Source organism: Parabacteroides sp. AF17-3 (genome assembly GCF_003635445.1).
Lineage (GTDB): Bacteria > Bacteroidota > Bacteroidia > Bacteroidales > Tannerellaceae > Parabacteroides > Parabacteroides goldsteinii.
In genome coordinates this window covers 52,130-278,009 of the sequence record NZ_QTMM01000009.1, presented here as the reverse complement: position 1 = coordinate 278,009, position 225,880 = coordinate 52,130, and the positions used below count along the sequence as shown (strand labels likewise).

The 225,880-nt window shown below is 42.2% G+C and carries 157 protein-coding genes, 1 tRNA gene, 2 pseudogenes and 2 riboswitches (1 of these 162 only partly in view); of the genes and pseudogenes, 103 read left to right on the top strand and 57 right to left on the bottom strand.

The window, feature by feature from the left end; all coding sequences use genetic code 11:
* From DWW91_RS14100 to DWW91_RS14075, 6 genes and pseudogenes are all read left to right on the top strand, one after another.
* A pseudogene (locus DWW91_RS14100) lies at positions 1-276 on the top strand (hypothetical protein); the annotation flags it as partial.
* 594 nt (positions 277-870) lie between these two features.
* Positions 871-1,539: an ABC transporter ATP-binding protein gene (locus tag DWW91_RS14095; protein ID WP_007655317.1), complete on the top strand. Its 669-nt coding sequence runs from the start codon at positions 871-873 to the stop codon at positions 1,537-1,539.
* Between the two features lie 18 nt (positions 1,540-1,557).
* The gene (locus DWW91_RS14090; protein ID WP_010801721.1) at positions 1,558-2,823 is read left to right on the top strand and encodes an ABC transporter permease; all 1,266 of its coding nucleotides are present in this window, start codon (positions 1,558-1,560) and stop codon (positions 2,821-2,823) included.
* A gap of 2 nt (positions 2,824-2,825) precedes the next feature.
* The gene (locus DWW91_RS14085; RefSeq protein ID WP_010801720.1) at positions 2,826-4,097 is read left to right on the top strand and encodes an ABC transporter permease; all 1,272 of its coding nucleotides are present in this window, start codon (positions 2,826-2,828) and stop codon (positions 4,095-4,097) included.
* A gap of 31 nt (positions 4,098-4,128) precedes the next feature.
* Positions 4,129-5,490 carry a sigma-54 dependent transcriptional regulator gene (locus tag DWW91_RS14080; RefSeq protein WP_122328084.1) on the top strand — a complete coding sequence of 454 codons (1,362 nt, stop codon included), beginning with the start codon at positions 4,129-4,131 and terminating at the stop codon, positions 5,488-5,490.
* A complete protein-coding gene (locus DWW91_RS14075) occupies positions 5,487-6,794 on the top strand; it encodes a PAS domain-containing sensor histidine kinase (RefSeq protein WP_122328083.1) in 1,308 nt (435 codons plus the stop codon). Before DWW91_RS14080 ends, DWW91_RS14075 begins: the two co-directional genes overlap by 4 nt.
* Before the next feature lie 207 nt (positions 6,795-7,001).
* Here DWW91_RS14075 and DWW91_RS14070 read toward each other — a convergent pair whose 3' ends face one another.
* The 4 genes from DWW91_RS14070 to DWW91_RS14055 all read right to left on the bottom strand — a co-directional run bounded on the left by DWW91_RS14070 (position 7,002) and on the right by DWW91_RS14055 (position 9,512).
* Positions 7,002-7,919, bottom strand: a complete 918-nt coding sequence (locus tag DWW91_RS14070) for a hypothetical protein (protein ID WP_122328082.1) — start codon at positions 7,917-7,919, stop codon at positions 7,002-7,004.
* 34 nt (positions 7,920-7,953) lie between these two features.
* The gene (locus DWW91_RS14065) at positions 7,954-8,847 is read right to left on the bottom strand and encodes a slipin family protein (RefSeq protein WP_007655328.1); all 894 of its coding nucleotides are present in this window, start codon (positions 8,845-8,847) and stop codon (positions 7,954-7,956) included.
* A 5-nt stretch (positions 8,848-8,852) separates the two neighbouring features.
* On the bottom strand, positions 8,853-9,233 hold the full coding sequence (locus tag DWW91_RS14060) for a GntR family transcriptional regulator (protein WP_007655329.1): 381 nt from the start codon (positions 9,231-9,233) through the stop codon (positions 8,853-8,855).
* Positions 9,234-9,438: 205 nt separating this feature from the next.
* A tRNA-Met gene (locus tag DWW91_RS14055) sits at positions 9,439-9,512 on the bottom strand.
* 198 nt (positions 9,513-9,710) lie between these two features.
* Between DWW91_RS14055 and DWW91_RS14050 the strand changes: the two genes are divergently transcribed.
* The 4 genes from DWW91_RS14050 to DWW91_RS14035 all read left to right on the top strand — a co-directional run bounded on the left by DWW91_RS14050 (position 9,711) and on the right by DWW91_RS14035 (position 14,637).
* The gene (locus DWW91_RS14050; RefSeq protein WP_122328081.1) at positions 9,711-10,094 is read left to right on the top strand and encodes an START-like domain-containing protein; all 384 of its coding nucleotides are present in this window, start codon (positions 9,711-9,713) and stop codon (positions 10,092-10,094) included.
* Positions 10,095-10,196: 102 nt separating this feature from the next.
* Positions 10,197-12,137, top strand: a complete 1,941-nt coding sequence (locus DWW91_RS14045; RefSeq protein WP_046145497.1) for an LptF/LptG family permease — start codon at positions 10,197-10,199, stop codon at positions 12,135-12,137.
* Between the two features lie 7 nt (positions 12,138-12,144).
* Positions 12,145-13,362: a bifunctional 3,4-dihydroxy-2-butanone-4-phosphate synthase/GTP cyclohydrolase II gene (locus DWW91_RS14040; RefSeq protein WP_007655333.1), complete on the top strand. Its 1,218-nt coding sequence runs from the start codon at positions 12,145-12,147 to the stop codon at positions 13,360-13,362.
* Between the two features lie 81 nt (positions 13,363-13,443).
* Complete coding sequence (locus DWW91_RS14035) at positions 13,444-14,637, top strand: pyridoxal phosphate-dependent aminotransferase (RefSeq protein ID WP_010801692.1); 1,194 nt, start codon at positions 13,444-13,446, stop codon at positions 14,635-14,637.
* A gap of 82 nt (positions 14,638-14,719) precedes the next feature.
* Here the strand turns inward: DWW91_RS14035 and tsf are convergent, their stop codons facing one another.
* The 5 genes from tsf to DWW91_RS14010 all read right to left on the bottom strand — a co-directional run bounded on the left by tsf (position 14,720) and on the right by DWW91_RS14010 (position 18,615).
* The gene (gene tsf, locus DWW91_RS14030; protein ID WP_122328080.1) at positions 14,720-15,709 is read right to left on the bottom strand and encodes a translation elongation factor Ts; all 990 of its coding nucleotides are present in this window, start codon (positions 15,707-15,709) and stop codon (positions 14,720-14,722) included.
* A 158-nt stretch (positions 15,710-15,867) separates the two neighbouring features.
* The gene (gene rpsB, locus DWW91_RS14025; protein WP_007655339.1) at positions 15,868-16,713 is read right to left on the bottom strand and encodes a 30S ribosomal protein S2; all 846 of its coding nucleotides are present in this window, start codon (positions 16,711-16,713) and stop codon (positions 15,868-15,870) included.
* A 136-nt stretch (positions 16,714-16,849) separates the two neighbouring features.
* Complete coding sequence (rpsI, locus tag DWW91_RS14020; protein WP_007655341.1) at positions 16,850-17,236, bottom strand: 30S ribosomal protein S9; 387 nt, start codon at positions 17,234-17,236, stop codon at positions 16,850-16,852.
* A gap of 5 nt (positions 17,237-17,241) precedes the next feature.
* Positions 17,242-17,697 carry a 50S ribosomal protein L13 gene (gene rplM, locus DWW91_RS14015; protein ID WP_007655343.1) on the bottom strand — a complete coding sequence of 152 codons (456 nt, stop codon included), beginning with the start codon at positions 17,695-17,697 and terminating at the stop codon, positions 17,242-17,244.
* Between the two features lie 276 nt (positions 17,698-17,973).
* Complete coding sequence (locus tag DWW91_RS14010) at positions 17,974-18,615, bottom strand: porin family protein (protein ID WP_007655344.1); 642 nt, start codon at positions 18,613-18,615, stop codon at positions 17,974-17,976.
* Positions 18,616-18,812: 197 nt separating this feature from the next.
* Between DWW91_RS14010 and dnaE the strand changes: the two genes are divergently transcribed.
* Positions 18,813-22,616 carry a DNA polymerase III subunit alpha gene (gene dnaE / locus DWW91_RS14005; RefSeq protein ID WP_010801691.1) on the top strand — a complete coding sequence of 1,268 codons (3,804 nt, stop codon included), beginning with the start codon at positions 18,813-18,815 and terminating at the stop codon, positions 22,614-22,616.
* 72 nt (positions 22,617-22,688) lie between these two features.
* Positions 22,689-23,003: a thioredoxin gene (trxA, locus tag DWW91_RS14000; RefSeq protein WP_007655346.1), complete on the top strand. Its 315-nt coding sequence runs from the start codon at positions 22,689-22,691 to the stop codon at positions 23,001-23,003.
* Here the strand turns inward: trxA and mnmD are convergent.
* On the bottom strand, positions 22,998-23,663 hold the full coding sequence (gene mnmD, locus DWW91_RS13995; RefSeq protein ID WP_173012308.1) for a tRNA (5-methylaminomethyl-2-thiouridine)(34)-methyltransferase MnmD: 666 nt from the start codon (positions 23,661-23,663) through the stop codon (positions 22,998-23,000). The genes trxA and mnmD overlap by 6 nt on opposite strands.
* A 395-nt stretch (positions 23,664-24,058) precedes the next feature.
* Between mnmD and DWW91_RS13990 the strand changes: the two genes are divergently transcribed.
* Together DWW91_RS13990 and DWW91_RS13985 are read left to right on the top strand one after the other, a co-directional pair.
* A complete protein-coding gene (locus DWW91_RS13990; protein WP_370449582.1) occupies positions 24,059-26,395 on the top strand; it encodes a carboxypeptidase-like regulatory domain-containing protein in 2,337 nt (778 codons plus the stop codon).
* Between the two features lie 103 nt (positions 26,396-26,498).
* A complete protein-coding gene (locus tag DWW91_RS13985) occupies positions 26,499-29,171 on the top strand; it encodes an ATP-binding protein (RefSeq protein ID WP_122328077.1) in 2,673 nt (890 codons plus the stop codon).
* A gap of 7 nt (positions 29,172-29,178) precedes the next feature.
* Here DWW91_RS13985 and DWW91_RS13980 read toward each other — a convergent pair whose 3' ends face one another.
* Both DWW91_RS13980 and DWW91_RS13975 read right to left on the bottom strand, forming a co-directional pair.
* A complete protein-coding gene (locus DWW91_RS13980) occupies positions 29,179-30,180 on the bottom strand; it encodes a PAS domain-containing sensor histidine kinase (protein WP_007655350.1) in 1,002 nt (333 codons plus the stop codon).
* Positions 30,177-31,541 (bottom strand): sigma-54 dependent transcriptional regulator, encoded by a 1,365-nt coding sequence (locus tag DWW91_RS13975; RefSeq protein WP_122328093.1) that lies wholly within the window; start codon positions 31,539-31,541, stop codon positions 30,177-30,179. Before DWW91_RS13975 ends, DWW91_RS13980 begins: the two co-directional genes overlap by 4 nt.
* A gap of 177 nt (positions 31,542-31,718) precedes the next feature.
* Between DWW91_RS13975 and DWW91_RS13970 the strand changes: the two genes are divergently transcribed.
* The 4 genes from DWW91_RS13970 to DWW91_RS13955 are packed head-to-tail and all read left to right on the top strand — an operon-like array spanning position 31,719 to position 39,272.
* The gene (locus tag DWW91_RS13970; protein ID WP_046145508.1) at positions 31,719-33,197 is read left to right on the top strand and encodes a TolC family protein; all 1,479 of its coding nucleotides are present in this window, start codon (positions 31,719-31,721) and stop codon (positions 33,195-33,197) included.
* A 3-nt stretch (positions 33,198-33,200) separates the two neighbouring features.
* On the top strand, positions 33,201-34,451 hold the full coding sequence (locus DWW91_RS13965; protein ID WP_007655353.1) for an efflux RND transporter periplasmic adaptor subunit: 1,251 nt from the start codon (positions 33,201-33,203) through the stop codon (positions 34,449-34,451).
* Between the two features lie 10 nt (positions 34,452-34,461).
* On the top strand, positions 34,462-36,861 hold the full coding sequence (locus tag DWW91_RS13960; protein WP_122328076.1) for an ABC transporter permease: 2,400 nt from the start codon (positions 34,462-34,464) through the stop codon (positions 36,859-36,861).
* A gap of 41 nt (positions 36,862-36,902) precedes the next feature.
* Positions 36,903-39,272: an ABC transporter permease gene (locus DWW91_RS13955; RefSeq protein ID WP_233584489.1), complete on the top strand. Its 2,370-nt coding sequence runs from the start codon at positions 36,903-36,905 to the stop codon at positions 39,270-39,272.
* A gap of 698 nt (positions 39,273-39,970) precedes the next feature.
* On the opposite strand, the gene DWW91_RS13950 is transcribed toward DWW91_RS13955, so the two are convergent.
* Positions 39,971-42,847, bottom strand: coding sequence for a hypothetical protein (locus DWW91_RS13950; protein ID WP_122328074.1), 2,877 nt, complete (start codon positions 42,845-42,847; stop codon positions 39,971-39,973).
* A 250-nt stretch (positions 42,848-43,097) separates the two neighbouring features.
* On the opposite strand from DWW91_RS13950, the gene DWW91_RS13945 reads away from it, so the two are divergent.
* The 14 genes from DWW91_RS13945 (at position 43,098) to DWW91_RS13880 (ending at position 67,521) form a co-directional block, all read left to right on the top strand.
* Positions 43,098-45,425, top strand: coding sequence for an ABC transporter permease (locus DWW91_RS13945; RefSeq protein ID WP_122328073.1), 2,328 nt, complete (start codon positions 43,098-43,100; stop codon positions 45,423-45,425).
* Positions 45,426-45,441: 16 nt separating this feature from the next.
* The gene (locus DWW91_RS13940) at positions 45,442-47,754 is read left to right on the top strand and encodes an ABC transporter permease (RefSeq protein ID WP_082207498.1); all 2,313 of its coding nucleotides are present in this window, start codon (positions 45,442-45,444) and stop codon (positions 47,752-47,754) included.
* A 7-nt stretch (positions 47,755-47,761) separates the two neighbouring features.
* The gene (locus DWW91_RS13935; RefSeq protein WP_122328072.1) at positions 47,762-50,080 is read left to right on the top strand and encodes an ABC transporter permease; all 2,319 of its coding nucleotides are present in this window, start codon (positions 47,762-47,764) and stop codon (positions 50,078-50,080) included.
* A gap of 6 nt (positions 50,081-50,086) precedes the next feature.
* Positions 50,087-52,474, top strand: a complete 2,388-nt coding sequence (locus tag DWW91_RS13930) for an ABC transporter permease (protein ID WP_122328071.1) — start codon at positions 50,087-50,089, stop codon at positions 52,472-52,474.
* 16 nt (positions 52,475-52,490) lie between these two features.
* The gene (locus DWW91_RS13925; RefSeq protein ID WP_122328092.1) at positions 52,491-53,543 is read left to right on the top strand and encodes a BF3164 family lipoprotein; all 1,053 of its coding nucleotides are present in this window, start codon (positions 52,491-52,493) and stop codon (positions 53,541-53,543) included.
* A 67-nt stretch (positions 53,544-53,610) separates the two neighbouring features.
* Entirely contained in the window at positions 53,611-55,983 is a 2,373-nt protein-coding gene (locus DWW91_RS13920; RefSeq protein WP_122328070.1) for an ABC transporter permease, read from the top strand.
* A gap of 146 nt (positions 55,984-56,129) precedes the next feature.
* Entirely contained in the window at positions 56,130-58,526 is a 2,397-nt protein-coding gene (locus tag DWW91_RS13915; protein WP_122328069.1) for an ABC transporter permease, read from the top strand.
* Positions 58,527-58,538: 12 nt separating this feature from the next.
* A complete protein-coding gene (locus DWW91_RS13910; RefSeq protein ID WP_122328068.1) occupies positions 58,539-60,944 on the top strand; it encodes an FtsX-like permease family protein in 2,406 nt (801 codons plus the stop codon).
* A gap of 11 nt (positions 60,945-60,955) precedes the next feature.
* Entirely contained in the window at positions 60,956-63,283 is a 2,328-nt protein-coding gene (locus tag DWW91_RS13905) for an ABC transporter permease (protein WP_122328067.1), read from the top strand.
* A gap of 213 nt (positions 63,284-63,496) precedes the next feature.
* Positions 63,497-64,591 (top strand): TlpA disulfide reductase family protein, encoded by a 1,095-nt coding sequence (locus DWW91_RS13900; protein ID WP_122328091.1) that lies wholly within the window; start codon positions 63,497-63,499, stop codon positions 64,589-64,591.
* 77 nt (positions 64,592-64,668) lie between these two features.
* A complete protein-coding gene (locus DWW91_RS13895) occupies positions 64,669-65,202 on the top strand; it encodes a DUF4858 domain-containing protein (RefSeq protein WP_122328066.1) in 534 nt (177 codons plus the stop codon).
* Positions 65,203-65,290: 88 nt separating this feature from the next.
* A complete protein-coding gene (locus DWW91_RS13890; RefSeq protein ID WP_010801670.1) occupies positions 65,291-66,025 on the top strand; it encodes a 1-acyl-sn-glycerol-3-phosphate acyltransferase in 735 nt (244 codons plus the stop codon).
* 143 nt (positions 66,026-66,168) lie between these two features.
* Positions 66,169-66,675, top strand: coding sequence for a hypothetical protein (locus DWW91_RS13885; protein WP_007655372.1), 507 nt, complete (start codon positions 66,169-66,171; stop codon positions 66,673-66,675).
* An 18-nt stretch (positions 66,676-66,693) separates the two neighbouring features.
* Entirely contained in the window at positions 66,694-67,521 is an 828-nt protein-coding gene (locus DWW91_RS13880; RefSeq protein WP_122328065.1) for a hypothetical protein, read from the top strand.
* 30 nt (positions 67,522-67,551) lie between these two features.
* Here the strand turns inward: DWW91_RS13880 and nudC are convergent, their stop codons facing one another.
* The gene (gene nudC / locus DWW91_RS13875) at positions 67,552-68,319 is read right to left on the bottom strand and encodes an NAD(+) diphosphatase (protein ID WP_122328064.1); all 768 of its coding nucleotides are present in this window, start codon (positions 68,317-68,319) and stop codon (positions 67,552-67,554) included.
* A gap of 155 nt (positions 68,320-68,474) precedes the next feature.
* On the opposite strand from nudC, the gene DWW91_RS13870 reads away from it, so the two are divergent.
* The 13 genes from DWW91_RS13870 to DWW91_RS13810 all read left to right on the top strand — a co-directional run bounded on the left by DWW91_RS13870 (position 68,475) and on the right by DWW91_RS13810 (position 86,326).
* Positions 68,475-68,696: a 4Fe-4S binding protein gene (locus DWW91_RS13870; protein WP_082207500.1), complete on the top strand. Its 222-nt coding sequence runs from the start codon at positions 68,475-68,477 to the stop codon at positions 68,694-68,696.
* A gap of 23 nt (positions 68,697-68,719) precedes the next feature.
* Complete coding sequence (locus DWW91_RS13865; protein ID WP_007655379.1) at positions 68,720-69,112, top strand: hypothetical protein; 393 nt, start codon at positions 68,720-68,722, stop codon at positions 69,110-69,112.
* A complete protein-coding gene (locus DWW91_RS13860; protein ID WP_122328063.1) occupies positions 69,109-69,687 on the top strand; it encodes an RNA polymerase sigma factor in 579 nt (192 codons plus the stop codon). The genes DWW91_RS13865 and DWW91_RS13860 overlap by 4 nt, the downstream gene beginning before the upstream one ends.
* Positions 69,688-69,842: 155 nt before the next feature.
* A complete protein-coding gene (locus tag DWW91_RS13855) occupies positions 69,843-70,517 on the top strand; it encodes an ABC transporter ATP-binding protein (protein WP_007655383.1) in 675 nt (224 codons plus the stop codon).
* A gap of 139 nt (positions 70,518-70,656) precedes the next feature.
* A complete protein-coding gene (locus DWW91_RS13850; protein WP_122328062.1) occupies positions 70,657-71,886 on the top strand; it encodes a TlpA disulfide reductase family protein in 1,230 nt (409 codons plus the stop codon).
* Between the two features lie 20 nt (positions 71,887-71,906).
* Positions 71,907-73,853, top strand: coding sequence for a TlpA disulfide reductase family protein (locus DWW91_RS13845; RefSeq protein WP_122328061.1), 1,947 nt, complete (start codon positions 71,907-71,909; stop codon positions 73,851-73,853).
* A gap of 121 nt (positions 73,854-73,974) precedes the next feature.
* Positions 73,975-76,662: a prolyl oligopeptidase family serine peptidase gene (locus tag DWW91_RS13840; protein ID WP_122328090.1), complete on the top strand. Its 2,688-nt coding sequence runs from the start codon at positions 73,975-73,977 to the stop codon at positions 76,660-76,662.
* A gap of 35 nt (positions 76,663-76,697) precedes the next feature.
* The gene (locus tag DWW91_RS13835) at positions 76,698-78,320 is read left to right on the top strand and encodes a lipopolysaccharide assembly protein LapB (protein ID WP_122328060.1); all 1,623 of its coding nucleotides are present in this window, start codon (positions 76,698-76,700) and stop codon (positions 78,318-78,320) included.
* 170 nt (positions 78,321-78,490) lie between these two features.
* Positions 78,491-79,696, top strand: a complete 1,206-nt coding sequence (locus tag DWW91_RS13830; RefSeq protein WP_122328059.1) for a 6-bladed beta-propeller — start codon at positions 78,491-78,493, stop codon at positions 79,694-79,696.
* A gap of 10 nt (positions 79,697-79,706) precedes the next feature.
* On the top strand, positions 79,707-80,942 hold the full coding sequence (locus tag DWW91_RS13825) for a 6-bladed beta-propeller (protein WP_122328058.1): 1,236 nt from the start codon (positions 79,707-79,709) through the stop codon (positions 80,940-80,942).
* Positions 80,943-80,954: 12 nt separating this feature from the next.
* Entirely contained in the window at positions 80,955-82,262 is a 1,308-nt protein-coding gene (locus DWW91_RS13820) for a DUF4933 domain-containing protein (protein ID WP_122328057.1), read from the top strand.
* A 129-nt stretch (positions 82,263-82,391) separates the two neighbouring features.
* Positions 82,392-83,708 carry a DUF4933 domain-containing protein gene (locus DWW91_RS13815; RefSeq protein ID WP_122328056.1) on the top strand — a complete coding sequence of 439 codons (1,317 nt, stop codon included), beginning with the start codon at positions 82,392-82,394 and terminating at the stop codon, positions 83,706-83,708.
* Positions 83,709-83,761: 53 nt separating this feature from the next.
* Positions 83,762-86,326, top strand: coding sequence for a T9SS type A sorting domain-containing protein (locus DWW91_RS13810; RefSeq protein WP_122328055.1), 2,565 nt, complete (start codon positions 83,762-83,764; stop codon positions 86,324-86,326).
* Positions 86,327-86,416: 90 nt separating this feature from the next.
* Here DWW91_RS13810 and DWW91_RS13805 read toward each other — a convergent pair whose 3' ends face one another.
* Complete coding sequence (locus DWW91_RS13805) at positions 86,417-87,229, bottom strand: sigma-54 dependent transcriptional regulator (RefSeq protein ID WP_199722580.1); 813 nt, start codon at positions 87,227-87,229, stop codon at positions 86,417-86,419.
* Between the two features lie 176 nt (positions 87,230-87,405).
* On the opposite strand from DWW91_RS13805, the gene DWW91_RS13800 reads away from it, so the two are divergent.
* Positions 87,406-89,811, top strand: coding sequence for an ABC transporter permease (locus DWW91_RS13800; protein WP_233584488.1), 2,406 nt, complete (start codon positions 87,406-87,408; stop codon positions 89,809-89,811).
* 6 nt (positions 89,812-89,817) lie between these two features.
* Entirely contained in the window at positions 89,818-92,238 is a 2,421-nt protein-coding gene (locus tag DWW91_RS13795) for an ABC transporter permease (RefSeq protein WP_122328052.1), read from the top strand.
* A 190-nt stretch (positions 92,239-92,428) separates the two neighbouring features.
* Here the strand turns inward: DWW91_RS13795 and DWW91_RS13790 are convergent, their stop codons facing one another.
* Entirely contained in the window at positions 92,429-93,349 is a 921-nt protein-coding gene (locus DWW91_RS13790) for an Rpn family recombination-promoting nuclease/putative transposase (protein ID WP_122328051.1), read from the bottom strand.
* Between the two features lie 313 nt (positions 93,350-93,662).
* The gene (fsa, locus tag DWW91_RS13785; RefSeq protein WP_046145530.1) at positions 93,663-94,319 is read right to left on the bottom strand and encodes a fructose-6-phosphate aldolase; all 657 of its coding nucleotides are present in this window, start codon (positions 94,317-94,319) and stop codon (positions 93,663-93,665) included.
* A 154-nt stretch (positions 94,320-94,473) separates the two neighbouring features.
* Here fsa and DWW91_RS13780 point away from each other — a divergent pair, with 154 nt between their 5' ends.
* The 4 genes from DWW91_RS13780 to DWW91_RS13765 all read left to right on the top strand — a co-directional run bounded on the left by DWW91_RS13780 (position 94,474) and on the right by DWW91_RS13765 (position 101,289).
* Entirely contained in the window at positions 94,474-94,995 is a 522-nt protein-coding gene (locus DWW91_RS13780) for an RNA polymerase sigma-70 factor (RefSeq protein ID WP_122328050.1), read from the top strand.
* 55 nt (positions 94,996-95,050) lie between these two features.
* Positions 95,051-96,211, top strand: a complete 1,161-nt coding sequence (locus tag DWW91_RS13775; protein WP_122328049.1) for a FecR family protein — start codon at positions 95,051-95,053, stop codon at positions 96,209-96,211.
* A gap of 114 nt (positions 96,212-96,325) precedes the next feature.
* A complete protein-coding gene (locus DWW91_RS13770; RefSeq protein WP_122328048.1) occupies positions 96,326-99,601 on the top strand; it encodes a TonB-dependent receptor in 3,276 nt (1,091 codons plus the stop codon).
* Positions 99,602-99,624: 23 nt separating this feature from the next.
* Positions 99,625-101,289, top strand: coding sequence for a RagB/SusD family nutrient uptake outer membrane protein (locus DWW91_RS13765; RefSeq protein WP_007655518.1), 1,665 nt, complete (start codon positions 99,625-99,627; stop codon positions 101,287-101,289).
* 58 nt (positions 101,290-101,347) lie between these two features.
* Here DWW91_RS13765 and DWW91_RS13760 read toward each other — a convergent pair whose 3' ends face one another.
* The 4 genes from DWW91_RS13760 to DWW91_RS13745 all read right to left on the bottom strand — a co-directional run bounded on the left by DWW91_RS13760 (position 101,348) and on the right by DWW91_RS13745 (position 105,947).
* Positions 101,348-102,613, bottom strand: a complete 1,266-nt coding sequence (locus DWW91_RS13760) for an LVIVD repeat-containing protein (RefSeq protein ID WP_010801579.1) — start codon at positions 102,611-102,613, stop codon at positions 101,348-101,350.
* A 41-nt stretch (positions 102,614-102,654) separates the two neighbouring features.
* Positions 102,655-103,944: a porin family protein gene (locus DWW91_RS13755; RefSeq protein ID WP_228110493.1), complete on the bottom strand. Its 1,290-nt coding sequence runs from the start codon at positions 103,942-103,944 to the stop codon at positions 102,655-102,657.
* Complete coding sequence (locus tag DWW91_RS13750) at positions 103,928-104,476, bottom strand: RNA polymerase sigma factor (protein WP_007655522.1); 549 nt, start codon at positions 104,474-104,476, stop codon at positions 103,928-103,930. The genes DWW91_RS13755 and DWW91_RS13750 overlap by 17 nt, the downstream gene beginning before the upstream one ends.
* Before the next feature lie 85 nt (positions 104,477-104,561).
* Positions 104,562-105,947, bottom strand: coding sequence for a S41 family peptidase (locus DWW91_RS13745; RefSeq protein WP_122328089.1), 1,386 nt, complete (start codon positions 105,945-105,947; stop codon positions 104,562-104,564).
* Between the two features lie 178 nt (positions 105,948-106,125).
* Between DWW91_RS13745 and DWW91_RS13740 the strand changes: the two genes are divergently transcribed.
* Positions 106,126-106,950, top strand: coding sequence for a hypothetical protein (locus tag DWW91_RS13740; protein ID WP_122328047.1), 825 nt, complete (start codon positions 106,126-106,128; stop codon positions 106,948-106,950).
* A gap of 8 nt (positions 106,951-106,958) precedes the next feature.
* Here the strand turns inward: DWW91_RS13740 and DWW91_RS13735 are convergent, their stop codons facing one another.
* Positions 106,959-107,699: an SDR family NAD(P)-dependent oxidoreductase gene (locus DWW91_RS13735; protein WP_122328046.1), complete on the bottom strand. Its 741-nt coding sequence runs from the start codon at positions 107,697-107,699 to the stop codon at positions 106,959-106,961.
* Positions 107,700-107,844: 145 nt separating this feature from the next.
* Here DWW91_RS13735 and DWW91_RS13730 point away from each other — a divergent pair, with 145 nt between their 5' ends.
* The 12 genes and pseudogenes from DWW91_RS13730 to DWW91_RS13675 all read left to right on the top strand — a co-directional run bounded on the left by DWW91_RS13730 (position 107,845) and on the right by DWW91_RS13675 (position 122,458).
* Complete coding sequence (locus DWW91_RS13730; RefSeq protein WP_122328045.1) at positions 107,845-108,888, top strand: endonuclease/exonuclease/phosphatase family protein; 1,044 nt, start codon at positions 107,845-107,847, stop codon at positions 108,886-108,888.
* A 2-nt stretch (positions 108,889-108,890) separates the two neighbouring features.
* Positions 108,891-109,220 (top strand): DUF6057 family protein, encoded by a 330-nt coding sequence (locus tag DWW91_RS27660; protein WP_122328044.1) that lies wholly within the window; start codon positions 108,891-108,893, stop codon positions 109,218-109,220.
* Between the two features lie 2 nt (positions 109,221-109,222).
* Positions 109,223-109,588, top strand: a pseudogene (locus DWW91_RS13720) (hypothetical protein); the annotation flags it as partial.
* Positions 109,589-109,668: 80 nt separating this feature from the next.
* Complete coding sequence (locus tag DWW91_RS13715; protein WP_007655540.1) at positions 109,669-110,544, top strand: AraC family transcriptional regulator; 876 nt, start codon at positions 109,669-109,671, stop codon at positions 110,542-110,544.
* Positions 110,545-110,929: 385 nt separating this feature from the next.
* On the top strand, positions 110,930-112,441 hold the full coding sequence (locus DWW91_RS13710) for a glycoside hydrolase (RefSeq protein ID WP_122328042.1): 1,512 nt from the start codon (positions 110,930-110,932) through the stop codon (positions 112,439-112,441).
* Positions 112,442-112,459: 18 nt separating this feature from the next.
* Positions 112,460-113,494 carry a T9SS type A sorting domain-containing protein gene (locus tag DWW91_RS13705; protein WP_122328041.1) on the top strand — a complete coding sequence of 345 codons (1,035 nt, stop codon included), beginning with the start codon at positions 112,460-112,462 and terminating at the stop codon, positions 113,492-113,494.
* Between the two features lie 88 nt (positions 113,495-113,582).
* Positions 113,583-113,993, top strand: coding sequence for a hypothetical protein (locus DWW91_RS13700; RefSeq protein ID WP_010801570.1), 411 nt, complete (start codon positions 113,583-113,585; stop codon positions 113,991-113,993).
* Positions 113,994-114,039: 46 nt separating this feature from the next.
* A complete protein-coding gene (locus DWW91_RS13695; RefSeq protein ID WP_122328040.1) occupies positions 114,040-117,063 on the top strand; it encodes a TonB-dependent receptor in 3,024 nt (1,007 codons plus the stop codon).
* A gap of 20 nt (positions 117,064-117,083) precedes the next feature.
* On the top strand, positions 117,084-118,712 hold the full coding sequence (locus DWW91_RS13690; RefSeq protein ID WP_010801568.1) for a RagB/SusD family nutrient uptake outer membrane protein: 1,629 nt from the start codon (positions 117,084-117,086) through the stop codon (positions 118,710-118,712).
* Between the two features lie 98 nt (positions 118,713-118,810).
* Entirely contained in the window at positions 118,811-120,610 is a 1,800-nt protein-coding gene (locus DWW91_RS13685) for an aryl-sulfate sulfotransferase (protein WP_010801567.1), read from the top strand.
* A gap of 121 nt (positions 120,611-120,731) precedes the next feature.
* Positions 120,732-121,187 carry an HU family DNA-binding protein gene (locus DWW91_RS13680; RefSeq protein WP_007655549.1) on the top strand — a complete coding sequence of 152 codons (456 nt, stop codon included), beginning with the start codon at positions 120,732-120,734 and terminating at the stop codon, positions 121,185-121,187.
* Positions 121,188-121,246: 59 nt separating this feature from the next.
* Positions 121,247-122,458 carry a glycosidase gene (locus tag DWW91_RS13675; protein ID WP_122328039.1) on the top strand — a complete coding sequence of 404 codons (1,212 nt, stop codon included), beginning with the start codon at positions 121,247-121,249 and terminating at the stop codon, positions 122,456-122,458.
* Here the strand turns inward: DWW91_RS13675 and DWW91_RS13670 are convergent.
* Positions 122,455-123,474 carry a DUF4249 domain-containing protein gene (locus tag DWW91_RS13670; RefSeq protein ID WP_233584487.1) on the bottom strand — a complete coding sequence of 340 codons (1,020 nt, stop codon included), beginning with the start codon at positions 123,472-123,474 and terminating at the stop codon, positions 122,455-122,457. The genes DWW91_RS13675 and DWW91_RS13670 overlap by 4 nt on opposite strands.
* 17 nt (positions 123,475-123,491) lie before the next feature.
* Positions 123,492-126,227, bottom strand: coding sequence for a TonB-dependent receptor (locus tag DWW91_RS13665; protein WP_046145542.1), 2,736 nt, complete (start codon positions 126,225-126,227; stop codon positions 123,492-123,494).
* A gap of 226 nt (positions 126,228-126,453) precedes the next feature.
* Between DWW91_RS13665 and DWW91_RS13660 the strand changes: the two genes are divergently transcribed.
* Complete coding sequence (locus tag DWW91_RS13660; RefSeq protein ID WP_007655554.1) at positions 126,454-126,936, top strand: cold-shock protein; 483 nt, start codon at positions 126,454-126,456, stop codon at positions 126,934-126,936.
* A gap of 18 nt (positions 126,937-126,954) precedes the next feature.
* Positions 126,955-127,164 (top strand): hypothetical protein, encoded by a 210-nt coding sequence (locus DWW91_RS13655; protein WP_007655555.1) that lies wholly within the window; start codon positions 126,955-126,957, stop codon positions 127,162-127,164.
* A 24-nt stretch (positions 127,165-127,188) separates the two neighbouring features.
* On the opposite strand, the gene DWW91_RS13650 is transcribed toward DWW91_RS13655, so the two are convergent.
* The 5 genes from DWW91_RS13650 to DWW91_RS13630 form a co-directional block, all read right to left on the bottom strand.
* Positions 127,189-128,247: a DUF4249 domain-containing protein gene (locus DWW91_RS13650; protein WP_046145543.1), complete on the bottom strand. Its 1,059-nt coding sequence runs from the start codon at positions 128,245-128,247 to the stop codon at positions 127,189-127,191.
* A gap of 5 nt (positions 128,248-128,252) precedes the next feature.
* On the bottom strand, positions 128,253-130,952 hold the full coding sequence (locus tag DWW91_RS13645) for a TonB-dependent receptor (protein ID WP_122328038.1): 2,700 nt from the start codon (positions 130,950-130,952) through the stop codon (positions 128,253-128,255).
* Between the two features lie 7 nt (positions 130,953-130,959).
* Positions 130,960-131,805, bottom strand: a complete 846-nt coding sequence (locus DWW91_RS13640; RefSeq protein WP_046145545.1) for a FecR family protein — start codon at positions 131,803-131,805, stop codon at positions 130,960-130,962.
* 12 nt (positions 131,806-131,817) lie between these two features.
* Positions 131,818-132,606 (bottom strand): porin family protein, encoded by a 789-nt coding sequence (locus DWW91_RS13635; protein ID WP_046145546.1) that lies wholly within the window; start codon positions 132,604-132,606, stop codon positions 131,818-131,820.
* Between the two features lie 100 nt (positions 132,607-132,706).
* Entirely contained in the window at positions 132,707-133,225 is a 519-nt protein-coding gene (locus tag DWW91_RS13630) for an RNA polymerase sigma-70 factor (RefSeq protein ID WP_044215195.1), read from the bottom strand.
* A gap of 188 nt (positions 133,226-133,413) precedes the next feature.
* Here DWW91_RS13630 and DWW91_RS13625 point away from each other — a divergent pair, with 188 nt between their 5' ends.
* Positions 133,414-133,722: a nucleotidyltransferase family protein gene (locus DWW91_RS13625; RefSeq protein WP_007655564.1), complete on the top strand. Its 309-nt coding sequence runs from the start codon at positions 133,414-133,416 to the stop codon at positions 133,720-133,722.
* The gene (locus tag DWW91_RS27850) at positions 133,712-133,882 is read left to right on the top strand and encodes a hypothetical protein (RefSeq protein ID WP_165364441.1); all 171 of its coding nucleotides are present in this window, start codon (positions 133,712-133,714) and stop codon (positions 133,880-133,882) included. Before DWW91_RS13625 ends, DWW91_RS27850 begins: the two co-directional genes overlap by 11 nt.
* A gap of 59 nt (positions 133,883-133,941) precedes the next feature.
* Here the strand turns inward: DWW91_RS27850 and trpS are convergent, their stop codons facing one another.
* The 17 genes from trpS to DWW91_RS13540 all read right to left on the bottom strand — a co-directional run bounded on the left by trpS (position 133,942) and on the right by DWW91_RS13540 (position 164,588).
* Positions 133,942-134,997: a tryptophan--tRNA ligase gene (gene trpS / locus DWW91_RS13620; protein ID WP_122328037.1), complete on the bottom strand. Its 1,056-nt coding sequence runs from the start codon at positions 134,995-134,997 to the stop codon at positions 133,942-133,944.
* Positions 134,998-135,042: 45 nt separating this feature from the next.
* On the bottom strand, positions 135,043-136,488 hold the full coding sequence (locus tag DWW91_RS13615; protein WP_122328036.1) for a sulfatase-like hydrolase/transferase: 1,446 nt from the start codon (positions 136,486-136,488) through the stop codon (positions 135,043-135,045).
* Between the two features lie 210 nt (positions 136,489-136,698).
* On the bottom strand, positions 136,699-139,245 hold the full coding sequence (locus DWW91_RS13610; RefSeq protein WP_122328035.1) for a glycoside hydrolase N-terminal domain-containing protein: 2,547 nt from the start codon (positions 139,243-139,245) through the stop codon (positions 136,699-136,701).
* 89 nt (positions 139,246-139,334) lie between these two features.
* Positions 139,335-141,482 (bottom strand): alpha-L-fucosidase, encoded by a 2,148-nt coding sequence (locus tag DWW91_RS13605; RefSeq protein WP_122328034.1) that lies wholly within the window; start codon positions 141,480-141,482, stop codon positions 139,335-139,337.
* Between the two features lie 106 nt (positions 141,483-141,588).
* The gene (locus tag DWW91_RS13600) at positions 141,589-142,584 is read right to left on the bottom strand and encodes a metallophosphoesterase (protein ID WP_046145549.1); all 996 of its coding nucleotides are present in this window, start codon (positions 142,582-142,584) and stop codon (positions 141,589-141,591) included.
* Positions 142,585-142,982: 398 nt separating this feature from the next.
* Positions 142,983-145,295 carry a DUF5703 domain-containing protein gene (locus DWW91_RS13595; RefSeq protein ID WP_052716659.1) on the bottom strand — a complete coding sequence of 771 codons (2,313 nt, stop codon included), beginning with the start codon at positions 145,293-145,295 and terminating at the stop codon, positions 142,983-142,985.
* A 104-nt stretch (positions 145,296-145,399) separates the two neighbouring features.
* Complete coding sequence (locus tag DWW91_RS13590; protein ID WP_122328033.1) at positions 145,400-147,769, bottom strand: glycoside hydrolase family 88 protein; 2,370 nt, start codon at positions 147,767-147,769, stop codon at positions 145,400-145,402.
* 39 nt (positions 147,770-147,808) lie between these two features.
* On the bottom strand, positions 147,809-149,014 hold the full coding sequence (locus tag DWW91_RS13585; RefSeq protein ID WP_046145551.1) for a DUF2264 domain-containing protein: 1,206 nt from the start codon (positions 149,012-149,014) through the stop codon (positions 147,809-147,811).
* Between the two features lie 124 nt (positions 149,015-149,138).
* On the bottom strand, positions 149,139-151,067 hold the full coding sequence (locus DWW91_RS13580; RefSeq protein WP_046145552.1) for a RagB/SusD family nutrient uptake outer membrane protein: 1,929 nt from the start codon (positions 151,065-151,067) through the stop codon (positions 149,139-149,141).
* Between the two features lie 12 nt (positions 151,068-151,079).
* The gene (locus DWW91_RS13575) at positions 151,080-154,451 is read right to left on the bottom strand and encodes a TonB-dependent receptor (protein ID WP_233584486.1); all 3,372 of its coding nucleotides are present in this window, start codon (positions 154,449-154,451) and stop codon (positions 151,080-151,082) included.
* A 214-nt stretch (positions 154,452-154,665) separates the two neighbouring features.
* Positions 154,666-155,652, bottom strand: a complete 987-nt coding sequence (locus tag DWW91_RS13570; RefSeq protein WP_046145554.1) for a FecR family protein — start codon at positions 155,650-155,652, stop codon at positions 154,666-154,668.
* Positions 155,653-155,718: 66 nt separating this feature from the next.
* Positions 155,719-156,288, bottom strand: a complete 570-nt coding sequence (locus DWW91_RS13565) for an RNA polymerase sigma-70 factor (protein ID WP_046146432.1) — start codon at positions 156,286-156,288, stop codon at positions 155,719-155,721.
* Between the two features lie 74 nt (positions 156,289-156,362).
* On the bottom strand, positions 156,363-157,904 hold the full coding sequence (locus tag DWW91_RS13560) for a sulfatase-like hydrolase/transferase (RefSeq protein ID WP_122328032.1): 1,542 nt from the start codon (positions 157,902-157,904) through the stop codon (positions 156,363-156,365).
* Between the two features lie 9 nt (positions 157,905-157,913).
* The gene (locus DWW91_RS13555) at positions 157,914-159,455 is read right to left on the bottom strand and encodes a RagB/SusD family nutrient uptake outer membrane protein (protein ID WP_122328087.1); all 1,542 of its coding nucleotides are present in this window, start codon (positions 159,453-159,455) and stop codon (positions 157,914-157,916) included.
* Positions 159,456-159,467: 12 nt separating this feature from the next.
* A complete protein-coding gene (locus tag DWW91_RS13550; protein WP_122328031.1) occupies positions 159,468-162,812 on the bottom strand; it encodes a TonB-dependent receptor in 3,345 nt (1,114 codons plus the stop codon).
* 156 nt (positions 162,813-162,968) lie between these two features.
* Positions 162,969-163,961: a FecR family protein gene (locus tag DWW91_RS13545; protein ID WP_122328030.1), complete on the bottom strand. Its 993-nt coding sequence runs from the start codon at positions 163,959-163,961 to the stop codon at positions 162,969-162,971.
* A gap of 66 nt (positions 163,962-164,027) precedes the next feature.
* The gene (locus DWW91_RS13540; RefSeq protein ID WP_122328086.1) at positions 164,028-164,588 is read right to left on the bottom strand and encodes an RNA polymerase sigma-70 factor; all 561 of its coding nucleotides are present in this window, start codon (positions 164,586-164,588) and stop codon (positions 164,028-164,030) included.
* A 165-nt stretch (positions 164,589-164,753) separates the two neighbouring features.
* Here DWW91_RS13540 and DWW91_RS28320 point away from each other — a divergent pair, with 165 nt between their 5' ends.
* Positions 164,754-164,882, top strand: coding sequence for a hypothetical protein (locus tag DWW91_RS28320; protein WP_010801548.1), 129 nt, complete (start codon positions 164,754-164,756; stop codon positions 164,880-164,882).
* On the opposite strand, the gene DWW91_RS13535 is transcribed toward DWW91_RS28320, so the two are convergent.
* On the bottom strand, positions 164,871-165,113 hold the full coding sequence (locus DWW91_RS13535) for a hypothetical protein (RefSeq protein WP_233584485.1): 243 nt from the start codon (positions 165,111-165,113) through the stop codon (positions 164,871-164,873). The two genes, DWW91_RS28320 and DWW91_RS13535, sit on opposite strands and share 12 nt — an antisense overlap.
* A gap of 38 nt (positions 165,114-165,151) precedes the next feature.
* Positions 165,152-166,030 carry an ion transporter gene (locus tag DWW91_RS13530; protein WP_007655588.1) on the bottom strand — a complete coding sequence of 293 codons (879 nt, stop codon included), beginning with the start codon at positions 166,028-166,030 and terminating at the stop codon, positions 165,152-165,154.
* 74 nt (positions 166,031-166,104) lie between these two features.
* Between DWW91_RS13530 and DWW91_RS13525 the strand changes: the two genes are divergently transcribed.
* The 3 genes from DWW91_RS13525 to DWW91_RS13515 all read left to right on the top strand — a co-directional run bounded on the left by DWW91_RS13525 (position 166,105) and on the right by DWW91_RS13515 (position 170,287).
* Entirely contained in the window at positions 166,105-167,235 is a 1,131-nt protein-coding gene (locus DWW91_RS13525) for a 6-bladed beta-propeller (protein ID WP_122328029.1), read from the top strand.
* A 94-nt stretch (positions 167,236-167,329) separates the two neighbouring features.
* On the top strand, positions 167,330-169,021 hold the full coding sequence (locus tag DWW91_RS13520) for a right-handed parallel beta-helix repeat-containing protein (protein WP_122328028.1): 1,692 nt from the start codon (positions 167,330-167,332) through the stop codon (positions 169,019-169,021).
* 123 nt (positions 169,022-169,144) lie between these two features.
* Complete coding sequence (locus DWW91_RS13515; RefSeq protein ID WP_122328027.1) at positions 169,145-170,287, top strand: DUF4221 family protein; 1,143 nt, start codon at positions 169,145-169,147, stop codon at positions 170,285-170,287.
* Between the two features lie 128 nt (positions 170,288-170,415).
* On the opposite strand, the gene DWW91_RS13510 is transcribed toward DWW91_RS13515, so the two are convergent.
* Positions 170,416-171,255, bottom strand: coding sequence for an Rpn family recombination-promoting nuclease/putative transposase (locus DWW91_RS13510; RefSeq protein WP_010801544.1), 840 nt, complete (start codon positions 171,253-171,255; stop codon positions 170,416-170,418).
* 253 nt (positions 171,256-171,508) lie between these two features.
* On the opposite strand from DWW91_RS13510, the gene DWW91_RS13505 reads away from it, so the two are divergent.
* From DWW91_RS13505 to DWW91_RS13490, 4 genes are all read left to right on the top strand, one after another.
* Complete coding sequence (locus tag DWW91_RS13505; protein WP_122328026.1) at positions 171,509-172,660, top strand: DUF4221 family protein; 1,152 nt, start codon at positions 171,509-171,511, stop codon at positions 172,658-172,660.
* Positions 172,661-172,686: 26 nt separating this feature from the next.
* Positions 172,687-173,718, top strand: coding sequence for a 6-bladed beta-propeller (locus DWW91_RS13500; RefSeq protein WP_122328025.1), 1,032 nt, complete (start codon positions 172,687-172,689; stop codon positions 173,716-173,718).
* A gap of 230 nt (positions 173,719-173,948) precedes the next feature.
* Positions 173,949-175,049, top strand: coding sequence for a 6-bladed beta-propeller (locus DWW91_RS13495; RefSeq protein ID WP_229061019.1), 1,101 nt, complete (start codon positions 173,949-173,951; stop codon positions 175,047-175,049).
* A gap of 2 nt (positions 175,050-175,051) precedes the next feature.
* Positions 175,052-176,137, top strand: coding sequence for a 6-bladed beta-propeller (locus DWW91_RS13490; protein WP_122328024.1), 1,086 nt, complete (start codon positions 175,052-175,054; stop codon positions 176,135-176,137).
* Between the two features lie 229 nt (positions 176,138-176,366).
* Here the strand turns inward: DWW91_RS13490 and DWW91_RS13485 are convergent, their stop codons facing one another.
* Both DWW91_RS13485 and DWW91_RS28065 read right to left on the bottom strand, forming a co-directional pair.
* Complete coding sequence (locus DWW91_RS13485; RefSeq protein WP_233584483.1) at positions 176,367-177,128, bottom strand: ATP-binding protein; 762 nt, start codon at positions 177,126-177,128, stop codon at positions 176,367-176,369.
* Positions 177,055-177,522, bottom strand: a complete 468-nt coding sequence (locus tag DWW91_RS28065) for a helix-turn-helix domain-containing protein (RefSeq protein WP_046145565.1) — start codon at positions 177,520-177,522, stop codon at positions 177,055-177,057. Before DWW91_RS28065 ends, DWW91_RS13485 begins: the two co-directional genes overlap by 74 nt.
* A gap of 1,299 nt (positions 177,523-178,821) precedes the next feature.
* On the opposite strand from DWW91_RS28065, the gene DWW91_RS13470 reads away from it, so the two are divergent.
* Positions 178,822-180,759: a discoidin domain-containing protein gene (locus tag DWW91_RS13470; protein ID WP_122328022.1), complete on the top strand. Its 1,938-nt coding sequence runs from the start codon at positions 178,822-178,824 to the stop codon at positions 180,757-180,759.
* A 4-nt stretch (positions 180,760-180,763) separates the two neighbouring features.
* On the opposite strand, the gene DWW91_RS13465 is transcribed toward DWW91_RS13470, so the two are convergent.
* The gene (locus DWW91_RS13465; RefSeq protein ID WP_122328021.1) at positions 180,764-181,699 is read right to left on the bottom strand and encodes a helix-turn-helix domain-containing protein; all 936 of its coding nucleotides are present in this window, start codon (positions 181,697-181,699) and stop codon (positions 180,764-180,766) included.
* A 229-nt stretch (positions 181,700-181,928) separates the two neighbouring features.
* Here DWW91_RS13465 and DWW91_RS13460 point away from each other — a divergent pair, with 229 nt between their 5' ends.
* From DWW91_RS13460 to DWW91_RS13380, 17 genes are all read left to right on the top strand, one after another.
* Positions 181,929-182,159, top strand: coding sequence for an NVEALA domain-containing protein (locus DWW91_RS13460; RefSeq protein ID WP_016213073.1), 231 nt, complete (start codon positions 181,929-181,931; stop codon positions 182,157-182,159).
* A 5-nt stretch (positions 182,160-182,164) separates the two neighbouring features.
* Positions 182,165-183,229, top strand: a complete 1,065-nt coding sequence (locus DWW91_RS13455) for a BF3164 family lipoprotein (protein WP_122328020.1) — start codon at positions 182,165-182,167, stop codon at positions 183,227-183,229.
* An 8-nt stretch (positions 183,230-183,237) separates the two neighbouring features.
* Positions 183,238-184,119: a DUF1573 domain-containing protein gene (locus DWW91_RS13450; RefSeq protein ID WP_122328019.1), complete on the top strand. Its 882-nt coding sequence runs from the start codon at positions 183,238-183,240 to the stop codon at positions 184,117-184,119.
* 126 nt (positions 184,120-184,245) lie between these two features.
* Positions 184,246-184,467, top strand: a complete 222-nt coding sequence (locus DWW91_RS13445) for an NVEALA domain-containing protein (RefSeq protein WP_010801532.1) — start codon at positions 184,246-184,248, stop codon at positions 184,465-184,467.
* A 104-nt stretch (positions 184,468-184,571) separates the two neighbouring features.
* The gene (locus tag DWW91_RS13440) at positions 184,572-185,732 is read left to right on the top strand and encodes a DUF4221 family protein (RefSeq protein WP_010801531.1); all 1,161 of its coding nucleotides are present in this window, start codon (positions 184,572-184,574) and stop codon (positions 185,730-185,732) included.
* A gap of 3 nt (positions 185,733-185,735) precedes the next feature.
* Positions 185,736-186,590, top strand: coding sequence for a DUF1573 domain-containing protein (locus tag DWW91_RS13435; RefSeq protein ID WP_010801530.1), 855 nt, complete (start codon positions 185,736-185,738; stop codon positions 186,588-186,590).
* A 225-nt stretch (positions 186,591-186,815) separates the two neighbouring features.
* Positions 186,816-187,691 carry a signal peptidase I gene (gene lepB / locus DWW91_RS13430; RefSeq protein ID WP_010801529.1) on the top strand — a complete coding sequence of 292 codons (876 nt, stop codon included), beginning with the start codon at positions 186,816-186,818 and terminating at the stop codon, positions 187,689-187,691.
* Between the two features lie 11 nt (positions 187,692-187,702).
* The gene (locus DWW91_RS13425; protein WP_010801528.1) at positions 187,703-189,214 is read left to right on the top strand and encodes a transglutaminase domain-containing protein; all 1,512 of its coding nucleotides are present in this window, start codon (positions 187,703-187,705) and stop codon (positions 189,212-189,214) included.
* Between the two features lie 2 nt (positions 189,215-189,216).
* Positions 189,217-191,049, top strand: a complete 1,833-nt coding sequence (locus tag DWW91_RS13420) for an O-antigen ligase family protein (RefSeq protein WP_122328018.1) — start codon at positions 189,217-189,219, stop codon at positions 191,047-191,049.
* Between the two features lie 85 nt (positions 191,050-191,134).
* The gene (locus DWW91_RS13415) at positions 191,135-192,220 is read left to right on the top strand and encodes an efflux RND transporter periplasmic adaptor subunit (RefSeq protein WP_044215204.1); all 1,086 of its coding nucleotides are present in this window, start codon (positions 191,135-191,137) and stop codon (positions 192,218-192,220) included.
* 9 nt (positions 192,221-192,229) lie between these two features.
* Complete coding sequence (locus tag DWW91_RS13410; RefSeq protein WP_122328017.1) at positions 192,230-195,310, top strand: efflux RND transporter permease subunit; 3,081 nt, start codon at positions 192,230-192,232, stop codon at positions 195,308-195,310.
* A 21-nt stretch (positions 195,311-195,331) separates the two neighbouring features.
* Positions 195,332-196,810 carry a TolC family protein gene (locus tag DWW91_RS13405; RefSeq protein WP_007655624.1) on the top strand — a complete coding sequence of 493 codons (1,479 nt, stop codon included), beginning with the start codon at positions 195,332-195,334 and terminating at the stop codon, positions 196,808-196,810.
* Positions 196,811-196,822: 12 nt separating this feature from the next.
* Positions 196,823-200,056, top strand: a complete 3,234-nt coding sequence (locus DWW91_RS13400; RefSeq protein WP_010801524.1) for an efflux RND transporter permease subunit — start codon at positions 196,823-196,825, stop codon at positions 200,054-200,056.
* Between the two features lie 170 nt (positions 200,057-200,226).
* Positions 200,227-202,056 (top strand): O-antigen ligase family protein, encoded by a 1,830-nt coding sequence (locus DWW91_RS13395; RefSeq protein ID WP_122328016.1) that lies wholly within the window; start codon positions 200,227-200,229, stop codon positions 202,054-202,056.
* Between the two features lie 288 nt (positions 202,057-202,344).
* Complete coding sequence (gene carB / locus DWW91_RS13390) at positions 202,345-205,563, top strand: carbamoyl-phosphate synthase (glutamine-hydrolyzing) large subunit (RefSeq protein ID WP_007655627.1); 3,219 nt, start codon at positions 202,345-202,347, stop codon at positions 205,561-205,563.
* An 86-nt stretch (positions 205,564-205,649) separates the two neighbouring features.
* The gene (locus DWW91_RS13385; protein ID WP_122328015.1) at positions 205,650-207,719 is read left to right on the top strand and encodes a transcriptional regulator; all 2,070 of its coding nucleotides are present in this window, start codon (positions 205,650-205,652) and stop codon (positions 207,717-207,719) included.
* Between the two features lie 203 nt (positions 207,720-207,922).
* Positions 207,923-209,299 carry an NAD(P)/FAD-dependent oxidoreductase gene (locus DWW91_RS13380; protein ID WP_122328014.1) on the top strand — a complete coding sequence of 459 codons (1,377 nt, stop codon included), beginning with the start codon at positions 207,923-207,925 and terminating at the stop codon, positions 209,297-209,299.
* 327 nt (positions 209,300-209,626) lie between these two features.
* On the opposite strand, the gene DWW91_RS13375 is transcribed toward DWW91_RS13380, so the two are convergent.
* From DWW91_RS13375 to DWW91_RS13360, 4 genes are all read right to left on the bottom strand, one after another.
* Entirely contained in the window at positions 209,627-210,718 is a 1,092-nt protein-coding gene (locus tag DWW91_RS13375) for an ABC transporter substrate-binding protein (protein WP_370449581.1), read from the bottom strand.
* 49 nt (positions 210,719-210,767) lie between these two features.
* Positions 210,768-212,159: a DUF5074 domain-containing protein gene (locus DWW91_RS13370; protein WP_122328012.1), complete on the bottom strand. Its 1,392-nt coding sequence runs from the start codon at positions 212,157-212,159 to the stop codon at positions 210,768-210,770.
* A gap of 20 nt (positions 212,160-212,179) precedes the next feature.
* Positions 212,180-214,150: a TonB-dependent siderophore receptor gene (locus tag DWW91_RS13365; protein WP_233584482.1), complete on the bottom strand. Its 1,971-nt coding sequence runs from the start codon at positions 214,148-214,150 to the stop codon at positions 212,180-212,182.
* 221 nt (positions 214,151-214,371) lie between these two features.
* The gene (locus DWW91_RS13360; protein WP_122328010.1) at positions 214,372-215,949 is read right to left on the bottom strand and encodes an MAC/perforin domain-containing protein; all 1,578 of its coding nucleotides are present in this window, start codon (positions 215,947-215,949) and stop codon (positions 214,372-214,374) included.
* 271 nt (positions 215,950-216,220) lie between these two features.
* A riboswitch (cobalamin riboswitch) is annotated at positions 216,221-216,427 on the bottom strand.
* A gap of 319 nt (positions 216,428-216,746) precedes the next feature.
* Between DWW91_RS13360 and atpD the strand changes: the two genes are divergently transcribed.
* From atpD to DWW91_RS13315, 9 genes are read left to right on the top strand one after another with little or no spacing between them, the layout of a single operon-like run.
* The gene (gene atpD / locus DWW91_RS13355) at positions 216,747-218,264 is read left to right on the top strand and encodes a F0F1 ATP synthase subunit beta (protein ID WP_007655645.1); all 1,518 of its coding nucleotides are present in this window, start codon (positions 216,747-216,749) and stop codon (positions 218,262-218,264) included.
* A gap of 6 nt (positions 218,265-218,270) precedes the next feature.
* The gene (locus DWW91_RS13350; RefSeq protein WP_122328009.1) at positions 218,271-218,507 is read left to right on the top strand and encodes a F0F1 ATP synthase subunit epsilon; all 237 of its coding nucleotides are present in this window, start codon (positions 218,271-218,273) and stop codon (positions 218,505-218,507) included.
* Between the two features lie 12 nt (positions 218,508-218,519).
* Complete coding sequence (locus DWW91_RS13345; protein ID WP_122328008.1) at positions 218,520-218,948, top strand: hypothetical protein; 429 nt, start codon at positions 218,520-218,522, stop codon at positions 218,946-218,948.
* The gene (gene atpB, locus DWW91_RS13340; protein ID WP_122328007.1) at positions 218,929-219,987 is read left to right on the top strand and encodes a F0F1 ATP synthase subunit A; all 1,059 of its coding nucleotides are present in this window, start codon (positions 218,929-218,931) and stop codon (positions 219,985-219,987) included. The genes DWW91_RS13345 and atpB overlap by 20 nt, the downstream gene beginning before the upstream one ends.
* 50 nt (positions 219,988-220,037) lie before the next feature.
* On the top strand, positions 220,038-220,292 hold the full coding sequence (gene atpE / locus DWW91_RS13335) for an ATP synthase F0 subunit C (protein WP_007655657.1): 255 nt from the start codon (positions 220,038-220,040) through the stop codon (positions 220,290-220,292).
* 13 nt (positions 220,293-220,305) lie between these two features.
* A complete protein-coding gene (gene atpF / locus DWW91_RS13330) occupies positions 220,306-220,806 on the top strand; it encodes a F0F1 ATP synthase subunit B (protein WP_122328006.1) in 501 nt (166 codons plus the stop codon).
* Positions 220,807-220,809: 3 nt separating this feature from the next.
* Positions 220,810-221,352: a F0F1 ATP synthase subunit delta gene (locus tag DWW91_RS13325; protein ID WP_122328005.1), complete on the top strand. Its 543-nt coding sequence runs from the start codon at positions 220,810-220,812 to the stop codon at positions 221,350-221,352.
* A 13-nt stretch (positions 221,353-221,365) separates the two neighbouring features.
* On the top strand, positions 221,366-222,955 hold the full coding sequence (gene atpA / locus DWW91_RS13320) for a F0F1 ATP synthase subunit alpha (protein ID WP_010801515.1): 1,590 nt from the start codon (positions 221,366-221,368) through the stop codon (positions 222,953-222,955).
* Between the two features lie 16 nt (positions 222,956-222,971).
* Entirely contained in the window at positions 222,972-223,829 is an 858-nt protein-coding gene (locus DWW91_RS13315) for a F0F1 ATP synthase subunit gamma (protein WP_122328004.1), read from the top strand.
* A 102-nt stretch (positions 223,830-223,931) separates the two neighbouring features.
* Here DWW91_RS13315 and DWW91_RS13310 read toward each other — a convergent pair whose 3' ends face one another.
* Entirely contained in the window at positions 223,932-225,608 is a 1,677-nt protein-coding gene (locus DWW91_RS13310) for a putative transporter (protein ID WP_046145581.1), read from the bottom strand.
* 121 nt (positions 225,609-225,729) lie between these two features.
* Positions 225,730-225,880, bottom strand: a riboswitch (cobalamin riboswitch); it runs 44 nt beyond the window's last position.

The window sequence follows — 225,880 nt, the reverse complement described above, 5'->3', positions numbered from 1 at the left end:
ACAGGCGAAGAAATTGAATATATCATCCCTGCAACCATGGACGCAAAAGGTAACGTTGTTGCTGACAACACAGCTATTTTACCGGCTTCCGACGTGACTATAGAGCTTTATAAAGATGATAACATGATCCTTTCTTCAAAAAATGTCAAAAATTCGGAGAAAGTGTCTGTAAACGAAGGAGAACTGTCAGAAATTACTTTTGACCTCTCAAAAAACAATTGCAATATTGTTGTAACAGACTGGGGTACAGTTATTCAACATGTTACAATTGGTTAAAATTTGACCCTCAATTTTTTATATGCATAAGGGCGCACATTCGGATAGTTCCGCGTGTGCGCCGTTTTTTTTTCATACATGCGATTCTCCGTGATAGCTTTACCGCCCTTTATGATAGTAAAACATGCGTTAATTTTTACAACAAAACCATTGATTTACATTGCCTATATTCACAGCATAGGCAAACAGATCACAATTGACATGTTTACCACCCACACAATAAATCAAAGCAAAGATTGACAGGTACGCCTCTCACGTATGATAGAAATACACATGCTACAAATACAACTAAACATAGTACATTTGTAGACACAATACAATTTGTGAAATTTTACCCTATACTCTGCTTGTGTGAACCCTTAATTCCGCAAGCAAACCTTAATTAATATAACCGTGAGGTTACATAATTAATAAGCCCGCATTCTCAAGTTGTTTATAAACGACAATCTGAGAATGCGGGCTTTTTTTATTCCGGTTTATGGACAAATTTGTCCGTATTCGGACACCCTCCCCATAAAGCGAACACTCATTTTCAACACAATAGGGTTTTGGCATATACATTGTTACTATAGAGACAGATAAACTGAGGATAATATGGAAATAATCAAACTGGAAGGTATAACAAAAGTATACCGCACAACGGAAGTAGAGACCACAGCACTTGAAAATGTAAATCTCACAGTCAGAAAAGGTGAGTTTCTTTCTATTATGGGGCCATCGGGATGCGGAAAGAGTACCCTGCTCAATCTAATGGGATTGCTGGATCTGCCGGATCAGGGAAAAATCCTGATCAACGAGACGGAAACCACACAGATGAAAGACGGAGAAATGGCTGAGTTCAGGAACAAAATGCTGGGATTCGTTTTTCAGAGTTTTCACCTGATCAATTCACTGAATGTACTGGATAACGTAGAACTGCCCCTGCTCTACCGTAATTCAACAGCTAAAAGCCGACGGGAAGCTGCTGAAAAAGTATTGGAGAAGGTAGGACTATCACACCGGATGAGACATTTACCTACACAGTTATCGGGTGGACAATGCCAGCGTGTAGCTTTGGCACGGGCCATTGTCGGGAATCCGCAGATCATTCTGGCGGATGAACCAACCGGAAACCTGGATAGTAAAATGGGTTCGGAGATTATGGAACTTCTGTTTCAGTTGAATGAGGATGGTACCACCATAGTAATGGTCACGCATGACGAGCATATTGCCGAGTCAACGCAACGCATTGTCCGTTTTTTCGATGGAAGACGAGTTGAATAATTTTATAAAGGAACCACTATGTACAGGATATATTTCAAACAGGCGCTGCTGATGCTGAAACAAAACAAGTTTATCAGCGCCATCGCAATTATAGGAACGGCACTGGCAATCATGATGATCATGACAATCATCGTGGCCGATGAAATAAAAGGTATCAGCGCCCAACCGGAAATAAACAGGGAGCGAACCTTACATATCAACTACCAGGTAAAAAAAGACACGACAAAAAACAGCTGGCAATCGGGCAGTCTATCGTATGATATCGTAAAAGATTACCTGTACCCGTTGAAAACTCCCCGATATGTTTCGGCCGTTACATCAATACATCCCAAACGTCCGTCCACACTGGTCAGCCGGGAAGGATCCAGCGAGATTATAAGTGCAGACCAAAGGCTCACCGATGCCACTTACTGGAAAATATTTTCTTTTTCTTTTATAAAGGGACGTCCGTTCAACGAAGGGGAATTTAATTCCGGAATATCTGTCGCAGTCGTTTCTGAAACGCTGGCAAAAAAAGCATTCAAAGGAGAAACAGCACTCGGACAAACGATTCTGGTTAACTTCAAACCGTACCGGATCATAGGAATCGTGAAGGATGTATCGCCGGTATTCAAACGGGCTTACGGAGATCTATGGGTACCCTATTCATCCCTGAAAAAAGAAAACCTATATTTCGATGTGGTTATAATGGCTGAAAAAACCAGCGATTTTGCGGCAATAACCGCAGAGGTGAGAAACATGGAGAAAAAATACAACACAGAGAATGCTCCCTGGACGCTTTATATGAAAGGACCGTTGAACAATCAATTCTATCAGAAAGACATCCGGGGAAACAGCGTCGAGGATATTACGAAATCGATCACCATCCAGAACAGGAAAATGATCTTCATCCTGCTGATACTTTTGCTGATACCGGCAATCAACCTCTCAGGACTAAGCCTTTCGCGCATGAAAAAACGAACGGAAGAAATCGGGATACGGAAAGCGTTCGGTGCAAAAAGATACACGATCCTGATACAGGTGCTTTTTGAAAACCTGATTACTTCGCTGATCGGTGGGGTGATCGGTCTGATCCTGTCGTACGTTATAGTATTCCGGATGCGGGACTGGCTGCTCGATATTCCGTCCGGCAGTACAATACCGGTCAATACGCTGATTTCCATTCCGGTCCTGCTGGCGGTATTTGCCGTCTGCCTGGTCATCAACCTGCTTTCTGCGGGAATACCGGCCTACCGGGCTTCACGGATGAAGATTATTAATTCACTCAATCAAAATGATAACTGATTATGATACGCCACATATTTAAAATCATCTGGAACGAACGTAAAACGAATGCGTGGATCACCCTGGAATATGTACTTGTATTCTGTGTACTCTGGTTTTGTGTCGATTATCTTTTCTATATGGGAAAATGCTATTTTGAACCGAATGGTTTCGACATAGAACATACCTATCAGATCAATATGCAGAGAAAGCCGGCAGACAGTGCCGCATTTCCGACAGAAGACGGGCCGACGGAAGAGACGGACAAACAAGCGCTGGCTATGACTTTTCTGAATCGTGTAAACAACTATCCGGGAGTGGAAAGTGTGAGTTTTTCGAAATGGGGTGCTCCTTTTGCCTGGTCAAATTATATGAGCAGTTATTATATTAATGAAGACACAGCCAACATGGTAACCCTACGGATGAGATGGGTCAGCGACAGTTTCTTCGATGTGTTCAAAATAAAAAATACAGTCAAAGAACTCAGCGATTGGGGAATACCGGGAACAAGGATGATCGTGATCACCCCCAGCCGGAACGGGGAGTTCGGTTCTTCGGAATATGCTGTACCGCTATCCGACGTAAAACAATTAACCGCTACCCATGACAAGGCGGTCTACACTATTATCGGAACTGCCGATAAGATGAAAGACAGTTACTTCGATTCTTTTTACAGCAATATGATACAACCGCTGGATAAAAAAGAATATGATCTGGCGAATATGCAGATATATATCCGTGTGAGTCCGGGAGTCGACAATGATTTTGCGGAACGGTTTACCCGTGAAATGCGTGACCAACTGATGCTGGGGCCTTATTTTCTGGCTTCCGTCTTTTCATCGACGAAAAATGCAAGAGAAATGAACTGGCCGACAGGCGACCTGAACGGGATATATGCCATCACCACTTTTCTGATCCTGAATATATTCCTGGGGATTATCGGGACATTCTGGTACCGGACACAGACACGCCGGAGCGAAGTCGGTCTGCGGCTGGCACTCGGGGCAACCCGGCAGGGAGTAAAACAGATGATTTTCGGGGAGACATTACTGATATTATTTATCGCCAGTGTGGTAGGTGTAAATATCTGCCTTAACATCAACCAGACGGAGTTACTGGAATTGCTGGACATCCCTATCTCCAACAGAATGGAGGCAGGCATAGGAATGGAACAGGAGTTTATCAACTATGTATTGACTTTCGGTCTGTTGGCAACGATATCCCTGATAGCCGTATGGTACCCGGCCCGACAAGCCGCAAAGATTCCTCCGGCAGAGGCCCTACGGGATGAATAAAATTTGTAACTTTGATAAATAATAAACGAATATGATACTTATCTGTGACGATGATACAACGGTACGGACTTCGCTTACACTGGTCCTGAAACGGGCCGGATATGAGGTAGCTACGGCAGCAAACCAGCAGGAGGCCATTGATTTCGTGCGCCATACCTGTCCGCAATTGATCTTGATGGATATGAATTATAGCAACACAACGACCGGGGAAGAAGGACTGGAACTGCTTGCCAAAGTACAGGTATTTTGCCCGGCAGTCCCGGTTATCCTGATCACGGCCTGGGGTTCCATCAACCTCGCTGTCCAAGGCATACGTGCCGGTGCTTTCGATTTTATCACGAAACCGTGGAACAACCTGGCTTTGCTGAAAACAATAGAAACAGCCATACAACTCAGGGACAGCGAAGAAAAAAATCCGGACCCGAAAAACGGGAAAACGGAAAGAACGGACCGTTTTGACAAGATCATCGGCAGATCTCCCCTTCTGCAACAGGTTTTAAATACAATCTCACGCATCAGCCAGACGAATGCCCCTGTGCTGATCACCGGCGAAAGCGGCACAGGTAAGGAACTGATTGCCGAAGCAATCCACGAAAACAGCAACCGGCAAGGCAAACCGTTTGTCAAAGTCAATCTGGGAGGCATTTCTCAATCGCTGTTCGAAAGTGAAATGTTCGGCCATAAACAGGGTGCCTTCACCGACGCCCGCCACGACCGGACCGGACGGTTCGAGCTGGCGGACAAAGGGACGATCTTTCTGGATGAGATCGGGGAACTGGATCTGGTTTGCCAGGTAAAACTATTGAGAGTTTTACAGGACCAGACCTTCGAACCGCTGGGCGAGAGCAAGCCCAGGCAGGTGGATACCCGTATCATCTGTGCGACAAACAAGAATCTCCCGGAGATGGTGGCGCAAGGTACATTCCGCGAAGACCTGTTCTACCGGATCAACCTGATCACCATACAGATGCCGGCTTTACGCGAACGTCCCGAAGACATTCCCCTGTTGGTTGAATATTTTGCCCGCAAACAGGCTGAACAAAACAATCTGCCTGAAGCGGAAATATCGCAGGAAGCATTCGGATATCTGAAAAAACTGCCTTTCCACGGAAATATCCGCGAGCTGAAAAACCTGGTGGAACGAACAATTCTTATCTCAGGAAAGGATGTCATCACAGATATTGATTTCAAACAGCAATATATTGAAGTTCCTGCCAGCCAACCTGCCGGCGGGAATACAATCCTCTCCCTGGAAATGGTGGAAAGGAACATGATACAAAAAGCGGTCGAATTGTATGGTTGCAATCATTCCAGGATAGCTGCGGCATTGGGACTGAGCAGACAGACTTTATACCGCCGCCTCGAAAAATACGACATTAAACTTCCCGAATGAAATCGAAATGGATATTCTGGACGATCACGGCCTTTATCGCTTGTATATCGAGTGGTATAGGGTTCGTTTTGTTCCGGAATGAACCGATTCCTTTCTGGGTGATACAGTGCATTGCCATTTTATCGCTCCTGCTGGCGACCTTTATCTATCATAAACTGGTCAAGCCCTATCACATTCTGCTTAGTGGAATGCAATTACTCAAAGACCAGGATTTCTCAACCCATTTACGTCTGGTCAAAAATAAAGATGCCAACGAACTGATCGGGATTTTCAACCGGATGATCTCACAGTTACGGAGTGAACGGCTGGCAGTACGCGAAAAAAACCAGTTCCTTGACCTGCTTATCCACGCATCGCCACAGGGGATTATTATTCTGAACTTTGATAAACAGATCGTAGAAGTAAACCCTTCGGGGTTGAAACTATTAAACATTTCCGATATTTCAGAAATCAAAGGGAAGACTTTCAACGATTCCACATTCGAACTGGCCCCTGCTTTAGGGCAATTAAAACAGGGCGACGATATGATGGTCCGCAATTCGGTAAACAAAGTGTACCGTTGTATCCGTTCGTCTTTTATTGACCAGGGATTCAACCATCCTTTTATATTGATTGAAGAGATCACGCATGAACTGCTTAAAATAGAGAAAGATTCATACGAACGCATCATCCGTATGATGTCTCACGAGGTAAATAATTCGGTCGGGGCGATCGGTTCCACGCTGAATGTTGTCGCCGATATTTTCAAGCAGGACGGGAGCAACAAATGGGAATATGTGTTGCCGGCTATCGAGGCCTCTTTCGACCGTTGCGGACATCTGGCCAGCTTTATCAGCAACCTGGCGCAGGTTATCCGCATACCCGAACCGACTTTTTCCCTGATCTCCCTGAATGAGCAGGCCCGTTCGGTGTATTCACTGACCAGCATCGAATGCCGGCAAAGAAATATAGAATTGTCTTTATCCCTGACCGATAATGATCAATATATCCACGTAGACGGCATCCAGTTTGAACAGGTTCTGGTCAATATCATCAAAAATGCTTACGAGGCAATCGGGGAAAACGGCAGGATAAAAATCAGTACCCACCATTCCCCTTTATCCATTATCATAGAAGACAATGGTCCCGGAATAAGCGAGGAGGCCAAACAAAAACTTTTCACCCCCTTCTTCACCACCAAATCATCCGGACAGGGGATCGGCCTGATGTTTGTCAGAGAGGTACTGACAAACCATCGATGCCGATTCAGCCTGTCGACAGAAGAGGGTTATACCCGGTTTAAAATATTCTTTGAAGTGATATAAAGAAAGAGGTTAGATTTGTCAAAAGTGAGCTATCTTGTCCCCGTGCTTGACACGGGGCCGCAAGAGAACTGGCGGTATCAAAAAATACATACAGGATACAGTCTGTCCCCTTGCGATCCCGTGTCAAGCACGGGAACGGGATAACTCAATTATTTCTAAAACTGAGCGAAACAAGATTTTTAATTGAAAAAAGCTAATTTCTTGCTCTCATTCTATCCTGAACAACTTATTCTTATAATCTATTATTATAGTATTATTGAAGAAATAGGCATTTCCGGTTATTCCCCACACATTAAAAGAATCATAAATACCATTCCAGAGTCCTTCTTTATCATAATAGACCCGTGAGTTTCCCAAAGCTTTCCCAGCAAACTCTATGGGCTTGTTGACTTCAAGCCCATAGAAAGTTATTTCCTTTCCCCACCATAAAGGACCACTCAAAGAATCGACGATTACCGAACCGGATATATCCAACGCTCTCTCTTTCGTTGTTACCAACTGAAAGGGACTTGACCCGGTATCGAACATTAACTTATAATTTTTGCCATTAATACAAAACGGAAGTCGTATGATACCAGCCGTCAATTCAAATTTTTCTGCCGGCAAGTCGTTATATTCAGCCGGTAAAAAATCAGATATAGCAAATCTGTTTAATTTATAATCGATTATTAGAAATTTGTCCTGGAATATATCGGCAGCAATTGTTCCAATATGTTTCGGGGTTTTAGAGCGAAGCGAATCTTCAGGAATTTTATCACCAAAGTCTTTTTTATAACCGATATTAATGCTGTTAAAATCAACCGTTCCCATTTTCAGGCTTAGATTTCTAAACATTCCGGTCGAATCCAGATTACCCATTAAAGAAGGGCATTCCGCAAGATATGGTTCTAATGAATTTCCATAAAATACGGATTGATACGTTCCCAGATCAAACTGCATCGTAAAATCATATGGCAAACCATCTATTTTTACAGGTACATATATATATGCTTTTTCAATATATTGTCCGGAAATAGTATCACCCTCCCAATTGAATGGAACCCAATCCAAAGATTGTTTTTGAGAACAACCTATAAAGATAAAAAATAGAAGGATCAAAGAGAGTCCGTGCTTATGTCTGTTCATAAATTATAAAAGTCCTTTTAATTCATACATTATATCATTCGTGTGCAAACGCCTCGTTGCTTTTTGCCAACGAAACCAATCCTCCCATGGCACCCAGGTTCATGGAATCGAGCGCCGAACTGGGGACAATAACCATAGAGCCTTTTTCTTTCAAGCCTTCAAACAACATATTCATTCCCCTGAGATGCAGGGCTACCGGATTATCCGTGTACTTTCGACTGGCTAGTTCAAACTTTTCGGCAATTTCAGTCTCCGCCGTTCCCAGGATAACGCGTGCTCTTCTTTCACGCTCAGCTTGTGCCTCTTTACTCATGGCGTCGGCCAGGTCCTGAGGTATGGCGATGTCGTTAATACCAACGGTTTGACAAGTGATTCCCCAGGGATTTGTGTTCCGATCCAGAACATGTTGCAAGTCTTCGGCTATTTTATCACGTTCCTGCAAGAGAGTAGATAATTCATGTTTACCGATCGTATCTCTTAAACCGGTCTGTGCAATATGCTCGATGGCTCTTTGATATTCCTGAACTTCCAGAGCTGCTTTTTCAACGTCCCAAACCGTCCAGTACACAACAGCATCCACATTCACCGGTACCGTATCTTTGGTCAGGGTCTGCTCTGCCTTAAAGGCGCTTACCCTCACACGCTGGTCGATATAAGCAGAGACACTGTCAATAATAGGAATTATCATAAATGGACCAGGACCTCTTAAACCTTTGAATTTACCCATTCGTAACACCACTGCCCGTTCCCACTGGTCGGCAATGCGGATAGAAGTAGCCAATAATCCGGAAAAGAGGATTAAGAGCACAAAGACCTGAACATTTACAATCTGTAAAACAGACAGAATGATCGATACAGAAATCAATACCAGCAATACTGTAAGAGAAATTGGATTAAACCATCCCTTGTTAATTACATTTGTTGTCATAACTATTATTTTTTAGAGGTTTCAATGTCTTTCAATTCCCGCATGACTTCATCCAGATTAAAGCCATAACTAAACGCTACGGAAGAAAACTGCATGCAAATCTCTTTCAGCTTATCTTCCCTTTCCTTTTCCGACACCACATTTTCTGTTTTGTTGATAAAAGTGCCGGTACCTTGCTGAGTCTCCAGAATATTTTTGATCTCCAATTCTTTATACGCTTTGGATACCGTATTCAGGTTTACCTTCAGTTCCACAGCAAGTGCCCTGACTGTAGGAAGCTGTTCACCCAATTTAAGTTGTCCGGATGCTATGCCAAATATGATCTGGTCGATAATCTGACGGTACACCGGTACGCCGCTGGAATAATCCAATAAAAACTTAATCATATAGATATATATTATATTATAGAAACATTGTACTATTATTATATGACAAAGATACAAGAAAAATCACTCCACCAAACTTTTTAGCAATATTTTTTCAAAAAAAGTACATTTCGCAGGATTTATCCGGATAATAGCTTAAATGGAGAGATTAGAAACAGAGGAGATACAAACAAAAAAGGCTTACAATTTCTTGTAAGCCTTTCAGTAGCGAGACCCGGGATTGAACCGGGGACCTCATGATTATGAATCATGCGCTCTAACCAGCTGAGCTATCTCGCCATCATGTCGTCAACTTTTCTTATTGACGCTGCAAAAGTAGAGGTTATTTTTATATTATGCAACACTTTTGCAAAAAAAAATCTTTTATTTTTCAGGGCTTTCAGCTAAGGCGTTAAAAATTAGATGCTTTTTTACTCTAATAATATTGGGAAATATGAATCTTTTGAGTAACTTGCTGCGCAAATAATTGTATGAAAGATGAAAAAAGAGAAGTTTCATATCGAATACATTTTCGATAAAGTTTCGCGACGAAGTTTATGGAATCACCTCACTACCCCTCCAGGATTGTCTGCCTGGTTTGCTGATGACGTAACGATCAATGACAACACGTATGTTTTTAAGTGGAACAGGGATGAGCAGGAGGCAGAAGTTTTGTCGATAAAACCGGAAATTAGTATCCGCTACCGGTGGACAGACGAGGAAGAAGATAATGTTTACTTCGAATTTTTAATTCACACGGTTGAACTTACCGGAGCAACTGCTCTTGAAATAACCGACTTTGCCGAGCCGGATGAAAAGAAAGATTCAATCAATTTATGGGACTCACAAGTCTATGAATTGAAACGTACACTCGGGATTTAGGTTGTTTTAGAGAATTATGTAATGTTCTTATCGTTTTTTACACTACTTTTGCCCCGTCAACCCGGATAGGCAATGTTGAAGATAAAACGATTATATACATTTATGCTGCAGACTTTCCTGCCGTTGTTCATTATGACCTTCGGTATCTGTCTGTTTATTGTACTCATGCAGTTCCTTTGGAGGTACATAGACGACATGGTGGGAAAGGGACTGGGGATTCCTGTGCTCGGCGAAATGTTTTTTTATGCTGCTTTATTCCTCCTCCCCATGGCTTTACCTTTGGCCATTTTGCTTGCATCTCTGATGACTTTCGGTAACCTGGGCGAACGCCTGGAATTGCTGGCGATGAAATCTGCCGGAGTATCGCTGATACATATCATGCGGCCGTTGATCATCACAATCGGGATTATCAGTATCGGCGCTTTCTTTTTCCAGAACAATGCAATGCCTGTCGTACAGGTGAAACTATATTCCCTTCTCTACTCCATGCGCCAGAAGTCGCCGGAACTGGATATTCCGGAAGGTGTATTCTATGGGGAAATTACGGGATATAATGTATATGTAAAAGAAAAAAACAATCAGACCGGATTACTGAAAGATGTCATGATCTATGACTATTCCAAAGGTTTCAATAACGCACGTGTGATCCTTGCAGACTCTGGCAGACTGAAAACATCTGCGGACAAGCTGTTTCTGGTCTTATCCCTTTTCAATGGGGAGTCGTTTGAAAACCTGTCCGAAGGCCAGACAGGCAGCAACAACCGGAAAACAGCTGTTCCTTACCGCAGGGAGACATTCAGCACCAAAGATATTCTGATAGATTTCGATGCAAACTTCACCCGCACGGATGAATCTTTTATGCAAAACCAATATATGGGTAAGCAGCTGAAGGATTTACAGACCTCTATTGACTCCATGACCGTACGGCTCGACAGCATCAAGGCGATCAATTCCAAAAATGTGTATGACATGTCTTATAAAAAGACATTCTCCAAACCCAAAAGGGAGTTATCCCAACAGGCAGAAACGGGAACCGGCAATACTGCAACAGCAAACGACGCTGATTCTCTCACCAAAATATCAAACGAACCGGTCAAAATAATCAATTTCGACAGTTTGTATAAAGCCGAAGCACCAAGCGGGCAAGCCGCCTTATTGGTCCGTGCCAAATCAAACATTGAAAGTGTAAAGGCCGATTATTATTTCAAAGCTGCAACATTAGGAGACGAGGCTTACAAAGTACGCCGCCACCTGACTGAATGGCATAAGAAATTCACCTTATCTTTCGCTTGTATGGTCTTCTTCTTTATCGGTGCCCCACTGGGAGCAATTATCCGTAAAGGAGGACTGGGAATGCCGGTCGTTATTTCCGTAATCCTGTTTATATTCTATTATATTATAGACAATATCGGATTTAAAATGGCACGCGACGGTATATGGGAAGCCTGGGAAGGAATGTGGCTGAGTTCCGCTATTCTGGCACCACTAGGGATTTTCCTGACTTATAAGGCTGTTAATGACAGTGTCATATTGAATGCAGACACCTATCTGAACGCCATAAAGAATTTTATTGGTAAACGGGCCGGACGTAAGGTGGAGAAAAAAGAGGTAATCATTTTTAATCCGGACTATGCAGCTATGTTGCCGCGCCTGGATAAGCTGGCGGAAAACTGCGCCGAATATCTCAAAAGCCATAAACGTTGGTTGAACTATTTCACTTTCTGGAAACAAGGCGGAAAGGATCATACGGCAGAACAGCTGGCTACAGAAATGGAAGGTATCATTGAAGAACTGGGTAACTCCGATCAGAATCTAGTACTAAACAAACTGATGGATTATCCTGTTATCGGCGGATACAACCAACTGAATGCAAATCTCAACGGAAAGATCGGACTGGCATTCGGTATATTTTTCCCGATCGGACTTCCGGTCTATTTGCTTGCTACATACCAGCGTAAATTATTACGCCATGATATACAAGTAGTACAAAAAACAAGCCGCGAATTGGAAGATATGATCCGGAACTTAGAAATTAAAAATTAAAACAGATATGAGTGAGATCAAATTAAACACCATCGAAGAAGCAATCGAAGATTTTCGTGAAGGTAAATTCCTGATCGTTGTTGACGACGAAGATCGTGAAAACGAAGGGGACTTCATTGTTGCTGCGGAAAAGATAACGCCCGAAAAAGTAAATTTCATGATGACATACGGTCGTGGTGTATTATGCGCCCCGATCACCGAAGAACGTTGCCAGGAGCTGGACCTGGATATGCAGGTTGCCAGAAACACCTCTATGCTCGAGACACCGTTCACCGTAACTGTCGATAAACTGGGTGGCGGTTGCACGACCGGTGTATCCATGTTCGACCGTGCCGAAACGATCCGTGCACTGGCTGATACACAGACAAAGCCTTCTGACCTGGGACGTCCGGGACATGTGAACCCGCTGCGAGCCCGTTCACGCGGTGTACTCCGTCGTGCCGGACATACCGAAGCAGCTGTCGACCTGGCCCGCCTGGCCGGCCTCTATCCTGCCGGGGCATTGATCGAGATCATCAATGAAGACGGAACAATGGCACGTCTGCCGCAATTAGTGGAAGTAGCTAAAAAGTTCGATATCAAGATCATTTGTATTAAGGATCTGATTGCCTACCGCCTGAAAACAGAGTCCATTGTTGACAAAGGTGTAGAAGTCGATATGCCGACCCAGTACGGTCATTTCCACCTGATCCCTTTCCGACAGAAAAGTAACGGATTGGAGCATATCGCTCTGATAAAAGGCGATATATCCGGAGAGGAACCGGTATTGGTTCGCGTACATTCATCTTGTGCAACCGGTGATATTTTCGGTTCTATGCGTTGCGAATGCGGCGAACAGTTGCACAAAGCCATGCAAATGATTGAAAAAGAAGGACGCGGAGCTATCGTCTACCTGAACCAGGAAGGACGCGGCATCGGCCTGATGGATAAAATGAAAGCTTACAAACTTCAGGAAGAAGGATTGGATACGGTAGACGCCAACCTGCATTTGGGACACCAGGCTGATGAACGCGATTATGGCGTCGGAGCACAGATCCTGAAGCACATCGGCATTACCAAAATGCGCCTGATGACAAACAATCCGATCAAGCGTGTAGGCCTGGAAGCTTATGGTTTAACAATTGTGGAAAACGTTCCTATCGAAGTCACTCCGAACAAATATAATGAATTTTATATGAAGACAAAAAAGGAGCGTATGGGACATGTTCTCCATAACATCAAATAATTAGCAATTTGTTGCAAAGAATCCGATTATTAATTACTTTTGTCGCAACTATTTAAAATAACCTATACAAACAGCAGTGTTATGACACAAGTTTCAGATCGTTTAGCAAGTTTATCGCCTTCCGCTACGTTGGCGATGTCTCAGAAGAGCAATGAGCTCAAAGCACAAGGTATCGATGTTATCAACCTGAGTGTGGGAGAACCTGATTTCAACACACCTGATCACATCAAGGAAGCAGCCAAGCAAGCGGTAGACGACAATTTCTCTCGCTATTCTCCGGTTCCCGGTTATCCGGCATTACGCAATGCTATCGTTACCAAGCTGAAGAATGAAAACGGGTTGGAATACGCAGCTACACAGATTTCCTGCGCGAACGGAGCTAAACAATCCGTTTGTAACACAATTCTGGTGTTGGTTAATCCCGGAGACGAAGTTATCATTCCGGCACCGTTCTGGGTAAGCTATCCTGAAATGGTCAAACTGGCTGAAGGTAAACCGGTAATCGTTACAGCAGGTATCGAACAGGATTTCAAGATCACTCCGGCACAGCTGGAAGCAGCTATCACACCGAAGACAAAGGCGTTGATCCTCTGCTCTCCGTCCAATCCGACTGGTTCTGTTTACAGTGCAGAAGAACTGGCAGGTTTGGCTGAAGTATTGAAAAAACATCCGGATATCATCGTTATTGCTGACGAGATCTACGAACACATCAACTATATCGGCAAACATCACAGTATCGCTTCTGTCGACGGCATGAAAGATCGCACCGTTATTGTAAACGGCGTATCCAAAGCATATGCAATGACAGGCTGGCGTATCGGTTTCATTGCCGGACCGGAATGGATCGTGAAGGCTGTAAACAAATTACAAGGTCAATACACCTCAGGTCCTTGCTCTGTCTCCCAGAAAGCTGCCGAAGCCGCTTACACAGGCTCACAGGAACCGGTTGAAGAAATGCGTAAAGCATTCGAACGCCGTCGTGACCTGATCGTTAATCTGGCTAAAGAAGTTCCGGGATTCGAAGTAAATAAGCCGGAAGGCGCTTTCTACCTGTTCCCGAAATGTAGCTACTATTATGGTAAAGCTGACGGAAACAACACAATCAAAGATGCTGACGACCTGGCTATGTATCTGCTGGAAAAGGCACACGTTGCCTGCGTAGGCGGTACTTCATTCGGTGCTCCCGAATGTATCCGTATGAGTTATGCTACCAGCGATGAAAACATCGTGGAAGCCATCAAACGTATCAAAGAGGCTTTGGCTGAACTGAAATAAGAGAAAGTAAACTTTTATATATAGAAAAAGGGACTCCGAAATAATCGAAGCCCCTTTTTTATTTTATTCTGCTAACGCAAAATTATTCAGCGCGCAAAGTGAAGCGTTTGAATGCAAGAATCTGCAATTCAGGATCTGCTTCCTTCATTGTTTCTTTTACAGTCTTTTTGCCATCCATGATATCTTCTTGGTTCAGCAAGCAAACTTCTTTCAAGAATTTGCTAAGACGACCTTTAGCGATGTTCTGAATCATTTGTTCCGGTAAATTAGCAGCTTTTTCAGCAGAAACAGTTGCAATAATTTCCTTAGCCTTAGCTACGTCTTCAGCAGTAATCCAGCCCTTAGCCATATTGCTTTCCATATGGTCTTCGCTATCTACATGTGAAGGATTGACACCTGCCTTCTTCAAAGCAACTTCAACAGCCTTCTGTACCTGTTCAGCCTTTGTCTTTTCAATTGCCACCTGTATTTCAGCTTCTTTTACTGATTCAGGAACACCAGCTTCATCGATAGCGATAGGATTCATGGCAGCGATCTGCATAGCGATGTTGTGAGCAGCTTCTTCTGATTCTTTGTTGAAAGCAACGATCGTACAAAGCTGATTTTTACCCATATGGTTATAAACAGTAGTGTAAGCACCTTCTACCACATTATAACCGTCCAGTTCCATCTTTTCGCCAGTGATACCGCTACGGTCAGTAACAGCGTCCTGAATAGTACCTTTACCCATAGGCAAAGCCTTTACTTCATCCAAAGTCTGACATTTGTTAGCCACAGCAGCATCCAGGATAGCCTGAGTCAAAGCAACGAAATCTTCGTTCTTAGCAACAAAGTCTGTTTCGCATTTCAAAGCGATAACAGCGGCGAACCCGCCATCTTTCTTTGCTAACACACAACCTTCTGCAGCGTCACGGTCTGAACGCTTAGCGGCGATAGCCTGTCCTTTTTTACGGATAATTTCCATTGCCTTTTCGATGTCGCCATCAGATTCGGTCAACGCTTTCTTGCAGTCCATCATACCAGCTCCACTCATCTTGCGCAGCTTGGTAATATCAGCCATAGTTACAGCCATAATCTTATTTCCTTCTTATTTAATGTTTATACTCTTTCTACTTCTTTATTAACGAACAATGGACAATTACCTATTGACAATCTCTTACTGTCAAAAGCCAATTGCCCATTGTATTTATATTCTAATTGTCAATTGTCAACCGGCAATTGTCAACTGAATTATTCTTCGATATCCTTAGCGTACTTGTCGGCAACTTTAGCGTTCAAAGCTTCTTCGTCTTCCTTCTTAGTACGTTCTTTCTTTACAGCAGCTTTAGCTTTGCGTTCTCTTTTAGCGCCTTCGCCTTCACCTGCTGCTTCTGTATCGATCTTTTCAGCTTTGCGTTCCTGCAAACCTTCGTTCATAGCTTCGCAGATAGCGCCTAAGATAACTTCTACTGATTTAGTAGCGTCGTCGTTAGCCGGGATCACGTAGTCGATGTTGTTCGGGTTTGAGTTAGTATCAACCATACCGAAAACAGGGATACCCAGACGGTTGGCTTCGCGAACTGCGATATGTTCTTTCATCACGTCAACAACGAACAAAGCAGACGGAAGACGAGTCAGGTCTACGATAGAACCTAATGTCTTTTCCAGCTTAGCACGCTGACGAGTGATCTGAAGTTTTTCTCTTTTTGACAGGTTATCAAATGTACCGTCTTTTGTCATCTTATCGATAGTAGTCATCTTTTTGATGGCTTTACGGATAGTCGGGAAGTTAGTCAACATACCACCCGGCCAGCGTTCGATAACGTAAGGCATACCTACTGAAGCAGCCTTATCAGCGACAACTTGTTTTGCTTGTTTTTTAGTAGCAACGAAAAGTACTTTCTTGCCCTGTTTTGCCAGGTTTTTCATTACTTCTGCTGCTTCGTCTACTTTAGCAACTGTTTTATATAAATCAATGATATGAATACCATTGCGCTCCATAAAGATATAAGGAGCCATAGCGGGATTCCACTTTCTTTTTAAGTGTCCGAAGTGTACACCAGCTTCTAATAACTGATCAAAATTAACTCTTGACATTTTTTTCTTTTTAAATCGTTTACTTTCTGTTTAATTTTCAACTATCAGGTAGTTCCCCGGCATGTCTGCATGCAAAAGAAATCCCGACAATTTAGATACTAAACGCTTTGTCCTTGTAAGAAACTCACAAATAACATTAACGTTTGCTGAACTGGAATCTCTTACGAGCTTTTGGCTGACCCGGTTTCTTACGTTCAACAGAACGAGGATCGCGAGTTACGAATCCTTCTGCTCTCAAGGCAGACTTATCTTCCGGATTAATCTTGATCAAAGCACGAGCGATAGCCAAACGTGCAGCTTCTGACTGACCTTTGAATCCACCACCATCAAGGTTGATCTTGATATCATATTGTTCTTCAACATTCAGCTTTGCAAGCGGCTGCTTAACAATGAACTGAAGGATTGTAGAAGGAAAGTAATTTGCAAGATCACGTTTGTTGATAGTTATCTTTCCCGTTCCTTCGCTAACGAATACGCGAGCAACTGCTGCTTTACGTCTTCCTATTGCATTTACTACTTCCATAGTTATTATTTAAGTGAGTTTATATCGATTGACTTAGGCTGTTGAGCTTCGTGTTTGTGCTCTGTTCCTTCATATACATATAAGTTAGCAAGTAACTTAGCACCCAGACGGTTTTTAGGCAACATACCCTTTACTACTTTTCTGAACAGATGGCTGGCACCTTTCTTCATCAAGTCGTTAGGTGTGTACTCGATCTGTCCACCGGGATATCCGGTATATCTCAAATAAATACGATCGTTCCATTTGTTTCCTGTCAGAACGATTTTATCTGCATTGATAATGATTACATTATCACCACAATCAACATGAGGAGTGAAGTTGGGTTTGTACTTGCCGCGCAAAAGCTTTGCTACTTTTGCACAAAGGCGTCCCAAAGTCTGTCCATCAGCGTCAACGATGACCCACTCTTTGTTTACAGTTGCTTTGTTTGCAGAAATGGTCTTAAAACTTAAAGTATCCACTGCTTAATAAATTAATTAATTAATAACTCTAAAAAACAAGCGCCTAGTTTTTCGCTATCATTATCACTACGGACACTTGACGCAATAATGTGCTAGAAACTAAACTCTTAGTACAATTTGATAATATTCGGCTTGCAAAGGTACGGCTTTTCTTCGAAATACAAAACATTTGTACATCTTTTTCGCATCCAAACGATTATGAGCAGAAGATATACAACAAAAGGGAATAGCCGGAGAGTTATGCTTTTCCCTAATTCCTATTTTAATTGAAAAAATTTACCGGCGGAAATAATACCCCAACGAGAATGTTACATTATTCTGATAAAGGGATGATTCGCCGTCGTGTTTGGTGGTACGGCGGTCGAGTGTTCCGCACAGGGCAGATACGGAGAAGAAGAAATTCGAATATTCTACCTGTAACCCAAGGTTTACCCCCAAGTCGAAAGTTTTAAGATCGGCTTCGCCTGACTGTCCGAAAACGATATCGCTATCCACATTCTTAGTACGCATTTTTCCAAACAGAGAGAAATCGACAGCCGGACCGGCCATCACACTGAAATAAACATCGGTAAACTGAAAGGTATATACCAGATTTACAGGCACAAGAATAGAATAATAGTTACATTTTGTTTTCGGATAAGCTAAATCCGTACCGTCTCCTTCTGAGATTTTTGACAGGTAATTACCACCCTGATGCACAAAAGCGACTTCCGGCTGAAGCGACAATCTTTTATATAAAGGTATCTGAGCCAGTCCCGCTACACTAAATCCGAAACGGGCGCCCGATTGATAATTGTTGTCTATTTTCTGCACCAGCGACGAATAAGCCAAGCCACCACGCACACCCCAAGTGATCTGTGCTGTAGCCGGCACAATCATCAACATCACTAATATTATTACCAATCCTATCTTTTTCATATTATATCCTCTTTTCCATGAGCAAAGATAGTTTTTTTTTCTAATGATGATACTTATTCTATGATTTTAACAGATGTTTTCCTGTATGGTATTTTATTTTAGAGGATACCCTCATAAACAGATTTCTAAACATTCACATTATTCAAACAAAAGCTGTACCTTTGTTTGATAAAATATAAAAGCTTTTTCAATTATATATGGAACCATTTATACATCTACACGTCCACACCCAGTACTCGCTGCTGGACGGACAAGCCTCGATCGATGCACTGATTGACAAGGCACAAAAAGACGGCATGAACGCCATTGCTGTTACCGATCACGGTAATATGTTCGGTATAAAGGAGTTCTTCAACAAGGTCTCCAAGAAGAACGGGAAACCGCTTGGAGCCATCAAAGACCTGGAAAAAGAACAGAAAGCCCTCAAAGGGAAAGAAGCTCTTTCCACCGAAGAGCAGGCACGCCTGCAGGAGATTCCGTCTCTGATAGAAGCAGAAAAGAAAAAGATATTCAAACCGATTATCGGCTGCGAGTGCTATTGCGCCCGCAACGGAAGGCATAACAAAACAGCGAAGGAAGACCGTAGCGGTTACCACCTGATCATACTGGCTAAAAACCTAAAAGGCTACAAAAACCTGATCAAGATGGTTTCCATCTCTTGGACAGAAGGTTTTTACGGCCGTCCGCGTATCGACCATGAATTACTGGAGAAATATCACGAAGACCTGATTGTCTGTTCCGCTTGTTTGGGTGGCGAAATACCGCAGCATATTATGCATGATCGGATAGATAAAGCAGAAGAATCCATCCTGTGGTTCAAAAAACTGTTCGGAGAAGATTATTACCTGGAAATGCAACGGCACGAAACACACGACCCGAACGCCGATTGCACCACGTATCCCAAACAGCAGGAAGTGAACAAGGTCCTGATCGAACTCGCCCGCAAACATAATGTCAAGCTGATCGCTACCAACGACGTCCATTTCGTTAATCAGGAAGATGCCGAAGCACACGACCGCCTGATCTGCCTCAGTACCGGAAAGGATCTGGACGACCCGACACGTATGCGTTATTCCAAGCAGGAATGGATGAAAACGACAGCCGAGATGAATGCCATCTTTGCAGACATCCCGGAAGCACTCAGCAACACGCTTGAAATAGCAGACAAAGTAGATTTCTACTCCATCGACAGTGGTCCTATCATGCCAACCTTCGCCATCCCTGAAGATTTCGGGACAGAAGAGTCGTATCGCGAAAAATTCTCGGAACAGGACTTGTTCGAAGAGTTCACCCGTGATGAAAACGGCAACGTAGTATTAAGCGAAGAAGATGCCAAAGACAAAATAAAGAAACTCGGCGGATACGATAAATTATACCGTATCAAGCTGGAAGCCGACTACCTGAGAAAACTGACATACGACGGTGCAAAGGTTTGTTACGGAGACAACCTGAATGATGAAGTCAGGGAACGTCTGGACTTTGAGTTACACATCATGAAAACAATGGGTTTTCCCGGATACTTCCTTATCGTGCAAGACTTTATCGCCGCTGCCCGCGAAGAATTGGGCGTATCGGTGGGACCGGGACGTGGATCGGCTGCCGGATCGGCAGTTGCATACTGCCTGGGAATCACCAAGATCGACCCGATTAAGTATGACCTGCTGTTCGAACGTTTCCTGAATCCGGACCGTATCTCCCTCCCCGATATCGATACCGACTTCGACGATGACGGTCGTGGCGAAGTATTGCGTTGGGTAACGGAAAAATACGGAGCTGACCGTGTGGCACATATTATTACCTACGGTACAATGGCTACCAAATCGGCCATCAAGGACGTTGCCCGTGTACAGAAACTTCCGCTTTCCGAATCAAACCGTCTGGCTAAGCTGGTACCGGATAAGATACCGGATATGAAGAAGTTCAAACTGAAAGATGCGATCAACTACGTTCCTGAACTGAAAGAAGCAGCGACCGGTAACGATCCGTTGGCACGCGATACATTAAAATATGCACAAATGCTGGAAGGCAACGTGCGTAACACCGGTGTACATGCCTGTGGTGTCATTATCGGACGATATGATATTTCGGACGTCGTGCCTGTCAGTACGGCAAAAGATAAAGAAACCGGCGAGGAAATGCTGGTTACTCAATACGAAGGTTCGGTGATCGAAGAAACCGGATTGATCAAAATGGACTTTTTGGGACTGAAAACGTTGTCCATCATCAAAGAGGCTATTGAAAACATCCGCCTGACTACCGGACACGAACTCGATATCGACCATATCAGCCTGGAAGATCCGGCAACCTATAAATTATATTGCGACGGTAAAACGACCGGTACATTCCAGTTTGAATCGGCAGGTATGCAAAAATACCTGAAGGAGCTTCAACCCTCCAAATTCGAAGACCTGATCGCCATGAATGCCCTGTATCGTCCGGGACCAATGGATTATATCCCCGACTTTATCGACCGTAAACACGGACGCAAGCCGATCGAATATGATATACCGGTCATGGAGAAATACCTGAAAGACACTTACGGTATTACCGTCTACCAGGAACAGGTCATGCTTCTGTCGCGTTTGCTGGCAAACTTTACCCGTGGTGAGAGTGACGCTCTGCGTAAGGCGATGGGTAAGAAGTTGATCGACAAGATGAACCACCTGAAATCGAAGTTCATGAAAGGTGGACAGGATAATGGATACGAGGCAAAAACGCTTGAAAAGATTTGGTCCGACTGGGAAAAGTTTGCTTCCTACGCCTTCAACAAGAGCCACGCCACCTGCTATTCGTGGGTTGCTTATCAGACGGCCTTCCTGAAAGCGAACTATCCGTCCGAATATATGGCAGCCGTTCTGAGCCGAAGTTTGTCCAACATCGTCGATATCACGAAGTTTATGGACGAATGCAAAGCAATGGGTATGCAGGTATTAGGACCGGACGTCAACGAATCCATCCTGAAGTTCAGCGTAGATAAAAACAAGAACATCCGTTTCGGGCTAGGCGCCGTGAAAGGCGTAGGTGAATCGGCCGTATTGAATATCATCGAGGAACGGAAGAAAAACGGTCCGTATAAAAATATCTTCGACTTTGTGGAACGCGTCAACCTGACAGCATGTAATAAGAAAAATATCGAATCGCTTGCGTTGGCCGGTGCCTTCGATAATTTCGGTATCCAGCGCGAACAGTTCTTTGCAGAAACAGGCAAAGGCGAAGTCTTTCTGGATACGCTGGTGCGTTATGGTAATAAGTTCCAGATGGATAAAAACTCAGCAGCCAACTCTCTGTTCGGCGGCGATGACCTGCTTGTAGCCATCGCCAAACCCGAAATTCCGGTTTGCCAGCGTTGGAGTGATCTGGAACGCCTGAATAAAGAAAAGGAACTGATAGGTATTTACCTCTCCGCCCATCCGCTGGATGAATATCGTATCGTTCTGACATACGTATGCAATACGGGCATGGCAGAGATCAACGACCGGGAAAGCCTGAAAGGGCGCGAAATGTTGTTAGGCGGAATCGTAACCGATTTCCGTGAGGGAATGACCAAGACAGGAAAGCCTTACGGAGTAGTTAAAATAGAAGATTTCACCGGCAGTGGAGAGATCGCTTTGTTCGGTAATAACTATATCGAATACAGCAAATATTGCAAACCCGGTATGTACCTGCTCATCACAGCCCGCGTAGAGCCTCGCCGTTGGAACGAAAACGAACTCGATTTCAATATCGGTTCCATCCGCCTGTTGCAGGACGAAAAGGATAAGCTGATCGAAAAAATCAGTATCACTCTGCCGATCCACGATCTCGACGAGCCTACAGTCAATGAATTATCTGTGCTCATCAAAAACAATCCGGGACAGAGCTTGTTATATTTCAAAGTGGTAGATGGCGAACATAATATTTCACAAAATTTCTTCTCACAGAATATCCGGTTAAACGTAACAGGCAAGCTGATTGAGTTCCTGCAGGAGAATTCAACTATTGATTTCAAAATTAACGGGTAAAGTTGTACGGTGTGGAAAGAATTACTACTTTTGGCACCTCAAAAGGGAACAATTTAAATTAGATATATAATTATGGCACTAGAAGTTACAGATGCAAATTTTGAAGAGTTAGTAAACGCAGGCAAGCCTATGGTCCTTGACTTTTGGGCTGAATGGTGTGGCCCCTGCCGCATGGTAAGTCCGATCATCGACGAACTGGCTACCGAATACGAAGGTAAGGTTACAATCGGTAAAATGGACGTAGACAACAACAACGATGTCGTTGCCCAGTTCGGTATCCGCAATATTCCGACCGTTCTTTTCTTTAAAGACGGGAAATTAGTAGACAAACAGGTAGGTGCAGCACAGAAATCAGCTTTCGTAGCTAAAATCGACGCACTTCTATAATGAAGACTTTATAGCGCGGAGCATTTCGCGTTTTCCCGGAGGGCCGGGTATTCTTTCAACGGAATACCCGGCCTTCTGCATCATACGGCGGACTACTCCTTTGGCACAATAGGTGGTAAGGATTCCTCCTTCCGCCATATGCGCATATAATTTATCGAATATCTCCTGACTCCACATTTCCGGTTGCTTATCCGGAGCAAAAGCATCGAAATAAACAAGGTCTATTTCTTCCGGCAATTCACAGTGATTACTATCTCCCTGTATTTTATGCAAAGTGAAACGATCGGTTATTCTTACAGCTTCATTCCAGGTGGCAACATGCAGGGCCTCAAACCATTCTTTCTTTTCAGGACAAATCACGTCGCCGTAATTCAGCGCCCGGACCAGTTCGGCTCCAAGCGGATAAAGTTCTATGGAATAATAGTTCACAGAGCGATTATTCTCTTCTGCATCCAATAAAGTAAGGAAAGCATTCAACCCTGTCCCAAAACCAATCTCAAAAACAGTGATATTCTTTTTTGCCTGATGATGCAATCCGGCTTCAATAAATACATGGCGCGATTCCTGTACCGCCCCGTTTACCGAATGGTAATGTTCATCCATCTCCGGTATAAATAATGTATGGCTACCGTCAGCCGTCTGCTGTAATTCCCGTTTCATCTGATTCTGCACTACTATACTTGCATTTGACTGCAAAGGTAAGGAAAATTAAACAGAGTAAGGCAGAGACATACATTAACCCTATTTCAGGCAAAGTCACCCCTATACTGAGAACATTAGTATCATATATTGTGATATTACTTTCTCATATATTATAATACTTAATTCGCATAATATATGAAAATGCAGTATCATAATATATGATATTTCCATCCTTCACCGGATAAGAACTTGGGGAATCCTAATATGCGCCCGGTAATGATGCAATAATTACAGTTCATATCCTATTAGAACCAATCCTTCCCTAATATTATAGTATCTTTGCCAAAAAACCGATAGCGATGTATAAAAGAGCATATATCTTCCTGGTATTATTTATTGCCTGCATCCAGTTCATGCAGGCCCAGAAAAGCTATTCCATAAAAGGGATCGTAAAGGAAGCTGCAAGTGGTGAACCGGTGCCTTACGCAACAGTGGTGATCTGGAACACAACACAAGGAACAGCAACCGATTCCGTCGGTAATTTCGAGATCACCGGAGTCGCCCCCGGCAGTTATCGTCTTCAGGCCTCCTTCCTGGGATATAAGCCGGAAGTAACCGCCGAGTTCCGCGTTGCCAATAAAGATATCTTTTTTCCGATCGAGTTGGAGCCGGGTAGCGAAAACCTGCAAGAAGTCAGTGTTGTAGCTTCTCCGTTTCGTAAAACAGCCGAAAGTCCGCTCGGACTGCGCGTTATAGGCTTCAAAGAGATAGAAAAGAGTGCCGGAGGTAACCGTGATATATCGCGTGTCGTACAATCTTTTCCCGGAGTTGCTTCCACGGCTGCATTCCGGAACGACCTGATGGTAAGAGGCGGCGGTCCTTCCGAGAACCGTTTCTTCCTGGATGGAGTAGAAATTCCGAATATCAATCACTTTTCTACACAAGGCGCTTCGGGCGGACCGGTCGGAATCATTAATCCTGATTTCATACGCGAAGTAAACTTCTATTCGGCAGCATTTCCCGCTGCCAGAGGGAATGCATTAAGCTCCGTGCTGGATTTCAAACTACAGGACGGGAATAAAGAAAAGTTTTCCCTGCGCGGGGTGGTCGGAGCCTCCGATGTCGGACTGTCGGTTAACGGACCGATGGGCGACAAAACAACCTACCAGGTCTCTGTCAGGCGTTCATATCTGCAATTTCTGTTCGATATGATCGGACTGCCGTTCCTACCGACTTTCACCGATGCCCAATTCAAGATCAAACATGCTTTCAACAAGAAAAACGAACTCACTTTTCTCGGATTAGGAGCCATAGATGATATGAAACTGAATACTGGGATGAAAGATATGAGCGAAAAGAACCAATATATCCTGGCTTACCTGCCGGTTGTAAAACAAAAGACCTATACCCTGGGAGCCGTCTACAAGCATTATACCGGGAAAAACATCTATTCAGTTATCGTCAGCCGTAGCCAGATGAACAACAAAAACATCAAATACCGGGATAACGACGAAAGCATGCCGGAAAATCTTACGCTCAATTATCGCTCGGACGAGATAGAGAACAAACTCCGTAGCGAAAATATCTTCCGCCTCCCTTACATACAACTCCAGGCAGGTGGCAACATCGATTATTCGGAGTATACAAACCATACATTCCAGAAACAATTTACCACTATTCCCCGTGAGATCACCTATCAGACCGACCTGGGAATCTGGAAATGGGGATTGTATGCCACCGCCATCTACGAAAGCGACAATGAGCGTTTTACCGCCTCGCTGGGACTTCGTGCCGACGCCAACAATTATTCTTCTAAAATGAAGAATATGCTTGACCAATTGTCGCCACGCCTTTCATTGTCTTACCGGATAGCCGGCGATATCTACCTGAATGCCAACGCCGGGCGTTACTATGAGTTACCTCCGTACACCGTTATGGGGTTTAAGGACAACGACGGGAATTATGTCAACAAGGGAAACGCCCTTCAATATATCCGCAGCGACCAGGCCGGACTGGGACTGGAATATCGTCCCTCCTCTTTCCTTAAATTCACAGCCGAAGGGTTCTACAAACATTATAACCGCTATCCGATGTCGGTCATCGACAGCATTCCTTTGGCCTCGAAAGGAACCGACTACGGTGTTCTGGGAAATGAAGCCGTTACATCCACCGCTACCGGACGTGCCTACGGTATGGAACTGATGGGACGCTGGTATAATTACAAAGGACTCACTTTCATCGCTTCCTACACCTATGTACGCAGTGAATATAAAGACGGAAGAAATACAGGCATCTACCTACCTTCCGCCTGGGATAACAAACATCTGTTCACCTTCAGCGGCACCTATTCACTCCCCAAAAACTGGGACATAGGCGCCAAACTCCGGGTAGTAGGCGGCGCGCCATACACGCCTTACGATGTGGAGAAAAGCAGTTATGTGGAAGCCTGGGATGCCAGCGGCAGTCTCTATTACGACTACAGCCGTTTCAACAGCGAACGCCTGAAACCATTCACCCAGCTGGACCTGCGCATAGATAAAACATTTTATCTGAAAAAAGTAATGCTCGGGTTCTATATCGATCTTCAGAACGTACTTAATTCGAAGTACAAAGAACAGGACGTCTATATAAAAACAGGTAAAATACTGAACCCCGATGCCCCTAAAGGAGAACAACGATATGAATTGAAACCGGTAGAACGCATGACAGGAACGATGTTGCCCAGTATAGGAATCATGATAGAAATATAACACCCTTGATTTTCTTCTGTTTTTATTGACCATAGTTCTACATAGATCACAAATAATTCCTATTTTTGTAGCCGGGAAACGGACAGTAACAGAGAAGATATCAATGTTGAAAGTGATTCTAAGAAATATTATATGCCACATACAAATACTACTTATACTTGTATGTCTCATTATGGTCGTTCCTGTTCATGCCGAAGATACCCATCCGATCCTTATTATCAGTTCCTATAACCCGGATACCCGTAATACCACACAAAATATCTCCGAATTCATGGAGGAGTACAAACGTCTGGGAGGTACAGCTCCGGTCATCATAGAAAACATGAACTGTAAAAGTTTGCCGGAGGCTCCTTTATGGAAAGGAAAAATGGCAACCTTGCTAAAAAAATATAACAACGAGAACACTCCGCAGGCCATAGTCATTCTAGGCCAGGAAGGATGGTCTTCTTACCTGTCGCAGGATGAACCGATCCTAAAAGATATTCCAATCCTGTGTGGAATGGTTAGCCGAAATGCAGTTATTCTGCCGGACTCCAATACCGTAATGGCAGACTGGGACCCGGAGAGTATCGATATCCAAAGTTACATAGACAACGGATTCTATCTATCTGGTTTTATCTATAATTATGATATAAAAAAGAATATAGAACTGGCTTTGAATCTTTATCCCACAACAAAGCATTTTGCTTTAATAACGGATAACAGCTACGGAGGTATCTCCTTGCAAGCACTGGTAAAAAAGGAAATGAAGAAGTTCCCGGACCAGAATCTCATACTGCTGGACGGCCGGAAAAATAATATCTACACCATTGTCGAACAAATAAAGAAACTTCCAAAGGAAACCGTAATCCTACTGGGAACCTGGCGTGTAGATGTAAACGACGGGTATTATGTAGGTAACGCAACCTACACCATGATGGCAGGCAACCCGAATCTTCCGGCTATCACACTGACTTCTATCGGGCTTAGCCATTGGGCAATAGGCGGTTACATGCCTAAATACCGTTCCATCGGTAAAGATCTTGCCAAACAGGCTATCGATATCCAAACAAAGAAAGTACTCCAAAAAGAGATGAAGGCAGTAAGTATTCCCAACGGATATACTTTCGATGCCAAAAAACTAAGAGAGTTCAATATAGAAAGAGACCGTCTGCCTGCCGATTCCACGCTGATCAATGTGGAGGGGAATCTGTTTATCAAATACAGATTTGAGATCCTGCTGATCGTTGCATGCGTATTGTTACTTTTCCTGATAATGATCCTGTTCTTCCTGTTCAGAACCAACCGGTTGAAAGACGAACTGATGGATTTGCAGAAAGACAATGTTATTATTATGAATAACATACAGTCTTCTATCCGTTTCATCAAACCGGATTATTCGGTCAAATGGGAGAATCAGATAAAGATGCCATGCGCGCCACAATATGGTCCTAGAAACTGTTGCCTGGTTAAAGACGGGCAAAAACCATTTTGCGATGAATGTGCACTGATTTCCGCCATGGAAAGCCGGAAGCCTTTCGAGCTTGTCAAGCAATGTGCCCCAGGTGAATATACACATGTATTTGCCAACCCCATACTCGATGCAAAGGAAAATCTTTTGGGTGTAGTATTCAAGAAAGAAAATGTCACCAAGCAGAAACTAGCTGAGAACGAATTGAGACTGGCTAAGGAAAAAGCGGAAGAATCGGATCACCTGAAATCGGCCTTCCTTGCAAATATGAGCCATGAGATACGTACGCCACTTAATGCGATTGTCGGTTTCTCCGGCCTGCTTGCCATGACCGAAGAATTAGAGGAACGCGAAGAATACATCAATATTATCAATAACAATAATGAACTCCTGTTGCAATTGATCAATGATATTCTGGACCTGTCCAAGATCGAAGCCAATACGCTCGAATTTGTTTATTCAGATGTCGATATCAATCAGTTATTATGTGATATAGAGCAGACCTCCCGCCTGAAAGCGGCAGAAGGCGTACAGGTTTCATTTGTCGAAAAGATGTCCCATTGCATCATCCGGACAGACAAGAACCGCCTGTCGCAGGTAATAACCAACTTTATTAACAATGCCATCAAGTTCACCAAAGAAGGCGAAATACGTTTCGGCTATAAACATAAGGACGGCAAATTACTATTCTTTGTCTCCGATACAGGATGCGGTATCGATAAAAAGATCAAAGACAGCGTTTTCCAGCGCTTTGTCAAGTTAGACAGTTTCGCTCAGGGAACCGGGCTCGGACTGTCTATCAGCCAGATGATCGTACAGAAGCTGGGAGGAGAGATCGGCGTGGAATCTGAACTGGGGCAAGGTTCGACTTTCTGGTTCACCCTACCCGATACGGTTATTGAAGAATCGCACGTTGCTGCGGCAGAACCTGTACAAATAGAAATACAGAATAATGCCTTTACTGAGAATAACAATAAAAAGTCAACCTTACTGATTGCCGAAGACAACGAAAGCAACTACACGTATATAAAAGCAATCCTCAAGGAATACAACCTGGTACATGCCTGGAACGGTCAGGAAGCAATAGACTTATACAGAAAATATCATCCGGACATGATCCTCATGGATCTAAAAATGCCGCTTATGGACGGATACCAGGCTACGAAAGAGATACGCAAAGATAATACCGTTATCCCCATCATCGCCGTGACCGCTTTTGCCTTTGCCGAAGACGAACAACGGGTGAAACAGAGCGGATTCAGCGACTACGTAGCCAAACCGATCAAACCCAACGATCTGAAAAAGAAGATAACAGAGCTTTTGTAGACTATTGTTATATGGAACGTGTACCCGGAAATTGCAGGGTGAACACCGTCCCTTTCTCCATTTCCGAAGTAACGGTTATATTTCCCCCATGACGATTCAATATCTGACGGCAAACGCTTAAACCGATACCCGATCCTCCTTGTTTCGTAGTAAAGAAAGGAACAAAAACTTTATCCAAAGCCTCGGGAACAATCCCGCTGCCATTATCCGAAACCGTTATCACAGGCATACCATCCTGCCGGAAAGCCTCTACACGAATCTCAGGGGATTCACTGTCGCAGCACGCCTCAACGGCATTTTTCAGTAAATTGATCAGAACCTGCTCGATCATGCTCCGGTCTGCATACAACCGTAATTCTGCCGGGCGGATGGAATAGACAACGTGTATACCGTCAGCCGGGACCAGTTTCTGCAAATCGCTGAATAAAACAGATATCGGGAATATTTGCATGGTAGGAGTCGGTATACGTGTCAGTTTGCGGTAGTTCTCCACAAAGTCGAGCAATCCCTTACTCCGGCGGTGAATCGTTTGTATCGCTTGCAGCATAATCGCATAATCGCGCTCATTCATACCATTCAGGGCGGCACGCTCCGTCACCGTTTCCGACAGGGAAATAATAGGAGCGATCGAGTTCATAATCTCATGCGTCAATACGCGGATCAGTTTCTGCCAGGCTTCTGTCTCAGCCTCCGCCACCACCGAATTATAAAGCCGGGAACGAAAAGCATTCAGGGCCTCATTCATCGAACGAGTCAACTCGGCTTCCGCCCCTCCGGAAGTAGGAACCGGAAAAGACAGATTCAGGTCTCCGTAATGAATATTCGCAATCAGATGTTCCATCCGGCGAATCGTTTTACGTTGGTCCAGATACAATGAGAAAGCCAATACGATCAGGATAGCGCTCATCATTACCGATGTGAAATAGAGGCTTTTCAGTATCAGGAACGCAATTGTCAGCGACAATATAACGATCAGGACGATCTTTATCAGGATGGTATACCGTTTCATAGGCCCAACTTATCCAATTTCCGATAAAGGGCAAAACGGGTAATACCAAGCAACTCGGCGGCACGGGTCACATTCCCGTCGGCACGCCGCAAAGCACGTTCGATCGCTTCTTTCTCCAGAATGCTGAGGTTGAGTTCTTCCAGTTCCGCTTTCTTTTTGGTAACGGAAGGCTGGAGCATAAAATTCTCCGGTTTCAGCATCAATCCGTCGGAAAGGATCACTGCCCGCTCGATGGCATGTTGCAACTCCCTGACATTCCCCGGCCAGTTATAGTTTTGCAGTTTGCTCCGGGCTTCGCGGGATAAACCTTTTATCTCTTTCTTATATTTACGGGCATAGCGTATCAGGAAATAATCCGCCAGCAACTGGATATCATTACCACGCTCCCGAAGAGGAGGAATATGCAGTTCGATAGTGTTGATACGGTAAAGCAAGTCCTGGCGGAAAGTCCCCTCCTCCACCATTGCACGAATATTCATATTGGTAGCGGAGATCAGGCGGACATCTATCGAAACCGGACGGGTAGCCCCCAGCCGGGTGATCTGCTGCTTTTCGATCGCAGTAAGCAGTTTGGCCTGCATCGGCATGCTCAGGTTTCCTATCTCGTCCAGAAACAAAGTCCCGCCGGTTGCCACCTCCATACGCCCCGGCTTATCACGGCGGGCATCCGTAAAGGCTCCCTTTTCATAACCGAACAGTTCACTTTCAAAAAGCGATTCGGGAATACTTCCCAGGTCGATACCCACAAAGACCTGTCCGTTACGCGGCGAATGATGGTACAGGGCACGGGCAACAAGATCCTTGCCTGTTCCGTTCTCCCCCAGGATCAGGATATTGGCATCCGTATGACGTAACTTCTCGATCGTTGCAAAGATTTCCTGCATGGCATTACTCTCACCGATAATCTCGAAACCTTCCTCATCCGAACTCTCCAGAGCCGCTACCTGGCGTTTCAGCGACCGCACTTCCGTACGGCTTTCACGAAGTTTCAAGGCGGCAGATAAGGTGGCCAGCAACTTCTCTTTCTCCCAGGGTTTAGGGATAAAATCCGTCGCACCGGCTTTGATGGCACGCACGGCTTTTTCCGTATCGGCATAAGCTGTTATAAAAAGGACAACGGCATCCGAATCCGCCTTCTTTATCTTCTCCAACCAGAAAAAACCTTCCTGCCCGCTAATGGCATCCCTTCGGAAATTCATATCCAGCAGGATCACATCCGGCACATAGCTTTCCATAAAATGCTCGATACGCTCCGGCTGTGTGGTCACACGAATTTGTTCTACATAAGGTTCCAGCAGCAGATTCAGTGCAAAAAGCACATCTTCATTATCGTCGATGATCAGTATTTTCCCTTGTTTCATATCGTATGCGTATATTAAATATGTGGGGGTAAAGATAAGCATTAAAACAATAAACAGGGCGTGCGAATACGAACGTTTTTTGTGCGCTGACGCACTGACCACAAAAACGAACACACTACTTACTATCTAATATTCAAGACATTAAAAACATGGCATACTATTTGTTTTTAATAATATATGAAACATACGAGAAGTCACATATTATCGATAATCCTTGCTGCACTGGCCGCTTTCCCGGCTTACTCGCAGGATACGTTACGCCTCACCTTATCTGAGACCGTACGCATGGCCCAGGAACAATCTCCACAGGCCATCGCTGCCCGACATTCTTTCAGGGCGGCTTACTGGAACTGGCGTTCCTATCGTGCAAACATGCTACCCAGTCTGACCTTCACCTCCAGTCCTTCACTGAACCGGTCGATCAGTTCGGTAACCTTACCCGACGGAGGCGAAAGTTTCGTACACCGCAACCAGTTGATGGTGGATGCCGGACTCACGATCAATCAGAATATACCATTCACCGGAGGAAGCCTTTTCGTGAAAACAGCCTTGCAAAGACTCGATTTGTTTTCGGAAAAGACAAGTTCGTATAACACCACTCCCATCGTGCTCGGCTACGAACAAAACTTGTTCGGATACAACCAGTTCAAATGGGATCGGAAAATCGAACCTCTCCGTTATACCGAATCAAAAAAGAACCTGACAGAAACACTCGAACTGGTCGCTGCACAGGCAACCCAACAGTTTTTCCAATTGGCCACCGCACAGACCAACTGGGAAATCGCACAATATAATTACGCAAATGCCGATACCCTCTATCAATATGCCCAAGGACGGTATAATATCGGGACGATCACTGAAAATGAAATGCTACAACTGGAACTGAACCTCCTGACCGAACAGACTAATATGATGAACGCGCGTATTGAAGTAGACGACTGTATTCAATCATTGCGTAGCTACCTGGGTATCACCAATGCTTCGGAACTGATCGCCAGTTTAAACGAAGAAATCCCCCGTTTCAATGTGGAAGTAAAGCAAGCGCTCGAGCTGGCTTACGAGAATAATCCGGAACCGGAATACCTCCAGCGCCGCCGGTTGGAAAGCGAAAGTGCCGTAGCACAGGCAAAAGCATCCCGCGGCTTCAAAGCCGACCTCTATATGCAATTCGGCTTGACGCAGACAAACGAAAAACTGAAAGAGGCTTACCGGGACCCTTTGGATCAACAATTAGTCAGCCTTGGCATACGCATCCCGATCCTGGACTGGGGTGTCGGTAAAGGGAAGGTAAAAGTTGCCCTCAGCAACCGCGACAAAGTATATACCGAGGTGGAGCAGTCACGCAACGACTTCGAACTGAATGTCATCAAAATGGTCAAACAGTTCAACCTGCAGGCTGATAAAGTGATGATCGCACAAAAAACCGACCAGACCGCCCAACGCAGGAACGATGTTGCCCAAAAACTGTACCTGCTGGGTAAATCGACTATCCTCGACCTCAATGCCTCCATCAGCGAAAAGGACCGGGCACGAAGAGAATATATAACAGCCTTATATAATTATTGGAGCCTGTACTACGGTCTGCGCAGCATGACCGGCTACGACTTCGAACGGAACCGTGAACTGACATTCGATTATGAACAATTAATGAAATAAATAATGGACAGACCTATTGAAAAGAAACCCGTATATTACCGTTACCGCTGGCATATCGCCGGATGTGTCGCTTTTGTCATCCTTCTGGTGTATGTATCGATCGTTGCATCAGGCGGACGCAAACTGCGCACCGAAGCGGACAACCTCATCATCGGCGAAGCACAAGCCGATAAATTCATGGAATATGTGGATGTGGAAGGTGTGGTTCAACCCATCCTCACCATCAAAATAAACGCACGTGAAGCCGGTAGCGTCGAACGTATCGTAGCTGAAGAAGGAACGATGATGGAGAAGGGCGACACCATCCTTACCCTGACCAATCCGGACCTGATACGTACCATCGACGACCAGCGAGACGAGTGGGAAAAACAATTGATCTCCTTCCAGGAAAAAGAGATCGAAATGGAACAGAAAAGCCTGGACCTGCAAAAACAAACATTACAGACAACCTATGAACTCAACCGCCTGAAAAAGAGCTTCGCCCTCGATGAAGAGGAGTTCCGCATGGGTGTAAAGAGCAAGGCTCAACTGGAAGTACAGCGGGATGAATTCGAATATAAAACGCAAAGCACCGCCCTGCAACTGGAAGGTCTGCGCCACGACAGCGCTGCCACCATCCTCCGCCGTGAGTTGATGAAGAATGACCTGGAACGTGAACGGAAGAAATACGACCGCGCCCAGGAACGCATGGAGAACCTGATCGTCCGCGCCCCATTGGCAGGACAACTCAGTTTTGTCAAGGTAACTCCGGGCCAGCAGGTGCAAAGCACCGAAGCCATTGCCGAGATCAAGGTTCTGGATCAGTTCAAAATACATACGTCACTCAGCGAATATTATATCGACCGTATCACGACAGGCCTTCCCGCCACCATCACCTGGCAGGGAAAGAAATATCCGCTACGCATCACCAAGGTCGTACCGGAAGTAAAAGATCGTAACTTCGATGTGGATCTTGTCTTTACCGAAGAATCACCCGAGAATGTCCGCATCGGAAAGAGCTTTCGCGTACAGGTTGAACTGGGACAACCCGAAGAGGCGCTGGTCATCCCGCGCGGCGACTTCTTCCAGACGACCGGCGGCCAATGGATCTATAAGCTGAACGAGACCGGGACAAAAGCCCGCAAAGTAAACATCAGCATCGGCCGACAGAACCCGCAGCAGTATGAGATCACCGGCGGATTACAAGCAGGCGATAAGGTTATTGTCACCGGATACAGCACTTTTGGCGACGCGGAAGAATTGATTTTGAAATAATACATTTACCATGAAACTACTTATACTGGCCATACGCCCTTTATTGCGTTTCCGGACGTACACGTTTGTAAATATCATAGGTTTGGCTTTAAGCCTGACTTGCTTTATCATCATAAGCCGCTATGTGTATAGCGAATGGCAGACCGACCACTTTTACCCCGATCTGGATCGGGTGTTTACCACCATCTGCGAAGACGACAAGCACCCGGGCGAGATCATGTATTGCGGTATCTCCAATCCCAATAAAGAAAAGACATTCAATAGCCTGCTTGAACATCCGGGCGTGGAATGTGCCAGCAAAATACGAAAGGAAGAGGAGATAAGCTATTGGTACAACGAGAACGAATATCTGGGTAAAACCCTAATTGCCGACAGTAACTTCTTCCACATCGCCCGCTACCCGTTGTTAGTCGGTACTAACACATTGTCCAAGCCGGAAGAGGCTGTCATCACAGAAATGCTCGCCCGAAAGATATTCGGCAACGAGAGTGCATTAGGCAAACAACTACGCTTGTCCATAGGAAAAACAGTAACTATAACCGGTGTGATTGGGGTACCCGCCACAGCTAGCAGTATTGAGTTCGATTTGGTGATTTCCGAACAATTGTCTGACTGGCAGCGCATGAGCAACCATCTGGTTCGCCTCCAGCCGCAAGCCGATTACCGGCAGATCAACCGACAATACAACCAATTCATGTTAATGAAACATTGGAAATATAGCGTCCGCTACCAATTGTATCCCCTGTCGGAAGTGTATCTGAACAGGAACAACTACGAGAACCACTTCTTCCGGTTGGGCAACCCGACACATATCTATGTCTTGTCGATGGTAGCGTTGATGATACTCCTAGTGGGCATCTTCAACTTCATCAACATCTATTCCGTGGTTATACTGAAAAGAGGGCGCGAATGGGGGATGAAGAAAGTATTCGGTGCCGGTAGCTTGATGATGTTCGTCCAATTGTACTTGGAAAATGTGCTGATGATGGCTTTTGCCATCCTGCTAGGTTGGGTGTTCATCGAAGTGGCCAGTCCACTGGTACAGAATCAATTGGAATTGACATTCGTTACGAATAGCACCTTTGACTTATTGCTCAATGGCGGGATTCTGTTCCTGCTTCCTTTGTTTACCACCTTGATGCCTTTCATAAGGTATCGCCGCGAAGCACCGATCGTTTCCCTTCGTTCGGTCAACCGCAACGGGGGGTCGGTGGTGTCGCGCAAGCTGTTCTTGGTGGCCCAATACATCATCACCATCACGCTGATTGTCTGCTCGCTCTTCTTTATCAAGCAATTGAAGTTCATGCTGGATGCCGACCCTGGATTCCGTATCAAAGATGTCATTGCCTCCCGATTCTTTCAACCAAGACGAATTAATAACATCAGCAGGGAAGACTGGGAGAAAGAGCGTGAACGCAAAAAGCATCTAAGAGAGGTCATCCAACAACGCTTGGACGCTTCCCCGTTGATTGAAAAGTGGACGTATGGTCCCAGTCCGATCAAAGACAAAATGAGCGGTGGATTCAAATTCAAGGTATCCGACGGAGAGTTCAAAGAGTTTACCCTCACGTTTATTGCCCCCTCCTGGCTAAACCTATTCAATATAGAGGTAATAGAAGGCAAAGCAATCGACCCGAAAGAAGAACCGGATTTAGGTTACGGTTTATACCTCACCGAATCGGGGAAAAAGCTATTGGGCATCACCGACATCCAATCGACCGATGTACAACCGGAAAGACGGCTCTGGTTTTCAAGCGGCACAGATATGGACAGCAATCCTCCATATCGTATTTTGGGGGTTGTCAAAGACTTCACACCGGGCCATTGGGGTAAATTCACTAACCCGCCCATCATTATTCCTCACAGAAGCAATCCCGAAGAGTCACTTCTGGTAATACCGATAGCCGGACACAAGCAGGAGGTTCTGCATTTTCTGGAAGAGCTGCATAAAGAGTTGTTCGGAGGTAGTTTTGAGTATTCGTTCATCGAAGACGAACACAAGGCCCTATATCAGAAAGACCGGCAACTGACGGTAGTCTATTCCGTCTTTGCCCTCATCGCCATCCTGATCTCTTCATTGGGATTATTCAGCCTGTCTTTGTTTGATGTGCAACAACGGTACCGCGAAATAGCCATCCGTAAAGTGAACGGTGCCACTACCTCCGTCGTCATGCGGATGTTGTTGATAAAATATTACAAACTTTTAGGCATCGCCTTCCTCATCGCCTCGCCCATCGCCTGGCTGGCAATCAACCGGTATCTGGAGGACTTCGCCCACAAAGCACCCGTCTCCTGGTGGATATTCGCCGTCGCCCTGCTCCTGACTGCCGGAATATCGCTGGCAACCTTGATCTGGCAGATACGGAAAGCGGCACGGACCAATCCGGCGGAAGCCATAAAAGCAGAATAAGACAATCTGTTTAGGGATCGTAAACAATAAAAGCAATGTATATGAAAATCATCCTACTAGCCATACGCTCACTGATGCGTTTCCGTTTATACACCGTTATTAATGTCCTTGGCTTGGCGCTAAGCCTGGCCTGTGTGATCATTATCAGCCGGTATGTCTATAGTGAGGCGACAACAGACCATTTCAATACCAACCATGAGCGGATATATCTGAGTGTACGTCAGTGGGAAAGCGGTGAACGGATACCTCTTTTATTTACAACAGATAATGTGGTCCTGAAAAAGAACTATATCAATCCCCTGGATATACCGGAAATAGAGAAAAAAACCTCCTTTGTCTCCCTCAGCAATGTCGAAATACAGGTAGATGAGAACAAATTCAAAGCACATGTATTGGCTACAAACACCGCTTTCCTTCAAATACTGGATTTTCCGCTGGTAGAAGGGAACCGTGCACAACTGTTGGCCGACCCTAAAGGAGCCGTTATCACAAACCGATTCGCCCGGAAACTGTTCGGTAAAGAAAATCCGATCGGTAAGAACGTCGACTATAACGGAAACATACTGACCGTCCAGGGAATTATCGGAGAAACGGAGACACCCAGTTCTTTGACCTTCGACCTGTTGATATCTAAAGAATTGCAATGGCGTTGGCCGCCGGTTAATTACTTTAGTGTTGCTTTAGCCTATCCCGGTATCGATGCGGATCGCATTAACGAAAAACTCAAAGCAGAAAACCATAAAGCCGCCCAAAAAACGTTCTCTTTCCGGGTCATCCCGCTGGATAAACTATACATGGACAAAGCTGTCGACAAAGGAGTAAATACGTTTCGCCAGGGAAACCCGGACAGCCTGAAAATCCTCTCATTCGTTGCGATCTTGCTTTTATTGATCGGACTGTTCAACTTTATCCATATCAATTCGGTCGTTATCATTAAACGAGGCCGGGAACTGGGAATGAAAAAGGTATTCGGGGCAAGACCCGCACAATTATTCATCCAGCTATACGCAGAGAATCTGGTACTGACAACCATCTCCCTTTTTCTCAGTTGGATGATTATCGAAATCACCCTGCCGATACAAGAAAGCCAGTTAGGCATCACTGCCACCGTCGGCTCTTCTTTCAATATGATATTAACCGTTATTCTTTTGCTGGGACTTCCACTGATTATTACGTTATATCCATTTTTCAACTATAGCTTCCGGCAAACCATCCATTCACTTCAGGGAGTCACCCCCGGAAAAAACAAGATGGCTACCCGTTCGTTGTTTCTGGTCGTGCAGTATGTTATCACTTGTTGCCTGATCATATCATCCATCTTCTTTATGAAGCAACTGCACTTCATGTTGCATGCTGACCTGGGATACCGAACTAAAGACATTATAAAAGCCTGGTTTATACGTCCTTCTTCAAAGATGTTCTATGGTGAAGAAGAACAGAAACAGACTGAAAGCGTTTCCTCCGCCATACAGGAAACACTCAAAGCATCCCCTCTGTTCCAGTCGTTCTCCTATGGAGAAAGTCCGTATGAATTACCAACTGATAACTACGATAAGGTCAGTATGCGCATCCCCGGAGGAGAATGGCAGGAGGTACTTCATGTCAAACTATATAAAAGTTTCTTTGATTTATACCAAATACCAGTTTACGCAGACGGCTTTCCGAAGAGCGAAAAAGAAATCCTGATGAATGAAACGGCTAAAAAATTATTCAGTAAAGGAGGAATCCCTCCTACGGAGCTGGAAAAAGATTCGTATAATGGCATCAGTTCGCTTCTGGTAAAAGGTTTTACTCCCGAATTTCAGGTAGTGCATCTCTCCCAGCGTAATCTTCCCGTCATCATGACTTTCAAAGATGTGCAGAATGAACTATACTATCCTGGGAAACTCATGGCATCCATTGTCCCCAGACGCCGGTCGGAAGCGATCAAACTTCTGAAAGAACTCCATGACAAGACTATCGGAGGAGAATTTGAATACACTTTTGTAGAAGACGAGATCAGTGCCATGTACGAAAAGGACCGGTTGGTTGCCCGGATCTATTCCGTTTTTACCCTCGTCTCCATCTTGATCTCTTCGATGGGATTATTCAGCCTTTCCCTTTTCGACATTCAACAGCGTTACAAAGAGATAGCGATCCGCAAAGTGAACGGGGCAACGACAGGAGCCATCATGAATTTGTTATTGCGGAAATATTACAAGCTACTCGGTTTCTCTTTCCTGATAGCCACTCCTCTTTCCTGGCTGGCAATCACGAGATATCTGGAAAACTTTGCCAATAAAGCTCCGTTATCCTGGTGGATTTTCGCTATTGCTTTCCTGATTACCGCAGGTATTTCCCTGCTCACCCTGATCTGGCAAATCCGAAAAGCGGCACGGACAAACCCGGCAAAAGCTATCAAGACGGAATAAATCAGGGAGACAAACAAGCACACCTATATAATTCGGGTAAAAAGCGTTCACCATTCACCTTTCTGTCGTATATAACTAATATAATGACAATTACAATACAATATCCAGGTGAACGGTTTAGCAAAAGGGTGAATGGTTACTACAAACCCTTCACCCTGAACTACTACCAATTATCATATAACCCATTAACCCGCCAACAATAGTATATTAACACAAAAGAAATAACCCAATAGCTTAACGACCACGCCCGGTAAGCTTTTCGACCACTGTCGCTAAGCTTAACCACCTACGTCGGCAAGCTTAACGATGGCAGTCAAAAAACGACCGGATAGTATGTTTACCATTAGTTATATATTGCTTTCCGATTAGTTCCCTATTACATGAATGATAGTTGGATATAAAGGTATAGTTCAGAATTTATCAGATGTGAGCTATTTATAGTGACTGGTTGTACCTGTCTCCCCTCTCAAGAGGGGAATTGGTTACTCCCGTCGCTATAAACTGATAGCTCAATTATTTCTAATATGACCGCGAAAGCCTATTTCCAATTAACAAATAAAACCTCGGCAGGAAGCCAGGTGAAGGGTTCGGATAAACCATTCACCTTTCAGGCAAACCATTCACCTGATTTACAACAACACAAATAACAAATAAACAACAACTTACACCAATCAGGGTGAACGGTGAACGATTATTTCCTAAAATGTGATAGAAAACAGTGCCTCGACCTGGAACTTGCCATAATCGATCGGTTGTATCAACCGTACGCCGGTTGTCAGCGGGAAGCTCATCCGGAAGACATTCCAGTCAAAGATCAGATCGGTACCGAATGAACTTTGTGTTGTCCAGTCATGACCTTTGGCAGCCTGGTTACGGTTCAGGTCGTAAAATAGGTTGGCACGCAGGCGGCGGATATAAGCTAGTTGCCCGAGACTGAGATCCGGTGAAAAGACAGAAAAAGCATAATCAGCCTTAAAGGCAATCTGCTGACGGGTCTGATACATGAAATTATATCCGCGAGGCTTATCTATCAAATGTTTGGGTAAATACAGGGTTTTATTGTCCACACTCTGGTATTGGTATCCCATACGCAACATCAATCCGTGATTACGCAGGATACCCGGCCAATAAGCCGTCAGGCGTCCGGCATACAGGCTTCCGTAGTTTTCCTTATTGAAAGGAGACTGGAGATACTGCAACCGCAACTGATATCCCCAGCGGGGCAGGATATCACGCTGGGCTTTCCGGCGGTAACTGTAAAACAATACTTCCGGCAGGATATACTGGAAATTGCTATATGTACGGCTTTCATATTGCTGATACCTGTCGTTGGTAAAATAATAGGCAACCGCCGGTTGTATTCCCCGGATATAATGGTTGCGGGTAAGATTGAAAGGAAGGTAGACACGCGCCTCAGCCTCCAGCAAGGTACGTCTTACGGTTGCCGCCTGTGCCACTTCCTTATCCTTGTCGTTGGTCACCCAGGTTACATCGAATGCTTTACCGCCATAATCGGCAGCGATATCGATGACCGGAAACCAACCTTTATAGGTAAATGATAATTTGCCATGATGTTCACCCTTATTGTAATACCATCCAGCTTGCATGATAGCCGTGTTCAACGTGTTTTGCGAAAGGACCATAACGCCCGGTTTCACGATCGTACTCAGATCGTCAGCCCCCGTATTCATCGCTTCCGCCACATCATAATAGAAGGGGGCCCAACTATGTAACTTAAACGTATGCGCTCCTTTGCGGTAAGGACGCGGATTAAACTCGATAGGAGTCAGTTTGGCTGAATCCAGATTGAACTGCTCCTGTTCAACCAGCGAAGTAACCAGCGGAGAATGATAAGGATCGCCCAAGTCCGCCTTTTCCGCTTCCAGGCTATCCACCGCCAAAGAACCGATACGATACCCGTCTGCCTGGTAATCCGAATAAAGCAGTTTGTCTTTACCGGGAGTAAAAGCCGGATCGAAAGCCCCGAAACGGGCAGATGTCAACCGGTAAGTGGCTGTATCCGACGGATTCAGATAATAGATATTATTAGTTCCGTTGGCTCCCGATTCAAAAAACAGTTTGCCGTTGCTCCAAAGCGGAGCGGTAATATTTACGGAAGTGGTTGCCAGCAATTCACTCCATGCACCGGTCTGCGTATCCAGTTGCAGCAGACTTATACCGGTAGCGGTTACGGCTACGGCAGTAATCGTTCCATTATCATCGTAGGTTAACTCTTTGATGAAGGCATTATCCGGAACAGTAAAATAACGCTGTTCCTTTCCCGTTGCCAGGTCGACCAGCACCAACTGGTTTTCACCGCTTACCGTAAAACGGGAAACGGCTGCCGTCCGGTTGTCCTTGTCGATAGCCGGAGCCAGATAACGCCCACGGGGAGTAAGTATCGTCACCTTTCCCGTTTCTAAATCATATTGTTTTATAACGGAATAATTTTCATGTGTCCAACGCAGGCCCGGGACAATTTCTGTCCAGTACACCTTGTTGCCGGCCAGGTTCAAACGGCTGTTGATCGTTCCGAGATAACACAATCGCTTTTCCTTTCCGTTCGTTACCGAAACCAGCGAATTGATATCCTGCAAACCTGATTTAACGGCAATAACCGTCGAGTCATTCACCGCCTGCGGATAACGGTAAGAAGTATATTTTCCGGGTTTCGGCGAAAGATAATCGGGAATAACGGCAGCAGTGTCCATCTTCCTCCATTCGTCGCGCAAAAAGTCGAACGTCTCATTATACAGTCCGTCGATGCTTATTCCGGCATTATGTTTAAAGGCATTGCTGAACATCGGGATCGCAAAGAAACGGTTCACATACCGGGTGGTCGTCTTATCCCATATATCCGCCCCGAAACGGTGGCGGGCAAAAGAAGTCAGGTTATAACCCAATGCATAATAATCGCCCGTATAATCTTTATAAGAACCCAGATACCATTTATCGAACGAGTAATTTTTTCCTTCTCCCAGCATCTGGGCACGGTAAGGCATACTGAATTCCGGCAACCGCCCTCTCCCGCCGTTCGACATGGAAGTCTCGGTTCCCACCGCATCGCCTTCCAGAAACCAGCTCGGCATGAAAAAGGCAGCAACGCCCGCCGCCTGCTCACCGATTATATAGTATAAAGGTTTGAACCAACCACGCATCACCTTGCTGGTCTGGAGGACATGCCGCGACTCGTGCAGCACCAGATGTTTGTCCCAGCTCACCCCATCGAGTTTGGAGGAAGGCGTCGTGATCAGTTCCATACGGCGCGGCGCCCACGATACCAATCCGTTAGACGACATATTGGCCGGATGGAGAATCACCGGAAATTTCTTCTGCATCCCTGTCCCGATCGTCTTCTGCAAATGCGGATAAGCATTTTCCAGATAGAGGGCGTAGTTATAAGCCATCGAATCGTTACCCTGCGGATACACCAGGTTATAATGGGGCAACTTGACAATGTTCCATTTGAACCGTGCCGGATCGGAGCCGTAATCCAGAAACTGAGCCTGCATATGAAGGCTGGCAAACAAACAAAAAGCCACTAAAAAGATATATCGTGATACGGGTATCTGCATACTTATAGAGTTATAAACCACAAAACTATAAAATATAACCAATCCGCTTTACATTTTCTACGGCAAAGTAGATGGAAGGATACGTTAATTATTCCGTACCATTCGCACAACACCGTGCGCAAACGAACGTAATTCGTGCGGATACACACACAGTCCCCAACGCCCCACATCCGATAACAGCATAGTTACTAAGAAGTTACCCGTTTGGCACATCTTTTGTATTTTTCAATATACAATTACAATTGAAACCATGTTAAAACATTACCTACTGATTGCTATACGCAACCTATTAAAATACAAAACGCAATCGATCGTCAGCATTATCGGCCTGGCGATGGGATTTACCTGTTTTGCACTGGCAACATTATGGATACGATATGAAATGACTTACGACAACTTCCGTGAAGGAGCCGAACGTATCTTCCTTGTCAGGAACGAAGACAAAAACAGCAAAGACGGTTTATCGACAGTCACCCCCTCCCCGCTGGCGGCTTACCTGCAAGAGACATATCCAGAGATAGAACAGGCCGGCAATACACGGGGTGGCGATTTTGAATTCAAATATGAGGGAATTACCCATCCATCCTGTATAATAGATATGGACTCCGCCCTGATGAAAACATTTCCGGTCCGGTTGATAAGCGGAAACACCAATTTCCTGTTACCTGATAATAAAGAAATAGCCATCACCGAAGAACTTGCCGAAAAACTATTCGGTAAAGAGAATCCGATCGGAAAAGAATTGATGATCTATAATGAGAAAAGACCGGTCTGTGCAGTCGTCCAATCATGGGGAACACATACCAATATCCCCTTTGATATAATAGAAGCCAATCATCAATATGCATATTGGGGCGCTCTCAACTGGTCTACTTATATCAAAGTCAGGGAAGGGACAGACATCAAGGCTTTCAGCAAAAAACTATATGAACATACGATTGAACAAGATCATACGCTACTGGAACATTTAGTATTGACACCGATCACCCGGCTGCGTTACGATCATCCGATAGAGGAAGCGACCGTTAAATTCAATCATATCCTGCTGTTTGCATTATCGGGCGGCCTGGTTATCCTCTGTTCGCTGTTCAACTATCTGACATTGTTCGTCAGCCGGATACGAATGCGCGGAAAAGAGATTGCCTTACGTAAAGTGTGCGGCTCCTCAGACCGGCATCTGATGGGTTTATTCTCCATAGAGTATCTACTGACCTTGCTAGCCGCCATTTTCATCGGCATGTTGCTGATCGAACTGATACTACCGACTTTCCGGGAATTATCCGAAATCCATACGGCCACCAACGGAATCTACCTGGAAGCTATCCTTTATTCGCTTTTTGTGGCAGTACTGTCATTCTTTATCTCTTTATTCCCGATCCAATATTTCCGCCGCCAGTCGTTGAACGCTGCAATCAAGGGGACGGAGAAAGGGAACGGAAAGAATTATTTCCAGAAGTTCTTCCTGGTATTCCAGTTTATCATCAGTATCGGATTTATCTTCTGTACGGTCGTAATGATTAAACAGATACATTTCCTTTCACATTCCGACCGTGTCGTGGAACGGGCCGGAAGGGCATCTTTCGTATTCAGTACCAAATCGTCCGAAGCCAGTCTGCGGGAGGAACTGAAACAAATACCTATGATTACAACTATTCTCCCGGGCAATCATAATGCATTCATACCTTTCACAGGAAAACAATATATGACAACGAAGGAATGGGATGAAAAACCGGCATCAACAAATGAAATACGCCTGGAACTTATCCCCAGTGGCGAACAAATATGCAATTACTATAACCTGAAACTTCTGAGTGGTAAAATGCTAAAGGACGACGATCAAAAGGACAAAGTGATGATCAACGAAGCAGCAGTCCGGGAGTTCGGATGGCGGGACCCGATCGGTAAATATTTCCAAAAGTTCGATTCAACCCGTTTACAGGTTATCGGTGTTATACGCGACTTCTGTAAAGAATCGCCTACCATACCGGTGAAACCGATTATGTTCACCGTTCAGGAATACTATTATTCGATCAGTTCCAGCGGAGTGCTGCTTTTCAAATTCCATGAAGGACAATGGCCGGAATGCAAACGACGGATCGACGCGTTGATCAAAGAAAAGCACCCGGAATTTACCTTCTACAGTTTAGACAGCGCCGAAGAAGAGTATAACAAATTCCTCCAATCGGAAAATGCCCTGATCAAGTTGCTCGACTTCGTTACGGTAGTCTGCATCCTCATCTCTGTGTTCGGTATTTTCTCCCTGGTAACCCTCAACTGCGAACAACGCCGTAGGGAAATAGCCGTCCGCAAAGTAAACGGTGCTACTGCCCGAATGATTATACGCATGTTCTTTAAGGAGTATATGTTGTTGCTTTGCCTGGCAGCATGTATCGCCTTGCCAGTCGGTTACCTCATCATGAAGCCCTGGCTGGAGAATTATGTGATACAAACAGAGATAAGCGCCTGGATTTATCCGGTTCTTTTGATCTGTCTCATATTTATTATTACCTTGTGCATAAGTTGGCGCATATGGAAAGCCGCAGGCAGGAATCCGGCAGAAGTGATTAAATCCGAATAAATTCAACGATTATATTATGAGCATGTTACAACATTATATCAAACTCGCATTCCGTAATCTGATAAAGTACAAATCGCAATCCGTTATCAGCATCATCGGCCTGGCTATCGGTTTTACCTGTTTTGCCCTGTCTACCTTGTGGATACGATACGAACTGACTTACGACACTTTTCATAAAGGGGCCGACCGGATTTATCTGGTACGCGTTGAATCATATATGTCCAGCAGCGGCATATCGGAAATTACGCCTTATCCGTTAGCCGGTTTCCTGAAAGCGACATTTCCGGAAGTGGAAGATGCCTGCAATATGCAAGCCTGGGGGATGGCATTCAAATATAAAGGAAAAGAATATACTTCATTTAAGATCGGAGTCGATTCTGCGACAGTAAACATGTTCGATTTTCAGCTAATCAGCGGTAGTCGGGATTTTATGCTTCAGAATAATAATAAACTGGCTATCACCGACCGGTTTGCCAAACAATTGTTCGGCGCAGAAGATCCTATCGGAAAAGAAATCGATATCTATGGAGATAAGGTCATTTGTGCAGTCGTTAAGCCCTGGGATACGCATAGTAATCTGCCGTTCGATTTTCTTGAATCAAACAGTTTCGGAAAAGAATGGAATGCCTCTGCCTGGCAAACATTTATCAGACTGCGGGAAGGTGCCGATATTCAGGCATTCAGAAAAAAACTCGATGAATATAAGACGAAACCCGGCCAAACATTTTCTGTCGATAAGATCGTACTGACACCTATTACCTCCATGCGCTATGACCGTCCCAATCGGGTTGTAACAGTCAAATACGAACATATCCTCCTGTTTGCCTCGGCAGGCGGATTGGTCATATTATGTGCCTTATTCAATTATCTGACTCTATTTATTACACGGATCCGGATGCGTAGCCGCGAAATTGCCTTACGGAAAGTTTGCGGATCGTCTGATAAAAACCAGATGGTTTTATTTGGAGTCGAATATTCGATCACCTTATTGCTTGCTTTATTCACCGGTTTAATCCTGATAGAATTAGCATTGCCGACATTCAGGGAGTTATCAGAAATAAAACTGGATAATATGGATATCTACCTGGCTGCCATTAAATATACCGCAATCGTAGCCTCCCTTTCTTTCTTATTATCCTTATACCCAATCTATTATTTCAGGCAAAAGACACTGAATGCCATGCTAAAAGGTTCAACCGGAAGCAAAAGCAAAAATATATTCCAGAAAGTCAGCATGATAGCACAATTCGTGATCAGTATCTGTTTTATCTTCTGCGCGGTAATCCTGATGAAACAAATCCACCATCTGAACCAGGCCGACTTTGGATTCGAACGGACAAACCGGGCCTGCATTAATACATATCCGTCCATCGACGGATTAAGAGAAGAAATGGCGAAAGTCCCATTTATAACCGAAATATTTCCCGATAGCATATCAGCCATCTTCCCTCGCTATGCCCGTTCTTATAGTACAATAGACAGATGGGATGGACGCCAGGATTCCACTGCTTCCGTCAGCTTGGAGATGTTCGACTGTAACCAGGCATACTTCAAATTTTATGAATTCCAACTTCTTGAAGGAGAGATCCCTGCCGATGGGAACAGCGATCATATATTAATCAACCAGGCCGGAATCAAAGAGTTGAATATGGATCACCCGATCGGGAAAACAATCGGAGGCGACAATCCCTGGATAATCTCCGGTGTCATTAAAGACTTCTATATTGCACCTCCGACAGTACCATGCAAGCCTGGCTTTATGGTATTCAAGAAAAAAGCCGAATTTAACGACAGTTCCATCCTGTTCAAATATCAGGAAGGGACCTGGACTAACTGCAAACAACGGCTGGACGCATTAGTGAGAAAACTAAATCCGGACGTCAGAAGTTGCCGGATCAACAATATGGAAGAAGAATACGGTAAATTCCTGAAATCGGAAAACGCTTTGCTGATGATGCTGGATTTCGTGACGCTGGTCTGTGTATTGATCTCCCTGTTCGGAGTCTTCTCACTCGTCACCCTCGACTGTGAGAAACGCCGCAAAGAGATTGCCATCCGGAAAGTGAACGGCGCAGTAACACCTCATATCATGCAGTCTTTCCTGTTGAAATACATGCTTTTATTATTGGTCGCCTCTGCCATTGCCTTCCCGACCGGTTACCTCATCATGAAGCCGTGGGTGGAAAGTTATGTACTTCAAACCCGGATAGACTTCTGGATTTATCCGGTAATATGGCTGGTATTAGCAGCACTCATCACTTTATGTACAGGTTGGAGAATATGGAGAGCAGCCAATCAGAATCCGGCAGAAGTTATTAAATCGGAATAAAACAGGTATGTTAAAACATTATCTCAAAATAGCAATACGCAATTTGCTGAAATACCGGTCACAATCGTTTATCAGCATCTTCGGCCTGGCAATCGGGTTCACCTGCTTTGCCCTGGGAAGTCTATGGATTCATTATGAAATGACTTATGACTCGTTTCACAAAGATGCCGACCGGATTTATCTGGTGCGGCAAAAAAGTATTCTTGACGAATCCGGAATGAGCAATACTCCTAGACCTTTAGCTGCATATTTAAAACAAACATGCCCTGAAATAGAGATTGCCTGCGCTACGACTTCATGGACAAACGACATTGCATTAAACGGTACACCTTATGAAACAAGGATACTAAAAGCAGATTCTACTGTTATGCATTTCTTCGATATAAAGATCATATCAGGCAATACTAATTTTCTCATTCCTTATAATGAAGAACTGGCTATCACAGAAGCATTAGCTAAGAAACTTTTTGGTAATGAAAATCCTATAGGGAAAGAAATAGAGTTCGGTGCCGATAAAGAAAAAAGGAAGATTTGTGCTATTGTAAAGGGTTGGTCAGAACACAGTAATATTCCATTCGGACTCGTTTGTAGTGATAGCGATAAAAAGCAATGGACCTACTTCTCACATGAGACATACATCAAATTATATCCCAAAACCGACTTTTATAAGTTTTCGGAAAAAATGGGCAAAATGGAGATAAAGCAAGATGACATAAAATTAGCACCACTGGTAGTAACACCTCTGACTTCTTTACACTATGATCATCCGCAAACTAAAACAGAAATAAAATTCAATCACATCCTCTTGTTTTCATTAGCCGGTGGACTGGTTATTCTTTGCTCCTTATTCAATTTCCTGACATTGTTTGTTTCCCGAATACACATGAGAAACAGGGAACTCGCTTTACGACAAATATGCGGAGCCTCTTTTAAAGGATTACTGGCACTCTTATCTACCGAATTTTTCACATTGTTTTTTATTGCACTTCTGGTTGGAATGGTACTAATCGAACTTGTGTATCCGTCTTTCAAGGAACTCTCGGAGATTCATTCCAATAAAACACTCGTATTTACAGAAGCATTAGTTTATATTGGAGTTATCATACTCTGTTCCTATACATTAATATTAATTGTTCTTAGCTATTTCCGCCATAAAACATTACAATCTTCCATCAAAGGGGCTACCAAGGGACAGGGGAATAATATGTTTCGCAAAGTGTGTATTATCTTCCAACTGATCATTAGCATCGGAATCATTTTCTGCTCCATCATCATGGTTAAACAACTCCACTATTTAAGAAATACAGATATTGGTATCGAAAGAAAAAATATCGCTTCCATCTCCATTTATCCTTATTCAGAAAAATATAAACAGACACTGACTCAAATGCCCGAAGTAACGGATATACTGACAGAACATGGTAGCCTATTACCTTACCGAAGCCGGATTTCTTATCATATTGAAGATTGGAGCGATAAAAAGGAAAATGATCAGCCAATCAGTCTGGAAGTCGTTTGCGGCACGAAATCGCTTGCCCAATTTTATAACCTCACCTTACTTAAAGGCGAGATGATCCACGATTCCGATCTGTCCGGTCAGGTACTGATCAATGAAGCAGCAGCAAAAGCATTCGGATGGAACGATCCCATAGGAAAAAGTATTATTCAACCTAAAGACGTATATCAAGTAAAAGGACTGATCAAAGATACTTATAATGCATCTCCTACGACACCAGTCAATCCGACATTATATTTGTCTCCGGAGAAATACAAACAACTATTTTATAATTCTCCCCAAGATATTATTTTCAAATACAAAGAAGGAAGTTGGACAACAATAAAAAAGCATTTGGAAAGCGTTAAGAAAGAGATGAAAGGAACATATACATATATCTACAATGCGACAGAAGAGTACGACAAGTACCTTAAATCGGAAGATGCGCTATTAAAGATGCTTCATTTCACCTCTGCTGTTTGCATTATTATCTCAATATTTGGTGTCTTTTCCTTCGTTACCTTGACTTGTGAACAGCGTAAAAAAGAAATAGCCATACGGAAAGTAAACGGAGCGACAACCAAAAGCATTCTGAAAAAATTCTTCAATGAATATCTTTTCCTTGTCGCAATAAGTACAGCCATAGCATTCCCTGTCGGCTATCTCGCAATGAGATACTGGCTGGAGAGTTACGTAAAACAAACAGAAATAAATATATGGATCTACCCTCTATTATTTATTGTAATCGAACTTATTATCATAGCTAGCGTCGGCTGGAAAATCTGGAAAGCAGCCAATCAAAATCCGGCGGTAGTCGTTAAATCAGAATAAATAAACATGAAAATCATCCTGTTAGCCATACGAACTCTCCTACGATTCCGGCTTTATACGGCAATCAATATACTGGGACTGGCACTCAGCCTGGCCTGCTGTATATTGATATTCCGGTATGTCTACAGTGAAATGACCACCGACCATTTTATTCCGGAAGTAGACAGGGTTTGCTATACAGTGATGGAAGATGAAGTATCCCACCAGAAAAGACTCTACGGTCTGTTACCTGAATATGGATATACCCCAAGCCCATTGGAAGATCCGGCTGTAGAAATTGTATCTACACTATTCCAGAGTGACAAAGATCAGATTACAGTCGATAACAAACTGTACAATGTTGCCTCTTTAGCCGCAGACACGAATTATCTGAAAATAGTACCGATCCCCATACTAAAAACGTCCCGGAATAAATTATTAGAGAATCCGCAAGACGCAATAATCTCGGAAGACCTATCCCGATTAGTATTCGGGAAGGAAGATCCGATCGGTCAACAAATCACCACCTCGATGGGAGAGATTGTAACCGTCGTTGCCGTTATGGGTAAACCGGACACCCGATTTTCCATGCCTTTCGACCTGCTGATATCGAATGAATCGGCCAACTACAGAAAATATTCAATGCCCCATTCCCTTGTCAAATTACATAAGGGGCATTCTGCTGCCTCCGTCAACAAGGAATACGAAGCATTCCATAAAATGTCTAATTTCACCAACCGCCTACGCATCTGCTTTTACCCTCTACAGAAGCTATATTTCGATCAGCAGGTAGTCACATACCTGGATAACCGGTTGGTAGGGAATTATACACACGTACTTATCCTGATAGCAATTGCCGTATTGATCATGCTGGTAGGATTATTCAATTTTATCAATGTCTACACAGTGTTGATCCAGAAACGGGCACGTGAATTCGGTATGAAAAAAGTATTCGGAGCAAATACCCCGCAAATAGCCGTTCAATTGTATACTGAAAACTTATGTATGACTCTCGTAGCTTTATTTCTGGCATGGGTATTCATAGAAACAGGGACGTTGCTGGTCAATACTTTTCTAATGATCCGGATTCCTTTGCATTTTTTATTTGACGCCAGCCTTTCTGTAGGGATTCTATTCCTGTTACCTTTTATCACGGCCATATACCCCTTCTTCCAATATAATTATTCTTCTCCGGTAACTTCTTTAAAAAAGATCGGGAGAGGCGGAGAATCTACTATATCCAGAAAAGTATTCCTTTGTTTACAATATATTATCACACTAGCTTTAACCATCGTATCTATCTATTCTATCCATCAGTTAAACTTTATGCTGAATACCGATCTTGGATATGAAACAGATAATATTATCAAAATCTCACCAATAGAAGGGCCACGGGGAAGCGATATGAGCATGTGGAATAAATACAATCTGATTGTTCGACAACTGGACAGAAACCTGAAAAATACTCCCTCGCTCATCAAGCTGCACAGCTATTCTCCCGGCCCGATCAGTCGTTTAGGGCAAAATTGCTGGGCACATATTCCGGGAAAAGAATGGACAAGTATAGGAACCCAAGTAAGCAATCAAAATTCCTTCCGTATTCTGGGGATAAAGGCGATTGAAGGACGGCTATGGAATGACTCCATCGATAATGATATGGATCTTTCGATTGTTATCAATGAATCGGCAAAAAGAGAACTGGGTATTACAGATATCGATGAAACACCAGTCATTCTGGACCGCCTGCTTGTTTACAGTCCGCAAACGAAAGAGCAACCGGCTCCCAGGTATCAAGTTATCGGAGTTATTAAAGATATGTGTACACAACATTTGTCTAAAGGCTATGAACCGATGATTTTCTTTTATTATAAAGAAGGTTTTTCATCCGGTCTATTAGTCTGTATCGTTCCGGATAAAAAACAGGAAGCAATCGACTTTCTTCGAAAAATATACAACGAGTCATGTGGAAATGAACTCCCTTATACATTTTTGAAAGATGAAGTGTTGTCTATTTACAAGGAGGATAAGCAATTGGTCAGTGTCGCCTCCCTTTTCGCGATTATAGCCATATTGATTTCTGCTATGGGCTTGTTTAGTTTATCCCTATTCGATATACAACAACGGTTTCATGAGATATCGATTCGGAAAATAAACGGAGCAACGACCAAAGCCATATGGCAAATGTTATTTATCAAATACAGTCAATTATATGGAATAGCCTGTCTGGTCGGTTTGCCTTTATCCTGGCTGGCCATCACTTTATATATGGTCGATTTTGCCTACAAAGCCCATATTGCCTGGTGGATTTTTGCCATCGCGATCCTTTTGACCGGAGGTATTTCATTCCTCACTCTGATCTGGCAAATACGAAAGGCAGCCCGTACAAACCCGGCAGAAATCATACATTCCGAATAATAAATACATGACAAATATGAAACAGTTACTATGTCTACTCACCAGTCTCTCCGTATTCTTTGCCTGTTCCACCCCTAACAGCAAAGACAGTGTAAAAACGTATAAAGCGACTACGGATATTACAGGCGAACTATCCGGCGAAGTTATTTTCGCCGGACAAGGGATACATAACTATTACGATGTAGCGATTACCAACGATTACTACGCGTTTATGGACTATTATAGCGACACGCTTCTGCAAATAAGAAGTAAAAAAGATTTATCGCTTCACGGAATAGGAGAAAGAGAAAAAGATACTTTTATAATCGCCTATCCGTCTTTTACTAAATATGATTATATCAACAAGAATAATAAAAACAAGGTATCTGTCTGGGACAACGATTCACGCAAATTGAAACGCATGGATCTGGATCAAACATCTCCGGCTCTTTCTGCAGAATCGGAGTCTATGTCCGATTATGGCCTGAAAGATGGTTGCACGAACTGTTGTATCACTTCCAAGGAATTATATGCCGTTCAGTTCAATCCTCACAAACCACAGGTATTCTTTTCATCCAATAAAACAAACGGACAATATGCTGTTCCGGGTTATCCTCAGATCACGGTTCCAATACCGGCAACAGTCCTTCAAAAGGGGTATGCCAGCGACCTGACGCTCAACGAGGAAAAAGGGGTGATCGTCGCTGCCCTGCGATTTATCGACTGTGTCAACTTCTACGATATGAATTGTGATATGACTGCATCGGTTTCTTTTGCTGATTATTATACCATACCGGTCCCCGACATTTCCAATAAATACTTGGATGCAGAGCAAAGCAAGAAATGTTTCATTGACATTTGCAGTTCAGAACAATATGTATTCTGTCTGTTCGACGGATCGACAAACTTTACCGGTAATTCAGTGATTTATGTATTCGACTGGGACGGCAAACAACAAGCCGTATTACAGGCAGACCGCAATTTACGGAAAATAGCCACAGAGAAATCCGGCGAGTATTTATTAGCTTTGTCTCCCAACGGGCAAGGAGGCAGAGATGTTATTAAATACAGCTTAAAGAACAAAATCTGACTCTGCATCCGGCCGAAGTCATTAAAATCGAATAAAGAAATAAATAACTGATAAACATTCACCAAGCATGTTGCAACACTATCTTATCATAGCCATACGTAATTTCTTCAAATATAAATTGCAGACCGTCATCAGCATTACCGGTCTGGCTATCGGATTGGTATGTTTTGCATACGGCATCAACTGGCTGAAATATGAGACCTCATACGATGGCTTCTATCCGCAATCCAAACAAATCTACATGCTTTACGGGGTAGACAAACAGACCGGCAAGAAAACGGAAGAACTACCCCTGATATTGGCAAGAAGATTAAAACAGGATTTCCCGGAAGTAATAGAAACGACGCAAATATACGCAAAGTATTCTTCTGATTTCTCCTATAATGAAAAGCGAGTGCCTAATCCGGATGAAGTATTTATCGATGAAAATTTCTTTTCATTCTTTCCACGAAAAGTCATTTGCGGAAGACAGGATAATATTTTGCAATCGTCTAATGATGTTGCTATAACTCGTTCTTTTGCCGTTAAACTATTTAGTAGTCCGGAAAAAGCTCTGGATAAAGTATTAAGTTGTGGTTATGAGAAAAACCTCAGGATCGTTTCCGTTCTGAAAGATGCACCTGACAATTCACTCTTTGTCGGAGAAGCTTTCGAATTAGATCAGTATACACGAAGGGCAGAGGTAGAAATACCAGAAGCTAATCAATGGATGTATTTAAATTCTAAAATATATCTGTTACTGGATAAAAACACGCATATCGACACATTCGAAAAAAAGATAACAAACTATACCTCTATCCATAAATACAATGAGACCATCTTTTTGAAGCTGATACCCGTCACAGCCGTCCGACATACATTCGGCAGCGAATTGTCCTTTAATCTTACTTATATCCAAACTTTTGCTATAACCGGATTATTATTGCTTCTATGCGTATTTTTCAACTTTATCAATCTGCAAATCAACCGGACCTATATACGAATCAAAGAAATGAAACTGCGCAACACTATCGGAGCCAGTAAAAAAGAAATGATCAGCCAGCTATTACTGGAATATTCATTGATGATATTTATAGCTACTTTATTTGCTTGGAGTTTAATGGAAATTACATTTCCCCTGTTCAAGTATATTTTCCATACAACAATTGATAGTAAAGAGTTGTATGTCGACATGATCAAAATCTCATTATTCAGCTGGATAATCACTCTTTCGATCTCGCTTCCTATATCATTCCGGTTTATCCGGACCTCTCAACTACTGGTATCCGGTGGTGTTGCACCTCATCGGAAAAGCGGGTTCCGCAAAATAGCAATGACAATCCAACTGGGTATCTGCGTATTTTTCCTGATGTGCGCTTTCATCCTGCTTAAACAAACCTCTCTGATGAAAAACAAAAATCTAGGATTTGAAAAAGAAGGCTTGATACAGATTACCATGCTGAATGATGACAGAGAAGGTACCGCACGTGAAATCGCATCCCTCCCCATCGTAAAAGAACTGGTGGTTGCATCATTTTTCTCTATCATGCACGAACCTTATTCATTAACAGAAGTTGAGTGGGAAGGAAAAAGCCCGGATACTAAAGTGAATTTCCATATGCTGGAAGTCGGTAAAAACTTTTTATCCGCATTCCAGATACCTTTATTAAAAGGGCGGTTGCTTGAAGAAACAGATCTGGTTAAGGGACCAAGACATTTTATGAGTTCTAAAGCGCTTATCAACGAAGAGGCTGCACGTATCATGGGATATACCGATCCGATTGGTAAAAAACTCAGCTTTTGGAACAATCAACAACAGGACGTAGAAATTGTCGGCATAGTAAAGGACTTCCAATCTACCAGCCTGAGAAACCCGATTCTTCCCGTTGTCATTACATTAAACCCTTCACTATGGAATAGTTATTTCTATTACGTCAAAGTAAATCCGGGAAATGAACAAAAAGCCATCAAAGCAGTTCGGGATGCATATAAAAAATACGCACTTCCATACGACCAGCAACCGGAGATAACGACGGTCAACGATGTATTAAAAGAATTAAGCCGATCGGAAGATGCCAGCCTGCAACTTTTCTCACTGCTGGCGATACTTTGCACACTCATCTCGGTCTTCGGACTATACTCCGTATCCTCCAGCAATATCACCCAACGGCGGAAAGAAGTAGCTATCCGGAAAGTGACGGGGGCATCCTCCCGAACGATCATCGGTATGTTTATTCGCGAATATGTATCTATTGTAATAGTAGCCAATTTGATTGCTTTGCCTTTAGCCTGGCTATTCATGCGCGGATGGCTGGAACAATATCCATACCGGATCAATATCAGTGCATGGATGTATCTGACCATCCTGTTATTCACAAGCATACTGATCATTTGCACTGTTCTTTACCAAACCTTAAAAGCAGCAAAAGCAAATCCGGCTGTATCGATAAAATCTGAATAAAAAGTGCATATACGAACAATTACTGTGCGTATATGCACTTTTTAAAAGAAAGGGAATGAATTACAAACTATTAATTATCATATCATTATAACATTGGCACATATTTTGTATTAAGATCAAAACAATTTACCTTTAAAAAGAGAATCATGATACGACACTATATAACTATCGCTTCACGCAATTTTATCAAATACAAATTGCAAACACTTATCAGCGTTATCGGACTGGCCATCGGACTCGTCTGTTTCACCTACGGGATGAAATGGCTGGAATACGAAACCTCGTACGACGGTTTTTATCCAAAGTCCGAACAAATGTACACGCTCTACGGTATCAACAAACAAACCGGAAAAAAAGAGAGAGAATTACCACTCGTTCTGGCCCGTAAACTCAAGCAAGATTTTCCGGAAATAAAAGAAACGGCACTGGTATACGGGAATTTCGGTTCTACCTTCGAATATAACGATCAGATACTGGAAGATCCGGAAGAAATATTTATCGACAACAACTTCTTCACCCTTTTCCCCAGGAAAGTTCTCAGCGGCCGGCAAACGAATCTGTTGCATTCGCTGGATGAAATTGTCATAACCCGATCTTTTGCCCTCAAATATTTCAAAAGCCCGGAAGATGCGATCGGGAAAGTGATGAAAAATGGATACCGGGAAACGCTCACCATCGTGGCGGTAGTGGAAGATGCACCTGCTAACTCCGCATTCAAACAGGATGTCTTCGAGTTGGATAAGTTCACTACTGAAATGACGGACAGGATATCGGAAGACAGACAATGGAGTCAATTTGAAAATGAAATTTATCTGCTACTGGAAGACAAAGCCAGTGTAGATGTGTTCAGAAAAAAGTTGCAAACCTATCTGGAGAAAAACAACTACCTGAATACGCTTGCGGTAAAGATGATTCCGTTAACAGACATGCGGCATACTTTTGGAAGCGAGTTATCGTTCAACTTATCCTACATCCGCACTTTTGCCATAACAACCATTTTGCTATTACTGTGCGTATTCTTCAATTTCATCAATCTCCTTCTAAACCGTATCTACCAGCGCATAAAAGAGATAAGGCTCCGGAATTCGATCGGTGCCGGTAAACGGGAGTTGATCATACAGCTATTGACCGAACTCACATTACAAACAGGTATCGCTTTTGTTCTGGCCTTTTGTCTGCTGGAACTCACTTCTTCGCTGTTCTGTAAAACCTTCGATACGAAGATAACCGACCCTGATTTTTATACGAGTTTGATTATAATCACTTTAGTCAGCTGGGGGGTATTGATAGTTGTTTCATTCCCCTTATTACTGCGTTTCATACGAACATCTTCACTGATGTTGTCCGGAGGTATTTCTGCCAACCGGAAGGGTTCGTTCCGCAAGGTCAGCATGACTATTCAACTCGGTATTTGCGTATTCTTCCTGATGAGCACCTTCATCATGCTCCGACAGATTTCATTAATGAAACATAAGGACCTGGGATTCCAAAAAGAAGGACTGATTCATATCACAATGGATTATCATGACCGGTCCGGAATCACCCACGAACTGGCAACCCTTTCGATAATCGATGAGTTTGTAGAATGTAGCATCTTCTCCATCACCCACGAACCTCATACTCAAAATGAAGTCAGTTGGGAAGGAAAGCCGGATGATTTCAATCCGAATTTCCAGGTAATCAAGGTAGGCGATAAATTTCTGGATGCATTCAAAATAACTTTATTAAAAGGTAATTTTATAAATGAAGGCGACTCAGATCCGGAAGACTGGACCACGCCGGGCAACACAGCCGTTATCAATGAAGAAGCTGTTCGGATTATGGGAATAGACAACCCGATCGGAAAAAAGATCAGTATCTGGAACGGTGTTATTTACGGAGACGGAAAACGAGGACAAAAAGAGCTGGAGATCGTAGGCATCGTCAAAGACTTCCAGGCGGCCAGCCTCCGTAACCCTATACTCCCGGCGATTATCACGCTCGACGGGAGTAACTGGAACAGTTACTGCTATTATGCCCGTGTGAAACCCGAAAATGAACAGGCTGCCATCAAAACAATACGGACAGTCTTTGAGAAGCACAAGGAAGAAGGAGATACAACTCCCCAAATACAGACAATGACAGATGTTTTCAACCAGTTGAACAAATCGGAAGATGCCAGCCTGCAACTCTTCTCCCTGCTGGCCATACTCTGTACTTTGATCTCGATCTTCGGAATCTATTCCGTTTCATCCAGCAACATTGCACAACGTCGGAAAGAAGTAGCCGTACGCAAGGTGATGGGCGCCTCATCGAAAACAATTATCAGCATGTTCTTCAAAGAATATCTGACAATCGTAGTCATTGCCAATGCGGTTGCCCTTCCACTAGCCTGGTTGTTTATGCACGGATGGCTGGAACAATATCCTTATCGCATCAGTATCGGTTTATGGATGTATGCCATAATATTGTTAGCAACAAGCGCTTTGATTATCTGTACCGTCCTTTACCAGACACTGAAAGCGTCTGAAACGAATCCGGCCGAAGTCATAAAAAGCGAATAAAAAATTAATCTTATGATACGTCATTATTTAAAAGTCACTCTCAGGGAATTTGCCAAATATAAAACTCAATCGCTGGTCAGCATTATCGGACTGGCAATCGGCTTCACGGCCTTTATCCTGGGCGGTTACTGGCTGTGGTGGGAAACACATTTCGATAACTTTCATCCGAACGGCGACCGGCTTTATTGCCTGACCACCACCGGACTGGTGAAAAAAGCAACCGGAGCAGATGCCGACCTGGACCAGTTACATATGAACGATCTGGCCGAACTAACAAAACTATTGCCTGAGATCGAACAAGTATGCAAATTCGCAAACTGCAATTTCACGATAAAAGAAAATAATAGCAGCAAATATATTTACGGGCTTGTCTGCGATCATTCCTTTTTCGAAATGTTCCGTTCCGACTTTGTCGCCGGGACATACAAAGGGACTGTCCTCGACGGTCAATCGGTTGTTCTCACCCAAAGCACGGCTATGAGATTTTTCGGAACTACCGATTGCATCGGGAAAGTCTTTGATTTAACAGGGCAGTATCACCCTACCATAGTCGGAGTGATCAAAGATTATCCGGATAATTCAGACTTTATCTTCGAATTCCTTTTAATCGATCAGGTAAAACCGATGACGCACGTAAACCGGAATAAAACATATGTACGTTTACACCGGGACTGTAATATCAAAAAAGTAAAAGAAAAACTGGCAGCTTATAAAAGCCATGCTGATGATCCTTATGGAACCGAGCATGTAGACCAATGGAAAATAAACCTGCGGACACCTTCGGAAGTTCACTTATATTGCCATCCGGAACTGGATAACAGGATACGGAACATTCATATCCTGGCACTCGCCGGTTTAATGGCCTTCATGAGTGCCCTTATGAACCTGCTGGTCCTTTTTATCGGACAGCAACAACGGAAGAAGAATAAAAACAGAACCTACCTTTGCATCGGGGCTTCTACCAAAGAGATGATGCAAAAAGGCTGGACGGAATTATTCCTCCCCATGTTCATCGCTTATTTATTGGCATTCTGCCTGATTGAAGTCATTTATCCCTATTATGACAGTTACACCACCTGGAATCGTTACGGAATGTACGAAGGCGTATCCCGCCATATCGACCAATCGGCATTAGTGTTCAATGCGATAACAGCAATCCTCGCCAGTACGCTATTATTCTGGATAATTACTTATCTGCCGATCCGCAGGATACTTTGCAGCCCGGGCACCCAGTCCGTTGCTTTGAAAAGAGGATTAATAGCCGGTCAGATATTTATCGGATCGCTGTTCTTCATTACATCTATTATTCTTTTCATGCAATTGCATTTTATTCTGAACAAAGATAAAGGTGTAGAGTATGAGAATGTGCTTCAGATGGATATGGGATACGAAAATGCATACGAGAATGACCTGAGAGTTCTCGAACCGGAGTTACGAAATCATCCTTATATACAAGAAGTCTGCTACACAGCTGTAAACTCTCCGGTATTTACGGAACAAGGAGACTGGTATGGAACAGAAATTATACATTTATCATTTGATCCGGCCGAAACAGATCCGTTCCGGGAAGATAATCTGATGCTAGTCAGTAAAGATTTCTTTTCACTGTTCCATATCGGCCTGAGAGAAGGAAAATGGCTGGACGAGAGTAATCCGGGTTCTTATCTCGTCAATGAAACCGGTTACCGTCAGTTGGGTTATAAAGACTTATTGGAAAGAAGCATTTACAGATATGATGAAAAACAATATTCGGCAACTACCCAAAAAGTATCGGGCATAATAAACGATTACATTTATGCTCCCATGCAATTTCCTGTATTAAGTATCTTTTTCCGTCTTCATACCGATAAAGATGCAAAGAATTATACGCCTGTTCAATACTTCTATGTCCGTTATCTTCCGGGACATAAAAAAGAAGTAACCGAACATATCAGGCAGGTGGCAAAAAAGTTCAACGTAAGCGGAGTGACAGACACTAGTTTATGTACTCCACTAACGGATTTAGTGGATAAGTTCAACCAGCCGGAGAAAGTCATTTTCAGTGTATTCAGTATCATTGCAATCCTCTGTATCCTGATCTCCACTTTCGGTATTTACTCCCTGGTCAGCCTCTCCGCCCAACAGCGTAAAAAAGAGATTGCCATCCGCAAAGTGAACGGTGCGACCTTCTACCATATCCTGCAATTATTCTTCAGGGAATACCTGATATTAGTCGTGATCAGCAACCTGTTTGCCTTACCGATAGGCTATATCCTGATGAATCGCTGGCTGGAAACATATGCCAACCACATCCACCTGACGATATGGCCTTTCATCGCCGTCTTTTTCATTACCTGTGTAATTGTCCTCCTTTCCATCTTCCGTCAGGTAAAGGAAGCAGCACTGGCAAATCCGGCAGAATCAGTAAAAAGTGAATAAAAAAGAGAAACATGATACAACACTATCTGACAGTTGCCTTGCGCAACCTGCTAAAGAATAAAGGGCAAACATTGATTTCCATAGCTGGTCTTGCCGTGGGATTATTATCCTTTGCTTTATGTACTTATCTGATACGTTATTGGATGGATACAGACAATGACTTAAAAAATAAGAAACAAATAGCCGAGATAGTCATAGTCTCTGATAGAGGAGAAAGACTCACACATGGCACTCCTGCTTATTTGGCGCAGGAAATACGGGATAAACAGTTAGATATTATCAAATACCTAACCAGAGCTTCTTTTAATAATATCGAAAACTACTCTTTCGAAATAACAGAAGACAAGACATTACCTTATGAAATATACGTTGCAGAAACCGATACAAATTTCATCAAGGTATTTGATAGGAAACTATTGTCAGGAAACCTGAAATCAATAAATAGCCAACCAAATATTCTTTTGCTTAGTCAGTCCGCCTCCAAAAAAATATATGGAGATAAAAACCCTATTGGTAAAAAAGTAACTGGAGAAGACCTGAAAATATATACTATCGGTGGAATATTTGAGGACTTTCCCAAAAACAATAGTTTCAGTCCATATAACCCGATTGAAGTTTTAACAGTGTCAGTTCTCAATGGCTTCCTTGAAAAGCAGATTAAAGATATAACAGGTTGTAAAACATACGCTCTTTTGCATCCGGAACACAGACCAAAAGATTTAGATAAGCTATTAGATAATTTAAAACTAACTGCTGATTATTCTAATGGTTCCGCCCCAGTGAAAGCTCTTTCTTTAGGAGATAAAGACCCATTAGGGATGAAACTTCTATATGGATTCATCTTTTTTATCGGCCTGTTGATCTTCTTATCCGCCTTATTGAACTATTTTTCTTTCACTACCGGTAATTTCTATAACCGTATCAAAGAATTCAGTATTCGTAAAAATATAGGAGAAGACAAAAGACAATTGTTCATATTACTTTTCACAGAATCTTTTTTACTACTGTTCTTCACTGGCATACTTACTTTATGCCTGACAGAACTAATTGCTCCCGGATTACATTTTTCTTATTTCCGCATACAAATAGATTACAACAGTACACTATTATTCAAACAAATAGGAGAATATCTTTTACTATGTACCTGTTTAGCTGCTATCATTTGCTGGACGGTTTGTGTCCGGTTAAACCGGATATCTCTGATGGAAGGGATTCGTTTCTCCCGTCATCGGGTTCGAAACCTGTTATTGGGTATTCAATATGTCATTGCTCTCCTTTTCCTTTCCGGTGCAGCGATAGCTACATTCCAAACACAAGCCGGCCAACAACAACTATTCAACACATTTAGTAAGGCTGAAAAAGAAAGGATATTTTTTGTTCGCACAGATCACAAATATATGGAATCCACTTATCAGGTATTACTTTCCAAATGGAAAGCAAACAGTATGATAGAGGATATTCTGGAGGTACAGGATAAATTATCCAACCAACGAATACAGGATTACTCTTTGAAAGAAATGGATAAAAACACATTAGGAGGCAGCTTATATGCCTCTTCGAATGTTTGTTCTTTCCTTCATCTTAAGCCTGTTACCGGTTCTTTACTGTTGGATGAACAAAGTGTCCTGGTTAACGAAAGATTCATCGATTTTATCAAAGGAAATCCGGTAGACCAGAACCTACAGATAAATAATAAGCCGGAACAGTACAGAATCAATGGTGTCACGAATTCTTTTGAACGCTTCATGGACGGCTCTGAGTATTTCTCATGTATGGTAATCGGGGTATTAAAAGGACAGGGAAATTGTTATGTCCGTATCCAACAAGGAAAGGAGAAGGAGGGCAAGGCTTATCTGGAACAGACAATCAAAGAATTCTTACCAGAAAGTATCCAACCGGAAATTCATACCCTAAAAGAGGAATGCGAACATACGCAAAGTACGGAACGTATACTGCGTAATATATTTTCATTTTTCGCTACTGTTTGTCTGATTATTACATTACTGGGTGTTTACGCCGCTATCTCACAAGACACGGAACGCCGTCAGAAGGAAGTTGCTATCCGTAAAATAAACGGAGCTTCACTAAAGAATATCTTGTTATTATTCGCTAAATTATATATGAAGTTACTGCTGATCGCAACATTTTTTGTTTTTCCTGTTATGTGGTTAGCAACGAATGAAACTCTTAAAAACTGGGTTATCCGTTTCAACTACAACAACCCGTTATTCTGGTTCGGCATCTTCTTTATCATCATGGCATTTACAGCCGTCGTTATTTTAGTTAAGATACTAAGAACAGCCCGTATCAATCCGGCAGAAGTTATAAAGACAGAATAGTGTTTCTCCCTAATGAAACACTTGTTTCTACACTATGAAACAGTTGTTTCATTAAGGAGAAACACTTTTAGATAAAGGGACTATTACAGGCAAACTTCCCAAAAAGAATTAATATTAATATTATGCGGGGAAATTATGCCGGATATAAAAGAATCTTTCCTACTTTCGTATATCCATTTAACCGGAGTACGTATATTTTTAATTATCAAGCATATGAAAACAAACTTTTTACTCACTTTGTTAACCGGACTACTGGTTTTTACCGCCTGTTCGGAAAAGCCTGCTGCGACTTATACCATAAACGGTACTATCCCCGATAATTCGCTGGACGGAAAAATGATCTATATCTATAACCGTAACAACAATAACGTCTATGTAGACAGCACAGTTGTAACAGGAAATACGTTCACCTTTACCGGTAAAATGGACACCGCAGCTTACTGCCGTATCGATGCCAGCCGTGAATATTATGTCAATTTCATTCTTGAAAACGGGACAATCAATCTCGACCTCGGCAAACCGGTAACTCCGTCGGGAAGCCCTCTGAACAATGAGATCGCCCGCTTCTTTGCAGCACAAGACAGTATGTCTGCCCTGATCGATGCCAAACGACAGGAATTCATGAAACAGACAGAGGATAAAGCCGAACGCATGGAATTGCAGAAGAACTTTTTCCAGAATGAATGGAAACCGGCTTACCTGTCTATGCTCGACGGTTTCTTCAACAGAAACCTGGATAACCCGATCGGTGCTATCGCACTGAATTATATGGACGGTTATCTTTTGCCGGACGAGATCAAAGCGAAACTCCCTCAACTGAGCGAAGTAGTACGCAACACACCGAATATGCAGGAAACGATACAACGTTTCAACGCTTTGGAACAGACAGCCGAAGGAAAACCGTTCGTTGATTTCACCATCGAAATGAAAGACGGTAACAAAGTATCCCTGTCCGACTATGTAGGAAAAGGCAAATATACCCTGGTTGATTTCTGGGCAAGCTGGTGCGGACCGTGCCGTGCCGAAACTCCTGTATTGGCAGAAATCTACAATCAATATAAAAACAAAGGCCTTGAAGTGTTAGGCGTAGCCGTATGGGACAATCCAGAAAATACCCAAAAGGCAATAGAAGAACTTAAAATCACCTGGCCACAAATTCTGAATGCCGGTGATAAACCGACCAAACTATATGGTATCAACGGTATTCCGCATATCATTCTTTTTGGTCCCGACGGTACGATTATCTCCCGTGACCTGCGTGGCGATGCAATGAAAGCAAAGGTAAAAGAAGTCATCGAAACTAAATAAACCCAAATACGATGCAGTATTTCGACTTCCCGCACATTTCAATAAATAGAATATGTACGGGAAGTTGAACTTTTTAGATGAGTAAACGAATAATTACATTACTATTAATCTGCCTGAGCAATACGGGATACCTATATGCCCAATGGACAGAAAAGGACTCGGTATGGCTCCGGAATATACTCTCCGGCAAGGAGAAGCTGGAACTGAATCCCGAAGCGTTGAAAGCTATCCGGTCAGGTACGCTGATCAATACGGAAGAACCGGCTTCAAATATGATCATGGCACCCGAGCTATCACCTGCACAATCCATACAAAAAGATTTCACGGAATACGTACGTCCCAAAGATACCGACTATAACCCAAACCGTAAAGTGGACCCGAAAGACCTTCCTCCCGCCGTATTCATGTTATATGGAATGAATAAACCGTTACCCAAAGTGAAAATGCTGGGATCTTTCCAGGTCTCACCGGGAATCCGTGCAGAAGCTCAAAAGCCGTCCGGCATCTCGTTCGACGATATGTTACAACAGGTTTTTATGCCCAGTGCACGCCATAAAAGGAAAAATGCGCAACGCTGGCGGACTCAGAAATATTATAATAATTATCCGTAATCACAGTAGTAGAATATTTTTTTATACTTTTGTTACCCTATTAATAAAGGTAAAGTCAAATTTATAAATATACAATTTAAAGGATAAAATGGAAAAAATCATTTCGTATCCGCTTTCAGTCATCTATTATTTGTTATTTGGGATTACACTGGTGTTCTTCCATGTGGTACAGTGGATATGCTTTAACCTGTTCGGTTACAAAGCACATAAAAAGAGCGTGGATGTCTTGAGTTTTTTCCTGGTTTTCAACACCTATATTCTGGGAACAAGATACAAAATAAGCGGGTTGGAGAAACTCCCGACCGACTCGCCCCTGATCATTGCTTCGAACCATCAGAGCCTCTACGATATAACCTCTATCTGCTGGTTCATGCGCAAAGTTCATCCCAAGTTTATCAGTAAAATCGAACTGGGCAAAGGTATTCCCAGTATTTCGTACAACCTCAACCACGGCGGCTCCGTCCTTATCGACCGGAAAGATCCGAAACAGGCATTGACAGCCATCCGTGTAATGGCCGAATATATTGAAACAAACAAACGCTCGGCAGTAATTTTCCCGGAAGGGACACGAAGCAAAACAGGCAAACCCCGTCCTTTTGCCGAAAACGGATTGAAAATCCTCTGTAAATATGCACCGTCGGCCTACATGGTACCGGTCACGATCAACAACTCATGGAAGATGACCAAATGGGGTTCCTTTCCTTTGGGAATCGGCAACCGTATCGAACTCATCATCCACGACCCTATTCCAGTGAAGGCTAAGCCCTTCGCCGAACTCTTTGCCGAAACCGAACAAACTGTGATCCGCAGTATTAAAGTGTAATTTTTTTTATTTGTCATGCAGTATTTCATAATTTGTCCGTTTTATAATTAAAGACTATTAATAAATTAATCGGATAAGATGCAGCATTTCCTTGAAATATTGCGTCTTAAGGTTAAGAAATAATATAAAAAAGACGGACAATTATGACTAAATTACAGATACTGGCACTTTTGCTTGCCTCATTGGCACTACTATTCTTCACCTCCTGCGACAGCGAAGACTTCCAGGAGCCGGATGTGTATAAGGTGACTCCCGACCTGCGGTTGAGGATTAACCAGGGGATGAAATTATCCTCCAAATCCGAGAGAAAAACATTTAAGGAGAAATTCGACTTATTCCAGGAGAAATGTGACGAAATGGATCACATAACTTCTCCGTACACTTATATGGAAACGGAAGAATATAAGGATTTTAAAAACTTTCTCCTTTCTTCCTCACCCCATATCTATTATCTGTTGATGGATAAATTCCTGAAAAGCAGACTGAGCTTTTTCTCTAACATCATCAGTGACATTCTCGTATCATCCAAACCGGCTATTGCCGATCAGATTGCGGAACAGATGAGAGCAACCGGCACTTTGGAGGAAAGTTTCTATCTCTATCCTCAATTATGCCTGGATATATGGCTCGATGCATTAGATACCCAATAAATATAAACCATCCCCTCAATGACGATCGCAACTACACATATATGGACTTCACTGGTCTGCCTCCTGTTTTTCATAAGCGGGATCACCAGTTGCGACTCTTCCGATCTCGACAAACTTCCGGTCAACGAGAATCCGGAAGTGGCATTCGTAAATGACGATGTTCCCCAAAGATTGTCGCTTAACAATGCCCGGTTAAAACGGATGATTTCGCCCGCCAGCAACTCCGCTTATTCCGGCAAGATTTACGAATATAATGACGAGGGTCAATTATCCAGGATTTCTAACTGCCTGTTTGAAGGGGAAGCAATTACCGATACTCTCGGTTACAATGTTTATCAATATAACGTAGATAAGCAGTTGGTCATGACCAACAATTTTAATGCGAACAAAAATACCTCTACAGGATTTATCAATCTTCAGACACAGGTATATATCTATTCGAATGATGGCAAGTTAGAGAAAAAAATCACCCATTATCCGGTGATATCTCAGTCGGAGTATACATTATATAAATACAAAAACAATATGCTTGACCGGAAAGAGCATTACGGGACTTCGGGAGTATTGGAAAACTATACGACCCACTCGTATGATAAGGTCGGCAAACTGATACTGGAATGTCATTATATGGCAAACAACCAGTTAATCAACTATACACAGCATTCTTTTATCGACGGATTGAATACCCGTTCAGTGACTTTCTCCCCGACCGGCGAAGCCCTGAGAAAAGTGATCAATACATACGATAGCAATTATAACCTTATCCGATCCGAATCGAGCGAACTGGTATTATACAGTTCAAGATCAAACTTCACGGCACAATATGAATATGATAATGCTCAATAAGCATATTATGCCGTTATACGATCTTACACTTTACTGTTCCAGCCACCAGTCGATCATCTTCCGCGCAAGGCTGAGTTTACGAGGTAACTCAGGCAGATTGTCTTTAGTGAAGAAAGCGCCTTCGCTCAATTCCTCATCCTGTAAACGGATCGTGCCGCTTACATAATCGGCTATAAACCCAACCATCAGGTTACTCGGATAAGGCCAGGGCTGATTCCCGAAATAGGTAATATTATTAATTTCCAATCCTGTCTCCTCCATAACTTCGCGTCTTACACATTCTTCCAGCGTTTCTCCCGTTTCAAGGAAACCGGCAACCAGACCATAGAAAGAACCTCTGAAATTCCGGGCATGGACCAGCAGTATAGCATCTCCTTTGCGGATCAGTACCAATATCGCCGGAGAGACTACCGGATAGATTTCATATTTACAGTTTGGACACTGTTTGGAAATAGTTGTCTGCATGACAGTTTTCGTTCCGCATGAAGGACAAAAACGGCTATGCTGGTCCCAATAAATCAACTCATACGCTTTTCCGGCTATTTTATGTAAGACAGGATCGAGGTAATCGTAGGATGCCCGCAAACCCATCGGAAGGTATTCAGCCGTTTCTTCCAGCGGTGTATCCAAAGAGGCCGTACAAGCCGGCATATCCTCCAATAAACTGACTTCCAGCACATTCTTAACCGGCACAGGAGGATTGATACTATAAGGGATTGTATATGTTTCACCTTTTTTCTGAAGCAGTAACTGGTCGTTGAAGAAAATAAACCAGTATACATTATTTACATTGCTCATCACTTTTTACTTTTGAACGGCACAAATATACTGACTAATGCGGATATACATCAAAAAAATATTTCTATTTAAAATATTCTTCCGGCTCAATCGTCTACAACAATAGAAGGCATGTCTTACTAATAGATTTTTAATTATTAAAACGGAAACGAAAAATGTTCGGAAGAAAGAGAAAAGAAGTCATATCTTTACAAGTCTTTGCTTATGAGTGTAGTGGATGCGGACAGTGTGTGAAGAGATGCCGGAGAGAGGTTTTGAAAATGGTGAATAACGGTAGTTGCAGCTATGCTACGGTGGTCAATCCCGAAAGCTGTGTAGGCTGCGGTAACTGTGTCGATGTCTGCAAAACCTATGCAATTGAATTAATAACAGAGTAATAAACATATTAAATTAAATAACAATGAGAAATCCGGGAGTATTCAGAGGAGCGTTCATCTTTTTATTTTTTATAGGGTTGTTTGCACTGGCCAGCCTGGGAGTTATGTATCTGTGGAACTGGCTGATACCGGCCGTTATCGGCTGGTCGGTCATTAACTACTGGCAGGCGCTTGGTTTGATGGTTCTTTGCCGACTGTTATTCGGAGGGTTCAGAGGGTTTGGACATTTCGGTCCTTTCGGTCATCATCCCGGGGGCTTTTTCTTCGGTAACCGGGAAGAGCATAACCGCTTCCACGAGCAGATGAAAAATATGCCTTGGGAAGAACGCCGGGAACATATCCGCAGACATATGGCTGATTTCCGCAATGGCAGATTTAATACACAGGAGCCGTCTTCAGGTGATAATGCCCAATGAAAGAAATAGTTCAAAACCGCTCCGCTTCGGAGCAGAACACACGGGTTGCGGATATCTTCCGGAAATACCAGGCACAGCTAAAAGGTTTTATCTCCAGGCGTGTGTCCTCCAAAGAAGACAGTGAAGATATCCTGCAAAACGTATTCTACCAGTTCATGAAATATGACCAGGAGGACAGTCCGATCGAACAGATCGCCGCCTGGTTATATTCTGTGGCCCGCAGCCAGATCATCGACCGCAGCCGCAAACACCGGGAAAAAGAAATGCCCTATCTCTCCGCCAACGAAGAAGACGGCACTTTCCTGAAAGAACTGGCGGAGCTCATGCCCGACGAAGACCAGTCGCCGGAAATGGATTATATCCGTTCTACCGTCTGGGAAGAGTTGGAACACGCATTATTGGAATTACCGGACGAACAACGGGCCGTCTTTGAACTGACGGAACTGGAAGGCATTCCGTTCAAGGAGATTTCAGAATCGACCGGCATACCGGTCAATACATTGATTTCCAGGAAAAGATATGCAGTCTTGTTTCTCAGGAAAAGATTATATAATCTGTATGAAGATATTTTGTAAACAACTTGTTCCCTAAAAGTGCGTTTCCGAACTATATCCGTGCGGATATGCACAACTCCGAAGAGAATCTAAAATCCCAACACAATACAAGTCAAGCACTTACAATATTGGCACAGCTTTTGTTCTTTCATTAGTAAATTAAAATTCTTATACTCATGATTAAGACAGTAGCATTAGAAAAAATCTTCCGTACAGAGGAAGTTGAAACTTGGGCCTTGAACAAGGTGAATATTGAAGTTAAAGAGGGAGAGTTTGTAGCGATAATGGGACCTTCCGGTTGCGGTAAGTCTACGCTGCTGAATATCCTGGGATTACTGGACAACCCGACTTCCGGCGAATATTACCTGAACGGGATAGAGGTTTCCAAATATACGGAAGCACAACGTACAAAATTACGTAAAGGGATTATCGGCTTCGTATTCCAGAGTTTCAACCTGATCGACGAATTGAACGTATATGAAAATATAGAACTTCCCCTACTTTACATGGGTGTTTCGGCTTCCGAACGCAAACAGAAAGTGAAAGAGGCCATGGAACGTATGGCAATCGTCCATCGCGAAAAACATTTCCCTCAACAGTTATCCGGAGGTCAGCAACAGCGCGTTGCCATAGCCCGTGCCGTAGTAGCCAACCCCAAATTAATCCTTGCCGATGAGCCAACCGGTAACCTGGACAGTAAAAACGGCCAGGAAGTAATGAACCTGCTCAACGAACTTAATAAGGAAGGAACAACCATCGTCATGGTAACCCACAGCCAGCATGATGCCGGCTATGCTTCACGCATCATCAACCTGTTCGACGGACAGGTGGTGACGGAGACGGTAATCTAATTACAAATGTTACAAAAGTCAAAGAGTAGACTGCAACATGTTAATAGATGTTGTAGTCTACGAAGTATTCGTACTTTCCAGTATATCAAATCCAAATAAACTTGTACATTGCCGGCATTAACTACAAATCAAATTATCCATGAAAGCACTAGGTCTATTATTATTTGGAATCTTTTTAACCGTTTCTTCCGCTTATGGACAAAAAACATGTACAATCGAAGGTGATATCCAGAATATGCCAGACAGTATTACTCTCAGTTGTGCGGAAATGAAAGGAAATACAGCCAGAATGCAGGGCGATGACTTTTTTACAATGACAAATGGTAAATTCAAAATAACCAGGGAGGTCGACACTATTACCAAAATGTTTCTCACTGTTAACCGCACCGGCTATCAGTTTTGGGTAAAACCAGGAGCTAACATTAAAATTACCGGAAAAGCTCCTTATGTACAAACCTGGAGGACAGAAAGCGATATTCCAATCCCGGAACAGATAGAATTAAACCGTTTCAGAGAAGCGACTCAAAAAGAGGCAATGCAAATTCATGATTTGACAACCGAAGCCATGAAAATACTGGCTAATGCCGATGGCAAAAATCCGAATCCCCGGCAGCAGTTCGATTCATTGCGCCTAAAGATAAATAGTATCCATGATGAAGTCATCCTATACAAAGAATTACAACTAATATTGAAAAATCCCATAACACTTGCAGGACTGGAAGAATTAAGAAATGCAGCCAAATGTTATAAAGAAGGAAAGTTTAACAAACTGGTTTCGATGTCGGACAACTCCATGAGCCTAGCAGGACTGAACAATTTAAAAGAGACTGAAAGGTCTAAAGTCCGGACTTTCATTATTACCGTATATAGCAAACTGACTGATGAGCAAAAACAATCTCAATTGGGACAGGAAATAATATCCTTGTTATCTATTTCATCAACAGTAAAGACCGGAGACAAAATCTATGATGCCGAATTAAAAGATGTTGAAGGCAAAACCCACCACCTCTCCGATTACCGAGGAAGTTATATTCTTCTTGATTTCTGGAGCCGGGCTTGCGGTCCCTGTGTCGCAGCGTTACCTGAACTAGAAAAAATAGCAGAACAATACAAAGGAAAAGTGATCGTAATCAGTGTATCTGTAGATCCTGTTTCCGTCTGGAAAGAAGAAGTTGCTAAAAGTCCCGTTAGCAATTACTGGCTTCAATTGTCTGATGGATTAGGTTCGAGTGGCATAGCAGCACACTACGGACTAAAATCTCTTCCTACATTTGTTTATATATCGCCGGAAGGTCTTATCCTAAAAATCAAAGAAGGATATAGGGAAGACGCTCTTCTGGAAGAACTCAAGAGTTTTATAAAAGACTAACAATCTAAATTAATAAAGGTATGAAACACATTATCAGTTTACTCACTCTATTCCTCTGTTGCACAAGTTTGCACGCTCAGGATCGCGTAGTGGAGCAACCGGCTTTTGAAGTACGCAACACCAATACGCTCGAATTTCAGAAAATTATTCTGAACGACACAGCCACCATCATGTATGTCGACGCTTATTACCGACCCAAATATTGGATCAAGATCGTTGATGAAACGACGTTGGAAGCCAATGGTAAAAGTTACCGGATCAAAGCCGGCGATGGTATTAAGCTTAATGAGGAATTTTGGATGCCGGAATCAGGTACGGCCTCTTTCCGTTTGATTTTCCCTCCCCTTCCGAAGGATACAAAGACAATCGATTTTATCGAAGGTAACGACAAAGGAGCTTTCAAGATCTGGGGTATACGATTGGATGGAAAGACACCCACAGTAGACTTTCCCAACGTAAAGAAACCGGAGAAAGCGCCTGTCCTGGAAAAGCCGGAACTGAAATCAGGTATTGCCACACTAAACGGTAAATTTATTGGCTACAAACCGGGGATGGATGAAGAACTGCCTATATGGGTATTCAATATTCTTACAGCCGGTGCAGACCAGAACACCATAAATGTTAAGCCCGATGGAAGTTTTAAACTGGAAATTCCTTTATTACATATTTCAAGTATAGTATTATCCGGAAACTCAGTTGTTCATACCCGTTTCTATATAAAACCGGGAGAAACAACTTCTGTCGAAATTAATATGCCGGAAATTTGTCGTGCACAATCCAAGATACAATCTTCCAAGCCTTCATTAGGAAACAAGTTCTATTTCACCGGAGCATTGGCTGATATAAACAACGACCTCGCCAATAATCCGGTTGAAGAACCTTCATTCAGTGTCAGAAGTCAGGAAGAATATGATCAGATGATGAAAGACATCAGTACAATGACGGTTGATCAATATAAAACATATTGGACAGAAAAATATCAGAAAGCCGTCGATCAGCTAAATCAACTGACAGGAATCAGCGATGCACATCGTCAATTGATTGCCATGAAACTAAAGCATGAACTGGCTGATCAATTACTTGGTTACAGAGCAATTGAATATGCTTACCGGCAAACGAACAAAATCCCCAAAGATTCTGTTCTGGTCAACTATGTAAAGCCAATTGCAACCCAGGATTATTTCAATTTCTTGCCGGAACTGTTATCCAATGATCCCTACTTTATTTATAATGGTAATGCGGCTTATTTGTTAAGAGGCCTTCAGTTTACCAACTTTACCGGAAAAGATATCAAACTAGAGAAAGACGAAAAATTCCCAGACAATACAGCTGATATTGCCCGGATTATAGGAACCGATAAAGGACTTCTTTTCGATATGTTAGCCGCACAAAAACTGGCAGCTTCTATCAGCGAGTTCCGTCCTTTAGACGAACAAGAGTTGGCAAAGACCAATACATTGAATCCGGCACTCAAAGAGGAACTTATCAAAATGAATGAGAAACTGAAACTGACAATAGAGGAAAACAAAAAGAAATCCGGCTATACCGTCAACCGTGTGAACATTGCGGATATCCCATCCGAAGAATTATTCAATGCAATTACAACACCTTACCGCGGCAAAGTTGTCTTCGTTGACTTTTGGGCAACCTGGTGCGGTCCCTGCCGGATGGCAATGAAAGAGACAGAACCGGTAAAGAAAGAATACGAAGGAAAAGACGTCGTATTCCTCTACCTGGCAGCCGAAAACTCTCCGAAAGGGACCTGGGAACAAATGATCCCGGACATCAAGGGTGAACACTACCGTGTTACTGCCGAACAATGGGAATACTGGGGAAAGAAATTCGGTATCAATGGTGTCCCTTCTTACATGGTAGTGGCAAAAGACGGTACTCCAGTTCACTTCCAGGTCGGTTTCATGGGAGTGGACAAGATGAAAGAGATGATCGATAAAGAACTGGCTAAATAAGAAAATCCGGAATATACTATTTATAAGGGCGGAGATCAGGTAATGGTCTCCGCTTTTTTTTGCGGTAAAATCAAAAAGTCGTAATATTGCATTCACAAACATAACATATATAATGGTTGGCATGAAATATTTCAAACAATGGGTACTTTTTATTTGTCTGAGTGTTTATTGCAGTGCTTCCGCACAGGAAGTAAAAAAAGCGATGACATTCGATGAAATGGTTAGCTGGAAACGTATTACGGAACAAAAAATCTCCCACGACGGGAAATGGGTAGCCTGTAAGATGGAACCCTGGTGGGGAGATGCCAGTATTTTCGTGTACAATGCCAAAGGAGAAATGACAGCTTCTTTTCTTCCGGCCGCACAGGCAGAATTTTCTGCATCTTCCGGTTACCTGCTGGTTACCAGGAAGCCGGAACTTGAAAAAGTAGAAGCCCTGAAACTGAAAAAGACCAAAAAAGAAGATATGCCGTTGGATGAACTCGTCATCTTCAATCTCTCAGACAAAAAAGAAACGATAGACTCCCTGAAATCATATAAACTTTCTGAGAGTGCAGACTGGATTGCCTATAAAAGAGAGAGTAAATCAGATACTGTACTCCATGTGCGTTCGCTGGACGGAGCAAAAGAGGTACGGTTTGCCGATGTCAAGGAGTTCGGGTTCGCTAAAAAAGAAAACATTCTATATTACACGACAGATTCCACCTTATCCACATTTACTCCGGAGAAAGGGCATACCGTTATTTTTGAAGGTAAAGGTGTAATTAAAAAAGCGACATTCAATAAAACCGGCGACAAAATAGCATTCCTGTATTGTCCGGATAAAGACTCAACCAATACGCAATTTTCACTTTATCTGGCAGAAAATAATACCCGAGCCCGCATCGTTGCTGATAAGGGACAAAACTTCATACCCAAAGGCTGGGTGATCAGCGAAAACGGTGACATCCGTTTTTCAGAGAACTCTGAACGTATTTTCTTCGGAACAGCACCGGCTCCCATGCAAAAAGATACTACCGTACTGGCAGAAAATCGTCCCGACGTACAAATCTGGAAATGGGATGAAGGTGTACAATATACTCAACAAGTATATAATAAAGAAAAAGACCTGAAAAAGACTTACACTGCCGTTTATAACATTTCCGGCAACACCCTCTTCCAACTGGCAGACAAGGAAATCCCTCATTTGATCACAGCCGATGAAGGTAATGCACCGATCGCCCTGCTATCGACAAACCAACCCTATGCAACGGAACAGATGTGGGAAGGCAGAGGCCGTTATGATATCTATACAGTTAATCTTCAAACCGGAGAACGCCAGCAAATAAAAAAAGCAAGCAACAGCAATATGCAACTTTCCCCCAAAGGGACATATGCTTATTGGTATTGTGCGCAAGACAGTTCCTGGTATACCTATTCCCTGGCAAACGGAAAAGAATACCGTCTGACAACTCCCGCAACCTTTACCGCCTGGGATGAAGACAATGACGTCCCGGACTATCCCTCACCCCACGGTTTGGCCGGATGGACAGCTGATGATCGTAACCTCCTGATATACGACCGTTATGATATCTGGAAATTTGATCCTACAGCAGAAGTCGCTCCTGTAAACCTGACAGTAAACGGACGAAAGGAACAACTTTCATATCGATTGATCAGATTAGATAAAGAAGAAAAATTCATTGATATAACAAAGTCACAGTTATTACAAGTGTTCAATGAAAAAACAAAAGGTTCCGGATATTACAGTGCCCATCTCTCTGCCCCCAAAGCACCGAAAGTCCTGCTGGCCGGAAACTTCATGCTGAAAACACCCATCAAAGCGAAATATTCGGATGCAGTGATCTATACCTCCGAAACATTTGAGCAATATCCGGATATAAGGCTTTCTGACCTTAGTTTCAAAAAGTCCATCCAGCTTACCCACGGAGAAGAACAACAAGCAAATCTGAATTGGGGTACAGCCGAGCTCGTCTCCTGGATTTCTCTGGACGGAACACCTTTGGAAGGAGTTATCTATAAACCGGAGAACTTCGACCCGAACAAAAAATATCCGGTAATCGTAAACTTCTACGAACGTAATTCGGAAACGCTTTATGCTTACCATATGCCGGAACCGCATCGTTCCACGATTGATTACCATTTCTATACCAGTAATGGTTATATCATTTTCAATCCGGATGTACGTTATGTAGACGGTTATCCCGGAGAAAGCTGTTTCAACTGTGTCATGCCGGGTATTACCTCATTAATAGCCAAAGGATATGTAAATGAAAAAGCAATCGGTGCACAAGGTCATAGCTGGGGCGGATATCAGGTTGCTTATCTTGCTACCCGGACAAACCTGTTTGCCGCTATCGAATCGGGAGCTCCGGTCGTCAATATGTTCAGTGCCTACGGTGGAATCCGTTGGGGATCAGGGCTGAACCGTTCTTTCCAATATGAACACGGACAAAGCCGTATCGGCGGAACTTTATGGGATTCCCCATTGCAATATATGGAAAACTCTCCGTTGTTTACCATGGATAAAGTAGAAACTCCCATCCTGATCATGCATAACGACAACGATGGTCATGTACCCTGGTATCAGGGAATAGAATATTTTGTAGCACTCAAACGTTTGCAAAAACCAGTATGGCTACTCAATTATACCGGAGAAATTCATTGGCCGATGCGTCTGGCAAACCGGATAGATTTCCAGAAACGTATGTATCAGTTCTTCCAGCATTACCTGAACAAGCAACCAATGCCCAAATGGATGGACGAAGGAGTTCCGGCAGTCGATCAGGAATTTGAATTGGGATACTAAAAGCATTACATTTGCTTCAAATAACCGGTATCTCCATGAAAAATACTTTTTGGCTACTAATTATACAATCTATACTCTGTTTGTCGGCCTGTACGGGCGGACAAACAGAGTATTGGTTGGAACAGGCTGAAAATTATCTGGACAAAAAGCCGGACAGTACATTAATATTTCTGGAGAAGATAAAGAACCCTGACCAGCTGGCCGATTATCCTAAAGCGAAATACGATCTGTTTCAGACTATTGCTGGATTCCGCAAAGGTCAGGCCATACGGACAGACTCCCTGCTCACAAAAGCTATTGATATTTTCATTGCCAACAATGATTCGGTCAATACCTCGAATGCTTGTTTCTGGAGTGGGTTTATCAATATGCAAACGGCGAACTATATGCGGGCTGACTCCTTCTTTACCCTGGGTATTCCGTTTGCAACAAATCCTGTAGTACGAACCAGATTATACGAATACAGCGGTTTTGCCCTTCTGTACAAAGGCAACGCAAAACAGGCATTGCAGCAGCATAGACTGTCATTACAAGACAGTGCCTTTATCCCTGCCGCTTACCAGGCAGAAGTATTAGCAGAAATCGGACAGGCATATCGATATTCAGAACAAACCGACAGTGCAATCATCTACTACCAAAAAGCCATCCGGAAATCACTGGAAATCGAATCAAGGGAACAAACAGCCTTTTTCTATCAAAAAATAAGCGAAATTGAAAAAGAAAAGGGAAATATTAGAAACGCAACGGAAGCATTGAAAGCAAGTCAGAGTTTATGTAACACCCGGACTAGTTATCCATATCATATGCTTACTCAAGCCCAAATATACATTGCATCCGGCGAAACCGATTCGGCAAGGGTTTACCTACAGAAAGCAATACAAAGCACAAACACCTATGTTGCAACCCGTGCCTATCAACTATTGGCCCGGCTATATGAAAAAAACAAAACAGACGAACAAATATACTACGCCTGGAAAAACTATGAAGGAAGTTTCAGCAACATATCCGGTGATGCCGAATCACAGATAATGACACAACGATATCAGGAAGAACTGCTCAAAAATGAAAATAACCAATTAAAACTCAAAAAGAAGCAACAAGATATCTACCTCCTTTCATTATGTCTGATATTGATTACAGCCTGTACCCTTTGGTATATTGTCTACAACCGTCTCCGGAAAAAGAAAATCATCGGCGAACAACAATTAAAAGAACAGGAACTAAAAAACCAGGTCGCCCAATTAGAGAAAGAACGGGAATTGATATCCTTGCGTGAAAGAGCTACGGCTTTACGTGAACAGTTGTTCCGCCGTCTGTCCGCATCCCAAAAGATTCCTTCCCTTTCCGGAAAAGCAAAAGAAAACACAGATGATAACAAATCGAGGTTAACATCGGAAGAGATAGACGAATTGATCGAAACTGTGAATAATATCTGGTCCGGCTTTGCCGAACGACTAAAAAAAACTTATCCGTTACTCCGTACAAAAGACATCGCCTTCTGTTGCCTGTTGAAAAGCGGGATCAGCACGAAAGACCTTGCCTCCATCTATTATATCACTCCTTCGGCCATCAGCCAAAAGAAAGCACGTATGAAACGGGAGAAGTTCGGAGTTGAGGATGATAACCTGTCTCTGGATGATCTTTTGAATGCGTTCTAAACTGCTAAAGAGGAAATGTCAATTCATTTTTACTACGATCAGATAGTAAACATCTATATATCTGCCCGTTACCCCTTTCAGTATTATCTAAAATGTCAACTGACTTTCTAGTCTGTTATCAACATTTAAGGATATATTTGCATCAAACATCATTCTAAAACAGCAACATTATGAAGAAGGTAGGAAATCTTATTACTGGTTTACTTTGCTTACTATTGATAGTCTCGTGTCAAAGTGGCAATAAATCATCATTCAATAACGGATTGGAAGACTCACCCGTTGTCGGTACTTTTGTACAGGTGGGGGATGACCAGGTTCTTTCATGCGATCAGAAATTACTGACCGACTCCATACACCTTCTACTCACTTATCTTACGGAAAAACCAGAGATCATTCATCTGGACAACCGGGATGAAGCGCTGATCAGCGAAGGACGCGTAATCGTTTCCGATAATTATTTATTAGCATGGAACAACAAACAAAATCCTTTCAAACTCTTCGACCGAAAAGGAAACTTCCTGACAACGATCGGATCATACGGACAAGGCCCCAACGAATACCTGAATGTTTATGACGCTAATATAGACGAAGAAAACGACCGAATTTATATATTGCCCTGGCAAAGTGCCCAAATACAGGTCTATGACCTGAAGGGTAATCCCCAACCTACAATACCACTTTGTCTGCGGGCTCCCAAAGGCACTTTCCATGTAGACCTTCAGGATTCGACGGTTGCAGTTGTTCTACTTCCATTCCCCGACATGCCGGCAGTAGCATGGACACAGGATTTTCACGGGAACAGGAAAGACTATATCGAACCCGGCCATCTCGCTGCACCGCAAGATTACAGTAATGAGGTCTGTACATATAATAATGTACCGGGTATTTTTGACGTAAATATCCTCTGCATCGTACCAACACGCGTCGACAGCCTTTACCGCTACGATTACCGCAATAACCGCTTGTCTCCAACCTTCACCATGAATTTCAGTGAAGACCCGATCCCCTGGCACGGCTATATCGAACTTCCGAACCATTATATAGGAGAGGCTTCCTATCCGAAACAAGTATCAGCTACTTCATTTGTATCATCATCTCCCAGCTATTATATTGTAGACAAAAGAACTGGAAAAGGAGCTTTTTTCCGATTATATAATAATTATCTGGGATACACGGAAATCGGCTGGCCTATTTTCTCTTTTTATAATGGCTACTTTATCCAGAATATAGAACCGGCTAACCTGAAAAGCACGTTAGAAAATGCTCTAAAGTCTAACAAATTAACAGAAGAAGAAAAAGCAGAATTGACTACATTGGCAGAGTCAATACATGAAAATGATAATAATATCATCATTTTAGCCAAATTAAAACATTAGTACACCTGATATGATAAACAAGAATCACCTGAAATATAAAAGAGGAATTGCCAGAACTTTGTCTGGTTTTATAATTCTGTTCTCTCTTATTTCATGCAAGACCTCCAATGACAAGACACTTGACACCTGTCCTGCCGTTGGTTCCATTAAGCAAATAGGAGACGATTCCGTCATTATTTGCGATCAAAAACTATTAAAGGATACTATCCGGATTCCCTTAAGTTTGCTAGTCGATGACTTTGAAATAATCCGTCTGGATAATAAAAACGAAGCACTTGTCGGAGACCAGCAAACAGTTATTTCCGAAAACTATATCCTCGTATGGAACAAGCAGCAAAATCCGTTCAAGCTTTTCGATCGCAAAGGGAATTTCATTACTATGATCGGTTCTATCGGACAAGGGCCGGGAGAATACCAAACAATTTATGACGCTCAGATTGATGAAAAAAACGATCGGATTTATTTGTTGCCCTGGACCAGTAGTCAATTGCTGGTATATGACCTGAAAGGTAATTCTCTTCCTCCGATCCCTTTATGTTTACGTGTTCCCAAAGGAAAAATTCATGTTTTGGACAGCAATTTGATTGCAGCCGTCCTACTCCCATTTCCCGGATTACCTGCTATTGCCTGGACACAGGATTTCCTGGGAGAAAGAAAAGCATTCATCGAACCGGGAGACCGGACTGTTTATGACTATAACTCAGAAATTATTTCCGGAGGTAATACTTCAGCTTTCGATGTAATGATCCGATATGTGATGCCGGCACGGACAGATACGTTCTATCACTATGATTTCCAAAATAACCGTTTACGCCCAAAGTTTGTCACAGAGTTTTCTGAAGACCCAGTTCCTGAACATGGTTTTCAGGAACTGAGCAATCATTTTCTGTGCTATACTTATTCTACAATTCAAGTTTCAAAGTATATGTTTGACTCTGCTAATCCCGCATATTATATAATTGACAAACAGACCCTGAAGGGGGCATACATGCATCTGATAAACGATTTTCTGGGAAATACCGAATTACCGCTCAGAAGTTTCGATGGACATCATCCTCCTTTTCCCAATTTCAGAAATGGGTATTTCATTCTGAATATGGATCCGGGAAATTTACAAACAGAGCTACAAAATGCACTGAAAACAAAGGATCTGTCTCCGGATAAAGAGGCTGCTCTGAAAAAAATGCTTATCTCTATAAATGAAAACGATAATAACTATATTCTTCTGGGTCGCCTGAAGAAATAAAAAGAAATAATTATGAAAAAGAACATCTCATATTGCTTGTTTTTTACTCTTTTGATACTTGTATCCGGTTGTAAGCAAAAAAATGAAACAGAATCCTCTACTACTGAAGAAACTGCTTACCAGCCTGCCAGTCCGAAATATACAGCCAGGTATGACCATTCAACACCTACAGCTAAAATAGATGTCGAATCAGCTATTTCCACATCATCTCCTGTCCGGTTAAGTGAAGTGGCATCGACCATCGAATATTATCAGGTAGGCGACGATAAATATCCAGTGACCGAAGTTGTCGCTGTTGAGGGTGGTTTCATTGCCCTCAACAAGCCGAAACTATACCTTTACCGGCAAGGGAAAAAACGGAAACGGGTCGGATTGAAAACAGAATATAGTAATTGGCGGGACAATGAATCGGGTAATAACCTGTTTTATGATAAAAAGACTACCCGGTTATACGTACAATTAAAGAAACTGAATCAGGAAACCGGATATTCAACCAAATATATAGGAGAACTTCCTCCGTTGGACAGTGTCCTGGCCAGGGTGCATTATCTGTATCCGGACTCATTGCCAAACCGCCGTCTTCTGAAAAACTGGGTAGAGATATTCACTCCGGAAATGTCTGTCGGCCGCTTCTTTTACCCTGGGACCGGATTTGACTATGGAGTCAACACTTTCAATTTAAAAGGCGATACTCTCTGCCATTTTTATTTCGGGATCGATTCCATTGGTACTATTAAAAGCGATAACTTTTACAATTTCACACTCTTCCATACATCGTATCTGTATGATAACAAACCGACATTTTCAGCGACCTATTGCGATACGATTTACCGACTGCTGGATCAGCAGACCATTGCTCCGGTCTATGCCATTCATTTAGGCAAATACAAGGCACCGGCAACCTATGTGATTAATAGAGGAGATAAACGTAATAAAGCATGGGTGGATAATTTACGGGAAAATTCGCAAGCCGTATTCCTGAAAGTTCACAGGGAGGGTAAAAGTAATAAATCCGGATGGCTGGACAACAAAGACAAGCAGAACCAGGATTTTCCATCCGAAGATTACCTAATGGTTTATCTGAAAAATAAACGTCAGACCAAAGCATTACCACTGACAGCCCGGGGAATGATAAACGACCTGGACGGAGGCTTGCCTTTCTGGCCCGATGGTCAAACAGATGAATATATGTACATGATCCGGCCGGCCGGTGAACTGAAAAAAGGAATTAAACTAACCGGTTCCCCTAAACAGGAAACTCTTAAAAACTTCCTCAGTGATCTGCCGGACAATCAGAATGTGATGATTGTCGTCAAATAAAACTATTAAATCATTAGCATGCAACATTATTACTGTTTATTCGTAAATAAACGATAAAATCGTATTTAATGAATACAAATCAATAAATAATACCTATTTTTGAGGCAATCAATTAAAAAAACCGGTATCATGAAAACATTATATATTCTGATTGCCACCTGTGCTGTATGTCTCGGTACACTAAGCGGCTGTAAACAAAAAGAAGGAAAGAGCACCCGTCCAATCACTCCCCCTAAATATGAAGGGAAAGTCGATTATTCTGTTGCTCCTACCCATATAGATTTGGAAAGTGCCCTCGATGGCGAAAAGCAACCATTGAAGTTAAGCCAGATCGCTTCGGAAATAGATTATTATATTGTCGGAGACGGTAACTTTACGGTAAAGCAAGCTATTTCCATACCTGACAGCAATGCTTTCATCACGTTCAACAACCCGCGGCTTTATTACCGGAAAATAGGAAGGCCAAGTAAACGATACGGTTTCAAGGCACTGGCCTATAAATGGAATAATGAAATGAACGGGCATAATCTGTTTTATGACAAAAAGACAACCCGCATGTATTGTGCCATGAGCGGTAAAGATGTGGAAACCAGAGGAAGCCAGGAGCTTTGCGACCCACAAATCATTGAACTGCCTCCACTAGATACGATGTTGACAATCACCCGGTATGTTTTTCCTGAAACAGTGGAAAAGAAATACACAATCAACCTGGGAAAAGATAAATTACTGGGATTCTCATCCGACGGATATATGTTGAGCCACTATGAAGACACAAGCGGTGTTCCGAACTGCATGCTGACTTTTAACCTGGCAGGCGAAACGCTCGGGAAGTTCACCTTAAAGGATAAATCGACACTTTCCAAATCGCAAACAGATAATATCCCATTCTTCCAGACAGCCTATTGGAATGAGGCACAGGATCAAATGACTTTTATGATACCGTTCTGTGATACCGTATTCCAGATGCGTGATCCGCAGACTGTTGTACCTTTGTACAATCTGAATCTCGGGAAATACGGCATCCTGACTGACTATGCAGAAAAACAAGAAGTTACGGATGAGAAGATATGGTTGCGTACTTTATATGAAAACTCAAAAGGTTTATTCATGGGCCTGTATCAAAAGAAAGGTCCAAAGCTCGTAAGCTGGCTGGGATTTGAATATGAGTACAAACCGACACTGAGTTATCAGGCTGTTTATATGAAAGATGAAGGTAAAACGTATGTCCTTCCGCGTAGAGGACAGGGATTTGTCAACGACCTGGACGGCGGACTCACTTTCTGGCCGGACGGACAAACAGACGGTTATCTTTATATGATCCGTACACTGACAGAAATGCGTATGAACGTAGAACGAACCGGCTCGCCTAAACAGCAAAAACTGCTGGATCTCCTTGACAACAAGAGAATACAGGAAAATCAGTATGTGATGATTGTGGTTAAATAAATAATTCTTATTTTTAACGCAACAAAAAAAACTAGTATTATATTACAAATAAGATGAATCATTACTATTACCATTCCATTCGGTTAATAGCAGGTATTCTTTGTCTCTGTTGTTTTCCAACGATATTTCTGCATGCACAAATCAGTGAAGGAGGTCTTCCGCCGAGTTTTCAGTTTATGACCAATCTGAAAAGTACGGAACAGCCTGTACAGATCCCGGTAAACTTCAGTGTTGAAGACCTTAAAGTTGTCGATGCTTGGCGGGTAAGCCAAGGTGCTCCTTTAGCGATTGCCAAACGGATCGAAACAGATTTGAGTATATCCAACAGTGGAAATTGGAGGACTTTACCCGACGGACAAAAAGTATGGCAACTGCATCTCGAAGCAAAAGGAGCTATTGCATTGATCTTGTCTTACTCCGATTTTTACATTCCGGAAGGCGGCAAATTATTTATTTATAATGCAGATAAAAGCCAGGTATTGGGTGCTTATACAACCCGTACCCATCCCCAAAACGGACATTTTGCTACCGAACCGATTGCCGGTGATAAAATTACACTGGAATACGTACCGGCTGCGTCGGATAAGGAACCTTTATTACGGATCAGCGGCATAGGATATGGATACAACCATCTTTACGTAACAAAAGGAACGAAAAGCGCCCAAGAAGAATTATCAGGTCCCTGCATGGTGAACATCAACTGTGAAGAAGGAGATGACTGGCAATTACAACAAAAAGGCGTGTGCCATACAATCCAGCTGATAAAAGGACAATACTTTATCTGTTCCGGATCGCTGGTTAATAATACGGCAAAAGATAAGAAGCCTTATATCCTGACCGCTTACCACTGTTCGCAGACAATGGACGGTTTAGGAGAGGCGACAGACGAAGAATTACAGGAATGGATGTTTTTTTTTCATATGGAACGCACTGGCTGCGACAACAGTTCGTCCGGGAATAGGTATGAACCAATAGTTGGTTGTACCCGTAAAGCTGCGATCCCTATTCAGAATGGTTCCGACGGTCTGTTGTTGTTACTGAACGAGAACATTCCCGATAATTATGATGTTTTCTTCAATGGCTGGGACCGGACAGGTACGCCATCGCCTTCAGGAGTCGGCATCCATCACCCTTCAGGAGATTATAAAAAGATTTCCACCTATGGAAAATATCCGGTTGAATCTGTCACCTGGAGCAATGCGGATACAAAGCAAACCGGAGCAAGGAATGCCCATTGGAACACCACCTTCGATGAAACGGCCAACGGTCATGCGGTAACGGAAGGTGGATCTTCCGGCTCTCCGCTTTTCAACGACAAAGGTCTGATTATAGGAACATTGAGCGGAGGTAATTCTTCTTGTGAAAACCCCAACGGACTAAACCTGTACGGTAAATTTTCTTTTCATTGGAACAAATTCAGCGAAAACAGCAAAGAGCGTATGGATATCTGGCTGGATCCTCAGAATACAGGAACGACATATCTTGCCGGTATGTCGCAGGACGGCCAAACAGTAGAAGCCGGCTTAATGGCACCGACGGACCTGACAGCCCGGAAAACGACAGACGGAAATATCGAACTGGAATGGAAAGCACCCATATATCAACAAATTATCGGCTGGGGAGATCAAGGGATAGTTTCTCAGTTTGGATTAGGCGATCCTTTTTATTATGGTCAGAGATGGGATACGAATGATTTGACACCAATTCACAAAAAGACGATCACTACCGTTTATTTCACTCCGGTCGAAAATGTGTCGTACGCCGTTTATATAGAACAGGGAAACCGGATATATGAAGAAGATCTGACAGATATTGAATACCAGAAAACGAATGCTATTACATTAAAAAAGCCTTTCACTATAGATGCCGGTCAGGATTTGATTGTAGCTATTCATGCCAAAGAATATAATAAAAAGATTTTTCCGGCTTTTGCCGACGAAGGGCCAGCCATCGACGGAAAAGGGAATATCTATGCAATGAGCGACAAAAAGTGGGCAACATTCCCGACCGAAGAGCTGGATGCCAACTCCTGCATTTCATTCGTCGTAACTTCGGAAGAAGGAGAACTGACAAATAGTGCTTCACTGTTAAGTGCAAAGAAACAAGCACTTAATCCGGTGAAAAGCACTAAAATGACAATCATAAGATCAGAGATTGCCTCTTCGTCGCCGGAAGGATTCCTGATTACCGATTTTACGGAACCGATAGGTTATCAAATCAACCGCGACCAATTGGAATTGGCCACCTTACCGGCCTCAAGCACACAGTATACCGATAAAAACATACCGGCTAACGCTCCTGTTTATCAGGTATATGCCCTTTACAACGACAAAAAGAGCCAACCGGTTACAATCGATACCGACACCAGCGTCGATAATGAACAGATACAGAGGGAAGAGGAAGTAAGTATTCAACCCAACCTGTTCAGCGATCAGGTGAATATCATTCATAACCAGCAAGTCAAATTGCTGGAAATCTATGCAAGCAACGGGAAACTGGTCAGAAAGATACATCATCCGGGAAATATAATTCATACAGGTTCTCTCCCTCAAGGCGTATATTTCTTCAGAATGACAACAGACCGGACAACAAAAACAATCCAAGGTATCAGGAAATAAACACGACTTCACCTAATTAAATACCGGAAAGATGCAGGTCACTTGCCATCGTCTTTCCGGTATTATTTTGACATATCAGCCTGTTATTTCCTAAAGGTTATATTTCTTCATCTTATTATAAAGTGTCTGCCTACTGATATTCAGTTGCTGGGCACAAAGTGTCAGATTTCCTTTTTTCTCTGCCAGCACTTCACTGATAAACTGTTTCTCCATCTCTTCCAAAGTAACCGGATGGGAAACAGTTACAGGAGGAACGTCCATATAAAAGTCATCACTATCGAGCACGGATGAATTTGAAAGAAGCACGGCACGCTCGATGGTCTGCTGCAAAAGACTGAGGTCACCATTGAGCATCCTGTCCGACAACTTATGCAATGCATCGGGAGTAATTCCGGGAAAAGGTTTCCCATAAGCCGTTGCATATTTCCGGAGCAGGGAGTTGACAAGCAATGTAACGACAGAATCTGTTTCTTCCGAAAGAAATTCCGATTCCTTTCGAGAGGAATTTCGTTTTCTCCCGGAACGGGATTCCCAGGCAGCGATAACAGTCGACAAGAGTTTATCATTATCCCAGGGTTTCACGATAAAATCCGCCGCTCCCTTTTTCAGGGAAGAGACAGCCAGTTCGATATCACCAAAAGCAGTAATCAACACGACTTCCGGCGGATTCGGACGTTCACGGATACGGTCCAGCCAGAAAAGTCCCTCTCCCCCGCTCTGCTTCCCGGTTCCGAAATTCATATCCAACAGGACAACATCCACATCATCTTCCCGAAGCAAAGCAGGCAGCAAAGTCGGCACCGAAGCACAAACCACCGTCTTAAATTCACGCGAAAGAATCATCCGCAATGTTTTAAGCACCGCCTCATTATCGTCCACTACTATAATCTTTCCATTTCTCATAACAAAAGCAAAGATATACGGATTCTTTTTTCTCCCAACTCCCATTGTCTAATATTTAGACAATTTGACTGTATCCTTCAATTATTTTTACTTATTCTTTGTCTCTACAAAAGAAAGAGGATAGATTTGAAATGCCATTCAAAAAAGAACGGAACGAAAAGCCTAATATCGAATTTATGAAAACTGTCGCTCTAAAACTTGTATTCCGCAGCTGGTGGAGAAACAAGACATTCTCAATAATCTCCATCGTCAGCCTGGCGATCGGCATTGCCTGCACAAACCTGCTGGCCGTATTCACTATTCATGAATATGGAATAGAGAAAGGAAATCCGAACAAAGAACGTATCTGGATACTCAGCCAGGACTGGCCGATGAAAACCGGAGAAAAGACAATCTATGCAGGAGGCGATATCCCGGCAATGCTGAAAGAGAAATACAGCGAAGTCGAGAATTATCTCCGGATAAGCGGAAAAACCGTCAAATACATTTCTATCGATAATGTGAAACACGCACCGATTCGTCTCGTCTCCGCCGATCCGTCTTTGTCTGAGTTTTTCCCTTATAAAGTACTCTCCGGAAACCTGAAAGAAGCCTTGACCCAGCCCGACAAACTGGCCCTTACCGAACAAACTGCCCGGAAACTTTTCGGAAAAACCAATCCGATTGGCAAAATAATACATTTCAACCTTCCCGATGAAGAGATGAGTACCAAAGGCAGTACTAACAACGAACACGCTTACCAGGTTGCCGCTATCATAGCCGACCGGGAACAATCTTTTTTAAACCTGGAGGCAGTAACGGCCATTTCAGATCCTTTCTATGGCGGTACCAGCCTGTTACTGATGAACAAGCCAATCGACCGGAAAGCATTTGAAGCACAATTGAAAAAAGACAAAATCCCTACTTTACAGGGTGACCTGGGGAATTATTATCTGGATACTTTACAGGAAAGCTACTTCTACACGACCGAAGGACAGAAATCGAACTATCTGAATTTCCGTCAGCCTACATTGCTCTATGTAGGATTAATCTCCGCCATCCTGATTCTGCTGATAGCCTGTTTCAATTATATCAACCTCAACTTCTCACGTCTCCTTCAACAGGTACGGATGATTCATACACAGAAACTGATGGGAGCCAGCCGGAAAGAAATCAACCTGCAACTTTTTCTGGATACCTTCCTGACGGTAATCATTGCCTTCCTCTGCTCGTTGCTGATTACCCATGACCTGCTTCCCCTGTTCAACTCAATCGTAAACGGGCAATTACATACCTCTTTCTTTTTCAACGGACAATCATTGCCAGTCATCTGTTGTTTTATCCTGCTGTTATCCATAATTCCGGCAGCCTATATGGGACAAAAGATATCCAGGCTTTCCAGCTCCGGCTACCGGGAGTTTTTCACCGGAAATAAAAAGAGGAAGATAGTCACCTCATTGTCCATCGCCCAATATGTTATTTCTATCGGCCTGGTCATTGCCACACTGACGGTAAACGACCAACTTCATTTCATCCGCCAAGGAGGAGATAATTATAAAAACCTGATTGAAATAGGGGATTGGCAAGAAGACAGTTCTTATGTCCGTCCTTTTGCCCGGGAACTAAAAAAACACCCGGAGATAAAGCACGTATCCCTTGCCGGAAGCTCTATCCTGGACAGTTGGATAATGCAAATCGTCCTGAAAAATGAAGACGGCAGTGAAAACTATACGGCACAAATCAACTATTTCGGTGAACCAGACTTCCTGGACGCCTTACAACTGAAGCTGTTAAAAGGTCTTCCTCCCGAACAGGCCGTCGAAAAATATGCCCGTCCGGTATATATCAATGAGAAATATGCAGAGATACTGGTCGGAAAAGGAGAAAACCCGATCGGTAAGCCGATTAATGCGATCGATAAAGAGTTCGACGAAGGGAATACAGGTAATGATCCGTCAAATGCACCGGTCACGACAATTGCCGGTATCGTCGATAACTTATACACACATACGCTGGAAAGTGAGGTTTATCCTTTTACCATACAGATCAACAACAGTCCTCAAAATTCGTTCAATTACATTTATATACGCCTCGGCGACGACAGAGAAAAGAGTATCGCCGCCGTACGGGAAGCATGGAATAAGGTAAACCCGGGTAACTATTTCACGTACCAGGATGTTTACCAAAAGTTCCTGCAACGGAACGAGAAAACAACCGAACTCTCCCGGCTGCTGTTTATGTATTCATTGATCAGCCTCTTCCTGACTTGCTGCGGCCTGTTCGGAATGGCACTCTATGCAACCGAACAACGCACCAAAGAAATAGGTATCCGGAAAGTAAACGGAGCGACCAGCCCCCAAATCATGTTACTGCTCAACAGCCAGTTCATATCCTGGATAGGCATCTCCTTTATCATTGCTATCCCTATTACCTGGCTGCTACTCAACCGCTGGTTGGAAAATTTCGTCTACCACACGGATATGAACATCGGAATCTATCTGATAAGCGGTTTTTTTGTCCTGCTCATCACCCTACTCACCGTCAGCTGGCACAGCTACAAAGCTGCATCCGGTAATCCTGTTAAAGTATTAAGAAGTGAATAACCTATTATGAATTACAAAATGAAAGCAATCGCATTCAAACTCGTCCTGCGAAGCTGGTGGCGGAACAAGACATTTTCAATCATATCGATCGTCAGCCTGGCAATCGGCATTGCCTGCACGAACTTGCTAGCTATTTTCGTTATCCATGAGTATAACCTGGAGGCGGATAATCCTCACCGGGAGACTATTTATATGATGGACCAGGATTCGCCGATCCAACCGGGTGAACGGGTTTGTTTCACTGCCGGTGGTATTGCAGCCGAGATTAAAGAAAAATACCCGGAGATTATAGATCATGTATGCCTTAATAATATCGGAATGGATTACATAAAAGTAAACAATACCCGTTTCGACCCCATCATTATAATGACAACAGAAGCCTCGTTTCCCCATTTCTTCCCTTATAAGGTATTGTATGGAGATTTGAACGAAGTGCTGACACAACCGAACAAGATCGCCTTATCGGAAAAATGTGCCCAAAAGTATTTCGGCAAAGAGAATCCGATCGGCCAAACGATCATAACCGGTGAAAACAATGTAACGACCCGTGTACTGGAGGATGGTACGATTGAAGAGGGAAAGAATGAAACCACCTATCAGATTGCCGCTGTGCTGAAATCGCGTGAACAATCTTATATCGACTTCGATGCCGTAATCGGAAATGACGGGCCACTCCCCGGAGGAGTATGTCTGTTTATGACCAACCGCCCGATCGATACGAAAAAGTTTGCCGAACAAATCCATAAAGACGGCATACAAACCTTTGTTCCTGACGGAAAATACCGTCTGTACACTCTACAAGAGAGTTATTTCAAAAAATACACACAGGAAAGTTACTTCTTCATGAACAGCCGTCAAAAGACATTACTTTACGTCGGGCTGATCTCAGCCATTCTTATCCTGCTAATTGCCTGTTTCAATTATATCAATCTCAACTTCTCCCGCCTATTGCAACAAGTGCGGATGATCCATACGGAAAAACTGATGGGAGCGACAAAAAACAATATAAACCACCAGCTATTTATCGATACATTCCTGACCGTCATTGTATCCTTCCTGTTATCTTTGCTGATAACACACGATCTGATCCCGATATTCAATTCGATCACTTCCGGAAAGATAGAGACTTCTTTTTTCTTTAACAGACAGGCATTACCTGTTATTACAGTGTTCATACTCCTGTTATCGATCATTCCTTCTGTTTATATCAGCCGGAAAATATCCAAACTATCGGCCTCCGGCTATCGCGAATTTTTCACCGGAAACAAGAAAAGAAGGATCGTAACGGCTCTTTCGATTGCCCAATATACAGTCTCTATCGGGCTGATCATCGCAACACTTACAGTAAACAACCAACTTCATTTTATACAAAACAAAGCGGAAGGATATCACGGATTAATCGAGGTGGGCAATTGGGGAGCAGACAATTCCTACTTACCGGCTTTTGCACACGAAATAAGAAAAATACCCGGCGTAGAAAATGTAACACTTACAGGTGGTCCTTTACTAAACATGGGGATAGCTCCCGTGAATATCAAAAACCAGGATGGAAGTGAAAGCCATTATATGAAAGCGCAATACATGGGAGGACGTGATTTCCTGAGAACATTAAAAATCGACATCATACAGGGAGTTGAGCCGGATAAGGCGCTCGAACAATTCCAAAGTCCGGCCTATATCACCCGGAAATATGCAGACCTACTGATTCCGCCGGGAGAAAATCCGTTCGGCCAGCAACTAAGTAAATACGACAAAGACTTTAAAGAATATGAAAAAGACAGCAACAACCCTAAAGTGGTCGTTGCAGGTATTGTCGAGAACATGTTTGCCAATTCACTCGAAGAAGATGTTTTTCCCAGTATCATTTACATCGGCCAGGATGATGATAAACGATATGCTTTTGCAGAGATCAAAGTGGGCAAAGAACGTCAGCAAACAATGGCTGCTATTAAAGAAGTATGGGAAAGGATGAATCCGGGTAAATATTTTACTTTCCAGGATGTCTATAAAGAGTTCATGCAACGCAACAGCAGGACAACCGAACTGGCGGAATTAATGATCATGTACTCGCTGATCAGTATTTTCCTGACTTGTTTCGGGTTGTTCGGTATGGCTTTGTATGCTACGGAACAACGCACCAAAGAAATTGGCATCCGGAAAGTAAACGGTTCCAGCACATTAGGGATTATGTTTTTACTGAATAAACAGTTTGTCGGCTGGATCGGGATAGCCTTTGTCATTGCCGTTCCTGTCTCATGGCTTTTCCTCAATCGATGGCTGGAACACTTTGCCTATCATACGGAAATATCCGTCTTCCACTTTCTGCTCGGCGGAATCAGTGTACTTTTTATAACACTGCTCACCGTCAGCTGGCATACTTACAAAGCGGCTTCGAGCAATCCTGTCAAAGTTTTAAGAAGTGAATAACAACTAAGCTCAAAGGCTACTTACTTTAAGGACAAAAGCTATAGCTTCTAATCTCGAAAGCTATAGCTTTTGCATCATACCACCCCGGTGACGTTTCATCATCACCGGGATGGTATCCGAATATCATCGGGATCATATTTTAATGCGAACTATTAAGACATAAATCATGTTCGCATCTATCCAGTAACTCTTAAAGTCGTTCAATCTCTTCTATTGACAAACCGGCACATTGTACAATGATAAGTGGATCAATACCTGACTTTTTCATGTTGGCAGCAATAAGGCGTTTACCCTTCGCTTCTCCTTCGGCAAGACCTTCGGCTCTTCCTTCAGCAATACCTTCAGCTTTTCCTTTGACAATACCTTCAGCCCTTCCTTCAGCCCTTCCTTCGGCAAGCCCTTCACGTCTTGCACTATTATAAAGAGTTTTTTCAACACTGATACCATCCCAGAAATGCTCGTAACCGGCTAACTCCTCGTCTGTAAAGGCTGATTCTTCCAACACTGTCAGAGCTTTCGATATTTCAGGGGCTTCCAGTAATTCATGAGGGACGACACGCGTCGATTCACCTATCTCAGTCAGAAAACGGAGCCAAAGGACATGCATACGTTTCTCACTATAGGTATGGGGAGTAAACTTAGGCAGCTCGACAAAAATCAATTGCAAACCGTCGATGATATGATCCGTATGCTCCACATGCACCATTGCATAATGATGGTAATAACCATCCAGAGCCGGTTCGAAAACCTCGTTCACCAGGTTGAGCGAATAAACCGGCTGCAACAATTCGTAGCCTTCGCCTGCATCTAACTGACGCACATAAGCTTTTGAGGCATTGAAAAGAACTCGCTCGCGAAACTCCGGCGACCAAAGCATCTGCATCTCTACCAAAAACTGACGCCCTTTCACATCGCAGCAACGAACGTCTACAATACTGAATTTACGCAAGGGATTGTCCGGCACCATCTCGGAAGGGAGGTATTCGATCTCTCTAATCTCCTCACCCGCTTTCAGGGGCAACAAGGCATTGAGTAAACTGATCACCAGATCGGGATGTTCGCCAAAAATACGTTTAAACGTAAGATCTGCTCTTGGATTTAAATACTTCATAGTTAATTCTTTTAAGTTGATATGCAAAGATAAGTATTCTTCAATGAAATAAAGAATTCCATCCTCTTTATTTTTCTGAGAACATGACAATTCATAAACATCCCGATCCTACCGCCGAATCCGTTTTCTATGTTTTTATTACAACCGGGAGAAAAACCCAACAAATGTTAACTATGACAAACTCGAGGTCGAAAGTAGGTACTTTTTTACCCCGGTTGTAAGCCAATTCCGTCCTAACACACTAATAATCAGCCGTGACAAACTTTTTGCTGCCCCCTATAAAACAAAGAAAATATAATTTGTCACCGACGGCCTATCCGTTCACCTTTTTATAGTCGGCCAGGAAGGTTGCCAGTCCGCTATCGGTAAGCGGGTGTTTCAACAAACCTTTGATAGCAGCCAACGGGCAAGTTGCCACATCGGCTCCCGCCTCGATACATTGGATAATATGTTGTGTGCTACGGATAGAAGCAGCAAGCACTTCCGTCTCATAGCCATAATAAGTATACATTTCCACTATTTTGGCAACCAGTTCAATTCCATCACTGGATATATCGTCGAGACGTCCGACAAACGGAGAGACATAAGTAGCCCCGGCCTTTGCCGCCAAAAGAGCCTGACCACGGGAAAAGACCAGCGTACAGTTCGTACGGATACCTTTATCTGTAAAATATTTGATTGCCTTAATTCCCGCTTCAATGCAAGGAACTTTTACTACGATATGCGGATTCAGGGCAGCCAGTTCCTCCCCTTCTTTGATCATTCCTTCATAATCGGTAGAGATCACCTCGGCACTCACATCGCCATCCACAATCTCGCAAATCTTTAAATAATGTGCTCGTTGGTTTTCCACTCCTTTAATTCCTTCTTTGGCCATCAATGACGGATTGGTCGTCACACCATCCAACACGCCCAAATCATTCGCTTCCCGGATCTGATCCAGGTTCGCTGTGTCTATAAAAAATTTCATCGCCTTATTTGTTTATGATTCTATTTAAATAACAAATTCATTCACTGATAGTTCTTATGTATTCAAAAGAAAAGGACTATCCTCCACTCAATTCATTTGCATAAAACTTGTATTTCTTCAAAAAATTATCGAATATTGCAGATTATTTAAACTTATGGAGATAGCCAACGAACAAATCTTTGAAAAACTATTCCGGGACCACTACTCCCTTTTATGTAACTATGCCTGCAGATATATCACTGACAGTCAGACTGCTGAAGATATTGTTCAAACATTCTTCATTTCAATTTGGGAGAAAAAGCATTTGACTGTTACTCAGGAAACATTTCTTCCCTATGCCTTTCGTGCAATCAGAAACAGTTGCATCAATTATTATAAATCTGAAATTATAAAAGAAGATTTCATTGCCTCGCTGACGGAAGAATGGAATCTCCAACTGGACGATAAAGACGATTTTATTTATCAAAAAGAGGTACAGTTGGCATTGCAGAAACTTCCGGAGAAATGCAGAAAAGTCTTTCTGCTAAAATGTATCACCGGATTGAAATACAAAGAAATAGCTGAAATATCCAATATATCGGTCAATACCGTAAAATATCATCTGGGAGAGGCTTTCCGAATCATGAAAGAGGAGTTAAAACACCTGACCTTTATTTTTTTTCTATTTTTTTTCTGATTTGACCTACCCATTTCTTTCTTCCCGATTGTAATTAATATAAAAGGAAGAAAAAATGAATTCTGAAACAATATATCAAATTATACATTCCATATTAGCTGACGAAGCTACAGATGAAGAGCGCCGTATCTTTACGGAATGGCTGGACGCATCTGATACTAACCGGGCCGAATATGAAAAACTCAAACGATTATATCAAGTCACAACGCATAGGAGCAAAAATAAAACATTCAATACGGAATTCGCATGGCAGCAGGTCCATAAACAGACCATCTCCAAAAAGAAAACATTCAGACTGCCTGTTTGGACACGTTATGCAGCAATGGTCGCCATTATTGTATTTACCGGTATGATTTATTTTTCAAAACAACCGGCATCCACTATCCATGAAGTCAACATGGAAGAATTTAGCCAGCCTACATTACTTTTAGAGAATGGAGAAAAAATAGCATTAACAGAAGAATCTTTTTCCATGCAGAAAAAAGATGTGGTAATTAAAAACGATGCAAAAAACAAACTTGTCTATGAACCACAAAAAGAAGAGAAAAAAATAACAATACAAAATAATCATTTAGTCATACCTAAGGGAAAAACATATCAACTATTACTTTCCGACGGAACCCGTATTTGGTTAAATTCAGAAACAGAAATAACCTACCCGACCAGGTTCGTTGGTAACAAGCGAGAGATAACTCTTATAGGAGAAGCATTTTTTGAGGTTGCAAAAAATAAGGAAAAACCTTTTATTGTCAACGCGAATGGCATGGAAGTAAAAGTATTGGGAACTTCATTCAACGTTTCCTGCTACACTGCTGATAAGACGATCAGTACAACACTTATAGAAGGATCTGTTTCTGTCAAAACTGAAAACAAAAAAACTGTGACTATTACCCCTTCCGAACAATTCACATATAATAGAGACGATGCAAAAACTGATATCCGAATAGTAAATACTGAACTATTTACCTCCTGGATAAATGGAGAATATATATTCAAAGATACAGCATTGGAAGAAATCGTCAAAAAACTTCAGCGCTGGTATGACTTTTCAGTCAACTATGAAGATGAGAGTCTGAAGAATAACAGATACTCGCTTATAGTCGATAGAAATACGGATATAGATCATCTTTTGGAGGTTATCAGCTATACCTCCGACATCAAACTCGAGAGAACAAATAACATTATTAACATCAAAAAAATAAGGGAGGAACAATAATCATGACATAGTAATATTATGAAAAGCAACAGAGGCAGTATGGATCAGATACTACCTCCGCTAACAGATCAAAAAATCGAAATCATTTTAGTTTAACCTGTAAATTACAAATTTATGGAAAAAAAAGCATCGGAAGACTTTTACAAAGCACAAAAAGTCTTAAAACGATCATTGTTTATTATTTTACTGAACTGTTTAATATTGGCAGTTCCATTCAATGCCTTTGCATTTGAATCTGTTTTAGAACAGAACTACACATTGAATCTATCTTTCAAAAATGCAAAGATGGAACAAATACTGGATGCTATTTCGGAACAATCCGGTATTAAAATCGCTTACAGCACAGAAGAATTAGCCACAAACAAAAATGTGTCCGTAGACATAAAAACATCTGATATAAAGGAAGCATTATCCACAGTATTAGGTGATGGTTATACTTTTAAACAAATTGATGATTATATTGCTATTGCCAAAAAAGAAAAAGATGAAGTCCAACCATCTATCATCAGCGTGGCTGATGATAGACCTTGGACAGTCCAAGGTCAAGTATTGGAAAATTCAGAACCTCCTTACCCGATGGCTGGTGTAAACATTTCTATCAAAGGTACAAAATTAGGAACAGTCAGTGATCAGAACGGTTATTTCTCGCTAAAAGCAAAACGCGGAGATGTACTTGTATTCAACTTCCTAGGATTCAAAGAATATGAATATGTCGTTTCACGTGCGATCAGTAATCTAAGCGTTTCACTTAAAGAAAATATCGAAACACTAGATGAAATTGTGATTACTGGTTTCTCTGAAGAAAAAAAGTTAAATACTATTTCTTCTGTATCTTCCCTAGATATCGAGAAAAATCTGTCAACAAAACCTATTACATCTTTATCTCAGTCATTACAAGGAGGTATCACCGGATTAAGTGTCACTCAAAATTCCGGTTTACCTGGAGCAGATGCTGCAACAATAAAAATCCGTGGTATTTCTTCTTTGGAAACAAACAATGATCCCTTGGTCCTTGTTGACGGAATACCAATGGATATGAATCAATTAGACCCAAATACAATTGAAAGTGTGACCGTATTAAAAGATGCCGCAGCCGCAGCTATCTATGGAGCCCGTGCCGCAAATGGCGTTATTGTTGTAAAAACAAAACGAGGAATGCCTGGAAAAGTAAATATATCATATAATGGCTACTTCGGACTCCAAGAGGCTACTTATTTACCAAAATTTATTGACGGAGCAGGCTATATGGAAATGGTCAATGCCGCCAATCTAAACATCGGTGGCAACCAGGTTTATTCCCAGGAAGCGATTGATGCAACCAGAAATCATACGGACCCTGTCAATTATCCGGACACAGATTGGGCTGACTGGCTATTTCATACCGGTTCCTTGCAAAGCCATTCGGTAGCAGTTTCCGGAGGTAGTAATCTGGCTCGTTTTGCATTAACAGTAAATTATTTAAAGAATAACGGATTGGTTGATAATACAAATTCTGACCGTTTGAATATCCGCGCAAACACATCTGTTAACTTACTGGATAACTTATCTGTCAACATGGACTTTAATTCATATCGAACAAACAGAGAAAAGCCTTTATACAGTACAGGTGGCGATATTTTCACTTATGTGTATCGAACTCCTCCTACAACAGTCATTCATTATCCCATGAAAGAAGGCAGTGACATTGTATATTATGGAAACAGGCCCGAACAAAGAAATCCGGCCGCAATTATGGAACGTGGCGGTACCCGAACCAATCTGGAAGACAATATAAGTATCAATATTTCACCACGTTGGGAAATTATTCCAAAACTGATTATCAGAGGCCAGTATTCATACCGTATCAGCAGTAGTGCTCAACGTGACGAACGTGAAGCATACAACTTCTTCGATTACAATTCAGGAGCATTCCTGCAAACCTGGGGGGCATCTTATACTGCCTCTAAAGACAGATCAAGTTATTACTTTTTGGGAGGTACGGCTGAATATACCTTTGAACATAATAAGCATCGTTTATTTGCAATCGGAGGTTACAACCAAGAATTAACAAATAAAGGGGATTGGGATCGTTGGTCGATGATTTCAATGTTTGCTAAAGCTAACTATACCTTTGACAGCCGTTATTTATTGGAAGCTACTGTTCGCCGTGATGGTTCATCGCGTTTTGGAAAAGGAAATAAGATGGGTGTCTTCCCTTCTATCGGCGCAGGTTGGAACTTACATGAAGAGGCCTTTATGAAACCCTTAAAAGGGAAAATCAATGAATTTAAGCTAAGAGCATCTTATGGTTTATTAGGTAACGAAAACATCGGTCTATACAAATATCAAACATTAATTAATTCCGGGAATGGTAATGAAACAGTTTATGGCAATCCTGATATCACATGGGAAACAGTTCATATGCTAAATATAGGAGCCGATATTCGTTTATTCAGAGATCTATCTATTACATTCGATTATTATGATAAACTGACTACAGACATGATTATCACACCTCCGACTTCTTATATCGGTGGAACTAGCTCTGCTCCTTTAAACTCGGGTAAAGTTCGCAACAGAGGTTGGGAAATAGATTTCACTTATGGAAAACAATTGACTAAAAACTTCAATTTCAATTTCCATGGAGGTCTCTCTCAAAACAAAAATAAAATAGAAGATTTGTTTGGTGCACCATATGATAAAGGAAGCCGTATTCACCAAATCGGATATGCATTAAATAGTTACTATATATATCCCACAAATGGCTTATTACAGGAAGACGATTTCACAAAAGATGCCGAAGGAAATCTGACCCCCAAAGAAGGTGTGGTTATTTTTGATGGTCAAAAACCCGGTGACATACACTATTTGGATAATAATAAAGATGGAAAAATAACGACAGAAGATCGTGTGATCCGTGGTGATGAACAACCTAAACTGAATTATTTTGCCAATATTACATTAGATTATAAAAAATGGAACCTGGAAGTTTTATTCCAAGGGGTACAAGGTGTAGATGCTTACTACTCAGAGCCATATTCTTTCGGTTTGAATGTTGGTGGCGACGGACAAACACCATTGGCTGTCCAAAAAGACTATTGGACTCCTGAAAATCCCAATGCCCGTTATCCAAGAATGGCACCTAACTCATCTTATGGAAGTAACCACCACACCTCTGATTATTGGCATTTCGACGCAAGTTATTGTCGCGTAAAATATATTCAGTTGGGTTATATGTTCGACCAAATGGAATTAAAGAAAATCGGTATTTCAAACATTCGCGTATATGCAAACGTACAAAACCCATTCACCTTTGCAAAAGAGAAACTAGTAGATCCGGAGAGCCGTGGACAAAGAGGTTCGTATCCTTTGGTAAAAACGTATTCTTTGGGACTTAGTTTGAATTTCTAACTATAAATATATCATATACAATTATGAAACATAATAAATTAATAAAAATAGTAGGTGTTTCTTGCTTATTGTTGGTTGGCCTTACCAGTTGTGAAGATTTCCTGACAAAAGATCATCCGACAGAAACAACAGATGAAAACTTCTGGAAAACGATGAACGAATGCGAAAATGCACTAGGGCAATGCAAATCATGGTTTAAGGCCGGATATGGAGGAGAGAATTTAAGTCTGATCCCATTGGAAGGGGCCACAGATAATATGTATTTCTTCTCCAACTATGAACAACGTATTGTTATGTTAGGAAATGGATCCTTAGTTCCTCCTACTGATACTAATGCTCCATCTAACTGGGAACATACATTCAACGCATGGAAAAACTATTATACAAAAATCCGTAGATGTTGCCGTTTTTTAGAACATGTCGACGCTGCTTATTTCTCTGATGAATCAGAACGGACAAGAATGAAAGCTGAAGCAAAAATGTGGCGTGCCTGGTATCATCTTCTGTTACTGAAATGGTATGGTCGCCATGATGGCATACCTATAGTAGACAAAGCGTTAAAACCCACAGAAATATACATGGAACGCAACACTGTCGAAGAATGTCTGACCTTTCTCAATAAAGAATTTGACGAAGTTTTACAGATTCAAGATGACAAAGCTTTTCCTTTTTTATGGGATGATGGCCGTCGTGATCGTATGAGTAAAGCTGTTACATTATGTATGAAAATGGATATCAATTTACAATTCAAAAAATATGACATAGCAAAAGATGCTGCAAAAAAATTGATTGATTCTGGATTGTTCGAACTATATTATGCGCCCAACGGAGAAAACAATCCTGGCGCAAATTATCGAGGACTATTCTCTTACAGTGGAGAACAGAACAAAGAGCGTATTTTCTTTGCCAAAGATGGTGCCAGCGATGTATGGTTCCGTTGTCTGGGAACCACTTTAAGCGGCCAGGGAGTTGCAGCTCCATTAAAAACGTTATTAGATACATATGAGACTATTGAGGGAAAAACAATTCAATCACTTTCAGCAGAAGAGCGTATTGAATTTGAAAAAAATCCACTATATAAACCTCGTGATCCACGCTTAGCAGCATCATTTATACTTCCGGGAGATAGTACCTCAATCTCCAATTATACTTATACCCCCTTTGATGAGAGCAGTAGTGACTATGTCGCAAAAACAGGGGCCTCCCGCTCCGGTTACATGATAAAAAAATACATTGATGAAAATGATCGTTCAACAGGAAATGGATCATTGGATTTAATGTTATGCCGTTATGCAGAAGTTTTATTGGATTATGTAGAATGCTTAGTTGAAACTGGTGATTGGCAGAATCCAGATGTTGAAAAATATATCAATATGATACGTCACCGTGCCGGAATGCCTAATATGGATAAAAATGTTTACAATACTCAGGAAAAGGTTCGTGAACTTTATCGTCGTGAACGTCGCGTTGAACTCTGTTTTGAAGGAAAACGCTATGATGATATCAGACGTTGGGAAATAGGTAAAGAAACTATGACAGGTCCGGCTCAAGGAGCATGGAATCCTAATAGTGGTTCTTTTGTTTTAATAGAAAACCGCAATTGTACTTTCCCTAAATACGATTCATGGCCTTTACCACAACAAGAAGAAACAGTCAATCCAAACATCAGCCAACCTACCGGTTGGTAATAAATCAAAAAGAGGAAATCCTGTCATGGGGTTTCCTCTTTCATTATTAATAACAACATTACTTCTTCACCGCAATCTTACTCAACAACCGAATCTCCTCCAAATCCGAATAATCATACTGGTAAATACCGTCTTCGGCAATCATCATCAATACATTATTATAAGGGATTACATCATAACCTTCCATACCGGAATAATGGGCCAGGCGGTTGGCCATCAGAGTCTGAGGGTCATTGGCATTATAGATCTTCAAACCATCGTCACAAAGGAAAAGCGTACCGTTATCGATTCCCAATCCTTTCGGTTTAGTCATTGTATAGGAAACTATCGGCTGGGGACGTTTCACGTCACTGACATTAATAATGATCAACTCATTGAAGTTTTGTCCGCAGTTATTACCAGAATGAACGGTTACATAGGCAATATCATCCTCCACCACAACCGGGTCACAGCCATATACATGAGTCAATGACGACTGATATTCAGGTTTTAACGGATCTTTTACGGAATAAATCAACATTCCGGTCGGCGTTCCCATAAACATACAATCCTTATAACTGAAAATAGTTTCCACATTCCATCCGACAGGAATCGTTTCCGCCGCTACAACAGGTTCCGCACCGGAAAGATCGAAAATGTCCATCTGATTATTCAATACAACATACAGATAATCCTTATAAAGACCGAAACGAGACATAGAGCCATTCACACCGGTGGAGCCGCCACCACTGCTACTTTCAGAAATGGCCCCCATATCATTATAATAGATTTCATCTTTATAATACTCATAGGTTTCTGTTACCTCCTCCTGTGTCCAGCCGACAACAACACCTTTCGCTCTACCTGCTTCAGAAAAAACTTCGGAATCGATTATGCCTTCCTCAATCGGTGGAAAGCTCTGGAGAAATACATTTTCCAATCGATTCTTCAACGCAGGTAAAGCAGGATTACTGATATCGAACCACACCAGATCAACATACGAATCCGCATATAACAGATTGTTGCGTATTGCCAGGTCGGCATTCCCCATCAATTCAATAAAACCAACCGAAGCTGGCGATGACGGATTACGGTTATCAATAATATGAATTCCTTTTCCTCGCTCCGACACATACAAATAACCTTCATAAAAACAAATCTTCCCCTTCTGGGTTATCTCTTCCGGCTGAGTGGTTACTTTCACGGAAGAACGGAATACATCAGCAGACATATATACCGGTTTGTTCACTGTATAAGTGATCGTCTCCCTCACTTTCATATCATCGTTGCATCCGCAAAACAAACAGATCAACGACACACAAAACAGACTCATTAGTTTTTTCATCTTCAATACATTTAGTGGATAAATACTTATAGTTCTTTCAATTAAAAATCAAAACGAATACCTGCACCAAGTCCGATAATCACAGAATTCTCTGTCCGGATACTCGGCGGCTGGTCATTATCAAAATAATGCGAAATACGTGGTTCGAAATAAAAACTCCAATCCCTGTAAAAACGATAGGACACACCGGCAGAAGCATTCAATGACCATTGCAGGCCGTTTATGCCTTTCTTCTCAACATTATTCACCTGTTCAAACTGCCAGAACCTATTCTCCGTCTGTTTGGACCGTAACCCTTTTTCCATCATAAAGCCGCCCGACAGGTATATTTTCCATCGTGGATTTTGCCAAAGGGATACAACCAGATTGACAGGTATACCCAGATAGTGAAGTTCCAGGCGGGACTTATACTGAACTTTATCCCATGTTGACAAATTGGAAGATAAATAAGTATATACCAACCCTGTCTCCACCCCGATATAACGATTGAAATCTTTCCGAACCGTCACACCGAAAGAGAGAGGCAACGCTGCATCCACCTCTGTATATTGTTCAGGAGGCAATACATTCGAATTTTCAAACAAAGGTGGCTTGACCGGTGGAGGAGATACCTCTCCCGGATTACCCGGAGTTATACTACTCGAAGGATTATCCATATCCATTACAAGATCTCCATTACCAAGTCCTAGCGAGACATGACCACCAGTACCGAAACCGGCATTGATAGACCATCCGCCTTCCGCTGTCTTTTTCTTACCGGCAGAAGAGAAATTATATTTTTTCGATTCATAACTATACAAATCCTGTTGCTTCTGTTTCTTTTCCGGCTGCTCCTTAGTCTCCTTTGTACTTTTCTCAATATCCGGCTGCAGCACCGTTTTTTCCTGTTCCTGTATTTCCTCAACGACTTCCGTTTCCGGTACTTCATTTCCAGTTATTTGTAACGGTTTGTCAGGTCTTGCGGCAGCAATCAATTTCTTCGTTGGTACAGACTCAGTAACAAATGGTTTCGTTTCTTCCGGAATGTTCTCCTGAGTCTCCTGATATATTTTCTCTTCATCCTGAACGGAAGCCACCGGCGGCACCACGCCGTCATAGGAGCCGTCCCCTGCCCGAAAGGGTGAAAACAAAAACAGTAATGCAATGACAGCTGCAGCCACAGAACTTCCGGCCCACCACAACCATTTCTGTCCGCGGGGCTTCATACGAGGCTCGATATCCTCCCAGCAAAGATCATCGACAGGCAACCGGTGATCTTCCAGTTTCTGCTTCATGAATTCGCTGAAATCATCCAACTGTTCTCTATGATCCGTATCACTGCGCATCTTCATGCATAATTAATGATTGAACACTTTTCTGTAACACTTTCCGCGCCCTGATAAACTGTGTTCGCGAGGTTACTTCGCTTATATGTAGCATTTCTGCTATTTCACTGTGAGAATATCCCTCTATCGCATAGAGGTTGAACACCGTCCGGTAGCCATTCGGCAAACGGGCAATACAAGCATGCAAGTCATCTGCCGACAAACGGTCTAAAGCCGACACATCGACCTCATCAGCCAAATCCCCGCAGTCATCAAAATTTACGCTTAACCGGATTGCATCATTTTTTCGGAGATATTCAAGAGCAGTAGTAACGAACACCCTACGTACCCAACCGGGAAACGCACCAGATCCCGTATAACTTCCGATCTTAGTGAATATCTTGATAAATCCGTCCTGCAACAAGTCGCGAGCAGTTTCCCTGTTATTGACATACCGCATACACACACTCATCATGGCAGGAGCATACAGCTCGTAGACTTCTTTACGAGCCCATGACTCCCCACGTTTGCATCCGGCAATTAACAGCTGTTCGTCCATAGGTAATATTACTCTCTATCTGTATGATGAAAAAGCCTCTCCTAATGTTGCAGCTATAGTGGAGAAAATTGAAAATAAATAATTATCACTTGATATATAATACCATATTATTTCTAATACTCTGTTGGGGAGAATAAGAAATATCCAAAGGAATAGGCTTTGAAGCAGAACGCACCGATTTCAATGAAGACCGACCTATTATTTCGTAGATAGCCTCTGCCAACAAAGGTTCATTCGTTTCTCCAAAACTTACCAAGTTCCAATTAAACTCATTGATCATTATATCAGGAGAAAAACCATCTGCATAATCAGCCTTACCTTCCTTATTATAACTACGGAATGTAACAGGTGAAAAAATCCAACCATATTTCTCCGATTCGTCATAAACACTCATCCCTACCGTTTTACCGAAAGTTTGTACACCGATCAGACGAACATTATTACCCAGATAAGGCTTCAAAGAATTGATAACAAGTTCAGAAGATGAAGCAGTATTGCTTCCTGTCAAAACGAACAACCGTTTCAAGTTGAGATTTCCAGATCGGACCTCTGATGTTTTCAGGAGAGGTATCACATTATTCTTACTTTCGTTTTTGTCATTATATTCCAGTTTACAAAATGTATCTCCCAACACACTTTCAGGAGCAAGTAAAGAGGTCAGTAACTGGGCACATCTCACATCACCACCGCCATTATACCGTAAATCAAGCACAAACTCATTTACATTCCGGCTTCTGAACTTTTCAAATAATTGTTGCAGGTAAAGATTATAACTCATATCGTCACGCCCATCCGGACCGATAGTAAAATGATTATACATCAAATAACCGATACAGCTATTATCGATAGTATAAACCGAATCTTTCAGAAAAGGGGTATCTTCCACAACACGGGATGCTCCCAAAGCTATTTCTTTGGTTGGAATAATAACCTCCCTATCCTCATCATATCGTGCCAGTTGAAGAGACACACTGCCTCCACTTCTCAATATATCATAATTTTGAATCGTGCCTTCTGCCCCATTTACACCCAGAATCCAGTCACCACGTTTCAACCCGGCTTCCTCGGCCGGTGAGTTCTTTAAGACATAAAGGACAACTGCTATTTTATAAATGTTATTCCCACTTTTTAAATTGGAAGTAGCGAAATCGAATCCATACGAATCTCTATCATTAAAAATACTTTTCGTCGCTACCGCCTTTTCCAGAGTTGAATAATAATGATGGCCTTCGGGCAGGTCTTTCCCGTCTTTATCAGATAATAAAGAAAGCAAAAAAGCCTTCGGTTCCGCATCAAAGTTCAACGTGTTTTTTTCAGGAAGTTCAGAATACCAAAGATAGTTTTCTCTCATAATCCTTTCTATCCATTGATTCACATCATTATCTGTTTTTGGTCCGTTGTTATCCTCCTTTTCGCAAGCTGCAAATGACAACGAAAATAAAATAACCAGTATATAACTTTTAATTTTCATACGTAACATTCCTTTCTTTTTTCTTATTAAAGGCAAAGATATGCTATATTTCCTCCTGCTAGCAGCCTCTACAAGAATTAATATGTAGTTTTTCTACTATTTTAAGTAAAAACAAGATCAATAAATAGCTTATTTTAAGTAAATAATCTATCTTAGCGTCAATAAAATGATGTTGTGTATGAAGCGGGGATATTTTATAATTATAGCACTAGTGACATGTGTATGCTGTGGGCACGCACAGTCTGTTTTTGACTATGTTCTGAATGGTGATGGGAAAATGATTGCTATTCCCAAGTTTCAAAAATTCAATTTCAATATTCCTGAATTTTCCTATAAAACATATACTCCTTCTCTAAGGACGGAGTTGGAGAAGAAACTCAGGGAATTCACTCCGGACTTCCCTGAAATTCAAGATCAACGTCCGATGGATATGCAGGTTCTGTCAGCCGCCTATCGCCCATTCTTTAATCCGTTTACTCCAATGCTACGCCGCATATCTCCAATGGCACTCGATTTTCAGGAGGCTAGTTTTACCCCGATCAGCGAAACAACCGGTCTGCTAACAGTCGGAGAACAATTTACCTGGCCAGGAGTAGGAGGACTTACAAGGGTTAGTTCATCATTAGTATGGCACCAGGACCGGTGGACACTTACAGGAGGTGCATTTGCCGGACGCTACTTCACACCGTTCAACTATAGTCCTGACTTCATGGGAGGTGTTAACGCCACTGTCAGCATCGAGGTGGTCGACTGGATGACTGTCAAAGGTTGGGGGCAATATGCTTTCTATCAGAAAGGAGAACGTACGAATCCTCACATGTTGCTGAATCCCTATTATAATCATACAAGCGTAGGAGGTGCTTTTGAATTTAAAGTAAAGGATAATTTCAGCTTCGGTGTCGGAGTAAATTATGAATATAATCCCTGGAACAAACGTATGGATCCGCAGTTCCTGTTCTATCCGGCGTTTAAAGGCAAAAATATCAGGATAGGCATTAATTAACGTACCGATTATTCATAAATCATCTTCTTAGTCATCCCGCCGTCTATTACAATATTCTGGCCGTTGATGAAATCATTTTCCGGGGCAGCCAGGAAAAGGCAGGCGCTTGCTATATCTGAAGGACGCCCCACACGTCCTGACGGATGTTGGTTATGGTCTGACCGTTTCAGCAAACGGTAATCTTCATTCTGTATCCATCCCGGACTGATACTGTTTACAGTAATATTATAATCACTGAAAGACAATGCTAGTGCATGTGTCAACGAAACAATCCCCCCTTTGGAAGCTGCATAACATTCCGAACCGGGTTCGCTTTGAAGATAACGGGTAGAAGCAATATTGATGATCCGACCGTAACGCTGTTTCCCTTCCTCATTATTCCGATGAATGGCCAATGCCCGTGAAGTTATAAACACCGGCCGCAGGTTTGTTGACAACACTTTATCGAACTGTTCAATACTCGTCTCGACCAATGGATAAAATTCACTGATTCCCACATTATTAACAATCACATCTATATCTCCCCACATGTTGAAAAGTCTGTTGATAACTTTTTGAAGAGCTTCCGGATCACTTGCATCAGCCTGGAAGAACTGGACGAAAGTAGGTAATAGATCGCAAAGACGCGAAGCCGCTTTTTCATCTGTATCACAAAAGGCGACCCTTGCTCCCACATTACAAAATGCAGTTACAATAGCTGCACCGATCCCCTTAGCACCACCGGTGACAAATACTCTCTTACCGTCCATACTCTGTTCTGTGTTTGATTGTCTGCTGCAAAGATACGAAAAGAGTCTTGTAAAACCGTTGTAACACTAATAAATAAAAAAATCCACCCCTATTTATCCGAAATTTAATTAATTTCGCAGAGCTAAACAAAAAAGCATAAACACCATGAAAAAAGGTCTATTCACAACAGTTCTACTGTTTATGATCACTCTCTGTTTCTCGTCCTGTCAGAAAACAGAAACATTTAAAGTTCTCCAGTTTAATATCTGGCAGGAAGGAACCGTAGTAGAAAACGGATTTGATGCCGTTGCAGATGAAATTGTTCGTAGCGATGCCGATTTCGTTACATTGAGCGAAGTTCGGAATTACCACAACACACGTTTCTGCGACCGTATCGTTGAAGCTCTCCAAAAACGCGGACAAACATATTATTCCTTCTACACGGAAGATTCCGGATTACTAAGCCGCTATCCCATCAGCGACAGCAGCACTGTTTATCCTTTGAACGACGACCGGGGAAGCATCTATCGCCTGGTAACGAAAAAAGGGGACCAGGAGTTTGCCGTATACACTGCCCATTTGGATTACCGCAATTGTGCTTACTACGATGCCCGTGGATATGACGGTAACAATTGGAATAAAATAGAACCGGTTACAAATCTGGACTCGATTCTGGTACTGAACCGTGCATCCGTTCGTGACGATGCTATCGCCCGTTTCATCAAAGAAGCAGAAAAAGACAAGGCGGCAGGTCGCATCGTTATCCTGGGAGGTGACTTCAACGAGCCTTCTCATCTGGACTGGACGGAAACCACTAAAGATATGCGTGACCATTATGGCCTGGTTGTTCCCTGGGACGTATCCGTTATGCTTGAAAAAGCCGGATATAAAGACTCCTATCGCGAAAAATATCCGGATCCCGTCACTCATCCCGGATTTACCTGCCCGGCAGATTGCCCGGACATTGCCTTAAAAAAACTGGTCTGGTCACCGGAAGCCGATGATCGCGACCGTATTGACTTTATCATGTATTCACCATTCAATGGACTGAGCCTGACTGATGTAACAATTATCGGTCCTAAAGGAGATATACTTCGTGGTGAACGTGTCACAAAAGAAACAGCTGATCCGGTTATTGAACCGCTTGGAGTATGGCCTACCGACCATAAAGCAATTTTGGCAACTTTCCAACTTATTAGACATCTATAGAAATGAATAAAACAAATAAATACAGTTGGTTAACCTTTATACCGGTAGGCATTGCCTGTTTTTATTTTTACTTGCATACCTGCCCTTATCATTTGCTTCACAAAGAACAGACGACACTTTTTGTCTATGCCTCAGAAGTTTTATATTCTTATTTGAATAAACCCGCCGTATTATCTTGTTTGACCGGTGATTACCTGACTCAATTCTTTCGTACTCCGGTAACGGCTTCCATTTTGATGGGGGGGATTATGCTTGTATTGGGACTGATCTGTTATGCCGCATTTCGGAAATGGACAAACGTTTGGAAGTATATGACACAGTTTCTGACTTAGTTATTGCCGATTACGGCACTTTTCCCATCTGGCACAGGGAAACAGACTTAAAACTAATGGATTTACAAAACGGCCAAATCGATTCATTGCCTACAATAAATTCCGACCGATCAGATACGTATCATAGCTGGTCGTCGAACAGCCGTTGGTTCGTCTTTGCCAGTAAACGGGGTGACGGGCAATATGGCAAACCCTACTTTGCTTATATCTCTCCCGACGGAACAGCAGGAAAACCTTTCGTCTTACCCCAAAAAGATCCGGAACATTACGATTATACATTCAAGTCATACAATATTCCGGAGCTATCCTCCACACCTGTACCCTTCGACGCCTTCGATATATGCCGGATATATCAGGAACACGAGTAATAAAACAGATTCCATCTGTTCATATTTTCATTTTTATCACTATCTTCGCTTTTGCTCACACTGTTTTAATATTACATACCATGATAACAGAAGTTTTCAGAGAAAAGTCGCCTCTATCCATTAAGGACAGTTTCATACTATTCGAACGCACAAAATCTTCTTTCACTTTCCCTATACATGTCCACAATGTTTGGGAACTCAACTTTGTAGAAAATGCAAGCGGAGCCTTGCGTATTGTCGGCGACTCGGAAGAAACTATCGGCGAAAAAGACCTTGTACTGATCACCAATACAGAACTAAAACATGCCTGGATGAACGGAAACTGCCGTTCGAACGACATCCATGAGATCACTCTCCAGTTTCATCCCTCCCTGTTTTCTAACCCTGCATTCCAGAAAAACCAGTTCGATTCAATCATGAAAATGATGGCAAAAGCAGAGCATGGATTGGCATTCGGACAAGCCGAGATCAACCGCATACAGCCTATTATGCGAATGATATCTACGGAAAAAGGATTCTATTCGGTCATAAAATTCTTTATTCTCCTACATGAGCTCTCTTTGTCGGAAGATGTACGCGTTTTATCTAAAAACATATCTCCGCAATATACGGAGGCAGACTACCAAATGAAAAAAATACTCGACTATATCAGTAAGAATTTGGCCGACCCTATAACGATAGACGAACTGGCTCAATATATGGGTATGAGTCTTTCCACACTTTCCCGGTTCCTCAAAAAGAACACAAATCGTAATTTCACAGACTTCCTGCAGGAATACCGCATCAACTCTGTTGTGCGCGAACTAAATAATAATGAAAAGGAATGCATCATGGACATCGCTTCCCGGTGTGGTTTTGTCAGCCAATCCTATTTTTACAAAGTATTTAAGAAATTCAAAGGTGTTACCCCACAGGAATACCGTGAGAACTACCAACGAATGCGAGTTATCATATAAACAAATCAGCGGCTATAATTATCGGTCGCTGATTTGTTGTTATAGTAATTTGAAAACCTCCTTTATTCCATTGACCGAATAGAGCAATCACTTTTGACCTTACAGCACACTCCTAAACCATATAAACAGCAGAGAAACAACATTTTAATACAATAAGTCCCTTAAAAATTCGATATACACATATTTACATTTATAATGTTTATATTTACCAATAAAGCACCTATTTGATGGCAATTTTGTTAATCTATGTAAATATAAAATATTTATAAGAGTTATGCTTTAATAAAATTGACAGAAAAGCGCACTACTTTGACAGAATAAGACACTTCTCGGATTCTGTCATTCCATACATTTGCAATGGAAATTAACATTAATGCCATTCATTATGAAAACACATCGAAATTTAACCTTAGGATTGTTCGCTTGTCTTTTCCTGCTAGGATCTTGTACTGACAACGAAATTGTAGACCAGAAAACTGGTGGCTCCATTGCGACAAAAGCCGTTGCAAATACTGACGTAATACTCCATTGGAATACAGAAGAACAAAACATTGACGGTTTCGGTGTAGCACAAGCCGGATGGGCGGATTATCTGTATGCACACCGAAAACGTGATACTGTATTAGACCTGATGTTCGGAAAAGAGGGATTGCACCTGAATATATTAAGAGGTGAAATCTATTCCCATTATTGGAAAAACGAAGGAGATACTTCTTTCCATTTGGATGAAGATATCGATATGCCGCTCGACGATCCATTCTTCGATATCGACTACAGCGCCGACGGGAATGAAGCAGCAGAAGAAATAGCCCAACGCAAAGGCCAGTTATGGATCAACCAACGTGTCAAAGCATTATATGACGTCGATAAATTCGTTTATTCCGTCTGGAGTCCGCCTGCCTATATGAAAAGTAACGGCAGTGATTCGGAAGGGAATTTAAAATCTGCTTACTATCAAAAATTTGCCGATTATCTGTCAGCATTTTGTGATGCTTACAGTTCAGTAGGTTTGAAACCTTATGCCATATCACCAGCCAATGAACCGGAATATGCAGCTCCCTGGAGTTCTTGTCTCTGGTTACCAGGAACAACTACCTTGGGACGATTCATTGTTAACAACATGGGGCCGACATTTGCCGCTAATCATCCGGATGTGAAAATTATCTTCGGTGAAAATGCACAATGGACAGGTATTTTAGGTTTTATCATGGGTAGTAAAAATTATGTACGCGATATTTTAAATGTCAATACCCGCATTACCAATTACCCGATCATCGCAGCCGGACACGGTTATGTGGATCCGGTAACGAAAAAAGATCCAGGTATCGAACCGTTTACGAAGGCTGAATCAAAAAATATACCGGTATGGTTAACTGAAATCAGCGACCCGCATAATTCATACAGCACTTCCATAGAAGATGGACTTAACTGGGCAGTTAAATTCCACCGTTACCTTTGTGAAGCCAATGTAAGTTCGATTATCTGGTGGGCAGGAGCCCTACCCGACAGTGGTACTAATGAAGGGTTAATTTATATCTCTAAAAATCGTACGGACTACGAAACCGGTAAACGTTATGAGACTTTCGGAAACTTTACACGCTATATTCCTGTAGGTAGTACCCGCATTTCAGCCGAATACAACTCCGACCAAGGCTATATGGTATCCGGTTATAAAAAAGGTAATAACTTTACGATTGTAGCCATCAATACCAACGACACAGAAACGACTATCGACCTGGCATTAGACAACAACCAAACAGCTAGCCCACTTGCCGGTTACCTGACTGATGCCACCCACAAATGGGAAGCCCTGGAAACTATCCAACCGATAGGTAATACGTATATGATAACTCTTCCGGCAAAGAGCGTTGTAACCTTTACAGGAAACGTTGAATAACTTTAAATTTATAAGATCATGAAAAAGTTTTTTACACAAACAATTTTACTGGTTATCGCTTTATTAGCGGGAACAAGTGCAAAGGCTGTCAGTTATAAGATTGACGGACCGGATAAACTGGAAACGAACGCTGTATATAGTATTGTTACCACCGACGGCAGTGCTTTGCCATCCGGATTAACAGCTACATGGAATTATCCTTCGGATTTCTATCGGATCAGCTATACAAGCACAACGATTCAATTAGGTAGGAAAACTGCTGAAGGTTATTATACTTTATCTGCCCAATTAAGTGACGGTACCTATGTAAGTAAAAGCATTGAGGCAGTTAAGCCGACCCCAGTAGACCCTGTTAATCCTCCTGTTACCCAAAATGAATTAACTTTAAAAGTTGTAGGAATCAGTGATAAGGCATCCGGTTTCTTCTCTGATATAAACCAATACACATCCGCGGGAGGAAAAACTTTCACAAGTACTACAGGAGATCTGTTTTTCTCATGTGTAATTGCAAAAACATCATCTGCCACAACCTCAACCATCGAAACTAAGAATCTGAAAGTAGCATTCGGATATCGTGAGTATCCTCATACAACTTCTGTATACCAAAATGGAACACTTAAAGAAAATATTACTTTATATAAAACCGAAAGTACAGAAATTGTAATTCAGGCACCTTATCCTTGGACTACTGAAGCGTCTTTGGGTACTACTACTAGTTTTTACTTTGTTTATACTCAAAATTCAGGTCAGCAATTATTCAATGGCACGTATCGCGTCAAAAACGGAAGTAGCAAATCCAGGGCCATAGAAAAAAAGTCATCTATCGCAGTTTCATATTATGATGCATCAAATATAACAGTTAAATCAACCGATGATTCAGCCATTAAATCAATCAGATTTATCGGAACAATGGGAGATCTGGTTAAATCACAATCGTACGGTAACAACTGCACTGAAACCAACTTCGATCTTTCCAATTATAAAAATGGTATCTATTACATTCAAGTCGAAAAAACAAATGGTGTAGAGACAGCCAAGATCATCAAAAAATAACAATTTCTCCTATACAATGTATTTATAGTCCGAATACTAGATAATAAATACATTGTATAATCACTTAATGATAAATAAACACTCATTTATGAAAACTTCTAAATTAACATTTTTACTCTCTATTCTATTTTGGATAGGGATTAACATTCATGCTGAAAATCCAAACAAAACGAATTTATCAATAGTAGAACAGAGTTGTTCCGATTATTATATTCACGGACTGGATTATGTTTATAACCAAGTTGGAAAACGATTCACCATTATAGGAGATAAACCAGCAAATGTAAGGGTTGAATGGAAAGTAGGAGATCTGGAACAAGTAACTCAAAGTTTACAATATGTTGTTGTTGTCAGAGGTAAAGCCAAAGGTTTACAAACAGTCAGCGCCCACGTGTATGGAGATAACCTTGATATTATCTTGACTAAACAAGTAATGGCCATAGATGCTGATGATCCAAATCCAAATGACACAGGTTATATTCAACCATGGTGGTGGTAATTAGATAGCAATCATAGATTTATTAAATTCATTTAAATAATTTATCATGAACAGAAAACTAGCTTTTTCTCTATTACTAGGAGCCTTTGCTGTTTCCAGTTGGGCGCAACAGGCAGTTACCGTAAAAGGTACGGTAAAAGACGCGGAGAACAATCCAGTCATCGGAGCAACAGTTGTTGTAAAAGGAACCACAATAGGTACAACAACTGACATTGATGGGAATTATACCATCAATGTCACCCCAGGACAGGTCCTGGAATTTTCTTACGTAGGTATGCAACAATCTTCTATCACTGTTGGAGATAAAAATGTAATCAATATCACAATGGCTGATGGCGAATTATTGGATGAGGTTGTCGTAATCGGTTACGGTACAGTAAAGAAAAGAGATTTAACCGGTGCCGTTGCCTCTGTTTCATCTAAAGATCTACAAGCCAATATTGCCAAAAGTGCAGCTGGTGCATTGCAAGGTCGTATTGCCGGTGTAAGTGTTTCCAACGTTGGAGGTCAACCCGGTTCTGGTATGAGCATCAACATCCGTGGATTAAGCTCTTTAGGTTCAAATACACCGTTGTATGTAATTGATGGCGTTTATGGTGATATCAATATGGTAGATCCGGCAGATATTGCATCACTTGAAGTACTGAAAGATGCTTCGGCTGCAGCTATCTACGGTTCACGTGCCGCCAATGGTGTTGTATTGATTACGACAAAAGGAGGTAAAAAAGAAACTCCTACGACTATTGATGTAAACGTATATTCCGGTTTCCAGAACATAGCAAAGAAATTGGATGTATTAGATGCTCAACAATGGATTTCTGTTATGAAACAAACAGGTTTCCTACCTGATGAAGTGAAAAACTTCCAAGGTGCCGGAACAAACTGGCAGGATAAAGTATATCGCACAGCTCCTGTCACAAAAGCCAATTTAAATATCAGCGGAGGTACAAAAACGGCGACCTATAATGTGTCTGCCGGTTATATCAACCAGCAGGGTATCTTATTGAATTCAGGATACAGTGCTTTTAATGTTCGAGCCAAAAACACATTCTCTTTCTTTAACGATCATTTCCGTGTTGGAAATACATTGTTAGTGAAAACAGCCGACAAACAGATCAACGAATTATCCATAACAGACCCGTTGCGTCAGAACCCGTTAATGAAGGTGAAGGATCCCGACCAGCTGGGCGGTTATGCAGGCATTGAACCTTGGATGAAAAACATGGATAACCCTGTCGGTGCTTCCGAATTGTACGACAGACAGAGGCACAACATGGAACTGTTGTTGAATGCCTATGCTGAAGTAGACTTGGGGCTGAAAGGATTAAAATACAAACTAAACTTTGGTTACAACAAAAACAACGGCCGTAGTTACAACTACAATCCTGAATACAATTTCGGGTCCGGAGCCATTCAATCAAGCCTGAGTGAAGGTGCTTCTTTCGGTGACCAATGGTTGGTTGAAAACACATTGCACTACGACAATACATTTGGAAAACATACCGTATCCGGCTTGTTCGGTTATTCTGCACAGGAAAATAAAGACCGTTCGTTTGGCGCTTCCCGTAAAGATATTCCGGCAGGAACAAATGCAATCGGAGCTGGTGCCACTAAAGAACAAAGCACTTCTGGTTCTTTGCAAGAACACTCATTGGTTTCTCTGTTTGCCCGCGCTATGTATAGTTACGATTCGCGCTATATGATTTCTGCCTCTATCCGCCGTGATGGTTCTTCCCGCTTTGCCGATGGTCACAGATATGGCGTATTCCCATCAGTATCTGCCGGTTGGAATATCATGAACGAACACTTCTTTGAAAATGCAAAAAAGACCGTCGATGAGTTGAAACTACGCCTCAGTTATGGTGTATTGGGTAACCAGGAAATCGGAAACTATACAACACAAAGTACAGCCACCAGCGGTATCAACTACGTACAAGGCGGCCAATGGTGGATGGGTAGTAGCACTGGTATCAATTGGGTATCCCCAAAAGACTTGACTTGGGAAGAGACTCGGACTACCAACATTGGTTTGGATGCCAGTTTCTTCAACGGAAAACTTTCTTTCAATGCTGATTACTTCATTCAGGAAACCAAAGACGTATTGTTAAGTATCGCTATGCCCTCATCGGTAGGTATGGGTGGTAGCCCGACAATGAATGCCGGTACGATTCAAAACAAAGGTTTTGAATTTGTAGTCAATCACCGTAACACTGTAGGAGAAGTTTATTACAATGTCGGAGTAAACATTTCTACAGTTAGCAATAAGATTAAAGAAATCACCGTAGGTAGTGACAAACAAGAGTATGCAGGTTACAATCCACAAGGTGAAGGTACTGTAACTTGGGCCAAAGTAGGTGATCCGATCGGTGCTTTCTACGTTGTAAAAACAGACGGTATCTTCCAAAACGAACAAGAAATACAAGCACATACCACTGCCGATGGTAAATTGATTCAACCAGACGCACAACCGGGAGACATCCGTTTCATCGACTACAACGGTGATGGTCAGATTAGCGACGATGACCGTCAATATGCAGGAAGTCCGTTCCCCGATGTAACCTTCGGTATCCGTGGCAACGTTCAATACAAAGGATTTGATTTAGGATTGTTCTTTGATGGTATGATTGGTAACAAAATATACAACTATACACGTTGCCGTATGGAATCCATGAACGAATTCACCAACTTCGGTACAAGCACATTAAATGCATGGACTGAACAGAACAGAAATACCGATATGCCTCGCTTCACACAAGAAGACAAAAACGAAAACCGCCGTCGTTGTAGCGACCGCTGGTTAGAAAACGGTTCTTTCTTCCGTTTGAAGACATTGGAATTCGGTTACACATTGCCACAAAATCTGTTGACACCGTTAAGAATGAACAATTTGCGTATATATACAGCAATGGACAATCTATTTACTGCCACTAAATACACCGGCTATACACCTGACTTAGGACAGAACGACGGTCAGAACGGTGGTGGTGACGGTACCATGACAAGAGGTTGTGACCACGGTCGTTTCCCGTTGGCAAGAACAATTACTTTTGGCGTTCAACTTAATTTCTAATTTAATAAAATGCTCATAATATGAAAACGAATATATTAAAAAAGCTGGTACTCGTTCCGGCTGCTGTCCTTGCCATGACAGGATGTAACGAGTCTGATTTTTTAAGTTTTACAAACCCGAATGAATATGTAGAAGATACCTATTGGTCTTCTGAAGCCAATGCACAAGCTGCTATGGCAACCATCTATTCTCCTATCCGCAGCCAAATGTATGGTTATTTCGGAGGCTACACCGGATGGCATACCATGAACCGTGCAGATGATACTTGGTTCATCTTGGGAGAAGAAGCGCACAATTGGCAACCTGCCACTTTCACCAACACTCCGAATACCGCAGAAAGTGATTTCGGCAGAATTTATAACACAATCAATCGTGCCAATGTCCTTTTAAACAATATTCATAAAGTGAATATGGATCAGACTAAAATGAACGAACTGATTGGAGAGGCCAGTTTCTTAAGAGGTTACGCTTACTTCCTGTTGGTTACCAACTTTGGTGATGTTCCTCTGCGTCTGGTTTCTGCTGCTGAAAGTTTGGAAGAAACCATGAAGCCGAGTTCTCCGGAAGCTGATATATGGAAACAAGTTGAAGCTGACTTCAAAACAGCCAAAGAATATTTGCCGATCACCCGTCCTTCCGATGAGGCTGGTCGTGTAACCAAAGGAACTGCTATCGCTTACCTGGGTAAGACATACAACTATCTAAAAAGATACGAAGAAGGAGAAGCTGAATTGAAAACAATCATGCAAAGCCCTTATACATATGACTTGACTGAAAATTTCGAAGACAACTTCACCGAATATACAGAGTTAAACAAAGAATCAATATTTGAACTCGTATATGAAGGAAAATACGGTTCAGGTACTTGGGGGGCTGAAGGGCCCAACGATACACAAGGCTGGGTAATTCCTAATTTCGCAGGTCCACAGGGAACAGGTGGTTGGTTCAAATGGATGCCGACAGCTTCAATCGTTGATGATTTCATCGTCGAAGAACGTCCGGCAGGTTCCGATACCCGCTTCGACAAACGTATGTACACCAGTTTCTTCTGGAAACATTCTGATTATGAAACGACCGTAGAAGATGGTGCATGGTTCGGAGATATGTCTTTTGATGAGATATGGGAGGCTTGTGCTACCAAACGTTTAAGAGGCGAACCCGATTACCCGACCATCAGTGGTAAACCCGGTCGTTTTTTGATCAAGAAATTCACCAATTTCTACAAAAACGAAGCTGAAGCAAACAGCATGTACAACCAGGCAAACCAGAATAACAACCTGCGTGTGATGCGTTTTGCCGAAGTATTATTGCTACATGCCGAAGCCTGTATCAAAACCAATAAACTGGCAGAAGCAGCTGCTGACCTGACACGTATTCGCGACCGTGCCGGACTTGCGAAAAAGACTTGGAACGGAGCCGATGAATTGTGGGAAGAAATGGTTCATCAAAACGAACTTGAATTCTTCTTTGAAGGTCACCGTTTCTTTGACTTGAAACGCTGGTATTCTTACGAAGAGATGAAGCAGATTTTCGTCAAAAACAAAAAACAAGGTGCAGAGAACTTCCAGCCGAAACATTTCTATTTGCCTATTCCGCAAAATGAATTGAATACAAATGAAGCTATCGAACAGCATCCGATGTGGAGATAAACCGAAATAATTGAATAGAATAGCTATGGGGGAAGTGACACCCTGACAAACACAGTGCGTGTCCTTCCCCTTTCTGTCTGTAAATAGAAAATAATCGCATGAAGAAATATATCCATAACACAAGAACGGTCCTGCTTGCTCTTTTACTGGGAGTATGTACCGGATGTAACGAAGAGATTGATTCTCTGGAAACAGAAACAGGTGAAGAAATAACGACTATCCGTTCATTAATGGAAGAAGGCAGCCTGTTAATAAAAACCGAACAAAATGAGGATAAACACCTTTTCTATTTTGAAACAGACACGTTAGTTATCCCCTACCATAAAATTATTCAACTAACACCCGACATTGACAACTGGAAAACAACACTGCTTTTCGCAGACAACACGATATTGGAGATTCCGACCTTAGGAACCTCTTTCCATCTTAGCGATAAAAACATCAAACTCGATCCTACCGGCTATGCCCCTTTAAGTGCAGAGCTCAATTTGCTTTTACCGACAAGCGGTTACCTGACCGTCTGTGTCAAGGGAAAACACGATGGTGCCGACTTGTCACATACATTCAAGAAATACGGCTCTGCATACCGGGTAAACGTACACGGTCTATATGAGAATCATACCAATACGGTCTATATCACCCAAACAAACAAGCAGGGAAAGGTACGACTGACCGACTCAGTCAAGATAACAGTCCCCGACTTGCAACTTAACACCCAATATCCCCAAATATCAATGATTATCGCTCAACGAGAAAAAATGGAGCCCGGAGTGACATTAATCAATTTCTTGGGAGACAACGAATACGATACACATCGCCCGTTCATTATAGATAACTATGGCGATATCCGGTGGCTGTTACGCCTGAAAGATCATCCGGAAATGAGAATAACAGCCCATACCGGCTTAAAACGAAACAAGAAAGGAAATTTCTACTGCGGAGATGTAAAGACAGGAAGAATCCTGGAGTTTGACATGGTCGGCAATATACTAAATACATGGAACATACAAGAAAAAGGATATTCATTCCATCATGATGTCATTGAAATACCTAACGGCCATCTGATTGCTACAGCTAGTAAAGATGGCAGCATTGGACAAGACGGGAAAGTAACGACTTACGACTATGTGGTGGAAGTAGACAATGAAACCGGTGCCATTGTCAATGAATGGGATCTAAAAAAGTCGCTGGATGAAACTCGTAAGACTTTTGTTCCGGCAGGTGACACGATCGCGGTTTTTGGTAACTGGGCTCATGGTAATGCTGTCATTTATTCAGAAGACGATGATTGCATCATCGTGTCCTGTCGCTATCAGGGAGTCGCCAAATTGACCCGAAACAATCAGCTTAAATGGATTATGACACCTCATAAAGAATGGAAAAATTCGCTCACCCTTCTGAAGCCTTTAGATGCAAAGGGCGAGAAGATAGCAGATATAGAAATCCTTAACGGAGAAAAGAATCATGATGATTTCGAATGGTGCTGGGGACAACATTGTCCCGTATTCATGCCTAACGGAAATATATTGCTCCTTGACAATGGTTTCTACCGTAACTACCAGACCTACGATAAAGACAGGGAAAAAGCGTATACACGTTCCGTTGAATACAAGATTAATGAAGAGCAAAAAACAATACAACAAGTATGGGAATATGGGAAAGAAAGAGGAAAATCCTGTTTCGCCATGGGAGTATCTTCAACAGATTATCTTCCGAAAACGAACCATGTGTTATTTTGTCCGGGAGTTGGTACTCCTACAGTCAATGGACGTGGAGGCAGAATCATTGAAGTAGATTACAAGACCAAAGAGGTTATCTCTGAATTTCATTTTTCAGTACCCAACTATTTGGCTTTCCACCGTGCCAACCGCATCTCCCTCTATCCCGAAGGTCTTTAAAACGGTGTGCCGAACTGCCATTCTCAATACGCCGTATTGAGGACGTCAATATGACGTATTGAGAGCGTCAATACGGCGTATCGAGAAATTAACATATTTATTAATTAAAAAACAAAAAGCTATGCCATTCTACAAGAAAGCGTACAACTCAAAACAAAAAGTGCATTACCCTCGCGCCATCGTGCAAGGGAAGCCAGTAGAAACGGAAACGATTGCCAAAGACTTGGCGAAAATCTCCACAGTCAGCAACTCGGACGTTCAGGCCGTACTTGGCGATATCGCCGGTGTGATGCACACTCGTATGGCACAAGGCAAGAGCGTTCATATCAAAGGATTGGGCTATTTCCGCTACACCCTTAACACGGTAGGCGTAAAAGATATCAAGGATTTCAACTTCGCCAAACAGGTAAAAGCCGTCCGCGTTGAATTTATTCCCGAACGTACGAAAATGGCAGGCGGTAATTACAGTCGTGCCCTGGTGGACAGCGACGAACTGGAATGGATCGAACTTTCGCCCGAAACGGAAGATACGACTCCCGGCGATGGTGGCGAAGGCGACCGTCCGGAGATCGAATAGAACAGAACACATTGCCGCATACCGGTAAATTACATAGATAAATAAAGAACAATACGATAATGGAAATCAATTTCTCAGATACGATCGAAAAGTTGCAGATACAACATGAAATGCTTCTATCTGCAGAGAATGTCCCTCTGGATGCTCCCCGCAGCATCGCTACACGTTATAAAAACCCTGTCGTTACAGCATCACATGTGCCGCTCGAATGGCGTTACGACCTGAATCCGGAAACCAACCCGTATTGCCTGGAACGCATCGGGGTAAATGCCTGTATGAATTCAGGTGCCATCAAATGGAACGGTAAATACCTGCTGATGGTACGCGTAGAGGGATTCGACCGCAAATCGTTCTTCGCCATTGCCGAGAGTCCGAACGGGGTAGATAACTTTCGGTTTTGGGAACGTCCGGTCAATCTGCCGGATATCGACCCGGAAGAAACCAACGTGTATGATATGCGCCTGACGGCACATGAAGACGGGTGGATATACGGTATCTTTTGCAGTGAACGGCATGACCAAACAGCTGCCCTGGGTGATCTGTCTTCGGCTGTGGCCAAAGCCGGGATTGTCCGTACCAAAAATTTGATCGACTGGGAAAGGTTACCCGATCTGAAATCGAAAAGCCAGCAACGCAATGTTGTGCTGCATCCGGAATTCGTGGATGGGAAATATGCATTATATACCCGTCCGCAGGATGGTTTTATCGATGCCGGTAGCGGTGGCGGCATAGGCTGGAGCCTGATCGATGATATAACAAACGCGTCTATTCTCTCTGAACAAATTATAGACAAACGCCACTATCATACAATCAAAGAGGTCAAGAATGGGGAGGGACCACATCCTATCAAGACTCCGGCGGGCTGGTTACATCTGGCCCACGGAGTCAGGGGATGTGCTGCCGGATTGCGCTATGTACTTTATCTGTACATGACATCGCTGGAAGATCCGACCAAAGTCATCGCACAGCCTGGAGGCTACTTCCTCGCTCCGTGGGGGGGAGAACGGATCGGGGATGTGTCGAATGTGCTATTTTCCAACGGATGGATTGCCGATGAAGATGGAAAGATATTTATATATTATGCATCCAGCGACACCCGGATGCATGTAGCAGTTTCTACTGTAGAAATACTGGTTGATTATTGTATGAATACCCCGGAAGACGGTCTGCGTTCTGCCACTTCCGTGGCAAAGATCAACGAGCTGATTGACAAGAATAAACAATACAAGATGATGTGTCAAAAGTTGAAATTAAGGAACGTAGATCTCTAATCATTATCCGGCAAAACTTTATTGGGAATAGCAACAGTGAGACTATCCACACAAGCTGTTCCCAATATGCCTACTCCTCCTTCGATATTATTGAATACACGAACCGGTTCGGCAAGACCAATATCCGCAAGGTCGTTATTCAATGATTCGTCTTGTAAGGAAGCCAAAGCTAACATATATTTATAATAAGATTCAGATATAGCGTATAGATAAACCCTCATTGAATCCGGCATAATAGGCTCAGAACTTTCAGATGAATAAGAATAACCATTATCCAACTTCATTGTATACTCCTTCCCGTTAAACAATTCATCCGAAAAAGGCCGTCCTTGCCCGCCAGACAACCAGTCATTTCCCATTACTTTATCCAGAATAGTAATTTTATTTGCAAATATCGGTTCAGAAGCAAAATCAACATACTGCGAATACCATTTATAAGACCCCTTGTAAACCTCCGTTTTCTCCCAGTCGTCCCCCACATAATCATACTCCGGATAGCCTCTGGTAAAACGAATAAGATAGCAGTTTCCAGCAGAGGGATCATCCCGGAATGTAACTTTCAAACGTTCCTGAAAATAGCTATAATAAGGATTCTGATTATAATAATTTTCCACTGCAAAATTAAGTAATGTAGGAGGACCCGGTATTACATCTTCTGCCACAACCGGTTTATACCCATCCATTTCCGCTTCAATACGTATTTTATCTCCGACAACCGGAACATAAGTAGCCACATAGCCTCCAAATGTATTATAATTATACGCATTTAGATTAAATGATAACTGTTCTACAAAACGGTCATTTACGTATAACTTGACATCCGCGTTTTCCATAAGAAGGTTAACTCCGCCCTCCGTGTAAAACCAAGTACGTGACAAGGAAGCAATTATCGGTTTGTCCTGTATAATGACACAGTTCAATACAAGCTTAGGCTCCGGACGTAAATGCTCCAGATCAATCTCTTTCATACAGGAAGTAACTAATAAAAGAAGAGCTAAAAGAAATATATGTTTCATATGCATACTCATAATCATTAAAATTTATAGGTATAAGAAATAGAAGGAATTATAGGCATTATTCCAATAGTTTTAAAGACCGGTACATTCTTACCGTAAGAACTGCCTGGATCAGGAACCGTCTTATCACTTTTATAAATCATAAAAGGATTCATGCGGGAATAGACATTATATATGCTAACTGTCCAGATACCCATCCGCCCTTTCTTTTTAGGACGATATATCTTGATTCCTAAATCGAGTCGATGATAGGCTGGCAACTGATAATTATTTCGTCCTTCGTAATAATCGATTGACTCGCTTGCACCCACATAATGGTTATCATTATTCGTTGGAGAACCTGTTCCATTTTCATAATAGTTTTCCAAAGATAACGTCACATGGTTTCCGGAAGCATACGACCAGGCTGCAGAAAGTTCGACTTTAGGAGATATCTTATGCATCACCACTATATTCAATTTATGCCGGTTATCAAAACGAGCCGGATAACGTGCTCCCTGATTCAGTTCGTCAAACTGTCGGTCGGACCAGGACAGACCATAACCCACCCAACCCGTCGTACGACCGGTTTCTTTACGTACCATAAATTCCGCTCCATAAGAACGTCCCTCACCAGCCGTCAGTTTGTCTTCCCAATTGACAAAGGAAGGAGTAAAGGTATGTCCGTCACGATATTCCAACAGATTATCCAATGTTTTATAATATCCTTCAACAGAGAAATTATATTCTTTATTAAGATTGTAGTAGAAACCAGCAGAGACCTGGTCACTTATCAGCGGTTTCAATTTTCGTGTAACCGGCATCCAGGCATCGGTCGGTAAACTGATAAAACTATTACTAATCAGATGTACATATTGATTCATTCGGGAATAAGAAGCTTTAAAACTCAGATTATCATCCAGCAACCAACGAAGAGATACCCGCGGTTCCAGTCCGGTATAAGTCTTTCCCTGCACATTGAAAAGACTGAAACGCAATCCGGCATTCAATCTTACGGCAGACGATAATGTCCAGTCATCTTCGGCATAGACTCCGGCTTCATGCCCCCACAACAAATCGTTTGCAAATTCCTGTCCTATCTCGACCGATGTTTCTTCATTCTTTTCATAAGCTACCGAACGATTGTATTCCGGATGAAAACGGTGTACCAGATAATCACCTCCAAAACGGATATGATGAGCAGATGCCGGCAGATAATCGAATGAAGTGCGCAACCCAAAATCCGTAATACCCGTATTTGTTTCATTCTCCCTGAACGAATCAGAATAATCCTCATCTCCTTCGTTTCCTACCACATCGTGTTCTGTATTCCTCAATCTGGAATGATAACGGGTAAAAACACCTGACACTTTACCAAACAAACGGTTATTAAACACATAAGTCCAACCGGCAGTAGCCATGATATTCCCCCAACGGAGGGATACATCGGAATCATAATTATAATTATTGTCACTATCTTGATCCGGGAAATCTGTACTTCCTCCTTTCAACACATCATTACCATTGTAAAGACTCAGATACATGCGGCTACGGTCGTTAAATATATGATTCACCTTCAGGTTCAGATCATGAAAAGCGTAACGGGCCCGCAGACGTGTTCCATCCTTCTTCGTTATCTTATTGGCGATAGCTACAGCCGGAGCTGAAAGTACATCCAGCCAGGTACGTCGCAAACCTATATTAAAAGAAGTACGGTCTTTTATGATAGGCCCTTCGAAATTTAGATTACCGGAAATCAAGCCAATTGAAGCACTACCGTGATATTCCTTCATATTACCCTCTTTTGTATGCACATCCACTACAGACGAAAGTCGTCCGCCATAACGCGAGGGGAAACCGGATTTGAAGAAATCCATACCGCTGATCGCTTCCGGATTAAATGCCGAGAAGATACCGCCGATATGATTGATCTGATACACCGGGTTACCATCGATCAGGAATAAGTTTTCATCCACATTACCGCCACGGACATACATTCCTGCCGTTCCTTCCGTACCGGCCGACACGCCTGGCGTCAACTGCAAAGTCTTGATAATATCAGCCTCCCCAAACATTACGGGAGTAGAGCGGATCGTTTGCTGATTAATTTCCAATGCTCCCATCTGGGTACTTAGCACAGATTGCTTGTCATTACTTTGTCCGGTTATGACAACTTCCTGCAACGAAGCCGAAGGCTCCAGTTCGATAGCAAGCACTGTATCGCGCTCAAGTCCGTTAAGAATATGCTGATGACTGGTATAACCAATATAAGAAGAACGAATTGTAATATCCCCTGGTGGCAATGTCAAACTGAAAAAACCAAAATTATTGGAAGCTGTTCCCACACGACTATGGGCTTCATAAACCGAGGCCCCGATCAGAGATTCGGCGGATCTTTTATCACGCACAAAACCACTGACCGTTACCTGCTTGGGTTTACGCTTCAGAACCACTACGTTTCCTGTCATCTTGTACACTACCGGAAGATTCGCGAACAAACGCGTCAGGCAATCCGTCAGTGCTTCATCATCCGCACGGAACGTTGTTTTCTGAAGTCCACTCAACAAAGATGATTCGTAAGAAAAGGTTACTCCGGTTTGCTTCTGGATTTCGTCCAGGATTTCCCGAACAGAGGCCTTTTGCATGTTCAACGTAACCATCCGTGTTTCATCCACTCTATTTGTCTGTGCCTGAAGGCCGGACAAACTAAAAATCATCATCATTACTACCAAGGTAACACGGGCAAATTGTTTTGCAGGGTATACTTTCTTCATCTTGTTATTTGTTGATATCTGTTTTTAAGACAGATTTTCCGGAAATACCCCTATCAGGTAAGACAAAAAAAATTAAACCTAGGAATATTCCCCTTTTTTGCTTATCTTTGTAGAAGAGTTAGAGATATAAATCATTATTGCATAGTTCTCCTTATCATTTTAAGCAGGTCTCTCCTTTAATTATACTCCTCACTCCACTTAGTATTTATCTTATAAAAAAAGTTATATGGCAAGATCAATGACAGTTGACAAACGTGAAAATGAAAAGAAAAGACTCGCTAAACGAGCAGAAAAGCAAAAGAAAAAAGAAGAAAAGAAGTTATCCGGCAAGGCAAGCAGTTTCGAGGATATGATTGCTTATGTCGATGAGAATGGAGTAATTACTTCAACCCCGCCCGCGGAAAATATCAAAAAAGAAGAAATCAACCAGGAAGAAATACTGATCTCGGTACCTAAAAAGGAAAAAGAGGAACCGGTCGTTTTAAAAGGTAAAGTCGATTTCTTCAATACATCCAAAGGATTCGGTTTTATCAAAGAACTGGTAAGAGGTGAAAGATACTTTTTCCACGTAAACAATTTACTTTCAAAGGTTGAAGAAGGTGATATTGTTACATTCGACCTGGAACGTGGTTTGAAGGGAATGAATGCGATCAATATATCTTTGGAGAACGAACCGGAGAATAAAAATCCGGAAGACGATATCACTTAATATTAAATAGACAAAAGTATGAAAAGGGAAATCAACATGCGGTCAGACAGGAATCAGGCCAATCAATTAATTGAAAATTCACTGAAAGAGTATAAAAAAAGCATTGGCGAGGTAATACTCGTTTCAGTAGGTCCGCGAACAACTATTGAATTGCCGGCCAGTCTGACACAGGCAGAGAGAGAAGCCCGTATCGAGATCTATAAAAAATTACATAGTTCGAAGATCTAAAAATCTCAATCAGATGGATACAGCCTAGTACCACACGTGCGTCCGATCACCGAAAGGCATTGTAAGGCGACGTGTGGAAATCTGATAACCTGTCACTACTCCGAAACCGTCGGTTACGTTTGAATAAACGGCAGTCGGTTCCAGCAAACCATCCAGAAAAGCATCTCCTAAAGAGATAGAGAAACCGCGAATCTTTTTCAAGTAGTTATAATAAGCTTCCGAAATAGACATCAGATGGATATCATAATGTACAATAGCTTCTATCGAATCATTCTTAAAAGAACTTTCCGGGAAAAAGGAACTGGTCAACGTGTACTCTTTTCCATCAAACATCTCATCGGATAAAACCCCCCGGCAATAAGTCCCGTCATACTCCTCCAGAGCGGGAGATGGAATGCCTTGCTGAAATGCAGGATCATCATAAACCAGCCTGAAGTCATAAGATACAATTACGACCTCTACACTGTCACCGGAAATTACAGAGTCTCCCCAATTATCGTTAAATGAACTTACCCACATCACCTTATCCCCTTTACGATATTCGACCAGACGTTCCACCACCAAACGATAATAATTCCGGACAGAAGGATCATCTTTCAACGTCAGATATATCCGCGTACGCGCCGAACTATAATCAGAGGTAATCACACTGGCTGTATCGAGTGATAATATATCTGTTTTTGAAGGAATAATGGTTTCCCCCTTTACCGGATCAAATCCCGGAGCCTGGGCTTCAAGCCGTACTTTGTCACCAGCCTGCACGTGACAACCCGGTAGTCTGAACTGCCCTTTATATGCCGTGCTATCGGCCGGATCGTCGGATCGCTGCATGGTTCCCCGGAAAGTCTCATTCACGTAAACATCAACCTTCACCCCTTCTTCCGGTAAATCATATTCCGGGACACTATCCAGCAAAAACCAGCTTTTTGACAAAAAAGCCGCCACTTCCCGTTCCGGTGTTACGGATGCATTCAGAACCAACACCGGAGGTGCAGGGTCAAGTTTTAATATCACATCGCGTGTACACGAGAGACATATGAATAATAGCAGCAGAGACAACGGGAACAATAATATCTTTTTCATAACGATCAGAATTTATAAGTATAAGACACAGAAGGCAGGAACAGAAACAGGATGGATTGTTCCAGATATATATTTTTCTTTCCTGTCTCACCGTCTATATAATAATGAGTTCTCACAGAAAACGGATTCGGATGAAGATACGCATTGCAAAGGCTCAGGTTCCAGACTCCCAGACGTCCTTTCTTTTTATAACGATAAAAGTTCACCCCCAGGTCAAGACGATGATAAGGTGATAGTTGATAGTTATTACGCGAACTGGCAGCATAAGCGACACCTTCGCCCTCCTTTAGTATAACGTCTTCTCCCTGCATATAGCCATGGTCGGTCTGCCCGGTTCCTCCATGATAGATCTGATCCATGATAGTAATATGATTACCAGAGGCAAACATCCAGGCGGCAGTCAACTCTACTTTACGGGAAATTTTATAAGTTGCCACCAGATCAACCTTATGGCGATTATCATATTTGGATGGGAAACGGCGCCCTTTGTTCACACTACCGTCCGGAAACCGGCGGTCAGACCAGGACAACGTATAACCGATCCAACCGGAAAGGCGTCCGGACTTTTTCTGGGCCATCAACTCCATGCCATACGCACGACCATATCCCATACCAACCCGCTCTTCCCAGTTAGAATAATCCGTACCGACCGGAATGCGATCTTTATATTCTATCAGATTATTCATCCGCTTGAAATATCCTTCCACAGAAAAATTATACTGCCTGTGTAATGTATAATAAAGACCAGCTGTAAACTGATGGGCATTCATCGGCCTGATATTACGGGTAACGGGCACCCAAATATCCGTAGGCTGGCTGATATAAGAATTGGAAAGCAAATGGATATACTGGTTCATTTTCGTATACGACAGTTTTGCCGATAAATTACGCGCCAGCAAATAACGGGCGGATAAACGAGGTTGCAAAGAGAAATAAGTCTCCCCCTGCACATGAAAGGTCGTTGCACGCAAACCGACATTAGCGGTCAGGCGTTCTATCACATGCATCTCTTCTTCCGCAAACAGAGACACTTCGTGACCGCGGATCAGCGAGTTTGCATAGACCGTATTGGTCTTCTGCGATTTGACAGAATCTTTGTATAAACTCTTCATCGTATTCTGCTCCGGACGGAAATTATGGAAAAGATAGTCTCCCCCGAACTTCAGACGATGTTTCTCATGCAGACGATAATCGAAAGACGCACGCAGACTGACATCTTCCATCGCCGAACGGTAATGGTTTTCCTGGCTGAATAACTGCCGGTCCTTCCGATTGGGCGATAAAGTATATCCTTCCTTATCCTGCTGGATATGCGAACGATAACGCGTATAGCCTGCCGTAAACGTAGCAAACAATTTATTACTGAACACATGGCTGATCCCGGCCGAACCGATCAGGTTCCCCCAGCGCCAACGGAAATCTTTACCTACACGATCTTCTTCGTCTTTCTCCTCTCCGTTCAGATAACTGTCGCTTCCCATATAAAAACTCATATAACCACGTGTCCGGTCACTAAAGGAGTGGTTTACTTTCGCATTCATATCGAAGAAATGATAACCACCCCTGATCTTCTTCTCTTCCCCGCTGTTGAGAGCTTTCAGCAAAGGCCAGGTAATCAACTCCATCCAGGTACGCCTGACAGACACATTGAAAGAGGATTTCCCTTTTACGATAGGCCCTTCCAGGTTGCCCCGCAAAGCCAGCAGACCAATCGAAAGATTACCATGATATTCATACCGGTCGCCATCATTGGTCCTTACGTCTACTACGGACGAAAGCCTTCCTCCGTATTCGGCAGGAAAGCTTCCTTTATAAAATGTTGCATTTTTGACGGCATCCGGGTTAAAGGCGGAAAAGAAACCGAGCAGATGGTTGGTGTGATAAACCGGATTGCCATCCAGCAAAAAGAGGTTCCCATCCGCATCACCTCCCCGGACATGAAGTCCGGTCATCCCTTCGGTCCCCACTGCAACACCGGGCAGTCGTTGCAGGGTTTTCACCACATCCGTCTCCCCCAGCAGGGCGGGCATCGACTTGATGCGCTGGGCAGGCACCTCCACAACCCCGGTTCGTGTGCTTAATACCTCCGATCGGGGATTCAGTCCCTCCACGACCACTTCGCCCAATGCCCTCGACGAAAGCAAAGGTATATCTATCAATGTATCGCAAGACAATTCAAATGTAACCTCTTTCGCTTCGTATCCGACATAAGAGGCCCGCAAGGTTACTTTTCCGGGTGGAAGCGTGATACTGTAAAAACCATAATTATTGGTAGTCGTACCGGTTCTGGATTTACGTTCAAAGACATTGGCATTGATCAGACTCTCATACGACACCGAATCGCGGACAAAGCCACTGATCGTATACAGCCGCGGCTTCCGTTTCAGTATCACGATCTGCCCTGTCTGCCGGTAAGTAAGAGGCAAGGTGGAAAATAATCTTCTCAGGCAATAGGAAAGCGATTCGTCCTGTGCCTTGAATGAGATTTTCGGAAACTCATCCAGCAAAGACGATTCATAGGAGAAAAAGATTCCGGTTTGCTTTTCCAGTTCCTGTAAGATTTCCAACAAAGGGACCTGTCGTTTGTCCATCGTAACCGTAGGCGTCGGTTCCACCGGAAGATCGACAACAAAGGCTTCTTCCCTGGCTTTTACCTGGGAAAAAAGCATAAGAAGCCCTGTCAGCAATATCCATATACGTTCCATAGATTACTTATTTATTGGGGTCAGGAGCCAGGCGGGTATCGAGTGTCTGGTTGATAACCAATAAAACATCTTCCAGCGGAAGATCATTGAAAGTGGCCGTCAGTTTCAGATTCGGAGTTTCTGCTTTATTGATTATATTCACCTGATAGTATTCATTCAGATCGCTGACCACCTTCTCCAACGGGGTGTCATTGAAGCGCAACTGCCGGGTTTTCCACGACAGGGTATTAAGGTCTTCTTCTTCCAGTATCGTGATTCCTTTACTTTCCATAGAATAGGAGGCTGACATTCCGGCGGTTAATATCACTTTGTCCGTTTCACTGCCGGTAACGCCAAAGCTGACTTTACCGGTCATCACATCCACATCCGTCCCGTCCGGCTGTTCATCTATCTGAAAACTGGTGCCGAGCACGGTGACTTCCGTCCGTTCAGTATATACAGAGAAGGGGCGTGCTTCATTCCGCGTCACTTGGAAAAAGGCTTTTCCTTTCATCTCCACTACACGCCGTTCCTTTCCGTAAGCTTTTTTATCATATCGGATGGAAGAATTACCAGCCATCGAAATCAATGTGCTGTCGGGCAGGTAAACTTCCATGATTTGTCCCGGTTCGGTCGTAACAGCAACCCATTCGGGCGAATTACGATCGGTCATAAAATAAGTACCAAAACCAATGAGCAGCAACAACACCGACGCAGCCGCCATCCAGTAGCGACGGAAAGAGACCGTACGGCGTACCTGATGCTTGCCGGCAAACTTTTGCCAAGCCTTATCAGTATCCAGACGTCCTTCCTCGTAGTGTTTCGCTACGAAACGAATGCGTTGTTCCAGTTTATGTTCCTGCTCGTTGTTCATATATATTATTTTCTAAAACCTATATCCTACTGTAAAGCTTACAGTATGATAGTTTAAAGCTACATTTTCATATTCGTACTGCTTGCCCAATCCCATATCGTAAGCGACATTAAAGGAAAAGCGTTTCACATCAACTCCGGCATTCAGCGCAACCCCCCAGTCAAAACGTTGAAGACTGCTGTTTTTGAACGGATTAACCGACTCATCTACATGCCATGTACCTTTTTCGGATACTTCCAAAAACTTTGACTTGTACTTTCCTCCAATGCCATAAGCAAGATAAGGACCGACTGCGACATGCATTTTTATATCATCTCCAATTTTCCAATTAAAGCGGGCAAGTACCGGTAATTGCAAATAATCTCGACGAGTACTTCCTTCATTCACATAAATTCGCTCTATTCGCATATCGGTTGGAAGGCTTAAACTTCCTCCTTGTCCATAAAAACCGTAGTAGCCGTCCATTTGCCATATAATATCCGAATTCCTTGAGGCGAAACTTAAATAACAGTCATTCCAATTTCCATCTTTATCCATTGCTTTACCTACAGCTCCTCCGTATGAACTTTTCCCTGCTCCGCGTTGTACATAATACAGGCCGGATTGAAGTGAAAACAATCCTGAACCAAAAGTATAACTCACAGCCGCACCGGCTTTAAAACCGACAGCAGCAGGCGAATCCTTGTACTTCGTCACATTCATTCCGGCCTCAGGAGTTACAGACCATTGTGCACTAACCTCCGTCACACACATCAACATCATCATCAACATCACGCAAGATGTAATCTTCTTCATCATCATTTCTCTCATTCTTAGTGAAACAAAAATTTGTAATACCTTTTGTCTCTAAGACAGAGTTAATGGAAAAAACCCCTACTCCGGATAAAACTTTTTTCTCAGGTCACGCCAGCCCCAAGAGAAAGTTATAGATACGCACAGCTGTTTCCCGCAACGCTTTCAAAGCCTTACCCATCTGATTCTCAACCGTCTTGATTGAGATATTCAGTTCTTCCGCAATCTCCTGGTACTTCAGGCCGTCGCGTTTGGAAAGTAAAAAGATTTTTTTGCGTTCGGGAGGTAAACCGTCGATAGCATTCCACAGCCGGGCATCGCGTTCGGCATTATACATCTGCTCCTCTTCCGACGAGTCTTCCATATCCGGAAACTGGTCGGTAGTCTGCAATTCGACCGGCTGAGTCACCAGCGACAGGGAACGGTTGCGTACTGCCTGGTACATATAGGATTTAAGATTCTCAATCAACACATTATTGATATTCTTATCCCATACATCGGCAAAGGCTTGCTGTACAATATCCTCCGCATCATCTAACCGTTCAGTGAAACGGAGTGCAAACAAGCACAGAGGTTTATACAAATCCCTGAAATACTGTTCAAACTCTCCGCTGGAAATGATTGCCATACGTTTGCTATCTGTAACTATTCGCCACAAAGTAAAGCAGATTTCTTGATAGTCAGATATAATTTCAACATCTTTATCACATATTTAAGAAATTATGGGCTAAAGGATAGTTAATCTATTATCAAATCCAGCACGATTTATTGCAAGATTGTTATCTTTGTTGTGTAACAAAAAAGACAGGAGGTAGTATGAACCACATTTTACACAATAAACTGGAAGCTCTAAAGGAGCTTTGTCGGCGGTATAAAGTAAAAAGCCTTTATGCTTTTGGTTCGGTAAATACACCCCGATTTACCGAAAAAAGCGATATCGACCTATTGATAGAGTTCGAGCCGGATATTTCTATTGAAGAATATACCGATAATTATTTTCTTTTACATAATAAACTAACAGAGTTGTTTCGAAGGAAAATCGATCTTGTCACTCATCGTTCACTCTCAAACCCATTCTTTATTGCCGATGTAGAACAGACAAAACAGCTTCTTTATGGCGCGTAGTATTCAGAAATATCTATATGATATACAACAATCGATCTCATCGATCGAGGAGTATTATGATAAAGTCGACAACGTCATTATCTGGGGAGTTGTTAACAAAAATCTGCCGAAACTAAAAGAACAAGTTGAAGACTTATTAGGAGGTTTCACCATATTATAAAGGCACACAGAATAGATCTCTGCGTGCCTCTCTTTTTTTTCTCCTAAACTATCCTGAAATCAATACGGCCGAAACCCGATAATTTCACGGACTTCCGCTAATGTTTTAGCGGCGCTTTCGCGGGCTTTTTCGGCTCCCATGCGGGCTACTTTCTCCATGTATTCCTCGTTGGAACGGATGTCGATAATCTTTTCGCGGATCGGTGCACAGAAGTTGTTGATATCTTCTGCCAGCTGCTTCTTCAAATCGCCGTAACGAATTTCGCAGTTGTTGTACTTTTCGTTGAAGAAATCGTATGTATCTTTCGTTGAAACGATATCCATCATGGCAAACAAGTTGGCAATCGGTTCGGGCTTCACACTATTCGGTTCCGTAGGACCGGCATCGGTGACTGCCTTCATGACCTTTTTCTTGATTGCTTTTTCATCATCGATCAGATAGATGGCATTGCCTTCGCTCTTACCCATCTTACCGGAACCGTCCAGGCCAGGAACTTTTACTGCCTTCTCTGTCAGGTGGAATGATGCCGGTTCGGGGAAGAAATCGACTTCAAACGTTGAATTGAAGCGGCGGGCAAAACGGCGGGCCATCTCCATATTCTGTTCCTGGTCTTTTCCTACCGGCACTTTCACGGCTTTGTGGATGATGATATCGCCGGCCATCAAAGTCGGGTAAGTCAGCAAGCCTGCACTTACGCTATGACGGTTTCCTTCGTTGAAGATTTCTTTTTCCACGTCACCTTCCGCCGTATTTACACGGTCGATATGAAGCATCTGACGCGCTTTATCCTTGAAAGAAGTCGTACGCATCAATTCGCCGATACCGGCATTCATATTGAGGTAGAGATACAACTCTGCCACTTCACACACGTCGCTCTGTATATAGATAGTCGCCTTTTCGGGATCGATGCCGCAGGCCAGATATTCAGCCAGGATTGTCTTCGCGCTGTTACGGATATTTTCCGGACGCGGATGCGTAGTCAGGGAGTGCCAGTCTGCAATAAAGAAAAAGCAATTATACTCATTCTGCATTTGCAGAAAACTCTTTACTGCTCCGAAGTAATTCCCCAGATGCAAATTACCTGTTGGCCTGATGCCACTTACTACTGTTTCCATTTCTAAATTCTTTATTTTATTCAAACAGCCGCAAAGATAGTAATTTTAGAATACAAATCCGTTCCAGAAAGACGAATTGTCTTTCGTTTTCTCCTGCTCCAAAGTCATTTGGTTGCGCAGTTTCTTAATCAGTTTGGCATGTTTCTTTTCTCCTGCCAGGTTATTCATCTCCCAAGGATCGGCCTTCAAATTGAACAGTTGGGTGGTACGCACGCCTTTTACATTATATTCGCACAGCTTCCATTCGCCATCGGATACGGCACGCTGGTTATCCATATAGCTGTAATAGAGATAATCGCGCACGGGTTTGTCTTCTTTGATGGCGGGGACAAGGCTCACGCCGTCTACCGAAGAAGGGATATTCGCACCGACCATCTCGCACAAAGTCGGGAAAACGTCGATCAGGTAACACAGCTTATCGCTCTTCTGTCCTTTGACGTCTTTGCCTGCCTGTTTAATCATCAGAGGTACACGGACACTATGTTCATACACATTCTGCTTGCCCATCAGACCGTGTTGTCCGACTGCCAATCCGTTATCGCCGGCAAAGACGATAATTGTATTTTCATATTCGCCCGTTTCTTTCAAGGCTTTCACGATATCGCCCACACGGCGGTCCACATGGGTGACCATGGCGTAGTATTCCATGATATGTTTCTTGATTTCGTCCGGCACACGGGGAATGGCGGCGAGTACCTCGTCACGGATCACCAATTCGCCGTTGTCGAACGGATGCTTATCCATATAGTTCGGTGGCAACTGGATTTTGTCGAAGTCGTACTGGCGCATGTATTCGTCCGGCATGGTACGCGGGTCGTGCGGCGACATATAGGCAACGGAGAGGAAGAAGGGTTTGCCGGCTTCCTTTTGTTTTTCGATATATTCGACGGCATCTTCGGTAAAGATATCTACCGAGTGTTTGCCAGAGAGCATATATTCGCCTTTTTCATACGTAATGACATTGCTTTTTGCCCAATCTTTTACGACAGGGCGTTTATTGCTATAGTCGCAATCGGCATTGTAGTCGTAGAGCGGTACGTTCCAGTGGTCCCACATGCCACCGAAGTAGATGCCTTTACCATCATTGAAGCAACGGTTCATTGCCTGGTAGCCGTTATGCCATTTGCCGGTATGGAAGGAATTATAACCGGACTGCTGCAATGTTTCACCAATCAGTTTATGGTCTTCCGGAACAGTTGCCCCCTGCTTTTCTAGGGTGTAGAGATATTTACCGGTCATCAGCATGGCACGGCTCGGCATACTGACTGCGCCGGAGGTTCCGCCCATGATATGAGCGTTCGTAAAGACGGTACTCTCGGCAGCCAGTTTATCCAGATTGGGAGTGTGTATGTCCTCGACACCCAGGAAATCCATTGCCGTTCCACGCATGTCATCCGCCAGTATCAGGATGATATTGGGATTCTTATCGGCAGCAAACAGGCTGGTTGCTGAAAGCATGGCCGTACTTAATAAGGTTAATTTCTTATTCATAAAAGTTTTACTTAGTTTGTATATTCTTTATTGTTCTGATTGGCTCTTACCAGAGTTGCATTGTTGGAAGTGTTTCATCATAATGAAACAGTTGTTTCTCCTTATTGAAACAGTTGTTTCATTACTTAGAAACACTTTTTACCCAGGGAGCTATTCACACCGATGCCAGCATCGATAAAAAGAGAGTTCCTCAGGATCTTACAGATTGCCTCAAAGAGTAGCCGGATTCACCCGGTAACTCTTTCCGGCAACCGTGGCAAAGGTTGTTTCGTAATATTCTTTCCCGTTGGAAGTAACCGGCGAAGAAGTAGCCACCTCTTTACCACCCTCTTTAATCGTAACAGGAACCGAAGTCCTTAACCGGCACTCGTTACCACTTCCGGAAAGAATCGTCGCTTCTGACAAATGACCTTGTTTCCAATTCATGGCTACTTCGAAATTTCCACGTGCTTTCAGACCGGATACAGAGCCTTCGCCCCATACATCGGGCAGGGCAGGCAACAGTTGGATAAATCCGGCATGGCTCTGCATCAACATTTCGGCTACACCGGCTGTATATCCGAAGTTACCGTCGATCTGGAAAGGAGGATGAGCATCCAGCATATTCTTAAACAGGCCGCCTCCTTTACGTCCATTGCCAAAACCGACCGGGTTAAATAAGTTTGAAACAATTCTATAAGCATGGTTTCCATCCTGCAAACGGGCCCAACAGTTGATTTTCCATCCCATCGACCAACCGGTGGCTTCGTCGCCACGCAAAATCAAGGTTTGTTTGACTGCATCGAACAAATCAGGAGTTCCGTCTGCCGTGATCTGATTACCGGGATGAAGTCCGTACAAATGGGAGAAATGACGGTGTTTCGGTTCCCATTCCTTAAAATCATACATCCATTCCTGTAATTGGCCCCGTGCACCGATCTGATAAGGTAACAGGCGGGGAAGTTTATCCTTCAGTTCAGCCTGAAGCGATTCGTCCAAACCCAGCATTTCCGCAGCTTGAAGCGTACGGGTGAAAGTTTCGCGGACAATAGCCATATCCATAGTCGGCCCCATCGTCATAGCTCCCTGTTTACCGTTATCCATGATAAAACGGTTTTCAGGAGAAACGCCGACAGGAGTTACCAAACGTCCGTTACCATCATCTATCAGCCAGTCGGCAAAGAACTCGGCTGCCCCTTTCATCAACGGGTAAGCCCTGTTCTTCAAAAAGTCCTGATCCTGTGTGTAAAGATAATGTTCCCAAAGATGGCTGCATAACCAACCTTGCACCATCGGCCAGAAAGAGGCAGTCGGCACATTATCATTGGGTACGGATTCACGCCAGATAGATGTATTATGATGCCCTACCCAACCGCGCCTGTTATACATGTTGCGGGCTGTTTCGGCTCCGGAAACCGCCAGTTCGTCGATCAGGCGGAAAAGAGGTTCGTGGCATTCGGACAAGTTGGTCACTTCTGCCGGCCAATAATTCATTTCGGTATTGATATTGATTGTATATCCACTGTTCCAGGCAGGAACAACATCTTTATTCCATATTCCTTGTAAGTTCAACGGTTGTCCTCCGGGACGCGAACCACTGATCATCAGGTAACGACCGAATTGAAACAACAGAGCAGCAAGATCGGGATCCCCCATCGTCTCAAACTGAGCAATACGCTGATCGGTAGGCATTGCCTTTTGTTCCGTAGAAGAAGGCAGTTGCAAGTCAACGCGGTCGAATAGCTTCTGATAATCTGCCATATGACGTTGTTTCAATTGCTTATAATCATAAGCAAGGGCTTTATCCAGAATACCGGCAGCTTTAGCGGAAGGGTCTACGCCTTCACGGCTCGGACTTTTATCGAAACCATTGAAACTGGTGGCCATACTTAATACGAAGTAAACTTCATTGGTATTATACACATGTACGCCCGCATCGGTTATTTCATAATCGCCACCTTTAGGAAGAACAGGCTTCAACTGGGCTTCGAAGAACATACCCTTGTTATCAATCTCGTCACCGTAAAGAACACGTTTATCGAATTTACGGTTCCCTTTTTCATCATATAATTCCGGATGCTTATATTGATCGCCCCAGGCTTCCATCTGTTCAAACGTACGGCGTTCCACATATCCCGGAGCCTGTCCGTGAAGAACCAGACGGTCGGTTCCTTTCGACTGTTTGGCAGTCGGGTGCGGAGAGGTGAAATTAAGAGACAGATCAAGGCCGTCCGGAGTACTGCTTTTCAGGTGGACGATAATAACATCGTCAGGATGGGAAGCAAATATCTCACGTTCATACTGCACACCGTTCTGTTCGAAAACCGTACGGGTGACGGCATCCGAGATATTCAGTTCACGTTTATAACCGGACACTTCTCCCGGCTTGTTGTTCTCGATAAACAGATCGCCAAAAGGCTGATAATACTGGTGCAGACGACCCAACCAATGTTTGCAGACAAGGTCGGAGGCTTCGTCATACTTTTGCGCCTTCATCAGTCCTACCACCTTATCGAACATCTCGGGGGTAATTTTGATATCTTTAAAGACAGTCGAAGGTTCCCCGCTATAAAGCGTGTTTTCGTTCAGTTGCAACTGTTCCTTGTCTACGCCGCCAAACACCATGGCTCCGGCACGGCCGTTACCGATCGGAAGGGCTTCATTCCAGTTTTCCGAAGGTTCGTTATACCACAAGACAAGCGATTCTTTCTTTTGTGTTTCCGCACACGCGAAACAACAAAAACATAGAAGAAGAGAAAATAAAACGCGTATATTCATGATTATTAGATGTTAATTACAAAAAATGTCTCCGGACAACAAAAGTAGTTGTTTTCCGGAGACATCAAAAGTTTTTTACAATATTTCAATCAGAGCAGGTCTATATTACCCAAAGTAAGCTTGCCTTCCTGTGCCATTACAGTAGGTTCTATACGCACATAACGGGCAGCAACAGTATTCTTGAAATAATGGAAACGTTTAGTCGGGTCGTTCACTAAATTCCCAAACTCCACACTTTCCACTGTTTTCCACTGCTGTCCGTCATCACTGACTTTGACAACAACTTTGGTCACACCTCCTTTGAAGTTCTTACCGGCCTGTGGCGTATAAGCCAATCCGCTCAGTTCCTGGCTCTTTCCTAAGTCAATAGTCAGATACAACGGATTACCTTTCACCTCTGACAACTTCCAGTCTTTCTTAATCAATCCCAGTCGTTCACTGGCCACAGCTCCTTTTTCACCATGTAAAACAGCAACCGCTTTCAATTCACAACGATCCAATACAACCGGTTCTTTATATTCGGTAGAAGTTTCGCTCGGTTCAGTACCATCTGTCGTATAATAAATCTTATATCCTACATTCAGGTTTTCAGCCGCATTCTGTCCGTGAGAATTCCACCCGAAATCTTGCAACTTAGGCTTGATAGCCACTTTGCCATCCATATCTCGTCTAAAGCTCAACTGGGGCGTACGAGATTTGTAATAATGGGCTGAGATATGGCTGATAACCGGAATCAAGCGAGATTCCAACAAACGGAAACGAAGCTTGTCAGTTGTCACCTCCGGGAAACGAAGGATACGTTTATAACCGATATTGGTCGATACAGCAATCTCTTTCCAGGCGCCGTCGATCCAGGCGTCTACTGCATGTTTCTCCACACGTTCACTATGAGTGGCAATGGCTTCCTGAAGCATGATACGGTTGAGGGTGACAGGAGAAGGCATTGTAACGGTAAACTCCTTCTCTTTCATCAACAAATAAGTGTCATTCTTTCCATCCAAAACTTCTTTCGGACCTTTAGCACCAGCCAACAAATCCGTGCCGTATGTCTCGCGAATACGTTTACCGGCCTTTTTCAACGACTCAACGTCTGCCGGAGAGAATTTACCGTCACGGTTAGGCGGTATGTTCAACAGGAAGGTAGAGTTACCTCCAACAGCCCGTTCGTAAATATCGAACACATCATCGGCACTTCTCACTTTCTGATGTGTATCATCACGGTAGAACCAGCCTTCACGGATAGACGTATTAGTTTCTGCCTGCTGATAATGCAGGTATTTTGCCTGATATAGTTTCTCGCGATCGCCCAGCACGGGGTCTGTCATATCGGCAAACTGTGTCATTGTATCCGGATCTGCCTGGTAAGTGATTACGTTCCATTCCGTAGGACGGGTTCCACCGGCCTCGTTACCACACCAGCGAACATCTTCACGACCGAATATCACAGCATTCGGAGCCAGTTTATGGATCAGTTCTTTCCATGCCGGATAGTTGTAAGTCTGGCCACCTTTCCGTTTCGGATGTGCACCGTCAAACCAGACTTCATGTATCGGGCCATATTCAGTCAGTATTTCAAACAACTGGTTCAGGAAATATTCATTGTAATCGTCCACCACAAACTCAAATTTCGTTTGGTTGGCAAACGGTCTGCCCGGCACTTCGCGCGGGATGGTTCGTTTTGTATATTCACTGAGATTTCCATATAATCCGTCAGGACTTTCTATCTGGAACAAATCGGCCGGTGAAAGATAAACACCCAGCTTCAATCCGTATTTCTGACAAGAAGCGGACAAGTCTTTTAAGACATCGCCTTTACCGTCCCGGAAATTCGACGACATAATGCCATGTTTTGTATAACGGCTTTGCCAAAGGACAAATCCGTCATGATGCTTTACGGTAATAATAACCATTTTCATGCCGGCAGCTTTCATCGCTTCACACCACTGATCGGTATCGAGTTCCTTCAGATCGAACACTTTCGGATCTTCCATACCGTTCCCCCATTCCATCCGGGTAAACGTATTCGGCCCGAAATGAATAAAAGCGATAAACTCATTTTGCAGTGCCGCCAATTGGTTAGGAGTCGGCACCACATGGGCAGCTTTCTCAATAATGAGTTCTTTAGTGTCGCCCTCCTCAATTTTAATCGTATTTTGAATAGGCATACTCGATTCCTGCGTTTGAGAACAGGCAGAAAGAAGCATAGTCCCTACCAAAAATGAATAGATTTTTTTCATGTGTTTTATATGATAAATATGTTGAGAAACCAAAAATACGCTTTAAATCTCTAATTCAATAAATTAACATATGTAAAAAATTACACAAAGGTTTACGGATATTTCTTTACTTGTCGGTAAATTCCACATAGACATCTTCAATGGTCGACACCAAAGGATAACCGCCTATAGAATCACCCAACCCGACTTCTTTCGGTGCAGGAGGCATAAAATCAGCCTTTACTCCTTTTACATCAGCACCCTCTTCTGTCAATGTCACAATAGCATACAGAGGTTTATCATACATCATAGAATATGCCATCAGGCCATATTTATCATTGATTTCTTTTGGAAATCGCTTCTCTGTCATAGTCTCCTTGCCGATCCACACATAGGAAGCACTATTGATCTGCATATAGGTGATCCCATTAATATTTTTCGTATAATTACTATGGTTATGCCCGCTGAAAGCAAGTAGCACTTTCTTAAATCCCGCACGTTTGTTTTCCTTTTCCAGAATGTTCCGCACTTCTACACCGTTTTTAAGTTCACTATCCAAACTTTGATGAGACAGCAAAACGGTCTTCAAGTCCGTCGATGCCAAATCCTTTTCCAGCCATTCCATTTGCTCCTTGTCCATATACGAATGGTTGCTCAACGGATACTTCCCATAATTCGCATGGTCATAATGATGAATTTCTTCACCATCGGAATAATTATTACCATCAAGTACCACAAAATGAAAATTACCCTTGTCAAATGAATAATAACGATTCGGCATACCCATTCCCACTACATATTCATCTACACTGTAACGGTCAAGGTCATGATTCCCTATGGCATGATGTTTTTCTCCTTTAAAACTGTTCCATACATCTCTGTACACTTGGCTCGCACTGTCAAGTCGACAAAAATCCCCTAGTTCAATGATAAAATCGACATTCTCATCACTGGCCGCTTTAATAAATGTTTCAACACGTTCCTTCCCGCCCGGAACATCCGGTGCATGAAAATCCGATGCAATGGCGAATCTTACCGGTGCTTCTTTTTTTACACAAGATATCATCACCGTCCCCATCATGGTTACAGCTAGAAACAAATGCACTAATTTCAAATAGTTCATAAATTTAATTATTGTTTTATTAAATATCGATTACTACCTTGACGAATATCCAAATACTTCTGCCATAAGGCTTTAATAAGTCATTAAGTTTTTTTCCATTTCAAAAGTACGTCATTATTTCCCAATTCGTCCCAATTGTAAGAAGAAAAATTTACGCAAAGGTTTGCATACCCTACTGAACCAATGTGTTTTTATTGGTTTTCACACAAATCCATCCCATCCACACATATATTTACATAATTCAAAAACAAAAGAATAAAAATCATACATCTTTCAATCTTGCTGTATTTTTAGGTACACTCGAAGTACCACTACCGGTGCACGATATACCAGCGGTGACGCTTCGAATGTTCCTATGAATTACCCGGATTTAATATCAGTCATCGATTGTTTAGAATTTACTCCAGAAACACCTCTACGTCTTTCATACGGTTGGCTGGAAGAACTTCCAATTTTTGAATTCTACCACCACTATATTCGACCTCAACAGTTGTGTTCTGTGGTGCATGTAACTTAAAATACACATCTTTCTCTTTGGGCCAACAAGGTAATATATGTATTTTATCACCTACTGTCTGCAACAACATCTCCTGCAAACCAATCATACCTGATCCTCCCCAATTATGATCCGGAACCCAATCATGACCAGGTCCCCAAAACGTAGGAAAACGTCGTTCTGCACTTTTCAACTTCTGCATGTTATAACTATACGCCTCATCTACCATCCCCATTCGTGCATAAAAAATACCATCCTGGTGCCAACTGATTACCATATTTTTAGGGAAACTCCCATGCTTCCAAGTGTTCTTAAACAACTGAATTTTATTACTATTGATATCATATCGGTTAAACGGAAAAAGTGGATAAAATTGCGGACACTCCACATTTTGATATTTAATAAACGATTCTGCCGGTTTCACTATTGTATCCCCTTTCATCACATCATAATACAGACCGGGCAATCGCTGCAAATAAGAAGAGAAGTAAGTCCTATCCTTTTCTGAAATAGAATCACTCTTCAACCTCAGTAACTCCTCCAAACAAGAATGAATACCCGAAACCAAATCCGCAGGATTCTTCGCTCCACGATATGATTCACAGGAAGTAGACGGGAAAAATACTAGCTTACCGTTATTATCCAAAGCTTTCCCGGTCCTCATCAATTCTCTTTTCTGATAATGTTCATCGAAAAAGATCAAGGCATTTTTGATAAAAGGCATATATTCGTCAATATTCCTGCCGGTAAAACGATGATATTCCAAAATCATATAGGCATGTTCGACCTGTGATTCCCAATGATAGGCAATAGAACCATTAGCCATAACTCCATGTTCCACCGGCTCAAAATAAGTGTTGACAGCTTTTATCTCCGGCGAACCGAATGGCAGTTCTTTTCCCCGTTGCCTAATATTACTATCATTCCAGCCCCATCCAGCTCCAAAATCAAGTCCTGCATCATTTGCATATTCGCAGAACATGGCGCCATTGTGTCCAAAATATTCCTGAACCCTCAATTGTGCACCCTTCAATCCACGTTTATACAAATTAAACTGGGCTATCATCCCGTCAAAATCTCCACTTTTTAACAGAGGCCAAAAAAGAAGACGTTGATTTTGCGCCGTAAAAACATCTCCACCCCATTGTCGCCAATCCGGATCATGCTCTAATCTGGAATCGACATATGCAGGGTCAAAAGTAAGATTCCCTCCATTAAATTTAGAAGGATATTCTCCATATAAATTACAACCTAACTGATAGCGAAATAACTGATAGTTACGACCGACCTCCCACAAACAGGCAGAATCCCTTCTGGTTGGATCTGTAATTATCCAACTTTGATTCCAAAATTCTCTCCACCATTCTGTGTTTCTCTCCGGATTTCCTTTTTCATTATTTGCCACAGCAGCCTTTTCTTTTAAACAGGAGATCCATTGATTAACATCTGCAGTTTGCTCCTTATAAGTTGCAATCTGGAAATGATAGTCATTACTGGCCTTTTTACTTTTCAGAGACCAGGATTTAAAATCGGTGTTGCAATACTTTCCTTCTGTTATACTTCCAGCGACCAAATTATCTCCAAATATAAAGCCTCCGAATGTCAGATTACTAATAGTATTGCATATTTCATCTTTATAACGGGAAAGCTTCTGTTGCTCGATCATTACATCCGGTGATAAGGTATTCCCTGTATTCCTATGATAAAACAGAATCCCATTTTCAGAAAAAACAATCTGATCTTTTTTCTTGATAACTTTCCCCGGATAACCTTCCAGTCCAAAACAACCGAAACGTCCTCTATTTTTATCAGTCAGTTCCTTATCTTCCGTTCTCCAATTCTCGTAAAAAGCTTCTAATGCTATTTTTTTATTCGAATGCATGTCAAAATGGATAGACTGGGTAAATATATCTACCCAGACTTTGATACAAACAGACTCTCCGTTATCCTTATTGGCCGATATCAGAATGGAACCATCTTTCAGTTTTAAACATTGTTCAAATTTAGTATATTGAATAAATGGGTTAGGAGAAAGACGTAATCGGACACGCCCTAATTTCAAATATTCTCCGTTTTCGCTAAAACAGCCACTTTTCTGCATATAAAGTAAAATATCACCAGACTCGACCCACACATTACAACAGATATCTCCTCCTCCAAATGGCATAGATTCCGATGCATTCAAAGATGGTTGATCCCAAATGACATTGTACATGTCAGTCCACAGGGAAAGCTTTTCCTTCTTTCCCGAATATTGACAAGAAAATAATGCTAGAAAACAAATTGAATATTTTAAATAGTCCCCAAAACTCATAATATCTATTTTTTTTCCAAGAATTCATATAACTCTGCTGCTGTCATCAATAGACTTCCGACCGAATAGCCTCTAACCGATTTCTTTTCAACCTTTCCCGGTTTATCTGCCACCATTTGAACCCAGCCAATTTTTCCTTCTGTATTTACAGCTTTTACCAATGCATTCCAACCCTTTTCTACAGCCGGCATATATTTATCCTTAGGTAAATGCCCCTGGTTAACGCCATAAGCCAAAGCATAAGTAAATAGACCTGTTCCACTTGTTTCCGGCATAGGAAAAGTCTCTTTGTTCAACAAACTAGAACGCCAATAACCATCTTCCCCCTGAAGTTCGATCAGTTTTTCACACATCTCCCGATATAATTGCAGATAAAACGGACGGTACTTTTTATCCTCTTCCGGCAGATTCTTCAATACCTCCACTAAACCCGCTATTACCCAACCATTACCACGGCTCCAGAAAACCTTTGTCCCATTTTCATCTTTCGTATCTAGATATCTTGCATCCCGATAAAACAAATGCTCCTCTTTGTCATATAAATGATCATATGTTGCCAAAAATTCCTTATGTGCAAACTTCATATATTTTTTGTTCCCTGTCAGAGTGTATAAACGAGCATATACAGGGGGAGCCATATATAAAGCATCACACCACCACCAACGATCACTATGCCCCTTCATTACATCGATATTTTCTGCCGGAGGATTAGCCATCACCCAATCAACCCGGGCTTTTGTCGGGACCAACATATTCTCTTTTTTAAACTTAGCATACATATCCAAATAGGCCTGTCCAACACAAAGATCATCACCATGATACATTCTGTTACCCACTTGCCAGGAGAAACCTGAAAATATCTTATTCAGAAAATCGATATAGCCTTTATTATTAGAGCAGTCAGCCCAATCAAATAAACCATTGTACAGAACACCGCTTACCCATCCCTGATTACAACTATTTCTATTTACTTTATAATCTTTCATTTGCCAATCAAAGACAGCATTTGCCACTTGTGATATTGCCTCTTTATTCAACTCCGAGCTGAAGCCTTTTGCTTTTTGATTGATACGGATCGCCGAATTGTATGCTCTGAAACCCGGATACTCATAGTTATACATCCATAAAACATCCGGTTGGCCTCCCTTATGATTTCTAACGACAAATGGTCGTACATTATCACGTGAAGACTCACTGGTGATCGTTTCCGTTTTCCACTTTTCTTTACCTCCGACAAAAATCCATCGCTCAATCTCAAAAACATTGTTTATTGGTCGGGAAGTATAAACGATTGAAGGATTTTCATGATCCAAATAAACACCACCGGAATAATTACATTCATATTCAGGTTTTTCTTTTACATAATTTGATCGCTGAAACCATTGCCCGGCTTTAGTAATAAGATGATTTTCCCACTCACTACCAGTCCAACGGGCATACCAATAAGAATGACTGTTATCCCGATCACTGAAACGAGCATACACAAGTACTGGATTTTCATCCTTATCGAATGCAATATCCCAGATCCAGGCTTTATCGAATGTTTTTGTAGCATCATATACTTTATCAACCTGACTGGGCATAACTGCATGCTCCATACTCTCTGACACAACATCTCCGTTTGCCTTACATAATTTTCCATCTTTATACATCATGAAATAGATAGAATTGGTTGCCCTATCCCGCGGATGTGCATCAGTAAAAGCAAAAAAGATTTTATCTTTATGGTTCGTTGTCATTTTCATGTATGGACGTCCACTCTCACCGTAAATACTATCGTTGACAACAATTGTTACCGGAGCACTCCAATTCTTTAAATCATCACTTGCAATAAAAGTCGGTTTAAAATTACGTCCCCTAAAAAAGAGATAAGTTCTATTATTCTCTCCAGAAAGCATTGCAGCATTCGTATAACAAACCCCAAGATTTCCCGGCATTTTAGGAACAATCGAATCTAATTTACTCCATGAACTAATATCCACCGGCTTTTCAGTCGTTGCATAATAGATTGGAGAATTTGTCGTTCCCCCATGTGCCGAAAAGAAAATCATAATACGTTTGTCCGGGAGAATCATTACAGAAGGATTAGCATGATCGTCATAGTCCAGCTGATCCTTCAATTTATATTGTTTTTTCTGCTGATTAACCGGATCATAAGAGAAAGCCCATATACTTCCTTGTTTATCAACAAATCCTCCTATTATTTTATTTTCCACATAGACAGCCCTTGGATCAGAGAACCAACACCAGGCGCCATCCTGTGTAACAAATGCATAATCTTCTGCATAAGAAGGGGCCTCATCATACTGTTGAGCACACAAATTCCCCTGACAAAAAATTAAAATGAGTAATATAATACCTACCAAGTTTTTCATAAATACTTATTTTTTATAATTCCAACTAGCTTTTTCTATTTAAAGAGCATGGTCCGCCTTTACTTCTTTGCCACTCCAAGCTTTCAGATTAGTCCATTCGGCAAACGGCTCCGACCAAAATTCATCCGTTGTCGGCAATCCCAGCGCCAGCAGACCGACAGCACACAAATACACGCTACCAGTATTGATATACGATTCGGACATATCGAGTTGTTCACCGGTAAATCCAACACGTAGCCAACCATCCGAATCAAAATTGGCCGGAGACTTAAATTGGTTACGTATCACTGTCGTCAATGCACAACGGACTTGTGCCGGCTTAACTCTTCCTGGTAACATATGTAATAATGCAGCTTGGCTTAATGCATGAAAAGCACCGAACCGATAACAAATAGAACGGCCCACTGCAGGGAAGGTCCCTTCCGGAGAGATAAAACGTTCCAGTTGTTCTGCATACCGAGTATGACGTTTCAATTGTATTTCCAGAAAATCTGCACCTTCCAAATGATGTTTTTTCATCATTTTCAAAACATCGGTCAACATTGGATGAATGACAAAACTGTTATAATAGTCCATATGAAAAAACTTTCCATCTCCATAAATGGCATCGCCTTTATACCACTGGTCACGGAATTTAAAAACTCCGTATGTCAAACGCCCCATATCACATTCGCCGGTAAATTCCAGCAATGCAGCTTCCACCATAGAAGCAAATAGCAACCAGTTGTTTTCTCCAGGTTTAATACCCCGGCTACGTTTAAGTTCTGTGATCATCCGTTTTTGAGTCTGATCATCCAACTTCTCCCACAATTGTTTAGGAGCACGAAGCAATCCTTGAGCTAAAAAGGCAGCGTCAACCAACGGTTGGGAAGGTTCTCCGAAAACCAAATAATCCGGAGCACTAGGATCAACAGCATTCCTTAATCCTCTTACTGCCAAATCAATATATTTCGCCCGCAATTGACCTTCCGGGGTATTATCCGGTCCGAGTTCTAGCCATGGAGCTATTCCGCAAATCAAACGTCCGACAGCTTCCAGATGCGAAAACTTACTTCTTGTCTTCGATAAAGACTCATAAGGCATATTCTTTTTCAATGTGTTCTGACTCAGATTAATCAATACAGGATCGGCAATGCGTGTCATCGCACCTATCCAGACAATCCGGTCATCCTCTTGCGCTTTAACAAAAGGAACATATACTAAAGCTACGACAACCAACAATAATTTAAAAGTATGTTTTATCATGTTATGTAGAGTTTTTAATTATCAAACGTAAAACTTCTATTCCAAAAGACTACCATTCGACCTGTAACATGTTCCTTATACAAATAGGAACACTCCAGGCCAAATGGTAACAAATGACATACTATTAATTGGTATAATCCAATTCTGCAGCCTTCGCTTCTTCCAGATTGTCAAACGGAGTTACATTATACTCATATCCAGCATATCCCTTGTTTTGATTGATGCGACCTTCTCTGTTCGCATCAATGGTACCTTGAGGGATCGGGAAGAATATATGATACGGAGCAATAGTATACTTTACTCCGGAACGAGTTTTTATACCCGAATTATAGAAATTATTGTATTTACAAATCCTTTGCCACCAATAACTATCATCAGACAATTTTTCTTCCGTATAAGTCTTTCCGAATTCATCAGTCTGTCCTGTCAATGCGAAAATATAAGAAACACGACTTAATTCAACATGACGCCATTCTTCCAGATATAATTCTCTTGCTCTTTCGTCCATTATAACTCCCATATTCATTTCTCCCGGAGTAAACAGTATTGAACATTGGGATCTTTTACGAATCGTATTGACATCTTCTGCAGCTTTAGCTACATCCCCTTTCCACATATACGCTTCAGCTCTCAAAAGATACGTTTCGGCCAAACGAAACATATACCAATCTCCTTCTCCTCCTTCATAGTTATTGCTATTCTCATAATTAGGATCTTCTACCCAAGTTTTATAATGAGGCCAGTTAAACCAGTTTCGTATCGTATCGGAACATAACAATTCTCCATTATCCCCATACAAACGAATATTTTTCCCTGCATACTCATTTCCCTCCGAGAATAATTTAGGATGATTATATTTGAAATTTTCCATTACCATCCAATTTCCATGTTTCACGCTATGGCGCAAATCTGTCGAATCATTTACCCACAACGTATATTGGTTATAATTCGTTGGACGCATGCGAGCAACTCCACGCCCATAAGTTTTTTTATAATTGAAATAAGTTGTAGTAATATCCATGCCTTGTTTACCATTCGGAGTCATGATTCCAATAGCTCCAGCAGCAGGCCAAAAAGGAACTGCATTACGCATTGTTTTAAGACGAATACTACTTTCCGCTGATTCATTACGACTAATCATACAAAAGATTGCTTCTTTATTCGCCGATGTCATTTTATTTTCAGGTCTGTGTAAATCCCAGATTACATTGCGTGTAACAGGATGAACATCCGGCATCGGATTGATAAAGGTTCCGAAATTTTCAGTCATTAACGCATATCCTGAGTTATTGATTAAAATATTAGCCTCTTCAATTGCTTTATCAAACTGTCCTGTTGCCAAATAACATTTAATCAATAAATGGCGACAAGTTCCTTTATCAATCATACCTCCATAATCAGCAACTTCCGGCACATTTTGAACAGCATATTCCAAATCTTTTGTGATCATATCCAGAATAACGGAACGCTTTGTCGATTTATAATCGAATTTTGTACCCTGTACTTCTCTCGTAAACAACGGTATATCCTTATATTGAAAGACTGTATTAAAATATCTGTAGGCACGGTGAAAATAAGCTCTTCCCAACATTTCATCATGTAACTTAGGATCCAGTCCCTCTACATAGTCAATATTCGTAATGATGGAATTTGCATATTTAATACCAGCATAAGCTTGACTCCAAAAGTAAGTATACCTTATCGTTGAAGCATTATCAGTAGCAGTAGGTTGCATCAGTGTAACAAGATCAATCCCTACTCCAGGTATTGAAGGCTGGTCTGTTGTTCCATTCACCGCCATCTCTGAAAAAAGATTTTCAGAAACAAAAGGAGCTCCGTCCGCATCTTGCCAATGAAAATACATATTGCGTAAATGCTTGTCACAAGTAGCTAAAGCAGACTCTAGTCCTTCCTTTGTTCTAAAAGTCTTGGATGGCTCATAAAAAGAGAGAGGGTCCGGTTTCAAAAAATCCTCAGAACATCCAGAAATCATCAATGCTGATGACAAAACTGCAGCCATCATAATATATTTAATATGCTTTTTATTTTTCATGTTTTATTGTTTTTATAACGTTAAACTTAAACCGAAATTAAATGAAACAGGAACCAGACTTCCGTATTCCGGATCATTATACTGCCATTCCTTAGTCCAGCAAGCCACATTACGAACACTTCCCGATACACGCAGTCCTCCTAAATGGTATTTCGATAAAAACTTTTTAGGTACATTGTACTCCAGTGCAATACTTTCCAAACGTATAAATGACTTATCTATAATACGTTGACCACCACTAGCCACATTCGAACCACCTAAGCGGGCATAATCATTCGTAGGATTCTCCGGAGTCCAATATTTTAGCTTATACACATTTTGTCGCTCTGCTTCATATCCACTATTAATAAACTCTTCAGAACCTTTCTGTCCCCACTTAGAATAAATATTTACAGAGACATTAAAATTCTTCCAAAATGTAAAGTCATTTCTAAACGACCAACGGAAACGGGGGGAAGTAGATCCTAAAAATACTTTATCATCATTGGAATATCTTCTGTTTTCGACATCATATATATCTTTGAATTTAGGGTCTCCCGGAACCTGTTTATATTTAGCAGCCTCCTCTTCTTCACCTAACTGCCAGATTCCTTCATATTGATAATTCCATATTTCATTAATATCATGACCGATAAACCATTTATTCTTTTCATCATCCACTTCTTTTCTTCCAATTACATTACCATTTTCATCCAATACATCTTCATAAGTATAATATAAATGCACGATCTTATTCCTGTTCAGGGAAACATTCAGGCTGGAATTCCATTCAAAATTCCTATTCTGAATATTCAATGTATTTAGTGTCAATTCAAAACCTTTATTCTGAACTTCACCCAAATTTGTGGTAATGCTTGAAAAACCGGTAATATCAGACAAGCTCTGACTCATAACCAAATCTGTAGTTGGCATATGGTAATATTCAATACTACCTATGATACGATCATTCAGGAAGCCAAAATCAAGTCCAAAGTTCCAGGAAGTAGTTCTTTCCCAACGCAGGTTCGGATTCGCCATACGACTGACATACAACATTGAAATTTCCTGCAAAGATCCATTTGAACCTATATAACCATAAGGCCCTGATCCGGTCGTCAAGTTAGAGAGGGCATCATATATTCCGACACCACGATTACCGTTGGATCCCCAAGAAGCTCTTAACTTACCACGGCTCATCGGTTCCCAGGTAAAAAAGTCCTCTTCCGTAAATGCCCAGGCCAAAGCAGCCGACATGAAAGTTGCTCTCGGATTCGATGTTCCAAACGCAGAATATCCATCACGACGAACCGATAACGTTGTCATATATTTATCATCATACGAATAGAATAGACGAGCTAACAAGGCATCCCCCGTACTGTGAGTATCTTCTGTTAAAAAAGAACTTTTTAATTTGTCGGCACCTCCTACATAATGTAGCCCCAATGCATCTGTCGGAATAAAATCACGTGCATTAATTTTATCTGTCCATTTTCTATGTTCCTCGGCTTCCTGAGCCAATGTTACATTCACTTTATGCTTTTTAGCAAATGTATAATCCCAGTTAATCGTATTATTAACCAACCACTCAAATCGCTGTGTTTGTTCTCTGTCTACAGCACCATTATGTTTCGTTTTCCATTCCGGATGCTGTGAAGACTCGTGATAACGATTATGATACCATTGGAAACGCGGAGTAAAATTAAGCGTATAGCTAATATTAAAAGGTAATTTAATCTTTGCCGTCAAAATAGTATTCAGTGTAGTATAACCACGTTCCAAATCTTTATACTGTCTATCAAAACGATAGTTATACCCCATATTTAAAGGATTTTCACCCATAGGATGCCATGCCAAACTACCGTCTTCTTCATAAGGCGTAGAATATGGAGAGTTCTTTTTTAATACATCTTCCGGCTTTACAGCTAAATTTCCATCTGTGCGATCCTGAAAATTCACATTTGCTCCTAAAGTCAAGAAATTGGCAACGGTGGCATCTACCTTTAGATTCGAACGAATACTCTTATAATCATCCCCAATAATTTGTCCTTTTGAATCCAAGTATCCCAATGAGAAATAATAATTCACCTTTTCGCCACGACCGGAAATACTCGCATTATAGTCCTGCTTGATTCCTGTTCGATATGCTTCATCGTACCAATCATACGTTTTACCGGCAAAATAGTTTTCTTTTTCTTTATCGAACAAGCCTAAACGACTCAGCCAGATTTCATCATCTGTCCCCTGTTCTACTGACATTGCTCTCCACTCATCAATCGTTAAACCATATTTCTTCAGATTTGCAGCAGTCGGTTGTCTATATTTACCCGGATTAACAAAACCAGTCTGGCTGTCAAACCAATCTGAACGAAAGTCCAGATATTCATTGGCATCGTACACTTTGCGTTGTCTTCCCATAGTGACAACTCCCCAGTTAGCGTCAAAACGTACAGTCGGTTTTTCTGATTTTCCTTTTTTAGTCGTTATAATAATAACACCATTAGCCGACTTGGCACCAAACACTGCAGCAGAAGATGCATCCTTCAGTACATCTAACTGATCAATATCCTGAGGATTGATTTCTGATAATTCACCAAAAAATATAACATTATCCACTACAATCAAAGGATCATTATTTCCCGATAATGAACGCTGGCCTCTGACCTGCAATGATCCGCCACCTTTGGCAGAAGAACTAACGCCGACATTCAAACCCGGTACTCCTGTCCGTAAAATATCTTGTACCGTAGTAATACCTTCTTTAAGCAACTTATCAGGACGTACTTGGGCTACGGCACCTGTAAGATCTCTTTTACGCATCGTACCATAACCGACTACTACAACCTCATCTAAAGCCTGTGTATCCTCCTGCATAGTAATATTAAGAACTGTTTTTCCCTTCACATTAACACTCTGACTCAAATAGCCAATAAATGAGAACTGAAGAGTCGCGCCATCACCGACTTCCAATGAATAGTTTCCATCTACATCTGTAATAATACCATTAGATGTTCCTATCTCTACAACATTAGCTCCGATTATCGGTTCTCCTTTAGCGTCAATTACAACTCCTGTTACCTTTTTCTTATTTTGTTTTATCTCCTGAATGCCTTTGGATAAGGTGATATAATTATTTTCAAATACATAATTAATATTAGCATTCCTGCACACTTCTTCCAAAAGTTCCGTCACTTTAGCTGAGGTCTTTTTAAAAAAGATCAGCTTATCCACATCTACATCCTGATTTCGGAAAACAACTAAATAGTCAGTCTGTAACTCAATCTCTTTTATCAACTGCTTGATAGAAATATTATTTTGTTTGATTTTAACAATTGTGTTTTGCGCATCCATATCTGTTGCCATCAACTGACATACACAGACAAATAAAAGTAATAGCGATATTCTCATAATCCTAAAAAAATCTTTAACGCTGTTATTATGCACAGCAAAATACTGTAACAAAGTTTTTCTTTTCATACATTTGTTCAATGTTTAAAGTGAATACTAAAAAATTTTACGTCTTGTGTTTACTTTACATCGGCGGCAGTTGTTGGTAGCTTCTGCCGCTTTTGTTTTTACTTGTGTTATTTCCTCATAAGCATTTCGTTTTTAGTTTAACATTCTATTTACTTAAGGTTATTATATTCCGGTCTTTATCTTTTTCTACTTTAAATTTCCGTATTTGCTGCAATACCCGAAATACATCATCCAGACTATCACGCTGCCTGAACTTACCTGTATAAGTATCATTAAACAAGGAAGCATCTTTTACTATAATCCTAACGTCGTAATATAACTCCATTTTCTTCAGAATATCGATCAGAGGCTCGTTTTCAAAGGCATAAATACCCTCACGCCACAAAAAACGCTCTTCGAGGCTTATCTGTGATACAATCATTTTTCCCTCTGAAACAGTAACTTGTTGATCCGGCTTCAAAATAATCCCTTCTTTCTCCTTATCAGGAAAAAATACTTTGACAGTACCTTCCAACAAACTAGTCTGTATATATCCGGCATCCGGATAGCAGTAAACGTTAAACTGCGTACCCAGTACTTTCATATCGATATCCTGTGTTGAGACAATAAACGGTTTTGAAGGATTTTTCGCCACATTAAAGAAAGCCTCTCCTTCAACAGTCACTCGTCTTTCTTTCCCAACAAACTGGGCCGGATAAACCAACCTCGACTTTGCATTCAACCAAACCTCCGTTCCATCCTGTAAAACAAGTTGTGCACGTTGCCCGGCTGGTGTATATAAAGTATTCATTGTATTGGATAATAAATTCTGTTGCAAACTATTCTGCATATATAAATATGTCAATATACTTGATGATACGACTAATACTGCAACAACTGCCGCATAACTTAATCGCCGTACCCACAGTTTTAAGCTAACTCCACGTTGTTTCGCGGAAATAAACTGATCAAATTTATCTTTGCCGACCTCCCTGTTTTCCATCTGATGCCCCAGATTCAATAAAGCGTACATATTCTGATATTCCGCAAATTGCCTCTTCAGTTCCTCATTTGCTTCAACATCATGCAGCAGGGATAAACGTTCCTCCGGGGAAAGCTCCTCATAAAAGTATTTTTCTATTCGTTTGTCCATATTTTCCGTTTAATAATTAATAAACGGATGAAGGGATGAAAACCCCCAAAGGAGATATCCAATTTTTTAGTTATTCAGAAAAAATAAAAGAAGAGGCAAGTAGTCTTTCAGTTCAGACTTTAGTTTCTTATAAGCAATATTCATTTGGTTTTCAACAGTTTTAAGAGATATATTCATTTCTACGGCAATATCTTTCTGTTTCTTCCCTTCTATTTTACTTTTAATAAAAATCTCTCGGCATTTTTCCGGTAAAGAATTTATCACTTCCGATATTATCTTTTCAATATCCTGTTCCGACAAAAGTGATTGGTCAAATAATTCCAATGACGCCAGTTTTACTTTTAAAGTAATCTGATACTCTTCTTGCATTTGGCTTACAGCCTCTCTTACAACGATATCATGGCGTAAATGGTCGATGCACCTGTTTTTTATCGATGTAAAAAGGAAAGCAACTAAATTTATGTTATAGGTAAGAAGCTCCTTTTTCTCCCAAAGTTCTGTAAAAACATCCTGTACTATGTTTTCCGCATCTTCTTCAGACAGGACATATTCCTGAGCAAAACATTTCATTCTGGAGAAATATGATACATATATTTCTTCAAAATCATACGGTATATTCCTCTTTTCTGTTAACATCTCTCTCTCAGATAAATAAAATCCCGGAAAACAAAAGTAACTGTTTTCCGGGATTATCCAACGATTCAAAATATTTATTCTTCTATCCAGCTTAGTTGCTTCCAGACTTCGGGACCATCATTTTTCTGGGGGACTCCCGGAGTACTACGGCCTTCCCTGACGTATTTTATCATCAGCTCCTTCAACTCTTTCACGATCTCAGGATGTTCTGCATATACATTTTTTGTTTCTGCCGGATCATCCTTCATATTATACAACTGAACCAACGGCAATGTTTTAATTACATCATCATCCGTACCCGGTCTCGGAAAACTCCAACCGCCGGAGCCGGGAGACAACAAGAGTTTCCATTCTCCCTTACGGATCGTGAAATCACCATTGATCGAATGATGAACCGTAGCCTCACGGATAACATTACTTTCTTTCTCATTCAACAACAAAGGCAGGATATTGTAGCTGTCCTCACCTTCAGAATCTTTCAACTGATAATCGGCAACAGCGGCAAACGTTGCAAAGAAATCAGTCAGACAGACCGTCTGGCTTACCGTATGAGGTTTAACCTGTGCCGGCCATCTTACCACACAAGGGATACGGTGACCGCCGTCAAATAAGTCGGCTTTATGCCCGCGATAAATATAACTCGGATAATGCCCCTTTTCCTGTAGTTCATCAAACTTGGCCTGCGGACTGCAACCATTGTCGGTACTGAATACCAATATTGTATTATCATCAACACCGGCATCTTTCAATGCTTTCATTACCTTACCTACCATATCATCCACCATCAGTACAAAATCGCCGTAAGGATTCAGACCGGATTTACCCTGGTACTCCTTGATCGGCAAGATCGGAGTATGAGGAGCCGGTAACGGGAGATACAGATAGAAAGGCTTGTCTTCCTTTGATTTATCATGGATATAATCCACCGCCCTGTTGATAAAATTGGGTAACGTCTGTTCATGATCAAAATCGGAAGCCGTCGGTCCCTTACGCCAATACTTCATACCGTCATTCACAGTCACCCGGTCAGGCAAAGCAGTCGGCATATCATTTTCCACATAAACATAAGGAGCCATATCCAGGGAAGCAATGATCCCATAGAAATAATCGAAACCTCTTGTCGTAGGCCCGTTGGAGATAGGTTTGCTAAAATCCACACTATCCGGCCCTGCTTCTATATTATTCCAATCCCATCCGAGGTGCCATTTACCGATACAGGCAGTCTGATACCCCTGATCCTTCAGCACAGAAGCGATCGTTCTGCGGTCCGGAGCGATCAAAGCCTTATTGTATCCCATCAATACACCGGATTTGAGATCGGAACGCCAGTTATACCGTCCGGTCAACACACTATAACGCGAAGGTGTGCTGACGGATGAACTGGAATGTGCATCTGTAAAAATAACTCCTTCATTGGCAATCCGGTCGATATTAGTCGTTTTTATCTTGGAGTTTTCATTCAATGCAGAAACATCTCCATATCCCATATCATCCGCAAAGATGAACACGATATTCGGCTTCTTTGCTTCCTGTGGCTGTTGTTGGGCACAACTGCTAAAGACTGCCAGGCTGCCTAAAGAAAGAAGCAGCCCGCGATTTTTGATTAACTTATTCATATCTCTGTTTTATTTGTAATTCGGGTTCTGAACCAAAACGCCATTGTTCTTGTCAATCTCACTTTGCGGTATCGGCCACAAATAAAAACGATCTTCAAATACAGATTTATACAATGGCAATGTCGGCTCGTCAAAGTTATTCATAATTTCTCCAATAATACGCCATCGTTTCAGATCAAAATAGCGATGCCCTTCGAATGCTAATTCTATCCGCCTTTCATGACGTATCTTTTCGCGCATCTGTGTCTGATTCAAACCTGTCGGTAACGGCGGCATATCAACACCTTTACGGGCACGGATACTGTTAATCGCATCATACGCTTTCTGAGTCGGGCCATTCACTTCATTCTCTGCCTCCGCTATAGCCAGCAATATTTCGGCATATCTGAAATGTACCCAGTCCTGATCACTACGCGTATTATACCCGATCGGATACTGCGTCTTGTCGCGGGTTACAAATTTCTTCAGTCCGTAACCGGTCGGCAAAACGCCCGTAACAGGCTGTTCGACATCTCCCATAACCAATTGCTGATAAAAAGTAGACATATCCAAACGGGGATCTCGGTTTTCGATCGGGTTTTCCGGATTATATAACGGATTTTCCGTAGAAAAAGAAGTACCGTCCTTAAACTCAAATTCACTCACCAGGTTCGTCAAAGGAGCACAACGTAACCATGCGCCAAACCATAGATCACTCGTATGCCAATTATTGGGAGCCAGATATTTCGTCGAGAAAATGATCTCCGTATTCGTTTCCTGCCCTGCACCCTGAAAAATACTTTCAAAATCATTACTTAACGAATAGCCTTTTATTTGCTCAGCTACAGTCAGTATATTCCCCATTTTTTCAATATCAGCTTTTCCGTTGTCATTATATGCGTCATATAACATAATTCTGACCTTTAAAGCAAGAGCCGCACCTTTTGTCACTCTTCCGGGTAATTCCAAATAGGTATTGTCCGGCAACAGTCCAATGGCATCATCCAGATCCGAATAAATCTGTTCTAAGATTTTTGCAGCTTCAACTTTCGGCTGATATTGTGTTTCAAGATCGAGGGGTTCAAGGATCAAAGGAACATCTCCATAACATCTATACAAGAATGAATAATAAAATGCTCTGAGGAAAAGTACCTGTCCTTTATAAAAATCTCTCTCTGTTTCCGATAAGTCGGTATTTTCGTACCGGTCCAATTGATAAAGAAATAAATTCATACGGGTAATCCCGACATATGAACCTTTATATACATCTTGAATTATACCTACAGTTGACGGGTCTATATTCCCTTGGAATACATCAAAAGTGATTCCTTCTCCCACACTATGACAATTATCAACAAAGCTATCCCATTGAGGAGTACCGAATGAAAAATAACCATGGCTAAATTTCGTCATTGTCCCGTAACAGGCGGTCAGAGCCATATCCAAATCGCTTTTTTGTTTCCAGAATGTATTCTCCGAAGGTTTGGACGGCGGATTCTTTTCCAGAAAATCATCACATCCGCTCATGATAACAACCAATGCCAGCAGCAAATAATATTTAGCTTTCTTCATAACCATATCGAATTAAAATTGGACGTTAATACCAAATGAACAAATCTTATTTTGCGGATAAGCGACAAAACGACCGTCTTCTTCTCTTTCCGGATCCAATTCCGGATAATTGGTAATTGTCGCCAGATTATCACCGGAGAAGAATATACGTATCCTTTCAACCAACATTTTCCTTGTCAACTCTACAGGAATAGTATAGCCTATTGTCAGATTCTTGAGACGCAAATAAGAAGCATCTTTCAAAAAGTAAGAATTCTTTCTTGTATTCTTGCTACCGCCGAAATCATCAAAATACATTCTCGGATACTTTGCGTTATCCGGATTATCTTCTGTCCAGCGATATTTTACATAATCAATTGTCGGAGCACTACCCTGACGGAATGGCTGTAATCCCCAATCCGTAACATAATGTTTCTTTCCTTCAACACCTTGCAGCAGAAGAGAAACGTCAAATCCCTTCCAACTGGCAGACAAATTAAATGCATACTCAAATTTAGGGAATCGTCCGTCAATCACTACACGGTCATTATTATCTATCACACCGTCATTATTGGCATCACGATATTTCAGGTCGCCCGGCAATGTATTATCATTAAACTGTTTGGGTGAATTTTTCACATCATCCTCATCCCTAAAAATACCGATACAATCCAGCATATAATAAGAATTGTAAGGCAAACCTTCCTGACGCAAATAATGTCCGGATATTTCATCAGCACCAAACTTTGTCACCTTGTTCCTGTTACGGTCAAAATAGAAACCTACATTATAATTTAATCCCTTGAAAAGACCGCCTTTAATATTATTTACATACTGCGTATTAATTTCAAAGCCTTTATTCTCCATCTCACCGTTATTTATAACAGGTGCATCCAATCCTAAAGCCCCTGTAACCTGGGCATCCCGGAGAATGTTTTTTGTTTTCTTTTTATACCAATCAAGCGTAACATTAAGACCATTGAATACTGTTGCCTCCAAACCTATATCAGTAACGGTAGTAGTCTCCCATGTTATATTCCGGTTTGCATACTTGGTTTGTGCATAACCGGTCGACAAAGAAGAATTATCAAATGTATAATTTCCCTCATTTTCCATGACTGCCTGATAAGGGTATATACCAATATTCTGATTACCTAACTGTCCCCAGGAAGCCCTAATCTTCATACTATTCAACCATGACCAATGCAAATTCTGCATAAACTGTTCTTCTGTCATTCTCCAACCGGCAGAGAAAGAAGGGAATATACCCCATCTGTCGTCGGGATTAATGCGGGAAGAACCATCATAACGGAAGTTGGCCTCAAACAAATAACGTTCCTTATAGTTATAATTGAAACGTCCGAAAATACCCATTAACGACCATTGCTCAAGATTTCCTTCTGCCTCCTGTAATTCTTTCGAACCGGCATCAATTTCTGTCAACGGGAACGGAAAATCTTTTCTATACCCCTTCAGCCAATCATAATCATTTGTTTCCTGAGAATAACCCAATTGCAGACCGAAATTATGATTCTGGTCTTTTGTTGACACATCATACTTCAGATATGAATACAGATAAGTATAGAATGTATGATAATCATTCGAATTCAGACCTTTTGCACCCACATCCAGTTCATTCATATATTCACCGGAGTGATAATTATAAAGTTTTACCAACGGACGCCATTCTTTCTCTCTTTCTGCGATCATGCGAACCGCTCCCTTTGTATGCCAGGACAACCCTTTAACAATATCTATTGTCAACCAGGCCTGTGCATTCACATCATAACTCGTATTTTTACGTAATGCATCATTACCGACCAAAGCAATCACATTCTTGTTATTACTTTCCCACGGATAAGCCTTGTACACCCATGAACCGTCGGAACGTTGAGGTGCATAGGTGGGTGCCTGTGCAAAAATAGAAGTAAAGCTGCCGTCTGTGCCTCCCTCATAAGGACGTTTTCTGTCCCCTCTCATAAACCCCACATACGAACCGAATTTCATCCATTTGGTTATCTGGCTTTGCAGATCTGCCGTAAAATTATACTTCTTATATCCGTGTCCGTCCATTGTTCCGTTTTCATCGGCATAATACATAGAGACATTGTATGACATCTTATCCGATCCGCCGGAAACAGCTACATTGTGATTATGTGAGAACGTACTGTGGATATGTTCGCCCAACCAATCATAATTAGGATATTCCGGATCACCCGGTTTAGCATTTTTATACTGGTCAATAATGTCCTGGGGATACAAACCCGAAGAAATACCGGAATTCGCTTTAGCCTCATTCCATAAATTCATATAATCCACGGAATTGGTAACGACATTCAGCATACGTGTCGGAGAATAAATAGCAAAGTTTCCGGAATAACTGATCGATGTCTTTTTATTTATACCTGTTTTCGTTGTCACCAATACTACACCATTAGCCGCACGCGCACCATATACAGCAGCAGAAGCGGCATCTTTCAATACCGATATACTTTCAATCGCATTCGGATCGAGATTTGACAGATCTCCCGGAACACCGTTGATCAGCACCAGCGGATCGGAGCCGGCATCGGAATACGTGCCTTGTCCGCGAACCCGTAAACTCACTTTATTATTACCCGACTGTCCGGAACCGTTTACGACACGCAAACCCGGAACTTGCCCCTGTAACATGGAAGTTGCATTGGTAACAGGACGTTTAGTCATCTCTTCCCCTTTCACTACAGAAACAGCACCGGTAAGATTTACCTTTTTCTGAACACCATAACCTACGACAACCACTTCCTCCAGTTTTTGTGTGTCTTCCATCAATCTCACATTTATCATCTTCTGGTTATTCACGGCTATTTCTTTGGATATATATCCGATATAGGAAAATAAAAGGACCGAATTTCCTTTTACGCTTAATGAATAATTGCCGTCGATGTCGGAGATACAACCATTTGTTGTTCCTCTTTCCATCACATTCGCACCGATAATCGGTTCGCCATGTTCATCTGTGATTGTCCCGGTTACCACCAGATTCTCCTTTTCCTGCTTTTTATTCTCGGCAGAAATAACAATATGATTATTTTTAATTACATAAGAGCAATTTGTTCCCTGTAAAATCTGATTTAATGTTTCATCCAGATTTTTATTACCAGTTCCAAGCTCTATCTTCTTATGAATATTCAAAACCGATTCATCATAGTCAACCGACATGTCTGTCTGTTTCTCGATCTCGGCAAACGCTTTTTTGATTGTCAGACTATTTTCGGAAAACGTTATGGTCTGAGACCATATAACCGTAAATTGCGAAAAAAGGAAAAGAAAAAGTATTATTGCTACCCGGAACAAACTATTCAGTTTATTCCATTGTGTTTTCAGGTTTATTTCCATACCTTTGTAAAATTAGATTTTAAAGTTGAATACTATATTATTTACCACCTGTTTCAGGCGATTTATTAATTGGTGTTCACCACGATTTCAAATCCGGGGAGTTCTGATTGGCGTCGTCTTCCCGGGTTCTTTTTTTCATAATGTATCCTCCGTCTTTTAGTTTATATATATCACATTATCTTTAATCCTGTAATTTAATCCGTTCACCATTTCTTTCAGAATATCCAGTACCTGGTTCAAGCCTTCATCCGGCCGGAATTTCATTGTGAAACTACGTCCTGCAAACTTGCCGGTCTCATAGTTAATCGTCACATCGAAACGCCTTTCTATCGTCTTCACGATATAATCGAACGAAGCCCCCTGGAAGGTGAGATATCCGTGTTTCCACTGCATGATTTTGCCGGCATCGACAACCTCTTTGGAAACGGTCCGCAATAAACTGTTATATACGACCTGCTCATCCGGGTGGAGAATGATCGGCTTATCTGCTGTGAGGTCGGTACTTACCCGGACCTTCCCTTCCTCCAACGTCGCAACGGTCAATTCCGAATCCGAATAAGCCTCTACATTAAATATCGTCCCCAGTGCCTCCACATCCATATGGCTTGTCTTAACAATGAAAGGTTTTTCCGGATCTTTAGCCACATTGAAGCTCGCTTCCCCATTCAGGTAAATAGCTCGTTTGCTACCTTCAAACTTTGCGGCATATACCAATAGCGATCCTGAATTCAGCCATACCACAGAACCGTCCGATAAAGTAATTTGCTTTCTCTCGCCGTTCGGCACAAAACATTCCGTCCATTCCGGCTCTATAACCTTCGGCTCGCCCTGCATCACAAACCAGGCACTGGCGGCACCGATCAGAGGTAACAGCAATATGGCGGCAATCCAGAGAACCTGTTGATATATAGATCGCTTAACAACCGGACGGCCAACTGCTTCCATACGATAACGTAACCTGTCCAGTTCCTGTACAGTCCGACCGTCTGCTTCTGCCGGAACCTGTTCCCAAAGTTCCCGCATTGCCTCTTCCTTTTCCTGCTGATGGGTTCCGCCGACAAACCACTTCCGGAAAGACATCTGGATTGCATCCGGAAGATCATTTCCGAAGAATTTAGTGATTAATGTATGTATCGTTTTATTCGCCATTTTATCCCCTGTTTATATTGAAGACGGGACAAGGAGCAGGCACACACAGTCCAAAAGAGATTTTTTTCAAAAAAGTAATAAAAAAGCTCCGCGCACGACTTCACGAAGGTCCGCCAACGCCTGAGTCACATGGTTTTCAACAGTCCGTTTATTAATTTGCAACTTCTGTGAAATTTCTTCATTCGATAACCCTTCTTTCCGGCTCATCTTAAAAATACGCCGGCGTTGCTCCGGCATTTGTTCGATGGCAATATCGATCAGTATCGATAATTCTTTTGCATAGATATCCTCTTCTATCAGGTCGGTATAAGCAGAGCATGAAGATTGTAGTTTCTGTTCGTAAGACTCTTTTACAAGGCTGTGTTCATAATAATCGTAGACCATATTACGAGCCATACGAAACAAATAAGCTTTCAGGGAACTGACCTTAGAAATGCTTTCCCGGTTTGTCCAGACCTTGAAGAAAATATCCTGAGCCATATCGCACGCCTCTTCCTCATCCTTAATGAAACCTTTGAGAAAGTTCTTTACCCGCGGATGATACTGCATAAACAGGGCATCGAAGGACTTATGATCCCCCTGCCCCAATTTTTCCAGATATTCAGATTCCCGATCGACCTCCATCATATCGCAAATATAGATATTATTTAAGAACAGATAATATCTTACAATATAAAACGTAAATTTACCGGACACAGCATCATTCTTTCGACAAAACTCAAATTATTGATATTCTTATTCCTATCTTTAGCCAATCAAATAACAACATTTATAAATCTAACACCGGAAAAAATGGATCAATACATAAAAACAGTCATCAGTGTAGGCGGCAGTGCGATCATGCTGGTTATGATCGTATGTGTAATATGGTATGTTGTAAAAGATACCTGGAAAGATATTAACAACAGCTCAAAAGACTAACAGACTCCTGTCATGAAAATGAAAAGAAACAGACCCTTTCCGTCTTTTACTGAAAACAGTAGACAATAACAACCATAACGAAACCGCCCAGGCACTCCCTAAAGCGACGATAAACAAAGCCGGATCTGCCACCTGAGTATATAAGCAATACACTCCGCCAACAAAAAACAGTGTAATAAATAATGCGGCCACAATAGTAGCCAGTAGTGTTTTCATAGATACTTTTTTCATATTCCTTCCCCCTTCTTAGAGCGCAAATATAGAAAAAATCATGAAAACTCATCCAACTTTCCACCACAGTATTTACAGTATTTTGCTTCTTCCTCGTGTCCCGTGCGGAAACAATGGGGGCATCTCAATTCGCTCCGCCGCCGGTGTTCCTTGATCATCGTGGCAGAAACGATACCCGTAGGCACAGCAATGATCGTATAACCGATCAGCATCACACAAGCCGAGATAAAACGGCCGACAGGAGTCACAGGGGTTATATCTCCATACCCCACGGTCGTCATGGTTACAATCGCCCAGTAAATACAGTTGGGAATATTATTGAATTGAGTATCGGGTTGCGTACCTTCCACCATAAACATGATCGTACCGATCGAAGTCACCAGGATCAGTACAAAAAAGAAGAAAACAAAAATCTTCCGGCTACTCAACCGCAGGGATACCAACAGTAAATTCCCCTCCTCCAGAAAGTTAAACAGCTTGAACACACGAAAAACGCGGATCAGGCGGAATGTCCGGATAATAAGTAAATAACGTGCACTGGTAAAAAGGAATCCCAGATACAACGGCAAGGTTGCCAGCAAATCGACAATACCGAAAAAGCTGAAAATATATTTCTTCGGCTTCGGCGAACAATAAATACGCACCAGATATTCGAAAGTAAAAAAAGCAGTAAACACATACTCCAGTATCTGAAGCGCCAGCCTGAAATGGTCGGAAAAAGTGACCACACTCTCCAGGATGACCACCAGAACACTCATAATGATAAAACCGATCAGAAAGACATCGAATAACTTCCCTTTCGGCGTATCCGATTCAAAAATGATCACATACAATTTCTCCTTCAACTCTTTATTGTGAAGAAAGGTATTTATCTTATTTGTAAGAGCCTTCCAAAGACCTGTTTTCTTCTCTTCCATAATAACCCCGTGTTTGAATACAAAAATAAAAAATATTACTTACATTAGCCCAATGAATAAAATCAAGTACTGCCATGAATAAATACTTTTTCATATCACTTCTCTGTATGTTACTACTCTCTTGTAACAAACAAAACAGCAAAACGGAACAGAAAATTTTGCAGGTAGAACTCTCTCCCAAAGACCTGGTAGCCTCCACCCTGTTCAAAAAGATAGAAGTGATCCCTTTGGAAACAAACGAACAATGCCTGCTCAAAACGATCGGACGAGTAATCGAAGCTGATAACAAATATTATATTCTCGATGATGACAGGGAGATGGGGATACTTTTTTGTTTTGATAAACAAGGCAAATTTCTATCTAAAATAGATAAGACCGGTAACGGTCCGGGTGAATATAATATGATCTATGAAGTCATTGTCAATCCGGAAGAGAACCTTATTCATATGTTAAGTCCAATGGGAGCCATATATATTTATACAACAGACGGACAATTCATAAAAAGGCACCTGCTACCAGGAGGCGGAGGGCAAACGGATATGATAGAAATCGACAAAGGGCTGATTGCTTACTGGACTCTGACAACAGCGGGCGATCCGACAGAAAACTTAATCACATTCTATGATACAAACACAGAGGAAATAGCCGGCGGTTTCTGGAAAACGACAGATGACAATTTTATGACCAACATGTGCATCGATGTTTTTTACAAATATAACAATGAAAATTACTTTTCCACTCAATATTCCAATAAGGTATACCGGTTCACGAAAGAGGCCGTAGAATTAGCATATAAATGGGACTTCGGTTCCGGCAATATCAACCTTGACCCCTTTAAGGAAAGAATAAAAGAAGATCCCAATGTATTTCCTCAACTGGTAGATTCACACGAAGTTCCCTACTTTTTCTTCCGACAGTTTCAAAACAAAGACTATTATTACACAGTCCTGAATACCTGGAATATAGATAAATGGTGTAATGTTTTCTATCGCAAAAAAGATGGGAAATCGTTTGTATTCGACACGCTGGAAGGAGGCGCAAAGGTCAAGAAAACAAGTCTTTTCACCGATGAATATATGATCTGCATCGTATCACCGGAGGAGATCGGGACATTGCATAATATTCTTCCGCCGGAAGAGTTCAGTAAAGTAAAAAATTTACAGGAAGACGATAATCTCTGTCTGGTAAAATACTATTTCAAATAATGTTCTATTCGTAAAACCAGCAGTAATCCGACAATATTGACGCATTATTTCTTACTTTTGCGTCAATTTATTATTCTAAATTCTTAATTACACCATGAAAAAAACGATCCTTATTGCACTATGTCTCTTTTCGGGATTCATAGCAAACGCACAACATGTAATCCGGATTGCCCCGGAAAACGGAGATATGACAAAGAAAATCCAGGCAGCAATCGAACAGGCCCGGAGTTATAACGGGAAAGCGGTTGTCATCAAACTGCAAAATGCAGATTATAACCTCCATCGCGAAAATTCGTCACAGATCCTTTACCATATCTCCAATACAGCCTCCGAAAAAGAAAACCCCGATCAGACAAAACATATCGGTTTGTGGTTGAAAGACCTGAAAAACGTGACAATAGACGGTCAGGGAGCCCGCTTCGTCACCCATGGCGAAATGACCAGCTTCGTAATCGACCAGTGCGAAAATATCACTCTACGGGACTTTACCGTTACAGCTTCCGACCCCACCGTCCCGGAACTGACCGTTACGGAAGTAGGCGAAAACTTTATGACCGTACGCATCCACCCGCAATCACGCTACACTGTTAAAGACGGGCATTTTGCTTTTGTCGGTGACAACTGGGAACTATCCGGAGGTATCGCCCAAAGCTATGACAAAGAAAAAGATATAACCTGGCGTAGCTGGTCGCCGCTTTCCGGCCTTCGCAAGGCAATAGAGCTGGACACCAACCTACTCCGTTTCGTATATGACACCCCGCCACAGGCCAAACAAGGTACGGTATTCCAGATGCGTGACGGTATCCGTGACCAGGCTTGCGGACTTATCCAATACAGTAAAAACGTCACACTGGAAGGAGTACATCTGGCATTCCTGGGTAACTTCGGAATTGTCGGGCAAATGACAGAAAATATCACTTACCGGAATCTGACATTCGAACCGGAGGCCGGAAGCGGACGTACCTGTGCCGGTTTTGCCGATTTCGTACAGATGTCAGGCTGCAAAGGTAAGATCACGATCGAAAACTCCCGTTTCCTCGGAGCGCACGACGATCCAATCAATATACACGGAACCCACCTGGCTGTCACCGGCTACCCGGCCCCCAACCAGGTATCAGTAAAATACATGCACCCGCAGACATATGGCTTCCAATCGTTCCTTCCCGGCAACCAGATCGAATTTATCGATGCCCATTCGCTGATGAGCCTTGCACCGGCAAAGGTAAAAAAGGCGGAAATGAAAAACGAACGGGAAATACTCATAACCCTCGACAGGAATATCCCTCAAGCGATCCGGGATAAAAAAGAACTGGTCGTTGAAAACGTAACCTATACACCGGAAGTCCTCATTCGCAATAACTATTTTGCCCGCATACCGACACGCGGAATTCTTGTTTCCACCCGTCGCAAGGTATTGATAGAGAACAACACCTTCTTCCGTATGCAAATGAGTGGTATCCTGATAGCCGACGATGCCCGCAGTTGGTTCGAATCAGGTATGGTACGCGATGTAACCATCCGCAACAACAATTTCATGGAATGCGGCGGACCGGTCATCCTCATTTCTCCGGAAAACGACCGCAACGAAGGCTATGTTCACCGCAACATCGCCATAACGAACAACCGTTTCCAATTGACAGGCACAAACGCTATCTTCGCCAAATCAGTCGACGGATTAAAAATCACGGACAACCTGTTCCTGTCGCCAACTCCTGCCGAAATATCGAATCTGATAAAGACACAGGATTGCGAAAATGTTTTCATGGAAGGAAATATCGTTCAATAACGGTGAAAAACCCGGCGAAGCACCAACTGCTGAACCGATTTACCGACAACAATCAGGGTGACTAATAGATAATTTACAAGAATTTATAATCAGAAAAGAATTATATTTACCACAAAAACAAACATGAAAGAAATACTAACAAGTTTCCTCCTTATATGCCTGTTTTTGTCTTGTGCAAAATCACAAGACGGATTAATCGAATCACAATATGGTAAAGCGATTTCTTTTGAAAAAGAAGAGATTAATATACCGATAGATGATAAGACCTTGACTTCATATCAAGTCATTTCGTGCTTTCAGGAAAATGAAAACAATTTAGTTTATGCTTACAACAGTCCCATGCACTCGCTGGATATTTTCAATCTCAACGACCAGAGCATATCGCATCTCCCATTGAATAAGGAAGGAGAAAACGGAATTCTAAAAAATGTATCCGGACTATATGTTCATCAAGAAGACAGCTTATGGCTTTACAGCCAGGGATTCCTGTATCTGGTTAACAACGAAGGAGAAGTGAAAGGGAAATATGAACTCCCGTTTCCAGAAGGGGGATTCATCATGGTCGAGACTAATTTCTCTATGGCGACAATCAAATTATTCTACCACCCGCAAAGAAACTCAGTTTTCTACCTGACCGTTACCCCCACAGAAGAGAGCGCCACCTATATCGTTTATGAGTATTCCCTCAATTCAGGCACATTCAAAACCTTTGAACTAAAAGGATCTGAAACAGAAAAATTCGCCGGAAAAAGATTCGGATTCAAACAATTCCCGAATGTCACTTATACCGATCAGGATATCTTATATAATTTCCCTATCAGTTCGAATATATACCGGATCGACATCGAGACCGGCAAAGAAACAGCTTTTGGAGGAAAGAGCCGATACACACCCAACCTGGCGTCTGAGTTAACCATGCCTTACGATATGAAAGATGCCAGTAAGCATCACATAGAAAATATTCATTTCTTTGAAATCCAGTATGATCCTTATAAAAACATCTATTACCGACTGCATCTCGACAAAACAGAGAACGTCTCTACCACTCCTTTTAGAACCTTATGTGACAGCAAGGAATTATACCTAACCAGCTTCGATAAAAACTTCCGCATCACTTCCGAAACCAAATTGGAAAATAACATATACACCCATTATAACAGTTGGGGAGTCTTGGATAATGGCCTGTTTATTACTGAAGACAACCTACTGGATGAAAATAAAGACTTTGAAGCTTTTCAACTAGTTATATTCAAGCCACAAATATAAAGCAATGGCGCACAGATGACACAGATCAGCATTGCAATAGTTCAAAACTGATAATAACTAAAACAAGCAATCAACAAAATGTTCCGAGGATTCGGAGCACTTTGTTGATTCAATATCGCATAAATAAACTACAATTCATCTATTTCTTCGACAGACAGACCGGTACATTGAGCGATCGTTTCGACATTAACTCCCTGCTTTTTAAAATTTGCAGCAATCTGGCGTTGTTCTTCTGCTTTTCCTTTTTTCAAACCTTTCATTTCAGCCTCTTCCACCGCATATTCCAGTGTATTGCGCCAGTCGCGATAAATCTTCAGGTTCTCATCGTAAACTGCCCGTTCGTGAGGAGTCATTGCATTCAGGTTTGCCACGTCGAGCAGGCGCTTGAAGGCATCGTTTTTCTCCTTAAACGGAGACATATCAAATAAATTCATATTCTTCAATATATAAACCATATTCTCCAGAGGCGTTTTGCATTCCTCTTCTCTTAGATTGAACAGATCGAACGACAGATAAATCTGTTTCAGTTTGACCTCGCCAAAAGTTTTACCTGTCGCCTCATTGGCCAGCACCACATCGGTGCGCCAACTCTGAAATTCTGGCAGACTAAAGTTCAACAGGTAGATGCCATATACCGGAAGCAAACTATACTTCCAGTCAGCTCCGCTCTCTCCCTGACGGGAGACTAGTCGACAAATGTAATAAAATCCGCGGTTAAAGAAATAATGTTGGGGACAATTCTGCATTTCGAGTATAAATTTACTCCCGTCCACATCTTCACAAAGGAGGTCGAAGATCACCGTGCGCTGTTCTATTACTTCCGGTTGGATTTCTTTATCGAGATAGGTCAGGTCTTTCACCTGACGTTCGCCCTCGAGCGTGGCATTGATAAAGTCGATTGCTACTTGCTTTTCACCAAACACGGTTTTAAAAGCCTTGTCGAGCATGATGTTCACATACTTTTCCATAAGTCAATAGTTTTAGTTGTTTATTACCTAATAACAGGTAACGGGACAAATGTAGGCAATATTTTATTTATTCCAAACGGAGAAAGGGATTATTTGACTCAGATGTAAGAAAAAATTGAACTATCTGATAAATAGTTAACCATATTATAAATTCAAAACAGTTCTTAAAAAATCAGAATTCCCCGTCAAAACTACGAACATCTCGTAATTATCTCTATATTTACAATATCAAACATTCTAAATCGGGACTTGTATGAAAAACATATTAAAATACCTGTTGCTAATCCATACAATATGTATTGTGCTTTCTTCCTGCCAGGAAAATACAAACAAAAGTAACTCCTATTCACTCCAACCGGGAGAAAAACGTATCATCATTCCGATAGATGATAATACAAGTTGCTATAGCATGTCCATGTTTTCTTACATTACTCCTGAAGGGATTCCCTATCTGAGTTATGAAAATGAACAAACCTATGAACTAAACTTTTATCGGCTCGATTCCTGCAAACTATCCCACAAGATCAAAATAGCCATGGAAGGTCCCGATGCAGTCGGACGCTTCATCGGTCACACAGTTATTGATCTCGACAATATCCTGATATTTAATCAATTCAAAATATCCAAGATTAATAAATCCGGAAAAATTCTGGATAAATATGACCTGATAACCGACACTCAAACGGCTCTTGCCCATCCTCCTACGTCCAAAGTTTACGCACCTATGATCTTACAGGATTCCTCTATCTATTTATATCAGGCTTTAAAGTTTTCCGACAAACAATATAACGGAGACGATCTTGAGAAATATCCATTATGTATAAAAGTCAATATGCAAACAAAACAAACGAAAACTCTGCCACTTACCTATCCCAAATTGTGGGAAGCAAAAAATGAAAACGGTATCTTCACATGCAGCAGAGACTATGACGGAACAAATTTTGTCTATTCCTTTTTCATCAGTAACTCTATTCATGTCACCAACGACAACAAGACATTCAAAGAATATCCATGCAAAAGCCGATATATAAACGGTTCTCCTAAAAATCATACTGCTCCCGACATTAAAACAATACGGAAAGAATCTATCGAAAACGCTTCATACGGAAATATCATTTATGATAAATACCGGAAAGTCTATTACCGCTTCTTCCAGCCGGCATGCGAGGTAAGCCCCAACGAGAATATTACCGACCTGATGAAAACCGGAAAAAAATTTTCTATCATGATTTTAGATAAGGATTTTAAGGTAATCGGAGAAACATTATTCCCCGAAAATATCTACATCCCAGTGATGTTCTTCATCCTCAAAGATGGCTTGTATATTTCCGACAACAATTTCCAGAATCCGGAATTCAATGAAAATGTTTTAAGTTTCAGAAGAATGGATTTAATAGAACTCTAAAACAATTAATATCAAATAGAACAGTTATGAACACAGCCGCTTGTTTATTTAATTCTCCCTATAAGGTCTCCCTCTTATTATTGATCGTACTATGCTTGAGCTGCACCTCAAACACAGATACGGAAATATACCAGAATAGACGGGATAATGTAATCTCCGTAAAAGATAAGGTAAAAGAGATAATGATCGAAGATGTACTGATTGGACGGGTTACCCGACCTTATCTTATTGACAAATATCTAATTATAGTCGATCACAGTTCATACGACCGCTTTATTCATCTATTTGATAAGAATGACTTCCATTATATCACCAGCACAGCTTATAAAGGACAAGGTCCTGGTGAAATTACCATACCGGGACATGTAGGTATTGACGAAGCCCAGCGTACATTTTATGTCTCGGATCATGGCAAACAAAAGATATTCAGTTATAACCTGGACAGCGTTCTGGCAAATCCATTCTATATCCCGAATATAAAAGCCGATATAAAAATCGGGTTATTTCCTGATACGTACCGATATATAAACGACACATTATGTATCGGACGTATCATAGAGCCTATAGGCGCTAATGATTTTAAATCGCTCGTTGCCAAATGGAACATGCAGACAGGAGAAATCCAGCCAATGAAATACGAACACCCTGATATAAAAAAGAAGCGTATCACAGCAGATGTCTCCCCTGAATATGGATTATATGTCGAATGTTATTCCCGTTACGACCTAATGACTATTTGTGACTTGAACGGAAATTTAAAATACAATATATACGGCCCTAAATGGGAAAAAGAAACAACGCAAACAGCACATTACAGCCAACCCGTCTTCTGTAGGAACAAAATCATCACAGGTTATTCGGGAGGAGACCACCGTACGGATGCCTATTACCCAACCAAGCTACTCGTCTTCGACTTCAACGGCAACTATATCCAAACACTGGAAACTGAATATAAAATATCCAGTTTCTGCTATGACCGGGAAAATAACCGGATCATTCTGTGCATGGATGATGAGATACAATTTGCCAGCCTGGAACTGGATGGGATTATTGAATAATCAAAATCCCTATACTAGTTACCTGCCCTCTCCAAATCCATCAATTATAATTGACGAAATGGGCATATTTACACAAAGTATCCATTATGATGGATAAAACTAACTTCAAACGGGAATATATAAGTGCCCACGCAATAAAAACGACAAAATCGTAATAAATAAACAATCACATAATTACGAATACATCGTAATATTTTATATATTTGCAATATGTAATATATAAATAGAATATGAAGACAAATATATTGTTAACTCTTTTCATTGCCTGTTCATTCTTTTGTAATGGGAAAAATGGTGTTACCCGAATTGATATGTCACATTATCAAACAATCTGTTTTGATAGTCTGGTAACGAATATTTCTTGCACCAAATTAGAAAACAAATTATTTGAACAGTGTATAGATATGATACAACATAAAGATTTTCTATACTTTATGGGAAGTACCATCGCAGGAAAAAGTGTGACTATCTACAAAAACACAGGCGAATTTATCAAGGAACTCACTTTTTCTGATGCACTTCTGGTCAATTCAATGTGTGTTATTCCTGAATTGGAAGAATTATGGGTAGTTAGCCGTTTCAAAATAATCAATAAGTTCAAACTGGATGGAACATTGATCAAAAGAGTCTCCTTGCCTTTCCCCTGTGCTAATATTATTCCGACCGACAAACATGATTTTTTAGTTTACTCAGGAGGAACATGCAACGAACGCGGTAACATTGAAGGACACTTTATGGCTTTGACTGATTTCAAATCCATCAATAAACTTTTTATGCCAATGCAAGGGAAAAACGAATGGCCTTATACTCCATATAATTTACATACAACAGATACCAATAATAATATATTCATTTTTCCACCCCGCATAGACACCATCTACTCCTATAACTTTCAACAAAAAGAATTATATCCACTCTATTCACTTGATTTTCACGGAGATTTCTTGAAATCAGACAAAGGTTTCGAAGATCATGAAATGCATGAAATTATCACTAAACGTACATACATTCATAATCGTTACAGTTTTTACCAGGCATCCGGTAAATTATTTTTTAAATTAAAAGGTAAACGGGAAGATTTCTGTTTCATCAATCTCAAAGATCATTTACTATATTCTTTTGACCGGCTATTCGATCAATTCCAATCAAGGTTTATCAATCCCTTCGTCGGATCTTATAAAGATAAACTCTATTTACTTGTTTGGGAAAAAGATCTGGCAGAACACTATCAAAATATAAAATGCAACTATCCGGCCATACGAAAAATATTACCGTCTCTATCCACAGATAATAGCAACTGGATTCTAATAACCATAGATATAAAAAAATAGATATGAGAAACACTAGTATATTATTCTACATCCTACTCTGTTTATTCTCCGTAAGCTCCTGTAATCAACAGAAACACCAAGTCACCCTGCTGGGAAAGTTCACTGTTCCCCAAGAGGATCATCCCAAATGGACAGATCTATTCACCGATAAATATACCATTACACCGCTGGAAACAACCCCGGAAAGTTTGGTTGGTGAAATCAACAAAATCAAAAAGTTCAACGGTCATTATTATATTTCTTCAGCAGGAAAGTCCATTTTGTGCTTCAATGAGAAAGGTAAATTTGTTACTTCACTTAATAAAATGGGACAAGGTCCGGAAGAATATCTTCGTATTGAAGACTTTGATGTGTATGAAATAAACGGAAAAACTGAAATTTGGATTTCAGACAATAAGAGTCTAAAGATTTATGATGCAAATGATTGCACTTTTTTGAACAAAATCAGCTATCCTTTCATCATACATAAATTCAAACGCTTAGACAACTCCCATATCCTACTGGTAACCGGACAAAACGATCATTCTTTGACACTGACAGATAAAAACGGAAACATCCTATCCGAATACCTCGAAAAAGAAATACCCTATTTAATGTTCAGACCCGTACAATTCGTGAAATACGGTTCCGAATATCTTTTTCAATTAGGCATATCAAATACCTATATTGCTTTCGACTCCAAAACAGAAACCTTTAATAAAGGTCTCTTTTCAAATAACGAAGTTTACCTCTCCGATATACAATTACTGGAATTATATAATACATACGAAATGGAGTTTATCAGAGAAGCAAATAAGGGCTCTTATATTAACAACATAATACCGCTTAACGAAACATTCTGGATTCAAACATATTATGCTGGAAAAAAATATATAACCAAAATAGAAAAAGACGGAAAGGCAACCTCCACAGAATATTCTTACGGCACATTTGTTTCCACAATCACCGTAGGAGACAGCGAAAACAGCCTACTACTCTATTTAACTCCGGATCAACTTTTAGATAGTGAAAAACAATATACTGATAGAGATGGCAACGAAATTATTTGTCAAATAGATGACAATCCTTGCATTGTAGAATTCTTTTAAAGAAAAGTTTCCATTCAAATTTGCGTTTGATATATATTGAACGAATAGTACACATATATGCTCTTTTCGTTTGACAATTGAGTTCCTTTCGTTTGATATATATTAAACGAATGGTTGTTTAGGCAGTTTTTGGCAAAACTATCAGAACTTTTCAGTGAATGATACGCTGCTTCCGGTTTTTCATTCCTTTCATAAGATGGAATGCAATCTATTATTAATATTAAACATCTTATTTTTTATAATACCCCCCTGTTTTACGGGCTCCCACATACACGACCAATCCCTTTTCTTTCAAAGATTTGATATAACGTTCCGTCGTTGCAATACCTTTATTGATATATTTGGATATATCTTTCACTTTAATTCCAGGATTCTTTTCTAAGAAAGTAAGAATAAGAGTTTCTATTTCATTTATTCCCTCATTTATTCCCTCATTTATTCCCTCATTATATGGCCGTTCAATAACAGATATGAATTGTACACCATCAAAATCATTGATAAGCTTTAAATTTGGTTCCTCTTTTAATGCACGTATAATCCCAGAACCTAAACCACGATAAGGCATTGTTTTTGCACAAAAATTAGCAATAAATGGATTACGAACAACGGCATTTCCAAACTTTATATTTTCAACTGTCAGTCCATCCGGAAGACATCCCGGACTGATAATCTCTATACGGTTATCAAAAATAAGTAATCTCACCGGAGCATTTTTGGTATAATCACGGTGCACAAGTGCATTTTGGAGTATCTCTTCCAAAGCTATCTCCGAAACTTCCAGTTTACCAATAGAATTAAACCCTTGTCCAGCCTGTATATTACGGAGATTAGCTTTTAAAAAAGACATACCTTTATCAAATATTTCTGGCAAAGTACCTGAAATATCTTTACTATCTCTATAGCTAATCCCTGCTATATCATTTCCCCAAAAAGCGACTGCTTTTATTACAAAAGTAGGGCGGTACTGCTGAGGATTTTTTCCGAATTTCACTATTTTCCATCACTTTGCGTTTATCTGATCCTTGCTTTATCCAAATAGCCCCACCTAAATCTTTATAAGGTTTATTGTCTCCTTCATCAATATGAGCAACAAGAATTGAACGATCTTCTATTATGATAGTTTCGGTTTGTATGTAAATGACCGGACGTAACAAGTTTGTAGCAATATTAGCTAACATTGAATTTATTTGTTGTATCTCCTGATAAGATAATCCGATAATTTCCCCTGTCTTATCTCTGATACCAAACAGAATCATACCTCCACGTGCATTCGACATAGCAACCATTTCGGCTGCAATACTATCTTGATTAGAGAAACGTTCCTTGAACTGGACCGTACTGGTTTCTCCACATTTCACTATGAGTTGCAATTCTTTACTATTCATCTCCAAATATCATATGTGATAAGCATTACAAATGTATAACAAAAAATGAGAATGACATCCTCTACATCGCATTATGAAGGGTGCAACCGGCTTCGGTAATAAAATCAATGCTTCACTCTTTACAATAAAAGCATGAATCACCTTTGAAATAAAGTGCCTATAACTTCGACTAACATAATAAATTCAATATCTTTGTACAAACGTGTATGCACGTTTACATTTTGCTTGTACAACCTTCGACACCCATAAAAATTTAGAAACAATAGCATATGAACGCGATTTGTATCTGATGCTATTTGACAAATCTTTCAAAAAAGTATATGAAAGTAAATTAGCCTCGAACAGATTCAACCCTTACACGGGATGGAATACAATCAATAACGGCATCATACTTTTTGTTGACAACATTCATGATAAAAACGATTCCGATAATTTAATTGTAGATATCATTCACCCAGATTAATTACAAACAGCTTCAAGGTAATCACTTCGTTATCCCTGTTCTCCTTTTTATCAAAATGACATTTTAAGTACTTCATAGTTTGAATATATGAACCTGAGGACGTGCAAGGGACTTTCCAAGCCATTCTCCGAAGGTTCGCTTATATCCTATTGCCAATAAAAGGAGAATAAATGATTAATTACGAAAGAAATATAGGAATTATTATAACCTTTTATTCTCCAATACTGATTTATAAGCAATTTATGAAAGATCATTTCATCTCATTATCAGACGCATTCTATAGAAAAAACATGCTAGAAAACATACAATTCGGAGTCCAAAAACACACAAACCATTTAAAATTCAAGTATTTTTAACATTTTCTCTGTTAAACCGAACTCCAATCTCAGTTAAACTGAAAAAATATTCATTTAAAACGAGATGAATTTTTGTTTAAAACGAGATAAATTTTTGTTTAAACGAAATTCGATTTGACCGAAAAACGAGTATAGAAAAGCATTATGTTAAATAATGTGTAAGAAAACTTACTAAAACGGTCACTGTTAAAAATACCCCCGTAAGTTTATCTGCTTATTATAAATCCTTTTAATGCAAAAACAGCATAATAAACACCTTTTTGACAATTGACACACCACGATCTCAATGAAACGGATTTGGAAGATAAGATAGAGCAAACACCTGTATTTGCAGAATGCAAATATGTATATACTGATGCGTCAGAAAATAAAACAAACCAGTCAAAAGCTTTTTAAATCAATACTGTCAGTGAAATGTCATTAACTAAAAGCCGGGAGAATGGAACTTAATATGTTTATTTGCACGCAAATAATGTATACATGAGAAATTTCATTTTCATACTATTGCCGATCATTATATTTTCCTGCGGACCATCGGACAGGGAACAATTGAATGAAGCTCTAAAATTTGCCGGAGAAAACAGAAGCGAACTAGAAAAAGTATTGAAGCATTACGAAAATGATTCGCTTAAACTCAAAGCAGCAAAATTCTTAATTGAAAATATGCCGTTCTACTTTTCATATGAAAGTGAACAACTCAATCAATATAAAAACAATCTATATAAGATTGCTATAGAAAATAAATGCTCTGATGACGAAGCAATACGAATTGCCCAAAAACGTTTCGGGATACTCTCTTACAGTACATTCAGGAAAGTTTATGATGCCCATATTATTACTGCCGACTATCTGATAAAGAATATAGATCTGTCTTTTAAAGTCTGGAAGGAAAAACCATGGGGCAAATACTTCTCATTTGACGATTTCTGCGAAACAATACTCCCGTACCGGATTGGAGATGAGCCATTAGAAGACTGGAGAGAAACTTATTATAACCGTTACCAACCACTTTTGGACTCATCACACACAGACAATGACCCTGTCAAAGCATGCAAAATCATTTTTGATCATATAGAACAGCAAACCTGGGTCTTTAATTATAAACATCAGTTTCCACATTTAGGGGCAACAGCCTTATTAGACAACAGATTCGGGACATGTGACGACCGATGTGATTTAAGTGTTTATATCATGCGTGCATTGGGTATCTCAGGAGGCATCGACTTTATTCTCCAGCATCCTGACAGAATGCACAAAGGGCATTCCTGGAATTATGTAACTAATACGGCCGGAAAACACACCGAATTTGCGTTATACGACCTGCGCCCCGGCTCAAAGTCCGATCCTGGGACAGAGATAAAAAGGGGAATCATTTACCGGAAATGCTTTTCCGTACAAAAAAGCAGCTTACCCATAGTTTACAGGAACAAACCGATACCCTCCACTCTAAGCAGTGTATTCATGAAAAACGTATCCGACCTATATTTCGAGGATAAAGCAAACATTATAATCTCCAACAGGAATAAAAAGGAGAAAATACTATATCTCAGTGTTTTCGATAACAAAAACTGGATACCAGTAGCCTGGACCGAGATAAACAACAATAAAGGTGTATTTACACATTTGGAATCCGGAATTGCATATATGGCAGGTTATTATCAGAATAATGTATTTGTCCCGGCATCAGATCCTTTTATTGTCGGGGACAATGGCAAAACGCACTTTCTGAAAGCAGATTATGAACATCGGCAAAATATGACTTTAACACGTAAGCACTCCATCCCTAAATGGTGGTTCTGGTATAAGAAAAGAACATTGAACGGAAAGTTCCAGGGAGCTAACCGCATTGATTTCAAAGACTCAGTCACACTATATACCATTACACATGAAGCAACAATGAACTCTTACATCATCAATATCCGGGAGTCCGGACAATTCAAATACTTCCGATATCTGTCAGGAACAGATGGTTGCTGCAATATGGCTGAAGTCAGATTTTATACAGCTAAAAGCGATAAACCATTAGAAGGAGAAATTATAGGGACGGAAGGTTCTTTTCAAAACGATCCGAACCGGACCAAGAAAGCGGTATTCGATAACGATCCGCTAACATTTTATGATGCTAAAGAACCCAACGGGGCCTGGGCGGGCTTAAGCCTGGAAAGACCTCAGAAAGTAACGACTATTTATTATCAGTTCAGAAATGACGATAATAATATCCGTATTGGCGATACCTATGAACTAATGTATTGGTCTGAAGCCGGAGAATGGAAATCTGCCGGAAAAGTTATTGCAGATAAAGAACAGGTAACATACAACGATATTCCTTCCCAAACCCTCTATTTACTCCACAACCACAGCAGAGGAAATGAAGAACGAATATTCACTTATGAGAACGGTACACAGATATGGTGGTAAGATCTTAGAGGATCTCCAAGCGATACCCTCCGTTTCCATGCACAATCTTAAGATCCGGAATTGGCTTCAAGTCGGCTCGCAGTCTCTTGATTGTTGTATTTAATGTATCATTTGTCGCCCCTGTTTTTCCCCAAACGATCTTCTTTATATCTTCTGAAGTTTGAAAATGTTCAGGACTATTCAATAATAAAACAAAAAGTTTCAGTTTATAATTTTCAAGCGACACCTTAATATCAACATTATAATAAAGAATACCTTTGCCCTCATCAAACAGTATATTCTCCTTGATTTTTATCAACTTTCTGGGCTCTTCACAAACCGGCGTCGCAAATTTCTTACTATACCTGGTAGCAATTAAGAGACCCAAAAGAAGACAAAAGATAACTCCGACAATAATGAAATGTCCTTTGCTCCTATTGATCACACAATAAAAAGGCATCTTTACATAGGCCTGTAAGACAATTTCATCTTTTACTCCTGTAGTAATTGGTGGCAAAGCACAAGCAGACTTATAAAAAGTCAAATCCGGATTACTATATACTGTTTGATCATCATTTGCAGTATAAGCCAATGCAGCATGTACATTGATCATCCCACCCTGTTGTAAAGCCAAGTTAAACAGACTGTCCAAAACTACCACATCAATAGGATTCTCCATTAAAAGGAAAGATTGATCAACTCTATACTGCTTTTCTTCAGTTATTAAATCAGAAGAATTGGTATTTTTAGCGACCTTCTCCACCTGAGCACCAGAGTATGAAATAGTAGAACTATCACTTGCTAGCGACCTATATCCAGAAAAAGACTGTGAACCCGTTTCTAGCAATCTATTTTCCTTATCTTGATGTATAACTTCGTTGCATAGGCTACGAATATCTGATAATACAGACTTTCGTCTTTCGCGAAATATATATCCGAAATAGATAAGCAGCATCAACATGCACAGAGACAAGCATCCAACAAATAGCTTCTTTTTTTACTAGCAAAATCATTATTTACTCTTTTAGATTACTACTTACAAAAGTAAGCAATCTTACTCTATCTGAAGCATAAATTTGTACAAACAGATCAAAAACAGGTCTATTTCAGGCTGTCAGTGAAATGTCAGTGCAAATATTTGGTCTTTTACGGGACCTCCTATACATTTGCGAACAAAATATTAAAGAACAATGAAACGAACTCTTATTAAAGTAACAGTAATGGGAATACTTCTAGCAGGAGGTATTTATCTCATGGAAGAAAAAAACACTTCCTTATCAGATGTAGCTTTGGACAATATAGAAGCCTTGGCCGCTGGTGAAGGTGGAACTAGTATGTGGTTTTGTCGTGGTACTGGTTCTCTTGACTGTCCCAGTGGCAATAAAGTAAAATATATTGTCGATGACTACAGCTTAGACTAGCATTCATGAAACATCTCCTATACATATTAATAGGTATAGTCATTACAAAAGGCTTGATTTGTTGTACCGGTTCCCCCGGTACGCACTACCCCCGTTATACAACTTTTCCCGAGGAGAAAGCAATACGTGCCCAGATAATTCCTCTGGATACTATCCTGCTCCGCTACCCGTTCCGGGTGGCGGTCAGGGATAGTATAGCGGTAGTAATGGATTTACATAATATGGATCATTACTTACATGCCTTTACCTATCCGGGCTGGAAACACGTTGTTTCGTTTGGAAAACGTGGGGAAGCCCCGGAAGAGATGTTATCAGCAGAAAACATCCAATTTAACTCTCTGGACTCTTTGTGGACACTCGATGCCAACAAGATGGAGATTACACGTTGGAAAATCACTCCTTCTACCGGTTCTGCGGAGCGGGTAGAGGAGATTAAATTAAATAAGAAATTAGTCCGTTCGCTAGACTTTTATGCGATGGAATCGGGCTTTTTGATTCCGGACTATCTGGGAGAGCACCGTTTTTGGGAAGTAGACAACAATGGTCAACCGCTCCAAAGCAAAGGTAAAATACCCAGCGAAACAGCCGATAAAGAAATATCCCGTCCAGCATTAGCACAGGCATGGCGTAGTTTTATGGATTACAATCCGGAGAATGGCATACTGGCTATGGCTACGCAACTAGGGGAAACACTAGAAATTTACAATTTAAAAGAGAATACTCATAAAGTTTTATATGGTCCGGAAGGAGAACCTGAATTCAAAATAGGCAAAAATGGCTCAAGTATTCCTATAGGCATTATGGGATTTAGTGACATAAAAGTAACAGATAAACATATTTATGCTGTATTTCAAGGAGTAAAATTTAAAGAAATGCTAGCAGCCTATCAACGAGGAAAAGAACCGGAAGATGGAAGTCGGTTCATCTATGTTTTCGACTTACAGGGTAATCCTGTTCAAAAATACACTCTTGACAGAGCGATATATGGCATTGATATAAACGAAAAAACAAATACAATCGTCGCAACCGAGGTTGAAAGTGATGATCCGATTATAGAATTTAAAATTTAAAGGACAAGATGAAAACTTTAAATCCAATCATACTAGTATTATTACCAATCTTCTTTTCCTGCCAAAACGAGCAGAAAGAGAAAGAAAAGCAAATTGCGGAATTGGTAAATGAATGGCAGGGAAAAGAGATCAAATTTCCTGACAATCTTATTTTCACCCGTTATCTGACAGACACAACTGATTTCCAAATTCCACAATCAGAATATAAAGTATTAGTATATGTTGACTCAATAGGTTGCACCAGTTGTAAGCTACAACTACATAAATGGAAAGCATTTATTGAATACACTAATTCAGTAGCACAAAGAAAAGTTACTTTTCTTTTCTTTTTACACCCGAAGGATACAAAAGAAATACGTTATCTGTTAAAACGTGATGGTTTTGATCATCCTGTCTGCATTGATTTTAACGACCGATTAAACAAGTTAAACAAGTTTCCGGCAGATATAACTTTTCAAACATTCTTGCTGAATAAAAATAATAAAATAGTTGCTCTGGGAAATCCCATACACAACACAGTAGTGAAAGATCTTTACTTGAAACAGATTACAGGTAAAGACAATCCCAATAAAAGCATACCGAAAACGACTGCCAAAGTCACACCTTCAGAAATTAACTTTGGTACTTTCGACAAATCTGAAATAAAAGAAACAACCATAGAGGTTAAAAATACAGGGGATAGTCCCCTCGTGATAGTAGACGCAAGCACCACCTGTGGCTGCACAGCAGCTACGTATGACAAACGACCTACGAAACCCGGAGAAATCCTTCGCGTGGGAATCAAGATGACACCAAAGGATACAGGATTCTTCGATGAAGTCATAACAATTAAGTACAATAGTATTAACAACTTACCTGTCAAGGTTGAGATAAAGGGAAACGTTCGGTGATCAGAAAGGTAAGTACATGATGGAAATATAACTGACACAACAGAAAATATCATTAAACTATCCGAGCTTAAATAATAAGTAAAGATAGAAAATAAACTAAATTATAACTTAAAGTAGAGAAAGATCATGAAAAAAAAGATCTTAGGGGTAGCTATTATCGCTGCTATGGCTCTAACAGCCAGCTGGAACTTCAACCAGAGCAAAAATGAAGTAGAATTATCGGATTTGGCGTTGGCTAATGTAGAAGCATTAGCTAGAGGAGAAGGTGGTTTCAATTGTTATTGGGAAGACCGAAATTACATAAAATGTGATAACGGTTTTGGTCTAGGATGCCCATGCGGTATGTAAAATGAATATCGGGCTGAATAAAAAGCTGTTACAATCATAAAACACTGAAAACAAGTGCGACAAGCTTTCTATTCAGCCTTTTCTCTATTAAATTACAGATTTATATGAAAACACTATTATACATATTATCATTCATATTTTTTATCTCTTGCAATCAAAAAAACAAAAAAACTGATATATTTGTTTACGATTTGGAAGCAACAAATGAATATTTAAATATACATTTGGATGATAGCACATATATTCCTTTAAATAACATATCTTACTATCAATTCGACAGTTCAGAATATATCGCTTTTGTAAATAAACAAACACCACAATTAATTATATACAACATTTCAAAGGGAGAAATATATAAAAAAATAGTATATAATACAGAAGGTGATAACAGTATTGTTGGATACATTAACGACTTCTATATTAAAAATTTAAATGAGATTTACTTATTAAGTCCATATACTACCTTCTTGTATAAAAGTGATGGGAATGGGAATATTATCAATAAAATTGATTTTTCAAAAGCACAAAATGGAGAACCTTTAACTAGGGTTCTAAATACATTAGGAAGAATGGAATTAATTGATAATAAATTCTACATTACACAAAATTTAAATAGAACATATGGAAGTGAAATAATGGAAAAAAGTAGTATATCAGCCATCATTGATACAACTAATAACACAATAGAATTAACACCATTAAAGTATCCAAAAATCATTTCATTAGAAGATCTGGGAACGAATGCTGGATTTGGATATCAGTATAGACGTATTTTTGACGGAGAAAATTTCATTTATTCGTTTCTTTATAGTGATATTATTTATAAAACTTCTCTTGATCATAAAAAAGTTGAAAAGAGGCAAGTTAAAAGTAAATACATACCAGAGGTAAAAGTAAATAGATTAAACAATAATGATTTTAACAAAATACTAAAAGCAGGATGTGAAGAAGCCACATATGAAGATATTATATTTGATAAATACAGAAACGTATATTATCGTTTTGCATGTCCACAAACAGAAGTTGACTCAAAAGATAGTTATTTGGAAATTACACGTTATGGAAAAAAGCTATTCACGATTGTAATCTTAGATAAAGATCTAAATATTATAGGAGAAAAATTATTTCCTGAGTTCACTTATGTACCAACAGCTCACTTAATTAGAAAAGATGGGTTATATATTAGCTGTAGTCATTTCAAAAACCCTAATTATAGCGATGACGTCCTTTGTTTTCAAAAAATCAAACTTATCAGTAATTTATAAAGCATGAAACATCTATATTTATATATTATATTAATCTTTTCAATTTGTAGTTGCAACATTGAAAACAAAACTAATAAATCTATTTTACCAAAACTGATTGGAAAAAACATTATTTTCCCTTCTAATATTCAATTTGTCAATCACAAATCTCAAAAGAAAGAAACATTGAATTTAAAAAAGAAATTTAAATTAGTAACCTATATTGATTCCATTGGATGTATCGCTTGTAAATTAAAAATGCATCTTTGGAAAGATTTAATAAATGAATTCAGTAATGTTTCTCAAAATAACATCTCGTTTGTTTTTATTATAAATTCTAACAACTACAAAGAAATAAATTACATTTTAGAAGAAAGTGAATTTGATTACCCTGTTTGCTTTGACAAAAATGACTTATTCAACAAGGCGAATAATTTTCCAAAAGACATTGAATTACAGACTTTTTTACTTGACCAAGATAACAATATAGTTATTGTTGGCAATCCGATATTTAGCATTTCAGTAAAAGAGTTATATTTGAAACAAATAATAAGCCCTGAGTGTTTATCAAACAACTATAATAATAAAAAAACCACTATCAATGAAATTGATTTAGGAAAACTCAACATATCAAAGAAAAAAACAATCACACTAAATATACATAATAATGAGAACAACCCTATTGTTATATCTGAAATAAATACTACTTGCAAATGCACCAAATACACATACGATAAGAAACCCATAAATAAAGGTGATAGTACAAAAGTAAAAATACTAATAGAGCCTTATAGTAGAGGATTTTTCCATGAATTAGTTACAATAAAATGCAGTAACAACAAGACTATAAAATACACACTGAAAGGGAATGTTTATTAATCCTAATAAAGGCATATAATAATCTAAAAAAATAATCAATAACATGAATACTCTAATACCATTTTATATAACCTTCAGTCTATTCTTTCTTTTTCTTGCAGCAATTAAGTGAACACACAATAGAATTTTCATCGATAACCCAAGAGATTGAATCTGAAGAAATCTTTTCAGACTCCTTTTGGAGATCCCCTAGCAAATTAATCTGGTTAATAACTTTTTTATTATATGAAGAAGCAGAAGCATATACGCAATCTAATCAATAAAGCGGTTGACATCGTCTTTTGGTCATGTATGGTCACTGTTTTATGGTTTACGCTACAAGTGTTCTTGTTCTCTTCTTTCAAAATACCCAGCGATTCCATGGAGCCGGAATTGACAATCGGTGACAATATATTGGTTTTAAAACCAACAATAGGACCACGTGTATTCAACCTATTTGCTTCCATGCGAAACGAACAAACAGAGATTTATCGTATTCCAGGGATCAAAAAGATTCAACGAAATGATATTCTCGTATTTAACTTCCCACATCCAAACAGTTGGAATAAAATCGAAATGCATATTCTCAAATATTACATCAAGCGATGTGTAGGATTACCGAGTGATACTTTGTCCATCCAAAACGGCTTTTTTCATGTGAAAGGCATAGAAACGTCTCTCGGTAATATGGAATCACAAAATAAAATCGCAACAACTGAACAGTTTGAGGATGGTATATTTCATAGTTTTCCATTCGACAGTATCATTAGCTGGAATATCAAAGATTTTGGACCGTTATATATTCCCGGAAAAGGAGATTCCATCACGTTGAATCAAACAAACTGCCGGTTATATAGGAAACTGATCGAATGGGAACAACAAGGAAGCCTTCAATATAAGGACTCGACAATTTTTCTGAACGGGACTCCAATCAACGGTTACCGCTTTCAGAAAAACTACTATTTTATGGCAGGCGATAACGGCATGAACTCGCAGGATTCGCGCTATTGGGGATTACTGCCTGAAGAATATATCGTTGGAAAAGCCTGGATCATCTGGAAATCAGTTGACCCGTATACAGATAAGTTTCGCTGGAACCGCTTTTTAAAAGTCATTCATTAAAACCAAAAATCATGAAAAATTTATTTACAACAAGTATAAAGATCTTAGTAGCCATCTTATTAATGGCTTGTAGTTCACAGTACGATAAAAAACTGGAACAGGCTCTTGAGCGTGCGAAAGAAAACCGGCAGGAGCTTGAAAAAGTACTCGACCATTATAAAAAGGATTCGACAAAGCTAGCTGCCGCCCGTTTCCTGATCGAAAATATGCCTTATCATTTCACACGGGAACAATATTATACTTCCTCCGGAAAAGAAAAATATAGACCGGATATTACAGCTTTCGATGGGTTTCAAGCTGTGAAAAAGCATTGCGACTCTTTAGCCGGCAAAGGATATAGAATTGAAACACATAATAAATACGACATATCGGCAATTGACAGCCGCTTTCTTATAAACAATATAGAACTGGCTTTCAACGTCTGGAAAAAACCCTGGGCAAAAGATATTTCATTTACGGACTTCTGCAGATATATCCTTCCTTATCGGGCACAATATGAAGAAGTCTCGAATCTGAGGAAAGAATTGATGGACCGTTTCCTTCCCCTACTGGACTCTGCGAATGTAAAAACGCCATTGGATGCTTGTATCGTACTGCGTAATAAGATAGAAAAAATAGTTAGATATCAAGATACCGGGCTCGACTTATATCCGACTATCGACGAAACATATCGTTCGGGAATCGGCACTTGTGATGGCTTATGCAATTTCATAGCATATGTTATGCGATCTGTCGGTATTCCCGTTACCATAGATCAGACAACCTGGGTAAAAATGGATCGGGGACATTGCTGGTGTGCCGTGCTGGATAACGGACACTTTCATAGTTTTGGAGAAAATCTGGCACCGGGTACTCATGCCCGATCATTTTCTGAAACACGTAGTCTTAGACCTGCCAAAGTCTATCGCCAGCGGTTTGATCCGTTTTTAACTGCTGATTACGGAAAAAACGACGATGGCTATGCAGTTTATTTTAAAAGTCCGTTAATACAGGATGTTACAACTGAATATCTGGATAAGCCTACCACTATAAAAGTCGCTATCGACATAGATCTAAAAGAGAATAAACACAGTAACCAGGTTTATTTATGCAATTTCAACTATAATAAATGGACTGACATAGCTCTTGGTTACAGAAAAGATTCGATCTGCTATTTTAACGATGTCGTTGGAGATAATATATTCATGATAGCAGACGCTCCGAACAAAAACTCCCTACGGTTTATAACAGCCCCATTTTATGTCAGCACAGAGGGAGAAATACATAAATTCATCCCCGAGGTGCAAAAGAAGAGGTCTTATACGATACACAAACGTCCGGCAGGTTATAAGGAACTGCATACATTATCTTACTGGGATACGCAAAGCAAAAGTTTTATCTCTCTAAAATATATATCGGAGACCGACACGACATTGACATATAACAATATCCCGGAAAATGCTTTATTATGGCTATATATACCGATACATATGTATAACCAGCGGGCATTTTTTCTGGAAAATGACAGCATGAGGATATATTAATTATGATTAAGATAAGTTACTCATTACTCGCCATCAGCGGAATTTTTCTGCTGTGCACCGTTTTTGCCACCAACACAGGACTGGCTAACGGGCTGGTTACAGGGAAAGTTCTTTGGTTTCATCTGGCGATGTTGCTGCTGGCAGCATGCAGTCTGGTGGCGGCTGTTCTGATGAAACCGGCAAAGCCGTTTGACTTTTCGGTCGCAGACGGATTGGTGCTGGTTTTGGCGGCTATCGTTGCACTTACTTATAACCGGCAGCTGGATCCCGAACCGGAGAAAATGTTGTTTGGCGGGCAATTAGTCGTATTGTGGTTTCTGCTACGGTTCCTATTGACTGGATGGCCGCAGTTACAGTTATTTTTCCTGGCGGTGGTTGTTGCGACCGGAGGGATTGAAGCCGTATCGGGGATGCGACAGTTACATGGATTCGAGGGATCTAACCATTCCTTGTTCAAGCTGACCGGGGATTTTTATAATCCGGGGCCTTATTCGGGGTATCTCGCAATCGTATTGCCGGTTTACCTGTGGATGATCCTACGGCAAACAAAAATTTATCTGCATTACCTAGGATGGATCGGTTTGCTGGCAATCATTGTCGTGCTTCCTGCCGGGATGAGCCGGACGGCATGGATAGCGGCTGCCGTTTCATGCGGATGGGTGTATTGGGTGCAACGGATCGGATGGGAAAAGACTAAAAGATACATTAATGGAAACCGGACCTTAACTATCGTATCTTCTATTTTGATCCTGATCTCCATAGCCGGTGCATTGGCGGGTATTTATCTGCTAAAGAAAGATTCTGCCAATGGCCGGCTACTTTTATGGAAAGTGACGGGACAAGCGATCAGGGAACAACCCTGGACAGGAACCGGGACGGGTGGTTTTCCGGCTGCTTATGCAGAAGCACAGGCGGAGTATTTCACTTCGGGAAAGGCTTCGGAGACAGAGATGCTGGTTGCCGGATGTCCGGAATACGGATTTAATGAATTCTTACAAATTGGTTTGGAGCAGGGGCTGGTGGGTTTAATGGTTTTTGTATTGTTGTTAAGCTATTCCTTGTTCCGGGGGGTGAAAAACAGACAGGCAGGAGCGGCCGGAGGGATATTGGCGCTGATGGTGTTCAGCCTGGCATCGTACCCGTTGCAGTTGCCGGAGTTCTGGGTGGTGTTGGTGGTGTTGATGGGGGTGGCTAATAGTAATACTCCGGTTGACGCTGATATTTCGGTTGACGCTGACACACCCCCTACCCCCTCTCGAGAGGGGAGAAAGATACTTTCTGTCACTATGATAGGGGTGCTGGCTATATGTTGCGGGTGGATTTTCCGGCAGCAGAAAGGGTATTATGAAGGATATAAAAAATGGAATACGTTGAAGATGTTGTATAATAGTAAGGCTTATGAGGCGGCAGGTGAAGGATATGAGGAACTGGTGCCGTTGATGGGACATAAACCGGAGTTGCTGTTCGAGGCAGCACAGTGCCTGAGCAAATCGGAACGGTTTGAAGAAGCGAACCGATTGTTGGAACGGGCAATGAAGTTAAGCGGTGATCCGATGATACGTTACATAGCGGCGAAAAATGAGCAGTCGATGGGAAACTATCAAAAAGCGGAAAATTTATTGCTGCATGCGATCGATATGTTACCGGAACGGATCTATCCGTATTACCTGCTTACCAAACTTTACTCAGAACCTACTTTCTTTCAGGAAGATAAGTTTATCAAAGCGGCTGACGCCGTACTGAAAAAAGAACCGAAAGTAGAGAGCACGGCTATCCGGGAAATGAGAACAGATGTTAAAAATATGCTCAACAACATACGATCAGATCGTAATTAATTTATTTATATGCTATTTACGATAACATCGTAATAATATTTTTGTATATTTGGAAATTAAAATTTGAATCATAGCTTATATGAATATGAAATACTACAATTTGCTGGCAATACTGCTCCTCTCCGGGATGATAGCCTGTTCCGGTGACAAAAAAGACAGCAGTGAAGGAGAAGAAACTGTTGAAACGGTTTTACCGGACGAAACCAACGAGGTGACCGTGATGACACTAAAGGCTACCGACTTCAACCATGAACTGGTGAGTAACGGCAAATTGTCGGCACGCCGCCATGTCGACCTGCGGTTTCAGTCGGCCGAACCGATCGCTACGATTCATGTAAAGAACGGCGACCGGGTAAGCAAAGGACAAAAGCTGGCTGAATTGTCGACCTTCCGGCTGAAAAACAAAACGGCCACTTCCAAAGATGCCCTGGAACGGGCGAAACTGGAACTGCAAGACGTGCTGATCGGCCAGGGATATGCGCTGGCAGACTCGGCCAAAGTTCCTCCCGCCACCATGCAGCTTGTCCGGGTAAAGAGCGGTTACGACCAGGCGCTTATCCAATACCAGTTGGCAGAATATGAAGAACGGAATGCCGTACTGACGGCTCCTTTCGACGGTATCGTTGCCAATCTGTTTGCCAAACAATATAATACAGCTTCTACCTCCGATATATTCTGCACGGTCATCGATCCGGGCAGCCTGGAAGCAGCGTTCACTGTTCTGGAGAGCGAACTGCCTCTGATCAAGAACGGCGACCGGGTGGAGGTCACTCCTTTTGCCCTGAACGACACAAAAGCCGAAGGACGCATCACCGAAATAAACCCGCTGGTCGATGAAAACGGCATGGTGCAGGTGAAAGCGGCGGTAACGGACAAAGGGAAGTTATTCGAGGGAATGAACGTCCGTGTCAGCATCCACCGTTCGCTGGGCAAACAACTGGTCGTACCGAAAAGTGCCGTCGTTCTCCGGTCCGGAAAGCAAGTGGTGTTCAAACTCGACAGCACCCGAACCAAGGCTAGCTGGGTATATGTACATACCGGCCTGGAAAATGCAGACAGCTACACGATTACAAGTTCGGAAGGGGACGGCTTGAAAGAGGATGATTTCGTCATTACCAGCGGTAATATCAATCTGGCACACGAGGCACCGGTAACGATAATTGAAAATTAAAACTTTGTTATGGTCAAATTCCTACTACAACGTCCTATCGCGGTACTGATGGCCTTTACAGCCTGTTTTATCGTGGGGTTGGTGACTTACTTTACCATCCCGGTATCGTTGTTGCCCGATATTGCGATACCGGAGATCACCATACAGGTGTCCGGACAGAATACGTCGGCCCGCGAACTGGAGAATACGGTAGTCAAACCGATCCGGCAACAGCTGATGCAGGTGGCTGCCCTGCGCGATATACACAGTGAGACACGCGACGGTGCCGGCATCATCCGACTGAGTTTCGACTTCGGGACTAATACGGACCTAGCATTCATCGAGGTGAACGAAAAGATAGATGCTGCCATGAACTACCTGCCGCGCGAAATAGAACGTCCGCGGGTGATCAAGGCGAGCGCAACGGACATACCGGTCTTTTGCCTGAATCTGACGCTGAAAACAGGTGACAGCGAGGCTGCTTTCCTGGACCTTTGCCAGTTTGCCGAATCGGTTATCAAACGGCGTATCGAGCAGTTGCCGGAAGTGGCGATGGTGGATATCACGGGGATGATGAAACGGCAGTTGCAGATCGTGCCGGACATGAAAACACTGGAAATGGCCGGTATCACGCTGGATGACCTGGAATCGGCCCTGAATTCGAACAATATCGAGCCGGGAAGCATGACCGTACGGGACGGATATTACGAATACAACATCAAATTCTCAACTTTACTGCGCACACCGGAAGATGTGCAAAATATCTATCTCCATAAAAATGACCGTATCTTCCAGCTGAAAGATCTGGCGAAGGTGGCGGTGGTACCGGAAAAGGAGACAGGCGCCTCACTTTCAAACGGGAAACGGGCGGTTACGCTGGCTGTGATCAAGCAGGCGGACGAGAATATGGATAACATGAAGGAAGCGTTGCAGGAAGTTACTGCGTATTTCGCAACGGTTTATCCGGATATAGAGTTCAGTGTCAGCCGGAACCAGACGGAGTTGCTGGATTATACGATTTCAAACCTGAAACAGAACCTGTCGCTCGGCTTTATATTTATATGTATAGTGGCTATCCTGTTTTTGGGGGATATCAAGAGTCCGGCAGTGATCGGCCTGAGTATGGTGGTCAGTCTGATTATCAGCTTCCTTTTCTTCTATATGTTCAAGATGTCGCTGAACATCATTTCCCTTTCCGGACTGATCCTGGCATTGGGTATGATGATCGACAGTTCGATCATTGTGACGGAGAATATTATGCAGTACCGCACGAAAGGGTATACGCTGGAAGAGGCTTGCAACATGGGGACCAGCGAAGTGATCACCCCGATGCTGAGTTCCACTCTGACGACAATCGCCGTATTTGTGCCGCTGGTATTCATGAGCGGTATCGCAGGGGCTATATTCTACGACCAGGCTTTCGCGGTGACAGTCGGGCTGATGGTCTCCTATTTCACGGGTATCATGCTGCTCCCGGTACTCTACAAGCTGGTTTACAGCATTCCCGATATCAAACATACGGGATTCAACCTCCGGATCAACAACCTGATCAAAGAGCATACGCTGGACCGCTTCTACGATGCTGGAGTCAATTTCGTGTTCCGTCATAAAAAGTCGAATATCATATTTATCTTCGTTACATTGCCGTTATGCGCCCTGCTGTTTTATGAAGTACCTAAAAGCAGGATGCCTGAAATCGACCAGAACGAACTGATCGCCCATATCGAGTGGAACGAAAACATCCATATCGACGAAAACCGGGAACGGGTGGACAAACTGTTTGCCCAGATCGCAGGCGATGTACAGGAATATACCTCCTATGTCGGTCAACAACAATTCCTGTTGAACCGCGACCGGGAACTGTCTTCTTCGGAAGCCGAATTATATTTCAAGACAGAAAAATCATCAGCCATCTCTCCCTTGCAGGTAAAGATCACGCAATGGTTGGATACTAATTATCCGCAGGCTGTATTCTCCTTCTCTCCGCCGATCACGGTGTTCGAAAAGTTGTTCGTGACGGGAGAAGCTGACGTGGTCGCAGAATTTTATGCCCGCAACAAAGCGGAAGCCCCGGAGGCCCAGACATTGCACAAATTGGAATCGCAGATGAGAGCGTCTACCGGTATTGCACCGGTGGGAGTCGCCTTCGATAACCAACTGAATATATCGGTCGACAGGCAGAAGTTACTGCTTTATAATGTAAATTACAATGAAGTATACCGCCTGCTGAAAACTGCTTTCAAAGAAAATGAAGTGGCGACCCTCCGCTCCTACCAGCAATATCTGCCAATTGCCCTGGCCGGCGACGGCAAGACGGTAAACGAAGTCTTACAGCAGACGCTAGTCCGGACGCAGGCCGACAAAGAGGGAAAAAGCCAGTACATCCCGTTGCAGTCACTGGTTAAGGTAACGCAAGGGGAAGACCTGAAGACGGTTACGGCCGGTAAGAACGGCGAATATATCCCGTTCAGTTTCTATGATGTCAAGAAGGCGGAACCGTTGATGGAAGAGGTGAAGAAATTAGGCGAACAGAACTGGGAGATCGATTTCTCCGGTAGTTTCTTCTCCAACAAACAGATGTTGAATGAGTTGGTGGTGATCCTGCTGATCTCCATCCTGCTGATGTATTTCATCCTGGCAGCCCAGTTCGAGAGCTTCCTGCAACCGCTGATCGTACTGATCGAGATACCGATCGACGTGGCTGCATCACTGCTGGTACTCTGGATTTGCGGACATACGATAAACCTGATGAGTGCCATCGGTATCGTGGTGACCTGCGGTATCATTATAAACGACTCCATCCTGAAACTGGATGCGATCAATGAATTACGTAAGGAAGGTGTTCCGTTGATGGAAGCGATCCACGAAGCCGGCCGCCGCCGTCTGCGCCCGATCATCATGACTTCGCTGACCACCATCTTCGGTATGGTCCCGTTGCTGTTCTCATTCGACATGGGTAGCGAGTTACAAAAACCCCTTTCCATCGCCATGATCTCAGCCATGCTGATCGGTACAGCCGTCAGCCTGTTCATCATTCCGTTGGTATACTGGTTCATTTACCGTAAGCACGACCCGAATGCAGTGATTCCTCAAAAACAAACTGAAGTTTAACGAATTATATATAATGCCGTTATGAAGATATGTAAGATACTATTATCATTCCTGTTATTCACCTCAGTCTATCTGAACGCCCAGCCGCTTACATTGTCGCTGGAGCGAACAATCACGTTGGCGGCGGATAGTTCGCTGGAGGCATTCAGGACAAAGAATATGTTTTTGGCCGGATACTGGCAATACAGGACATTCAAGGCGGGACGATTGCCAAGCCTGACGCTGAACCTGACTCCGGCACAGTATTATCGCGATATCACACGACGATATGATTCCGAGAATGATATCGATGTTTACAGAAAACAGCAATCTTATTATGCAGAGGGCGGCCTCGCCATCAAACAGAATTTCGACTTGTTGGGAGGTACTTTCTACCTGGATTCGGATTTAGGGTATATGCGTAATTTCGGAGATAATGCTTATAACCAGTTTACGACCGTGCCGATCCGAATCGGTTATAACCAAAGTCTGTTAGGATATAACCCCTTCCGGTGGGAACGGAAAATCGAGCCACTCAAATATGAGAAGGCGAAAAAGGAATTACTGTACAATATTGAAAATATCAGTGAACAGGCTACCTCCTACTTCTTTGCCCTGGCCATGGCACAGGCGGAATATGATCTGGCTAAAGAAAATGTAGCGTCAACCGATACCTTATACCAGACAGGACAGGAGCGACATAAGATTGCATCGATCAACAAAGCAGAGCTACTGACATTGAAACTGGATGCCGTCAACGCACGAAATACATTACAAAACGCGGAAATATCTCTGAAAAGAGCGATGTTCAGTCTCGCTTCTTTCCTCAACTTCGACAAAAACACGGAAATACGACTAAACCTGCCGGGACGTCCGAAAGATATGCATATTTCTGTTGACGAAGCTTTGACACTTGCCCGCGAAAACAACCCGAAGTTCCTTGACACCAAACAACAGGTACTTGAAGCCGAACAGCAAGTGGATAAGACAAAAAAAGAGGCCATGTTCAATGCCTCCATCAACGCCAGCATAGGATTCAACCAGGTTGCGACCAAACTGAGTGACGCATATCGCGACCCGCTGCAACAAGATATGGTATCCGTTTCCGTATCTATCCCTCTCGTCGACTGGGGCGTACGGAAAGGAAAACATAACATTGCCAAGAATAATCTGAACGTGACACAGATTTCCGCCCGCCAGGAGGAACTGACGGTAGAGGAAGACGTGATCATGACTGTCGGTGACTTCAATATCCAGCAAAACCTGATCTCAAGCGCAGAAGAGGCGCTCGACCTGGCTGTTATGGCTTACAGTGAGACAAAGCAACGGTTTATGATCGGGAAGGCGGACATCAACAGCCTGACCTTATCGCTGAACCGCCAGCAGGAAGCACAGCGCAACTATATCTCCGCCCTGCAAAATTACTGGCTGAGTTATTTTAAAATACGGAAACTGACACTGCATGATTTTGAAACCGGCATATCACTGGCACGGGAATTTGATTTTACGCACGGACTATAAGTAACAGATTCAATGAGCACATCTCCCAAGATATCATCCTTTACGATCATCGTCACCTTCCTTTGTGTGGCGCTGACAGGACTGGCTTTCATCCCTCTCCTGCCGATCAAGCTGTCTCCCTCACGCACATTGCCCCGGCTGACCGTCAGCTATAATATGCCCGGCAACTCGGCACGTGTAATCGAGATGGAGGTCACTTCGCGGCTGGAATCGATGCTGGCACGTATCAAGGGCATCAAGGAGATCAACTCCACTTCCGGAAACGGTTGGGGATATGTGACACTGGAACTGGACAAACACACCAATATCGATGCCGCCCGTTTTGAAGCCTCCACGATCGTACGCCAGACATGGCCCAGCCTACCCGACGGATTAAGCTATCCGATACTGGAGATGAGCCGCCCGGACGACAAGGAATCCGGTCCGTTCATGACCTATACGCTGAATGCGGCAGCTACTCCGATCTTTATCCAACGGTTTGCGGAGGACCAGATCAAACCGCGCCTCGCCGGTATCCCGGGTATTTACCGGATCGATGTACGCGGGGCCACACCGATGGAATGGCGACTGGAGTATGACAGCCGGCAACTCGTGTCGCTCGGCATTACCACCAATGACATACAGAATGCGATCGCTCAATACTATAACAAAGAATTCCTGGGAACCGGCAATGTCAATACAAACGAACAGGAGGAATGGATTCGCCTCGCCCTGATACCGGAAGATGTACGGGAGGGTTTCGAGGCTTCCCACATAACCGTCACCAGTAAAGAAGGGAAACTGATACGCCTGGACCAGTTGCTGAAAGTCACCCGCCAGGAAGAGGCTCCCCAAAGCTATTACCGTATCAACGGACTGAACTCGATCTATCTCTCCATCCGTGCGGAAGAGACAGCCAACCAGCTGGAACTCGCCAAGCAGGTGAAAGAAGAGATGGAGCATATCCGCCAGTTATTACCGCAGGGATATGAGGTGCATACCAGTTATGACGCGACCGAGTTTATCCAGAATGAACTGGATAAAATATATGTACGTACGGGACTTACGATCCTGATTCTTTTATTGTTCGTCCTGCTGATCACCCGGAATGTGCGCTATCTGTTCCTGATCGTGGTCAGCCTGAGTGTGAATCTTTGTATTGCCGTCATTTTCTTCTATCTGGCAGGACTTGAAATGCAGCTTTACTCACTGGCCGGTGTCACTATCTCGTTAAGCCTGGTGATAGATAACACGATCGTAATGACCGACCATATACGTAACCGCCACAACCGGAAGGCTTTCCTTTCCATCCTGACGGCTACATTGACGACTATCGGTGCACTTGTCATCATTTTCTTCCTCGATGAAAAGATTCGGTTGAACCTACAGGATTTTGCGGCCGTAGTGATCATCAACCTGGCAGTATCACTGGCAATTGCCTTGTTCTTCGTTCCCGCTATGATCGAAAAGTTAGGATTAGGACAAAAGAAACATGCCAAGAAAAAGGTCCGTTCATTAATTGGGGCTAAAAGCAGCCGGTTCGTCCGGTTCCGGAAATGGGGCAACAGGGTAATCAAACGGTTCCCGGTCTATTTCAACAGATATTACCATGCACAGATCAGCTTCCTTTGCCGATGGAAAAAGACCGCATGTTTCCTGTTGCTACTGGCTTTCGGATTGCCGGTCTTCCTGCTCCCTGAAAAAATAGAAATGGATGACAAGGACAAGGTATATACGGCTACAGACTCGCTGCTCATTGAAAAATACAACAAGATTGTCTCAAGCGAGACCTATAAGGAGAAAGTCAAGCCGATAATGGACAAAGCATTGGGAGGAACCTTGCGCCTGTTCGTGCAAAAAGTGTATGAAGGCAGTTATTTTACCCGCAACGACGAAACGGTCCTGTCGGTCACCGCCTCACTTCCCAACGGGACTACACTGGAACAGATGAATCAGTTGATGGGACGCATGGAGGCTTACCTCAGCACATTCAAGGACATACGCCAGTTCCAGACGAACATTTACAGTGCGCGGCAGGCGGGCATACGTATTTATTTCACCAAAGCGGCAGAGCGAAGCGGGTTCCCTTATACGCTGAAAAGCAAGATTATCAGCAAGGCGCTGGAACTGGGCGGCGGTAGCTGGGGTGTGTACGGGCTCCAGGACCAGGGCTTCAGCAACGACGTACGGGAAGGAGCTGGTTCGTTCCGTATTGAAATGTTCGGCTATAACTATGACGAATTATATGAATGGGCGGAACAGCTAAAAGCAAGACTGCTTACTTACCGCCGTATCAAGGAAGTACTGATCAACTCCGAATTCTCCTGGTGGAAAGACGATTATCAGGAATTCTATTTCAATCTGGACAAGGCACGAATGGCACAGGAAAATATCCTGCCGATCGAACTGTTCGCCTCCATCAACCCGGTGTTCGGGAAAGATATCTACAGCGGTACAATCGTTGTCGACAATGAAACGGAAAAGCTGAAACTAAGTTCGCGCCAGTCAAAAGATTATGATGTCTGGAGCATGCAATACGTCCCCCAGAGCATTAAGGGCAAACCTTATAAACTGTCGGAGCTGGCCACCGTCGAAAAAGGGCAGATGCCGCAGAAAGTAGCCAAGGTGAACCAGCAATACCGCCTGTGCCTTCAATATGAATATATTGGCGCATCCAATCAGGGGAGCAAGATACAAGAACGTGAACTGAAAGAATTCAACGCGTCGTTACCAATGGGATACACTGCCAAATCGGATAGTAATTACTGGAGTTGGAACACCAAAGACAATAAACAGTATCTGTTATTACTGCTGATCATTGCCATTATTTTCTTTACGACCAGTATTCTGTTCAATTCGCTGAAACAACCGTTGGCTGTTATCTTCGTCATCCCTATCTCCTATATTGGGGTGTTCCTGACATTCTACTGGTTCAAGCTGAATTTCGACCAGGGAGGGTTTGCGTCGTTTGTCCTGCTATGCGGTATCACGGTAAATGCAAGTATCTATATATTAAACGAATATAACCAACTTCGCGAAGCCAGGCCCAAAATGCCTGCCTGGCGCCTTTACCTGAAAGCATGGAATGCCAAGATCACACCGATCTTCCTGACCGTGATCTCTACCATACTCGGATTTATTCCGTTCATGTTAGGTCCCGATAAAGAAGCCTTCTGGTTTCCGCTGGCAGCCGGGACCATCGGCGGATTGACCATGTCGATCCTCGGTATCTTCATATACCTGCCTATTTTTACTTTGAAGAAATAATCACCTTATTAATACTTAACCGCCAATAACTGTTTTTCTTTCCTAATTTTGTGATATTCTTGGACGATTTGTTAATTATCCAAACCCTTCTTACGTCTTAAATGTTTTATGCAGGAGCAGAAAAGTTGCAGAAGTTGAAAGTCCGATATCACCCTAAAAATAATTTAAAGATGAAAGTTTTATTTAAGTATCTACGACTATTATCCCTCTCTACGAGCGGAGCGTTACTTTTGTGCATTGTATTTGCTGCAAACCCCGAAATTGCTGAAGGAACCATCACAGGTAAAGTATTCTGGTTTCATTTCTCTATTTTATTACTTGCATTCAGTGTATTGTTTATGGAAGCCACAGTGAAAAAAAGCAATTTTACCTTCTCATTACCCGACGGACTTTTATTACTTTTTGCCGGTCTGGCCTTGCTAAATTACAACTATGAGCTGAACCCGGAACCGGAAAGACTTCTTTTCGTCGGACAAATTACGACCTTATGGTTTATGCTGCGAGCCACGTTGCAAGCCCACCCGGAACTCAGGCTTTTCTTCCTGTCCATTATTATATGTACAGGTATCTTCGAAGCGGCCTGGGGAATGGGGCAACTGTACGGGGGAGCATCGACAAACCATCCGCTACTCAAAGGTGACGGACTTATTTTCAGCCCCGGCCCCTTCTCCGGTTATCTGGCAATCGTACTCCCCGTATGCCTGAACCTGGCTTTACGGTTTCGCGATTGCGACAAACTGGCCTGGTGGGAAACAAGGACGATGCTATTCTACCTGTCGGCATTCACGCTCATACTCATCCTGATAGGACTTCCCGGCGGGAAAAGCCATTCGGCGTGGCTGGCAGCCGGAATCTCATGCTGCTGGGTCTTCTATCTCCGGAAATCAGGGTGGCAGTTATTGAAGAAAAGGGTTATAAAGCATAATAAGACAGTGATCGTCAGCTGCATTGTCTTATTTATCGTTATTTCCGGATTGCCGACATTGGGCAGTGTTTTCAATACCGAGAAATCTGCCAACAGGATGCTGATGTGGAACGTAACGACCCAGGCCATACTGAACAAGCCTGTCACCGGCACTGGTCTGGGAGGTTTCCCCGTCTCATTCGCCCAGACACAGGCCGACTACCTCGCATCGACGAAGGCCTCCGATACGGAACGGATGGCTGCGACTTGCCCCCCTTTCGCCTTCAACGATTATTTGCAGATAGGACTCGAATTCGGTATCGCCGGACTGCTTCTCTTTGCGTTATGGATCGCCTTCTGCCTCTATTACGGGCTGAAAAACAAACAGGTCGGGGCTACGGGAGGTATCCTTTCGTTACTTTTCTTCTCCATGTATTCCTATCCGCTGCAACTACCGTCATTCTGGGTTCTGCTTATTTTCTTCTCTGCAATGTGTGTCACCCGGGCGGAAAAACAACAGAAACCGTCTGTGAAAAGTTTTCCTTACATCGGGACATTCGCTGCCTTAGTCGCCTGTATCCTGTTTTTCGGACAACGAAGTTATTACGAACCGTACAAAGAATGGAAAACTTTGCGGATCCTGGTAGAAAAGGAGGAACAGAAGGTTGCCGCACAAGGATATATGAGCTTGTACCCGCGCCTCTCCCACCGGACCGAGTTCCTGCTGGAAGGCGCCCGGTGCCTGCAACAATCCGGACAGTATTCGAATGCCATCATCTGGAGTCGTCGGGCCATCCGGTTAAGTGCTGATCCCGAATTCTACTATATCCTTGCCCAAAGCCACCAGCAACTCGGACTTTATAAGCTGGCTGAGAAATATTTACTGCAATGCCTGCATATTCTTCCGGAACAGATAGATACTTATTATCTGCTAACCAAATTATATGCGGAAACAAACTACTACCACCCGGACAAGCTCAGGCTAGCCGCCCATTCCGTGTTGACCAAACAGCCGGACACCTGCTTCAAGCCCGCCAGGCAGATGAAAGAAGAAGTCTATCAACTTCTTTTACAACAAATGGCAAACAGTAAATAGAACAATCCCTTTGTTTTTATTGCACATTTAAATTATATCCCCTATCTTTGCCGAAATTTTGGAAGGAAGAGTTTCATGACGAATAAGATACATACTTGTAATCCGATGTTTATTTCCGGTTCAACACCGGATATCGAAGCTCATTTCTTTAATTTACGGGATAATAATTTCTTTATATAAGATGCGTTGGTTATTTTTACTAACGCATTTTTTTTGTGTCCCGCAAGTGGCGATTAAATAAGATATAACATTCTATAATATATTAATAAACAAAACAACCCAATTACTATGTCGAAGATTGGAATCAAAAAGGTGATTGTTCTGGGCTCGGGTGCCCTGAAGATCGGACAGGCCGGAGAGTTTGACTATTCCGGTTCACAAGCATTGAAGGCACTGAAAGAAGAAGGTATCAGTACCGTTTTGCTGAATCCGAACATTGCAACTATCCAAACATCGGAAGGGGTAGCAGACAAGGTGTATTTCCTGCCTATCACTCCGTATTTTGTTGAAGAAGTAATCAAAAAAGAACAACCGGACGGAATCCTGCTGGCTTTTGGTGGCCAGACTGCCCTGAACTGCGGTACTCAGTTATACACCAGCGGCACACTTGCCAAATATGGCGTAAAGGTACTGGGAACTTCTGTTGAAGCTATCATGTACACAGAAGACCGCGACCTGTTTGTAAAGAAACTGAATGAAATCGACGTAAAAACTCCGATCAGCCAGGCTGTTGAAACGATGGAAGATGCAGTGAAAGCTGCTTACAAGATCGGTTTCCCGGTAATGATCCGTTCTGCCTATGCACTGGGCGGTATGGGTAGCGGTATCTGCAAGGATGAAGCAGAACTGCGCACACTGGCAGAAAGCGCTTTCGCTTATTCTTCACAGATCCTGGTGGAAGAATCGCTGAAAGGCTGGAAAGAAATTGAATTCGAAGTAATCCGCGATAAAAACGATCATTGCTTCACGGTTGTAAGCATGGAAAACGTCGACCCGCTGGGTGTACATACCGGTGAAAGTATTGTGGTTGCCCCTACTTGCTCACTGACCGACAAGGAGCTGGATCTGCTGAAAGAACTGTCTACCAAGACGATCCGCCACCTGGGTATCGTAGGTGAATGTAACATCCAGTACGCATTCAATTCAGATACTTGCGACTACCGTGTGATCGAAGTGAATGCTCGTCTGAGCCGTTCTTCCGCCCTGGCATCTAAAGCAAGCGGTTATCCTCTGGCTTTCGTTGCCGCTAAACTTGCATTGGGTTACAGCCTCGATCAAATCGGCGAAATGGGTACTCCGAACTCGGCATACAAAGCTCCGGAAGTTGATTATATGATCGTGAAGATCCCGCGTTGGGACTTGACTAAGTTCGTTGGCGTAAGCCGCCTGATCGGTTCAAGCATGAAATCTGTAGGTGAAATCATGTCGATCGGTAAGAGCTTCGAAGAGATCATGCAGAAAGGTCTGCGTATGATCGGACAGGGCATGCACGGTTTCGTAGGAAACAACGACCTGGAATTCGACAACCTGGACGACGCCTTGGCAAACCCGACCGACCTGCGTATCTTCGCCGTAGCAAAAGCGCTGGAAGAAGGGTATACCGTAGAACGTATCCACGAACTGTCAAAGATCACTCCGTGGTTCCTGAACGGTTTGAAAAATATCGTAGATTATGCGAAAGTATTGTCTCAATACAATAAGATCGAAGATCTGCCCGAAGATGTACTGAAAGAAGCGAAACGTTTAGGTTTCTCTGACTTCCAGATCGCCCGTTACGTTGAAAATCCGGAAGGAAACATGGAAAAAGAAAACATCCGTGTACGTAACCTGCGTAAGAAACTGGGCGTTCTGCCGAGCGTAAAACGTATCAACACAATCGCTTCCGAACATCCGGAACTGACGAACTACCTGTACATGACATACGATGGCAGCGAACATGATATTCCTTACTACAAGAACGACAAGAGCGTGGTTATCCTGGGTTCAGGTGCTTATCGCATCGGTTCTTCCGTAGAATTCGACTGGTGTTCGGTCAATGCAGCCCAGACAGCCCGCAAGTTGGGTTATAAGTCGATCATGATCAACTATAACCCGGAAACGGTTTCTACCGACTACGATATGTGTGACCGTCTGTATTTCGACGAACTTTCTTTCGAACGTGTACTCGATGTAATGGACCTGGAAATGCCGAAGGGGGTAATCGTATCCGTGGGAGGTCAGATTCCGAACAACCTGGCAATGAAACTGTATCGCCAGAATGTTCCGGTGCTGGGTACTTCTCCGCTGTCGATCGACCGCGCTGAGAACCGTCACAAATTCTCCGCGATGCTGGATACACTGGGCATCGACCAGCCGCGTTGGGCAGAGCTGACCAGTATGGAAGAGATCGACGGATTTATCGAAAAGGTAGGATTCCCGATCCTGATCCGTCCGTCATATGTACTTTCAGGAGCTGCGATGAACGTTTGCCACAACAAGGAACAGATGATCGAATTCCTGGATCTGGCCGCCAAGGTATCCAAAGAATATCCGGTTGTCGTATCCGAATTCCTGCAAGGAGCGAAAGAAGTTGAATTCGACGCTGTAGCCATGAACGGCGAAGTGGTTGAATATGCAATCTCCGAACATATCGAGTTTGCCGGTGTTCACTCAGGTGACGCTACACTGGTATTCCCGGCCCAGAAAATCTATTTCGAAACAGCACGCCGCATCAAGAAGGTGAGCAAAATGATCGCCAAAGAGCTGAACATCAGCGGTCCGTTCAATATCCAGTTCCTGGCTAAGAACAACGACGTGAAGGTAATCGAATGTAACCTGCGTGCATCACGTAGCTTCCCGTTCGTATCCAAAGTGCTGAAACGCAACTTCATCGAAACGGCTACACGCATCATGCTGGATGCTCCTTATACCAAACCGGACAAGAGCGCTTTCGATATCGACTGGATCGGTGTAAAAGCATCTCAGTTCTCATTCGCCCGTCTGCATAAAGCCGACCCGGTACTGGGTGTGGATATGAGCTCGACCGGTGAAGTAGGTTGTATCGGCGACGACTTCAACGAAGCATTGCTGTCTGCCATGATCGCTGTTGGCAACAACATTCCTAAAAAGAATATCCTGGTTTCTTCGGGAGCAGCCAAGAGCAAAGTAGATTTGCTGGAACCCTGCCGCCTGCTGAGCACAAAGGGATACAAGATCTATGGTACTGCCGGAACCGCCAAGTTCCTGAATGAGAACGGAATCGAAGCGACTGCCGTATGCTGGCCGGATGAACAGGGCGACCTGAATATCATGGATATGTTCAGCAACCACGTATTCGAATTGGTTGTAAACATCCCGAAAGATCATAGCAAACGCGAGCTGACCAACGGTTACAAGATCCGTCGTGCTGCGATCGATCATAACATTCCATTGATCACCAACGCTCGTCTGGCTAGCGCATTTATCGAAGCATTCTGCACGATGGATGTAAAAGATATCCAAATCAAAGACTGGCAAGATTACAAATAAGCAAATATTTTTATTATATTTGTGACCATAATACGTAGAGACAGGGTATTACCTTGTCTCTACCTGTTTAATTTTAAATCATGCCCATGCACAGACTACCGTTATTATTCCTGACATTCATGGTGACATTCCTGGTCGCGCATGCATCGGTAGTCGTCCCTAATTTATTCGTAAAAAACTTCTCAGTAGATGATTATAAAGCCAGTTGTCAAAACTGGGGACTGTCGGTAGCCTCCGACGGCGTGCTCTATGTAGCCAATAATTCCGGACTGCTCACATTTGACGGAAACACATGGAAGCATTATGAGACACCCGATAAATCGGTTATAAACGGCGTTACATTCCTCAACGACACGATCTATACCATCAGCGAAGGTTCTTTCGGAGGATGGACCCTCGACCATTTAGGAGTTATGCGTTACCATAAACTCTCCACGATACCGGCAGAAGTCAAGTTTAAAGAACCGCCCGCTTCTATCCCGTTCATCCTGCCCGACGAGATACTGCATGCACAACCCTCTGTCTTTACAACTATAAACGACCTGTATTTTATCGGCACCACCAACAACGGATTATATATAACAAGCCCGGAAGGGACTATCCTGCGCCACCTGTCAACCCACGACCAGTCATTACCCGACAATATCGTGCGCGCCATCTGCATCCAGGATGCGCAACAGATATGGCTGGCTTTCGACAATGGCATCTCACAGATCACTTTCGACCCTTCGATCATTTTGCTGGGGAAACGAAGCCAGATAGGAAAACTGAAAAATGCTACGCTCTTCAACGACACATTATATATCCAGACAAATATCGGATATTTCAAAAGGACATTAGACGCCGGAGATCATTTTGAACCGGTCGATATAAAGAAAGAGACATTCCACCTCCTGCCACAGAACAGTGTGTACGACTCGCTCCGTGTCAGCAATGTATTCTACGACACCGAATCATTGGGAGAGTTTGCCCATGCAGAACAGATCTATCCTATCGGTGACAACACCTATTGGCTTTGTGCCAAAAACGAAGCCGGCCTGTTCCATAACGATAACGGGAAAGGGACACTGAAATGCCGTATTCTGCTCAATAACTACAATATGAATATGGTGAGCAGAGACCGGAGGATATATCCTTTGAATGACACGCTTCACCTGATCTCAGCCATGCAGGGAGCCTTGCTGGTCAATATACGCGACCTGATAGAGGGAAGCCTCGGCCCTGCCACGCCCCTGCAAATATCCGAAATAAAATATATCGACAAACATGGCGTACACAACCTGCCGGTCAATTCGGAAAAGATCACCCTCCCCCATAATTTCCAGGAACTTTCCGTCTATGTAGGAAGCACGATCTTTACCCCGAACCATCAGATCAGTTATATGATAGAAGGTGTTTCTTCAAACTGGTCGCCCTGGCAAAAAGGCGGGGAGATCTCTTTCCTGCAACTTCCGGAAGGCAAATATGTACTCAAGATCCGCAAATATGTAGTAAAAGGGCCGTACCTTGAAATCGCCATTCCGATCACCGTCCGCCCGGCCTGGTACAACACGATATGGGCGTGGCTGATCTATATCATCGCGATTGCCGTAATAGGCAAATACACACTCAGCTACCATCTGAAAAACCTGCAACGGGAAGAAAAGAGCAAGCTGGATGCAAAAAGGCAGGCGGAAGAACAGAAAATCCAGCAGATGAAAAGCCGGATGCTGGAAGCCGAACTGCAAAACAAGAATAACGAACTGACCCTGCAAACCTCCGCCCTGGTAAAAAGGAACCAGGCGGTACAGAAACTACTTGACGAACTGGAACAACAGAAAGAGACATTGGGCGACCGGTATCCGAACAAACTGTATACCCGGATGAAAAACCTGATGGAAGAATCGTTGAACGACCAGGCGGACTGGTTGTTGTTTGAGACGCATTTCAACAGCGCCCATCAGAATTTCATTGACCGGTTACGCCAACAATACTCCGACATTACCACCGGCGACTTACGTATCTGTTGCCTACTCCGCATGAATCTTTCCACCAAAGAAATCGCATCACTGTTAAACGTATCAGTCCGTGCGATAGAATTACGACGGTATCGGTTAAGAAAGCGCCTGTCACTCGACAGCGACACGAATCTCATTGATTTCCTCATGAATTTCTAAAAAGTATTTTCTAGAATCAGTATTTCACCAAACCTCTATTATACAATTAATTACACATTGATGTAGTAGGTATGAGAAAGGCTTGATGTAGTATTTCCTCTCACACAAAACATTTGCGCAAGTAGTGTAGTAGTACTTTTTAAGCATCATGTTTCTAAATGTGTTTCCTTTGCCAGTGCAATTGAATCTTAATTTCTATAGACATGATGAAGCACGATTTGGAAGAACAACTGGAAGAGTTGGAAAGGCAGGGTATCAGTCGCCGCCATTTCCTCAAAATATTAACAGCAGCAGGAGTTATAACTGCTGTGGGTACACAAAAAGCTCATGCATTCTCTAGCAATGCAAAAGGAAAAATCCTGATAATCGGTGGAGGGGCTGCCGGAATTAGTATGGCTGCACGTTTGATGCACTGGTTGGATAGTCCGGACATTACATTGATAGACCCCAGCGACCGACAGTTCTACCAACCCGGCTTTACATTGATCGCCTCCGGTGTTTATAAACCGGACGACGTATGGAAGAAGCAGGAAGATTGCATTCCCGATGGCGTAAAATGGATTAAAGATTCTGTTGCCGCCGTTGACCCGGTCATGAACTTGGTAACAACGAACAACAATGGAAAAGTCGCTTATGACTTTTTGGTCCTGACACCAGGCATACAGATTAACTGGGAAAAGGTGGAAGGGATTACACACGATACATTAGGAGCAGGAAATGCTCACTGTATATATGATTACGAAGGTGCACAAAAAACCTGGAAAGCGCTTCAGGAATTCGCAAAGACAGGCGGACGTGGTATCTACACAGATACATACACAAAGCACAAATGTGGCGGGGCACCGAAAAAGATTTGTTTGCTGACAGAAGATTACAGCCGCAAACAAGGCACACGGGACAATTTGAAACTGGATTACTTCACAGCAGCGAAAGAGCTGTACGATATTCCGTTTTACACGCCCCGCTTGCTGGAGATTTACAAGGAACGTAATATTCCCATCAATCTCAATGTTCGCGTGAAAGGTGTCGATACGGCAGCCAAACAGGTACATTTTGAAAAGGTTGAAACAGTCGGAGAAGAGAAAGTATATACTCCATTCGTGGAAGATTACGATTTCCTTCATTTCACTCCGCCTATGTCGGCTCCCGATTTCGTTCGCGAGGCCGGTCTGGGATGGACGGAAGGCAAGCTGGCTGCCGATGCCTGGGTGATGGTTGATAAAGCGACACTGGTTCACAAAACTTATCCGAACATCGTCTCCCTGGGAGATGTTGCCGGGATACCGACCAGTAAAACATCTGCGGCAGTACGCATGCAGGTACCGATCGCTGCCAAAAACCTGATCTCGTTGATGGAAGGCAAAGAACCTGTTGAGAAATACAACGGATATGCTGCCTGCCCGATCGTAACAGACTATGGACACGTACTATTGTGCGAGTTCGATTATGATAAAAAGCCGGTTCACTCGTTCCCGTTCAGCATGCTGGACACATCCAAAGAACAATGGGCGGCCTGGTTACTAAAAGTTTACATGTTGAAACCGATGTATTTCTACGGAATGCTGAACGGTTACGCATAACGGACCAAAATAACAACTCCCTATAATTCAAATGCCAAACTACAGAAAATCCCCGGCCTCAATCTCTGAGCCGGGGATTTTGTTTTATTATCCCCTACCCTCCCTCCGACTAAAAGGAAGGCTACCACTTATTAAGTCGAAACTCCTTACTCACTAGAACGAAAGTCCTTACCCACTACTATCAGGGTGTACAGGGTAGTGGATTACCCTGTACACCTTGGCTAGTTATCCTGTACACCATAATCAACTACGGTGTACACCCTGAAAACACTGAGTCGTAACCTTTGAATTAGTTAGTCCATAGGTTAGTCTTAATAATTAGTAGGATTACTCCATCTTCCGATAATACCGGGGCGTATAACCTGGCAATAACTCCGGATGGAATACCCATACAAGGTCTTTCAGGAGATAATCGGGATGTATCGGAAATTCCTCATAATAGGGTACTATTCCCGTATTACAGGTATAAATCCGGCGGTTCTTAAAGGCTTCAAAGTTTTCATAGGGCGTATACTCGGTACGAAGGTCCTTGTAGGTCATGTCGTTTGCCTGATTATATTTGATCAGCCACATATCGGCATGGATCGCCTTGTCGAGTACGGTTTCAAAAGCCAAAGGGGTACTGCCCGCTCCGGGAAGGTCTTTGAAGATATAATCGGCTCCGGCATCGTTGTAGAGATGGGCGACATAGCTATCACCTGCCGGCATATACCAGGAAGAACCGAATTTCTTTTCAGAAATGACGGTCGGACGGTCAGTGACTGTCTTCGCCAGCTCTTTCAGTTCCAGATATCGGTCTTCCGTTTCCCGGAAGATTGAATCCGCCATCGCTTCCTTACCGAATAACAAGCCATAGAAACGTATCCATTCGGTCCGTCCCAATGGCAACGACTCCATGTAATCGGCGGCCTCAATGATAGGAATACCCAGTTTCTCGGCAGGTCCGTATCCTGCATTCTGAAAAGGAGAAGCTATAATGATCTCTGCCTCTATATCTATAATCTTTTCAATATTCGGCGCTGTCGCCTCTCCCAGATCGGCAATCTTTCCGGCACGCAAACCCTCTTGAATGGAAGGCGTATCCATATACCGGGGTTCACATACGCCGATCACCTTATCCGCTTCATTCAACTGATCGATAATAGCGGCATGCACGGAGGTATAGACAACTATATTATGGATAGGTGTTCGCACCACTGTTCCTTTCGGCAGATTACCCGGTACCGACTGCTCACGGTCTACCAAAAGATACCGCTGCAGGATACGGGTACTGTCCCAAGGGTCACGAACTTCGACGGAAGTGTAGTCGTCGAAATATTGGATCGTAAAACCTTGGGCGTAATGAATAGTGTCGGAAGAGAGGGATTGACGGTCAGATGAACTTTGCTTCACATTACAACCGAATGTGAGGCAAAGCATCAAACCTATTAAAACTTTATAAAGTTTCATATACCTTTACTTTCTTTTCTTATTTAAGAAAGCCAACCCCCATAGGGTTAAGACCGGACACTTCCAGCTGATTAATCTTTTTACCCTCAGCCGAGAAGATAAACATATCGCCGGTACTTACATAATCAGAAGTACCGATATAAATATCACCGGTAGCCGGATTTACATTCAGGCTATAAGCACCATCCACAACTGTTCCGTCGGTAATAAAATTCTTTGAAGTTTCCGTATCGCTCTTCGCATCATAAGAAACGAACTGTGTATTGATAGGCAACCAGTTTGCATCATTTTCAGATTGGATGACATATAGTTTATCAGCAGCCATTCCCATCATAATATTATCGTTTGTATAAAGAGAAGTTGATGTTTCAGCCTTCAAATCAACACGTCGAAGGGAAGCCTTCACATCTGCAAAATTACCACCACATACCACATAGAGTTCCCCGTCACTGTCAGCATTCATATACATCGGGTTTAAACCTACAACGATCTTTTTTTCTTCAGTGAAAGAAACCGGGTCGACAACCGATAAAGTAGAGTCCTTTACAGGATTATATCCACCGGAGTTAGCAACATATAATTTACCACCAACCTCGCGAACCTGATAAGGATTAGGACCTACTTTCGTTTTCTTTGTGATCTCCATTGAAGTTGTATCGATCTCTGCCAGATGACCGTCAAACAGCGTTACATATACTTTCCCTTCATAAGCAGTCAGATAACGGGGAGACTGAGGCTGTCCGCTATCATCTTTCGGTGAAATTGTTTTCAATGACTTAGCAGTAGCATCTGTAATCTCAATTCTATTAGACTCACTTACGGCTATGTACATTTTAGAGCCATAAACTATAATATCATTGGCTGTATCACCTAATCCACGGCCGTTGACAGATGCAAATACTTTTGTTTTCAGTTCTTTTGTATTAGGATCATAATAATCTAACGTAGCGTTATTGGATTGCCATTTTCCTGAGTTCATGAAATAGACTCCCGGTAAAACAGGTACAGGTTCTTCAGTGAAATCAGTCACTTGTACTTTAGCAATAGTGTTCGACTCGCCTTTAGCATTAGCTGCAATTACAAGAATATAAGAAGCGAAATCCGTATCATCAGGGATTGTGAAGCTGTTTGTTCCAACTGCCGTTTCTCCCAGTTTCGTATCTTTACCATTACCATCAGAAGAAAGATAAAGTACATACTTTGTAATATCTTCCACAGAAGTTGGAGCTGTCCAACTAAGCATACCCCCGATCTTTGATGCATTTTTATCGATATCGGTAAATTTCACATCGGTTACAACACCGGTAGGGACTCCTTCTTGTTTGTTATCATCGTCGTCATCACAAGCGACGAAAGAAAAAGACATCAGTGCACATAGTGCAGACAGAAAAAGATAATTTCTTGTTTTCATCTTTCTTCTAGTTTTTAATATTAATAATTTATACTCAGAGTTATTCTCCATGACCGCCCCGGCATGGGATAATATTGTATGACATCGTACATTTTATTTGTCAGGTTCACAATCTCTCCCTGCAAACGAAACTTACAATTCCTGACTTGAAGCTCGCGATTCAATGAAATCGTATGTTCAGTGTATCTGTCAATCCGGTTATCTTCAATATTTTGAGGCAAAGCATACCTGTCACCCACTATTGTTACCGAATAACCGGCATTCACCCAGGGAGTTTGTAAAGACAAAGCAATCATACCCGAATGTTTAGGAGTATAGGGGATCTGGTGACGATAGTTCTTTGCCGTCTCCTTTGTTATATCTATTGCTTTTTGGAACGTATAATTGGCTTGAATTTGTGCCTCTATTTTTTCAAACAATGGAATCTCTGCCAGAAGATTGACATCTGCCCCTCCGATAGAGACTTTTCCCATGTTCATCATCTTCCATACAAACATAGTAGGCATGGCTACGATCTTATCGTCTACCTGGTTGTAATACCCATCAGCAGAAAGACTCAGGAAACGAAAAACAGAAAAATTTCCGCTCCAGGTCAGCCCTAAATTGTATTGCGTTGCCTTTTCCGGTTTTAGATTTGTATTTCCCATTCGCAGATAGTACAGATCATTAAAAGTAGGAACACGGAATATATCTTTATAGGAAACACGGACACGCAGATTTTCTTCCGGCAGAATACGCCAGGATGCACTCACAGCTGGAGATAACCGCTTACGGTCGGCCGGACGATCACCGGATTCCACGTTTTCCGTCATATAAGTACCTAAAACACTTGCTGTCACTGTCAACCGGTTATCTTTATACTGTCCTGCCAGATAAGTTAAAGAGGTATTACGGGTAGGGAATGGGCATTCGGGCAAGGTGTTATCTAATGTATTTACAAAAAAATCTTCTATAAGCGAAAAAGAGAGACGATCGGACAGTGTATACAGTCCGGCTACCGAAGCATAATACTCCCGCTGCGTGTAATTATCGATCTGTACTCCATTTTCATATTTATTGTTCACATCTTTGAAGCGGTTCCAGGCATAATTAAATTTAACCTGAGCTTGCAATGCGAATTTCTTACTTAATTGATTTTTATAATGAGCTTGGATAAAAGCATTCTTATCCCATAATCGTTGACCGGCATAATCATTGTATAAAACGACAGAACCTGGTAATCCTCGCTCGGAATCAAAATAATATCCTTTTACAGATAAATTTCCTCCACGTCCCAAATCTCCCCAAAGGTTTAATTCCGTACGCCAGGATTCGATATCGCTATTGTGTCGCTTCAAGTTTTCTACTTGCGACACATTCGTCAGTGTAAAAGGATAATTCCCGTCCGCCCTCAAATAATCTCCATTCAAAGAAGCGCCCCATTTCTTTCCCAGCTTTTGTTCGTAAAGTATATAAGGATTCACCATACCGAAAGAGCCGGTCTTTACCTGAGCATTCAGACGAAACGGTTTTGTAAGAAAATCCGGGCGCAATGATTTGATACTCAACGCACCAGCCGATGCACACATACGTGCCGTCTGGAAGATATCATCAGTCTGGCCAATGGATAAGGAAACCATTTCTACATTATCCAGCGAGAAGCGGCTGATATCTACCTGACCACTTTGGGCATCGGTAATTGTTACTCCGTCATAACTGACAGCGGTATGTTGTGCTCCCAAGCTTCGAACGGAAACGGTTTTCAACCCTCCTATTCCACCATAATCCTTGACGGTCACCCCAGAGAAATGTTTGACGACTTCCGAGAGATTTTGTACTCCCAACCGTTCGATGTCTACACGATCCATCACCTGCAAAGGGGTGGCTTCACGAACAATAGAGGGAGAGATATTCCCTATTACTTCTATTTCAGATAGTTGGAAATAAGTCGTTGTATCTATCTGCTGTGAAAACGTATATGTAGATATAAACAATTCCACAATAAAAATCATTAAAAAGTTTATATTAAACATGCCAATACACTTTAACTAATTAATAAAATAAATACTTCATGTTCAGACATTAAATCAACCATATTTCCACCTTCATATTCTAAAAAATTAGAATTAAAAACAAATAAAAAAGCAATTATCAATATATAATACTTACAATAAATTTACTATGTTCACGTCCTATATTGTAAGTATTTATATATTGCCTTATGAATCGTTGTTCATAAGGCAATAATTGTATAATTAAACAAATCCAATGGATCAATATTTGTTGGAGATAAACGATTTACAAAATCCCTTATGGCATAATCATCTAATAGTTTATCTGCATGTATCGAATATCCATATTTATTCTTTCCCTCTGAACAAAGCAGATAAATAGTATTATTAATAGAATCAATATATTTAACCATTTTTGTTTCATCCAGGCCATCACAATACACACTAATTTTATATTTAAAAGGAGTATTATCACTCACTATCTTCAAACCATAAATATTACTTACTCGTGCTATTTCACTTTGAATATACTCATTGGCTTGTCCCATATATAAATATTTTGACTTAATAATAACATCATCATTAAAACGTGTTATTAAACTAGTCTGAAAAACCCCTATTTGACCTGAAATATAAGTCAAACGTATATTTATATATGGTTCTTGCAGTGTGGGAAAAGCTGTTATTTCTGATTTATAACAATCTAATAAACCTTTTTTCAGATTTTCTTCCATAACAAAATCAGCTAGTGGGATAAGTCCATTCTCCGAAATGTCAACAATACTATGTTTATCTTCATTATTTAAAGTACTCAACCAATTAGAAAGATTAACATTTAAATCATTTATATTCTTAGGAGGGGTAAAACTAGCAAATTCAGCACCACCTCCTATTGTTTTAACAGAAACCATCATTGATGTCAATTCATTAGAACTAGTTGAACCATTTGAATAACTTTTACCAAGGCCTAATTCGCCGGACACCTCAGAACCGTTTTTCATTTTAAAACCATAAGAAGCATTTATATCTGTATTCATATCCTTTTCGTTTGTTTCTTCAGATATATTTTTCTTATGCAACCCCGTGTATACAACTGAGGCACGTCCTCCTGTTATAAAATCGGACAACACAAATCCACCATAATTGTAAAATAGCTCAGTTGGAGTTGTTCCATATAACTCATCTTTAAAATCACTTGATAAATAATTCAAAATAATTTCTTTCCTAATACGTGAGCTCATTTGCATTACATACTGAGATCTTTTATAAATAACATCCAACTCTCCAAAAACTCTATTTTCTTCATTAAGAGTTGAATTAGTAAATATTCTACTCATTTTTCTTTTTGCCCCGATAGAAAATAAACCTAAATTTAAAGAAAATCCCCCATTGATTTTTTTACTCATACTAGATTTCTCTGTATACCTTTGAAAATCTGAATAAGCAAAGCTATTAGCAATACCTTCATTAAGATTTTTAGTTAAAAAATAACTTGGTTTATCTTTGGATAATTTTTCAATATCAACTACTGAATAAGTTACATTTTCTATTGTACCTACAGGAAAAAAATCATCTTTATATGCTCTTCCCAGACATTTATCAAATGTTACTAACAACCGGGGAGAAAATTGAGAGTGCGACTTAGTATTCTCTATTGGTACCCAAGGATAATCAGGATCTCGCTCTTTTAAAACAATTCCTTTTTCACTATCACTTTCAGGATATTCCCTTTGATCGTCCTCTTTATTACAAGAAATAAAAACTAATGCAAGCAAAAATAAAACAGTTTTCTTCTTCATAATATAATAATTTACATAAATAATAAAAAAACAAACGAAATCTCATGTAATAATATATACCTTTTACAAGATATTTTTTACTCAACTGTTAGCAACACGGTAATTATTAGATCTGAACAAATTTTTCCTAATTCCGATCTCAATAATGACTATAAACTCTGTATTGCTTTATTGAGCATTGATTAATACTGACAGATATTGCTTATATATCCAATTATATTTGGTTTAAGCTATATATACTCAGGTCTATCAACACCTTTACCCGAGGTATTGCATATTACAGAATAATGGCAGGTTTTCTGACTTGTTCTCCCATGATCGGCCGCCTTCCCAAGGATCCTAAAATCCTCAGTGGCAACAAGATTTGCCGGGGTTACAGAACTTACAGCTACGGGTACAGTTCCGGATTTGCACCGGATTCCCTATTACTAACGGCCGGCGGAAGCCAGACCGTTACACCATAATCCGGTGGCAAAAGTACAAATAATATCAATTACTATACCTGATAATTTAAAATACTACTTCTGGTAATATAATTTAACAGATCATACCACCATCCCCCAAACCACTCCGCACACAAAATGCCAACCCTTATTCTTCAAAAAACAGCGTAATTTTTCCTCAAATTGTTCCATATCGCAAAACAATTGGTTCATTTCGGAATGACTACAAAATTAGTTTAAAGTTTAACTAAATGCAAAAAAGCCAAAAAAGTAATATGTTCCGGTTTCCGACAGGTTGTTTTCGTAATATTGCACGGTTGAAAAAATATATTGACGAGGTTTAAAAAGAATTGTATGGGAGAAACAAAAGGTTATGTTTCGCAGGTTATCGGTCCAGTCGTGGATATTCACTTCGATAATGAAAAAGAAGAGAAAATAGTGCTACCACGTATTCATGACGCCATGGAGATAACCCGTCCTAATGGGAAAATACTGATCGTGGAAGTTCAGCAGCACATTGGGGAAAACACAGTCCGTACAGTCGCTATGGATACGACAGACGGACTGCAACGAGGAATGGAAGCCGTATCATGCGGTTCGCCCATTACCATGCCGGTCGGCGATCAGGTAAAGGGGCGTTTGATGAACGTGACAGGCGATCCGATCGACGGGATGAAAATGCTGGATAAAAAAGGAGCTCTCCCTATCCATCGTGAGCCGCCGAAGTTTGAAGATCTGACAACCAGCAAAGAGGTGCTCTACACCGGTATCAAGGTGATCGACCTGCTGGAACCCTATTCCAAAGGAGGTAAAATCGGGTTGTTCGGTGGCGCCGGAGTCGGAAAGACGGTTCTTATCATGGAACTGATCAATAACATTGCCAAAAAGAATAACGGTTTTTCTGTTTTCGCCGGCGTGGGTGAACGTACCCGTGAAGGTAACGACCTGTTGCGCGAAATGATACAGTCGAATGTAATCCGTTACGGTAAAGAATTTAAGGAAAGTATGGAAGCCGGTCATTGGGACCTGTCGAAGATAGACCACGAAGAACTGGCTAAATCGCAGGCGACACTGGTGTTCGGACAGATGAACGAACCGCCGGGAGCACGTTCGTCGGTCGCCCTCTCGGGACTGACCATCGCCGAATCGTTCCGCGACCTGGCTCCGGAAGGCGAGACTCGCGATATATTATTCTTTATAGATAATATTTTCCGCTTCACGCAAGCCGGTTCCGAAGTATCCGCCCTGTTGGGACGTATGCCGTCGGCAGTTGGTTATCAGCCGACACTGGCTACCGAAATGGGAGCCATGCAGGAACGTATCACCTCGACGAAAAAAGGTTCCATCACCTCCGTGCAGGCTGTTTACGTACCGGCAGACGACTTGACCGACCCGGCACCGGCAACGACCTTTACACACCTGGATGCTACCACCGTGCTGAGCCGTAAGATTACCGAACTGGGTATCTATCCGGCAGTCGACCCGCTGGAATCGACATCCCGCATCCTCGACCCGCTGGTCGTAGGCAAGGAACATTACGAAACGGCACAGCGTGTGAAACAGATACTCCAGCGTAACAAGGAGTTACAGGATATTATCTCTATCCTGGGTATGGAGGAACTTTCGGACGAGGACCGCCAAACGGTTAACCGCGCCCGCCGTGTACAACGTTTCCTGTCGCAACCTTTTGCCGTGGCGGAACAATTCACCGGCGTACCGGGCGTAATGGTCTCTATCGAAGACACCATCCGCGGATTCAATATGATCATGGACGGTGAAACCGACGATATCCCTGAACAGGCCTTCCTGAATGTAGGAACGATTGAAGATGTGATTGAAAAAGGAAAGAAACTGGCAGAACAAGCAAATTAAAAACGTATGGAACTGGAAATCATATCCCCTAGTGGCGTTTTATTCAAAGGAGAGACAAATTATGTATCCTTTCCGGGTACGGCAGGCTCGTTCGACGTCCTGCCCCATCACGCTCCGATGATCGCTGCCCTGGAAGAAGGAGTTATCCGGTACCAGACAAATGAAAAGAAAGAACAAGAAATAAAAATACAGAGCGGATTCGTCGAGATAAAAGGCGATATCCTGTCCGTATGCATCGAATAAAAAAATACGATCATGAGCGGTAGATTAAGAATGAAGCTAATGGGCTTGACTACCTTTATTAATGTAGTTATCGGCGTCGCACTGGGAGGCCTGTTATACACCATCTGGCCTTCGCATTATTATGAGTGGTATCCTTCGATACCGGTGTTTTACTGGCTAAGCAGCATGTTTATGATCTACTTTCTGGATCATGTCAAACGGAAACACGGAGACGTTACGGTTGTTACTTATATGGTAGTCCGCCTTTGCAAATTCACGCTCGCACTGGTTTTCCTGTGGCTTTATGCCGCTTTGGTCGGACAGAACCTGAAAGCCTTTGGCTTCACGATGATGTTGTTCTATTTCATTTATCTTGTACTGGAAACATATACATTGTATCTGTTTGAGAAAAAGAGAATGAATAGTGAGAAAAAAGAAAAAGATGAACAGAATAAAAAATAACAGCCTGTTTTGGTTTACTTTCTTGTTACTGGTTTGCATCAGCTTTCCGGTAAGCGCCTCCACGGATGCGAAACAAGGTGAGGTAGATGTGCAGGATATCGTATTCTCACACATCAAGGATGCCTACACCTGGCACATCACGGAGTGGAACGGGAAAGAGATTTCCATACCGCTGCCCGTCCTGCTGAAAAGCGAAGAACGCGGATGGGACTTGTTCCTCTCCTCACACCTGCATCATGGCAATGTGCATCATAACTATTACATCGCCAATGAAGGTAAACATGCCGGAAAGGTGGTAGAAAAAAACAGCAGAGGCGAAGAAGTAAAGCCCTGGGACTTGTCGCTTACCAAAAACGTATGCGGCCTGCTTCTCAGTTGCGGCTTACTGCTTTTCATCGTGCTGCGTACCGCCCGCTGGTATAAAAAGCATCCGTATGAAGCCCCCGGAGGATTTACCGGATTGATGGAGATGGCGGTCATGTTCATACATGACGGCGTAGTGAAGGAAGGAATCGGCAAAGAATATAAGCCTTTCTCTTCTTATCTGCTGACGGTCTTCTTCTTCATCCTGATAAACAACCTGATCGGTATTATTCCGATTTTCCCGGGAGGAGCCAATATCACCGGTAATATCACAATTACCGCCGTGCTGGCCTTATGTACATTCCTGGCAGTGAACCTGTTCGCTACCAAGGAATACTGGAAGGAGATATTCTGGCCCAACGCCCCTATCTTCCTGAAGTTACCGTTGCCGATCATGCCCTTCGTGGAATTTTTCGGCATACTCACCAAGCCGTTCGCCCTGATGATCCGTCTGTTTGCCAATATCATGGCCGGACATACAATCATTCTGGCGTTGACTTGCCTGATATTCATCACCGCTTCGATGGGAACAGCCATAAACGGCACGATGACAATCGTATCCGTATTGTTCACCGTGTTTATGAACTGTCTCGAACTGCTGGTGGCATGCCTTCAGGCCTATATATTCACCCTGTTGTCGGCCAACTATATCGGATTGGCCAAAGTACGGGAATGAACAAACATATTTATTAATAATAAGATTACTAATTTTAAAGATTGAGAGTTATGTTATCAGCAATTTTATTACAAGCAGCAGCCGGTGCAGGCATCGCTAAACTTGGAGCAACAGTAGGAGCAGGATTAGCTGCTATCGGTGCAGGTATAGGTATCGGATTGATCGGTAAAGGTGCCGTCGAAGGTATCAGCCGCCAACCGTCGGCAGCCGGTGACATCCGTACGTCCATGCTTATCATGGGTGCATTGGTAGAAGGTGTTGCCCTGTTTGCGATCGTAGTATGTTTCTTAGGATTGTTCCAATAAATAAAAGTAAACTATGTCATTGCTCACACCAGACGCAGGGCTTTTATTCTGGATGATCCTTTCTTTCGGAATCGTCTTTGTTATTCTTTCCAAATATGGTTTCCCGGTAATCATCAAAGCCGTGGAACAACGGAAAGAATACATTGATCATTCCCTCGAATCGGCCCGCCAGGCAAACGAACAACTTGCCGGCATCCAGGCCGAAAGCGAAAAGATTCTTGCCCAGGCAAGAGAGCAGCAGAATGAGATTCTGAAACAAGCCCTGGCCGAAAAAGAACAGATTATCAGCACAGCCCGGCAAAAGGCATCCGCTGAGGCACATCTGCAACTGGAGGAAGCGACACGCCGGATAGGGGAAGAAAAGGACAAAGCCATCCGCGAAGTCCGCACCGAAATCGCCGACCTGTCAGTCGCCATTGCAGAGAAAGTGATGAAAGAGAAAATCAGCCGTACCGATGAACAGGAAAAGATCATCAACGGGCTGCTCGACAATGTTTCGTTTAGTAAATCATAAGATATGGACGTAGGTACAATCTCTTCCCGGTACGTCAAAGCACTCTTTTCGCTGGCAAAAGACAAGCGGCAGGAGGACCGGGTATATGATGACATGAAGATGCTGACCATCAGTTTCGAGCAAGAGCCGGGACTGAAAGCGGTGCTCGACAACCCTATCTTTCCCCTGGAGGAGAAAGTAAAGTTGCTGACTACCGCCGCCGGCCTGGAAGTATGCGAGTTGTTCACCCGTTTTATCCGCCTGGTACTTCAGCACAAGAGAGAGAGCTTGTTACCGCTAATGGCATATATTTATATCCATATGTACCGGAAAGACAAGAAGATCACCCGGGTGTTGTTCAAGACACCGGCTCCGGTAGATGAAGCGACACAGGAACATTTAAAGGAACGGCTGAAGGAAGAGACCGGCAACACCATCGAATTCATGGGAGTGATCAAGCCGGAACTGATCGGTGGCTTCGTGCTCCGTATCGGTAATACCCGGATAGATGCCAGCTACGCCCGGCAACTGCGGGAAATCAGAAATCAGCTAATCGAAAAAAATTAAAAAAGAAAAACGTATGACAGACCAGATAAAAGTAAGTGAAGTTTCCGCCATTTTACGCGAACAACTGGAAGGTATCAACACCACGATCCATCTGGAAGAGGTGGGCACTGTGCTTCAGGTCAGTGACGGTGTGGCACGTATCTACGGGCTGGACAATGCCGAAGCCAATGAATTGTTGCAATTCGACAACGGAATGGAAGCCATCGTGATGAACCTGGAAGAAGACAACGTAGGTGCCGTATTGCTCGGCCCGACCGACCAGGTAAAAGAGGGCGACACGGTGAAACGTACACGTCGCATCGCTTCCATCAACGTAAGCGAGAACATGATCGGTCGTGTAATCGATCCGCTGGGCAACCCGATCGACGGTAAAGGCGAGATTGTCGGAAAGAAATGTCAGATGCCGCTGGAACGAAAAGCTCCGGGCGTTATCTACCGCCAGCCGGTAAACGAACCGTTACAGACTGGTATCAAAGCCGTAGATGCCATGATCCCTATCGGACGCGGGCAACGTGAATTGATTATCGGTGACCGTCAGACAGGTAAAACCTCGATCGCCATCGACACGATCATCAATCAACGCAGTAATTATGAAGCCGGCAATCCGGTTTACTGTATCTATGTGGCGATCGGACAGAAAGGTTCTACAGTAGCTTCTCTGGTAAACACCTTACAGGAAAAAGGGGCGATGGATTACACGATCGTAGTCAGTGCCACAGCTTCCGACCCGGCTGCCATGCAATATTTTGCTCCTTTTGCCGGAGCTGCCATCGGCGAATATTTCCGCGATAGCGGACGTCATGCATTAGTTGTCTATGATGACCTGTCGAAACAGGCGGTCGCTTACCGCGAGGTATCCCTGATCCTTCGCCGGCCTTCGGGCCGCGAGGCTTATCCGGGTGATATTTTCTACCTGCATTCACGCCTATTGGAACGTGCAGCGAAAATCATCAACCAGCAGGAAGTAGCCAGCCAGATGAACGACCTGCCCGACAGCATGAAAGATAAGGTAAAAGGTGGCGGTTCGCTCACTGCCCTGCCGATTATCGAGACGCAGGCGGGTGACGTGTCGGCTTATATCCCGACCAACGTAATTTCCATCACCGACGGACAAATATTTCTGGAAACAGACCTGTTCAACCAGGGAAACCGTCCGGCTATCAACGTGGGTATTTCCGTATCCCGTGTGGGTGGTAACGCACAGTTGAAAGCGATGAAGAAAGTGGCCGGTACGCTGAAAATCGACCAGGCACAGTTCCGCGAACTGGAATCGTTCACGAAATTCGGCGGCGATATGGATGCGGTAACCGCCTTCACGATCGACAAAGGACAGAAGAATACACAACTATTGATACAACCCCAGTATAACCCGATGCCTGTGGAACAGCAAATCGCTATCCTGTATTGCGGCACCAAAGGTTTACTGAAAGAGGTTCCGCTGGATAAGGTACACGATTTTGAAAATGCGTTCTTACAGACTCTGATCACCAATCATCAGAAAGACGTACTCGATATATTAAAATCGGGTGTGATAAATGATGAAGTCAGCCGTATCCTGGAAGAAACAGCCCACCAGGTCAGCGGGGCATATAAAGCAGGTTGATAACAGAAATTAGACTATGGCATCACTGAAAGAGATAAAAATCCGTCTTGCGTCGATCAGAAACACGCAGAAGATCACCTCCGCCATGAGGATGGTGTCTTCTGCCAAACTGCATCATACGCAGACGATTGTCGAACATATGCTCGAATACGAGAGTAAGCTGAGCGCCATATTAAGGGGCACGCTGTCAGCCGAAAGCGATATGAGTTCACCTTATGCGGCTGTTCGTGAGGTGAAACAGGTGGCTATCGTCGCTTTTTCCTCCAACAGCGGGTTGTGTGGCGCTTTCAATGCGAACATATGGAAAGAGTTAACAGCCCGTCTCCACCGGTATGAGGCGGACGGTATAACCGTGCGCATTTATCCGGTCGGCAAAAAGGTGGCGGACGAACTGCATAAAGCTGGTTATCAGACCAATGACAGCTTCCTTACGATCGGCGACAAACCGGCCTACGAGGATGCTTCGCAACTGGCAGTAGCCTTGATGGAGTTGTATATATCCGCCCAGGTCGACCGGGTGGAACTACTCTACCATCATTTCAAGAATATGGCGGAACAGGTACTGACCGAAAAGGTTTTCCTCCCGGTTTCCCTACCGGAAGCAGACCCGGAAAGTGCTTCGAGCAACTATATTCTGGAGCCGTCTGCCGAACAGTTGCTGGCCCTACTGCTCCCCAAAGTGCTCCATCTGAACATCTACACGACCTTGCTCGACACTGTCACTTCCGAGCATGCCGCCCGCATGCTTGCCATGCAGACAGCCAACGACAACGCCAACGACCTGATCCAGGAACTGACGTTGCAATACAACAAAAACCGCCAGCAGGCCATCACCAATGAATTGCTGGATATTATGGGAGGAAGCGGTCAATAATCTTTTACATCGATAAATAAACGAAGCCCCGGCGAATCACTTCGGCGGGGCTCCTGGCTTTAAAATTATTATTGAACAATTTCTAACAACCAAATCTAATACTTAATAGAAGAATAATATCATTAATTGGGCAGTTAGTACACGTAAAAACATTGTCAACGGATAAACTGTAGCATAACCTACTGCCGGAACATCATTTCCCGCCGTTGCATTCGCATAAGCCAAAGCGGGAGGATCCGTCGTACTGCCAGCCAGCAATCCCATCAACGTATAGTAATTCAGTTTAAAAAAATACCTGCCAATCAATCCGATGACTAATAAAGGTAGCATTGTTATAATAAAACCGTAACCAATCCAGGCAAATCCGCCTTTATTCACGATAGTATCCACAAAACCATCCCCGGCACTCAGCCCGACACAGGCAAGGAACATAGTTATACCAATCTCCCGGAGCATCAGATTGGCACTCTGGGTAGTATAAGTAACCAGTTTATAACGGTATCCGAAACGGCTGATCAGGATAGCGACAACCAACGGACCACCTGCCAAACCCAGCTTGATAGGTTGAGGAATCCCTGGGAAACTAATTGGAATACTTCCCAGAATAATACCTAAAGCGATACCGATAAATATTGGAATCAAGTTCGGTTCATTCAGACGTTTCATCGAATTACCCAATATCATACTCACCTTATCGACAGCCAGTTCACTACCGACTACGGTTACACGGTCACCAACCTGCAATTGCAAACCTTGTGTTGCTACCAGTTCCACTCCGGCACGATTCACACGTGTTACATTGATACCATGCAAACGGCGTAACTGCAAATCCCCCAGTTTAGTACCCGTCAGTTCCGGCTTTGTCACCAAAATGCGGCGGCTGACAAAAGCACTTTCGGCGGGAATCCATTGTTTACGGTCCATCTCTATCTCTTGACCGATAAAGGTTTTTATAGTTTCTGCATCATGTTCAGTCGTGATCACAAATATTTTATCATCTTCTTCCAAAATCGTACTGCCGGTAACAATGTCTACTTTATTGGTCTTGTTACGCCAAATACGGGATATGACAAATTCCCTATGCTCCAACAGGGCGGCAAGTTCCATTATCTTCCTGCCAAAAAGAGCCGGATTCTTCACTATCAACGATATAGGTGTGGCCTCACTATTATGCACATTATTCTCTTCTTCCAGCTTTTTCGTCTCCTGGTCAAAACTTATATGAAAAATATACCGGACAAACAACATGGAAAGGATGATACCGACGACCCCCAGCGGATAAGCAACGGCATATCCCAATGCAATCGTATCATCAGAAGTCCCCGTCATATCACTAAATGCCTGTTGAGCAGCCCCCAGTCCCGGCGTATTTGTTACTGCACCCGATAAAATACCGACCATCGTCGGAATAGGAATTCCTGTCACAAAATGTATCACCAAGGCCATCATAACTCCGAGAAAGACAATTCCGCAAGCCAGGCCATTCAAAGTCATCCCCCCTTTCTTAAAAGAAGAGAAAAAACCGGGTCCGACCTGCATGCCGACTGAATAAACAAACAGGATCAATCCAAACTCTTTAAAGAAATGAATAACAGATGGATTGATTGTAAACCCAAAATGTCCCAGTAGAATACCGACAAACAATACCAGGGTTATCCCCAGAGAAATTCCAAATACTTTGATTTTACCAAGTTGGATCCCTATGGCAATAACCAGAGACAGTAAAAGGATGGAATGTCCGATACCTTCTCCCCATAATAATTCATGAATCCATTCCATAGTCAATCGCTTTTGAGGCACAGCAAAACTCCACGCCACAACGCGAACAAAGCTTCTCCATGATTTTCATACACTTTAGAATTAATATTCTTTTCGAACCATTTCCCTAACCCACGAGGAAAAACAGCCTTTAACGAACGGCAGGTCTTCTGACTGACTCCCATCCTGAAGCCTTCCCGACACATGTCAGTGGCATAAGTTGTTTTCAGGATGTTATTAGAGCTTCACAGCAGCGGGACTGTCCGGGATTTACACCCGATTCCCTTTTAATC

Excerpts from the sequence above, each read along its gene's own strand:
- trxA (WP_007655346.1), top strand. The coding sequence starts at position 22,689 with ATGGCACTAGAAGTTACAGATGCAAATTTTGAAGAGTTAGTAAACGCA.
- DWW91_RS13490 (WP_122328024.1), top strand. The coding sequence starts at position 175,052 with ATGAGAAACACTAGTATATTATTCTACATCCTACTCTGTTTATTCTCC.
- DWW91_RS13890 (WP_010801670.1), top strand. The coding sequence starts at position 65,291 with ATGGAAAAAATCATTTCGTATCCGCTTTCAGTCATCTATTATTTGTTA.
- DWW91_RS13520 (WP_122328028.1), top strand. The coding sequence starts at position 167,330 with ATGAAAAAAACGATCCTTATTGCACTATGTCTCTTTTCGGGATTCATA.
- DWW91_RS13915 (WP_122328069.1), top strand. The coding sequence starts at position 56,130 with ATGATACGACACTATATAACTATCGCTTCACGCAATTTTATCAAATAC.
- atpB (WP_122328007.1), top strand. The coding sequence starts at position 218,929 with ATGAACAGAATAAAAAATAACAGCCTGTTTTGGTTTACTTTCTTGTTA.
- DWW91_RS13395 (WP_122328016.1), top strand. The coding sequence starts at position 200,227 with ATGAAAGTTTTATTTAAGTATCTACGACTATTATCCCTCTCTACGAGC.
- DWW91_RS13550 (WP_122328031.1), bottom strand. The coding sequence starts at position 162,812 with ATGGAAATAAACCTGAAAACACAATGGAATAAACTGAATAGTTTGTTC.
- DWW91_RS13985 (WP_122328077.1), top strand. The coding sequence starts at position 26,499 with ATGTTGAAAGTGATTCTAAGAAATATTATATGCCACATACAAATACTA.
- DWW91_RS13765 (WP_007655518.1), top strand. The coding sequence starts at position 99,625 with ATGAAACATAATAAATTAATAAAAATAGTAGGTGTTTCTTGCTTATTG.
- DWW91_RS13495 (WP_229061019.1), top strand. The coding sequence starts at position 173,949 with ATGAAGACAAATATATTGTTAACTCTTTTCATTGCCTGTTCATTCTTT.
- fsa (WP_046145530.1), bottom strand. The coding sequence starts at position 94,319 with ATGAAATTTTTTATAGACACAGCGAACCTGGATCAGATCCGGGAAGCG.
- DWW91_RS13835 (WP_122328060.1), top strand. The coding sequence starts at position 76,698 with ATGAAAAATACTTTTTGGCTACTAATTATACAATCTATACTCTGTTTG.
- atpE (WP_007655657.1), top strand. The coding sequence starts at position 220,038 with ATGTTATCAGCAATTTTATTACAAGCAGCAGCCGGTGCAGGCATCGCT.
- DWW91_RS13405 (WP_007655624.1), top strand. The coding sequence starts at position 195,332 with ATGAAGATATGTAAGATACTATTATCATTCCTGTTATTCACCTCAGTC.
- DWW91_RS13690 (WP_010801568.1), top strand. The coding sequence starts at position 117,084 with ATGAAAACGAATATATTAAAAAAGCTGGTACTCGTTCCGGCTGCTGTC.
- DWW91_RS13365 (WP_233584482.1), bottom strand. The coding sequence starts at position 214,150 with ATGATTTTTATTGTGGAATTGTTTATATCTACATATACGTTTTCACAG.
- DWW91_RS13895 (WP_122328066.1), top strand. The coding sequence starts at position 64,669 with ATGAGTAAACGAATAATTACATTACTATTAATCTGCCTGAGCAATACG.
- DWW91_RS14035 (WP_010801692.1), top strand. The coding sequence starts at position 13,444 with ATGACACAAGTTTCAGATCGTTTAGCAAGTTTATCGCCTTCCGCTACG.
- DWW91_RS13865 (WP_007655379.1), top strand. The coding sequence starts at position 68,720 with ATGAGAAATCCGGGAGTATTCAGAGGAGCGTTCATCTTTTTATTTTTT.
- DWW91_RS13420 (WP_122328018.1), top strand. The coding sequence starts at position 189,217 with ATGATTAAGATAAGTTACTCATTACTCGCCATCAGCGGAATTTTTCTG.
- DWW91_RS13570 (WP_046145554.1), bottom strand. The coding sequence starts at position 155,652 with ATGGACAAACGAATAGAAAAATACTTTTATGAGGAGCTTTCCCCGGAG.
- DWW91_RS13700 (WP_010801570.1), top strand. The coding sequence starts at position 113,583 with ATGAAAACTTCTAAATTAACATTTTTACTCTCTATTCTATTTTGGATA.
- DWW91_RS14040 (WP_007655333.1), top strand. The coding sequence starts at position 12,145 with ATGAGTGAGATCAAATTAAACACCATCGAAGAAGCAATCGAAGATTTT.
- rpsI (WP_007655341.1), bottom strand. The coding sequence starts at position 17,236 with ATGGAAGTAGTAAATGCAATAGGAAGACGTAAAGCAGCAGTTGCTCGC.
- DWW91_RS13820 (WP_122328057.1), top strand. The coding sequence starts at position 80,955 with ATGAAAAAGAACATCTCATATTGCTTGTTTTTTACTCTTTTGATACTT.
- DWW91_RS13325 (WP_122328005.1), top strand. The coding sequence starts at position 220,810 with ATGGACGTAGGTACAATCTCTTCCCGGTACGTCAAAGCACTCTTTTCG.
- DWW91_RS13465 (WP_122328021.1), bottom strand. The coding sequence starts at position 181,699 with ATGTTGATGCTGCTTATCTATTTCGGATATATATTTCGCGAAAGACGA.
- DWW91_RS13965 (WP_007655353.1), top strand. The coding sequence starts at position 33,201 with ATGGACAGACCTATTGAAAAGAAACCCGTATATTACCGTTACCGCTGG.
- DWW91_RS13990 (WP_370449582.1), top strand. The coding sequence starts at position 24,059 with ATGCAGGCCCAGAAAAGCTATTCCATAAAAGGGATCGTAAAGGAAGCT.
- DWW91_RS14050 (WP_122328081.1), top strand. The coding sequence starts at position 9,711 with ATGAAAAAAGAGAAGTTTCATATCGAATACATTTTCGATAAAGTTTCG.
- dnaE (WP_010801691.1), top strand. The coding sequence starts at position 18,813 with ATGGAACCATTTATACATCTACACGTCCACACCCAGTACTCGCTGCTG.
- DWW91_RS13740 (WP_122328047.1), top strand. The coding sequence starts at position 106,126 with ATGAAGCGGGGATATTTTATAATTATAGCACTAGTGACATGTGTATGC.
- DWW91_RS13510 (WP_010801544.1), bottom strand. The coding sequence starts at position 171,255 with ATGGAAAAGTATGTGAACATCATGCTCGACAAGGCTTTTAAAACCGTG.
- DWW91_RS14045 (WP_046145497.1), top strand. The coding sequence starts at position 10,197 with ATGCTGCAGACTTTCCTGCCGTTGTTCATTATGACCTTCGGTATCTGT.
- atpA (WP_010801515.1), top strand. The coding sequence starts at position 221,366 with ATGACAGACCAGATAAAAGTAAGTGAAGTTTCCGCCATTTTACGCGAA.
- DWW91_RS13470 (WP_122328022.1), top strand. The coding sequence starts at position 178,822 with ATGAGAAATTTCATTTTCATACTATTGCCGATCATTATATTTTCCTGC.
- DWW91_RS14075 (WP_122328083.1), top strand. The coding sequence starts at position 5,487 with ATGAAATCGAAATGGATATTCTGGACGATCACGGCCTTTATCGCTTGT.
- DWW91_RS13505 (WP_122328026.1), top strand. The coding sequence starts at position 171,509 with ATGAAAAACATATTAAAATACCTGTTGCTAATCCATACAATATGTATT.
- DWW91_RS13975 (WP_122328093.1), bottom strand. The coding sequence starts at position 31,541 with ATGAAACAAGGGAAAATACTGATCATCGACGATAATGAAGATGTGCTT.
- DWW91_RS13645 (WP_122328038.1), bottom strand. The coding sequence starts at position 130,952 with ATGGAACGTATATGGATATTGCTGACAGGGCTTCTTATGCTTTTTTCC.
- DWW91_RS13830 (WP_122328059.1), top strand. The coding sequence starts at position 78,491 with ATGAAGAAGGTAGGAAATCTTATTACTGGTTTACTTTGCTTACTATTG.
- DWW91_RS14090 (WP_010801721.1), top strand. The coding sequence starts at position 1,558 with ATGTACAGGATATATTTCAAACAGGCGCTGCTGATGCTGAAACAAAAC.
- DWW91_RS13625 (WP_007655564.1), top strand. The coding sequence starts at position 133,414 with ATGAACCACATTTTACACAATAAACTGGAAGCTCTAAAGGAGCTTTGT.
- DWW91_RS13695 (WP_122328040.1), top strand. The coding sequence starts at position 114,040 with ATGAACAGAAAACTAGCTTTTTCTCTATTACTAGGAGCCTTTGCTGTT.
- DWW91_RS13310 (WP_046145581.1), bottom strand. The coding sequence starts at position 225,608 with ATGGAATGGATTCATGAATTATTATGGGGAGAAGGTATCGGACATTCC.
- DWW91_RS13595 (WP_052716659.1), bottom strand. The coding sequence starts at position 145,295 with ATGTACAATGTCATTTGGGATCAACCATCTTTGAATGCATCGGAATCT.
- DWW91_RS13845 (WP_122328061.1), top strand. The coding sequence starts at position 71,907 with ATGAAACACATTATCAGTTTACTCACTCTATTCCTCTGTTGCACAAGT.
- DWW91_RS13630 (WP_044215195.1), bottom strand. The coding sequence starts at position 133,225 with ATGGCAATCATTTCCAGCGGAGAGTTTGAACAGTATTTCAGGGATTTG.
- DWW91_RS13400 (WP_010801524.1), top strand. The coding sequence starts at position 196,823 with ATGAGCACATCTCCCAAGATATCATCCTTTACGATCATCGTCACCTTC.
- DWW91_RS13650 (WP_046145543.1), bottom strand. The coding sequence starts at position 128,247 with ATGAAAAAGATATTATTGTTCCCGTTGTCTCTGCTGCTATTATTCATA.
- DWW91_RS13900 (WP_122328091.1), top strand. The coding sequence starts at position 63,497 with ATGAAAACAAACTTTTTACTCACTTTGTTAACCGGACTACTGGTTTTT.
- rpsB (WP_007655339.1), bottom strand. The coding sequence starts at position 16,713 with ATGTCAAGAGTTAATTTTGATCAGTTATTAGAAGCTGGTGTACACTTC.
- lepB (WP_010801529.1), top strand. The coding sequence starts at position 186,816 with ATGAAGAAGCAGAAGCATATACGCAATCTAATCAATAAAGCGGTTGAC.
- DWW91_RS13795 (WP_122328052.1), top strand. The coding sequence starts at position 89,818 with ATGAATTACAAAATGAAAGCAATCGCATTCAAACTCGTCCTGCGAAGC.
- DWW91_RS13825 (WP_122328058.1), top strand. The coding sequence starts at position 79,707 with ATGATAAACAAGAATCACCTGAAATATAAAAGAGGAATTGCCAGAACT.
- DWW91_RS14010 (WP_007655344.1), bottom strand. The coding sequence starts at position 18,615 with ATGAAAAAGATAGGATTGGTAATAATATTAGTGATGTTGATGATTGTG.
- DWW91_RS13455 (WP_122328020.1), top strand. The coding sequence starts at position 182,165 with ATGAAACATCTCCTATACATATTAATAGGTATAGTCATTACAAAAGGC.
- DWW91_RS13525 (WP_122328029.1), top strand. The coding sequence starts at position 166,105 with ATGAATAAATACTTTTTCATATCACTTCTCTGTATGTTACTACTCTCT.
- DWW91_RS13955 (WP_233584489.1), top strand. The coding sequence starts at position 36,903 with ATGAAAATCATCCTACTAGCCATACGCTCACTGATGCGTTTCCGTTTA.
- DWW91_RS13345 (WP_122328008.1), top strand. The coding sequence starts at position 218,520 with ATGAGCGGTAGATTAAGAATGAAGCTAATGGGCTTGACTACCTTTATT.
- DWW91_RS13745 (WP_122328089.1), bottom strand. The coding sequence starts at position 105,947 with ATGAAAATTAAAAGTTATATACTGGTTATTTTATTTTCGTTGTCATTT.
- DWW91_RS13450 (WP_122328019.1), top strand. The coding sequence starts at position 183,238 with ATGAAAACTTTAAATCCAATCATACTAGTATTATTACCAATCTTCTTT.
- DWW91_RS13615 (WP_122328036.1), bottom strand. The coding sequence starts at position 136,488 with ATGAATAAGAAATTAACCTTATTAAGTACGGCCATGCTTTCAGCAACC.
- DWW91_RS13665 (WP_046145542.1), bottom strand. The coding sequence starts at position 126,227 with ATGAAGAAAGTATACCCTGCAAAACAATTTGCCCGTGTTACCTTGGTA.
- DWW91_RS13885 (WP_007655372.1), top strand. The coding sequence starts at position 66,169 with ATGACTAAATTACAGATACTGGCACTTTTGCTTGCCTCATTGGCACTA.
- DWW91_RS13800 (WP_233584488.1), top strand. The coding sequence starts at position 87,406 with ATGAAAACTGTCGCTCTAAAACTTGTATTCCGCAGCTGGTGGAGAAAC.
- trpS (WP_122328037.1), bottom strand. The coding sequence starts at position 134,997 with ATGGAAACAGTAGTAAGTGGCATCAGGCCAACAGGTAATTTGCATCTG.
- DWW91_RS13860 (WP_122328063.1), top strand. The coding sequence starts at position 69,109 with ATGAAAGAAATAGTTCAAAACCGCTCCGCTTCGGAGCAGAACACACGG.
- DWW91_RS28065 (WP_046145565.1), bottom strand. The coding sequence starts at position 177,522 with ATGAATAGTAAAGAATTGCAACTCATAGTGAAATGTGGAGAAACCAGT.
- DWW91_RS13410 (WP_122328017.1), top strand. The coding sequence starts at position 192,230 with ATGGTCAAATTCCTACTACAACGTCCTATCGCGGTACTGATGGCCTTT.
- DWW91_RS13655 (WP_007655555.1), top strand. The coding sequence starts at position 126,955 with ATGAAAAGGGAAATCAACATGCGGTCAGACAGGAATCAGGCCAATCAA.
- DWW91_RS13905 (WP_122328067.1), top strand. The coding sequence starts at position 60,956 with ATGATACAACACTATCTGACAGTTGCCTTGCGCAACCTGCTAAAGAAT.
- DWW91_RS13855 (WP_007655383.1), top strand. The coding sequence starts at position 69,843 with ATGATTAAGACAGTAGCATTAGAAAAAATCTTCCGTACAGAGGAAGTT.
- DWW91_RS27660 (WP_122328044.1), top strand. The coding sequence starts at position 108,891 with ATGAATAAAACAAATAAATACAGTTGGTTAACCTTTATACCGGTAGGC.
- atpD (WP_007655645.1), top strand. The coding sequence starts at position 216,747 with ATGGGAGAAACAAAAGGTTATGTTTCGCAGGTTATCGGTCCAGTCGTG.
- DWW91_RS13515 (WP_122328027.1), top strand. The coding sequence starts at position 169,145 with ATGAAAGAAATACTAACAAGTTTCCTCCTTATATGCCTGTTTTTGTCT.
- DWW91_RS13880 (WP_122328065.1), top strand. The coding sequence starts at position 66,694 with ATGACGATCGCAACTACACATATATGGACTTCACTGGTCTGCCTCCTG.
- DWW91_RS13980 (WP_007655350.1), bottom strand. The coding sequence starts at position 30,180 with ATGAAACGGTATACCATCCTGATAAAGATCGTCCTGATCGTTATATTG.
- DWW91_RS13415 (WP_044215204.1), top strand. The coding sequence starts at position 191,135 with ATGAAATACTACAATTTGCTGGCAATACTGCTCCTCTCCGGGATGATA.
- DWW91_RS13675 (WP_122328039.1), top strand. The coding sequence starts at position 121,247 with ATGGAAATCAATTTCTCAGATACGATCGAAAAGTTGCAGATACAACAT.
- DWW91_RS13870 (WP_082207500.1), top strand. The coding sequence starts at position 68,475 with ATGTTCGGAAGAAAGAGAAAAGAAGTCATATCTTTACAAGTCTTTGCT.
- DWW91_RS13920 (WP_122328070.1), top strand. The coding sequence starts at position 53,611 with ATGTTGCAACACTATCTTATCATAGCCATACGTAATTTCTTCAAATAT.
- DWW91_RS13600 (WP_046145549.1), bottom strand. The coding sequence starts at position 142,584 with ATGAACTATTTGAAATTAGTGCATTTGTTTCTAGCTGTAACCATGATG.
- DWW91_RS13680 (WP_007655549.1), top strand. The coding sequence starts at position 120,732 with ATGCCATTCTACAAGAAAGCGTACAACTCAAAACAAAAAGTGCATTAC.
- DWW91_RS13755 (WP_228110493.1), bottom strand. The coding sequence starts at position 103,944 with ATGAAGATGCGCAGTGATACGGATCATAGAGAACAGTTGGATGATTTC.
- DWW91_RS13945 (WP_122328073.1), top strand. The coding sequence starts at position 43,098 with ATGTTAAAACATTACCTACTGATTGCTATACGCAACCTATTAAAATAC.
- atpF (WP_122328006.1), top strand. The coding sequence starts at position 220,306 with ATGTCATTGCTCACACCAGACGCAGGGCTTTTATTCTGGATGATCCTT.
- DWW91_RS13350 (WP_122328009.1), top strand. The coding sequence starts at position 218,271 with ATGGAACTGGAAATCATATCCCCTAGTGGCGTTTTATTCAAAGGAGAG.
- DWW91_RS13930 (WP_122328071.1), top strand. The coding sequence starts at position 50,087 with ATGAAAATCATCCTGTTAGCCATACGAACTCTCCTACGATTCCGGCTT.
- DWW91_RS14060 (WP_007655329.1), bottom strand. The coding sequence starts at position 9,233 with ATGATTAAGTTTTTATTGGATTATTCCAGCGGCGTACCGGTGTACCGT.
- DWW91_RS13545 (WP_122328030.1), bottom strand. The coding sequence starts at position 163,961 with ATGGCGAATAAAACGATACATACATTAATCACTAAATTCTTCGGAAAT.
- DWW91_RS13580 (WP_046145552.1), bottom strand. The coding sequence starts at position 151,067 with ATGAAAAATAAAAAGCATATTAAATATATTATGATGGCTGCAGTTTTG.
- DWW91_RS13805 (WP_199722580.1), bottom strand. The coding sequence starts at position 87,229 with ATGAGAAATGGAAAGATTATAGTAGTGGACGATAATGAGGCGGTGCTT.
- DWW91_RS13970 (WP_046145508.1), top strand. The coding sequence starts at position 31,719 with ATGAAACATACGAGAAGTCACATATTATCGATAATCCTTGCTGCACTG.
- DWW91_RS13815 (WP_122328056.1), top strand. The coding sequence starts at position 82,392 with ATGAAAACATTATATATTCTGATTGCCACCTGTGCTGTATGTCTCGGT.
- DWW91_RS13425 (WP_010801528.1), top strand. The coding sequence starts at position 187,703 with ATGAAAAATTTATTTACAACAAGTATAAAGATCTTAGTAGCCATCTTA.
- DWW91_RS14080 (WP_122328084.1), top strand. The coding sequence starts at position 4,129 with ATGATACTTATCTGTGACGATGATACAACGGTACGGACTTCGCTTACA.
- DWW91_RS13935 (WP_122328072.1), top strand. The coding sequence starts at position 47,762 with ATGTTAAAACATTATCTCAAAATAGCAATACGCAATTTGCTGAAATAC.
- DWW91_RS13750 (WP_007655522.1), bottom strand. The coding sequence starts at position 104,476 with ATGGACGAACAGCTGTTAATTGCCGGATGCAAACGTGGGGAGTCATGG.
- DWW91_RS13850 (WP_122328062.1), top strand. The coding sequence starts at position 70,657 with ATGAAAGCACTAGGTCTATTATTATTTGGAATCTTTTTAACCGTTTCT.
- DWW91_RS13705 (WP_122328041.1), top strand. The coding sequence starts at position 112,460 with ATGAAAAAGTTTTTTACACAAACAATTTTACTGGTTATCGCTTTATTA.
- DWW91_RS14065 (WP_007655328.1), bottom strand. The coding sequence starts at position 8,847 with ATGACAACAAATGTAATTAACAAGGGATGGTTTAATCCAATTTCTCTT.
- DWW91_RS28320 (WP_010801548.1), top strand. The coding sequence starts at position 164,754 with ATGGATCAATACATAAAAACAGTCATCAGTGTAGGCGGCAGTGCGATC.
- DWW91_RS13590 (WP_122328033.1), bottom strand. The coding sequence starts at position 147,769 with ATGAAAAACTTGGTAGGTATTATATTACTCATTTTAATTTTTTGTCAG.
- mnmD (WP_173012308.1), bottom strand. The coding sequence starts at position 23,663 with ATGAAACGGGAATTACAGCAGACGGCTGACGGTAGCCATACATTATTT.
- DWW91_RS13810 (WP_122328055.1), top strand. The coding sequence starts at position 83,762 with ATGAATCATTACTATTACCATTCCATTCGGTTAATAGCAGGTATTCTT.
- DWW91_RS13375 (WP_370449581.1), bottom strand. The coding sequence starts at position 210,718 with ATGCTTTGCCTCACATTCGGTTGTAATGTGAAGCAAAGTTCATCTGAC.
- DWW91_RS13735 (WP_122328046.1), bottom strand. The coding sequence starts at position 107,699 with ATGGACGGTAAGAGAGTATTTGTCACCGGTGGTGCTAAGGGGATCGGT.
- DWW91_RS13960 (WP_122328076.1), top strand. The coding sequence starts at position 34,462 with ATGAAACTACTTATACTGGCCATACGCCCTTTATTGCGTTTCCGGACG.
- DWW91_RS13950 (WP_122328074.1), bottom strand. The coding sequence starts at position 42,847 with ATGCAGATACCCGTATCACGATATATCTTTTTAGTGGCTTTTTGTTTG.
- DWW91_RS13585 (WP_046145551.1), bottom strand. The coding sequence starts at position 149,014 with ATGATAAAACATACTTTTAAATTATTGTTGGTTGTCGTAGCTTTAGTA.
- DWW91_RS13635 (WP_046145546.1), bottom strand. The coding sequence starts at position 132,606 with ATGATGATGAAGAAGATTACATCTTGCGTGATGTTGATGATGATGTTG.
- DWW91_RS13370 (WP_122328012.1), bottom strand. The coding sequence starts at position 212,159 with ATGAAAACAAGAAATTATCTTTTTCTGTCTGCACTATGTGCACTGATG.
- DWW91_RS13530 (WP_007655588.1), bottom strand. The coding sequence starts at position 166,030 with ATGGAAGAGAAGAAAACAGGTCTTTGGAAGGCTCTTACAAATAAGATA.
- DWW91_RS13610 (WP_122328035.1), bottom strand. The coding sequence starts at position 139,245 with ATGAATATACGCGTTTTATTTTCTCTTCTTCTATGTTTTTGTTGTTTC.
- tsf (WP_122328080.1), bottom strand. The coding sequence starts at position 15,709 with ATGGCTGTAACTATGGCTGATATTACCAAGCTGCGCAAGATGAGTGGA.
- DWW91_RS27850 (WP_165364441.1), top strand. The coding sequence starts at position 133,712 with ATGGCGCGTAGTATTCAGAAATATCTATATGATATACAACAATCGATC.
- DWW91_RS13925 (WP_122328092.1), top strand. The coding sequence starts at position 52,491 with ATGAAACAGTTACTATGTCTACTCACCAGTCTCTCCGTATTCTTTGCC.
- nudC (WP_122328064.1), bottom strand. The coding sequence starts at position 68,319 with ATGAGCAATGTAAATAATGTATACTGGTTTATTTTCTTCAACGACCAG.
- DWW91_RS13910 (WP_122328068.1), top strand. The coding sequence starts at position 58,539 with ATGATACGTCATTATTTAAAAGTCACTCTCAGGGAATTTGCCAAATAT.
- DWW91_RS13660 (WP_007655554.1), top strand. The coding sequence starts at position 126,454 with ATGGCAAGATCAATGACAGTTGACAAACGTGAAAATGAAAAGAAAAGA.
- DWW91_RS14085 (WP_010801720.1), top strand. The coding sequence starts at position 2,826 with ATGATACGCCACATATTTAAAATCATCTGGAACGAACGTAAAACGAAT.
- DWW91_RS13715 (WP_007655540.1), top strand. The coding sequence starts at position 109,669 with ATGATAACAGAAGTTTTCAGAGAAAAGTCGCCTCTATCCATTAAGGAC.
- DWW91_RS13315 (WP_122328004.1), top strand. The coding sequence starts at position 222,972 with ATGGCATCACTGAAAGAGATAAAAATCCGTCTTGCGTCGATCAGAAAC.
- DWW91_RS13435 (WP_010801530.1), top strand. The coding sequence starts at position 185,736 with ATGAAACATCTATATTTATATATTATATTAATCTTTTCAATTTGTAGT.
- DWW91_RS13385 (WP_122328015.1), top strand. The coding sequence starts at position 205,650 with ATGCACAGACTACCGTTATTATTCCTGACATTCATGGTGACATTCCTG.
- DWW91_RS13500 (WP_122328025.1), top strand. The coding sequence starts at position 172,687 with ATGAACACAGCCGCTTGTTTATTTAATTCTCCCTATAAGGTCTCCCTC.
- DWW91_RS13565 (WP_046146432.1), bottom strand. The coding sequence starts at position 156,288 with ATGTTAACAGAAAAGAGGAATATACCGTATGATTTTGAAGAAATATAT.
- DWW91_RS13730 (WP_122328045.1), top strand. The coding sequence starts at position 107,845 with ATGAAAAAAGGTCTATTCACAACAGTTCTACTGTTTATGATCACTCTC.
- DWW91_RS13640 (WP_046145545.1), bottom strand. The coding sequence starts at position 131,805 with ATGAACAACGAGCAGGAACATAAACTGGAACAACGCATTCGTTTCGTA.
- DWW91_RS13380 (WP_122328014.1), top strand. The coding sequence starts at position 207,923 with ATGATGAAGCACGATTTGGAAGAACAACTGGAAGAGTTGGAAAGGCAG.
- DWW91_RS13670 (WP_233584487.1), bottom strand. The coding sequence starts at position 123,474 with ATGAAACATATATTTCTTTTAGCTCTTCTTTTATTAGTTACTTCCTGT.
- DWW91_RS13445 (WP_010801532.1), top strand. The coding sequence starts at position 184,246 with ATGAAAAAAAAGATCTTAGGGGTAGCTATTATCGCTGCTATGGCTCTA.
- DWW91_RS13710 (WP_122328042.1), top strand. The coding sequence starts at position 110,930 with ATGAAAACACATCGAAATTTAACCTTAGGATTGTTCGCTTGTCTTTTC.
- DWW91_RS13540 (WP_122328086.1), bottom strand. The coding sequence starts at position 164,588 with ATGATGGAGGTCGATCGGGAATCTGAATATCTGGAAAAATTGGGGCAG.
- DWW91_RS14095 (WP_007655317.1), top strand. The coding sequence starts at position 871 with ATGGAAATAATCAAACTGGAAGGTATAACAAAAGTATACCGCACAACG.
- DWW91_RS13360 (WP_122328010.1), bottom strand. The coding sequence starts at position 215,949 with ATGAAGAAGAAAACTGTTTTATTTTTGCTTGCATTAGTTTTTATTTCT.
- DWW91_RS13575 (WP_233584486.1), bottom strand. The coding sequence starts at position 154,451 with ATGAGAATATCGCTATTACTTTTATTTGTCTGTGTATGTCAGTTGATG.
- DWW91_RS13840 (WP_122328090.1), top strand. The coding sequence starts at position 73,975 with ATGAAATATTTCAAACAATGGGTACTTTTTATTTGTCTGAGTGTTTAT.
- DWW91_RS13560 (WP_122328032.1), bottom strand. The coding sequence starts at position 157,904 with ATGAATAAGTTAATCAAAAATCGCGGGCTGCTTCTTTCTTTAGGCAGC.
- DWW91_RS13440 (WP_010801531.1), top strand. The coding sequence starts at position 184,572 with ATGAAAACACTATTATACATATTATCATTCATATTTTTTATCTCTTGC.
- DWW91_RS13775 (WP_122328049.1), top strand. The coding sequence starts at position 95,051 with ATGAATTCTGAAACAATATATCAAATTATACATTCCATATTAGCTGAC.
- DWW91_RS13940 (WP_082207498.1), top strand. The coding sequence starts at position 45,442 with ATGAGCATGTTACAACATTATATCAAACTCGCATTCCGTAATCTGATA.
- DWW91_RS13770 (WP_122328048.1), top strand. The coding sequence starts at position 96,326 with ATGGAAAAAAAAGCATCGGAAGACTTTTACAAAGCACAAAAAGTCTTA.
- DWW91_RS13780 (WP_122328050.1), top strand. The coding sequence starts at position 94,474 with ATGGAGATAGCCAACGAACAAATCTTTGAAAAACTATTCCGGGACCAC.
- DWW91_RS13535 (WP_233584485.1), bottom strand. The coding sequence starts at position 165,113 with ATGAAAAAAGTATCTATGAAAACACTACTGGCTACTATTGTGGCCGCA.
- DWW91_RS13685 (WP_010801567.1), top strand. The coding sequence starts at position 118,811 with ATGAAGAAATATATCCATAACACAAGAACGGTCCTGCTTGCTCTTTTA.
- carB (WP_007655627.1), top strand. The coding sequence starts at position 202,345 with ATGTCGAAGATTGGAATCAAAAAGGTGATTGTTCTGGGCTCGGGTGCC.
- DWW91_RS13555 (WP_122328087.1), bottom strand. The coding sequence starts at position 159,455 with ATGAAGAAAGCTAAATATTATTTGCTGCTGGCATTGGTTGTTATCATG.
- DWW91_RS13790 (WP_122328051.1), bottom strand. The coding sequence starts at position 93,349 with ATGAAGTATTTAAATCCAAGAGCAGATCTTACGTTTAAACGTATTTTT.
- DWW91_RS13460 (WP_016213073.1), top strand. The coding sequence starts at position 181,929 with ATGAAACGAACTCTTATTAAAGTAACAGTAATGGGAATACTTCTAGCA.
- DWW91_RS14070 (WP_122328082.1), bottom strand. The coding sequence starts at position 7,919 with ATGAACAGACATAAGCACGGACTCTCTTTGATCCTTCTATTTTTTATC.
- DWW91_RS13605 (WP_122328034.1), bottom strand. The coding sequence starts at position 141,482 with ATGAAAAAAATCTATTCATTTTTGGTAGGGACTATGCTTCTTTCTGCC.
- DWW91_RS13760 (WP_010801579.1), bottom strand. The coding sequence starts at position 102,613 with ATGAAAAAACTAATGAGTCTGTTTTGTGTGTCGTTGATCTGTTTGTTT.